Genomic DNA, 195,656 nt, shown 5'->3' with positions numbered 1-195,656 from the left:
TTAAAGTGATTAAGAGAGTGGCATTCGGTTTTAGAACCTTTCGCCACCTTCGTATGCGAATTCTGATTCAACAGAATCTTTGCGACATTATTTGAGCAAAAAAACAAAAAGAAAAAAGGAAACGCCGAAGCATTTCCTTTCAGTGATTTAATGAGAACAACACGATTTGACTTAGAGCCGCTTTTTCTATTAAAACGAATAAAAATCGGATACTTCGTATGAAGTATCCGATCATGCTTTTCTATTGTCCGGAGTTTAACTCCATTAATTTTTGTTTTAGGTTGCTTTCCATATGACCAATCTCGATCTCAGCTGCTTGTCGGCGTTCGCGACCTTCTTTTTGGATACGCAAGGTTTCCTCCAGTGTTTCCACCAGGTCGTTTTGTGTTTGTTGCAACGTCTCTAAATCGACGATACCACGTTCATTTTCTTTGGCGGTCTCGATGGTTGAAATTTTCAACATCTCAGAATTTTTCTTCAACAGATCATTGGTTGTTTCTGAAACTTGACGTTGTGCTGTAGCAGCATCTTTTTGACGTAATAGCGTTAAAGCGATGGCTACTTGGTTTTTCCATAATGGAATCGCCGTATTGATTGAAGCTTGAATTTTTTCAGCCAAGGCTTGATTGGTATTTTGGATCAAGCGGATTTGTGGGGCTTGTTGAATCGTGATTTGACGGGCAAGTTTTAAATCGTGCGTTCGTTTATCTAAACGATCTAAAAATTGCGTATAATCGTTCACCACTTGAACGTCCATTTGATCACCAGAAGCTTGCGCTTTTTCTGTTGCGGCAGGTATTGTTGTAAGCTTCATTTCTTCAATTTTCAATTCAGCTGCGGCAATATAGATATTTAAAGCATCAAAGTAATCTTTATTTTTATTGTAGAGAGTTTCAAGCATTTGGTTGTCTCTTAACAAACCATCTTTTTCTACATTCAATTTTGTTGCGATTTTATCGATCTGTGCACCGATTTTTTGATATTTCGTTGTGATCTCATAAATCGATTGTTTTACTTTACCAAACATTTTTTGAAAAATATTTCCTTCGCCGACACGTAGTTCATCAGGATTAGCCTCGTTTAAGCGATACATTAATTGATTCAATGAATCACCGATTGGGCCGATATCTTGTGAAGAAACGGTGTTGAGCATTGATTGCGAGAATTCACTCAATTTAGTTTGAGCAGTTGAGCCATAACTAATCACGGCTTGTGAATCATTTACGTCGATTTTTTTTGCAAGTTCCCGAGCCTGCGCTTGTCGTTCTTCAGGTAATTTATCCACTAAGCGGTCAGCTTGTTCTTGTGACTGCAAATGAGAGATTTCTTGTTGTTGAACGGGGGTTAAAGCATCAGTGCCAAAAGGGTTGCTAAGTAGATCGTCTAAAGTGCTGTCGACCGATTTGGTCTCTGGGTTATTTTCCGGTTCCATTGTGTGTCCTCCTGTTCGAAAAAAATCTAGCTTAAGCTAGATTTTTTTGTTGATGTTTAGCTTGATGAACTAGCTTTATTGATCAAAGACTAAGCGAATTCATGAAGCTTTTCTCTTTAGCTATTCTTTGTTTTTAATTTTGTGGTCAGATCAGAATCTTGGTCGAGATTTTTTTTGGCGATTGATATTTCAACATCCATGTCCTCTAAATCTTCGGCAACGAATTGTTGATAATCCTTCACGATTAAATCAGCCATTTGATCAATGATCTGTGCGCTTTCTTCTAGTTTACCATAAACTTCTTTTGACTTAACCTCGTGTCCATTAATTTCGACATAATTGTCGGTTAAATCCACGATGTTTGGCAAGTGTGTATAAAGAAACTGACTAGCCTCCGGCAAACGCTTTGGATCTTTTACCAATTCCTTAAACAATGCTTTCGCCGCCTTCAAGGTTTCGTGGCGCAAGTCAATGGCTTTAAGCTTGGCATTCTTTTGAATATTTTGCTGTAAACGTAAAACTTGTTGTTTAGAAAGATTCATTGTTTCGCGGAACAATTCGATTTCACGTTCACTCATATCCATTTTTTTATAATAAGCTTCTTTTTCTTTGGTCAGAAATGGTAATTCCTCTTTTTGTGGTTGGACCTTTCGCCCTTTAATCCCTCGATAGATCAACCAAAAACCAACGGCCAGCATTAAAAAGACAATATAGTCGCCGAAGTCTCCTTCAAAAAAGGAGAGAATACCGATTGCTGCGATGATGATCGGGAATATTTTCCTTCGCATAATAATCCTCCTAGTCTAGTAATAACCCTTCACATTATTTATTCAAATTACTTGATTTCTTTACACGCTCATCATAGCATGAATTTCTATAGAAATAGTATCGGACTAAAGATGGATTTTTAAGATTTAGAAAAAACATAAGAATTTTCTGTGATACAATAAGGCAGAACCGTTGGATTGAAGCTACTTGGAGGAAAGGTGTCGCAATGTTAGAATATAAAGATTTTGAAGAGAAGACGATAGAACGTAAAGAATTGTTTAAGGGAAAGATTATTGAAGTTTATTTAGATGATGTTGCCTTGCCAATGGGCGGAACAGCAAAACGTGAATTGGTTTTTCATCACGGTGGTGTAGGGATCATCCCTATTACTAAGGAAAATAAAATCATTATGGTCAAACAATTTCGAAAACCGTTAGAAAAAGTGGTATTGGAGATTCCTGCTGGAAAAATTGATCCCGGTGAAGGGCAGTATCCAGAAAGAACAGCCATGAGAGAATTAGAAGAAGAAACGGGTTACCATACTGAAAATTTAACGTACATAAACGAAATGTATTTATCACCTGGATTTTCAAATGAGAAATTATATATTTACGCCGCGACCAATCTGGTTAAAGTCGAAAATCCACGACCACAAGATGACGATGAGGTTCTAGAACTCTATGAATTAACAATGGAGGAAGCGAAGCAGGCGATTCAAGACGGATTAATCTGTGACGCTAAAACAATTTTTGCTGTCAATTATTGGGAACTAATGAAATTTAGAAAGGAAGATTACGCATGAGCCAATCACCCTTGGTGACGCGCAGCGAAATAAGGAAGCGAAAAGAGGAACAGGAGCGCTTGGCAGAAGAGCAACGTAGAGCTGCTGAACGCGCCTATGAAAAGAGAGAAAAAGAAATTAGCAATGTTTATCGGAAAGAATTGAAAAAGAATAAGCCCGTCACTAAATCTAGAAGCAGTGAGCGAGTAAAGCAAAAAGAGCGCAGCAGCTTTCTAAATAAAGCGATAATTATAGTATTATTGCTTCTGATCGTAGTCATGTTGTTAGTATTTTTTGTTTAATAGAAGATAAAAAATTATTAGTAAGAAATAGGGGAATGATTATGAAAATCGGTATTATCGGTGCAATGGAACCAGAAGTAAAGGCATTACGTGAAAGTCTAGAGCATCCATTATCTTGGGAGCAATCAGGTGCGTTATTCATTTCAGGAAGTCTGGGAAATCACGAAGTAATCGTTGTTCAATCAGGAATTGGGAAAGTCTTGGCATCCATCACAACGTCTGTCTTAATTCAGCAGTATAAAGTTAATATGGTGATTAATACGGGCACTGCTGGGGGAATCGGTGCAGGTTTAGCGATTGGTGATTTGGTTATCGCGGATAATGTTGCCTATTTCGATGTTGATGCAACCACCTTTGGCTATAAAATTGGCCAAGTACCTGGGATGCCTTTATACTTTGAAAGCTCTACTTATCTAAAAAGTGAAATGCTAGAGGCGAGCAAGAAAATGAACCAAACTGCCCATGTCGGCTTGATTGTATCAGGCGATACCTTTGTTAGCAGTCCATCAAAAATTTATGAAATAAAAGCAGCTTTTCCTGATGCGTTAGCTGTTGAGATGGAAGGGGCGGCAATTGGACATACGGCCGCTCAATTTGGAATACCATTCTTGATCGTGCGGGCGATCAGTGATACTGCTGATAGTGAAGCTACTGAAACTCACGAAGAGTTTGTTAATCGAACAGGTACATTGTCAGCACAATTAGTGATTGAGTTTGTTAATCACCTAGTTTAGAAAATGAGACTGCAAGAATACGATCAATAAATCTGTCTATCATAATTAGAGGGGGAAATTTTCATGCGTGCATTACTTTCGATTGATTATACCAATGATTTTGTTGCAACTGATGGGAAATTAACGACTGGCGAAGCAGGCCAGGCTATCGAACAAGAATTAGTGTCTGTGACAAAAGATTATTTTGACCAGGGAGACTTCATTGTTTTTGCGATTGATGGTCATGATCCAAGCGATCAATACCATCCTGAAAATCAGCTTTTTCCACCACATAATGTGATTGGTACGAATGGACGTGACTTATACGGATCACTAGCGGACTTTTATCAAGCAAACAAAACAAAGAAAAATGTCTATTGGATCGACAAACGTCATTATTCAGCTTTTAGCGGAACTGATTTGGACATACGTTTGCGGGAACGTGGGATTACAGAACTTTGTCTGACCGGTGTATGTACGGATATTTGCGTGTTGCACACGGTGGTAGATGCTTATAATTTGGGCTATCAAATAGTGATTCCTGAAAAAGCTGTGGCAAGTTTTGATGCGACTGGACATACCTGGGCGTTGAATCATTTTAAAAATACTTTAGGAGCAAAAATTATCTAAATTAAACCACTCTTAAGAGCAGAATTATCATCTGGTTCTTGAGAGTGGTTTTTCTTTAGGTTCTTCTATTTTAGATAATCTGAAATAAATGTCGTAAAATCCTCAATAACCCCGTTTTGAGCTAAGTTCTCTGCTTCAAAAACAGCGCGGTTTTTCCCACTCGGATCAATGGCGATGATCGTACCGATCTTGGCATTGTGAGCTGCCTGTAGTCCGGAGTATGAATCCTCGATTACTAAACAATTTTCTGGCTTAACCCCAATTTTTTTCGCTGCTATCAAGAAAATATCTGGGGCTGGTTTACCAGGGAAACGCCCAGTGTGACAAACCATTTTTTCGTAGTCAAACCAGTTTCCTAAATTTAGATAGTCAAAATAGAAATCCATATTGACTAAAGGTGAGGCTGAAGCGATCGTCATAGGAATTTTTTCTGCTGCGGCATAATCTAATACATTTACTAACCCTTTAGTAAAATCATTGTGATCAGGACTTTCTAAAACAGATTTTCGATAGTAGGCTTCTTTTTCATCAGACAATTCCTGAACCCTTTTATCTGTTAGGTCTTCTGAAATAAACCTGCGTAGGATCACATCATTGGTTTTGCCATGGATATTTTTTAAAATGTCCTCTTCTGTCATTTCTTTATCTGAATATTTTTGAATCAAATACAGCCAGGCTGCTTCATGCAGATCAGAATCCATGAACATGGTTCCGTTGAAATCAAAAATAATACCCTTCATATATATCCCCCATTTTTTCAAAGATAGTCCTAGTTTAGCATGATTTGTAAATAGTAGATGAAAAAAATTATTTGCAACTTCATATCAATCGTTTTATAGTGAGAAAGAATGAAAAATGGAGATGAACAACATGTTAGACTATTTAGTCATTGCATTTTTTGCTTTTATTGGTGGTACTGCACGCTATTGGTTAGGCGTATGGATTCCTGCCGTGAGTGGATTTCCTTTGGGAACGCTGCTCGTTAATTTATTAGGATGTTTCATTTTTAGTTGGCTCGTGAAGCATATTTTGAGTGATATCGATGTTTCTGCCCGTTTAGTATTAGGAGTTGGCGTTGGTTTTTGCGGAGCCTTAACGACCTTTTCATCCTTTGCTTTAGATACAATGAAATTAGTGCAATCAGATCAAATTGGCTTGGCGTTTATCTATTTATTGCTATCGTTTTTCGGTGGCCTAGCCATGACTGTACTAGGTGAAATGATCTATCATAGAAAGGTGACGGATTAATGATTGAGACATTGCTTGTCGGAAGCGGGGCAGCAATTGGTGCGATGCTGCGCTTTACTTTAAACAATTATTTTGAACCACAAACAAAGCGCCTGCCAAAATCGACATTTTTTATTAATTTGACAGGTAGTCTATTGTTAGGGATTTTCTTCGGAATGCATCTGTCTGATCCAATCTACCTCTTCTTAGGAACAGGGATCATGGGTGGCTATACAACATTCTCTACCTACAATTTTGAATTATTTGTTTTATGGAAAAATGATCGCTCAATGTTTTATCGTTATCTGTTTGGATCTTACGGACTAGGCATGCTATTAAGCTTTATTGGTATTGTCATTGGTTCGAAGCTATAAAATGAGTCGCGGAATTTCTGCGGTTCTTTTTTTTTCGGAAAGTATTCGCTATAAGCCTTCCTCAAAGTAATTATTAAGAACGTCACAGTTTTTTTAAGAGAATAAGTTTTTTTTGTGATGAAAGCGCATACTATTATTTTTTATGGATGCTAAACTTACGATGTAATTAGGAAAGGAGGATAGCGGATGATCATTGCGGATAAGATGTTCTTCCCAGAATTGGTTGATGTATACGAGGGGACAGGTACATTCGATGCATTAATCGATTATACTGCAAAGAAGTTAGCAGAACTGGGATTTATCGAAACGACTTATCAAGAGGCTTTAAAAGAAAGAGAGAAGGAATATCCAACTGGATTACAGACACCATCATTTGCCGTAGCAATTCCCCATACTGATCCAAGCCACATTAAAAAGCCTTTTATTTATATTCTCAAATTGGGTGAGTCAGTAACATTTGGTCAAATGGGAACGACGGATGAGTTTGTAAATGCAAGATATGCTTTTTTTCTTGGATTTAATAAGGGCGAAGATCAATTGCAACTGTTACAAAATTTGATGGCAATGTTTATGGATCAAGATATTATGAGGCAATTGGAAGAAGAGTCCAGTGAATCAGAAATTTTAAAAATAGTTACACAATTTTTTAAAACAGAAAGCGAGAAGTGAGATATGAGAATTCATGATATTTATGAAGCACCCTTTATTCAAGAAATGTGCGAAGTAACCAAAAATTTATGGCGGAATGGATGGGATGAACGTAACGGTGGCAACATCAGCTATATGTTAGACGAAGCTGAAGTTTGCCTGTATCTTGATTTGGATCATGTGATTAAAGAAAAAGATCTAGATTTTGAGGTTAAAGAATTGGCAGGGAAAATTTTTCTAGTGTCCGCTTCAGGAAGCTATTTCAAAAATATTTGCAAAAATCCAGCGAAAAACTTAGCGATCGTAAAGATTTCTGATGACGGAAAAAGGTTTAAAGTGTTATGGGGACTAGAAGATGGAGGTGTTCCAACTAGCGAATTAGCCTCACATTTAAAATGTCATGCGGTACGACTAGCACACGACCCTGATCATCGGGTAATTTTACATTGTCACTCGATTGCAATTTCTGCGATGACATTCATTCATGATCTGGATGAAAAGAAATTTACACGTTCATTATGGGAAATGATAACGGAATGTCTAGTCGTCTTTCCCGATGGAGTTTCTGTTTTGCCCTGGATGGTGGCAGGAACGGTTGAATTGGGGTTGGCTTCCGCTGAGAAAATGCATGATTCACGAGTAGTAATTTGGCCACATCACGGGATCATGGGAGCAGGACAATCAATGGATGACGCATTTGGGTTGGTTGAAACAGTTGAAAAAGCAGCAGATATTTATATGAGAGTAGTACAAGTACCAGGGGGCTTCAGGCAAAAAATTACAAGTGATCAATTATGGGATTTAGCTGATCAGTTTGGGGTTGCTCCCAAAGCAGGGATTTTAGAAGAACGAAGTCGATAAAAAAGTAGGAGGATAGATTAAATGGTTAAACGATTGAATGTAATTTCAGTGTGTGGCTCAGGAACAGTAACAAGCTCGATGGTGGCTGGCAAGGTAAGAGATTTTTTGGATGATCATGGAATTAAAGCAAAAACAGTTGAAGTGAATCCTGGAGGTGTAGAAGATCAGCTTTCTAGCGGTTCTTGGGATTTGATCGTTCACACAAGTCCTTTAAAAGGAAAATATGACTTACCGACGATCAATGCAGTTGGTTTATTATCTGGTATGGGAGAAGAGGAATTCTTTGACGAACTACTTGAGACTTCTGAGAAATTAGTAAACTAAAGAGAGGAGAAATGACATGTTAGATGTTTTATCGAAGGTTATGGATGCTTTTGGCACGGCGATCGTAGTACCAGTAATTATTTTCTTTATTGCTTTGCTGATGAAGGTAAAGCCCAAAAAAGCTTTTAATGCAGCCTTGAACGCAGGAATCGGATTGACTGGGTTTAATATGATCATTGGTGCTTACACACCAATCGTCACCCCAGCCATCAATCGAATGGTAGAAGAAACTGGCGTTAATCTAAGGATTCTTGATACTGGTTGGCAAGCTACAAGTGTCGTGGCCTATTCGACCCAAGTAGGGATGATTTTCTTAGCTTTAGGGTTAGCACTGCAGGCGATTTTATTTGTTATCAAGTTTACAGATATTTTTATGCCATCAGATTTATGGAATAATTACTCCTTCATGCTATGGGGATCAATGCTCTATATTTCTACTAAAAATCTTTGGTTGTCGATTGGTTTAATGGTACTTTCTAATCTTTATTGTTTAGTCTTTACTGAAATCGTTGCTAAACGCTGGTCGGTTTATTACGGTTACCCACGCTGTACAATGAGCGCGCCTCATCACATTTGTTCCGTACCACTAGCCATGGCAATGGACTGGATATTAACCAAGTTAGGGGCGAATAAGGTACGTTGGAATCCAGAAACTTTGCAAGACAAATTAGGTTTTTTAGGAGAACCAACGTCATTAGGTTTCATTTTAGGTTTGGCATTAGGTTTTGCTGGGAACTTCATGCGTTTAGGTTCATTGACTGGCTGGGGGGAAATCATGGTTATCGGTATCTCAACTTCAGCGATCATGGCAATCTTTCCAAAAATCGCCGGGATTTTTGCGTCAGCATTTACGGCGATCACAGATGCGTCAAAAAGTACTGCGAAAACTTCAGGAGGCAAGGACCGTGTTTGGTATTTGGCAATCAATGATGCCGCCGGTTACGGTGAGACAGCAACCTTATTAACAGGAATGCTATTGATCCCAATTGTTTTGCTATTGGCGATCTTTTTACCTGGAAATCAGACTTTGCCGATGGTGGATTTAATTGCAATCCCTTACATGATCGAGCTGGTAATCTGTATTTCTAACGGAAATATTTTCAAATCACTAATCAGCGGAGCAATTTGGTGTGCTGGAGGGCTATATATTATTACTGCAGTAGCACCTATCTTTACACAAGTAGCTGTTGATGTGGGTGTTAATTTGCCTGAAGGAGCAATGATGATCTGTAGTTTTGCGGTAATGACGAACCATATCATGGGAATCTTGTTCTTGATATTTATGACACAAAATCCGCTTTGGATTGGTCTTTCTGTTGTGGTCTACATTGTGCTTTATCTTTTTGTTCGAGCAAAAAAAGAATCGATTCACGCATATTTAGAAAATATGGCGAAGCTGGAGGAAGAAGCCGGCATTGTGTCTAAGGAAGGAGCGGCTGTTTAAATGACAAAAGTTGTTGTTGTTGGAGATGGTTTAGTTTCTGCTGAAACCCTAGCCGAAGCTGCGTTGGAGCTAAACATTGAAGAACCGGTAGAAGTAACGAAGTATCATTGGTACGCTGATTTAAATAAAGAGCAATTCCAAGAGAAAATCAAATTGATTGAGCAAAAAGGCCCTGAATCAGTTGAGATACCAGCTGGAATTCTGGATGATATGAAGGAGGCGGATTATTTACTTGTTCACATCGCTCCCGTTTCAAAAGCGATGATTGAAGCAGCACCTCGACTGAAATTAGTAGGTACTTGTCGTGGTGGCATTGAGCATGTTGCCGTAGAGGAATTAAAAAAAAGGCAGATTCCATTAATCCATGTTATTCGCAATGCAGAACCAGTCGCTGATTTTACTTTAGGATTGTTTTACGCGTTGACCAGAAATATTGCATTTTCTTATCAACAGGTCAAAGAGGCAAAATGGCCCAAGAAATTTCCTAACGATCCCTATAAAACGACATTGGCTAATCTAAAGGTTGGTTTGGTAGGATTGGGTTATATTGGAAAATTAGTAGTAAAACGATTGAATAGCTTAGGAGTCGAGGTCATCGCTTATGATCCTTTTGTGAACCAAGAAAAAATACGAGAAGAAGGATTGAAAATAACCTTTGTCGAATTAGAAGAATTGTTTAAAACCGCGGATATCGTTTCACTTCATGTACGGGTGACACCAGATACCAAGAATATGATTAACGCTGATTTACTTTCAATGATGAAACCATCAGCCTATTTAGTTAATACTGCTAGACCAGATATCGTGAATAAAGCAGATTTTGTGGAAGCGCTACAGATGAATATGATTGCTGGTGCTGCAACAGATGTTGTTTGGGAAGAACCGATTCGAGCAGATGATCCATTACTAGATTTAGATAATCTAATTATTACCTCTCATATCGCGGGAGATACGATTGATGCTATTCCACGTTCGCCTTACTTGTTACGAGATGTCTTAAATGATTATTTTGAAAGAGGTAGGAGTGATATGCTCATTCGTGCTTAAAAAATGATTCAAAACGAGGAGGATTAAAAATGGATGTTACGGCGATTCAATTGTTAGATTTATTTCTTTCAAAAGGCAGTCATACCTCACTTTCTTTAGAAAAAAAGTTTAATTTGACTAAGGGGCAGTTAGATTACCGAATCAAAAAGGTCAATCAAGAATTAGCTGATTTAAAATTAGGAAAAATTAAAAAGAATGGATCTTTTTTTCTCTTAGATGGTCAGAGTGCAGCGATAAAAAGCTATTTAACGAAAGTTTCGCCGTCAATCCACTTATCAGATAGAGAACGAGAATGTTATCTCTATCTGATTGTTTTACTTCATCAGGGCGAGACACTGAAAACATTGGCTGAAAAACTTTTTGTTAGTAAAAATACTATTTTAAGCGATAAACGGAAGCTAATTGAAAATCATTTGAAACCGTTGGACATTGACTTACAATTCTCCAGAAAAAGAGGTTTTTATTTTTCAGGAAATGAGATGGACATTCGTCGATTAGGAATCAAATTCATTCGCGAAGTAGAAAAGTCAAAAAATAATCTTGATTATTATCTGGCAATGATTGGAATCAAAAGTCAAACTTTAGCAGAAATAAAAAAAAGAATCCATTTGTTAGAGCATGAGTTGGGCTTAGAATTTACAGAATTCAAACTAATTGATCTCTATCTGACAAGTTACATGTGTTCCGTTCGATTCGGACAAGGGAATGAATTGTCAGCGGGAGTCTTAGGCAACTATGTTCAAATGGTGGAAAAGGATTTTTATTCAAAAGTTTGCCAAGCGTTGAAACCTTTTTTCAAGGGTTCGAATTATTTAATTGAAATTCATTTTATTTCGATCCAGCTGTTAAGCACCAATCTGATCAAAATCCGTTCGAATTATAAAGATCAGGAATTGATGCGGCGGATTCAATCTTTTATCAATAGTTTTGAGATTTTAGGAATTACCGATATCAAAAACAAAAGTCAGTTGGAGGAAGCAATCTATCAGCATATTATTCCGGCTTATTATCGAATAAAATTCGGTTTGCCGGATAATGATCTGCTTTTTTTAGATAATGTTGAAAATTATGACTTCATTCATCCGTTAGTTCATCAATCAATCGGGATTATTGAGGACTATTTAAAGATTATTTTTCCAGAAGGGGAATTAATCTATCTATCAGTTATTCTTTTGAGCTTTATCAATGAAGAGCTTGAAAAACAAAAAAGGCGAAAAATTCGGGCGGTGGTGGTTTGTCAACATGGAGTATCCGTTTCAAAACTATTATTAGGAGAATTAAAGCAATTATTTACGACGATAGAATTTGTACGCAATATGTCTTTGCGAGAATTTTATGAAGAGGGTCATAACGTTGGAGATGTCGTCTTTTCAACAGTTCCGGTGAATACTAAAAAGGAAGTTTTTTTAATCCCGCATTTTTTGACGGATGAAGACAAGATGAATTTGATCAGCGATGTACGTAAACGTATCGATTTCGATGAGACATTTGGGCTGTCAAAAAATCGTGAAGTTGTTCAACAGTTACTGTCAATTATCAAAAAAAATGCCCAAATTATTAATGAAGAGCAATTAACGCGAGAAATACAAGATTGTTTACTTGCAACAGAAATCAATGAAGGTGTGAATGCTCAAAATCAGAACCCTGATTTGAAGGATCTATTGCCTCTTTCTCATATTCAAATTTATCCTAGTGTTCGATCTGTCGAGGAAGCGATTCGGATTGCAGGCAAACCTTTGGTCAATGAAGGCTATGTTTCTCCAAAATATATTGAAACTGTGATTGAACATTACGATCCAGAATATCCCTATTCTGTAATTTCACCAGACTTGGCGATTCCACATGCTGGCCCAGAGGATGGTGTATATCGAGTGGGAATGTCTCTTTTAAAACTGGATCAGCCAATTGCTTTTGCGGAAAATATTTCGATTAGTTTAATCGTCGTGATTGCACCAAAGGATAAGAAGAGTCATATCAAGGCTGTGACTCACCTTTATGAATTAGCTAAAATCCCTAGTTTTATTTCAGCGATGAAAAATGCGAATTATGAGAAGGACATACGGAATTATTTCCAGTTAGAAAACCATAAATGATAAGGAGTAGAGAATGGGAAATCAAGGAATTCTGTTGCGCAAAGTAACGTTAGACAAGACACTCAATCAACTGAATTTTTTTCTTAAAGGAGCTTTCATGATCTTATTGATGTATCTCATCAATGGGTGGCTGATCGAAAAAAATCTGCAAATCAAAGATGTTCAAATGGTGGTAGGACTGTATGTGCTAGTTTTCGTCGTTTTTTTCTTTCTTAAAAAGAGAAAAAATAGTTTGAGTGAGAATCAGATCATGTACGATTTAAAGAACTATTTTGATGTGCAGAAATTTTCTGATGTTGAATACTTAGATAAAAAATTGATTCAAGAGATTAAGCAACAACGGAAATTTGTTGCGAATAATGGTCAAATCGTAGGAACACAGCATTTCCTATTGTTTGATTTGACGGATGGTCAGTTTTTATTAATTCCTATAAAAAAAATAATGGGAGTGCAACTAGAAAGGGTCAATCAATATTTTTGTATCAACATACGAACAGAGGTAAAAAAGGAAAAAATATTTTTCAAGAAAAAAAACGAAGCGAATGACTTTATCCATCAATATGAAAAATATTATTTAAGAAATAGTTAAGTACGTCACATTTTACAGCAAATATTTATAATGAGAAGTCATGGAAAACGTTTTCTTGCTGTGGGATAATCAGCTGTGAAATAAAACACAATAAAGGAGAGAATACAATGGCAGTGAAGCGAATGATTTTGAATGAAACATCTTATTTTGGCAAAGGAGCAATTCAAGAGGTAGCGAATGAGGCTAAGATGCGCGGATTTAAAAAGGCATTAGTTGTTACGGATAAGGATTTATTGAAATTTGATGTAGCGACAAAGGTTACAGCGATTTTAGATGAAGCAGAGCTTAGTTACGAGATTTTTGACGGCATTGTACCGAACCCTTCGATTGAGGATGTGCAAGCGGGTGTCAAAGCCTGTCAAGCGGCGGAAGCAGATTATATTGTTGCAATCGGCGGTGGTTCTCCAATTGATACAGCCAAAGCGATTGGAATCATTATGACCAATCCTGATTTCTCTGATGTAATTAGTCTTGAAGGAGTCGCTGAGACGAAAAAGCCTTCTCTGCCAATTTTAGCAGTGCCGACAACTTCTGGAACAGCTGCAGAAGTCACAATTAACTATGTAATTACTGATAAGACCAATCAACGTAAATTTGTTTGTGTTGATCCTCACGATATCCCGATTGTTGCATTTGTTGATAGTGATATGATGATGGGAATGCCAACAGCATTATGTGCCGCAACAGGTATGGATGCTTTGACTCATGCGATCGAAGGATTTATTACTAAGGGAGCTTGGGAAATGAGCGACATGCTTCACATCAAAGCAATTGGGATTATCGGACATGCGTTGCGAGATTCAGTTGAGGGAGATCAAGAAGCACGGGAAAAAATGGCGTTGGGTCAATATATTGCCGGTATGGGATTTTCTAATGTAGGGTTAGGTTTAGTTCATGGAATGGCGCATCCATTATCTGCTTGGTATGATACTCCTCACGGTGTCGCCTGTGCGACACTCTTGCCATTGATTATGGATTTCAATAAAGAATACACTGGCGAAAAATATCGTGAAATTGCTGTTGCAATGGGCGTCGAAGGTGCGGTAGATATGTCATTAGCAGAAGTTCGTAATGCAGCAGTCCAAGCCGTGAAGCAATTAGGAAGAGACGTGGGAATTCCGCAAAGCCTAACTGAGCTTGGTATGAAGGAAGAGGATGTGCAAAAAATCGCTGAAGATGCCTTCCGTGATGTTTGTTCACCAGGAAATCCCCGGGATGCTACATTAGAAGAGATCATTGATCTTTACAAGTCTATGCTAAAATAATCTGAATTTAAAAAATAATATAATGCAAAAGCGGGTATGCTAATCAGCACACCCGCTTAGTTTAATATTAATCGTCTTCTTCAGGAACTTTGTTGTCTAAATCTGTTCGAACAATTAAAACGTCACAATTGGCATTGCGAATGACATATTCAGAGACTGAACCGATAAATAAACGTTCAACAGCATTCAAACCAGTTGCGCCAAGCATAATCAAATCAATTTGATTATTTTCAGGGATTTGATTAGCAATCATTACTTTTGGTGCGCCATATTCAATCACCTTGCTAATGTTTTTAACACCGGCTTTTTGTGCTTCAGCTTCATAATCGTCTAGAGTTTGCTTCGCCATATCTGTTGCTTGTTCTGCTAAAACATTGTCAAAAGAAGAAACTGTTTGAAACGCTCGTGTATCAATGACGTGAGCTAGTAATAGTTCAGCCTGATTTCGTTTTGCGACATTTACCGCTTTTTTAAACGCCAATTCAGCTTCATTAGAGCCATCAACTGCCACCATGATTTTACTATATTCTTGATCCATCGTTCCCAACTCCCTTTTTTGTTTTAAAGTCTTTATTTTTCTTTCTAGAAAAAATAGAACTTAAATACAAGTCATATACTATCTTCTCACCTATTATTTTAAAACAAAAGTCTTGAAAATGGTACTGTTAACCTTTTTTTGTTTTTGAGCCCATCAATAAAGCAAAGATCGCTGCGACAACCAAAAGTAAGATCAAATACATCATCGAATAAGAACGGTTATTAATCAAACCGACCAAAATCGCCATAATCCCTAAGACAGCATAAATAATTCCAAATTGGCGTAAAAAGCTACGGGACTCATTTTGTTTTTCCTCGCTAAATAGAACTAGCAATCCCTGAGGTTTTTTGATCAAATAATAGCTGCAAAATAATAGGATAAGTGCCAGTAAAAATAATAAAATGCGGATCATCTTTTTTCCTCCTATACAATAAAAAGCAATTTGCGTACGCAAATTGCTTTCACTCCATAAAAAATGGAAAATTCCGTCGATGCCGTTATTCACCCGATAGTATTGATCCCGCAAGATACAGCAGGTGGGTTCCATGGTCTAAGCATTGAACTACCAAATGTAAAGGCATGTTACCAACTTTGACACAAGACAGATCCCAAGATATCAATAAAAATGTTCGGTCAACACTGAAATAGGCAACGCGCACATCACAGAATTTCCATCTCAATCATAGCACAGTCATTATTGAGACGCAACGAAGTGGCTTATATCTGTAAATGAGAAGTCATCCAAAACATTCACGTCTTCTATAGGTACATTGTATAAAAAAATAAGCGATTTTGTCAAAACAAAATGCTTATTTTATTTTGATCTTTTGGTGAATAGAAGAAAAGATTTTTGACGGATTAATTAAAGTCTTTTCAATTTGGGAAATGTAGTATTTGTCTTATTTTTTCTTTTTCCATTCTTCGATACGCTGATATTGTTGACCAAGGGCTTGCTCGTACTTCCCCGTAGCTTTTGGTTCGTAATAGTGGGCATCTTTGATTTTGTCTGGTAAATATTGCTGATCCACCCAAGCATTCTCAAAGCTGTGTGGGTATTGATAACCAACGCCGCGGTTCAGGGCTTTGGCACCTTTATAATGACTATCCCGCAGATGATCGGGTACTTCACCAGCATTTCCCATTCGAATATCTGTGATCGCCGCATCTAAGGCTGTGTAAGCCGAATTTGATTTTGGTGATAGACAGAGATCAACGACGGCATCGGCTAAAGGAATCCGTGCTTCAGGAAAGCCTAATTTTTCCGCCGCTTGAACGGCTTGAACCGTACGGGCAGCGGCAGCAGGATTAGCTAGGCCGATATCCTCGTAGCCAATCACCATTAAGCGCCGACAAATAATCGGAAGGTCCCCCGCTTCGACTAGCCGACCTAAATAATGCAATGCAGCATTGACATCACTGCCGCGGATTGATTTTTGAAAAGCGGAGATTACATCATAATGAGCGTCACCGTCTTTGTCATGAGTAAGTGCTTTTCGTTGAACACATTCCTCAATGATGGATAAGGTTAAATGAATTTTTCCCTCATCATTTTTGGGTGTGGATTTCGTAGCTAATTCTAACCCATTCAGTGCACTTCTCAAGTCGCCATTCGTTGCACGGGCTAAGTGGTTTAATGCCTCCTCATCCAATTCAACTGGGTATTCTCCTAATCCTCGCTCTTTATCGTCCAAGGCCGATTTGACTGCTGTAATAACATCCTCTTCATCTAGAGGCTTCACCTCAAAAATCTGAGTTCGGCTACGAATAGCGGGATTGATTGTAATATAGGGATTTTCTGTTGTAGCGCCGATCATGACAATTCGTCCGCTTTCTAAATGAGGCAGCAAAAAATCCTGCTTCGTTTTATCGAGACGATGAACTTCATCCAGTAGCAAAATAACCGTGCCGCTCATCTTGGCTTCTTCAGCGACAATCTGTAAATCTTTTTTTGTATCAGTGGCGGCATTTAGCATCCGAAAGGCGTAATTCGTTGAGCCAGCGATAGCACTGGCAATGCTGGTTTTTCCAGTGCCGGGTGGGCCATATAAAATCATAGAGGACAGCATTCTAGCATCCACCATCCGTCTAATGATTTTTCCGGTACCGACTAAATGCTGCTGACCGACAACTTCATCTAAATTGCGGGGACGCATGCGATAAGCTAAAGGCTGTTGCATAGGGAACCTCCTTTTAGTAATAGTTCCATTTTATTAATATGTATGATCAAAACTGGCAGTAGCTTTTGATAAGAATAACCTTTTCAAAAAAAGAAAAATAGTTGGATCCTCGTAGCCATGCCAATTTACTAATCTATTAAAGCAGAACTGGCAAATATACGTTCCCATTATAGCATTTTTCCTTTGTGTTTGCTGAGTTTTGATTGCTGGGCGTAGCATGCGGCAGGATTATTGTGTATCATGTAGAAGGTGAGGAAAATGGAGCAAGTAATTAACTATTTTAATACAGAATCAACGGAGAATATCGCTAAATACTTACTAGGTATGTATTTAGAGCATGAGACATCGGAGGGGAAACTAGGCGGTTATATTGTAGATTGTGAAGCCTATTTAGGTCCTGATGATGAGGCAGCGCATAGCTATGGTATGCGAGATACACAGCGTGTGCGAGCAATGTATGAAAAACCGGGGACAATCTATTTATATACGATGCATACCCATTTGATCTTGAACATGATCACACAACCGGAAGGAATGCCGCAAGGAGTGATGATTCGTGGCTTTGAGCCAGTAGAAGGTATTGAGCAAATGGTTCAGAATCGTCATGGCAGAACCGGCGCGATGATTTCAGATGGGCCAGGAAAACTAGTTGAAGCATTAGGGATTACTCGAGAATTATACGGCGAATCAATTTTTACTAGTTCACTGCATTTAGTACCAGAAAAAAGACGTGTTCCTAAACAAATTGATGCACTTCCGCGTATTGGAATACCTAACAAAGGGATTTGGACGGAAAGGCCTTTGCGATTTGTCGTTCATGGCAATCCTTACATAACCAAACAACGAAAGCTTTTAATAGAAGAAAATAATGGATGGAGGAACTGAAAATGGCAAAAGAGACCATGGTTACTTATTTAGATAACTACTTAAACAAGAAAATTCCCGATTATGAATTAGCACTGGACTGGGATACACGCAATCATAGCTTCGAGATTGCTTTTCGAATTTATGGTGAAAACAAGGGGCAGATCGAGCTTGATGATGTCGATGGAGTGGCTTCAGAAGAAGAGATTATTGAATTTGAAGATGCGATCTTATTAGTCGATCCTGAAAAATCTACCTACGATTCAGAGGATTTTTTAGCGGTAATCCCGTATGAAGGAAAAAAAGGCATGAAGAAAAATGATTTGACGGCAGTTGTCGATTATTTGAAAGAGGTCATTGAAGAGGGTCAAAGCGATTTGTTGGATTTCTTAGCTGATGATAGCGAGGATGCGATTTTTGAGATGAAATGGGACGATGCTGTGTTTAAGGCATTAATCAAACCAACTGACAGCAGTTATTTGCCGTATCCAAGTTATTAAGGATTTCAGTTTCTTAATCAATCAGTCAAAATATAATGAAGTATAGAGGAATGACATACGGCATGAAATTAGCCCATTTACTATGAATAAGGAGGTAAAAAGATGAAGTGGAATGAAGTCAAGGTAACAACAGAAAGCGAAGCGGTCGAGGCTGTTTCGAATATTTTAATGGAGGCAGGCGCATCGGGTGTCGCGATTGAAGATGCGTTGGACTTTGAGAATTACCAAGAAGATCAATACGGAGAACTTTTAGATAAGGAAACATTTTCTAGTCTAACAGAGGGTGCCGTTGTGATGGCCTATTTTCCAGAAACGATTTTCTTGCCCGAAATTTTGCCCTTCATTAAAACGAAGATCGAAAAATTACCCGAGTTTGGATTGAACATCGGTAAAAATATTGTGGAAGTTAGTGAAGTAGAAGAAAGCGATTGGGCGACGGCTTGGAAAAAGTACTATCATCCTGTTCGGGTGACCCGCTATTTAACAATCGTACCTAGCTGGGAAAAATACGAAGCCCAACATGAAGATGAAAAAATCATTACATTAGATCCTGGAATGGCTTTCGGAACAGGGACACATCCGACAACGAATCTGACTTTGCAAGCATTAGAAACTGTTTTGCGCGGTGGTGAGACAGTCTTGGATGTCGGCACAGGTTCTGGCGTATTAAGTATTGCTAGTTCGCTTTATGGGGCAAAAGATATCTATGCCTATGATTTAGACGAAGTCGCTGTTCGTTCGGCGCAAGAGAATGTTGATCTAAATGCGAATACTGAAAATATTCACGTTTCTGCCAATGATTTATTAGTTGGCGTGGAGCAAGAAGCAGATGTGATCGTGGCGAATATTTTAGCAGACATCATTGTTTTGATGATTGAAGATGCTTGGCGTTTATTAAAACCAGATGGGACATTTATCGTTTCCGGCATCATTGAAGATAAAAAAGATATGGTGTTGGAAGAAATGTATACGCAAGGTTTTGAAGTTGATCGAATCTTCCAACAAAAAGATTGGTTCGCGATTATTTTGAAGAAACCAGAGGAAGACTAGAATGCAACGCTATTTTTTAGATCAGGCATATGAACCAACTGTAGAAATCAGCGGGGAGCCGCATCATCATATGTCGCGTGTGATGCGCATGACGGTCGACGCGGAAGTATTTCTCGTATTCAATGATCAAACTGCGATTAAAGCGAAAATCATCGCCATCGATAATGATAAGGTGACGTTGAAAGAGGTTGAAAAAGAGCGACTACAACGAGAATTACCGATCGATATCACGATCGCCAGCGGTTTTCCGAAAGGGGAAAAACTGGAGCTGATCGTCCAAAAAGGGACAGAACTCGGAGCCCATGATTTTATTGCCTTTCCTGGTGAGAGTTCGGTAGCTAAGTGGGATGCGAAGAAGCAGCAAAAAAAACAGCAGCGGTTGAATAAAATCGCGCAAGAAGCAGCGGAACAATCCCATCGTCAAGCCTTACCAGTGGTGAAATTTGCTTCAGAAAAGGAATTGATCGCTGGTTTTGCTGATTATGACGCTGTTTTGATCGCTTACGAGGAATCGGCCAAGCAAGGAGAGCAAGCCCAGCTAGTTCAAACATTTCAACAATTAACTTCTGGACAAAAATTATTAGTCGTGTTTGGTCCAGAGGGTGGATTGACTCCAAAAGAGATCGAAAATTTTCAGGAAGCTGGCGGAAAGCTTTGCGGTTTAGGACCACGAATTTTACGAACAGAAACAGCGCCCTTCTATCTTTTGAGCGCGGCAAGTTTCTATTATGAACTACAACACTGATTTGATTGAAAAAGCTTACGAGAGTTTGTATAATAAGAACAATCATTTTCAGAAAACAAGGGGGAACGTCACATGGCAAAAGAAGTTGAATTGACCGGTCCTGACGTCATCAGGATGGTTAGTACGTACATGGGAAAAGAGCACGTGGCGTTTGTACAAAAGGCCTACGACTTTGCATATGAAGCCCATAAGCCTCAGATTCGCAAATCAGGAGAGCCTTACATTATTCATCCGATCCAAGTTGCAGGGATTTTAGCGGACTTACATATGGACCCTCACACGGTTGCGACAGGTTTTTTACATGATGTTGTAGAAGATACGCCTGTAACATTAGAGGATTTGAAGGTTGAATTTGGTGAAGATGTTGCTTCGTTAGTTGATGGCGTCACCAAATTAGGGAAAATCAAATACAAGTCTCACGAAGAACAATTAGCAGAAAATCACCGGAAAATGCTGTTGGCGATGGCGCAGGATTTGCGCGTCATCATGGTCAAGTTAGCCGATCGTTTGCATAATATGCGGACTCTGAAATATCTACGTGATGACAAGCAACGTCGAATTGCCCGCGAAACGCTGGAAATCTATGCCCCACTAGCTGATCGTTTAGGGATGAGCCGGATTAAATGGGAATTAGAAGACACCGCATTACGCTATTTGAATCCAAAGCAGTATTACCGGATTGTTCATTTGATGCGCAGTAAACGTGATGAACGAGAAGGTTTTGTTGCCGAAGCTGTCGAAGAAATCAAAGAAGCAACGAAAGAATTAGGGATCGAAGGCGATATCTATGGTCGTCCCAAACATATCTACTCAATTTATCGCAAAATGCGAGATCAGAAAAAACAATTCGATGAAATCTATGATTTGTTAGCAATTCGTGTAATCGTGGATTCGATCAAGGATTGCTATGCTGTGCTTGGTGCGATTCATACGAAATGGAAACCAATGCCGGGACGTTTTAAAGATTATATCGCGATGCCAAAGGCCAATATGTATCAGTCGCTTCATACAACAATCATCGGACCGAGCGGCAATCCAGTAGAAGTTCAAATTCGTACTCATGAAATGCATCAAATCGCTGAGTTCGGGGTTGCAGCTCACTGGGCCTACAAAGAAGGCAAGACTGATAAGCAGGAAACAACACAAGATAACAAGCAGTTGGATTGGTTCCGTGAGATCATCGAGCTGCAGGATGAAAGCTACGATGCGTCTGAATTTATGGAAAGCGTCAAGGGCGATATCTTCAGTGATAAGGTCTACGTATTTACGCCTAAGGGTGATGTGACGGAGTTGCCTAAAGGTTCGGGACCATTGGATTTTGCTTACAGTATCCACACCGATGTTGGTAATAAAACAACTGGAGCCAAGGTTAACGGCAAAATGGTGCAGTTGGATTATAAATTGAAAAATGGCGATATCATTGAAATTATGACCTCGGCTAACTCCTTTGGTCCAAGTCGTGATTGGTTAAATTTGGTTAAAACCAGTAAAGCAAAAAATAAAATCAAACGGTTCTTTAAAACTCAAGATCGGGAAGAAAATGTTACCAAAGGTCATGATGCAGTTGTTAAATGCATCAATGATCTAGGCTTTGTACCGAAGGAGATGCTGACGAAGGACAAGCTTTCGGATGTGCTGGACAAGTTCAATTTCCACAGTGAAGAAGATTTATATGCAGCGATTGGCTTTGGTGAAATGAGCGCCTTGACCTTTGCTAATCGTCTAACCGAAAAAGAACGTCGGGAACAAATGAAGCAAAAACAGCGTGATGCTGTTGATGAGATGGTCAATAATCCCAAAGAGCCTGAAAAAATCAAGGTACGGCATGAAGGCGGTATTGTCATTCAAGGAATCGACAATTTATTGATTCGGATCAGTCATTGTTGTAATCCTGTTCCAGGGGATAATATCGTCGGTTATATCACTAAAGGTCGCGGGATCTCGATTCACCGATCCGACTGTCCGAATATTACGAAGCAAAAAGATATTCAGCAGCGGTTGATCGAAGTGGAATGGGAAGATACGACAAATTCAGTCCAAGAATATAATGCTGATTTGGAAATTTATGGCTTCAATCGTGATGGTTTGCTAAACGATGTTTTGAATATCGTTAGCGGTATGACTAAAAAATTGGTTAGCGTCGAAGCAAAACCAACCAAAGATCGATTGGCTGTCATCAACTTGACCTTTAAGATTCAAAACTTGAATCATTTATATTCAATCGTTGATAAGGTCAAGACCATTCCAGATGTCTACAGTGTGAAACGGACGAAAGGGTAGGAGGTTTCTTATGCGAGCAGTTATTCAACGTGTGAGTGAGGCAAGTGTAACAATTGATGAACAAGTTGTCGGCAAGATCGGTCGCGGCTTCATGATTCTTCTAGGCATTCATGAAGAGGATACTCAGGAAGATGCGGATTATTTGATTCGCAAAATCCCTTTATTACGTGTCTTTGAAGATGCAGGAGGAAAAATGAATCAGTCATTGCAGGATGTTGGCGGCAGCGTTCTAAGTGTTTCACAATTCACACTATATGCGGATACGAAAAAAGGGAATCGACCAAGTTACGTAAAGGCAGCTCGCCCTGAAACAGCGATTCCCTTATATGAATATTTCAACGAAGGCCTACGCAAAGCAGGGTTAGTCGTTGAAACCGGAGAATTCGGTGGCGATATGGATGTAGCATTAATCAATGATGGGCCTGTCACGATTCTTTTTGACACAAGAGATAAATAACGAACGAAGTACAAAAGTTTGATCGCTTTTGTACTTTTTTTGTATCCATTTCAGTATAAATAAGAGATAATTGTACAAAATAGGAGAATAAGTATTTCAGTTCCTCCTAATATAAACAAGGAGTCGAATGTATGAAAACACGAACGGAATATGATTCAATGGGCCCAATTGAAGTGCCAAAAGAGGCTTGGTGGGGGGCGCAAACCGAACGAAGTCGCCAAAATTTTAAGATTGGCGGTGAAAAAATGCCACCGGAATTATTGCGTGCTCTTGTATTGGTAAAAAAAATGGCAGCTGTGGCCAATCAGAGGACGGGAAAACTAGCTGCGGAAAAGGCATTGGCGATTCAGTATGCCGCTGATCTGCTGTTAAAAGGTGAAAACTGGGATGAATTTCCATTGGTGGTTTGGCAGACAGGCAGCGGCACACAGAGTAATATGAATGCAAATGAAGTCATTGCTCATTTGGCAAGTCAAAAGGATTTGACTGTTCATCCGAACGATGATGTGAATATGTCTCAAAGCTCAAATGACGTTTTTCCAACTGCGCTACACATTGCTGGAACATTTGCTATTGAGAGAACTTTACTACCGGCAATCCATGAGATGGTCAGTGTATTAAAAGAATTAGAAGAAAAGAATCAGCATGTGATTAAAATTGGACGGACGCATTTACAAGATGCGACTCCAGTGACCTTTGCACAGGAAGTCAGCGGTTGGCGTTCATCCCTAGAGCATAATGCAACGATGTTGGCCAATAGTTTAACAGAATTGCGACAGTTAGCAATTGGCGGTACAGCTGTTGGGACCGGTCTGAATGCATCGAAAGCTTATGAGCGAGCATTTATTGAAGCGTTGAACGAAGAGACTGGGATTCAATTTAGCGGAGAAACTAACAAGTTTCACGCATTAGCCAATCGCGATGCGGTTGTTTATGTTAGCGGCGCGTTAAAGGCATTGGCAGCGAATTGTATGAAAATGGCAAATGATATCCGATGGTTAGCAAGTGGGCCTCGTAGTGGGTTAGGGGAGATTACCCTGCCAGCTAACGAACCTGGGAGCTCGATCATGCCGGGTAAGGTTAATCCGACACAGTGCGAGGCGTTAGCGATGGTCGCAGTACAAGTAATGGGGAATGATACGGCAATTGGGATTGCGGCCTCACAGGGAAATTTTGAGTTGAATGTTTATTTACCATTGATTGCTTTTGACCTGCTGCAAAGTATTCGATTGCTGACAGATGCGCTGCATTCCTTTAGTGATAAATGCTTAAAGGGATTGGTTGTAAACGAGGATCGGATGGCAGACCTTTTGGAACAGTCTCTAATGCTGGTGACGGCTTTGAATACGCATATTGGCTACGATAAAGGTGCTGAAATTGCTAAGAAAGCTTTCAACGAGGGAACGACTTTGAAGGATTCTGCTTTATCGTTAGGTTATGTGACAGAGGAAGAATATGAGAACTGGGTTCGTCCGGAAAAAATGATTGGAGAGAATGTTGATGACTATTTATGATGAAGCCTTAACCGCACATGAAAAATGGCATGGAAAGATTGAAGTTACTAGCAAAGCCAAAGTCCACAACAAAGATGATTTATCTTTAGCCTATACGCCAGGGGTAGCGGAGCCTTGTCGGAAAATTGCCGAAGATAAAAATAAAGCGTATGACTATACTTGGAAAAGTAATAGTGTCGCGGTTGTTACGGACGGCACAGCTGTTTTAGGCTTGGGGGATATCGGACCAGAGGCTGCCTTGCCGGTGATGGAAGGAAAAGCACTGCTATTCAAAGAGTTTGCAGACATCGATGCTGTACCGATTTGTTTAAACACAAAGGATCCGCAGGAAATTATCCAAATTGTTAAAGCGATCGCGCCTACTTTTGGCGGAATCAATTTGGAAGATATTAGTGCCCCACGTTGTGTAGAGATTGAACGCGCCTTGATCGAAGCATTGGACATCCCAGTTTTTCACGATGATCAGCATGGAACTGCTGTTGTTGTGACGGCAGCCTTAATTAATGCATTGAAGCTGGTTAAGAAGGAAGCGAAAGATTTGAAGGTCGTGATCTCGGGAACAGGCGCGGCCGGCAGTGCAATTATCCACATGTTAATTGATCTGGGAGTGAAAAACATCCTAGCGTTTAATAAAGATGGCGCTTTGAATGAACAGATGGCGAATGCGACATTTGTAGAAAAAGAGATACTAGAATTGATCGCGCCAAAAGATTTTTCTGGTACGATGGCGGAAGCTTTTGTAGGGGCAGATGTCTTCATCGGTGTTTCTGCGCCTAATCTAGTTACTAAAGAAATGGTTGCGTCTATGAATGACGGAAACATTGTCTTTCCGATGGCCAATCCAGAACCAGAGATTACTTATGCCGAAGCGATCGCTGGTGGCGCCTCAGTAGTGGGAACGGGTCGTTCAGATTTTCCAAATCAAATTAATAATGTTTTAGCTTTTCCAGGATTGTTCCGAGGAGCATTCACTGCTGAAGCGACAAAAATTACCTCGCGGATGAAATTGGCCTGTGCACATGCAATAGCAGACTCGATTCCTTATAGCGAACTGAACTCTGACTACATCATTCCCTCTGCTTTTGATGAAAATTTAGTGGATTTGATTACCATGAAGGTCGCCGAGGCAGCTAGGAAAGATGGTGTAACGCGTTAACGCAAATGTTATCATATCAAGGGTGGAAAGAACTTTCTCTCGACAGTTTTTCGCAAATCAGATAGTTTGAAAGTAGTAAATTCAACTATTGAAGGTGAACAGATGGAAATCAGTCAACGAATCAAATTGGAACGACAAACTGTAAAATGGACACAGGAAGAATTAGCAGATAAAATTTTTGTATCGAAACGAACCATTTCAAATTGGGAAACCGGAAGGACCGTGCCCGATATTGAAAGTGTCTTGCGTCTGGCAAAAGTATTTCATGTTTCGTTAGATGACTTATTATTAGAAGATTCAACTGTAGTGAATGAAATTAAACGAAGAGAAGAAATTGTAAATTTGTCATGGGTATACTTTATAGGACCTGTCTTAACCGCGATTCTTTTGATTGTCATGATGTATTCACTTCCAGAAATGAGTAATACTGGAGCCGTGTCTTTTATCAGTGCGGCTTCATTAACAAACTTTTTTACGTTATGCGTATTTAAAGGGAAAATTGCTCAGTTAAAAGGCAATGAAGAGAAATTCAAAAAAGAACTAAAACAAATGAAGATTCTCGGAATAGTTACGATTATACTCACGTGTTTATTTACGATCGCTTTGCATTTTATTTAGAGAAGAGGTTCGCAAATGAGTAAAATATTTAAAATGAGCTTTGGTTCGATCTATCTGCTGTACCTTAAAAAGATCGAAAAAAAGGGTCGAAGTAAGGAAGAATTAGATCAAGTTATTTATTGGTTGACTGGATATGACGAAGAAGGTTTGCAAAAGCAAATTGATTCTGGCAATGATATGGAAACTTTTTTTGCTGAAGCTCCAGAATTGAATGAAAATGTTTCTTTGATCAAAGGTGTAATCTGCGGCTATCGAGTGGAGGATATTGAAGATCCTTTGATGCAGAAAATCCGTTATATGGACAAATTAGTGGATGAATTAGCTAAAGGTAAGAAGATGGAAAAAATCTTACGGAAATAATTGTCGCAGCGAGTCTTCTTGGATTCGCTGTTTTTTTATAACATTTTTATTGAATGCTGTCGTGTTAAACTACGTGCAGTTAAATAAGAAATCAGGATTTGTAATGGATCGAAAGTGGCGAGTGATCAATAGACTGAGAAGGATCATTTTTGTGTTACTTGGAATCTCGATGTTCTATATTTCTTATAATAATTAGCAAATGGAACAAGCGTTTTTCTGCAAGTGCTAAGGGGCGTTTTCTGTGAACGATCCATATTGAAAAGGGTGTTCAGACTATCAATTTCCCTGAGAATAGTTATGGAGTATCAATTGACGGGAAGCGCAAAGAGGGAAAACAGGGTTACATTTACTATCAAAAAAGCCTTATCGCATTTTTACCGCACCTAACGAATACTAGATAAAACAAGATAGTATCAAACCGCTATTAGGTAGTATTTTCTTTATAGGTTCCGTCATGTTGACTCAAGTTTTCTCATTAAAAATTACTTGAAATTCAATGAATCAATTTTTAATTCTAGAATTTTTATATAAAGGACCGCTAAGCAAGCTTTCTTTTTTATGGGTATAAATGGAAAAAAAGCGCCATTTAATGGATGGAATTTTCAAACCATATATGGTTTTGTGGTATACTACGTAGGAATCTATTTTTAAAGGAGGAGCCTCATGGCAGAGAAAGATACATTTTATATTACCACGCCAATTTATTATCCAAGTGGCAAGCTGCACATTGGGAATTCTTATACAACGATTGCCTGTGATGCGATTGCTCGCTACAAACGCATGATGGGCTTTGACGTGTTTTATTTGACTGGGGTCGATGAACACGGACAAAAAATTGAAAAGAAAGCCGAAGAACTTGGTGTAAACCCACAAGAGTATGTAGATAAGATGGCAACAGATATCAAAAAGTTATGGAAGACGTTGGATATCAGCTACGACAAATTTATTCGGACAACAGATGATTATCATCAAGCAGCGGTTAAAAAAATCTTTGACCAATTGTTGGAACAAGGAGATATTTATCTAGGCGAATACGAAGGCTGGTATTCTGTTTCTGATGAAGAATATTTTACTGAGACACAATTGGATGAAGTATATCGCGATGAAGAAGGCAACGTGATCGGCGGGAAAGCGCCAAGTGGTCATGAGGTCGAATTGGTGCGTGAAGAATCTTACTTCTTCCGTATGAGCAAGTATGCGGATCGTTTAGTGGAATATTATGAAGAGCACCCTGAATTTATCCAACCGGAATCACGTAAAAACGAAATGATCAATAATTTCATTAAACCAGGTTTGGAAGATCTAGCGGTTTCACGAACAACCTTTAAATGGGGGATTCCAGTGAATGCGAATCCTGAACACGTGGTTTATGTTTGGATTGATGCGTTATCAAACTATATTACTGCTTTAGGTTATGGTTCTGATGATGACAGTCTGTTCCAAAAATACTGGCCAGCAGATGTTCAAATGGTAGGTAAAGAAATTGTACGTTTCCACACGATTTATTGGCCAATCATGCTGATGGCCTTGGACTTGCCATTACCAAAGAAAATTTACGGTCACGGCTGGTTAATGATGAAAGACGGAAAAATGTCTAAATCAAAAGGAAACGTTGTTTATCCTGAAATGTTAGTCGAACGTTATGGTTTAGATGCTGTACGTTACTATTTATTAAGAGCAATCCCATTTGGTTCAGATGGCGTATTTACACCGGAAGATTTTGTTTCTCGGGTGAATTACGATTTAGCGAATGACTTAGGAAACTTATTGAATCGTACAGTGGCTATGATCAACAAATATTGTGACGGCGTTGTTCCAGCTTATAAATCGTTAGTGACGGATTTTGATAGTGAACTATCTACAACGGCTGCGAATGTCGTGAGTCGTTACCGTGAAGCAATGGATAAAATGGAATTCAACAACGCGTTGGCAGAAGTTTGGACATTGGTTTCTCGTGCAAACAAATACATTGACGAAACAGAGCCTTGGGTTTTAGCGAAGGATGAAGAACGCAAAGCGGAATTAGAAAGCGTGATGGTTCATTTAGCTGAAAGCTTGAGGATCGTAGCGATTCTTTTACAGCCAATCATGACGCAAACACCTAAACGTATTTTTGAACAATTAGGTCTAAATGCTGACATGATGAATTTAGCGACAATTCATTTTGGAGAATTTCCAGAAAATACGAAGGTGACACCAAAAGGCAAACCAATCTTCCCGCGTTTGGATATGGATGAAGAAGTTGCTTATATTAAAGAAAAAATGTCAGAAGGTAGTCAGCCAGAAGAAGAAAAGATCAAATGGAATCCAGAAGAAACCGAACTTGTTTCAGTCAAGGATAAGGAAATCAAATTTGATGTTTTTGATAAAGTCGAATTAAAAGTCGCAGAAGTCATGGAATGTAAAAAAGTCGAAGGGGCCGACAAATTATTGCAATTCCGTTTAGATGCGGGGGACAAGCAAGATCGTCAAATCTTGTCTGGAATTGCAGAATTTTATGCAGATCCAGAAAGCTTAGTTGGTAAAAAGCTGATTATTGTTGCAAACTTGAAACCACGCAAAATGCGCGGCGAGATCAGTCAAGGAATGATTCTTTCAGCGGAAGCACCAGACGGTACATTGAAGGTCGTCGAAGCACCAGCTGATATGCCTAATGGCGCAATCGTAGGATAAATGAAAAGTCGAAATCCAATCATATGGATTTCGACTTTTTGTTTACCTGATTTTTTTGATAAATCTTCTAGTGAAAAGAATAATCCAGATTAAGCTACTTGCCGTTCCAAGCAATAGATTAAACCAGAGCGCTTTTTCTAAAATTAATTCTCCTAACCAGAAGCTCGGAAGAATTCCTGCTAACCAACGCCAAGAATCAGAGACAAAACCAGCGATAAACATTCCCAGCATAGTAATCCCAGTCAGCTTCGAGATCGCTAAACCTTCTACTCGATTTGATGCTAGAGCTACGATCATGATTGCAACGCTACTGCCGAATAAGTCAGCGAGAAATGAACAGGCAATGATAACGGAGAACGAAAGCTGAGAAAGACCAAACCAACTAGCAATCCCAAGCGCACATAGAAATCCCCAGAGTGCTGGAAGTCCGATTCTAGCCATAAGATAGTGAAATTGTTTGGCCGGTGTAATCTGATAATAACTGCCAAGTCCTTCATCACATTCCTCCAAAAGCAAAAAGGCACTGGACATGGTTAATAAGGTCGGTGTCAAAATAATCATCAATCCATCTGCGAGGGGATACCATTCTTCAAATGAAAAGCTGAAACGTTCTAAAAGAAGCTGATTCAACCATGGAAGCAAATAGTAAAAAGTGATTCCAACTAAGAATGGTGCAGGGATTAAAAATAGCATGATAGCGTCCCGCATGACAACATGCATACCAATCGAGAAAACTTTAAGTGTCTGCCGCATATTTCGTCCTCCTGCCGTATCCTGTTTCTCGGCGAACAAAATGAAGTGCCAGCCAAAAAGTCAGTCCGATCCACAGCAATAACTCAATGATATAAAAGAAAAATCCGTCTGTTTGATTGAGTAAAATGTTGTTGATTAATTCGAGTACAACTGTCCCAGGGACTAATTTTGCAAAGGGAAATTCAATTCCAAGAGCCGATAAAATCGCTGGTGTTAAAAGTAAAAGAGCGGGTGGTACACTGGTCAGTAAATAGCCATTGACCGTTTTAGCGAAGGTTGCAAAAATCAATCCAATCAACGTAAAGAAGCATGAGGAAAGAAAAACGATCGCGGCTAATAAAAACGGGTGCTGCAAAGGTAAGGAGATAACACCGATAAACGTAGCTGACAAGGTAGAAACCGCTCCTAAAGAAATAATCTTGCTCAACACATATTCCGTCGTTTTCAGCGGTGTGATTCTGATGTAGTTATGCAGATCCTCGTCTTTCTCCAAGAGCCAAATGCCGCCGATAAAAAAATAGCCCAATACGGCAGGATCGCTAAGTACAATCAAACTTCCAGCCCAACCTTTAATCGTTAGGTCGGTGATAGGTCGAAGAATCAAAATATACACAATCGTCAGTATCGTATAAATGAAATAGAAACCGTATTTTGCTTGATACCGCATGTCGTTTTTGATCGTATAAAGGAGTCTCATTGCAATCGCCTTCCTGTTAATGAAATGAAAACATCCTCTAGATTTTTTTCTCGAGAATGAATTCGAGTGATTTTCTTTTCTGCCAATAGATGTAAGAAATGCTGATCAGAGTGCAAGTCATCTAGTGGCACATGACATTCTTTTTCCCTATTATCTTGATTGAGAAAAGTATAAGTTACCCAATTAACAGCATTAGAACGACGAAAAGCAGTTGGAGTATTTAATGCTCGTATCTCGCCGTCCACAATAAAGGCGACACGATCACAGAGTTCCTCTGCATCATGCATGTTATGAGTCGTTAGAATGATGGTTTTTCCGTCTTTTTTCAAATCTTTAACCATGTCTTTAAGTATTCGGGCATTCGATGGGTCTAAACCACTCGTGGGTTCGTCTAGAAATAGAAGATCTGGATTATGGAGTAAACAACGAATAAAACCTAAGCGTGTTTTCATCCCTTTTGAAAAACGATTAACTGTCTTTTTTCTATCCTGCCACAGGTTCATCCGAGTCAAAAAAGGTTGTGGATCTAAAGGATCTTGCTTATATAAAGAAGAAAAATAAGTTAAATTCTCTAAAGCCGTGAATTTCCCGTAAAAATTTGGAAACTCAAAATCAACACCGATCTTTTCATAATAATCTTCAGGTAGATGTTTAAGAGAATGATTCATTACAGACACATTTCCCTGATAACCAGAAAGAGTTCCCGTTAGGATTTTTTGAAGAGTACTTTTCCCAGCGCCGGAAGGACCTAAAAATCCAAATATTTCCCCCTTTTTTACTTCAAAAGTTATCTCTTTCAAAGTAGGCGTTTTGCTATTGGGATAATGATAAAAGAGATTTTCTACACGAATCATCGTTATTCCTCCACTAATTCATTGATTAAACCATTCATCATCACAGTCAATACTTGCCAACGTAGCCCTTCATCCTCTTTTTCTAATAAAATGATCACTCCATAGAGTGCTTGGAATGCCTTTGTAACTACATCAATAGGTTGAGTAAATCGAACACCGTAATCCATAAAAAGATTTAAGGCTTCAGCATCTTCACTAGAATGATTTTCGATCACTTTAGATGGTAACTTCCGGAATAATACAGCCATCGTTTCACTGTCTGTTTTTTTGATTAAAGGATATTGCGGGAGTAATTCGAACAGATAAATCATTGTTTTTTTTACCAATTCTCTTTGCTTTAACATATGATTTTGCTTCAAGTAGCAATCCATTTTTTGCCACATGTCTTTTTGGCAATTCACTAATATATGAAAATAGAGTTCTTCTTTATTGGGATAAAAAGCATAGAAAGAGCCCTTAGCGATTGCAGCTGCTTTAGTGATTTCTGCGACAGTTACTTTTTTTAATCCATATTCACAGAAAAGTTTTTCTGCGACAGTCAATAATTTTTGTGAAATGAGTTGTTTTTCATGCTTACTAAATTTTGGCATAGAATCCTCCAATTGCATTTATATGACCAAAAACATTTTTCGGTCATATAAATCGTATAATGATCCTTGCTCAATGTCAATATAATTTTTTTAGATGATTCATCCAGCATGGAGATAAATAAGAATTTTTTTGAATAAAGAATTTTTGATAACGATGATGGCTGATTTTGAAAATATATAAGAAAGGTGATAATGAAACAAGTCAAAAACTGATGATGAAGATTAGAGAATGTATCAACCATCTGGAGCATCTTGAGATGACTAGCTTTGAAAGGCGTTTTGGATTTTGGCAATACATTATAGAAGTTCTCAAGTGTCAAGAGTGACAGCGAACGAAAAGTTTTACTCCTATAAAGTTATTAAATTAGTAAAAAGAATTGAATAATATTCTGATTTAATATCTTCAATTATCTAAAAGTATGCTAAAATAAAAAAATACAAAAAATATTTTTATGCGATACTTTAACTCATTTTGATGAAATTTAATCAAACTGGCGTAACTAAAGGGTTACAAGGATGTATTAGTAGGATTTGGGAATACATCGTTTAAACGAGAAATAGTTAATTTTTAGTAATAGTCAACACCCTCAACTTTAGAATAACAAATATTGATTAGTTAGATAGCCCGCTCTTGATTGAGCGGGCTATCGTTCATTTACTGGATCGTTCAAGTGCTGAGAAAATAGTGGCTTGAAGGGTCTTTTTTAGCGACCCAATTTACTGAGAAAATAAAAAATATTAGGGAAAAATTTTGACTAGATAGGTTGCTTTAAAGTTAAAATAATTCAATTTCAAAAACAATAGTAGATAAATGCTGTTGTTTTAAGCCAAGTGAAAAGAACTTTTCATTAGTTATAAAAATAAAGTGGAAGAAGCGTTTGAATAGGATAAAAATTGAAAGGGATTTAATTAAGGCAGAAAGGAAAAGGAAGAGAGAAGTTTGATGATGACTAAGTTAATTTGGCTTTTTAAAGATTCAAAACCAGTGCTGTTCTAATTGTTTTTAGGAAAATACAGCCGTTGAACCGATTCTTTTTTAATCTATCAAAGAGTAATTACAACTCCTTTGTACCAGCTTAAAGATTAACGACCGTTTAGTAAAAGCTTGTTCACGATTAACTTAAGATTTGTTTCAAATTGAAAGAATCTCTAGAATGCCGAATATTCAAAAAAGAGGGGATGGCAATTATTTTTGTCATCCCCTCTTTTAATTGTGCAATGAATAGATAATAGATTTTTTCTATTATGAGTTTTCCTAGCTTTAATAAAAAACATTTTTTTCGGTTTTTGTAACGATGGAATCGAACGATACAAAGCATTAAAAATAACGATAACTATCGTTTTAGATGAAATAAAGTATTTGGATTTGTTTTACCCCTTACATATAAGTATTGGTCGGTAAATATAAACTATTAATTCTTAATAGACAGAAAAATGGTTAATATCGAGATATAAAAATAGAGTGAAACAACTTAATATACTCTTATTTTTCTAATATATCGCTTTATACTGGCGTTTTTTAAACAATTATAAAAAAACTGCATCATTAAAAACCATTAAATTAACTTAATATTAATAAAATGAATACTCAATTTTTTAATTGATGTTAAAAGAAATGAGTCTAATAACGATAGACAGATTGGAATAGATGTGTTACCAGGTGTTTTCCCATCTTTTTAAAGTTAATAAATAACAAAAATTAAATTAATTTTAAATTTGTAAATACTTATTTTATCTTATAAGATAATAACACTGGTAGCGGTACTTTAGGGTGAAAGGAGGTAAAAATATGCTTAGGAGAAAACTGCAGTTTCTTATTGTATTAGGAGTCATTTTTTCAAGTTTGACGGGTTTGCTGGGTGTGAGGACACGAACATTTGCAGAAACAAATACAAAAGTTTTAATTGATGAGACCTTTCTGAACGTTTCTTATGAAACGGAGCTAACAGAAGAAGGAAATGTTTTTCGAATCAAGATGAAACGAGAAGCTGACAGTGAGCAAAAAAAAAGTCGTTTAAAGCTAAAAATATTAACAGAGAGCGATCAAGTAATCGAGTATCCTGTAATCGATGGAATGGAAAAAAAAGATGATTGGTTGAATGAAAAAGAATTTACATCTTCAGCAAACTATGAATTGGAAATCGTACTTCCTAAGAAAGAGAAGAAACTTAAATTATTCATCGAACTAAATGAACAAAACGAACAAAATAAAAATGGTTCTGACACAGATATTCTTGGATTAGCTGAGCCTATGTTGTTGGAAATGGATAAAACGGACAGTTCAAAAAATTCGAAAAAAGAGTCTGCCAGTAGTTCAGCTAGTGACGCAGATTCACCAACCGTAAGTAGCTATTCACTATACTCAGAACAAAATACTCTGTCACCATTATCTGGAATAACGACTAGTAGTTTAGCTCGTGGAAGTTCGTACACGAATAAGGCACCAAGTTATAAAACGGATAATGGGGAATATCCACAATACTCTTGGCAGCCAACCGGTCAGACGAACGTGATCAATCACCAAGGCGGAAAGGATAACGCAGCGGCAAATGTTTGGGACGGTGTACAAAGCTGGAACACGTCTACAGACAACTATAAGAACTCTTATATTTACTACGGAGTAGGTGAAAAGGCGCAAGGGGATATCGCCTTACGAAAATATGCAACTGAAACTGCTAAGGAGGATGAGTTTAATGTACGGTTAAATGTCCGAGGTGACTCTTTAACCAAGCCAGGTGTTGATGTCATGTTTGTATTGGATAATTCCGCATCCATGACTTTCACTGAATCAACTTATTTAATTAGTGGGAAACAGCGAAAAGAAGTTTCTGTTGAATCCCTAAAAAAGGTAATCAATCAGTTTAAAAGTAATGTGCCAGATAATTTAGGTTATCTGAAAATTGGTGGTGTCGTATTTGGGAGTGAGATAATCAGCACTTCTAATTTATCCGCGCGATATGCTGACTGGGATCAATTGGTATCGAAATACCAATCTGCTAGCACACAAAGTCATCAGACTTATACCCAAGGAGGCTTGATCGAGGCACAAAAAAAATTACTTGCAACAAATGATGGGCGAAGAAAAGTCATCTTTCTTTTAACTGATGGCGCACCGAATAGTAGTAGGAAACCGACTGCAGGGAAAAGTGATCCTGCGATCTTTCCTTCTCAAGTAAGAATCACCAACTATATCGCCAGTGAAGCGGGAGATCCTTTACAGTCAAATGGTTCTACATCTCTTTATGTTTTGAGTAATTTAAATCCTCCCATTATGGATAGAACATTCACTATCACTAATGCAGGAGGTGGAACGCCTCTAAAAATCAACTCTCACTTAGACATGGCCAATTCACAGGCGGCCGATCTAAGAGATGCAGGTATCGAAATTCAAGCAATCGCTATGGGAACTTATGGTGGGCCTCTAGAATATCATAGTCCGGCTGATCTGATAAAAGGTCTCTATAAAATGACCACTCAAAGGTCTAATACTACTGGTAGTTCAGAAAAAGATTACTATTTCTATCAAGCAAAGGATCTTAAAGATTTTGACGATTCCTTCCAAGACTGGTTTGAATCGACGCTTACGACTGTTGAACACGGTGTGATTGAAGATCCGTTGGGCGATATGGTAGAGCTGGTTGAAACGCCAACTGTAAAGGATGTTTCATTAAAGAATGGAGTAGGCACGAAGGCTATTGATGCTGACAGGATGGCAATAGTCGACAGTTCGAACTCAAGAAAAGTAAAAGTGACGAATATCAATCTTTATGGCAATCAGGAAATTGAAATTAATTATAAAGTACGTTTGAAGACGGAAGATTCCAGCTTTGTTTCAGGGAAATGGTACCCAGCTAATGGAAAAACAACGTTACAAGTTTCACCTGACCGTACAACAGATATTTTAGATTTTGGTGTACCTTCTGTTCGAGCTGTGAATGAAGATTTTGTCATTCCAGTTAAAAAGGTCTGGTCAAATGATGCTAATAATCGCTGGGGACTTCGTCAAGAGGTAAGGGCCGTCTTGCAAAGAAAAGATGGGACTCAATGGGTTGATTTACACGAGGTTAGTTTAAATGAAAAAAATACTTGGACGAACCAGTTTCCAGCAGTTTCTGGAAATTCCACGATTGAATACCGAGTTATTGAAAGAATTGGAGATAAGAATAGAGTACCGAGTTACGCCAATCCAACTTACAGTCAGGAGAGTTTTACATCTAGTAATCTAGATTCAGCAGGAATAACTATCACGAATCGATTGCTGACTACCGACTTTTCATTTAAGAAAGTAATGGAAAATGAACAACCATTTACTGTTTCAGATGAGAAACGGCCAAAATTTACTTTGACAGAAACGCGAAAAAATCTGGAAGTTGCAAAAGATGTTGCACCTGACAATGAGGGTGTTGTTAAATTCACTAACCTTCCTGCAGGCATCTATCGTGTAAGCGAAACATTTGTTCCGGAAGGCTTCAAAAAGTGTGACGATTTCACAGTTGTAGTTGCAGAGAGAACGGATGGAACGGGGGTCATTGCTACTTCAACGATTAAAACGATCGTAAATGAATTGAAGGAATTTAAATTAACGGTTATAAAGACCAATGATCAAGGAACAGAAATAGAAGGTGCTGCGTTCCGATTGAGGAATTCATCGGGGACTTATAATAAGACGATTTCTACAGGTTCTACTTTCACTTTTACAGGGTTGGAGCCAGGTAATTATTTCTTAAAAGAAGTGACTGCACCTGATAACTATATCGGTTTGGATAAAGAGGTTGCTATTAGTATTTTTGATAACGCTCTTGCTTCAATAGAAACGCATCCGTTGTTAACCAGCTCAGTTGATCTAAATTCAACAGAAAATACTATTACTGTGAAGGTGAAAAATAAAAGACAATTTGGTGCATTGCCGAAAACAGGAAGTTTTGGCAATCGTTACTTCATATTAGCGTCGAGTATTTGCCTAGTAATAGGTAGTGGATTGGGTGCGATCTATTGGTATGTTGATCGAAGGAGGGGCTAAACATGAGAAAATATCATCTTTTTTTCTTGTCTCTTCTGGTAATCTTTGCTGGAGCAGTCGGACTGACTACATCTGTCTCGGCAGCATCATCTAATGAAAAAGTTGAAGTAATAATAAATACAAGACAAAAAGAAGGAGAGAAAGTTCAGGGGACGGATCATTTGAACTTTACTATCTATGACTTAACTAGCTGGCGTCATTCGACCACGATGTCTGAAAAAGAAGCAAAAGAGTATCTGCTGGATAAAAATGTTCTCAAGGAGGAAATGCAGAGCTTTATTCGAACACAAGATCTAAAAGCACTGGGAGAAGAACCTTTAGTTGTCAATAGCGAAGGAGAAGCAAAGTTCCTACTTCCGCGCTATCAAGACAATAAGGATGCGGCGTATCTTATTTTAGCTAGCGGAGAAACCGGAAAATTTCGTTTTCTACCAATTGTCTTATTCTTTCCACAGTACGCTATTGACTCCAATATAGAAACATTCAAAGTGATGGTTTATGGAAAATATGCGGAACAACAAGATCCGGTGACAACTGTACCACCAGGTGAAGTGGCCAAGCAAACAGAAAATCCTAAAGCGTCAGCAGTCACTTCGCATAAAACATTGCCGCAAACGAATGATTTCGTAAAAAGCTACTCATTACTTGGCGGGGTACTACTTATTTCAGCAATTATGGGTTTGAAAAAGACTCAAAAATATAGGGGGAAAAAATAATGAAACATAAAGTGAAATGGACAGGACTATTAACAGCAATTATATGTCTCGTACCACTACTAACAGGGGTGTTTGGTCTGAGCGAGAATGCAAAGGCTGCTGGGGAAACCGTATCAGTAACATTGCATAAAAAGAAAATGGATGAATTTCCTAACACAGCAATAGCTAACACAGGTAAAGAAATGAATGAGTTCGATCATTATCAAGGATTACCAGGTGTAACTTTTACCGCATGGGATGTCACTGAAGATTTTTATAGTAAGCTGGGGCTAACTGGAAGCGAAACAGACGCTGTAGCAAAAACGAAAACCGAAGCGTTGATGCAGACATTCGTTTTGGATAAAGGAAATGCGACAAATGTAGCAAGTGATGTTACTGATGCTAACGGGAATGTGACCTTCCCTACGTTAGAAAAACGAACAGCTGGCGGAATTTATAAGGTGTACTATTTTGAAGAAACACTACCAGCAGGCTACACTACCTATTCAAATCCAATTATTCTAGTTTTACCTGCAATGGATGGTGCAAATGAACTAAGTACGATTCATTTATATCCAAAAAATAAGATCGATGATAAAGAAAAACCTGAAAAGATCTTAGTTGATGAAGCAGGTAAAGCATTAGAGGGTGTTCCGGCAGGCGAAACGTTCTATACGTTTGAAGTAGGAAAACGGATCAACTATAAAGCATCATTCACCTTCCCAAGCCAAATTGGTGAAATTTTGACAGAGGCTGGTGTAGAGCAAACACGCTACAATAAATTTGTACTTGACGATCAGGTGTCCCAAAAAGGTGTGAAATTTGAAGGAATTTCAAAGATTGTCATCGGCGGTGTTGAGTTGAGTGATACTGAATTAACAACATTTTATACTCATATGATCTTGAATTCTAAAAACACAGTGACTCCATATTCAAATTATGCCGGTTTCACTTTGACAGCTAATTTGAATGCTGAAACAAGTGTGAGTAATGCGACTGAATATACAAAATCTAAGACAACTGCTGAGTATTTGAAGCAATTTGCTGGGAAAAAATTAGAAATAACCTATGGCGTGAGCATGACAGAATATACGCCTGTAGATCAAGAAATCAACAATAATTTTGTGGTTCAGATGACTCGTGATGGGGATACTGATGATAATCGGAACGTTCTTAATCCTCCTCCAGGCTTTGGAACTGGCGGACACAAATTCTTAAAACATGAAAGTGGTAAAGAGAATCAAACGTTGGCTGGAGCAGAGTTCGTTGTGATTCGCAAAAATAACGGCAAAGAAGAATTTTTGAAGCAAGCTGTAGACGGAGGTACTCCAGTTTAGACAGAACTACCTAGTGGCGGAAGCTTAGCCGATGCTAAGAAATTCACTACTGGAAATGATGGAAAAATTGAAGTAACTGGGTTAGAAAAAGGAACTTACTTCTTGAGAGAAACAAAAGCACCTAATGGGTTCATTAAATTAGCAGATGATGTTCAATTTGAAATCAAAAATAATTCATATGAAGAAACAACAAGATTGAAAATTCCGAACGTTTCTCAAGGCGGCTTCTTACCATCAACAGGTGGACAAGGGATTATCGCCTTCCTAGTTATTGGATTGGGATTAATGCTGTTCGCAATCATTAAATATCGTAAAGTTCGCGAACAAACAGTATAAGCAAGCTATAACAGTGCCGTATCCATGAGAGATACGGCACTGTTTATTATTCTAACAAATCTTTTTGACGCTCTAGCTTTTCGATATATTTGCTTAAAATTTCGTTGATTTTCGTGATGTCAGAAAGAGATATTTGCGGATGGAAGGTATAGACTGGGATTCCTCGATAGGGACTATCTTCACTATTTTGAATGATTGAAGAAAAGACCATATCAAATGTTTGATCTTCGGTTTGATCAACTTCAATAAAAGATAGAAAACGAACATTGAAAAAGTTTTGGAAAATTTGCTCCAATTTTTGAGCCAGAATATATTCTAAGGCCATCGTTAGGTTTGTATCAATTTTTACGATGACCTCTGGTTCGAACTTAGTAAAAATATTAATCGCAGAGAAGGCTTCACAAAATCTCGGCAAGAGAAATTCCGTATTGTCTAACACTGGTGAATCAGATTTTTCGCGCATTTTCTTAAGAACATCCTTCATATAATTATAAAGGTGTGGGTACTTTTTCTGGTAAAAATAGGAAAGATCATAGCCAGAAGCGACAGAAATAAAATTTTCGAAAAAGGTCGCATGTAAAAAAGTTGATAAAATGATTGAGTGACAAAGCTTTAAGTTCAATTCATCTTTTACTGGTGTATACATGATATTTGTTTCATCAGTAAAGAGAGTATATAGCTGATAGATTGGCGTTTCGAGCTCGCGATGCAATTGGATAACTTCTTTTAAATTGTCTTTTCTAATATAAAACTGCGCTCGACATTGAAACAGGAGCCCAACGTAATCAATCTCAGAATCAGAGAGAAAAAACTCCTTTTGAAAATTCGTATAAAATGTTGAACGTGGAAAAAGCTGACGTTGGCTGATTTTCTTAATGTAAGCTGGAATATCCTCATCATTGATCGGATGTTTCAAATGGAAGCGTGAAACATTCAATGCAAACATATAAGAAAAATCAATTGTTAAGGTATTTTTTTTAGCTAAATCATAATTCTTTAGGGCATACCTTACGTATCCGTCGATTTTCTTTTGGTCTACATTAGAAAATGGCCAAGCAACCCCCGTATAGAAAGTCCAGAAGAATTGGTATCCAAAATAGCGGATGTTGATCTCTTTACCGGTGATTTTTAGCTGCTTAGTACTGTATTTCAAGGATAAATGGTAGGGTGCGACAAACTCATTGATTTGTAAAACTTTGCGCCTTAGGGTACTCTCGCTAACAAAGTAATTATTAAGAATATCTGAAGTAATCACTTGACTGCTGAGAAACAATTCTTGAAGCAAGTTAAAGATCAAAGATTGCTTCAAAATATAAAGGGTGAGTTTTTTATAATCAAGTTCTGCTCCAGTGAAAAGGAATCCTTTCCCTTTGATATAATCGATCGTTCCAGAAGCTTCCTTCAAAAGTGTCATCTGAATCAGATCCTCATTAATTTCCTCCATAATTTTAACGACATTTTTTTCACCTATTTCCGTTTTAAAACACAAGGTTGGTATTTTTACCCAATCTCCTGCTTGGTAAACAATATCTAATAATAAAAGTTTATTTTTAATCGCGGATTCAAATAATTCATAATCCAAAAGATTTCCTCCTAGCATTGTCCTTCATAGTTTAATTATAACATCTAGTAAGGAAAACAGAGTCTATCATACATCCGGTATTTCAGTATTCACCGAACGAACCCGACAAAATTGAAATATCTGGGTCTCCTTTTTTGATATACTCTTTTCTTATTCGGGTACCTTAGGGAATTACGGCATCTGATTTGATTATTCTAGCGAAACTGAAAAATAAAAAAACGTACATTATAGTAATGGTAGCAAACAGTTTTATAAAAAAATGCTTTGAGGGCCTTTTTACTATTTCAATAGACAACAAGTAACTATAAAAATATAAATTATTTGTAAAGCAGGAAAAGAAAGTAGTGAATGAGATGAAACCATTTTTAATTTTGACGAAAAATGTATTGTTTGAGCAACCTCTGCAGAATCGATTGCAATGTTTGGGATATGAAGTGTATTGCTCTAAGCTTCTTTTCGATAAGCTACTGCATAAATTTGATGAGGAACAGATTGATAGAAAATTTGCGGCGGTTATTATTAGTGAAACTATCAGTGATAATGAGGCGAAACAACTTTTTTTAAACTTGAGCAAAATGAGCTGTTTTATCAGAAAAACATCGATCGAACCAGATGAAGAAGAACAGAAAATGATTAAAAAAATAGGTTTTTACGATTGGATCAGTGAAAGTCAATCAATTGATCGCCTTAGAGAATACGTAGTTCATAACTTAGCCAGCATGAATCACGAAAAGGAGCAAGCAAGGCTGATTTTTAATAAAGAGGGCGAAGTTAAACAAGACGAGTTACGAGCGATTCTACATGTACTATCGAAAAAAGAAACAGCTTTTTTCGAGAAACTGCTTAATTCAAATGATGAAACAGTTTCCAGAACAGAGATGTCACGAGCAATCTGGGGAGACGGTCCTAATAGTTCACAATTAGCTCAAATGTCTATTATTGCTAAACGAATCCGATGGAAGCTGAAAGAAATGGAAAGTGCCTTAGTCGTAGAGGCGATTTGGGGCAAAGGCTACCGTTTGAAACAAAGGAATTTTGACGGCGAGACCGTTTAAGCTTTTTGATGGAGTGAAGTTATTGTAAAGTTGAAGAGGATATTCATCATTGTACACAAAATATTTTTCTAATTTAGATGATTTTTCTAAGATTAGTGACCGTAGAAAAAAATTCGTGTTATCATAATTACAATGAGAATTTAATTAAAAAAGTATGAATTGAAAGGGTGTAACTTGATGAAGTTTAAGTGTATCGTTATTTTTACAGTGAAGGATTATAATAAAAACAAAGAAAAGGATGGGTATTTGCCGCAAAACGGAACAGTGATTAATGCTTTTGTGGGCTCCAATGGGATGAATTGTCTCGCGGTTGGGTATGTGAAGTAGCAGCGAACTAACTTGTTGGCATCAATAAAGACTTTAGTGGTATTTTTTAAAGCGAGTTGGCGATGAATTCAAATAATGCTGGTTCGTTCGTGTTGTGATTGCTCTTTTGAATGTGAAGCGAAAGCTGGTGATTGTTTTGGATAGTCATGTGATTAGAGATGTTGCGTTTGCTGGTATTTTCTGTACGGGTCTTTTACTAGTGATCGCTTTGATTACTCGCTTAACAAATGGGCTTTTTTTCTCAAGGTTTCCATGGCAGTTTGTAAACGATCGAGATGATCCAAGATTTGAGGCGGAACGTAGGGCAGGAAAAGCTTACAGTTATTTTATATTTAAGTATGTACCGCCGTTTTTGATTGGATTTCTATTGTTACTTTTGTGGACCTATTTGTCTTAATAGGGGCTTTGCAAGGCGGTTAACTAATTTTGCAAAGAATTATCTTTATAGAGAGAAAAAATAATAGGAGCTGATTCGAAAGTCTTATAGACTTGTGGATCAGCTCCTATTCACGAATACACGGCGATTCATAAGTAGCGTCTACAGAAATAAGCCGAAAATTCACAAAATTTTAGAAACACTGAGTAGGTATCATTCACCATCTGTTCCTAGATCCTTGTATTTCTTTAGGCTATCCTCTTCTGTCAAAATTTATCGTTAACCATGTAATATTTCGACGATTTTTTGATTGAAATCAGGAAGATCATCTGGAGTTCGGCTAGTTACTAATTTGTTGTCTACTACAACTGCTTCATCTTTGACGATTGCGCCAGCATAGCCGACATCTGGACGAACGGTTGTGTAAGCAGTCATTGTGCGCCCTTTGGTAAGTCCTGTTTGAATGAACAATTGTGGACCATGGCAAATGGCGAATAACGGTTGATCCTTGTCTAAGAAATAAGACACGAAGGATACAAAACGTGCATCGCTACGCAATTGATCAGGTGAAAAACCGCCAGGAATCAGTAATGCATCGAAGTCCTCAGGTTTCACTTCATCAATTCCTTTGTCGCTTTTGAATTTGGTTCCTTTTTTTCCTGTGATTTCTTGATTGGCTTCAAAGCTGATGATTGTGACTTCGTTGCCATCTTTTTCCAGTGCTTCTTTTGGAGAGGATAGTTCAACATCCTCGACTAAATCCGTAACAATCGCTGCAATTTTTTTGGTCATTGAATTTCCATCCTTTCTTTTAAGTACACTTTAACCCTAAAGGATAATCGCCAAGAGTTCAAATAATATGTTTGGGATGATAGATTCCGCTTAGTTCTTTGATTGCTTTTTATATTTTTGAGAGTACAATTATTTACAGAACATAAAGTGAAAAAGGAGCTATGTATAATGATAATCGGACTTGTCTTTTTAGCTTTGGGAATTTGGCAGCTTTGGATAACGAAGCGTTCTTTTTCTAATTTGAGGAATAAAGGGAATGAAGCTACATCTCCTTTCGTAATGTTTAGTTTGTGGAGTAGCTTAGTAATGGCAATTATATTTTTGGTTATCGCGTATAATGCTATTGTAGGAAATTTCGGTTTTTAATTGAGGGCAGTTTAGGGTAGTAGCGATAACATTTACCATTATTTCGCCTATAAGGAGAAGCGCTGATGTAATGCTAGATAAGCAGGAAAAGAATTGTCACTTTCTATTTACAAATTTTGTTATTAAAAAAATTCTTTTTGTAAAATCTGTTGACAGCGCTTTCCGTGTTTGGTAAGCTAATTTTGAATTAAATAGACCATTTGATGGATAGTGATTGTTTAAATACAAGCTAAACCTGATGAGATAAGTACGATTATTTGTCGTACCCTCATTGGGTTTTTTTGTTGCTCTAAAACAGGAGGTGAGTTTATAAAAAATAACATTTTTGGGTTTGACATCAATTGCAAAGCTATCTATCATTTTAAGTGAACGAAGTCGAAAAAAATGATTTTTAGTAGCGAATGTCACAGAACGGAGGAGTGTTGAATGCAAATTCAGAAGATTTTGAATAACAATGTAGTCATCACGACTGATCAAAAAATAACGAGATTGTCGCGATGGGGCGTGGTCTAGCCTTTCAGAAAAAGATTGGGGATGAGATAGCCGAGGAGGCGATAGATAAAACCTATCACCTTGCGAACAGTGATTTGTTTCATAAGTTTCAAGAATTATTAGTCGATGTTCCGATAACTTACCTAGAAATCGCCAACGATATTATTGATGAGGCAAAGGTAACGTTGAAAAATCCGTTGAACGATTCGCTTTATATATCAATTACTGATCACTTATATGCAGCAGTCCAGCGAGTTAAAGAGGGTGTTCGGGTTCGAAACTTATTATTGTGGGATGTTAAACGTTTATTCCCCGATGAATTTTCGGTCGGCGTGAATGCGGTAAAAAGAATCGAGGAAAAGTTTAAAGTCAATCTAGGTGAGGATGAAGCAGGGAATATCGCTTTACACTTAGTGAATGCGCAGTCGGATAGCGAGAATGAAGATGCGTATATGATGGCGGAGTTGATGCAGGAAATCATTCAAATAACCAGCTATTATTTTAAAGTTCAACTGGATGAAGAGTCTGTTTACTTTTATCGTTTTACAACGCATTTGCGCTTCTTTGCTTCACGAATCATGAATCATCGCCAATTAACTGATGAGACAGATGACGAGCTGCTTTTAATTATTCAAAAGAAATATCAAAACGCGTATCAATGCGTAGAAAGAATTGCAGATTTTATTAGGAAAAAATACGATTACGAAATGTCAAATGATGAGAAATTATATTTAACCATTCATATCGCACGATTAGTCCAAAAAGTGAATCAATAAAAGTTGAACCCGCCCGCTTTTCACATTATCCCGGGTTGTTAATTAGTGGAAGGGCATACATCAAAATGAAATAGGAGGAAAAATAGTGGGTAAATATCGTGATTTAGCAGAAAAAATTGTCGAAAATGTCGGTGGCAAAGAAAATATCAATAGTTTAACACATTGTATTACACGTCTACGTTTTAAATTAAAGGATGAAAGCAAAGCAAATGATGACGTGCTGAAAAATATGGATGGTGTTGTGACAATTATGCATAGTGCCGGTCAATACCAAGTTGTTATTGGTAATCACGTTGGGCAAGTCTACGAAGATGTAGTAGATATGACTGGTCTTGGCGGTGAGAGTAATACGCCAGAGGAGTCTTCTGGCAGTCTTTTCGATCGTTTGATCGACGTGATCAGTGGTATTTTCCAACCCTTCTTAGGAGCATTGAGTGCTGGTGGGATGATCAAAGGGTTGAATGCGATACTGGTTGCGGCTGGTGTACTAACTGCTGAAAGTGGTACCTACATCGTTTTAAATGCGATTGGTGATGCGATCTTTATGTTCTTACCAATTGCAGTAGCAGTCGCAGCTGCTAAGAAATTTGGTGTGAATCAGTATGTTGGATTGGTGATCGGTGGTGCCTTATGTTATCCAGCGATTCAGTTATCAACGCTGACTGCCGGCGGAGATGTTCAACCACTGTATACGTTGTTTTCCGGAAGTATGTTTGAAAGTCCGGTTTACATGACCTTTATGGGGCTACCGTTTGTGGCAAACGATTATACAAGCAGTGTCATTCCGTCCATCTTGATTGTTTGGCTAGCAAGTAAATTACAACGACCATTACGTAAGGTTATTCCAGAAGTGATTCAGAACTTTTTCGTACCATTTTTCTTATTGTTGATTGCTTTGCCGGTTGGTTTCCTAGTAATTGGTCCAGTTATCACAATTTTGACTAACATGCTGGCGACTGGTTTTGATAGTTTATTGGCCTTCTCTCCAATCCTATTTGGTTTAATCGTTGGTTTCTTCTGGCAAGTATTAGTTATGTTTGGTCTCCATTGGAGTTTAATCCCGATTGCGATCTTACAGTTAGGTACGATGGGCTACGCAACAGCTTTAACTGGGATGTTCGGTGCCAGCTTTGCACAAACAGCGGCAGTAGCTGCGATGTATTTCCGCTTAAAGAATCCGAAAGAAAAAGCGTTGGTATTGCCAGCTGTTATCTCAGGAATTTGCGGTGTAACTGAGCCGGCGATTTACGGATTATCTCTGCCTAAGAAAAAACCATTTGTTTTCTCGATGATTGGTGGTGCCGTTTCTGGTGCGTTCATGACAGCTATGGGGGTTCGTTCATATGTAATGGGAGGACTTGGAGTCTTCGGTATCCCTAGTTATATCAATCAGCAAACAGGCGATTCTTCGGGAGCAATTTACTCTGTCATTGCCATTGCGATTGCATCAGTAATTGGATTTGTGTTGACTTTCTTCTTCTGGAGAGATGATACAGTAGTAGAGGAAATACCAGAAGGTCAAAAAGCAATGGAAGTTCGCAAAGAAATAGTAACTTCACCTGTTCAAGGTCAAATGATGCCATTATCAACAGCAAGTGATCAAGCGTTCGCGCAAGGTGCATTAGGTAAGGGTGTTGTGATTCACCCAACAGTTGGTGAAGTAGTGGCACCGTTTGATGGCACAGTTATGACGATGTTCCCAACAAAACACGCGATTGGTTTGATTTCAGATAATGGTCTGGAATTGTTGATCCATATTGGTTTAGATACCGTTCAATTAGATGGAAAATATTTTGAAGCGCACGTAGAACAAGGCGCAAAGGTCAAACGTGGTGATAAACTGGTGAGCTTCGACATCAAGGCAATTGAAGAAGCGGGATTCAGTGTAGAAACACCAGTAATTGTAACGAACTCAGCGGATTATCTGGATATCATCGAGACTGATTGCAAAGAAGGTATCAGTAGCAGTGATGAGTTATTGACTGTATTGGTTTAATGAATTAAATCAGAAAAAAGTTCGGGGCGAGCTCCCCGAACTTTAATTTGGTCGAAAAGATTCCGTGAAGCGAATCATTGATTCTGGTGATTCTGCCATGATTTCAGAGCTGGTTTTTCGCTTGTCAGCAAGCTCTCCAATCTCAATCAAATGATTCAGATTTTTTTGATAATCTTCGGCAAAGACACAGCTATATAGCACATCCAGTAAATAGCAGATTGATGAATTAATCGTAAAGTTTGCAATTTTTGAATAAAGCCGCTCCCGTGTCGTTATTCGCAGAACCGCTTGGCTGTAGGAGGCGAGTGTATTCTCGCCGATGCTAGTTAAGGCGATGACAGGAATGTTTTGTTTTCGCAAAATTCTTGCGAGCTGCAAGATAAAATTATTTTCTCCTGTATAAGAAATCAGAATCGCACAGGTATCAGCCTGGCTATTATAGGCTTCGTAGGTATCCTCGCCTAAAGTCTGACTTGTCACAACATTTTTTTTGATGCGGCGCATTTTTAAGGCAAAATCCTGAGAAATCAGTAAATTGGCGTTACTTCCGAAGATTTTGATTTGTTTGGCGTTTAATAAGAGCTGTTTCGCTTTTTGCAGGTCATCATGATTCAACAGGCTTAAGGTATCATCGATCGTTGTTCTTTCTAATGAAGCAATTTTATTTGCGATCGTCATGATGCCGTCATTGGTTTGGAAAGGAAAATTGGCGTCGACATCTTCAAAGTAGGTTTGAAGATAGGTTTGTTCAGCTAAAAATTCTGTACGCAATTCTAGCCAGCCCTTGTAGCCTAATTTTTTAGCAACGCGAATCAAGGTAGAAGGGTGAACGAAATTAGCTTCTGCGATTTCTTTGATTGTCATGGATTCAATCGCTGTACCCTTTTCTAAAATATAAGTGACCAAGGCTGTCTCGGCATTAGAAAAATTTGTTTGCTTCATTTTCTCTGATAAGAGCATTATGAGCACACCTCCTATTTACATTTATTGTAGATCATTTGTAAATGAATGTGGGTGATTTTAAGGGAAATGTGAGAATATCCATCGAGATTTACAAAATCAACCGTTTTCAATAGAGAGTTTGTAAATTCGTATGGAATGACTTGTGAACGGATTGAATTGAAGTTTTACATAGCAGATAATTAGTTTGTAAATAAAAACAGAAGGAGTCGATTGGATGTCAGCAGGAGTAAAGATCGCTACAATTGGTGGAGGAAGCAGCTATACACCGGAATTAATGGAAGGTTTTATCAAACGTTATGATGAGTTACCTGTTCGTGAAATCTGGTTGGTCGATATTGAAGCAGGCCGTGAAAAGGTTGAAATCGTTGGTGCAATGGCACAACGGATGTGGGATGCATCACCTTATGATGTAAAAGTTCACATTACCTTAGACCGCGAAGAAGCCTTGAAGGACGCAGATTTTGTTACGACGCAATTCCGTGTGGGATTATTAGAAGCACGGATCAAAGACGAACGTATTCCCGCTTATTATGGCATGTTAGGTCAAGAAACGAATGGTGCCGGCGGAATGTTCAAAGCGTTCCGAACAGTTCCGATCATTTTAGAAATCGTTGAAGATATGAAACGTCTATGTCCAGATGCATGGCTGATCAACTTTGCTAACCCAAGCGGCATGGTGACTGAAGCAGTTGTTCGCTATGGTAAATGGGACAAAGTAATTGGCTTGTGTAATGTTCCCGTGATGGCGCAAATGGTGGAGCCCGAGATGTTAGGCAAAGAGCCAGATGAATTGATCTACAAATTTGCTGGCTTGAATCATTTCCATTGGCATAAAGTAACTGATAATCACGGCAAAGATGTGACACAAGAGATCATTAATAAAATGTACGAAGGCGACGAAACAGGGATGCCGAAAAATATCCATGATATTCCATTCCCAAGAGAGATTTTAGAACAAATGCAAATGATTCCTTGCGGGTACCATCATTATTACTACCAAGAGGAAGAAACGCTGGCTCATGCCTTAGAAGAATATAAAACCATCGGCACGCGTGCCCAACAAGTGAAGCAAACAGAAACAGAATTGTTTGAATTGTACAAAGATCCGAACTTGGATTACAAACCAGAACAATTAGGACAACGCGGCGGTGCTTACTATTCTGATGCAGCATGTGAATCAATCGCATCAATTTATGCTAACAAAAATACGCAATTAGTTGTTTCGACGAAAAATGACGGTGCCGTGCCAGATCTGCCAGCAGACTGTGTAGTAGAAGTTTCTGCTTATATTGGCGGACAAGGCGCTCGTAATGTTGCATTTGGTGAATTGCCAACAGCAGAACGCGGGTGGCTGCAAGTGATGAAAGCCATGGAATTGTTAACAATCGAAGCTGCCGTAACTGGTGATTACAATACAGCGTTGCAAGCATTTACCATCAACCCAATGATTCGTTCTGGTAAAACAGCGCAACGGATTATGGATGAATTATTTATTGCACACAAAGATCATTTGCCAAACTTCAAAGAAACCATCGAACGCCTAGAAAAAGAAGGCATCGAGGTTCAAGACGAAGTAGCACGTGAATTAGATATGGAAAAAGTATAGAAAGTAGGAATCAAACAATGGGATTTAGAAAAGACTTTTTATGGGGCGGAGCGACTGCTGCTAATCAATGTGAAGGTGGTTATAACGAAGGCGGACGCGGACTAGCGAATGTTGACCTCGCACCGGTGGGTGAAGATCGTTTTGCCGTTATCGCAGGGAAAAAGAAAATGTTTGATTTTGACGATGCGCATTTTTACCCAGCAAAAGAAGCGATCGATATGTATCATCATTGGAAAGAAGATATTGCGCTGTTTGCGGAAATGGGCTTTAAGACTTATCGTTTATCACTAGCGTGGAGCCGAATCTTCCCTAAAGGTGACGAAAAGGAACCAAATGAGGAAGGCTTGAAATTTTATGAAGACATCTTCAAGGAATGTAAAAAATACGGAATTGAACCATTAGTAACGATCACACACTTTGACTGTCCGATGCACTTAGTGGAAAAATATGGCGCATGGCGCAGCCGCGAATTAGTCGGCTTCTACGAAAATTTATGTAACGTAATCTTTAATCGTTACAAAGGATTAGTCAAATACTGGTTGACCTTCAATGAAATCAATATGATCTTGCACGCGCCATTTATGGGGGCAGGCCTTTACTTTGAAGAAGGTGAAAATGAAGAGCAAATCAAATACCAAGCAGCACATCACGAATTAGTGGCGTCTGCGATTGCAACGAAGATCGCTCATGAAGTCGATCCAGAAAACCAAGTCGGCTGTATGCTAGCGGCAGGTTCTTACTATCCATATACCCCAAAACCAGACGATGTGTGGGCGGGTCGTCAAGAAGAACGTCAAAACTATTTCTTCATTGATGTGCAATCACGCGGTGAATACCCAGCGTATGCAGTGAAGGAAATGGAACGTAATGGGATCGAAGTGAAGATGGAAGAAGGCGACAAAGAGCTATTGAAAGCTCACACCGTTGACTTTATCTCATTCTCATACTATTCATCACGTGTCGCTACGACTGATCCGGAATTGTTAGAACAAACCAGCGGCAATATCTTTGCCTCAGTGAAGAACCCTTATTTAGATTCAAGCGAATGGGGCTGGCAGATTGATCCGCTTGGCTTACGTATCACAATGAATGATCTATATGATCGTTACCAAAAACCATTATTCATCGTAGAAAATGGCCTAGGTGCGATTGATACGCCAGATGAAAATGGCTATGTAGAAGACGATTATCGCATCGATTACTTAGCGCAACACATTCAAGCAATGAAGGATGCAGTGGAGTTAGATGGTGTAGATCTATTAGGCTACACGACTTGGGGCTGTATTGATCTTGTGTCTGCCGGAACTGGTGAAATGAAGAAACGTTATGGCTTCATTTACGTAGACCGCGACAATGAAGGTAACGGAACCTTGAAACGCAGCAAGAAAAAATCCTTTGATTGGTACAAGAAAGTCATTGAAACTAATGGAGAAGATTTAAGTAATTAATGAAAAAGCGGCTGAGGCTTGTTGAAAAACGAGTCTCAGCCTTTTTGCTTTAAAGGAAGTATCAATCTTTTGACCGTTTTTCATCAGGTAAACATTATTGGATCAGGCGGAATCTTTGGGGGAGGGAATCAGATTGAATTGATGGCGACAAACGAGAAGTACTCTACCTTATACCTAGACGAAATGAAGTAATGTCATTCCTATCCAGCTGCAAGAATATTTGTAAATAATATAGAGATGTTTTTAAGCGGGATTTCTCTATACGTTAATGGAAATACATTTAAAAGGAATCGTTCGAAAATAGGGAGAAAAGCTTGGAATTTATGACTTTCAGGCTTTTTTGTTGTGTTTAAAAAAATCGAAACGTTAATTCAATATTTCAAAAATGAATATCAATAATTTTAAAATAGTTTAAATTAAATGGGCTCGAATAACACTCCTTTTTTCCATAACAGTTCAAGGATCGTATATTTATAAATTTTAATAACTTTTACGAAGAAATAAATTTATAAATAGCGGAAAAATAATATCTGCTATGATGTAGTTGCAGATAAAGGAGACCGTTTAACGAAGGTTGAAACAAAGAATAAGTTAGTCAATTATTGCTCATATCCAGGAATGCATGATGTTTTTAAGCGGGGAATGAATTCTTTAAAAAATAAATTAATTGTTCTTTCTATTATCAAGTTAGTCAGAGCGTTAAAGGAATCAAAAGGGAGATGCGTTAAATGAAAAAATCAAATTTTTTGATAGTAATACTATTATTTTTTTCACTGATTGTTGACGCGAGTTTAGCATTGATGCCGGCCCATGCTGAAAAGGAGGAGATCAAGCTCGTTGATGAGAATTTTTTAAAATTATCCTACATGTGTGAAGAAGAAAAAGACGCCGTTCAGTGGCAGGTGAAATATAAATGTCAGAGCGAAGAAGGTGAGCAGCAACGTTTAAAATTCAGACTTACCGATGAAAAAGATAAAGCGATCGATTATCCAAAATTAGATAATCTGATTGAAAGAGATGGCTGGCTAATAGAAAGAACATTTTCAAAAAAAACAGAAGGGCAGCTGACCTTTAAACGAAATCATTCTACTAAAAAGCTCCGGCTCTATGTTCAAGTAAATCAGCAAAAGAAAGCCGATAAAAATAATAAGGATATCGAAATCCAAAAAGATATTTTGGAACGAACAGAGCCTTTCATTTTGGAATACGGAAAAACACAAAAAAAGACAGCGACCACAGATAGTTCGGAGAGAAAAAAAGAGACTAGAATGTCAAGTGTCAGTTCAGAGGAGTTTATTGGGCCGAAAATTAATGAAAAAAAGAGTAGAAACTTTCTTATGTCACCAGCATCGAATGGTTCGAGTCTGATGTACAGATCCTCCTATCAAAATAAAGAACCGTCGTATAAAGAGGATGTGGGAAAACATCCAGAGTTTTCTTGGCAGCCAGCTGGACAGACCAATGTCATTAACCATCAAGGAGGACTATCAAATCAAATAGGATGGGAACACGAGGGAAATTGGAACGTCGAAAGAGATGACTTTTCTAAGTCTTATATAAAATATGGTGATGATGCAGATAATGCAAATATTCAAATACGAAAATATGCACAGGAGACTGACCAACCAGATGAGTTCAAAATCAAATTGAATATTCGAGGGAATACAACCTATAAGCCTGGGGTGGATATCGTTTTTCTATTAGACAACTCACAATCAATGATATCTAATTCGGATATAAGACCTGGTGATGCGAATAGAAAAGACAATGCAAATGCAGCTTTCGAGAAAATTGTAGACGAACTAAAAAAAATTAATGAGCCAACGGCAGAAAATATTCGTATAGGGGCTGAGATATTTTCTGATTATTCTCGTTACCAATCGTGGGGAGGAAATGATACTAGTCAAAAGCGAAAATTTAAACTTTCTAAAAACCCAGATGATTGGGATGATATGGTAAGTGAATACAAAAGAGCAACTTCAAATGGTGTGACTTTTACGCAACGAGGACTACAAGAAGCGAAAGACATATTCGATGCGTCGCCAAGTTCGGATCGTCATAAATTATTATTTGTGTTAACAGATGGTGCGCCTAATCGAAGTTGGACGACTAGTGATCGAGGGATAACTAACTTGGAGATGTTTCCGGATCTAAAATATTTCACAAATTTTAATAAAGGGTCTAAACTAAATTATAATGCAGGGAGTTCTTTACATTCAAATACAGAAAGAATGACAACATCAATAAGTCCAGCATACAATGGCGTAATTAACAGCCACATTACCACAACTAATTCAACAGCAATGGATTTAAAAAATTCGGGAATAGAAATTCATACGATTGCTTTAAAATTGATGATTAACTATCTTGAAGAAAATATACCAAATGTACGGGAGAATCAAATTCGAGGTCTGTATAAAATGTCTACAAAAAAGGCCAATGCAACAAACAATCCTTTGGAGGACAATGCGTCTGATTTTCATTTCTATGATGTATCAAATGGAGATGATTTATTATCTTATTTCAAAAATTGGTATGAAACAATCATTCGTACGGTTGATAAGGGAGTGGTTACTGACCCTTTGGGAGATATGGTGGTACTGGTGCCAGGTAGTCAAAGTGTGAGACAAATTGAGAATGGAGCTCCGTTGTTTGAAGCAGGGGCTGAGCCCAATATTTTACTCGAAAATAAGGACCGTCAAATTAAAGTAGATAATCTCAATTTATCACGTAACCAGGAAATTGAGATAGAATACAAGGTTCGGTTAAAAACAGATGATGCTTCTTTTGTTTCAGATCGTTGGTATCCGACAAATGGGCGGACGACTTTAGAGCCAACACCAGAACGTACGACTGATTTGTTAGATTTTGGCGTTCCATCTGTTAGATATCAAAAGAAAAATTTTGTGATTCCAGTGAAAAAGGTCTGGTTAGACGAGCATCAAGGAACAGATGATTATTGGGGGTTACGACCGGACAAAGTTACAGCTACTTTGCAAAGATTAAGTGAATCAAATTGGGTAGATGTTGAAACAAAGAATTTGAATGAAGACAATAACTGGGAAGAGAATTTTTCCGCTGTAGAAGGTGGTGCGGACAATACTTATCGAGTAGTTGAAACTACACGAGTCAAGGGTTATAAAGCTCCAGTAATTAATCAATCAACCTTCACTTCGGAAAATATAATTAATGGTGGTATAGAAATCACCAATGAGTTACTAAAGGAAAATTATCAGTTTTCGAAATGTATGGAGGATGGTAATACCGTCTTTGGTCAAGATAAGCCAAAATTTTCAGTGAAGCGTAAATCAGATAACAAAGAATTAGCGAGAAATATTGAACCAAATGCCAATGGGAAAGTGATGATACCTGATGTGCCAATAGGGCTTTACCTTGTTAAGGAAACCTATGTACCAATAGGTTATAAAGAAATGGCTGAATTCGAAGTGAGTGTTACAGAGAATAATCCACCAACCTCGCTAATCTTTAAAGTGAATGATCGGACAGAAGAGCATCAAGCAATAAATGAGCTGAAGGATTTCTCCTTAAAGGTTGAAAAGATCGATTCAGAGGACAATCCACTTACAGGGGCTGTCTTTAAACTGGTTGGACCAAACTATGAGCAGACGATAAACACGGGATCGGTCTTTAACTTTAATAATTTGCGTCCAGGCGTTTATATACTAACTGAGATGGATAATCCGGAAGGCTATAAGAGAATTCAAGACCCGATCGGATTCGAGATTGGAGTAGATGGAAAAGTGACCGTCAATAATCATCCGAATGTCAGTGGTTCAGGAGGTATCAATGGCGGAAACAATACGATTAGCTTGAAAGTGACAAATGAGAAGGTAAAGCCAGGTACACTGCCAAGAACCGGGGATTATGGGATCAAAGGACTCTTCTTGATTGCGAGTATTCTGACAATCGTCGGAGTTGTCATTGCAGGAATATATTTTTACAAGGTTATAAAGGAGCTTACTAGAAACACCAGAAAAATGAACGGTCAATAAAATTCTGTTTCTACTGTGAACCCACCATTAAGTGAAGAATAATAAAATATTTTCGATCAAAGCCTGAAGGTCAACGCTAGACTTTCAGGCTTTTTTAGTGATGAAAGGGGTGATCTTATTGTTAGAACCTTTTTGCTGTAAAAATGGTCACTATTGACGTTTGGTTCACTCGATTCTATTTCTTAAGCAATCAGCTGAACTTCTTGGATCATCAGATTTAATATTTTTAATTCATTTAATTGAATAGAAATATTAGAACAAAAAGTTAGTTTTTAAACTATTTGGTAGAGATATAAATAATTAATCGAAGACTAAATGTAACAAACTTTATATTCAAGTGTTTTTCAATTTTTAATAAACATTAGCAATAATTCAAATTTTTTAATTAGCATTTCCAAAATGAGTAATACTATTTTTTAATGATTCTAAAAAAAAAGAACTAAATAACGACAAATTATTTACGAATTAATTGTTTATTGATTTCCTGAGCTTTTTAATAACTATAAATAAATAAATAATAAAAAAGCAAGAAAAAATAAGATTGGTTATCATGTATATAAGGAAAGAAATCGTAAAGAAAATGGGTTGAATATTATATCAATAGAGGGTTATCAATATTTTTATCAGTTATTAAATAATCTTTATATTGGGGAAATTAATAAACAAAAACATTAAATTGCTCTGAGGATATTAAGTATAAGAGGTGGATTTGATTAAACTAATATAGATTCGATGGCTATTTTGATATGAAAAGATACATTTTTTATTCGGGTATCAGCGAAGGTTGATGATTCACATATATGATGGTTGGTCACTGTTGGTTGAAGTTTTATGTGAGTTGTAAATTCAGTATGCTGAGCATCCGATATTTTTCATATTTAAAAAATAGTCATTTGTTACGTTCTAAAAGGGGAAGAACAAAGGGGATGATGAAATGGATTTCAGAGAGGTTTTGGGTACGAGCAGTTTGAGGCGACTGCGTTTTGTTGAGTTGCTATATGCAAGCCAAGTTGGGTTGCCGAGTGATCAATTATTAGAAGAGCTAGAATGCTCATTACCAATTTTATTGAAGGATGTCAAACTGATTAACGATGAACAAGAGGATTTCCATATTGAGAAATTCAAGGGACTTTATCAAATCAATGTTAAACCGCATGTGAGTATCAATCGATTGTACGCGGATGTTCTTCAACAGGCACCAGAATTTCAGATTATCGAAGAATTACTTTATGAGAAATGTTCAAGTATCAGTGATTTAGCAGAAAAACTATATCTTAGTGCGTCCAATACACAACGTTATTTGAAGAAAATTGAAACCGCGTTAAAGAAGGCTGGGATTAAGCTGGATTATCGGCCGTTGCGGATTGAGGGAAAGGAAAGTGTTATCCGACATTTCTATTATCGCTATTTTTTAGAAAAATCGGATCATGTTGATTCACTTTTTACAAATTTAAAGGAATACCAGGTTAAAGCGATCACCGATTTGGTGGATCAGTTCATTCAGGTCAATCATTTAGAAAATCGCCATATTTTTAGAAAACGATTAAGCTACAACATTTATATCAGTCTATGGCGAATCAAAAACGGTCGACGATATCCTGCAAATGAATTGGTGAGTCCGTTAAGCTTGCCTGACGAAGAAACCTTAGAAGCGTTTGAGAGAATCGCTTTAGAGTTTTTCCGAGTTCGGTTAACGGAGGAAGATATTAAGGATTGTTTGTGGTTGTCGTATGCGGATATGCTGATTTTCAGCGAGGATCAATGGAAATCTGCGATGAAGCAAAGTAGAATCTATCGTGATTTGTATCAAAAGCATTATGAGCTGGTTGAAGATTTTAATCGTTTGTTAGGTCATTCGTTGGGGGATCTTGAAATGAATGAGCTGACCATTGTGCTGGTGAATGATCAACGGATGTATCCACCTAAAGGGCGCTACATTGATATTTTATACCGTCAACGAGGGATTTTTTTAGAAAAGATGATGGAAACTCATTATCAAGCGGTGAAGAAGGTCCTGAAAATCGCCGAATCCTTTGTGAAGAAATACCGTATTTACCAAGAAACTGATTTTATCTGGAATTACACCTATCTGTTGATAACAATGGTTCCTCAAAGTTTAAATTTATTAGCGAGCGCGGATCAGCCTCTAAAGATTCTACTGCTTTCTGAATTGTCGCCAACAGAAGAAACTTTCTTGGCAGAACAGATTGAAGAACGGATCTATGGAAACTTTAAGATTCATTTTGTAGAGGAGCGTTCCCGTGACTCGCGGATTTCGATTAATGAATTGAAGAAATACGACGCGTTGATTACTTCAAGTAGTGTGGAGGAAGTGCCCTATGATTACCCTACAGTGATCATCGATCCTTTTTTAACCAATCAAAACATTGTTCAGCTCCAACAGCTAATCAGTGATCTTTCGGGATAAATAAGAAGAATGGAAAGAACTCATTTAGATTTTGCGTAATCCACCCAAATGAGTTCTTTTTTTTAAAACATATGAGTTTTACTATTTGAAATATAATATAAAAAAAATGAGTCGAATAACTCTGTTAATGGATAGAAATAAAGAAATAACTGATGTCAAGATGAATATAATAACTTAAAAATGCGAAAAAAGGAAAAAACACGAAGAAATAATATCATGTACTATGGTAATGGATGAAGAAATAGGAGAAAACATCGGTGGGAGGAGTAATGGACATGTGAATGTATTAAAAAGTACAAAGCATATCAATACTGATAGGCAGATAGTTCAGGAATCCACTTGAGATCTAGGATTTTGATTGCTTATCAGTAATTTACTAATTCCGTGACAGAAGGGGGGCTGGAAATGGGAAAAAGGATTTCCTTCATAGGATGTCTGCTTCTAGGAATTTGTTGTTTTGGTATGACGGTCTTTGCAGCAGATGAGCAAAGCGCAGAAGAAAATGAAGAACAAAGTAATGCGTTGGTAGAGTTGTGGATACATACGTGGGGAGAGGATGGGAAAAGAGTCGATGGAACCGAAAAGCTAACGTTCGATGTGTATGATTTAACCAGTTGGCGAGAAGAGCACGGAGGGGATGAAAAGGAGGCAAAGGAATTTCTGCTAAATACGTATTCGACGAAAGAAAAGATGGCTGAGTTCATTCAAGAAGAGCAATTTGTCAAGTGGAACCAAGAAGAGCTGGGAGTTGACGGCGGCGGAAATGTCTCGTTCGATGTTCCTCGTCTTAGCGGCGAAAAGGATGCAGCGTATCTGATTTTGGCAAGCGGCGAAACAGGAAAGTATCATATGTTGCCGATTATTCTCTATTTACCGCAGAAGCATCCAGAGACAGAAGAAGAAGCCAAGCGTCTCCTGATTTATGGGAAATATAAGGATGTTAGCACGCCACCCATCTCCTCCTCAACGTTACCAACTGAGACAGAGGAGCGTTCCAGCGAAAGATCAGCGCCTTCTAACCTGGATGGTTCAAATGCTACAGGAAAGAATTATCCTTCAACCAACGATTTAATTCGAAACTATACGGTTTTAGGTGCATTACTCATTTTTATCGGGCTTTTAGGATTCAAAAAAATACAAAAGAAGAAATAGGGGGAAAAATAATGAAAGCAAGAGGGAGATTAGTCAGTTTGTTGATGGCACTTGTTTGTTTGCTGCCAATAGGCATGAGTTTATTTAGTTTTGGGCAGAGCGCCTCGGCGGCTGCACCAGAAATGATTAAAGTAACACTACACAAGAAAAAAATGGATGATTTTCCAACAGGAAAAACCAACACCGGTGAAATAGATCCAGACTTTGATAAGTATGAAGGCTTAGAAGGTGTTGAATTCAGACCGTGGGACGTTACAGATGCATTTTATGATCTATTGAAGGCAGAAGGAATTACAGGTTCTGAAACTAAAGAAGTTTATGAAGCGGCAGTCAAGAAGGTCATGAAAGAAGCAACGAAGCAAACATTCGAAGGCAATCTGCCTACTGGCGGAGCTAAAAAAGTTCCAGTAAGCGGAGTAGGTGCTAAATCCACTGGCACCGATGGGACGGTAGTTTTTGAAAACTTGCCTGACCGCGATGCGAATGGTGTTTATCGAGTTTATTGGTTTGAAGAAACTGAAAAAGAAGGTGTTGGTCAATTTGATCAGCTTGTTCTTTTAGCGTTGCCAGTTGAAAAGATTACTGGTAGCCCAGGTGCGAATCACGACATTCACTTGTATCCAAAGAACAAATTAGCAAACAAACCTGTTAAAGAGCTTCTGAAGGATGATGGCTCGGCAGAAGATGTGAATCAAGATCGTATTTCTTATGATATTGGAAAAGAAATTAAATATAAGGTGACGTATCAAATTCCTATGCATATCGGCGATGTGATTACGAATGCGGATGGAACAAGACAAACACGTTATCGTAAATTGGTCTTTAAAGATGAAGTGACTCATGATGGCGTACGCTTTGATAAATTTGATTCTATCAAGGTTATTGGAGGGACGCCAGAAGATATTAAGGGAGAGATTGATTCACCAATTAGTCCTGTTGCCGTAACGGAGAAGTTTAACTTTGATACTGGTTATGCTGCTACGGGCAAAAAAGCTGGGTTCCAAATTGCGATGAGATTAGATGACGTAAGAGATTCTATTCAATCAATAAATACTGCTACATGGTTGAAAAAATATGCTGGGAAAAAAATTGAGATTGTCTACACGGTCAAACTTACGGAAGATACGCCAGTTGATCAGGATATTGAAAACAACTTCTATGTAGATTTGCAACAAACGGGTGAAACTGACGTTGAACCAATAGTACCGGAAGAAACGCCTCCTGCACTTACCACTGGTGGTAAGAAATTCGTAAAACACGAAGAGGGGAAAGACACTCAAACCTTAAAAGGCGCAGAATTCGTAATTACCAATGAAGCGGGTACAAAGTATTTGCAAGGCAATGCAAATAATTACACTTGGAAAGATATTGTAGATGACAAATATGAAGAGGCAATCAAAATTACCTCTGCAGACGGTGGATTATTTGAAATCAAAGGCCTTAAATATGGCACGTACAAATTAGTGGAAACCAAAGCACCTGACGGATTTAAGTTAGGCGGACCGGTTACTTTCATTGTGGACAAAGATACTTATTCAGAAGCAACGTCACTACAAAAAGTTGCTAACGTTTCTAGAGGCGGCTTCCTACCATCTACTGGTGGGGCGGGGATCATTGCCTTCCTAGTAATTGGACTTTCACTGATGGGAATCGCGGTCGTTCGCTATCGCAAGACACAACATACAGCATAATTAACAACTGAATAGTTATTAAGATGAGGCGAGTATTTGCCTCATCTTTTTTTTCTACTAAAATCGTAAATCGCGGATTTCAGCAAAGTCTTGATAGTTGATTTTTCCTTGAATGATTAAGCGGAAATCTATTGGTTAAATAAATGGATAAAAAGAGAATCGATAAAATATAATCATACTTGCCTCAGAAATAGACATTTCTGAGGCCTTTTTTTGTTTTTTGACGAAAAATTCAAAAGGCAAATTTTTTTTACGACAATCAAACTTTATTATTCTTTAAATCAAATTAAGTAATTGGGTTCAATAACACTAAAGGTTACAAAAGAAGATAAAACAACGCTAAAATATCCAATTTAGATAACTAAAAAATATAAAAAAACACATTTAGCGAGAGAAAATGATATCAGTTATCATATTGTTATGCGGAAGGGAGAGTGGGTGAAAAAAGGGTGAAAGGAGGAATTTATGAAATGAAAAAGAAGCACTTACTCATGTTGGTTGTTCTACTATTTTCTTTTATTACAGAAACACTACCATCACTGGTTACTGCGTATGCCGAAACAACGAAAACGGAACTAATTGATGAAAAGTTCTTAAAAGTCTCCTATGAATATGAATCATTAGAAGATACAAATCGTTGGCGAATCACGTTTAGCAGGCAAAGCGAAGAGAGTGATAAAGAACAGCGCCTCAAATTGAAAGTAACAAATGAGAAAGGAAAAGTGATCACATATCCAGCGATTAAGAACATGGATGAGAAGGATGAATGGCTAATTGAAAAGAACTATTCAGCTTCCATGGAAGGACAACTCGTTTTTGAGTTACCGAAATCAACAAAGAAACTCAATTTAGATGTTCAACTAGACGAGCAGACTCTTTCTAACGGAAAAGACGCGAAGATACAGGAAAACATTCTTGATATTAAAGAATCCTTTGTTCTTAAAGCGCAGGATACAAAAGAAGAAACAAAAACTTCTGAGAGTAAAGCAGCGGTCAAAACAAGTTCAGAAGATTTTATCGGTCCGCCTGAACCAGAAGAAGTTGTGCCAGTACCAGCAACGGCAGTTCCAAACAATGGGTTGCTTCGGATGGACCCACCGAAATATACCAATAAAGCACCAGTGTATACGTCGAATAACGGCACCTATCCTACTTGCTATTGGACGCCAACCGGACAGTCAAACGTTCGCAATCATCAAGGTGGTTATGAGAAAGAATCTGGTTGGGATGGAGTAACGAGTTGGGATGTCTCTTCAGATGACTATACGAAATCGTATATTAAATATGGTGTTGAAAAAACTAAGCCGAATATATCGTTGCGAAAATATGCGAGTGAAACATCTAAAGATGACGAGTTTAATGTACGCTTAAATGTTAGAGGAAGCACAATACCAAAACCTGGGGTAGATGTTTGTTTTGTGTTGGATAATTCAGCTTCGATGATTCAAACAGAAGGCTATATTGGTGGTATATCTAGAAAGACATTATCAGTTAACTCGTTACAAAAGTTAATTGATAAATTTAAAGCCGCTAATCCTGAAACAGACAGTTTAAGAATTGGTGGAGTTATTTTTTCTGCTAAAAACAACAATTATGGTAATCCAATAGTTCCTATGTCCAGCAATGAATCGAATTGGCAGAATTTAGTTAACACATATAAGAATACACCCTCCGATGGAGATACCTATACACAAAAAGCATTAATGGATGCGCAAACGATGCTAAATAACGTGGGTGGAACGGATCGTAGAAAGGTTATTTTTCTTTTGACTGATGGTGCTCCTAATATGAGTGCTGTACCAATAGCTTTGAAGAATGATACAAATATCTACTATGATGGTGTTCGTATTACACAAAACGATGGTAATTCAATAGCAGGGGGAAGCTACTTGCAAGCGGCTCCAACTGGCGGAAAATCTTATACTGTAAAAATTCCAGAAGGATATTATATAGCTCAGCCAAATCGTTGTATCTATAGTCATCTGACGCCTGTTAACTCTACAGCGGCGGATATTAAAGATCAAGGAATGGAAATCAATTCGATTGCTATTAATATCAAAAAGAATTTTACCTATGAAGGTCATTCAGATGCTGAATTAATTAGAGGGCTGTATAAGATTGCTTCAAAAAAGTCTAATGCAACTGGTGATATACAAAATGATTATCAATTCTACCATGCTAAGACCACAGGTGATTTTGACATTTCTTTTGATGATTGGTTTAACTCAGTCATTCAAACAGTAGATAAAGGCGTTATTGAAGATCCAATCGGAGATATGTTTGAACTAGTAGGAAAACCTACTGTTAAGGAAATCAAAAAAAGCGGTGTGCCAGCAATTGAAACAAGTAAACTGCCGAACGATCCGGTTGTGACAAACAATACGATCAAAGTGGATAATATCAATCTTTATGGTCAGCAAGAAGTTCAATTGGATTACAAGCTTCGGTTAAAAACAGACGCTGTGAATTATGAAGGCGACACATGGTATCAAACGAACGGAAGGACGACATTAACACCAACGCCTGAACGAACGACTGATAAGCTAGATTTTGGCGTACCGTCAGTTAAGGGTAAGGCGAATAAGTTCGAAATTCCAGTTGAGAAGAAATGGTCAGATTCGCATATGAACACAGAGAATTATTGGGGACTTCGCGCAAATAGTGTCAGAGTTGTTTTACAAAGAAAAAGTGGCAGTTCATGGGTAGACGTTGAAACGAAGACGTTGAATGCGGCAAATAATTGGAAAACATCATTTTCGGCGGATGGCGGCAGCACTATCTATAGGGTCGTTGAGCCTTCAAGGACAACGGGATATGCCAAGCCGGATTCCAATGTGAATGAATTTACCGCGAAAACATTACCGAGCAAAGGAGTTCAAATTACCAATAAGTTGCTGAAGGGGGCAACGGTCTTTTGTAAGTATATGGAAGACGGGAAGACACCATTTACGTCAGATTTGCCGCGATTTACCATAAGGCGTAAATCGGATGGCAAAGTATTGGTGAGCAATCTTGAGCCGAATGCTAGAGGTCAAGTACTCATCACAGACATTCCACTCGGGGATTTTGTTATAGATGAGACCTATGTGCCTCAAGGCTATGACAAGATGACTGATATTGATGTGAAGGCAGTCGAAAATTCTGCAGGAACAGACCTTAATATTACTGTAAACGGTAAGACCTCATTGCATGAGGTGACCAATAAACGAACGAAAGACCTGGAGATTCCAGTTGAGAAGGTTTGGTCGGATAGTCATCGGGGGACAGAAAACTATTGGGGACTTCGGACAAATTATGTGCGAGTCACATTGCAAAAGAGAACAGGAAGTACGTGGGAGGATGTCGAATCCTTGACGTTGACACCGATCGACAATTGGAAAGGGGTATTCCAAAATGTTGAGGGCGGAAACACCGTCTATCGAGTGGTTGAGGAAGCCCGAACAATTGGGTATGCCAAGCCAACCTACAATTACGGAACGAGCTTCACTGCTGCAACGAAACCAAAAGAGGGTATCAAACTCACGAACAAATTATTGACCGGCAAGGCGGTCATCTGTAAATACATGGATGATGGCAAGACGCCGTTTGGTAAGGACAAACCCAAATTCACTGTCACTCGCAGATCTGACGGCAAAGTATTAGCGACAGACCTCGAGCCAGATAATAATGGGCAAGTCACGATCGAGAATATTCCTATGGGCGATTTCGTTATTGAAGAATCTTATGTACCAGCAGGGTATGAAAAGATGACGAACATCGAGCTCAAGGCAGTGGAAAATGCTGCGGGAACGGCTTTGAATATTACATTGAATGGCAAAGCTTCTCCATACAAAGTGACGAATAAATTGGCTGATTTCAAGCTGAAGATCAAGAAAGTCGATCAAGACGGAAATGAACTTCGCGGAGCGAGCTTCCGACTGATCGGAACGAGTTATGATCAAACGGAAACAGGGGGGCCATACTTCGAATTCACTGGTTTGCGACCAGGTGAATACAGTTTATCTGAAACGGTCGTTCCAAACGGCTATCAAGGAATGAGCGGCACCGTTCGAATCAGTATTTCGCGTGAAGGTGTTGTAAGTATTCAATCCAATCCGAATGTCAGCGGATCAGGCGGAGTCGGCAATCCGAATCTTATTCAATTGACTGTCACAAACAGGAAGCGCGGAGCGGGTCCGCTGCCTAGTACAGGCGGATCGGGGACAGCGATGTTCTTCAAAGTAGCACTTGGAGTTATCTCTACAGCAGGAGGACTGCTTGGCAGCCTTTACTGGCTTCACACGAAGAGGAGGGGATCGTAATGAAAAAAATGATTCTTCTCTTGGGACTTATTCTGGGAATTTGTAACATGGGGGTTACTGCTTTTGCAGAGGAAAGTCTAGTGGAAGTACTGATCAAGACCAGGCCGGAGAACGGTAATGTATATACAGGGATCGAGCAAATCGACATGGATGTTTATGATTTGACCGAATGGCGCCAAAAACGCGCCAGCAACGAAAAGGCCGATAAGGAATATATCATGGACACCTATCCGACCAAAGAACGATTAGCAACATTTGTCCAAACTGAGCAATTGAAGAAGATCAATCAGGTGCCGTACTCAGTGGATGCCAAGGGGGAAATCTCACTGAGCTTGCCGCGGCAGCAGAATAATCAAGATGCCGCCTATCTGATCCTTTCTTCAGGCGAAACAGGCAACTATCATATGGTTCCGATCATTATTTATTTGCCGCAGAGAATGACGAATACGTTGACGGAAGCGGATAAGCTGGAGATTACGTGTAAATATCGTGAAATTCCAGTGACACCGCCAACATCTGAACCACCACCTTCAACAACGACGACTACTACAACTAAATCGACAGAACCGCCGATAACAGATAGCTCAGGACCAAGGAAAGACTTACCAAAAACGATTGGAACACCAAGTGGAGGGGAGGGACCAAGTTACTCAGGAAAGGAGCTTCCGTCTACAAACGAGTTGATACGTAATTATTGTTTTCTAGGGTTGTTGTTGATGATTGTTGGTTTAGTTGGATTGAACAAAAATAAGGGGGAAAAAAATTATGAAAAATAAGAAGAAATGGGTTGCACTGTTAACGACATTGCTATGCTTAATTCCTTTACTAGCAGGGGTGCTAGGCGGAGGAGATAGCGCATACGCAGCAGATTCAGTAGATGTGACTATTCACAAGAAGAAAATGGATGAGTTTCCAAATAGCAGTATCGAAAATACTGGGGAAGAAATGAATGAATTCAATCGTTATGAAGGTTTACCAGGAATTACCTTCACAGCGTGGGATATTTCAGAAGATTTCTATGCAGAATTACGTTCACGTCTGACCGGGAATGAAACAGACGCTGAATACAATACAATTGCTAAAGAAGTAATGAATGACTTTGAATTAAATAATGCACCAAATGCAACTAGAGTTGGTACTGATCAAACAACTGATCAAGATGGGAATGCAAATTTCACTAACTTGCCAACAAAAAACGCTGACGGAACATACAAAGTATACTTCTTTGAAGAGCATGCTTCACAAGGCGTTGAAATCGGTTCGTACAAATTGATTATGATGCTACCAATGAAAGGCAGCAACGGACAAGATTTAACAAAAATCCATTTGTATCCTAAGAACAAAGTAGAAGGCGAAGACCCTGAGAAAGAATTAGTGGATGATAACGGCGATCCATTACCACCACGTCCAGCAGGTGCTTACGACTTTGAAGTTGGACAACAAATTCATTACCGTGCAAGCTTTGTGATTCCTAGCCAAATCGGTGATCTTGTTAACGGAGCACCTCGTTATACGAAATTAGAATTCAAAGATGCGGTTGACCAAACAGGTGTGAAATTCGAAGGAATTGATCAAATCGTGATTGGTGGTACGGCTGTTACCCTAGCGACTTTCTTAGCGAATGCAACAGATGACTATTATAATACAGCGGCACCGTTCACTGGCTATGCTGGATTTAATATTGCAATGAACTTGACAGGTGCTGCGGGACCTGCAACAGCGCAATACTTAAGTCAATATGCTGGACAAAGAATTGAATTTTACTACACTGTTTCATTCACAGATGAAACACCAGTCGACTTGGACATCAATAACGAATTTACTGTAACAATGAATCATGATGGTGGACAAGATGATGTGAAAACAAATGATCCAATCGATCCAATCATCACTGGCGGTAAAAAATTCTTCAAACATGAAGATGGCGAAACAAAAGGATTAGCTGGTGCGGAATTCGTTGTTATCAGAGAAGTAAATGGCGTAGAACAATACCTAACAGTTGGTACAGATTCTAAAACTTGGACGCCAGTTGGACCAAATGAAGACTACGCAAACGCAACAAAATTCATTTCTGATGCAGATGGACGCTTTGAAGTAACTGGTTTAGCATACGGTGACTACATGCTTCGAGAAATCAAAGCGCCAAATGGGTTCCAAAAATTAACCGACGATGTTGATTTCGAAATCGACAAAGATTCTTACAACAACGCAACAGCATTACCAATTGCCAATAGCTCTAAAGGCGGTACGTTACCATCAACTGGTGGAATGGGTATCATTGCCTTTATCGTAATTGGTCTTGGTTTGATGGCAGCAGCAATCGTTCGCTACCGTCGTGTACGTTTTGAAGTTTAATTGATAGAAAAGAATGAGCAGAAGGTGTCTAAGACCTTCTGCTCATTTTTTTGATGTGCGCCCTGCATGGGTGAAAACTTGGTGGTGAAAGTCCACTACAGGCTTGGCAGTAGGAACTGTTAGCGAAAGACAAGGTGGCAATCGTGAGGTTGTGGCTGAAGGAAGTCGGACGCAAACTCCTGAACTGACGAACAGAAACTAGATACAAGGCTGAATTAGGTCGGATAAGTCTTCATCACAAGACAAAGTCCAATACTGCCCGAAACCTATACAGTAAATCTAGCAGTTACATAGGAGGAAAGTTTTCACTCTTACCGGGGGAGATCTCATGAGGGTGTTGTGGGCGTTGAATGAAAACAAACCAGCACAACGATCATGGCGACATGATGGTGAATCATGAGAAGTCAGCCGAGGTCATAGTAGTAACGACACTGACCGTTACGAAGGACTGAACAATAAGAATCTTGAATAATTTAGGAGGTGTGAGAAGATGCGACGACCGCAGAAAACAAGAAAACTTGGCTATCATCAAAGAGCTAGTGTGGAACACGAAGGGTATGATGAAGTGCGCAGCACTTCTTGCGGTGAACAGAGGAAACAAGATGGTGTAGAAAATCTGTTTGGGAGAATTCTAGAGCGGAATAATCTCAATCAAGCGTATCTTCAAGTAGTCAGAAATAAAGGGGCGGCTGGTGCAGATGGGATGACCGTCGATCAACTGCTTCCTTACTTGAAAGAGCACCGCGAGGAATTACTATCCAATTTACGCCAAGGGAACTATAAACCTCAGCCTGTTTTGCGAGTAGAAATACCGAAACCAAACGGCGGTGTAAGAAAACTAGGAATTCCCACGGTTATTGATCGTATGCTTCAACAGGCAATCAATCAAGTGTTACAACCGCTATTTGAACCAGAATTCTCAGATAATAGTTATGGGTTTCGCCCAAATCGCAGCGCACATGACGCAGTGAAGAAAGCAAAATCTTATTATGAACAAGGTTACCGATATGTGGTGGACATTGATATGAAAGCCTACTTTGACACCGTAAATCACGATAAGCTGATGTATTTCATTGAGCGGAAAGTAAAGGACAAACAAGTCCTAAAACTGATCCGTCAATACTTAATGAGTGGTGTAATGGAAAATGGACTCATCACAACAACGGAAGAAGGAACGCCCCAAGGAGGCAATCTCTCTCCCCTGTTAAGTAACATCTACCTGAACGAATTTGATCAAGTGCTAGAAAATCTAGGACATAAATTTGTTCGATACGCCGATGACTGTGCGCCATGAAAGTGTGCGTGAATAGATAAACTATTCAAAGCAGCTATGCTGTATAGATGATGGCAGACGGCCTGCCGAAACCGCCATACAGGTGGAGGTTTCAAACCACCTTAAGGTGCTGTAGTCAAAAGCTATGGTATTGAGCGTTAAGGAAAAGGCAACCAAGAGTTGTCAGGTGTGTGTTATGGAGATGAGTGACCATACGAACCACCCACAGAAGTGTCGAAAGCGTATAAATTCCGTCAAAACTGGGTATAGTCGTTGACCTAGGATGAGCTTGGAGGAAACCTGTTTACTGATCAGGCGGCGGGCGGCATAAAGGTGGCATGAACATAACATAGGCGTCTATATGGAACGTGGGAACCCACGGGCTGATGTCAAGGGAGTATTTCAAGCGGAAGCCCCGCAAGAAAAGAGTACCGATGCAGTCATGGGGGCAGATTGGGTTGTAGTAGTGAAGAAGCTCTTGTAACGAGAGTGGAGCGAAGAACCTGAGTTATCCAGTTTCAAGGATAAGTCAACTTTAAGGAGGAGGAACTTATGCAAGAAACAAAGTCATACAATATTTCAAAACAAGCAGTTTACCAAGCATTTCTAAAAGTAAAAGCCAATAAAGGAACTTTTGGAGTAGATGAAGAATCAATTGAGGCTTATGAATATAAGCTGAAAGATAATCTATACAAACTGTGGAATCGATTATCATCGGGAAGTTATTTCCCAAAACCGGTAAAGGCAGTATCCATTCCTAAAAAGAGTGGTGGGCTGAGAGTACTTGGGATTCCAACAGTTGAAGATAGGATTGCACAGATGGTAGCGAAGATGTATTTTGAACCTGTAGTAGAACGATTGTTTTATGAGGATTCTTATGGCTATCGGCCGAATAAGTCGGCAATCCAGGCAATAGAGAAAACAAGAGTTAGATGCTGGAAAAGAGATTGGGTACTGGAATTTGATATTAAAGGACTATTTGACAATATCAGACATGACTATCTAATTGAAATGGTAAAAAGGTACACTCAAGAGAAGTGGATTATCCTATATGTGGAAAGATGGTTAAAAGCACCTTTCCAGAGGGAAGATGGTTCGACTGTTTCGAGAAAAGCCGGGACACCGCAAGGTGGTGTAATCAGTCCAGTTCTAGCGAACTTGTTTCTTCATTATACGTTTGATGACTTCATGGAAAAAGAATTTCCTAATATACAGTGGGCTAGATATGCCGATGATGGTATTACTCATTGTGTATCCCTAAAGCAAGCGAAATATCTGAAGAAAAGATTGGAAGAACGGTTTAGAATCTTTGGTTTGGAGTTACATCCTGATAAGACAAAGATTGTTTACTGCAGAGATAGTGATAGGATGGGGAACTATCCGATAACGACATTCGATTTCCTGGGCTTTACGTTTAGACCTAGAGGCGCCAAGAATAAATATGGAAAATGCTTCACAAATTTTCTTCCGGCTGTATCAGATAAAGCGAAAAAGGCGATTCGCAAAGAGGTAAGGAATTGGCGATTACAATTAAAAGCGGACAAAAAGCTAGAGGATTTAGCGAATATGTTCAATAGTAAAATTCAAGGATGGATGAACTATTACATGAAATTCTATAAATCAGAAATGTACAGTCTACTGCGCTACATCAACCAATGTCTCGTGAAGTGGGTTCGTCGTAAATATAAAAAGCGACAAGCACGAAGAAAAGCGGAACATTGGTTAGGGGAAATCGCCAAGCGAGAAAGAAATTTATTCGCGCATTGGAAAATTGGAATATTACCATCGGCTGGATAATGGGAGCCGGATGAGCTGAGAGGTTCACGTCCGGTTCTGAGAGGGCCTAAGGGGGAGGTTCCCTTGGGCTACTTACTGCAATATCTATGTTAGAAGCAAACGAGCAGGACAGCGTGTGATGAAGAAATCCATTCAATTTCTCGAAGAACAACTAAAGTTGACGGTAAATCGAGAAAAGAGTGCGGTAGGAAGCCCATTGAAACGAAAGTTTCTTGGATTCTGCATTCTGCCAACAAAGAAAGGTATTAAAATTCGCCCTCACGCAAAAGCAAAACAGCGTGTGAAAAGCAAGCTCAAACAACTCACTAAAAGAAACCGTGGAAGAAGTATCCAACTTATTTTAAAAGAAATCAAGCAACTAATGACTGGTTGGATCAACTACTATGGAATTGGTGAGATGAAAGAATTCATGAGGGAGTTAAACGGTTGGTTGAAGCGAAGAATCAGACAATATATTTGGAAACAATGGAAGAATCCGAGAACCAAAAGGAAAAATCTGATTCGTTTAGGGATCGATAAAGCGAAAGCGTATGAATGGTCAAATACAAGAAAAGGTATTTGGTCAGTCTCTAAAAGTCATATTCTTCATCGATCATTAACAGACAAAGAACTGGCCCACCAAGGATATGAGGACATCTCCTTGAAGTACCAGTTCGTACACTCAACTTATTGAACCGCCGTATACGGGTCCGTACGTACGGTGGTGTGAGAGGGGCGGAAGGTCAGTTGGCTTTCCCCTCTACTCGATTGTAGTACGTTAACCACGCCGAACAAGTAAGTACTAGAAAATCCAGAAGTCTAATTGACAACTGGATTTTCCTAGTAGGTTTATGCATTTAATGTTGACGAAGAAACGTTTAATTTCCATTGTAATTTCCATCTTTGCTGAACAAATAATAAATCAACATTCCTAAACCAATTAGGGCAATGATGCTTCCTATAATTGGGACCCATTTGGCATATTCACCTGCTAACATAAGTATCGCACCACCAACAAACATGAAGCCAGCTGCTAATAAATTTGTCATTTAATCAACCTCCATTCTGGTTGTTTATTTATATAGGAATAAATAATCATCGGTTAATATGTCTTTGAAAGGCTAACTGTAGGTAATTTATTTTTATTTTACATTGGTCAATTATCCAGAGCAAAAATTTTGCACCAAAGGGGAATATAAGGGTTCGAATTAGTGACCTACTGATTAAAAGTTCAGCTAACTCAGCCTATCGAATAGAAAAAGAAATATGAGAAGGCGGAACTTTCGAAATATCGGTACACGCTTGTATAGATTTTTAAAACTGCCGAGGGGAAAAAGCATGACTGGACGCTGGGTGAAATAAAAAAGATTCCAAAAGGTTTGGAAAGTGATACAGCAGATCCGCTGATCATAGAGAAAAACGGATAAACATGCTTCAGGCGCTTGAAAAAAATCCAGGGTATATTTGCGTTTTGCGTCAATTTGATGCAAATCTAGGATTTGAGAATTAAATTGAATTATCTAAAATAAATTAGTTTAGACTCGATTCCAAGTATTTACAAAAATTTCAGCGTCAAGCTCTGATTCGAGAATATCCTCATTTTATAAATGATAAGATACCTTTCTTTTTAAATTTCAGTGGATCGCTTACTTATAGAAAATTACATTATGTAAGTAACTTCGAACGGTATTATATCAGTCGTGAACAGCAAGAAAGACTTACTGGGCAATTGCAAAAAAAAAAGACAGCCTACTAAAGAGACTGTCTAGAACATTGATCCAGCGATTTGTATTCGCCAGACAGTGAAATACTATCAAAGTTGAATAAAAACGCAACCGCAAACGGTATTGAAAAAGACGCGAATGGTAATAACGGGTGGTTTCGCTAAAAAAAGACTGCCGGGCATGAATCGGCAGTCTCGGAGCTAAGGGGGAAGCTAATTTGTCAATTAGTTACCTAGCTCACGCACATACTTTGTCTATTACTAGACGAACACATTGTATCAAGTAGCTGGGTTCAAAAACAAACGCGAACGGTAGATAAAAAGAAATAAGTTAAAAATAATCATGTAGCGTCATTGTTCGGTTGATAAATTGAGAAGATGTAAGATTATCTGATTGTAGAATTAGTTGAAAAAGTGTGGATGTAGTAAAAGAGATTAATTAGGAGGGCTATTTCTGCAAAAAAATAAGCATCTACCGTGAGCCACAGCAGATGCTTTCAGTACGAACAGTAATTGTCCATTAGAGGATTACACTCCTTATGCGATTTTTGCTAATTCTTGTACTGCATTTTCAATTGTCGTACCGGTCGCAAATTTGTTTTCGTCTTTTTTGTCGAAAACAATAAATAGATTTAAGTTGGTATCTAAAGTTACGCGGTATTCCAATTTGTTGTTAGTGAATGTCATAGAGCATTCTCCTTTCTCAATTAGTGACGAAAGGCAACTAAAACGTTCATAACGAAATTCCATGAGTTATCATACCACGATTTGAAGATTTTTGCTAATTAGTAGATTTTGGCAGTTAATGCATTAAAAAAAGTTAAAACTTATCAGCTAAATTCTTCTGTTTTTATAGGCAGCTTGGATAAAATACATAAAGAATAGCCAAATTCCACGAGTGCTGTACTTTTTGAGTTAGTACAGCAGATAAAAAATAGATCTGTTAGTAATAGGAAACTTTTCATAGAGACAAAAGCGTTTATTTTCTTACTAGCATTCTGGCTTAGTGGAGGAATTAAAAGTGTGGTTAGTTAACTAGGTTACTTTAGAGCAACGGATATTCCTAATTTTTTGAATTATAATATCAATTACTATGGCTGTAGAAAATCCTTGAATAAATCTTAGTACTGAGTTATCTAAAATAAGACCAAGAAAATATAGGGAAAGGGTTATGATTATCGAAAATATTAAAGCAACATCGTCCTTTTTAAACAAAAATACACATCCTTTTTCTTTTTAGTTCATCAAATGAAGAATTTTAGAAAGGATACGGCTCATAAGCGGGCCGTATCATTAAGAGACTTAAATTAAAAATGTGTTATGAAGAGTTTCGCTTAGTAGTAATTCGACATGAAATATAATAAAGAAATATTGCAAACGCGCCTGTTGCTCCAAAAAGAAAATGACAGTTGGATTTATATAAAGAAAGTAGGAAAAAGAACAATAAGATGGTCGCTGTTACAACAATTTCCCGATTTGCTTGCTTTAAATTCAAAAAAGTCCTCCTAAAATATTATTTGCTTCTAAAAAAGTAAAAATAGGGTATTTACATTATGAACTTTGAAATTTTCCCCAGTATCATTGACCAGCTAAAACTTTTTGTAAGCTACTTTCAATAATTTTGGAATCTGCGGGATTTTCCATCTCTAACTTACTTGCCATGGCATTAGCAGCAGCCGAAGGTGTTTGAACAGACTGTTTCAACTTAGGATCTTCAATCGCCTCTACGTAGTCTTTTTCCTTTTGCCACGCGTCCTTGATTTGTTGGTAATAATTCTCAGTGTTATTTTCAGAGTTATTTGTTGGTTCTTGATTACTAGAGCTGGAAAGAGAATGAGTTTCAAACGTACTTTCTTCTGAGTCAAGCATGTTCACGCTCGTATCAAGTGTATTTTCAGAATTACTATCTTTTAAATTAGTTTTAGAAGTAGTTGTCACTTCTGATGCTGTTTGACTAGCATTAGATGACGTTGTAGAAGCATTGTCGCTCTTACTTGCTTTAGTAGAACATCCAGCTAATGACAACATAGTAAATAAAGATAAAGTAAAGATGATTTTTTTCATATATTTTTGCTCCTAACGTATAGGCTAGTATATTACTGGTATAGCGAAGTTTGACAGGTAATTGTTTTGAATATCTCATTCATGACATGTTAACCACATTTTTTCAGCTTAATGAAAATGAAATATCTAAAAGCTACAAAATTAGTCTAAATTTCTTAAGAGATAAAGTAAAGAGTAATACTGGTTCAAAAAATTTCCTCTTTTGAGAATTAAATTGAAATGAAAAATGCTGGGGGATATTTCACTAACGGTTTTTCAGTGTTGAAGTTAGGAGTTCCCTTCTTGAAAAATTGGTATCTCGTTTGGAAGGCTTAGCTTTCAAGCGCTCTTCATGAACATTACGCTTTAGGCGTACTCTCAAGGCGGCAACAAGTTCGACAAAATAGACCTTTTGATTGGCTTCTAAAAAGATCGAAGAGATATCCTGTAAAAATTCAATGTCATAGGCTGAATCGAAGTCGATGACTACGGTGAAGATGATTGTTTTGGTCGTATTTGTCTCTGGATTATTGACGAAGGCTTTGAACAATTCTTTTCTGGTCCTATCAGAGAGCAGAAAGGCGTCTTTGCTGTAGCCGAGGAAATCTGCGAAAAGATCCAATGTTTGATGATTGAACAACAGCTTTCCATCTATTTGTTTTTCCAATTCTTTTCCAACAGTCATCTTTCCGACAGCCTGAGAGCCGATCAACACGATCAAAGCCATGATGCTCACATCCATTCGTTTTCTTCCATAGTATCAAAGCTGTTGGAGATTGGAAACGCCTTTGAACAGATCAATCAACGTAAATATGAGCTTGTATTTTTAAGGAAGGTATTTCAAATTCGCAAACATAGCAGTCCTCCGTTTTTTGTTAAGCATAACAAAAGTAAAATGGAGAGATCATTCGTTTTGGACTGTCTATTTTCCTTTTTTATCAGATTTGTATAAGCATTTTCCTCTTTAAGCTTATTTTTTGAGTTGTTTTTTTATCCGTGTTACGGTGAATAATGTAGTAAACAGCAGGAAAAAAATGATACGAATGCTGTTGATCGATTTTAACCACTACTGCACATGATAAAATAGGAGGAATTAGACACATGGCAAAAGAACAAGCTTTACCAGCAGTCGAAACACGTCTCTATATTAATGGCAAATGGGTGGAAGGCTCAGAAGGAACCAAACCAGTAACAAATCCGGCAACAGGAGAAACATTGGTTGAGGTTCATGTCGGAGGCGAAAAGGAAGTTCACGCGGCAATTGAAGCGGCGAACAACGCGTTTCCTGAATGGTCGCGGACATCTGCGGCTGAACGAGCGAAATTAATGAATAAAATGGCTGATCTTGTGGAAGAAGACGCGGATCGCTTAGCGACGATCATGACAATGGAGCAGGGAAAGCCTTTGACGCAGGCAAAAGGTGAGATTCAAACGAATGTGGAGAATCTTCGCTGGAACGCGGCAGAAGGACAACGATTATTAGGTGAAATCGTTCCATCCCCAGTGACCAATCAATGGCAGGTACGCAAGCAGGCGGTGGGTGTCGTGGGCGCTATCACTCCATGGAATTTTCCATCGAATATGATTATTCGGAAGATTTCTCCAGCGATCGCTGCTGGCTGTACGGTGATTTTGAAGCCGTCGAAGGAAACGCCGCTATCTGCCTTAGCGTTGATGGAATTGTTTGATCAGGCGGGGTTTCCTGATGGCGTGGTAAACATCGTCTTAGGTGATTCTTCTACGATTGGACCAATTCTTTCAGAATCTGAAGACGTACAAAAGATCACCTTCACTGGTTCAACTGGAGTTGGTCAAAAGCTAAACGAACAAGCAGCGCCAACGTTGAAAAATGTTTCAATGGAATTAGGCGGACATGCGCCATATATCATTTTCCCTGACGCAGACATTGAACGGGCAGTGGAAACATTGATTCAAACTAAGTTCATCAACAATGGTCAGGTCTGCACTTCACCAAATCGAATCTTTATCCACAAGGATATCAAAGATGAAGTAACGAATCGTATCGTGGAAGCGATCAAAGAAGTAACAGTCGGAAACGGATTAGAAGATCCAACAGTAGGACCCCTGATCAATCAAGCTGGCGTCGAAAAGGTTGTTGAACAATTGAAGGATGCGACGGATAAGGGCGCAAAAATCTTAGCTGGCGGTCATAAGCTGGATAAAGGCGAGTATGCTGATGGGAATTTCTTTGAACCAACTGTCTTAGATGGTGTCACAAAAGAAATGAATATCTTTTATGAAGAAACCTTTGGTCCGGTGATTCCGTTGATTACCTTTGAGGATGAGGAAAAAGTCATTGAAGACGCAAATGATACAGAATTTGGATTGGCATCTTATTTCTTCTCAACCAATATCCATACAGTGGAAAATGTCAGCAGTAAATTACAATATGGCATGGTCGGCGTCAATGATACCTCTATTTCCAATTCGGCGACACCATTTGGCGGAGTAAAACACTCAGGATTTGGTCGTGAAAATGGCACGTATGGAGTCGAGGAATATGTGAACGTCAAATTTGTCAACATTCGTACGGCTAAATAATCAAATAGTAATAAAAAGAGTGATCCTTTTCTTAGGATCACTCTTTTTTGTCATATATTAAGTTATATAAAAAGGAAGAAGCGAAAAATTCTTAGTAATTAATAAAAATAATAATTACAGAATTTATTTTATATTATCCGTAATTATCATTAATTCAAACGGAACAAAAAAAATTTAACTATTAGTTTCTAAAAAAATTTATTTTTATTTTAAAAAGTGAATTAAATAACTTTGCTTATTTGTCATGAAGCCATTACAAAGAGCTGTATGAGCTGTTCGATAACACTCTCTTTTTTTAAGAAGGCAAAAGCAGAGAAGTCTTTTATCAGTTACCATTATTATACAGCAAGACAATGGATAAAACGAAGCAATATTTTATTTTTGTGATATTGCTTGGCTTTTTCTTTTGTCGGACAAAAAAGCTAAAGGAGGGGAAATGAGCGAGTTTTAGTGCTTTAAAAAATGAGTTTATCAGCATGGCACAAAAGGGGTTTTGTTTCATGCACCAAGGACTGCTAGTTTTTTAGAAGTCGGAGTTGGTGGGGATAAGCATAGGAGTTAGTGAAGAGGGTGATAGTATGAATTTTAGAGATATTTTAGGGGTAAGCAATCTGCGGCATCTGCGTTTGGTTGAATTGCTTTACGCGTGCCGCATTGGTCTATCAAGTGATCAATTACTTGAAGAATTGGAATGCTCATTATCTGTATTATTAAAGGACGTTAAGCTGATCAATAGCCAGCAAGACGCTTTTCGTATTGTAAAATATAAAGGACTTTATCAGCTGCAAATCAAATCGCATGTCAGTATCAATCGACTATATGCCGACACGATCCAGCAATCGCCGGAGTTTCAAATTATTGAGGAACTGCTGTATGAAGAGTGCGAGAATATTATCGATCTGTCGAAGAAGCTTTTTTTGAGTCCATCGAAGACCCAACGGAATCTGAAGAAGATTGAGAGTGTCTTGTTGAAAACAGGTATCACCTTGCAATACCGTCCGTTACGTTTGGAGGGGAATGAAAGTGTGATTCGACACATGTATTACCGCTATTTCATTGAAAAATCAGACCGTTTGGACTCGTTGTATCGGGATTTAAAAGAGTTCCAGATCAAAGCCATCACGGAATTGGTGAATCAATTCATCCAAGTGAATAAACTAGAGGATAATTACATTTCTCGTAAACGTTTAGGCTATAACATGTATATCAGCTTGTGGCGGATTAAAAATGGACATTATTATCCAACCTTAGAACTGGATAGTGATCTGATGCTGCCGGAAAGACAAATTTTAGATGCCTTCAAACGAATGGCGCTGGAGGTCTTTCGCGTGAAGCTGTCTTCGGACAAAATCAAGGATTGTCTATGGTTGTCGTACGCGGATGTGGTGGTTGCCAGCAAGACGCAATTGAACAGTGCACTAAGAAGAGAAGATGAGTACGCGAGCTATTATTATCGTCACTTAGAACTAGTGGAGGAGTTCGATAGCTTATTGAATTTTTCATTGGGCAATGACAAAAAACAGGAATTGGCGATCGTTTTGATGAACGAGCATCGGATTTATGAGCCGGATGGACAGCTGATTGATATTTTATTCCGTCAGCGGAGAATCTTTTTAGATAAATTGTCTGAGACCCATGACCAAGCTGTCAAAAAGGTAAAGAAAATTGTGGATCATTTTGTCCGACGTTATCAGATCTACCAAGAAGAGGATTTTATCTGGAATTACGTATATCTTTTGATAACAATGGTTCCTCAAAGTCTGACATTGTTGGCGAGCTGTGATCGACCATTGAAGCTGCTGCTATTGTCTGAGTTATCACCGACAGAGGAATTTTTTTTAGGCAGTCAAATCGAGAATCAAATTTACGGGAATTTTGAAGTTCATTATGTAGAGAAAAAATTGACCAATGTGAACATCAATCGTTCAGAGTTAGAAAAATATGATGCACTGATTACTTCAAGCAGTGTGGAAGAAGTACCGGAGGAATATCCGACTGTTGTCATTGATCCATTTTTGACGAATCAAGATGTGTATCAATTGCAGCAGCTAGTTAGCAAATTAGCCGGATGAAAGGGTACGTTTCCACCCAATAGAGGGCGTGGCTTAGACGACCACAAAAGCCCTAAAGAAAAAGGCAGCGAGGAAAGCGACTAGCTTTCTTGGCTGCCTATTTGTGAATTAGTTTCTTTTGCAGTTTAATAATTTTGATAGGCAGAGATTACTTCTTAACCAGATGCGAGACAGGTGGTTTAGCCTAATCGTATGTGCAGCGAGAATTAGTTTTTTTTCGTAACTGAATTATCCATTTAGATGAGTTTTTTGTTTTTGTCATAAATCTTCGTTTCTTGCGGATTTTTTTGCGGATTATCTGTGAGTTGATTCAGGATTTTATAGGCGTGGCTGAAATTTTTCGCATCGACTTTATCAAAGAATTGCCGGCCTAGTTTTTCAAATTCTTTGGCTAAACGCTCTTCATTCGTAGGAATTTCATATTTAGGGTTTATAATCGTCACCTCTTCCAAAAGACAAACACGTCAGTTCTACACATTTATCTTAACATGGTTAATTGAAGCGGGAAAATCTGGTTACAATAAAAAATCGTTAAAGAAGGGCCATGATTGCCTTCCTTAACGATATTTTTTCACGTTTTTTAGTCTTGTTGATTGTGTGGTAGTCCGAAACGGTTTCTTGAAGCGTTTTGGCAAGATAAGTGAGATTAATTCAAACGGTGTAGCTAATACAGTCCAAGCGACTTGACGGGCGCTTGGATGGAAATAGTAAACCTGCATCAATACAAAATGGAGCAGTAATAATCCTGGCAATAACTGAAGTCCAATCTGCCATACCGCATCCCATTGGGTGAAGTAACGCAGGATACTCAAGCCTAACGGATACAAGTAAAATAGTGAAGTTACGATATTTACCCGCCAGCTTTTAGTCAATAAACGAATATTTAATAGGAAAAAAAGTGCGGAAAGAACGACACCGATTGGCGGAAATAAACTGACTAACAAGGAATAGAGGGCCCCGAAAACTAAGATTCCTGGTCCTTTGATCAAGGCGGAAACAAGGATCAATCCACCGATTAATAGCAATTGCTGCTTGATTGTTGCGATACATAGCAGGGCAAAAAGTGCTAAAATCGCCCAATGCCAAAAGCTGCTTAGTGGTTCCTTATCAGGATAGCGTTGTTTCAGATAACGCGCGGCATTTGGAAACTCCTTTTGAAAATCAGGCATACACTCACCTCTCTCTAAATAGTAACTTACAACGCTTATTATAGAGAGAATATTTGAAGGAGACATCCGACTTTCGGCGGATTTTCTGTGGGATTTAGACGGAGTATTTTTTTAACTATAAGGAAAGAATAAAATTTTCACATGATTAAGTCGCTTTACAGCAGGCGTATTCATGTCCGGCTTCACGAACTAGCTTTTCTACGCATACAGTTACTCTAAACTCCGTTAAGCAGAACTAACATTTCGGCAATAAGCAAAAATATTTCTAAATTTGAGAAGCACCAGGTAGGTACCAATCAACATCAGTTCTCTTCGAACACTGTGTTTCTTGGCAATTTAGAAATATTTTGGTCTTATTGCTGAGACACACAGCGACTGCTTGCAGAGCTGATGTGGAACAGTACCTACCTGATGCTCAAAAGATGGGCGAGTTTTCTCAATGAAGTTTCGCTTGACCTGAAATGCGTCCCATAGTTTATGTTACTCTTATGAGGACGAATAAATAGAGGGAGATGACTAAAATGAGTATAAAAATGATTGCAGTTGATATGGACGGAACCTTTTTAGATGATCAAAAAGAATACAATCGGGAGCGATTTGATCGGATTTTCCAACAAATGAAGGAAAAGGAGATAAAATTTGTTGTTGCCAGCGGGAATCAGTACGATCAGCTAAAAAGCTTTTTCCCTGAGAATCATGCAGAAATGTCCTTCGTTTCGGAAAATGGAGCCAATATCATTGTTGAAGGGACGCATTACTACAATGCACGACTAGCAATGGATATAGTGTTGGAAACATTGAAGGAAATCAACGCACTGCAACCGATTGTTCTAGTCGTTTGCGGCAAAAAAAGTGCCTATGTTTCAAAAGATATTCCAGATGATGTGTTTCGCATCGTCAAATTTTATTATCCAAGTATAAAAAAACTTGAGCGGCTGGGAGATGTCGCAAATCAAGAGGATGAAATATTCAAATTTGCCTTGACCTTTTCTAATATTGGCATTGAGGAGAAGCTGGCCGCTTTGGAAGAAGTGTTGGCAGATCAAATGATTCCAGTGTCTAGTGGGCATGGTGACATTGACTTGATTATTCCTGGCGTTCATAAGGCCAATGGGTTAGCAAAATTAAGCAACGAGTGGGGCATCGCACCTACTGAGATCGCAGCTTTTGGTGATAGCGGCAATGATATCGAAATGCTGGAATATGCCGGTTTGAGTTATGCAATGGAAAATGCTCAGGAAAAAGTCAAACAAGCTTCAAAGGAAGTGATTGGTTCGAATAATCAAGAGGGAGTTTTGGAGATGATGGAGCAATTATTGCGCGCTTAAATAAAAGTATATGAGTATACTTTTTAGCAAATAATTACTCCCCAGCGAATCAACTGCCAGTATTGCTTTTTGATCGTACAATTTGAAAAGTGAGTAAATCATTATCTTAGAAAGGGTTTACAAAGCTGTGAGAATGTGATAACTTGAAATTGTAATTAAGGATTGTTATTAGTTCGGCTAAGCATGACCGGTTTACCAAAGTCCATGGAGACTTTGCGTAAATGGGTCTTTTTTTGTTTATTTATTCGAGAAAGGAGAGAAAAAAATGGATTTATTGAGTCCAGTAACAGGAGAATTAAAAGCGATTGAATCTGTAGATGATGAGGTGTTTTCAGCGAAGATACTGGGTGATGGCGTGGCGATATCGCCCATGGAACAACGAATCACTGCTCCAGTGGCTGCAGAAGTAACAGCGGTGTTTCCCACAGGGCATGCGATTGGGTTGAGAACGAAGGATGGTGTAGAGATCCTATTGCATTTAGGAGTTGATACAGTGGAACTTGATGGGAAATTTTTCCAGAGTAAGGTCAAAGTAAATCAGTGGGTACACGCCGGCGATTTGTTAGTTGAAATGGATTACTCAAGTATTCATGAAGCGGGCTATGATACGGACGTCATGGTGATCATTACAAATGCGGCTGGAAAAGTCATTGAAAAAAAATCTTTGCTAAAAAAAGTTAATGAAGCAACCCCCATTTTGACGATAAAGTAGGTGGAATCATGATCATAAAACGAGTGCTCAATAATAATACGATCATTAGTTTGGACCAAAATGGAGCAGAAATAATCGTCAAAGGAAAAGGAATTGCTTTCGGAAAAAAGCCTGGTCAGGAGGCCGATGAAAGCAAAACGGAAAAAGTATTTACATTGGACACCAAGGAAACAATTCGCCAATACCAAGATATAATCATGGAAATTTCGGATGATATCATTGAGTTAACTGAAGAAATTATTGAAGTCATAAAAAATGGTACCAAAAAAACGATCAACGATAAAATTCATATCACTTTGACCGATCATATTTCGAATCTTTTGGAGCGAATGGCTTTAGGGATTACTTTCGACAGCTCGCTTTTATGGAATGTGCAGGCGTTATATCCTGAAGAATACCAATTAGCTGTAAAAGCAGTCGCGATGATCAAGGAGCATGTTGATTTGTCCATTCCTAGTGATGAAGCGAATTTTATCGCGATCCATATTGTTAATTCAGAAATGGATCTTGAAATTCAAGAAACCGTAGGAATTACAGAGACGATCAATCAAGTGATGAATGTGATTGAGGAGGACATGGACGCCCGTATAGCACTAGAGCATTCTGATCTTGACAGGGCAAGATTTGTTTTACATCTACGCTTCTTGCTGCAACGAATCGTTCAAGACGGGATGCTGCAATATGATAAAAGCGACCACATGATGGAGATGTTGATGAAGGAATACCCTCAACAAGCTGCCTGTGTGACGAAAATTATGCAAGTTATCTCTGAGAAGTATCAAAAGGAAATTGAGGGTGAACGACTATTTCTAATGATACATGTCATTCGTTTAACAACCGCAAAAGAAATTCGCGGATAAAAAATAAAGGAGGAAAAAATATTTTGTACTGGATGGTTACGGGAGCGGCCGGCTAGACCTTTTATTTTAATCAAATAAAATAAATGGAGGTACATGAAAATGAATTATCAAGAAACGGCACCACAAATTATTGCTGCAATCGGAGGGAATGAGAATATCGACAATGTAACACATTGTATGACTCGTTTACGGTTTGTGTTGAAGGACGACGCAAAAGCTGACGATGAAAAGGTAAAGTCTGTTGATGGCGTCATGGGGGTTACGAGAAAAGCGGGGCAATATCAACTAATCATTGGTCCAACTGTAACAAATCTTTATGATGTAGTTACCAAATTATTACCAGCGGCCGGTGAAGAAGAAAGCGATGAACACACAGCCAAAGGTAGAAAAGATGGAAAAGCAATTTTTAATCAAGTATTAGATTATCTTTCTGGTTCCTTAACACCATTGATCCCGATTCTGTTAGTAGCGTCTTTATGCAAAACGGTTGGGGTTGTATTAGGACCTTCAATGCTGAGTGTGGTTACAGAGAAAAGTGACATATATCAGTTGTTTACCTTTGTAGGAGACGCGGGATTTTATTTCTTGCCGGTTTTTATTGGCTGGTCTGCCTCTCGAAAATTAAAAACCAGTATTCCAATCGGGATGCTATTAGGGGCTGTGCTGCTCTATCCAAGTTTTATGCAAATGGCCGAGGATGGTGTTAAATTCTCTGTTTATGGTCTACCTACGATGTTGCAAAATTATTCAAGTACAGTATTGCCGATGATTTTGACGATTGCAGCGATGAGTTTTGTAGAAAAATTTTGGAAAAAATTCACTCCAGATGTGTTAAAGGTGTTCATGATTCCTTTTGGGACCTTGCTAGTGATGATTCCGCTGACGCTGGTAGTCTTTGGTCCGTTGGGTGGTTTTATCGGCGTATATATTGGTGAAGCATTGATTGCGCTGAATACTTTTGCTCGACCGTTAGCTGTTTGTGTCGTTGGAGCAACATTTGCCTTTATTGTGATGACAGGGATGCATCCGGTCTTATTCACTTATTTATTTACGACCTTTCCTACTCTAGGCTACGATAATTTCTTGATGCCAGGAATTTTAGCGTCTTCTTGGGCAGCAACAGGTGTCGCGTTGGCGTGTGTCTTTAAGTTTAAATCAAAGGAAAAAAAGACGTTGACGTTTGGTTATATCATTACTTGGTTTTTAGGCGGAGTAGGTGAGCCGTTGTTGTATGGATTAAATGTTCCTTATAAAACACCGTTTGTCGCAGGTGTCATCTCAGGAGCGATCACTGGTTTGGTTGCGGGCATATTGAATTTGACAGGACATGTGTTGAACATTTCGAATGGTATTTATGGGTTAGCGGGATTTGTTGGAGGCAGTACGTACAACTATATCGTATTAGGAGTAACTGTCGCAGTTGGCTTGATTTCTGGTTTTGTTGTAATGCTGTTCTTTAAACTTGATGAAGGGACCGTGAAAGACTAATGTATTTTTCGACTGAAAAAGTAACCCAAAGAATCTTCCGTATTCGAACGGCTTTTGAGGTATGCGCCTATTATATCCAAGGAGAAAAGAGCGGTGCGTTATTAGATACGGGACTAGGCTGTGGAGATTTAAAGAGCTTTGTTGATGATTTAGCGACTACGGAGTATACAGTTATCTTATCGCATGGGCACTGCGATCATGCGGGAGGAAGCAGTCAATTTGAGGAGGTCTATTTAAGTCCTCTAGATGAGGAGCTGGAAAAGAAACACTGTTCCAAAGCTTTTCGGATTCAAGAGATTCAGGCAGCGCCCACACCGCTTCCACAAACATGGCGCTCGGAACAGGTATTGCCGCAACGGACAAGCGGATTCAAACAATTGACAGAAGAAATGGTCTTCGATTTGGGAGGAGTAACGATCGAGCTTATGCTGGTTCCAGGCCATACTAAAGGCATGATGGTCTTTTTAATACCAGAAGAAGAGGTAGCTGTTTTTGGGGATGCTTGCGGCGAAAACACGTTGATTTGTTTTCCAGAAAGTGTTTCGATCGCTGAGCATTATAAGGCCTTGAACAAATTGAAGCAATGGGATGGTCGCTACAATAGAATCATTCGAAATCATGGAACTTTTGAATCAGCGATTCATTTATTGGATAATAATATAGAACTTTGCGAAAAAATTTTAGCAGCTTCCGACGCTCGCCTTCCTATTGAGGTTCACGGAGTAAAGGCATTCGCTGCCAAGGATCGAAGTCGAGAAATGACTGAAAAAGAACAAACCGGAAACATTGTTTACACTTTGGATAAGCTGTAAGGATTTTTTAAGTCGATCTACTATTATTGAGAGAGGCTGCGTGTGAAACGCTGAATATTCGAAAAAGCAGATGTGACAAAAGTAAATGTCATATTTGCTTTTTTGTTTTCAAACCATTTTCGTATTTAAAGCTATATACATAATAAAAATAGAAAAGTGAAAGCTCTCATGTTTGTATGTCTTTAGTTTGTTTTAAATACTGTGTTAAAATAGGTTGATTCTAAATGGATTTTGAAGATAAGAGTGAAGGATTTAGGAGGACTACACATGATTTTTGATTCTCACACGCATTTGAATGCGGAACAATTTGAAAATGAGATTCCAGAGACAGTTGAACGGGCGCGTGAACTTGGCGTGACAGAAATGGCTGTAGTTGGTTTTGATACACCGACGATTGAAAAAAGCTTGGAGCTGAACCAGCAATACGAAGGAATTTATTCCATCATCGGCTGGCATCCGACAGAAGCGGGCAGCTACACGAAAGCGATCGAAGAAGACTTGATTAAGAAATTAACGTTGCCAAAGGTTGTGGCGTTAGGCGAGATTGGGCTGGATTATTACTGGATGGAAGATCCAAAGGAAGTTCAAGCTAAAGTTTTCCGTCGTCAAATCGCGATTGCAAAAGAAATGAATTTACCTATCAGCATCCATACTCGCGATGCGCTGGAAGATACGTATAAGATTTTAAAGGAAGAAGATATTCGCGACATCGGCGGCATCATGCACAGCTTTAGCGGCAGCGGCGAATGGGCGAAGCGCTTCTTAGATTTAGGAATGCATGTCTCTTTTTCTGGGGTTGTGACCTTTAAGAAGGCCTTAGATGTTCAAGAGGCGGCAGCGGTGGTACCGATGGATAAATTATTAGTAGAGACCGACGCTCCTTATTTAGCACCAATGCCTTATCGCGGGAAACGCAATGAACCCGGCTATACCCGTTATATTGTAGAAAAAATCGCGGAACTTCGGAATTTACCAATGGAAGAAGTAGCCCGGCAAACGACGGAAAATGCACACCGCTTATTCAGGATCAAAGCCAATGGATAACAAACAGAAGGAAAAAATTGAAGAAATCATCGTAGTCGAAGGCAAAGACGATACCAAACGTTTGAAGGAAGTTTTTGATGTGGATACGATCGAGACTCGCGGTTCGGCCATCAATGAAAATATCCTAGAACAAATAGAACATGCTCAAGAAACCCGGGGAGTGATTGTGTTTACTGATCCTGATTTTTCCGGTGAGAAGATTCGCAAGACAATCATGGAGGCGATCCCCGATGCCCAGCACGCCTTCCTATCCAGAAGAATGGCGGCACCGCAAAAGCGCGGGGCAAGTCTTGGGGTGGAGCACGCCAGCGATGAAGCGATCATCGACGCGCTGCACAAGGTTGTCACTCCCGCTGAGGGCGATCAACCAAAAATAGCTAGACAAACGCTGTTGGATTATGGTTTAATAGCGGGAGCTCAAGCCCGTGAACGGCGGGAACGTTTAGGGGATGAGCTGAAGATTGGCTATACCAACGCCAAACAATTGGAAAAACGTTTAACGATGTTTCGGATCACCGAAGCACAATTGCATGAGGCTATGAAGAAAGTTGAGGAAACCTCTTGAACAATTATAAAGACATTGCAACACCTTCTAGAACGAGAGAAATTTTGCAAAAGCATGGCTTCTCCTTCAAGAAGAGTCTCGGTCAGAACTTTTTGACCGAACCAAATATTTTACAAAAAATCGTCGCTACAGCGGAAATTGATAAACACACCAACGTAATTGAAGTCGGTCCAGGGATCGGTGCACTGACTGAACACTTAGCTCGTGCGGCTCACCAAGTCTTGGCCTTTGAGATTGATGATCGTTTGATCCCCGTGTTAGAAGATACCTTAAGTCCCTATGACAATATTAGCGTCGTGCACAACGACATTTTAAAGGTGGACCTGAAAAAAGAAACCGAGTATTTTGATCAAACGCTGCCGATCAAAGTCGTGGCGAATCTGCCGTATTATATTACGACACCGATTATGATGCACATCTTAGAATCAGATTTGGCTGTTGATGAGATGGTGGTCATGATGCAGCGAGAAGTCGCTGATCGAATCTCCGCAAAACCGGGAACAAAGGCTTATGGCTCCTTATCGATCGCTGTTCAATATTATATGGAAGCAAGTACGGCCTTCATTGTTCCAAAAACAGTGTTTGTTCCACAGCCGAACGTGGATTCTGCGATTTTACGTTTAGTACGATGCGAAACACCTGCAGTCGAGGTGACAAACGAAGCGGAATTCTTCAAATTGACTAAAGCCGCTTTCAATATGCGCCGTAAAACGTTATGGAACAATTTGTTAAGCAGTTATGGCAGAGACGAATTAACGAAAACTTGGTTGGAAACGAGCTTAGAACAAGCCGAAATCGATCCAAAGCGTCGCGGTGAAACGCTATCTTTAGAAGAATTTGCGAGACTGTCCAATGCCTTGGAAGCGAATAAAAAAAATTAATCAACAAGCGCTCGGATTTTTCTTTTGAGCGCTTGCTTTGTTGTAACTTCTTGGCTTAAAGTTAGTTAAGTAGCCATTTGCGAGTAAAAATGTCATCATGGCAACCAATGCTGTTGGCTTATTGGCATTTTGAAGTTGATTTCTAATGATTACTCACTAATCCATAACAAACAATTCATAAGCTTTTCTAATTAAATACACAGGGAATTTGTCAAATAAAACCGAACTACCCTATAATGAGGTACATAAAATCTTTTTGGAGGACACAATGAAAAAATTCATTATTGGACTATTAGTAGTAGCTGTATTGGGTGTTGGCGGCTACTATGCTTATACGACTTTCTTTACTAGCGAAGAAGCACCAAAGCAAGAAGCTCGGAAAACAACGATCAAAAAAGCAAAAGAACCAGAAAAAGCCGGCGAAGCCATCAAAGCCAGCGACTATAGCAATGCTGATAATTGGCTGGCAAAGCCAACAGAAATCACGAGCCAAGCGGATGTCTTTATGTTGTATCCAACGGCTTACGCACAAAAAAATGAAAATTCATCTCCCGTAGCAAAAATCGATAACCCAACGATGCGTGCTGGAGCGCAAGTATTTCTAGCGACACAAGGTTCAGCCTTTGATACCAGCGGCAATGTTTATGCACCTTATTACCGTCAATTGGATGCAAAATGGCTGCTGACAAAATCTAAAGAAGAACAGGCACAATATACGGATGGTGTTCCTAAAGCAGATGTGATGGCAGCTTTTGATTATTACATCAAACATGAAAACAACAATCGTCCTTTCATTTTAGTGGGACACTCCCAAGGGGCTCGGATGCTCAAAGCCATCATGTATGATTATTTCAAAAATAATCCTGGAGTCAGTGATCGGATGATCGCCGCCTATGTATTAGGTCAATCGGTGACCCAACAAGAAATGAACGACAATCCGCAAGTGAAATTTGCGACAGGACCGGATGATACCGGTGTAGTCATTTCATATAATACGGTTGCGCCAGATTTTACTGGTACTTTGCCAACTTGGGATGAAGGCGCACTAGCGATTAATCCAATTAACTGGAGAACCGATGGCACACCAGCGACAGCTGAAGAAAATCTAGGTTCTTATGTGCGAAATGACAACGGTGATTACTCGAAGGTCATGAATCTTGCAGATGCGACGGTTGATGGAACAAGAGGTCTGGTGGTCTCCTCAACTGTAGATAAAGCCAAATATGAGATGCCGGAAAGTACGCGTAAGATTTTCCCAGCTGGTTCATTCCACAATAATGACATCAGCTTCTATTATTACAATCTGCAGCAAAATGCTGAGAATCGTGAAGCACAATATTTCGCGATGCATCCGCAAGGAACACAAACAACCGATCCAAATCAGCAACCGGCCCAACAAGAACCTCAAGCTATTGATCCGAATCAGCAAACCGTACAATAAAATAAATCAGAAGACGCTGCCTGTCGAAGAAGATAGGCAGCTTTTTTGATCGTGATTAAATGAAGCTTTACTTAGCGGAAAAAAATTGAAAGAAGATTTTTCTCCGCCAAATATTATAAAATGGCGGAGAAAAAGGAGTGGTTGTGGTGAAAGAATTTAATTATCAAACCTTGGAAAAGTTGTCGTTAAGTTATGACTTATTAAATATGTTTACAAAAATTCGTGAGTACAAAGGAAAGCAAGGGCTTTACATCTCTAATAAACCTGAAATTTTAAGCAAACTAACTGATCTAGCATTAATTTAAAGCACAGAAGCATCCAAGAAAATCACTAAATTTCCGAACACCATTGGAAGTATTTTTGAGCTGCATAGATAAAGATATATTGTTTAGCTTAATTTGACAAATCAGAAAATTATATCCTTTTTGTTGGTATGGGTTTATCATGAAAGAAAATGAACCTGGATTTCCTACTACATCTTACGAAGAAAAAGCCGCTTCCCTAAACAGTTTCTCAAGGGTGAGCGGCTTTTAACTATCAATCCAAGCTTTTATCCAAAATAGAGCGTAACACGGTTTCTCTTAGCTCGATTGTGTTTACGTTATTTTCGATCTCGTAGCTTTGAACAAGTAAATCACACAAATATAACTGGGAGATTTTACCTGCCAGTGAAGCGCCGTCCAAAAATTCATCGATCGCTGTTTGCAGGACAACGTCAGCTAATTGGGCGATAGGTGACAGTTGGTAATTGGTAATGGCGATGATCTTCGCATGATTTTTCTTAGCGATATTCAAAGAATCATGGGTGTCTTTTGTTCGACCAGACAAGGAGAAGCCGATCACTAAATCCTTTTCGGTAAGCAGAGAAGCGATTTGTGCTTGGAAATGAGGATCGATCACTGAGCGTGATTGGACGCCGACGCGCAGCAGCATTGCTTCTAGATCATTTCCAGTATTGCCGCTAGAGCCTACGCCAAAGATATAGATTTGATTGGCTTCGGTAATCATCTGGACAGCCTGTTTAAGCTTATTATTATCCAAACGTTGATTCGTGGTTTTTAAAGCTTTGTCGATGGTCTTAGTACGTTTATCAAAAAAATCAGATTCCTGTGAATCTTCCTGCTGTTTGCTGAAATCTTCTTTAGCGATGGCGATCTTTAAATCTGAAAAGCCAGAAAAGCCAATTTTTTGGCAAAAACGCATAATCGTTCCATCGCCAACAGTTGCGGCTTCCCTGATGTCGCTCATGGTGCTGTGAACGATTTTTTCACCGCTGGATAAAATATAGTCAGCAATTTTTTTTTCGGATTTTGTTAGGGTCGCATATTTTTCTTGAATTGTATATGAAATGGTCATTCTTTCTCCTTTTTCCTCTCAGTTGTCATCTTCGATTATACGTCAAAAAACTTTTTTTTTCATTTTCTATTTACATTTTTGAAAGCGCATGCTATATTTTTGGAGTAATAATCCAAAATAATTTAAAAACGGAGTGAAAACGGAGCGTGAAAAAAAAAGAGTTTTTAAGTATTATGAAAGGCGGCTTGATTGTTTCCTGTCAAGCTTTGCCAGGAGAACCGTTGTATACAAAAGAGGGGGGGATCATGCCATTAATGGCTTTAGCGGCAAAAGAAGCAGGAGCAGTTGGGATTCGAGCGAATACCGTCAGAGATATTCAGCAAATACAAGAAAAAGTTGATTTGCCGATTATTGGAATTATCAAACAGACCTATCCAAATTCTGACGTTTTTATCACACCTACGATGAAAGAGGTCGATGCGTTAGCGGAAACGAATGTAGAGGTGATTGCCCTTGATTGTACTTTGCGTGAACGTCCCGATGGCCAGACAACGAATCAATTGATTAAACAAATCAAAGAGAAATATCCTAATCAACTTTTGATGGCCGATATTTCAACCTTTGAAGAAGGGGTTAATGCTTGGCAAGCAGGTGTCGACTTTGTTGGTACAACGTTAAGAGGGTATACCCAAGCTGATTCGATCTCAACCAGTGATTTAGTAAAAGCCTTGGTTGATGAGGGAATTCATGTGATTGCGGAAGGACAAATTCATACACCAGAGGAGGCAAAAAGGATTCAGGATTTAGGCGCTGTGGGCGTTGTTGTTGGCGGAGCGATTACTAGACCGAAGGAAATTGCGACGCGTTTTATTCAAGCATTGATGAATGAAGAATAAGGAGGATAAATCATGTTTAAAAAGTTTTCACAGTTAGGACGAGCTTTTATGCTGCCGATCGCGATTTTGCCGGCGGCAGGTTTGTTGTTGGGATTAGGTGGCGCACTGACAAATGAGAGTGCGGTAGCGGCTTATCCATTTTTGAATCAGCCATGGCTGCAAACGATTTTAAGTGTCATGAGCTTTGCGGGAAATGCCGTGTTTGCCAATCTTGCCTTGATTTTTGCGATTGGTCTTGCAGTTGGGTTGGCTAAAGGAGATAAGGGGACAGCCGGTTTAGCAGGTGGTGTGGCATTTTTAGTTTATACAGCGACGATCAGCGGGTTATTGGAATTATTTTCTGCTAAAGATGCCAGCATTGATACTGGTGTGGTTGGTTCGATTGTGATCGGTGGAACGGTGGCGTTTCTGCATAATCGTTATCGTAAAATCGAGCTGCCGCAATTTTTAGGCTTCTTCGGAGGTTCTCGTTTTATCCCGATTGTTTCTTCTTTTAGCGCGATTGCGATTGGTTGTGTTTTCTATCTGATTTGGCCGCCGATTCAAAATGGGATGGTGGTCATTGGGCAGCAGGTCGCGCAAATGGGGAGTATCGGAACCTTCTTTTATGGATTCTTATTGCGTTTGACTGGCGCTGTGGGCTTGCACCACACGATTTACCCGATGTTTTGGTACACTTCTTTAGGCGGGGTTGAAACGGTTGCCGGACAATCGATCTCTGGAGCACAGAATATTTTCTTCGCGCAACTTGCAGATTCTAGTCATACTGGTTTATTCACTTACGGAACTCGCTTCTTTGCGGGCCGTTTCGCAACGATGATGTTTGGCTTGCCAGCCGCTTGTTATGCGATGTATCGCGCGATTCCAAAAGAAAATCGCAAGAAAAATGGCGGTTTGTATTTCAGCGGGGCATTGACGTCTTTCTTAACTGGGATTACAGAACCGATTGAGTATATGTTCTTATTTGTTGCTCCTTGGCTCTACGTAATTCATGCCTTCTTAGACGGATTGTCCTTCTATTTTGCCGATATCTTGAATATTCGGATCGGAAATTCGTTTTCTGGCGGCTTGATTGATTATTTGCTATTTGGTGTTCTGCAGGGAAATGATAAGACCAATTGGATCAAAGTGATTCCATTTGGGATCGCTTGGGCACTGATTTATTTCTTTGTCTTCAGTTTTTGTATCAAAAAATTTAAAGTTGCGATTCCTGGTATGGAAAATGATGAGGACATGCTTGAAGTAGCCGATGACTCTGGTTCGGCGAGTTTGAAGGAACAAGCGTGGCAGATCATTGAAGCACTTGGCGGAGATGAAAATATTGAAAACGTGACAGCCTGTGCAACGCGTTTACGCGTGGCTGTAAAACAAGGCGATAAGGTTCAAAAACCGGTATTCAAAAAACTTGGAGCAACTGCGGTTTTTGAAGTTCAAGGCGGTATTCAGGCGGTCTTTGGCGGAAAAGCCGACTTGTTTAGTCAAGAAATCAATCAATTATTAGGACGCGATGATTAATACGCAGGATTGGAGAATAGAAAATGTTTGAACGCTTTAAAAAGAAAAAAGCAGAAGCTTTCTTTGCACCCGTGGATGGGACGTTTGTTCCGTTAAGCGAAGTAGCTGATCCTGTGTTTTCACAAAAAATGATGGGTGAGGGCTTTGGAGTTCAACCGACTGCATCTGAAATTTATGCGCCGATTGAAGGGACGGTCACCACGATTTTTCAAACCAAGCACGCAATTGGCTTGACGAGTCAGTCAGGTAGTGAAGTCTTGATTCATATTGGTTTAGACACGGTGGAATTAGACGGTGCTCCCTTTGAGGTGCATGTTCAAGAAGGACAAGTAGTAGATGAAAATACGCTACTAGTCATTGCAGACTTTGATAAAATTCGTCATGCAGGAAAAGCCGAGGTTGTTTTAACGCTGGTTACCAATGGCGGGGAAAGTTTTGACTTATTGGATAAAAATCAGGTTAAGCATGGGGAACAAATCAACAGCTAAAAATAAAGTCGTTTCATCCTAAGTATTTTCTAGGATGGAACGACTTTATTATTTCTTTCTCTTCATTAGGATAAAGCTGATAGCTATTAACAGTAGTCCGCTGAAAAGCAGGACAAATTTAGAATCGGTATCTTTCTCTACCAAAGCAAAGAGATAAAACATCTTTAAATATTTTTCACCAGCGAACAGACTAGCCACGTAATAGCCCAAAGGCAGAATCAAGCCTGCAACAGGTTGGGTAGTAAAGACAAAACCAATCGCGTATAGCCCGCCCATAAACAGCGCATTAGCCAGGCCGCTAAATAAAAACAAGCCGAATTCAATCGTTGCATTGCTCAATTCAAAAATCAGTAAGCATCCGCAAGTCAGTAATAGTAAAGTGATAAGAATCTGAAGAAAACGTAAAAATAAGATGCCTACATAGGAAAAACGTTTGGTTTTGATCAGTAATGTTGTTTCTTCCGAACTATCAGGCAGATAGAGGGGGATAAACAGGATCAATCCGATCAAGGGAAAGAAGCGTTCATAGATCTCCGCACTTTGCAAAAATGGCGCATTTTCGACCCCAAAGAAGGTGGGAAAGAGCAGCGTTAACAGGAACGCCGTAAAAACTGCTGGGTAAAAATGAAATCGCCAGAAAGCGATGGATACTTTAGCGAGAATTCCCATAGTGCATTCGTCCTTTCCGTTTCCGATCAAAGATCACGCAGCTTAATAAGAAACAAATCAAACCGAGAGCAAACCAAAGGACGCGGTTGATAACTAATTCAGAAAAAATCTGTTCAAAGACTTCGCGAGACCCTACTGTATTAAATCGCGGGATCAGATTGACCCCAACGCTGCCAACGATATTACGGCCGTTGCTCATAAGTGATAAGAGCCAAAAGCCTAATTGGAAGATGACGCTCACCAACCCATTAAATACAGTAGTGATCAGGAAGCTAATTCCGATAACCGCTACGATTGTTGGTAAGGACCAGCCGATAATGTATTGATAAAACAGCAGCAAATCTCCAACATGTTGATATTTTTGAGCGACATAGACGGATTGAATGGCCGGCAATAGACTGAACAGAATAACTGGCAATAGCACCAAGAGAACGGTCGCTAAAAAACGAGTGCCGTATAATTTAAAGCTAGAAATTCGTTTAGAGTGAATCACCAATTGGCTTTGAGCACGTTTATCCCGCAGAACGACGGTCGCTGCGATAAAGACTGGAACCAAAGCCAGCACCAATCCTAAATAATCACAGGTCATACGAGCAAAGGCGCCAGAGACTCGGTCTTTAGTCAATGTTGTTTGAAAGTTCTTCGTGGCTTCTTCATAGGTTAATTGTCTTTTTGTTTGATTCAAATAGACATTCTTAGAGAAATCCGACCCTTTACCAATCAGCTCTTCTACTTTGCGCATATCCTTTTCGAAGGCAGGATAGGTGTAGTCTTTTGCTAGTACAAATTTTTCTGCCAAAGCAAATTGATCGATTTGCGGATTTTCGATGGCCAGATTCGATTGGGCTTGATTTAATTCCGCGACTGACTTTCCAGTCGCTCGCTCTAGAATTTCTTTGATCGTTGCTTTATCGGATTTTGACGGTGTAACGGTTTTTAAGAAACCAAAAGGATAGGTGTTAAAGCCTTTACTGTTGTATTGCTGCAACAATGAAAAGATCGTTTGCTGTTGAATGGCGTGCTTATCGGTCGCTCGACCGATACCATAATCATTTTTACCTGGTTCAGGCTGTTTTAGCGAAATAAAATCAGAGCCTAATTGTGTAAAGAGAAAGGCACCGATGAAGAGGACAACCAGCCAATACGTTAGACTTTTCAACGTTATTCCCAGTTCTTTCTTTAGTAGCATACTAATCCCCACCTTTCATGGATAATAGGTAGAGATAAGCATCCTCTAATGTCGGACGCTCTTCAATCACCAGCGGATGGCGCATGATTGATGCAGCTGGATTACCAATGAAGCGCAGGTGAGAGATACTGCCATCTTGTTGCAGGCTGATAATTTGAACTTGTTTTTTTGCAGCATTCAACTCTGTTCGCGGAACCTGAACGCTAAAGATTTTTCCTTGGGCGTTCAATAGTAATTGTTCAATTGAATCTGAAAAGATGATTCGTCCCTGTTCCAAAATCGCGACATTTTCTGCAGCAGCTTCAATATCTCCAGCGATATGGGTCGATAGTAAAACGATTTTGTTTTCACTGACCTCCGCTAAGAGGTTTCTAAAGCGTAGTCGTTCTTCTGGGTCTAACCCCGCTGTCGGCTCATCCACCACCAGAATTTTCGGGTCGTTCAGCAAAGCCTGCGCAATTCCTAGACGACGTTTCATCCCGCCGGACATGGCTTTAACTTTGACATTTTTATGGATCGTCAGATTGACTTGTTCCAGCAAGGCGTTGATCCGTGTTTGGCGTGTTCGTTTATCCAATTCAGAGAGTACGGCCAAATAATCCAACGCCTGATACGCAGTCATATTGCCGTACATTGAAAATTCCTGCGGTAAAAAACCGATGATCGAACGGATTCTTTTCTGATCATGAATGTCGATCCCGTTCATGCGGATCTCTCCCTCATTTGTCGGAAGCAGGGTAACGAGGGTTTTTAACAGAGTCGTTTTGCCGGCGCCGTTTCGTCCCAGCAGGCCGAACATCCCCGTTGAAATAGACAGGTTTATATCGTAGAGAACTTGTTTTTTGCCATAGTATTGATTCAAATGATTGATTTCGATTTGCATCGGTGATCCCTCCTCATTCTTCTGTTGCCTTACTTAAAGGATACTCATCAAATCTCTATAAATTCTCTACAATTGTCGATTTTTCTATTAATCAAGCAAAAAAACAGCCGAAACGATCGCGCCACTATCAAGACTATTCGCAATTTTTAATTGTCCGCCATGTTTTTGAGCCAGCGCTTCGGCAATGGTTAAGCCCAGTCCAAAATGACTGTTTTTATTTTGTGAGTAGTAGGGTTCTGTCGCTGTTAACAGTTCCTTTTTAGAAAAACCAGGGCCATCATCCTTAACATAAATAATGACTAACTGTTCCTGTAGCGCAATGGTAATGTCGATTGTTTGCTTAGCGAAACGATAAGCGTTATTTAGCAAATTCTCCACTACTTCGTTAATCAGATCAAGATCGTATTTCGCAGTGATTTTTGGATAGTCTTTCGTAATCAGCAGCTCTTTTTCCGGATAATGTTGATCAATCTCTCGAATATGCTCTTCAATTAGACTCAAAGGTTGCATTTTTTTGTACAGCGGACGATCTTCTAGCTTCTGTAATTGCTGCATCGTTTCAGAAAAGGAGCTTAGCCGGATAATACTGTTTTTGATTTTTGTCGCGGATTTATCAAAGGCTTCCGGACTCAGACGATCTTGTTCATAGTAGGCTTCTAGTAGCTCCAGATTATTTTGGATTGTTGCTAATGGTGTACGCAGATCATGGGAAAAGGCGGCGTTGACTTTTTTTTGATCACGATACATTTCTTTGAGTCTTTTCTCGTTTGTCTGCAATGTCAGTCGCAGATGCTCCAGCCCAAGGGAGGTTTTTTCAAACTCATCGTAGGTATTGTAGTAGACCGGCTGTTGATAATTTCCTTGTTCAATCTGCTGGATGCTCTTTTCTAAAATCGTAATCGGCTGCAAGATTCGTTTGCGGTAAAACATTTTCGTTGCAAAAAATATCCCCAAAAAGCTATATACAAAAACCGCAGACTGTCGGACCATTTCCAACAGCTTAATCGTTGGTAATGAAGTGCTAGGCGGCGCCCAAGTCAAATAATTCCAAAAAAAAGTAGGTTCCTCTTCTGGCATAAGTATTAGCCGTTCCCAGCTAACACAGATGGAGACGGTGATAAGTGTTGCACAGACGATTCCTAAGATGCCAATTAAAAGGTAAAGGATCAGACTTTGGTCAAGGCTGCTCCTTTTAGCAAACAGCCGAGCAATTACATCATCTAGCCAATCCATTTATAGCCGACCCCCCAAACGGTTTGAATATAGTCAGTCGCTGAGTATTCTGAGAGCTTCTTTCGTATCCGCCGAATATGCTCCGTAATGATTGCGGCATCACCTAGTTTATCCCAGTCCCAAAGATACTGATAGATTTCTTCTTTTGAAAAAGCTCTTCCGGGATGTTTAGACAACAGCTCAACGATTGAAAATTCGACTTTAGTTAAATAAATCTCTTGTTTGCGATAGAAAAGTACCTTTTGATCATAGTCAATCATCAACTCGTCAAAATATGCTACCTTTCGTGCGGATTGTTTACGATTTTCTCGTCTAAGATGCGCCTCAATTCGCAATCCCAGCTCCTTTAAGCTGACGGGCTTAACTAAATAATCATCGCCGCCAATCGTCAACCCTTGTATTCGGCTTTCTTCATCTTCTTTCGCAGATAGAAAAACAATTGGGCAAGTAATTTGTTCTCGGATGGCTGCACAGAGCTCAAAGCCGTCCATCTCTGGCATATTAACATCTAAAATAATGATGTCTGGTTGATACTGAAGCTGCTTTAGTCCTTCGTAGCCATTTTCAGCGGTGTAGACGAGATAATTCATCAGTTGAAAATAATCCCTGAAGGTTTCCAGCAGATCTCGTTCATCATCAATAATTAGTATTTTTTTCATATCGAGCCTCCTGAATAAAAAAATAGATTTATTTCGAAATTACATTAGGAATTCTGTTCTAATACCTAATCCAAAGTTCTTGCCCGCAATCTAATAAAAATTGAATACCTGAAAAAAGCAAAAATAACAGAATTAGAAGGACTAAAACGAGGGTAATTAAAGAAATCAAGGTTCTATATCCAGCGTGAACCAAAAGGATTCTCCCTTTGGAGTCCTTCAAATATTTCAGCGGCCATGTTTGTTTCATGTTAGGAAATCGTCGTGGATAATAGTAAGACTGCTTATGATTAAGACAAGACACGATCCCTTTTGGATTGGCAGGTGATTTGAAACGTCTAGATTTGAACAGCAGCCGAACGATCATGATCCTTTTATGAGCTAAAAGGAAGCTTTCCTCATACATTTTCTCTGTCACCTTTGAATAAGGCACTAAGGAGATTTTTTCACCCAAAAGAAGCGTTTTTAATATTTTAAAAAAGGTTAATGAAAAAAGGAACATCAAACCAAGTGCAATTGCAATAACAATCAGTGACAGCAGTAAGCCGATAATTGCATTGAAATTTGTTGAGTTCATACTTCCTCCTCAGTTCAAATGGCTAAAGATATCATGGAACGTTCAATAAATATGATTGGCTTCATTTTTCAAATCATTATTAGGAGATTATTATTTTAGTAGAAGTGTTTTGGAATAAGATAACTTTAATATAACGGAAACATGAAGAATTGGAAAGGTGGTACGGTGTTCTTTAGTGATGTGACTGTTTTTAAAAACAGTTATGAGTGTCGATTATCGATTCTTAAAGAGTGTGAGGTCTGAAATGGGTTCATTAAATTACAGGAGGTTAAGATCGGATGATCGGTAGGAGGAGGTGTATTTTACTTTAGTATCTGTCTCCGTCTTTTTAGTAACTATATGCTGAAGTTGTATGCCTATAGTTAAAAATGTAAAACAATAACTTATCCCTGTGCTTTATCTCATTAATGAGATTTGTAATGTGTTGTTAAAAGGGATAATACTGACATTTTTCTTATTGTTAAAATAACGATATTCTATATATTTCAAAGGGTGGACCAGATTAACCAAGGATGGTGTGATAATTACTCTTTCACCCCTTATTCCTTAATTCATTTTGTACTTAATCAGGTATAAGCCTTAAAGTTAGCACCAAAAATAAACCTCTGATTTCTTATTTCTTATAAACAGAAGCTGTATACTTCCTGCCTAAAAAAATCAAGAATGACTCAATTTTTTTAAGAAAATCCCTTCAGACCGCCTTCCATTCATTTCAATGATTAAAAATAAAAATATTGAATCGGATATTTTTCAATAACTCATTAATTTTTTTGAATTTTTGACGTATATTAATTTCGAAGAGTTGTTTAGTGTTGCTATCAACTGAAAATATATATTTTAAAATAGTGAGGAGAGAGTGTCATGTCAGTAAAGGAAATAACTAGTCGTCAAATCTTTGGTATGAAAAGAGAGTCTGTTGAAAAAAGAATTGAAGAGTATTTCGAAGAAACAAAAGATGCTGCAACTGTGCTTCAATTTGTGTTTGCTTTATTATTACGCAATGCGTTGACGGTAACTGACTTCTCAGGGATGCTAACAACGATTGTTCAACAGATTCTTCTGTACTCACAACCTGATGACACTCTGCGTGCGCTCGCTTCATTCTTTAAAAGCTATTTTTCTGGCGGGGATTGGAAACAAGTAATGACCCGCTTATTTGACAATGAGAAAAACTATCATTCTTATGATACGGCAATCAGTCATTATAAAGAGTTTTTATTTGAAAAGACAACACCGATCGAGGAGCTGGAGGATCAGCAATATAAACTTACCTCGATCTTTTTAAAAGAAAATAAAAAGACACAAGCTTGGAGCCTGCGGGATGCCGATCCCTATCTATCGGAGGAGAAGGTTAAGGCAATCTTGGAGCTTTTAAGTCTGTTAACTGTTTTTGAAAAGGATGGGGTTCGTCTTTTTGTAGAGGTAGTTAGTTCAGATGTGATGAACTGTACCCGCCACTCACTGATTAAAAAAAGCAAAGCTCCAAAAAAAGGAGAAGAGTTTGAGGAGCTAGAAGTAGTCGAAGAAAAGAAGCTGCCTTTTAGATCAACATTAGCTGATCTTATTCAGTCTGCGACAAATGAAGAAACGATTGAAGAGTTAGAAGAAAAGCAGATTGCGTTGCCGGCAGGGATTAAATTGGAGAATCTGAACAGCGAGGAATTGCTGGAAATTGTCAAAGAACAATTACCAGAGGAGGCTACTTTGACGGATTTGCGACTTGTGTCAGAGGAGGAATCGGAGCAAGAAGAAATTCTGCCGTCTGATGACTCGAAGAATCTCACATCAAAACAAGCTGATCATTCACTGATGTCTGCACTCATGTCGCCGCCTAAGGATGATCAGAAGCCAGTAACAGGATTATTAGATAAAAAGAAACCAGGAATAGAAGCAACCAAGAAGATGTTGAATGACTATCATTGCAGGCAAAAGAAAAGTAGAATGAGGAAAAGAAGAAAATAATCAAATGATTAGATGAAGTTGCCAATATAATCATCTATTGTTTTTGTTGTGGTCTAATTAAATGAAAAGAATCAATCCAGTAGAGTAGCCTGACAAATGCTGTGTCAGGCTATTTTGCATGCCCTTTTCTAATCTCCATTATGCGAATTCGACTATTACATGATTTCTTGAGCAACTTATTTTTCAATTAAGCGCTTAAATGCTAGTCTGTCAGCATCAAAAAGATTTTTATAATAACAAAGGGGGGATTAACGATGAGTATAAGAGATGAAGAACAACAATTAGAGAAATTAGGTGCGTTTGAAATTAGCAACGAAATGTTGAAATTAGCTCAGCACAACAAAAAAAGTAATATTTTTCTCAATGCAGGCAGAGGAAATCCCAATTGGATCAATACAAAAGCACGTTTAGCATTTGCGCGAATCATTGAATTTGGTGCTAAAGAATCCAGTCGTACAATTTCGGAAGGCGATTTGGCAGGATATACTACACTTGAAGGAATTCGCGAGCGTTTGGAAACTTTCTTATCACCTAAAACAAGTGAAATTGATCAATTTTTGATCGATGCAGTGAATTACGCACACGATACGCTAAAAATTGATAAAGATGAATTTGTTAAAGAATTGGTAGATGGTGTGATTGGCAATAATTACCCAGTTCCCAGCAGAATTCTGAAACATAGCGAACGCGTAATCAACGCTTATTTAGAATCTACTTTGTATCGTGGTGAAAAACTAGCTGAACAAACTGATTTATTCCCAACAGAGGGTGGAACTGCGGCAATCGTTTATATTTTTAATTCACTAAAGGAGAATAAATTAATCAAGCAAGGAGATAAAATAGCGATCAATACACCGATATTCACGCCTTATTTACAAATTCCTGAATTGAATGATTACGAAATGGTCGAAGTCGATCTACGTTCTGATGAAGAACATAACTGGGAAATTCAAGCTAGTGAACTCGACAAGCTAAAGGACCCAGAAATTAAGGCTTTCTTTGCGGTAAATCCATCAAATCCTGGAGCAATGGCCTTCGATGATACGGCGTTAGAAGAAATCAAAAAAGTTGTAGCCGAAAAACCGGAACTGATTATTATTACTGATGATGTTTATGGGACATTTGTCGATGAGTTCAAGACGATTTATAGTGTGGTTCCATACAATACACTATTAGTATACTCGTATTCGAAGCTTTTTGGAGCAACGGGCTGGCGTTTAGGGGTGGTCGCTGTGAACAAGGAAAATGTTTTTGATCACTTAATCAGCAATTTTTCACAAGAAAAGAAAGCTGAGCTGACGACACGCTATTCAATCAATGTGCTGGAACCAGAAAAAATGAAGTTTATTGACCGAATGGTAGCAGATAGTCGGTCAGTTGGACTTTACCACACATCTGGATTGTCGACTCCACAACAAATTATGGAGGTTCTTTTCTCGTTGACTCATTTACTTTCACAAGAAAAAGATGTATATATTGAGACCTCTAAAGCCATTGTTAATCGTCGTTATGAAGATTTGTTTAAAGGATTGAATATTGAGGGAAATGCCAGCAAAGAAAACAGCAAGTATTATTCTTTGATCAATATTTATCAGTTGGCAGAAAAAATCTATGGTTCAGAATTTAAAAAATATCTGATGGAACAGTTTGAACAAGTCGATTTTCTCTATAATTTATCGCAAAAAAATGGTGTGGTTTTGATGGACGGTGTGGGCTTCGGTTCTCAGCCGGGAGAACTACGCGTCTCTGAGGCCAATCTTCCTGATGAAGATTATGAAATTATTGCGAAACAAATTCTTGAATTAATTGATGAATACCATCAAAGTTTCTTACAGCAGTAAGGAGGAAGACCGATGTGGAAGGAATTTAGCAGTTTTTTAATAGCGAATCCGATCATCAGTATCTTTCTGGCACTTGCTGGGGGCTATTTTATCGGCAAATTTAAAATTAAATCTTTTAGCTTAGGTTCGACTGTTGGTGTCTTATTGGTGGGGTTGTTGGTCGGGCAATTAGGTATATTTACGATCGCACCGATTCTTAAAAGTGTCTTTTTTGATCTCTTTATTTTTGTTGTTGGTTATGAAGTTGGACCAGCCTTCATCCAAAGCTTGAAAAGCTCTGGATTGAAGCTAGTCGTTCAGTCGGTCTTTTTTTCAGTGGTGGGATTTGGAGTTGCAATGATACTCTTCAAACTATTTAAACTTAATGCCGGAGAAGCGGCAGGTATTATCGCTGGGTCCTTGACTCAATCAGCAACGATCGGTACAGCAACTTCTGCCATCAACGGACTAAATATCTCTGCAGCTGCCAAAGCTACTATGACTTCTAATGTTGCGATTGCTTATGCGGTGACATATGTATTTGGAACGATGGGGGTAACGATCTTTTTAAAGAATATCGCCCCTGTACTTTTACGAGTTAATTTGAAGGATGAAACGAAAAAAATGGTTGAGTCTTTGGACACCGGCTCAGATGATCACAATGTTTCGCCCTTATTAAGCAATATGTCCACAAGATCTTTTCAAATCTTGCAGATACCAAAAGAAAATTTGACGATTAGTAGGTTCGAAAAAGATTTTCATAACAAAGTCATTGTTCAGCAAGTATTCAGTAAACATAAACCCCAGACTTTTGACAGTCTCACGGTTTTGAAGAAAGGTCAGGTATTGACAGTTCTTGGAGACAGTGAAGATTTATGGAAAGTTATGCAAGCGGGGGTTTACTATAAAGAAGTCTTTGATGATGCTTACCGAAAAATACCGTTGCGAACCGTTGAGCTGATGCTGACAAACGTGTTCAACCATCATGCATTATCGACATTGATTGATGAGAATATCGTCGTAATCGATGCCACCCGCGACGGGAAAAAAATCGAGGATCTTTCTACTTTGACGCCTGGGGATCGCTTGACGATTGCGGGACCTGATCGTTCTGTCAAAAAAGTCCTGCCTACTTTAGGCTATGCTGTTGATAATAGTTCTGAAACAGATGTTACCTTTATGTCGATTGGGATTGTTTTAGGTATCTTGATCGGAACTTTAGTATTGACGATTGGCGGCATTCCTTTGACTCTAGGTGCTGGTGGCGGAGCGTTATTTAGCGGTATCTTCTTTGGCTGGTACCAAAATAAAAAGGCTTATCTTGGCAATATTCCTAGTGCTACACGTTGGTTCTTAAAAAGTGTCGGATTGAATCTTTTTATTGCGGCTGTCGGGTTGGAAGCTGGAAGCCAATTCGTTAAAGCATTAGGGTCAATGGGGGTTCAAGTCCTATTGATTGGCGCGGTAATTTCCATTTTACCGCATGTGATTACATTGTTTTTCAGTAAATATGTACTCAAGTTGAATGCAATTGATAACATTGGGTCATTGACAGGAGCCGGAACAATCAATGCGGCCTTAAACGCGGTCAGTGAAGAAACACAGAGCAGCGTCTTCTCAATTAGTTTTACCCCCGCTTATGCGATTGGAAATGTACTGCTTACAATAATGGGACCATTAGTTGTTGCTTTATTAGGATGATAGATGGAAATCAGAATAATGGATAGTCATGACGAAAAGCGGCGTTTGGTTGTTTAACGGTGTTCAACTGCCTTTCACCGTATTGGTGCTACACAAGATTTTTACGAATGACCTTGACGTAATTAAATAGACGATCCCATGAGCGAAGGTCTGCATAAAAAAATAAAAACCGTGAAGTTACCACCTACCTAGGGGCAGGGTTACTTACACGGTTTTTATGCAGCTCTTTTTTTTAAAATTAGTGAACACGGGGTTCTGAGTTTAATTGATCACTTGTTTTGGCTTTTTGATTGCTTAATGCATTTTTTGCTCGATCGGTTTGTTTAGCAGTGAATTTTCCAGTTGTTTGAGCAGCGCTGCTGACCTTATCTTGAACGGTTTCGCTATCTTCTTCATATTCTTCTCGAGTTTTAATATCCACAACATTTACGTTGACTTCAATGACCTCCAAATGAGTCATCCTTTCAACCTCTTTAGAAATCAATTCTGTCATTTGATCAAAGACCTTTTCTACATCTTTACCATATTCTACAACGATATCCATATCGACAGCTACTTGCTTCTTCCCAACTTCAGTTGAAATACAAGCGGTCATGTCATCTGTATTTACCAGCTTCTCTTTCATATTTGAGAAAAAGCCGCCGTCTACTGTTAATAGCCCATCAATATTTTCTAAGGCAATTCCGATAATTTTTTGAATCACTTTGTCTTCATAAGTGAGGTCACCCTTCACGTTTTGGTTGTTCACATTTGTGTCTGCACCACTTTTAGTTGTTGTGTTTTCCATTGTCTATTCCTCCTATTTCTTTAGATGGTCATCTAAGAGATGATTGTTCTTCACATAGATGCCGATCGCTCCTCCGATGATCGTAATAAGAATCAATAGGATTGTTTTGAAGAAGCCGACTGTAAAGAACAATACAGCCAAAATAAAACCTAAGATGCCGCCAATCAGAGGCAATCTATCTCTAGTTAAAAAATCTTTCATCATATTTCCTCCTCCTCCTAACCTACTCGTGATTCTACAACGCCTGTTTTAGACGAATCAGAATCAAAAGAATAAAATTTTACGTTGATCGAGAACTTCTCTTTAGATCCCAATAATTGGTGTATTTGTTTTTCCATTCCTTTGGCCCAATTATCAGTTCTATCAATTAATGCCGATGTTTTTTTCAATTGTCCTCGCACATTGACTTTAAGCTTATTTTTTGTCGCAATCACATTGACTTTTGGTGTATCCATGAAGTTTTCCTGTTTTAAACTTGTTCGAACATACCCTTCAATTGCGCGCTTATCTAAAGCCAAAGCTCCTCGTTGTTCTTTCAAAATGAATGTTGACACACGTTTTGGATAAAGCAAAATAATCAACATAATGACTACTGTTAAGATTGCTAGGACAACCGCAGCCCAGAATAAGTAGCTTTGAATATACTCATTTGTTAATACAAGACGTTGCAGAGAAGTAAGATCTAAAGATTTTGATGCGACAAAATAGTAAATCGCGATGATTGGTAAGAAGATGGAAAGCAGAATCAATAAGATAATGATTAAGATGGCTTTCAGGCCTTTATTCATAACAAAACTTCCTTTCTAATTTGTTTACTCTAAAAGCATAAGATGCTAGTTACTCTTTGTAAAAAAGCCTGCTCGTCTATTTATTAATAAGAATAATAAGGAGTGGAACAGAGATATAGTCTTTGAGGAAGGGTTCGGTTGTTTTTGAGAGAGCTTCAAATTTTTCTTAGAAAAGGAAAAATTATAAAGAGCGCTATGTTTGACTAAATATAATAATTAATTGTATATAGATTTGATTTATTAATGCAAAATGTTTTCGAATAATGTTTTGCTCACCATAAAAATCAAAAAAAGATATAAAAGTGAAAAAAACATTTTTCTTCCAATTTTGTGTAACGTTTTAGTCACTATTTTAAGAGTGAAAAGCATCTATTATGTTCATAATTTAATCTGTCTATTTTCTTGATTTAATGCTATTTACAGTTGTTTTTATCAATTTTAAAAACAGCTGTTTTTTTATATAACTGTAGTCTATTATTATGTCATTTTTTTGGTGTTTTTTGTTTATTTTTTTAACGATATTGAATAATTGCTGAGCGTGTTTTTTGAAATTGTTGATTTTCCGTATTAGGATGGTCTCAACGAAAATTAATTAAAAATAATAAAAAGGAGAGAATTTTAATGACAAAGCTTTTAACAATGTGTAACGAAATGGATATTCCAATTGTTACAGCCTCTGATGAGAATTATGTTCCCTGTTTGAAAGTAATGATCCGTTCAGTAATGGATACTATTTCTAAGGATAGGAGGGGAATCTTCTTTGTAATTGATGATAATCTTTCCTCTCAAAGCAAAGATGAGCTGGAGGCTTTAATAGATGCATATTCAGATAAGGCAGCAATCGAATTTTTAACCGTCAATAGAAGGCTTTATGAAGAGTTTATGATCAGTGATCATATTAATACAACTGCCTATTTACGCATTTCATTGCCAGAATTATTAGAAAATTCTCCTTATAATAAAGTGCTTTATTTAGACTCAGATACATTTGTTTTAACTGATGTGGCTGAATTATACGACCAAAATTTGGGCGATCATATCATTGGTGCCGTGATTGATCCCGGTCAAGCAAAAGCTCTTGCTCGACTAGAAGTTGATTCACATGACTATTATTTTAATTCAGGTGTGATGCTGGTCGATTTGGATCAATGGAGAAAGAATAATGTAACTGAAAAAACCATTCAATTCCTTGAGGAGAAAGAACAGCTCATTGTGTTCCACGATCAAGACGCGTTGAATGCTATTTTGCATGATAACTGGAAGCAATTGCATCCTAAATGGAATATGCAAACCTCATTGATGTTTGATGTCCATCCGGCTCCAACGAAGTATTATGATCATTTGTATCAATCAGGTAGAAATAAACCGGCAATTGTACATTTTACAGGGCATGATAAACCATGGAATACGTTAGAGAATCATCCTTATCAAGAGCAATATATGCAAATCTTTACTGAAGATAAATCTTATGAAGTAGGTGTTAGCAATGAATAAACAGGAAGAGAAAAAGATGCATTTAGTTGCCAGCTGCAACACACAATTTGTTCCCCATCTAGCTGCTTTATGGGTATCTATTTTAGATAATTGCGAGGATCGTGAATATACGTTTGATTTTTATATCGTTGACGATTCAATCGAAGATGATTGTAAAGAAACTCTGCGTGAAACCTTAGAGAATTTCGAAAATTTTGGGTCTTTGACGTTCTTAACGATTGACAAAGCAATTTTCAAAAATGTCGTAACTAGCGATCGCATTCCGGCGACTGCCTACTTCAGAATTGAAATTCCAGAACTATTCCGAGACAAGAATGTTGAGAAAGTTTTATATATGGATTGCGATATGATCGCTCTTACGGACATTACTAAACTATGGGAAACAGACCTGCAGGATCATATTCTAGCTGCCGTAGAAGACGCAGGATTTCACCAGCGATTAGAGAAGATGGGGATTAAAACAAAATCAAATCGTTACTTCAATTCTGGTTTGATGCTGATTAACGTAAAAAAATGGCTGGAGGAAAATGTTACCGAGAGAGTCTTTCAATTTATTGAAGAAAATCCTGAGAAATTACGTTTCCATGATCAGGATGCATTGAATGCGATCTTGCACGATTGCTGGGTTCCGCTGCATTCAAGATGGAATGCCCAAAGCTATATTTTGAAACGTGAAATCGTAAATCCTCGGAAAAAAGGCGAAGAAGAATACGAGGAGACACGACAACAGCCAGCGATTATTCATTTTACTGGACACATTAAGCCGTGGAACAAAAAGAAGAAGAATGTCACAGCTGGAAAGCTTTATATTAAATATTCACGAATGACAGAATTTGAAAAATAAGAAATTTATCGAGGAGGATACCTATGGAAATGCTAGTAAGTACTGAAGCAAAGGATGTTTTATGCCGTCAGCTGGGGGAGAATCATGCGTTTATATTGGCCTCCAGAACAGAAGAAAATCAAGAATTAAGAGATAAAGGCTGCTGCGCAAAGGGTAGCTATTTCCAAATCGTTCCTATTTATGGAAAAAGCCAGCAATACAATCAATCGGTAGAAAACGAGGAATTTCAAGTCTTTATTTCTACTGAGGATCAAGCTAACTTAGGCACAGAGATTGAATTGGATTACTGCAATGAATTGAACAGCTTCATTTTAGAAAATTCAGATGGAGTATTGGATTACAATATGAAACTGAAGAATTATTTCTTTAGTTAAAAGACTTAAAATATTAGTTGTTTTAGGAGGTGCAAAAATGGCTAAATTAGCAAAAAAAGTAGTTATTCCAACGCTGCTGTTTTTGATTCCTATTATCTTAAAGAAGAAACAAACGAAAACAAATTAAAATACAACAGTGAGAAAAACTTTTGATAAAACAAGAGAGAATATAGAAGTGAGGAGAAATTTATTATGGGTTTATTATGGTCATTAATTATTGGCGCAGTGATTGGTGCAATCGCTGGAGCGATTACAGGTAGAGGAAATAGTATGGGCTGGATTGCTAATATCGTTGCAGGTTTAGTTGGTTCAGCACTAGGTCAAGCGTTACTTGGTTCTTGGGGACCATCGTTGGCGGGCATGGCCTTAGTACCATCAATTATTGGTGCTGTGATTTTAGTACTGATTGTTTCGTTTTTCTTAGGACGACGCAAATAGACGATTTTTAAGCAGGATCAGATTATAGATAAATCAGGTTTCACTTTCAGACGATGAGAGGAGAACCTGATTTTTTTCTGTTTTCCAGAAATCTAAAGTAGTAAATTAAGACAGACTATCCATTTAATGAGGATAAATAAAGACGCATGATCCAGCTTTTGATTTCAGACCAGGTGTTTATCATTAAAAGATATGTAGGCAGAAGTGTAGATTGACAGGATCAAGGGATCATGCTATTCTTTTTACGAATATAATTATATAAATATTCGTATAGTTAGAAAGGAATTCGATCATGCCTAATAAACCAGTATTAAGTCCAGAAGATAAATTAGTAATCAAACAGAAGCTGCTTCAACTGTGTGAGGATTTTTGGATTGCTCAGGGCTATAAAAAGACGAGCATTAAAGCCCTTTGTAGTGAGGCAAAGATTTCTATTGGTACGTTTTATGTGTTGTTTGCTACAAAAGAACAGCTATTTTTAGAAACAGCGCAAACAATCCAGTCACGTTTGACGGAACGATTTAAGGAGACTGTCCTCCAGACACCTAATCGTATGGGGTTATCAAAGGCATTAAAAAAACTAGCACGTGAGTTTGATCATAACCCATTTCTTTATGATGTAAACTCAGTTGATTTTCGTGCGTTTGTTACAAAGTTATCAACGGAGGAAATAGAAACAATCAAATTTGAAAGTATGTCTTTTTTCAAAGAGGTTTGCCAGATTGTTAATTTGCAACCTGTTATTGATGATGCGACTGCTTTTGGTGTACTGAGTACCTTGCTGTCTTCTATCGCTACGAAAAAAACTATCGAACCAGTTTGCGACTTTTTTACTGTTTTTGATTTTATGACGGATAAATTGATTGGAGAATTATTTGTAGAGGCTTCAGGTTAGAAAGGCTTTAGAAAGTTGTTTTGGATTGTTTATGTCAACAATGGCTGTCGTTGCAGTAAAAAGGAGGAGCAGAAAGATGATAAATAAATCAGCAGATTTTTTTGAAGCGTTTGGTGAAAGATTAGGTGTGAGTGTAAAGCTTCCTCGACCAGACAGAAAAACAAAAGAATCGATTGCTCGTACAAATAAAATTTTAGGAAGCTATTTCTTATTATCAGGGGTAGTGTTTAAGAAAAAAAGTTTTGTAGTATTAGGGATTGGGTGTCTTGCTAATGCAGCTATTTTAAGTACTGATAAATCAATAGAAACAACGAGTGATAAGGTTTGATTAGCAGCGTTAGGACACGTTGATTTATCAGAACTTAGAATAATCTCCAGTGTATTTTAGGAAGGTATAGAAAGAAAAAGGTAAAATAGCTCCTGCAATCACAAGCAATTTTTTCTCGAGAGATGGTTATAGCACAGATTGGTGGTACATTTGATCTTGTTTTCAACAAGTGTCGAATGTACCACTAATTTTTTATTACACCCAAACTTGAGAAAGAATCCACAAGCATCAAGCTCGAAAAAACAGGGTCTATCTCCTATAGTAGTAAAGGATAAAGAAACAGGAGGAATCATCATGGATTATCGCGTATTACTTTACTATAATTACACAACAATCAAAGACCCCGAAGCGTTTGCTAAAGAGCATTTGGCTTTTTGTCGTGATTTAGATATTAAGGGCCGGATTTTGGTGGCACCAGAGGGGATCAATGGCACTCTTTCAGGAACGAAGGAAGCTACGGATCGCTATATGGATGTCATGCTGGCAGATGAACGATTCAAAGATACTTATTTCAAGATGGATGAAAGTGAGGGGCATGCGTTTAAGAAATTATTTGTCCGTCCTCGAAAGGAATTAGTAGCGTTGCATTTGGAAGAAGACATTGATCCGCGGCAATTGACTGGAAATTATTTAGAGCCTCAAGCATTTCGTGAGGCTCTATTAGACGAAGACACGGTGGTCATTGATGCTCGAAATGATTATGAATATGACCTGGGGCACTTTCGCGGGGCGATTCGTCCAGAAATTCATAACTTTCGTGAGCTCCCTGCGTGGATTCGCGAGAATAAGGAACAGTTCATGGACAAAAAAATCGTTACTTATTGTACTGGCGGTATTCGCTGTGAGAAATTCTCTGGCTGGTTAATCCGGGAAGGCTTTGAAGATGTGGCGCAGCTTCACGGTGGGATTGCGGCTTATGGTAAAAACGAAACTACCAGAGGCGAGTTATGGGATGGAAAAATGTACGTCTTTGATGAACGGATCAGTGTGGAAATTAACCAAGTCGACAAACAGGTGATCGGCAAAGAATGGTTTGACGGTACTCCTTGCGAACGGTATATCAATTGCAGTAATCCAGAGTGTAATCGGCAAATACTTGTTTCTGAAGAAAATGAAGAAAAATACTTAGGGGCTTGTTCGATTGCCTGCGCCAAACATCCTAATAATCGATATTTGAAAAAACATCATATGACGCTAAAGCAACGGGATGAACATTTAGCACGAATTGATCAATAATGAAATTTTTCATAAAATTCTCACTCCAACTGTCTTGACACCTGAGTGGTTTTGGACTAAACTGAAACTCAATTAAGTGTCTTGACATATCAAGGAGGAAAAAATGAAAAATCATTCTATTAGAAATTTGACGATTTCAGCGTTACTGATCGGACTTGGGATCTTGATTCCGATGGTTATGCCGAAAATTGTGATTGGACCAGCGTCATTTACGTTAGCCAGTCATGTTCCCGTGTTTATTGCGATGTTCTTCTCACCGCTAGTGGCGATCGCGGTTGTTTTAGGAACTACATTCGGCTTTTTTATTTCTACTACGCCGATTATTGCTTTACGAGCCTTTTCACATTTGATTTTTGCACTGCTTGGTGCTTATTATCTACAAAAACATCCTGAGCTTGTGCTAAAAAATGGAAAATTCACACTAGCAAATGGGCGTTTTCAAGTATTTAACCTAGTCATCGGTCTGATCCACGCGATTGCTGAAATGATTGTCGTCTCAGCCTTTTACTTTATGGGAAATATGCCAGACACCTTCTATTCACAAGGATATATCTATACCGTCTTTATTCTGATGGGCGTTGGTGGTTTAGTTCATAGCTTAGTTGATTTCAACATTGCTTACTTCGTGGCAGGTGCGTTGTATAAACAATTCAACTTACCAATTTTTGAGAAAGCTGTGAAACATACAAAAGAATTAAATAAGGTAGCTGCTTAACCGTGATAATAAATCACGGTTTTTCTTTATTAAGGCCTCAAAAAAACGATATAATTTATAATGTTCAATATTTTGTTTATTATCCTCTAAAAAAAGAACTTTTATTTACTTAAATTTAAGTTATATTCTATTCATGAGTATTATGAGTAGAAAATGAGGGTATGAGAATGGTTCGAATCTTAGTTTTAACAAAAAATGTATTAGCAGAAGAAGCTTTAACAAATAAATTGCAGCATTTAAATTATGAAGTGTTTTGTTCCACCAGTATTCTCAATGAGATTCAGATGGAAGGACGCGTTTCGAATTTAGTCAATCATTTTCCGATTATCATCATCGGTGAGACCATTTCAAGCTACGAGATGGAATTGATGTTACCGAAACTACGGGAAAATGGTCAAAACATACTGAGAGAAGTTGATCATTCCCTCAGCGAGAAGGAACGTTCATTGTTAGAAGTACAAGGAATAAATGGGATCGTACAAAATAGTGATTCGGTAGAGCTGTTGAGAGAACAATTAGCCGAAGTTGCTACACAATATCAGAATAAATCCTTTGAACCTGTGGTAACGGAAAAGCGTCAGGAAGTAGTCGAAGAAGATCTGGATCTTTCAGCGATGACGCTAGTTAATTTATCGTCATTAGAGCTGCAGCTTTTAGAAAAATTACGGAGTAACCCAGGAGAGATCATCTCGCGCGATGAGTTGTGTAAGAGCTTGTGGGGACATATTTCCCAATCGCGTTTAGCCCAGCTCTCTTCTTTAGTAAAGAATATCAAGCTGAAGCTGGAAATTATGGAGGTTGATCACGAGATTATTCAAACGATTTGGGGCAAAGGCTATCGTTTTCGTAAAAGTGCTGCAATTTCATACAAGTAAAGCAATGCTGAGAAAAGAAGATATCTTCTTTTCTCAGCATTTTTTATAGAAAAATTTGAAATGATGCTTTCTTTTCGCAAGCTGTGCTAGAATAATATCGTAAATATTAAAAAATATCCGTTCTGATATTTATAATCCGCCTTTTTATAAATGTGAAAAAATAATAGAATATTTACAATAAGCATACAGAGTTAAACGGAAGGCATATATTAGTGAAGACAATCTAATTTATTAGATCACCCTTCATATAAGGAGTGTATCCAAGTGAAAAAAAGCGTTGTACTGAGTTTGATGATCCTATCAGCGGTCCTGAGTTTGACTGCGTGTGGAAATTCTAAGAAAGAGTCTTCAATAACTAGTGACTCAACAAAACCAAGTGAGTCCGTAAAGCAAACAGAGCAGACGTCTGAATCCCAGAAAAAGGAGTCGACAATGAAAGAAACTGTTGATAAAACAATGAATGCCATGACCTTGGAAGAAAAAGTCGGGCAATTATTTATGGCTCGTGTACCAGAGCAAAATCAGGTAGCCGATATCCAAAATTATCATTTAGGCGGTTATTTGCTTTTTGACCGTGACATGGAAGGAAAAGGGCAAGCAGAAGTGAAGCAGGCGATCACAAGTTATCAAGAGGCCAGCAAAACGCCAATGTTTATTGGGTCCGATGAAGAAGGCGGTACGGTGAGTCGTTTGAGCAGAAATCAAATCGTTTCGCCGCCTTTTCAAAGTCCTCAAGCGCTGTATCAAAAAAATGGCTGGGATGGAATCAAACAAGATATTGATCGTAAAGCACAGGTCTTTGGTGAATTAGGAATTCAACTAGGGATGTTTCCTGATGCGGATGTCTCAACAGATCCGCAATCCTTTATCTATGATCGGACGATTGGGATGGATGCAGCTGGTACCAGTCACTATGTCAAATTAAGCGTAGAAGAAATGAAAAAGCAAAAGCTGGGTTCAACTATCAAACATTTTCCCGGTTATGGGAATAATCGCGATTCCCATGTAGAAATTGTAACCGATAATCGTTCGCTGGATGAACTGCGAAGAAATGATTTTCTCCCCTTTGAAGCAGGAATCAAGGCAGGTGTTGATAGTATTATGGTCTCCCACAATATCGTTTCTGCAATTGACGGTCAGCGGCCAGCTTCAATTTCAAAACCAGTGCATGACTTGATTCGCAATGAATTAGGCTTCAAGGGTGTGATTATGACAGACGATATGGATATGGCTGGACTTGCTGATTTTATCTCTCAAGAAGAAGCCGGATTGCAGGCTTTGCAGGCGGGAAATGATATGATTTTATCCTCAAGCTACAGCAGCCAGATTCCTTATATCCTAGAGGCGATCAAAAATGGTCAATATAGTGAAGAGCAGCTCAATCAATCGGTGGAACGGCTGTTGACATGGAAAGTTGAATTAGGTTTAATCAAGTAAAATAGAAAAGGAGGAATTCTTATGTGTGCTTCGATGCGTTTGAAAATTAACCGATTCGCCAAATAATTAACGTTTGACGAACTTTTTGTTTGTTCAAACGACAAACAAAGGAGCAATGATGGAAAAACAACAATGGAGAAAGAAGTATTTAACAATTTTATCTGGACAGACAGTTTCCTTGATCGGAAGCTCGGCCGTTCAGTTTTCATTGATTTGGTGGCTGACCAACGAATCAAAATCAGCGATCATGTTGTCTTTAGCAGGACTTTTCGCCTATTTACCTCAAATGTTCTTAGGTCCTTTTGTCGGTGTCTGGCTGGATCGGCTAAAACGAAAATATGTGGTGATTTTTGCTGATTTATTTATGGGGCTTGTTGCATTCGTGCTGTCTATGTGGTTCTTATTGGGACGACCGGGCTTTGCTGTAGTGATCGTGGCGTTGTTCTTGCGGGCATTGGCAAATGTCTTTCACACACCCTCGATCCAAGCGATTGTACCATTGCTGGTTCCAGAAGAGGAACTGGTCAAAGCCAACAGCTGGAACCAATTTTTACAATCTGGGGCGTTTATGCTGGGGCCGGTTTTAGGAGCTGCAATGTTCGCGGTGATGCCCTTGTGGCTGATTCTACTAACGGACTTGATCGGTGCATTGGCTGCCTCCTTCACCTTGTGGATTGTGGCGGTACCAAATATTGTTCGCAATGATGAACATCCGCAACATTATTTTCAGGAGCTGAAGGATGGACTCAATGTATTTAGAGAAGATCCGCCGATGTTGGTGGTCATGATCTTTTCCTTTTGTATTATGATTTTCTATTTGCCGTTGGGCACACTATTTCCTTTAATGACAAATGTTCATTTTGGATTATCCGCCTGGTTTGCTAGTATGGTGGAGTTTTCTTACGCGGCTGGAATGATGATCAGTGCATTTCTGATTGGAATGAAAAAGGAATGGCGGGAAAAATTATTAGCAGCACAGTTGTCATGTGTCGGCTTAGCCCTTACGTTTATCGGCAGCGGCTTAGCGCCTGCAAACCAAAACGGTTACTGGCTGTTTGTCTTTTTCTGTATTCTGATGGGCGGCGTGGGAAATCTGTACAATATTCCCTTTATGGCTTACCTGCAAGAAACAGTGGCACCAGAAAAACTGGGTCGGGTTTTTTCTTTGTTTGGCAGCGTGATGTCCGCCGCCATGCCTGTTGGTTTATTACTGGCAGGGCCTTTTTCAGAAAAGCTGGGAATCGCACGCTGGTTTTTGATTTCAGGAATTTTGACGCTATTCTTTAGCCTTTTATGTTTAGTGTTTTATCGCCGAGCGAAAGTGAAAAGCATGAGTAAATCAACGTAAGAGAATTTTTTATGTGATCTCTCTTATTGAGAAATTAGTGTTTATGAAAGCTATACAAGAAGCATCCTAGCTAAATCTGCTAGGATGCTTCTTCGTTATCATTTTATTTTTTTTCGACTAAAAAGCAGTAAGGCAGTCGCGAGGAACAGAGTACAAATACCCGCAATAAGATAATTCGATACGATAGTTTCACCAGTCTTTGGTAATTTTGTGCTTGTATTTTTGGTAGTTACAGTTTGGTGACTAAGATTGGTCGATGATCCAGCAGGAGACACGTTATTATTTGAATCAGAAATTTTTCCTGTTATGGATTGGTTGCTGGAATCAGTGCTCGTTGTTGGGGCTGAGGGCTTGCCAGACGTACTCGAATCGCTTGTTTCTGTAGTCGGTTTTGTTTCCGGCTGATAAACGTAGGTGACGATCTGCGTTTTATCACTAAAACTTCCTTTTGAATTTTTCGGCAATTGTTTTTCATCTAAAACATATCCCTTAATCGCTGGTTGATACTCTTTGCCGGAAACATCGAAGTCCGTGCCTAATTCACCCTTCACAACTTTTTCTTCATGGATTATTTTACCAGCTGGATCAACATATTTAACAATGACTGGTTGGGCTTTTTTTTCAGTGTCAATCACGGTAACGGTAGCTTTTACTGTAGCATGATCGCCCGTCCATATCCTATTTGGCACACGATTGTAAGTATAAGTGATCTCATATTTACCAACTTTGGTATTATCGACATCACCAACAACAGAAACATCTTCAAAGGTGATTGGATTTCCTTGAGGATCAGTTCCGCCGTCAAAATTATCTTCTGCCTTCCAACTTTCACCAACATAAATCGTAGAGTCATGCGCCTTTAATTCCGCGACGTTTCGTTGATAGATATAAGTAACGGTTTGCAGGTCGGCAGTTAAGCTGCCTTTTGCATTTTCCGGGATGCTCGTTTGATCGAGGCTATAGCCGGGAATAATCAACTGATAATCTGCTGTAGTTGTATCGTATTGGTCACCAACGTTTCCTTCGATTGTTTGAGGAGCATGGATATTGTCGCCATCCGCGTCAACGTATTTGATCGTTACCCCGGGTGATGCGATAATGTGTTGAACATTGAATTGATGCAAATAGGTTCCTGATGAAATGGCATAGAAAGTAAAGCGCTCAGGTTGATTGTATGTTCCAGAAGGATTATTCAAACGAGCGTTGTATTCAAAGGTTTGCAGCTGATCGAATTCTTCCTGCGACACCCCGGAAACAGTAATGCCCTCATCTGTTATTGTCAATCGACTGCTGTCTAGCTGTACACCATTGAAATCAAGATAGGTCTGACTAGAACTATTTGACGTAGTGAATGGGGGAACATAGCCGTCATAGTTAGTCATTCGATTTGGCATAATTGAAAATGGAATATCGATTGTTTGTTTATCTGCATCATAATTTAAGTCTTTAGCATTGATGTCTGTTGCAGGATCATTCCGTCCGGTATTTTGGCCAAAAGCAGCAAGTTGCGTCAAAGCAGGCATTTGATTTATCGGTCTAAAATCAGTAATACCACAAAATTGGACACGCAATTCATTCAATTTTTTTAAAACAGTGAGTGGTTCAATTGTTGTGATATTCATATTACTTTGGAAGACCAAAGATTCTAAATTGGTCATTTTAGTAATTTTGTCGTATACACCGTTAGTTACACTGCTTCCAGAAAGGTCTAAGCGAGTGATCGTCGTACCGAAATCAGGTACATTTTGGTCAGTGACATTCGTGCCCATCAAATAAACTTGTTTCAAATTTGGCAAGCCAGCTAATACAGAAAAATCACTGATTTGATTGTTTGAATTCATATAAAAATAATCAAGATTCGTAGCCAGTTCTAAACCTTTTAAACTAGCAATGGCACTGTCTGCGTTTTGGATATATAAACTAGTTAACTTGGACATATCCTCTTGAGTCAACGCTTCCTTTGTTTTTCCGATCGCCTTTGCGACGATTTCTTGTAAGACAGGATCAGGTATCCATGCATTGATGTCCGCAGCACGCGTTTCAGGTATACTCGGCGTTGAACTTGTTTCAGTTTGTAAAGGAACCATGGAGCTTTCAGTTGAATTCGACGTGCTGTTTGAACTAGCTGTTTCAGATTGTGAAGAAGATAAACTTACGTTATTTGTTGAACTAATAGACATGGGTGGTTCAGAGAAATTCGAAATAGCAGATTCACTGCTGTATGTCGTTGTTTCAGCTGTGACTTGGAGAGGGAGACTCAATACAGATCCTAGTATTATAGAACTCTTGATAAGTAAATATAATTTATTTTTCATAATTCAAATCCTTTTATAATTTGTTGTGTGTAAATAATAAATCTTTTTTTAAGGATATAATGATCAATTTTTAATTAATAACTTTTGTTTTTTGAGCAATTTATTTTATTTAAATCAATTGTCGCAAAATCGACTTATTTTTAACGAAAGATTCTATGATCGATTTTAAATTAAGTAGTATTTTGTGAAGATTAATATACATAAACTTGTTCGGTGAGATTTTTAAACAAACATAGTCTATTGAGCAGAAATGGCGGGTTAAGGCTTCTCATAAAATGGCTAAGAAGCAATTCTTCACGTTGTTTAATGTTAAATATCAGATGATGAGATAGGAGATTGATTGTGTGGGTGAGAGACACCAGTCTTGTTAGTTCTTTTCGCCGATGGTTGACATCTTTTTATACTAGTGGAAGATTGTCTTGATTTACTTAATTATTAGAGATAGGAATCAAGTAAAATGCTATTCCAAAATCGAATTATAAATTTTTTGGGGGGTTCGTGTTTCAAGAAATGTTTAGGGTTATTACCTATTTCTTTGTATTTTTTACACAAATCAATAGACTTAAATCCTTCTATCTCATCTTATTAGATTTTCTGGAACAAATAATAGATTGTATCTGAACTTAGTTCGCACAATCTTCTCTAGGTGGCACTTGTGGATTTGAGTCAATACCTCAGACATGATTTATGAGAGTTTTTTCGAGATTCCAGTGGGTGAACATCTTATCGTTTCGACCAGTCATCAAACCAAGATAAATATAGTTGTAGAGAGTTGTCCTTCTTGGAATCTTTTCAGGTGGAAAGAGATTCAGTTTTTGCTCGTCCTACCACGGCATCAAAGGATGGTTTTTCTCTTTTCATCTGTTGGTCGGCGTAGGCCATAAAATCAGGTGCAGCGCCCCATTTAGGTTGCTTAGTGCTATCCTAACGCGCTTTTTCATAGGCAGCTTGACCAGCCTAGGTGGAATAGATGAACGTTTCATATTCGTAACGCATGCCATTTTTTTCTGTAGCCAAATTAGACGAACAGTACCATTCTTCACTTCGATATGGATGGTCTGTGGTGCACGACCTAGCTGTTTGACGATTTTTCGGTTTGATAACGGACGTTCTTGAGCTTTCAAGGCTTCGATTTGGCAGCGTTCCTCATAAGTTAGCTGTTTTCCTTTGTGTGTGAAATTATGGTATTCTCAATTTGCGTCATTGCGAATTCATCCTTTATTGATTGTGTAGGAGCTTCAATAATACATGAAATTTGCAAGGGCTCTTTTTTATTTTTCTAAGTGACTAAGTTTATTATAAAATCTACCTGTTTTGAAATGAAAAAAGTTAAAAAACATCAAAAAAAGAATAAATTTTATGAAAAATAAGTTAAAATAGAAAAAGAAATAGGTGATTTGATGATACTATTAACTACAATGGCTAGAGATTAATCTTCATATTGGTATATAGACAATGATATCTATTAACTGTTTCAGTGTAGGAGGCAATAGTGAGAAAGAGAAATTCGAAAGTTTTTAATAATTTATTGATTGTATTGGGAACAATACTAATTTGTTTAGCGTTTGTAGCGCTATTTTACCAATATTATGATCTTCAAGGAGAAAATGACAAGAGGGTGACTTCCACACATTCAAGTATCAAAAATGGAGAACTAACTAAATCAAAAGTAAATAAAAAAATTGATAGCTTAACTACTTTGAAATATACTTTTGAAAAAATAACTGTTGGGGAAGAAGATTCTGGATCTGGTGGGAGCAAAAAAAATGAAGTTAAAAATTTGCTTGGAAAACCAGACTCAAAAATAGAAGATTACAATGCAGGGGAAAAAGCGACTTCTTACTCCTGGAATTATTTTCCTTGGGATGATCCAGTAGTTTCAGTGATGATAACCTTTAGAAATGGAAAAGTAGTAGCTAAGTCATTAGATATTGCTAAAAAACATGAAGAAAGTATTCCTGGATTTTTAAACGAGTTTAATCAAATGATGAATGGACAAACTTATTCTAAAGAAGAGATAATAAAAAAATTGGGATATCCAACTTCAGAAATGGTATTAAGACATAGTAAACATCAATATGAATATTTTGTTTGGAGTGATTCTAATAAAATATTTTCTATAGAGTTAAAAGATGGAGAACTCAAAGAGCGTAAACAGAATGAGTACTAAAATATTATGAATCTATGTTAATAAAGTGGAGGCATTTATCGAGCGTTTCTCTGAAACTACGAAAAGAAATTCTGTCTAGTTGTAGCCGATTCAGTCAGTGTAAAGGTAGTGGAAAGATAGTATAGATTTTTGGAAGGAATAGGAGAATCCCGATTTAAAATGATAAGCGAAAAATTCAAGAGATAAATATGCGAGACTTAAAGTACGAAGTAAATATAACCTCGTACTTTAAGTCTCGCTACTTGATAGATAAGTGAAATCTAAATATAAACCTAACTCCGTGAAAACTGTGCTTCATACAACTTCTTATAAAAACCATCTTTTTCCAACAGCTCTTGATGACTGCCAATTTCAACGATTTGTCCGTGATCCAGCACGAGGATCTGATCAGCATTTTGGATTGTTGACAGACGATGGGCGATCACAAAGCTGGTATGATTCTTCATCATTGCCAAAAAGGCGCTTTGGATTTTTTGTTCAGTCAAGGTATCCACTGAACTGGTCGCTTCATCAAGAATTAGCATGGAAGGTTGACTGATCATCGTTCGAGCGATCGTCAGCAATTGCCGCTGCCCATCGGAAAGCTTAACACCAGCATCGCCTACAATCGTATCTAATTTATCCGGCAAGCGCATCACGAAATCATACATATAGGCATCCTTCAATGCTGCATAGATTTCTTCATCTGTTGCTGACTTACGGCCGTAACGCAAATTGGCTCGTAAGCTGCTATCCATCAACCAGGTTTCTTGCAATACCATGCCGAATTGCTGGCGAAGACTGTCTCGGGTTAAATGACGGATATCCGTACCATCAATCGTGATCGTTCCTTTGTCTACTTCATAAAATCGCATTAGAAGATTAACCAGTGTTGATTTTCCAGCGCCGGTTTTTCCGACGATCGCGATGGTTTCTCCCGGTTCGACAGTTAAATTGAAGTCTTCAATCAATGGCTGATCCTTTTGATAAGCGAAATCAACATGCTCGAAAACGACCTTTCCCTTTGCGGCAGTTAAGGTGAAGGCATCAGGATCATCGGCTTGTTCAACAGGTTCCTTCAATAATTCAAACGAGCGATCAAGACCGGCGATCGCAGTTTGAATCTGAATCGTGATTCCAGATAATTCAATAAAAGGCTTTGTAAACTGGCTGGAATAGATCGTGAAGCTGGAGATAATCCCGATTGTCACCCCGCTATCAGTTTTTAATGCTAATAAACCACCCACCAGGCCAACCATCAAATAGGCTAGATGATCGACAAAACGCGAGGAAGGATTGGTCAAGGAAGAAGCAAACTGAGCTTTTTGTCCCCGTACATAAAGCTCTTGATTCAACGCTTCAAAGTTTGTTTGATTTTGGTTTTCTCGTTGGAACGCTTTGACGATTTTTTGATTGCCGACCATTTCTGTAATGAAGCCAGAGATTGAACCGACTAGTTGCTGCTGACTTGTAAAGTATTGCTGCGAGGTGCGAGCGACGATATAGGTAATCAAAAAGATGATCGGCGTTACCACCAGTACAACGAACGTCAGCATTGGACTAAGATAAAGCATAAAAACTAAGGCGACTAGAACAACGGTCATGCCAGAGAATACCTGATTGAAGACCGCGGAGATAGCAGTAGAGATATTATCCATATCATTGGTAAAGCGGCTGACAATATCGCCTTTTGAGCTTTGATCGTAATAACTCAGCGGCAGTTTATTCATATGAGTAAAGGTTTCTTCCCGCAGTTTAGCCACTGAATCAAAGGCAACCGTGTTTCCTAATCGCTGAATAAAATATTGACTGATAACCGTTACTAAAAAGATGCCGACAAATAATTGAAGAATCTGAAAGAGTCGGGTAAAGTCAACGGAGCCTTGATTGACCATTTGATCGACAGCGACACCAATATAATAGGTCATCAACACAGAGGTGATCCCACTAGCGATTCCTAAAATAATTGCTGCAAACAATTCCTTTGAATAAGCCGCTAAATAAGGAATGAACAATTTCAATGAACGGAAAAAATTCTTTTTCTTGATCATTGAACAGCACCTCCTTCTGCTTGAGAATTGACCAGTTCCTGATACAGCTCAGATTCTTGCAATAGCTCTTCATGACTGCCTTGAGCCGCGATTTTTCCGTTATCCATCAAAAGAATTGTTTCCGCGTCTTGGATTGAGCGCAAACGCTGAGAAATAATGACTACACCACAATCAAGCTCGCGTTTCAGTGCTTGGCGCAAATCTAGGTCAGTCTGATAATCCAACGCAGATAAGGAATCATCTAAGATCAACAATTTTGGTTTGCGAATCAACGCGCGGGCAATTGTTAAGCGTTGACGCTGACCGCCAGAAAAATTCTTTCCATTTTCCAAGATCATGGTATCCAAGCCCTTTGGCAGGGTTTCAACAAATTCACTAGCCTGAGCGATGGCTAAGGCTTCCCAGCAATCTTCATCTGTGGCATCCTGTTTTCCCCATTGCAGATTTTCCCGAATCGTTCCACTAAAGAGGACAGCAGTTTGGGGTACAATCGCGATTTCAGAACGTAAATGATCCAACGACCAGTCTTTGACATTGCTCCCGGCAAAGCTGACTGCTCCCTTTGAAGCATCGTAAAACCGTGGGATCAAACTGATCAGGGTTGATTTTCCACTACCGGTAGCGCCAGTAATACCGAGAATTTTATTTTCCTGCAAAGTGAAGGAGACGTCCTGTAAAGCCAGACCAGATTTTTCTGTATAGCGAAAATCGACATGCTCAAAATCAATTAATGGTGCTTGTTCGTTAGCATTTTGAACCGCGCCATCATCTTCTAAGGTCGTGTCAGTCGCAAAAACTTCATTAATCCGATTCGCAGAGGCCGCTGCACGAGTGAACAGTACAACTAGGTTAGAAACGACGATCAACGCTAAAAGCATTTGGTTCATGTAATTGATCAGGGCAAGTACCTGACCTTGTTCTAAATGTCCAACATTGACTTTAAAGCCGCCAAAATAAAGCAGCGCCACGACACCCGCATTCATAATCAGTGTCGTACTAGGAGAAAGCAGGGCAGAGATGTTAGCGACCCGCTGATTTAAGCGGGAGATTTCTTCTGTTTCTTCATTAAAGTGAGCCGTTTCGGTATTTGTTCGGGCAAAAGCGCGAATCACTCGGACGCCGCTCAAATTTTGGGTCACCAATTGATTTAACTGATCGAGTTTTTGTTGAATTTTTCTATATAAGGGTACAGAATAATGGATAATCAAAAAGAGAATGAAACAGAAAAGCGGCAGCAGAATCAAGAAAATCAATCCCATTTGCCAATCGATATAAAAAGCCATAATGACCGAACCAATACTTAGAAACGGTGCTCGAACGACTAAGCGGATCAGCATCGCTAGAGCCCCTTGCATCTGATTGATGTCACTGGTCATGCGTGTGATTAAGGTATCTGTCCCAAAGCGATTCAATTCCTTATGGGAGAAGCTGTTGATTTTCTCCATCAAGCGATTTCGCAGAACCGTACCGAAGCCCTGAGAGGCAATCGAAGCATAATACTGACAGATCAACGCACAGAGCAATCCGACGATTGACAAGCCCAGCATAGCGACAGTCATCTCAATCACTTTGCCTTGATCGTGGCGAGCGATGCCTTCATCTACTAATCGAGCCATGAATAAGGGCAGAATCAGTTCGAAGACAGCCTCTAAAAATTTGAAAAAAGGGCCAAGAATAATCTGCTTTCGATAATCTTTGGCATAACGTAAAAGCTGAAGCATATAAGTTCCTCCAATAGATAAAGTAAATAATCTGCAAAATAGGATCGCTTCTATTGTAACTTACTTGTCAATCAAGTCCGAAGAATATACTTGGAAATACCAGAAAACTTGTCTGCCAAGTAGAAAACGAGTCAAAGAAAAAGAGTGATAGAATTTCCTTCACTCTTTTTTGTCTTCTCTATTTTTGGATAGCTCACTGATTGTTTCTTGAATGAAATTCCTGCTTTGATTAGTAATAAACGGATCAATCACGACGACTGGATAATCTTTTGGTAGTCCTTCGGAAGAACCTGTTGTGATTAGGCAATCATAATTTTTTAATTCCTCTTTTAGGTTAGGCAAGCCGCCTGATAATTTTTCGAAATGTGTGATCGTGAAGTTGCCATAGACCTTTTCGGAAATCTGCTTTGCTAAAAAGGTCTCTTCTGTTGGAGATAAATCGGACAGTAACAGAACTTTTAGTGGCTGATCTTGACTGGCGAGCCATTCCATACTATACACTTCGGTTGTAATCAACAAATACATATAATTTTGAATAAAATCCTCTTCTTGATACATGTTGTGTCTTGAGACAAACCGTTCTACTAATTCCCGAATCTTTTGAACCCCTCGACGATAGACCTTTGATGCTTCTTGTACGAATACAGAACGATTGCGCCATAATACGCCAATGTACTTTCCATTTGGATCGCATAAGTAAAAATCATTGCATAAAACCGTCGCTATGTCTAATCGATTCAAGTTGCTGAGACGATTTCCCAGCATTTCATCAAATTCTTTCGCTAAAGCATAGTGCTGTGTAAATAACCGGCGATATCTTGGATTTTCTATCAGAGCGACATCTCGATGCAGTAGGCTGAAGACAATAGCGTCAGAAAAGGTTAACCAAAGTGCGTCTCGAACCATCTCGATTGTTAGTTCCAAGCCGACACCTTCTCTAAGTGCCTGCTTTAATTTTTTGTAGGCGAGTCCTGTTGGAAGAAGAATGGCATTTGTCCTTAATTCTTCCTTAGGGAACCTATGACCTCTTTTTAGTCGCCAAAAACTAATGTACATATTGTAAATCAGGCGTTTCTCGTACACATATTTCTCATGAATACAATTCATATCAATAAATTCTTGAACGTATTTTTCGATGATGTAGTAATGATCGGGCGGCAATTTAGGAAGAGTGCTTTCAAAGGCGCTTTGTCGTTCTGTGTAAAAACGATAATAGAAATTTCGAATCTCACCTTCGTTTCCTTCTATTCGCAGGGGACGATAGTGAAGCTGCATCCCTGCTTTGGTCAAGGTAGTTTCGATTTTTTTTAGGTAGCGTTGGGTATTAGAGGAGCTTAAATATAGTTTTTTTGATAGTGCAGTAATATTTTCGCATTCTTCATACAGAAGCTCTTCGATAATTTGAAATTCAGGACAAGCATTTAAAAAATCCGCATAGATGACACCAAGGCTGATCGATTTATCCATGATAATTCGAAACAAGCCCTTCACTTTGACTATTTGGACGACATTTGGTTTTTCAGAATTGATCAAATCGATATCGTTCAATAGGATCGGCAGGGAACAATTTAACAGGCTTAATAATTGATCACTGGATAGACCATCTCGCCGGTAGTATAAATGCTCCAATAACAACAAACGACGTTTATTGCTGGTTCCTAAAGTTGTGCGAAAATCCATCGTCGTTCCCTCCTTTTTTTGAGCAAGTTCTTAAACAATTAGAAACTACAAGCTAAGTACAATCCTTTTTTTGCGAAAATAATAAATTTACAATTTTTGACAGTTGAAAGTGATGATGATCGAAATAAAGATACGAATACGGTAACAATACCACTGTGATTAAAACGTTTTCTATATAAAAATGATATAGGGAGAAAGCGTTAAAAACAAGCGTTAATTGTAAATACTCTTAAAAATAAGTGTTTTTAGCATATTGAACACAGCTTTATACAAGTAGCTGCTCTAAGTTTAGACCTTAGCAGCGTCATTTGGTTTAAGACTGAATGGATAATGAACAAAATCTGCAAGCGATCTTTTGCCTATTATCAATGTGATTCATTTACTAGAATAGTTAAAAGTTGGAAAGGCAAGACGCTTTCTAAAGTTAAGCACAAGGCACATAGTGGAAGCTTTACCCATGAAACTAGCATTTTCTGACTATCCGTGGAATAATGAAAGCCAAGCATTCGTTTAATGGAGGAAGAAAATGGAAAAAATATTTACGATCATTGTGCTCTTATTTTTTTGCTATTCATTTATTGGTTGGTTATGGGAGACGATTTATTGCTCGATCAAGGCGAAACATTTCGTGTATCGCGGCTTTCTATTAGGACCAATCACACCAATCTACGGCTTTGGAGTCGTTGGCGTGCTTTATTTTATTGAACCCTATCAGCAGAATATCGTGCTCCTGTTTTTCTTAGCGCTGATTCTCGTGACCGCCTTGGAATATCTGACCAGCTTTTTATTAGAGAAAATTTTTCATCTGACATTATGGGATTATAAGGATGTTCCATTGAATATCAATGGACGGGTGGCCGTACCAGTCTCCATCTTTTGGGGCATTGCCTGTGTGTTTATTGTTCGCGTCTTAAATCCTTATTTAATGACTGTTGTTAGCAGCTGGCAGCAGCGCTTTGGAATTTTTCTACCAATGCTTCTATTAATGCTAACAAGTTTTGATCTAGGTTTTACCCTAGCGAACCTTGCATCATTGCGTCAGGCGATAAACAAGATGAGTGCTACGATCCAAGACAAGAAAGAACAGCTGCAAGCAGATCTTGGAGAATTAAAGGTAGCAGCAGAAGAACGTCGCCAGGGTTGGATGGCTGAAATCAAAGAACAGCCTGAGTGGCGTAAACAACTGCCAAGGCTGAATTTCCAAGAACGCCGCTTCTTGAATAGCTTCCCAAATATGAAATCGAAGGAAATAAAAAGTCCTTTAGCGGAGATTCGCCAGTTATCTAAAGAGCTGCGGAAAAAATAATATTACAAAAATATGACAAAAATTAGTCCTTTCAAAGCTTGAAGGGACTATCTTTTTTATGGTGTCTAGGGAAAATAAAACAAATGTTACTAAAACATGTTTCGTTTTGTAATGAAATGTAATGTTGGTGAAACAAAAAGTCCGTCATTTTCTCGTATAATAACTGAGGGTAAATAGAAAGGTGGACTTTTAAGTGAGAAAGCAAACGTTTGGGTTCGTTGCCACGCTATTGTTGGGTGCTAACGTACTTTTACCAGTCTTTGCACAGGCAGAGTCACTGAATGAGTTAGATAAAAAAGAATCCGCAATCGCTCGACAAAGTGATAAAATCAGCGGAGAATTACAGATCGCACTGAATGATGTCAACGAAAAATATCAAGAAGTTAACGATATTCGGACAAAAATCAGTGAGAATGAAGCAGTTTTGGAAAAGACCAAAACAGATATCGTGGAAACAGAAAAGAAGATTGAACAGCGTAAAGAAGCAATTGCAGAGCGGATGAAAACTGCTCAAGTCAATGGTATGACGGATCGTTCGATTAATGCATTATTGGAATCAAAGGATCTTGGCGAGTTTTTGAATCGTGCCTTTGCGATGACCGTTATCCAAAATGCAGAGAAAACAAAAGTTGCTAGTCTAGGCGAGGCCAAAGACAAATTAACCGAATTAAAAGCAACACAAGAAAAAACACAAGCCCAATTAAAACAAAATAGTCAAAGTCTGGAAGCTGAAACGACGAAGTTAGATGAAAAAATGGCCAACTTAAAGCAAGAGTTAGCCGATAATAAAACTAGCTTAGAAAAAATCAGCCAAGACAAAGAAGTAGAAAAGGCCCGCCAAGCTGCTGAAAAAGCACAAGCGGAAAAAGCGGAGAAAGAAGCCAAAGCAGCCGAGGCTGCAAAAGCGGCGGAAGCCGAAAAAGCTTCAAAAGCTGCGGCAGCACAGGCACAAGAAAAGGCGAAGGCTGAAGCGTCATCGCAAGCATCTTCACAATCGTCAAAACCAGCTTCATCAGCGTCAAGTTCACAACAAACAACACAAACAAGCGAACAACCAAAACAAGAACCAGCGCAACCAGCACCAAGCACACCGACGACATCTGGTCGTACGATGCAAATGGAATCAACGGGTTATTCATGTGCAGAGTCAGTGAATACATTCTTTACAGCGATGGGAATCGACTTACGTCAAAATCCACAGGTTGTAGCTGTTGATCCAAGTGTCATTCCATTAGGTTCAATGGTAGAAGTATCTGGCTATGGAATTGCAATCGCCGGTGATACCGGTGGTGCCATCAAAGGGAATATTATTGATGTCCATTTTCCAACAGTTGAACAATGTATCCAATGGGGACGTCGTTCAGTAACTGTGACCGTTATTAGTTAAGACAAGTGAAGCACCGTTTGAGATCATAGGATTTCAGACGGTGCTTTTTTTGCGTAATCAGCTATTTAAAGAGATCCATGGACAATTTATCAACCGTGTCAAAAGCCTTCATTATTAAACTACAAGTTACTTTAGCAGAAACTGTTAAATCAAAAGTATAAAAAATCGACTAAGCTGACTGACAGACCCTGGAAACACGTGTATAAAATTGCTTTATGTCTACAAAGAAAAACGCGATCTGCATATGTTTATGGAGAAAAGGTAAGAAGGGTAGTTTTAGACTTATAGGATGAAATGAGGTTGAAGAGTAAAAAAAGGTGTTTACGAAGAATAGTTGGTTGATAAATCTGCTGTAAATAGTGATACAGATTATCCATTAGAAAATACAGATATCATTAGTATTACTATTATTAAATCAGAAAATCGTCATAATAATAATAAAAATCAGAACTTTATAATTCACAATCATCTTTTGGATTGACAAAGAAATTATTGAGTAATCACTTTAGTAAAACATTACACTAGTTATGTATATTTTCTATACAGGAATACTCATTATGCCTGTATTGCTTAGAATCATTCTATCTTATCATGTATACCTTATGGAGAATATGTATCAAATTTAGTTATAATAAGAAACTTTATCGTTCGCTGAAGTAGCCTTTTTCAATATTTTAGCAAATGAAATATTTAACATTAGTTTAAAAATCTTGTATCGTAATATGTGTAGAATGACTCGTGTTACTTAATAACTTAAATTGAAAAACAGAAGGGTGAATGTAAAATGATTAAATTGTATACGTCAGCTAGTTGTACATCATGTAGGAAAGCCAAAGCATGGTTAAGAGAAAATGGATTGGCATTTGAAGAAAGAAATATAATGTCGAATCCTTTGACAAAGGATGAAATCAAAGAAATTCTTACGATGACCGAAACAGGAACAGATGAAATTATTTCCACGCGTTCAAAGGTCTATGAAAAATTAGACGTTGATTTCGATGAGCTATCTCTAAGCGAATTGGTCGATATCATCGAAAAATATCCAAGCTTGTTGAGACGTCCGCTTGTTTTTGATGAAACGAAATTCCAAGTCGGTTACAACGAAGATGAGATCCATCAGTTTATTCCGAGAGAAGTTCGCAGAGTGACTTCGAAGAAAATGGCTAGAGTCTTGCTTTATATGGATTTGCAAAAAGAAAGTCTTGTATAAAGACATAATTATAGATAAATCCCCATCCCGTTCTTTTTTGTTGGTAGGAACAGGCTGGGGATTATTTTGCGAGTTAAGCTTTCGCAGTTTATTCGGTGTGAAATGTAGACAGAACTTTTTAGCAAAATGATGGACAAGCAGTTTAGCTTAATCGTATGCGTACGAGAATAAAATCATTTTTCGCGCTTTTGGAAAAATGATTACTATTCAATTGAGGTAGCTGCGAGTTAGATTTTTCGCAGTTAATTAAGCTTGAAACATAAACATTGCTTATTTACCAAAAAATGCTTAAGCAGTTTAGCTTAATCGTATGCGCACGAAGACAAGAGCTATTTTTCAGATAAAATGTTTCCTATCCTATGTGCCAACTGTTTGACGAATCAAATGGTCAAAGGCGCCAAGAGCGGCGGTGGCTCCAGATCCCATGGATATAATGATTTGCTTATAGGCGCTGTCTGTACAATCACCTGCGGCAAAAATCCCTTCTACATTGGTTGCGCCATGTTTGTCTACTAGAATTTCGCCACGATCGCTCAAGGCGACTGTATCGGCTAACCACTCAGTGTTCGGCATTAGACCAATCAAGATGAAGACCCCTTCAACATTCAAGGTATGTTCTTCATTTGTTAGACGATCCGTATACGTCAATGCTTCAACGTGAGAAGAACCGGTGATCTCCTTCGTTGCTGCATTTGTAATTACCGTGACATTCGACAACGAGTAAAGCTTTTCTTGCAACACTTGATCGGCCTTTAGTTCAGGAAGAAATTCCAGTACATAAATATGTTTCGCTAATCCAGCTAAGTCAATGGCGGCTTCAATCCCTGAGTTTCCGCCACCAATCACCACAACTTCTTTATCTTTGAACAATGGGCCATCGCAATGCGGACAATAAGCGATGCCTTTGTTCTTAAATTCCTTTTCACCAGGAACATTGATGGCACGCCAACGGGCACCGGTTGAAAGAATCGCCGTTTTCGTCGTTAAGTGCGCACCGTTTTCTAATTCAACTTCGATCAAATCCTTCTTCTGAATGGATTTGGCACGTTGTCCTTTCATGATATCTACATCATATTGTTTCACGTGTTCTTCCACTTGACGCATTAATTGCGGACCTTCCACGTAAGGCGTGCCGATCACATTTTCGATTCCCAGCGTTTCTAAGACTTGACCGCCGAAGGTATCCACGACCATTCCGGTCTTGATTCCTTTACGAGCAGCATAAATTGCTGAGCTGGCACCAGCAGGACCGCCCCCGATGACTAAAACATCAAAGGTTTCTTTATCGTCGAATTCATCCGCGCCCAAAGGTCCGCTGACTTTTTCGATAATCTGTTCGATCGTCATCCGACCGCTATCAAATTCTTCATCGTTTAGAAAAACAGTCGGTACGGCCATGACTTCCTTTTCATCAACTTCGGCTTGGTACATCCCGCCTTCGATCATGGTGTGCGAAATCTTTGGATTCAACACAGACATAATGTTCAACGCTTGGACGACATCCGGGCAGTTATGACAGGTTAGGCTGACATAGGTTTCAAATGCTAACTCCCGATCAATCGATTTGATTTGTTGGATCAGCGAATCATCGATCTTCGGTGCACGACCGCTGACTTGCAGCAAAGCTAGGATAAAGGAAGTAAATTCGTGTCCCATTGGTAAGCCGGCAAAGACGATGCCGCTAGCATCTGCGCCCACCTGATTAATCTCAAAGCTTGGTGTCCGTTTTAAGTTCTTGGTTTCGATCAAAATCTTATCATCCATCGCCGCGACTTCAGTCAAGAAATCTTCTACTTTTTTCGACTCTTCAGATTCATCCAAACTTGCTGAAAAAACGATCTTTGATTCTAATAAGGCTAAATATTGTTTTAGTTGTTCCTTCGTTTCATTATCTAACATAGAAACACCTTAAATCTTGCCGACTAAGTCAAAGCTTGGTTTCAGCGTTTCACCGTCTTCTTTCCATTTAGCAGGACAAACTTCACCTGGATGAGTGCGAACGTATTGCGCTGCGCGAATTTTGTCGATCAAGCTGCTGGCATCACGGCCAATTCCGTCAGCATTGATTTCCATTGCTTGGACAACACCGTCTGGGTCAATGATAAAGGTACCACGCTGTGCCAAACCTGCTTCTTCATCTAAAACATCAAAGATACGTGAGATATGATGAGAAGGATCGCCGATCATGGTGTAGTTAATCTTGCCGATCGCATCAGATGTATCGTGCCATGCTTTGTGCGTGAAATGAGTATCTGTTGAGCAAGAATACACCTCAACACCTAACTCTTGTAATTTTTCATATTGGTCTTGTAAATCCTCTAATTCTGTTGGACAAACAAAAGTAAAATCTGCTGGATAAAAACAAACAACGGACCATTTGCCCTGTAAGACTTCTTCAGAAACCTCGATAAATTTTCCTTGACGATAGGCTTGCGCTTGAAACGCTTCAACTTGTTTTCCGATTAATGACATAGATGTACCCTCCTGTTTAATAGTGAGAAAATATTCTCGTAATTGATAAAAGAAAATCTGAAAAAGCTAGTATTGATCTTCTTTTATTTAAAATAATTATAAACAGAAAACAATTACATTGTAAATGCTTTTTTCGCATATTTCTGAAACTATTTACCCAAAAAAGCGAAAGAATATAGAAAAAAAGATTTTTTGCAAGTAGGGTCTTTTCATTCATAAGCAATCAAAGTAAGGAAAAAGTGATTGCACGGTAAGCGAAGAACCGCCATAATTGAGGAAAAGTAAAGTGGGTGAGAAAATGAAGCGGGTACTTTATTTTCTTTCGTTGGTACTAATAGGATTATTCTGGTGCGGCACAGTCCAAGCAGAGAATATCTATGTGGAGGATCATGCAAACGTCCTGTCCTCCGAAACGAAAGAACAAATCTATCATACAATCAAAAATATAAAGAATTAGAGCTGCGTCCTCAGCTAGCCGTGGTAACTTTGAAACAACTGCCAGCTGATCAGTCGATCGAGAGCTTTGCCAATGAGAAGTTCAATCAACTGGGAGTTGGGGATAAAGAGTATGATTCTGGAATCATGTATGTGATTGCGGTAAAGGATCGTAAACAACGGATTGAAGTAGGCTACGGTCTGGAAGAGGATATCCCTGATGCCTTGGCGATGGAACTTATGACGGAAGAAGCAAAGGACTATTTTCGCGGGGAAAATTATGATGAAGGGATCAAAATCGTTACAGGTAATATTGATCACATTTTAATAGGAAGAAAAACGATCAAGGATTTTGAACCAGGGTTCTTTGAAAAACATTTTGCAGGTAAAAGTGCTTGGGAAATTATCCGCAATTATGTATTTCCAGCCCTGGTCGTGATAATGATCCTCTATGCTTTTTTAGAGACGCCATTGGTGAAGCTTTACATTTATTGGAAAGCTCGCAGAGAATTTTCCGCTGAGCTGAAGAAGGATTTAGTGAAGGAAGATCCGAGATTTCAACGCTATTCGGTTAGAAAAATGATTCACAGTAAAGAGCCGGAAGTAGTGATCGCTAGAGAAAAAATCGTAAAACGCTATAAGCGGTTGAAAAATAAAAAGCCGCTATATTACCATTTTTGTTACGCCTTTGGTACTTTGAAGTTCATGGATTTATTTACGAAGAAAAAGAAAGAGATGAAACGCTACTCCGTCTATTATCACCATAAAGATTTGTGGAATGAGGGCAGCTCCAGTAGTGACAGATACGGCAGTGGAAGCTCTTCTAGCGGCGGAGATTCATTTGGCGGCGGCAGTTCTGGCGGTGGTGGCGCAAGTTCAGATTGGTAAAACTGTTGAGGAATATTCCTCAGCAGTTTTTTTCATAAAAAAATTGGTTTGAAATGTATCAAATATATTTCAACTGTGACGAAAATAAAAGAATCAATTATTTGTGGTGCCCAAATAGTTTCAGCAAACCCATTCTTATTTAAAACAGCAGTGAAGACTAATACAAATTAATTATAATATACAAAAATACTTTTAATTCTTTTATATTTTTTTGAAATAAATAGTGTATATAATATTATATACACTATTTAAATAATCATTGATATTGTAGCCTTTCTGAACTATAATAATAACGTTGATTGTGTTTTTTAAGTTAGAATAAAATGACTGTGCAATCATACAAGTGAATAAATAAACAAAAAGTCGTTGTAATCTTATTGGGTTTTTGTTGTATAAAAAACAAAATCGAAGCGTTGGTGTAATAAAGAAGTAATTATCTTGTTTTTTTAATGAGAGAAAAGAATAACGTAATTTCACGCATAATGTAGCACTAATTGAAAGAGTAAAAGGGAAGCAAACAAGATGAAAAGTTCTTTTTCTTTATAAAAAACATTGAAAAAAGAAGATGAAATTTCTAAAAGGAAAGCCTTTCATGTCAAGCGTATTTGATATAATGTGGCTGCAATTTAAGGGGATTAACCGAAGAGTTTAAAAGTAAATTTTAGGGAAGTTGAGGGGCTTATGGAACAAACAATCAGTATCAAACAATTATTTGAACTACTAAGGAAGAGGATCGGATTGATCATATTAGGAGGACTAGCAGGCCTTTTGATTTCAGGTCTATTAGCCTTTTTCATTTTAACGCCGAAATACAGTTCACAAGCACAGTTAGTAGTCACATTACCGCAAACAGAAACAACCAATGCCAATGACGTGAATACCAACTTGCAGATGATCAATACATATAAGGATATTATTACCGGAGATTTGGTAACTAAGGAAGTATCAGAGAAATTAAGTTCTGAATACGGATTGAAAATGAGTACAAATGATTTGAAAGAAACAATTAAAGTCGAACAAAATCAGAATTCACAAATGTTTTCAATTATAGCAACGAGTAATAGTCCAAGAGCTGCAGCAAATATTTCAAATACAACTGCTGAGATATTTAAAGCAAATGCAAAAGATGTATTGAATGTCGATCGTATTTCAATTATCTCGCAAGCAGTAGCAAGTAGTGATCCAGTCTTTCCGAATAAGAAGTTGACAATTGCTGCTGGGTTATTAATTGGGTTGATGATAGGGGTCTTTCTAGCAGTCGCTCTTGAATTACTGGATCGTACAGTAAAAGAAAGTAAAACATTAACAGATGAGTTTGGTTTGACGCTTTTAGGTAACGTTCCAGAATTAACACAAAAAGAATTGAATGCTAAAATCCGTCGCGAACCAGCACCGACAATCACTAAAAGAGAAGTTCCAAAAAAAGAAACAGACATGACTCTTGATCGTCGCAGACGGAAACGGGTCTAGGAGGTAACTATGGCTAAAAGAATGAAACAATCAGATGTGGCTCAGGCAGTTAGCCTGTTCACTTTAGTAGATAAAAGTTCACCTGTATCAGAACGCTATCGTACAATTCGAACAAACATCCAATTTGCGTCTTCAGCAGATCGACAAATTAAGACATTAGTAATCACTTCGTCAGGACCAGGAGAAGGAAAATCAACGACAGCAGCGAATCTGGCAGTGGTGTTTGCTAATTCTGGTCAAAGTGTTTTATTAGTGGATGCGGACATGCGGAAAGCAACAGTACACAAAACCTTCCTATTAAATAATGGTGTGGGTTTAAGTAATGTTTTAAGCACGGACATGAATGTGAGTGATGCGGTTCAACGCAGTGTTGTTCCTAACCTGTATGTGATGACCAGTGGACCAAAGTCACCCAATCCATCAGAACTATTAGGTTCAACTCGAATGGATCAATTGGTCAGGGAATTGAGAGCTGATTATGATTTTGTGATCTTTGATATGCCGCCGATCGTAGCGGTAACCGATGCCCAAATCGTAGCCTCTAAAGCCGATGGCACAATGTTAGTAGTACGTGAAAATGTCACGCGTAAGGATTCATTACAAAAAGCCCGTGAACTTCTATCAATGGTCAATGCCAATGTATTAGGCGCTGTTTTTAACGGTAGTACGGATGCAAATGATCAAGGCTATTACTATTATGGTACCGATAAATAGTATAAGAAGGTGAACAGTTTGATTGACCTACATAGTCATATTTTACCAGGGGTAGATGATGGTGCTCAAACAATTGAAGATAGTATCGAAATGGCAAAAAAAGCGGTGAGTCAAGGAATCACACACTTGATGTGCACACCGCATCATAATAATGGAAAGTATTCCAATCCTGCTCAGCAAGTGATCACTAGGGTCAACCAATTGCAAGCAGTATTGGATCAAGAGGATATTCCACTTACTTTACTAGAAGGACAAGAAGTACGGATTACTGGGGCACTTTTAGAAGACATAAACAATCAAGAAATCTTGTTTACTGATCTGGATAATACTTACATCTTAATTGAGTTTCCTTCTGGTGATGTACCAGAGTATTCAGAACAGCTTTTTTTTGAATTAATGAGTCATGGTCATGTACCAGTAATTGTTCATCCAGAGAGAAACGCGGTTTTTCGAAAAGAACCAAATCGTTTAATACCATTTTTGCAGATGGGCGTGCTTACTCAATTAACGGCTCCAAGTATTGTTGGTGTATTTGGAAAAGATATTCAAAAGACAGCAAAGCTTATGTTAAAGCATAACATGCTATATATGGTTGCCTCTGATGCACATAATTTAAGACACCGAACGTTTCTGATGAAAGAAGCCTATGAAGAAATTCGTAAAATCGGTGGAGAAAGAATGATTGAAGAGATGGAGCAGATGGCAAAAGATTTGGTGAATGGTGATGAAGTTGTCAGACCGGAATTTATGATTATGAAGGAATCACGCTTCAAATTCTTTAATTAATAGTTTGTTTGGGGGAGCTTATTATGAAAAGTGAAAAAGCTTTTGGGGATGTGAATATTTTGAAGACCAAGTCTCCTGTAAAGAGAGAAGGCTCTCAATTAATTTGGGTAGATAAAGAAAAAATTCAGAAGCAAAAGGGATATGATTTCGTTAAACGACTCATTGATTTTTTTGCAGGAATTGTCGGGATTATATTAATCTCTCCGATAATGCTTTGGATTGCTTATAAAATACATAAAGATGAGCCAGGTTCTCCAGTCATCTTTGCACAAAGACGTGTCGGACGAAATGGGAAACTATTTACTATGTATAAGTTTCGTTCGATGTGTGTTGATGCAGAAGAAAGATTAGACGGATTGGTTGATAAAAATGAAATTAAGGGTGCCATGTTTAAAATGAAAGAAGACCCGAGAGTGACTGAGTTCGGGAAATTTATTAGAAGAACAAGTTTGGATGAACTCCCACAACTGATTAACGTTATTAAAGGGGACATGAGTTTGATCGGGCCAAGGCCACCTCTGCAGAGGGAAGTTGTTGAGTATACACAGTATGATATGCAGCGATTGTTAGTGAAACCAGGGTGTTCAGGACTATGGCAAGTTAGCGGTCGGAACGATGTTCATTTTGATGAGATGGTTCGTTTTGATATTGATTATATTCAAAATCGGGGGATTCGCTATGATATCTCATTGATTTTTAAAACAGTTAAAGTAATGATTAAGCCGGGTGGGGCATATTAAGGAGTATTTTTTGTGGTAGATAAGAAGCAGCATGTATATATCATTGGTTCAAAAGGAATACCTGCAAAATATGGAGGGTTTGAGACCTTTGTTGAAAAATTGACAGAATATCAAGTTGATAAAAACATCCAATATCATGTAGCGTGCATGACTGAAAATTCAGCCAAATCAGGTATTACTGACAAGCACTTTGAGCATAATGGCGCAAAGTGCTTTAACGTTGATGTACCGAGAATTGGTCCAGCTCGAGCAATATATTATGATATTGCTTCTTTAAAATACGCAATTCAATTATCTAAGAAGAATCAAGATTATAAACCAATTTTTTATGTGTTAGCCTGTCGAATAGGACCATTTATTAGTAGTTTTAAAAAAAATATTGCTGCTTTGAATGGTAAATTATTTGTTAATCCAGATGGTCATGAGTGGATGAGAGCTAAATGGAGCTATCCCATTCGCCGTTATTGGAAATATTCTGAAAGATTGATGGTGAAGCATTCCGATATATTGATTTGTGATAGTAAAAATATCGAAGAATATATTCTACAAGAATACAAAAAGTATTTTCCTAAGACAATTTATATTGCTTATGGGACTGATTTAGCAAAGTCATCACTTAAAAATAAAAGTATGATTGTTCGAAAATGGTTTAAAGACAAAAAGATTAGAGAAAATAATTATTTTTTAGTCGTTGGAAGGTTTGTTCCGGAAAATAATTATGAGTCAATGATCAAAGAGTTTATGAAATCTAATACAATTAGAGATTTGGTAATAATCACAAATGTAGAAAAAAACTCATTTTATGAAAAAATAAAAAGAGATACCCGTTTTAATCTTGATTCTCGAATTAAGTTCGTTGGAACAGTTTACGACCAAGAGCTGCTTAAATACATTAGAGAAAATGCATACGCTTATTTGCATGGGCATGAAGTTGGAGGAACAAATCCTTCGTTATTAGAATCTCTTATTCTTACAGATTTGAATCTACTATTAAATGTTGGATTTAATAGAGAAGTTGCTTTGGATGGCGCGATATATTGGGAAAAAAATAATCTTAATCAAATGATTGATTTTTCTGAGGAAATCACCGTGAGAAAAAAAATTCAATATCATGAAAAAGCAACTGAAAGAATTAAAAAAATATATACTTGGGAAAGTATCTGCTCCAACTATGAAAAAAATTTTTTGAATTAAAATTCGAATGATTTAAAGTATAGGATGAAATGAAATGAAAAAAATTTTACTGTTATCAAATATGTATCCTTCAAAGAGATATCCTCATTATGGGATATTCGTTAGAAACACTGAAAAAATTTTAAATGAAAATGATTATGAAGTAATTAAAGTAGTAATGGAAAAAGAAGATAGAAAATTTTTGAAATTTTGGTCATATTTTATATACTTTTTTAAATCTTTATATATGCTTTTATTCAAAACAAATGATTATGTATATATTCATTATCCTTCACTTTCAGGGGTACCGGTTATATTAAGCAATTTTTTTAAGAAACAAAATATTATTATCAATATTCATGGAAATGATTTGGTTCCCGAATGTAAGAAGGATTCCATATTTGTAAGGTGTACATTGAGACTAGCATCTCTAGCAACTAAAGTTATAGTTCCTTCAGAGTATTTCAGAGAGATAATTGTTAAAAAAAATCCAGATTTGAGTGATAAAGTGGTGGTTTTTCCATCTGGTGGCGTAGATACCAAAACATTTAACAAAATTGACAGAGACATTTCAATAAGTAAATTGGGTTTAAAAAAGGATCGTCATTATATTGGTTATATTGGTAGGATTGAAACTTCAAAAGGGTGGAATATTTTCTTAGATATGATTAATAATATTGATGATACTGATATAGAGTTTATCATAGTAGGTGATGGATCTGAAAGAACAGAATATGATAAAAAGGTAAAGGATTTGAAATTAACTGATAGAATTATAAAATACAATTTATTATCTCAACGAGATATAAATTATATTTTTAACGTCCTAGATATTTTCGTTTTTCCTACATTTAGAAAGAGTGAAAGCTTAGGATTAGTTGGTCTAGAAGCAATGTCTACTAATACTATTCTACTTGCAGCTAACAATTATGGTCCTACTAGTTACGTAGTGGATGAAGTAAATGGTTTTCTATTTGAAAGTCAGAATGTTGAAAGTTTAGTAAAAAAAGTATCTGAAATAATGAATATGAGCGAATTAGAGAAGTCACTAATTCATAGTAATGCTGAAAAAACATTACAAGATTTTTCTATTGATAAAATGTCTGACCAATTAGTATCTATTTTCGAGGGAGCAAATAGATGATAAAAACAAATTCTATAACTACACTTTTTCTTTTCTTATCTATTATTACAAGCGTAATATCCAATTTTTTTAGTAGTTTATCTAATTCCGATGAAATATTAACTATTGTTTATTTAATTTTTATATTTATTATGCTTCTTAGGAATAAAGGGAATATTGATGTTTTTTTCTGTTACTGTGTAATTGTCATAATAATTACAACAATTATAGGGTTGTTATCAAATCACTTCTCTGGGTTTCAAATTACAATATTTCCAAAAATGGTAGACATATTGATGAGTATGAAAATATTGATTACCTTTACTTTTTATTATGGCATCAGTTTTCATAATACTAAAGAATATATTAATGAGAAAATGGAAGTTTTTGCCAAAATTTTTATATCATGCTTGTTCTTTCTAGGAACGATATCACAATTTATACTCAATGATATGGTTTTAATAGAAAAAAGGTATGGGTTACGTCCATTTAAGTTTGTATATGATTTTGCTGGAGATACGGGATTTCTAGTTTTAGCACTAATGATTATTATTATGCTGAAACCAAATAAATTAAAGATGAACGATTATATTTTTATCTTATTAGGTGGATTGGTTATTTTTGAAACAACAAAAATACAAGCAATGATATTTCCAATAGCTTTACTAGGAATGGGTCTTTTCAAAAAATTAAAGATGAAAGTAAATATTGGTGCGTTTTCTGTAATTGGCATCATGTTATTAATAGCCGGATATTCTCAGCTACAAGATTATTTTTTGGATGTATACCACTATTCTCCAAGAAAAATTATGTTGTTGGATTCACTAAGATTGGCAAATCAAAATTTTCCTCTTGGAACGGGATTTGGTTCATTCGGTTCAGAGATGGCTGCTAGATACTATTCACCAATATATTATTCTTTAGGATACGGAAATATGTATGGTTTAGATGGAAATCAGGATTTTTCTACTTTGAATGATAATTATTTAGCAATGTTGTTAGCTCAGTTCGGTTGGATTGGTGCGATATTGTATTACTCGTTATTTTTAATAATTATCAAATTATCTTTGAATTTAAAGATAAGTAGACAAAGAATTCTTGCTCTTTCGACCATCATCACATATCTGATTGCCTCTATAGGAAGTGGGAGTGTAAAATCTAGTGCTGGTGTATTAGGTTTTGGATTATTAGGAATAATTTTATCGGATGCAAAAAAAAACATTGGAGAAAGAGATAATGGGGAAAATTGGAATAGTAACATTACCGGGAAATTTTAATTATGGAAATAGGTTACAGAATTATGCGTTACAAACAATTTTAAAACAAAGAGGATACGAAGTAGAAACATTGGAGATAACGTTTTCTCGAATGAATAAATTTAGAAAAACTATCGCCGCATTTAAAAGATGTTGTTTAAGCCCAAGTCTAATAAAAAAGCTATTCAAACAAAGAGAATACGGTAAAGAGTTTCTGGAAATGTCTGCACTGAAATCTCCTCAATTACTTCCATTTACTGAAAAATATATTATAACACGTTTCATAAAGTCAGAAAATGAACTGAAAAAAATTCATTCCGAATATGATTGTTTTATTACTGGAAGCGATCAAGTTTGGAATCAATCATCAATGAGTGATTCGACTTATTTTTTAGATTTTATTCCATATGAAAAAAGGTTTTCGTATGCTGCTAGTTTCGGAAAATCAAAGATTTTAAGAGCAGACAAAAGCTACTTTAGAGACAACTTAAATGGGATGAAAAAAATTTCTGTTCGAGAATGGCAAGGTAAAAAGATTGTAAAAGAGTTGACTAATAAACAGGCATATGTGCATATTGATCCAACAATGCTATTAACTTCTCAAGAATGGAGAGAACTGAGTCTTAAGGAAAACATAAGATGGTTACCTTCAAAAAAATTTATTTTAGTATACACTTTACGTGGAATGGATAGAGCCAAGAAAGAGGAGATAAGTAATTTTGCTGAAAATAAGAATTATGAAATTCTTTCAATAATGGGAGATTCGATTGATGAAAAAAGCCAAATACTTACTGTAATTCAATTTGTTCAGGCGATTGACAGGGCTGAGCTTGTTGTAACTGACTCTTTTCACGGGGCTGTTTTTTCGATAATTTTGAATACGCCATTCCAAGTTCTGGAACGTAGAACGGGTAATATGAATTCTAGGCTAGAAACATTATTAGAAAAATTCAAACTAACTAAAAATTTAGATAGGGAGGGTTTGAGTTTCGATGATATATTAAATACAGATTTTACTGAAACGGATTCTGTTTTATCAAGTGAAAGAAAACAATCAAAAGAGTATCTTGATTGTTTTCTTGACAATAGGGTGACCAGCAATGAATAAAAGTTCCGAACGCAAGTTTGCAGTAGTGCTTTCATATACAAATATCATATTGAAAAACTTAATAGTTTTTCTTTATACCCCCTTTTTATTAAAATATTTAGGTCAATCTGAATATGGAATTTACCAGATGACTAATTCTGTTATTATGGGTTTAAGTGTTCTATCTATGGGTTTTTCGGGCTCATATGTTAGATTTTATATGAAGTTTAAAAACGCAAAAGACAAAAAATCTATTAATAACTTAAATGGAATGTATTTAATATTGTTCGTTGGAATTGCTCTGTTAAGTCTTATTATAGGATCGATATTGGTTATAAATACAAAAAGATTTTTTGGAGCTTCATTTACTGAAGAACAGGTTCAACAAACTCAATTATTAATGGGGATATTAGTTTTAAATATCGCTATCACATTTCCTTCAACAGTTTTCGATTGTAATATTCTGGCTAATGAGAAGTTAAAGTTTCAGCAAGGACGGCAGGTTGCTCAAACTATTGCAGTACCAATAATCAGTATTCCTCTAATAATTTTTGGAGCCGGTGCTGAAGCGATTGTGATTACTCAAACCATCACCACCATTATATTGTTGATTATGAATATCAATTTTGCTGTAACCAAATTGAACATGCGTTTTAGTTTTAAAAAAATACCATTAGATCTTCTTAAGGAAGTTTCGATTTTTTCGTTTTTTATTTTTTTATCTCAAGTAATTGACTTAGTAAATAATAACGTTCCTAGTTTTATTGTTGGAATGTTTCTTGGCGCTAAAGATGTAGCTGTATATTCTGTAGCTTCACAAATAAAGAATTTATTTTTTATGCTATCCGTGGGACTGTCTGGAGTATACGTTCCTCATATTAATGAGTTGGTGAGTTCTGGGACTACAAAAAACAAATTGTTACATTTAATGATTAAAGTCGGTAGACTTCAACTAATTCTTTTGACCTTCATTCTAGGGGGGTTCATTGCTATTGGTAAATTTTTTATAGTAACTTGGGCAGGAGAAGAAAATATTCAGGCTTATTATCTTTTGATATTAATGGTTTTGCCAGTGTTAGTTCCACTTAGCCAAAATGTAGGAATTGAGATACAAAGAGCTATGAACAGGCACTATTTTCGATCAATTGTTTATTCAATTTTTGCTTTAATCAATGTTGGCATTACTGTATTTTCAGTTATTAATTTTGGAATTTTAGGATCAATTTCTGGTTACATAATTGCTACTGTATGTGCAAATGGTATCGCTATGAATTGGTACTATCAGAAAAAAATGGGATTAGATATGGGTTTTTTTTGGAAAAGTATTGTGAATGTTTTTATTCCTTTCATCATAGCTACAACTATTGTGTTTACGATATCTAATATTATTGGAAATATAAATATAGTTACTTTCGTTTTATTAGGATTAATCTATTCTGTAATTTACATAGTCCTTTATCTGTGCATCAGTGCTACTGATTTTGAATTAAGTAATATAAAAAAAATGATTAATTATGTAAAGAGATAATTTAGTTTTAAGGAGAGATACTAGTGGAGAAATATTATACAGATGAAAAGAATGCTCAAATAGTAATAGCACTTTTAAAAAAGCATGGAATTAACCAGATTATTGCTTCTCCAGGAACAACTAATATACCAATTGTTGGTAGTGTACAAAATGATCCTTTTTTCACTGTTTTTTCTTCTGTAGACGAAAGATCAGCTGCTTACATGGCTTGTGGACTTGCTAGAGAAAGTGGGAAACCTGTTGTATTGACATGTACAGGTGCAACTGCATCTAGAAATTATCTTCCTGGTCTTACAGAAGCTTATTACAGTAAAATTCCTATAATTGCACTAACATCACTTAACGATTTACAGGATGTAGGAAATTTGAAGCCTCAAAATATTGACAGAAGTCAATTACCAAATGATGTTGTAAAGATGTCTGTTAATCTTCCAGTCGTTAATTCTTCTCAAGACTATTGGTTCGTAAATCATCAGGTGAATAGAGCCTTTTTAGAAACGACTCGTCACGGAGGTGGTCCTGTCCATATTAATTTAAATACTAATTATATGGCGACTTTTACTACTAAAGAACTTCCTAATGTTAATTACGTTCAAAGATTTTTTTCTCATAATCAAGAATTACCTCAGATTCCCGAAAATTCTAAAATTGGGATATTTATTGGAAGACATAAAAAGTTTACTAAAGAGGAAGAGCACCTGATTGATAAATTTTGTGAACAACACAATGGAGCAGTTTTTGGGGATAGAACAAATGGCTATAGTGGAAAGTATCTTCTGAATTCTTCATTAGGGGGAGTAAATTTAACTAGAAAACATGCTAAATTTTCTAGTTACGCACCAACATTAACTATTCATCTCGGTGAGGTTACAGGTGACTATTCAAGTATGGATACCTTTAATAAAAGTAATGGACCTGTTTGGAGAGTTTCCGAAGATGGTGAGTTAAGAGATACTTTTAAAAGACTTAGTTATGTATTTGAAATGAAAGAAAGTGTTTTTTTCAGCAATTACATTGGAGAACACTGTGATACTAAAAACATTTCTTTTTTTGAAACATGGAGGAAGTATATATCATCATTACGCAACTCAATTCCGGAATTACCTTTTGCTAACTCTTGGATTGCACAAAAAACAATACCCGAGATACCAAAGAATTCTTTTATAAATTTTGGTATTTTGAATTCATTGAGAAATTGGAATTTTTATCCTATGGATTTGTCTATTCAAGTAGAATCAAATGTTGGCGGGTTTGGTATAGATGGATTACTTTCGACTACGTTGGGCGCTTCTTTAGTTGATAAGAAAAAATTATATTTTGTTGTATTGGGAGATCTAGCCTTTTTTTATGATGTAAATAGTTTAGGGAATAGACATTTAGGTAAAAATATAAGAATACTATTAATTAATAATGGTACGGGAACAGAGTTTAGAAACTCTTCTCATATTGGATCTCAGTTTGGTGAGCAATCTGATCAATTTATCGCCGCTGGAGGCCACTTTCAACAAAAATTCAATTCGAGTGTCAAAGGTCAATCTTTAGCTCAAGCATGGGCAACTACTATAGGATTTAAATATTACTCAGCAAAATCTAAGGATGAATATTTAAATATTTTGCCAAATTTTATGGAATCTGATACTGATACCCCAATTCTTGTGGAGGTATTTACCACTCCAAAGGATGAATCAGATTCTCTAGAGAAGATGGTTAGCTTAGATAAAGAATATTCATTGAAAGGAAAAGCTTATAATTTTTCTGAACGTATTTTGCCAAAGGAAAGCTTAAAAAAAATAAGAAGAAATTTGAAGAACTAGGAGAAAAAGATGGAATTCTTAAAAAAAATTAAAAATTTTTTTTTATCAATGAGACAAAAACAGAAAATACCGATTATCAAAGAATCATCTAAAGATAGTTTATTAAAAAATAGAACGGCTATGATTACTGGTGGTACAGGAGCAATAGGTCAAGCGATTGCAACTGCTTTTATTGAAAGTGGGGCTAAAGTTTATTTGATAGGAAGAAGTTCAGATAAGTTGAAAAGTGTATCTGATAGACTTGGTGATAATTGCGACTACTATCAAATGGATATTACAAATGTAAAAATGATGAAAGAGAATGCACTAGAATTATTAAGACTAGCTAATTATGAGATCGATATTCTTGTTAATAGTGCTGGAATCCTTACTAAAGAGCATTTTGGACATGTTTCAGAAAAAACTTGGGATGAGGTTATAGATACAAATTTAAAAGGTACCTTCTTTTTAAGTCAAATTGTCTCTAATCTTTGGATAGAAAAAGGTATAAAAGGGAATATTTTGAATATATCTTCGGGAAGTGGTCTAAAACCCGGTTGGACTCCTTATCAAATTTCAAAACAAGCCTTGGATTCAGCAACTATTGGTATGGCTCAGTTTCTCATTCCTTATGGCATCATAGTAAATTCAATAGCTCCTGGTCCAGTTTTTTCAAGCATGCAAGGTTTATCAGAAACAGATTCTATAGAAAGTTTTGAAAATCCTACTGGGCGCTTGGTTACGCCTGTTGAAATTGGTGAATGGGCCGTTTACATGGTTTCCGCCATTGGTCAATATGCTGTCGGAACTGTTATGCACTTAACTGGTGGAAATGGCATATTCCAAGTTGAAGATCGATAGTCATTTATCGAAATACTTAATAATAATGACTATGTATCTATAATAATACTTTTACTAGTTAATCTAGTTGTAATCTTTGAGTTTTTAGGGGGTTTTTATGAGAAAGGAACAATGGATAAATATCAGAGGGTTGGCTATTCTAAGTGTTATCATTATTCATACTACAACAATGAGATTTAATAGTAGCAGTATGCTGAATAATTGGATTAATCTTTTTTTTGATCAAGTTTCTAGATTTGCGGTTCCTGTATTTTTCATGTCCTCAGGATTTGGTTTAGGTTTAAAACATATGACAGAAACTAATATATTAAATTTTTACAAAAAGAGATTAAAGATAATTCCAGAGTACATATTCTGGTCAATTGTCTATTTTGTTTTCAGTTCTAACGATAAATCTCTTTCAAAATTATTAATAGATATTATCACTGGGAACGCGAGTGGTCAATTATATTTTGTAATTGTCCTAATTCAATTTTATTTACTGTTCCCTTTTATAAGAAGAATAGCAGTTAGGAAAATTGGTTTGCTAATTTTTTTTGTTATAACAGTGAGTTGCCAAATAATGTATCAGAGTGGATACAATTTTGAAACTTATACTATTTGGAATTGGCTTTTCTATTTTAATTTTGGAATATACTTAGCGAATAATCATAATCTATTAATGACAATTAAAAGAAAAAGTACTTTTATATTTTTGATTGGGACAATAGCCATTTTGTTTTCAGCAGGACTTTTTTTTGAATTTAGTGAAAGACCCATAAATTTAATAACTAGTACAATAAGACCCACAATGATTTTCTATTCGATCGGAATAATGAGTGTGTTTCTTATGAGGTTATCTAAACCGTTGAGTTTTTTTAGAACGCTTGATAAACATTCGTTAACTATATATTACGTTCACCTCCTTTTTTTAAAGGTACTTTTTCTTGTACTAGAAAAAGTGAAAGTAAACACTACTAATTTTTTCGTTTTAGTGATAGTAGCGCTCTTAACTGTTGGATTATCACTTGCTTTTTCAGTAATTTATGATGGCTACCGCGATAAGTTTATAGAATATATAAAAGGACTAAAATAATTTTTTATTATAGGTAATTAAAAAAAGAGGGTTGATCAAATGACAGAAAAGAAAAAGCGTAGGCGTGAAGGCGTCAAAAGAGCAAGCAGATCAAAAAAGATTTTCTTAACATTACTAGGAATCTTACTAGCGATCATCCTCGTAATCGTTGGTGTTGGTGCAAAAATGTATTATGATGTGAAGTCTACAGCGGATGATGCCTATGAGACGGTGAAGCGTAGCGGTTCTGAAAAGCGTCAGGTGAATTTATCTGAACAGGAACCGTTCAGTGTGTTACTTCTAGGAGTGGACACGGGCGCGCTCGGTCGTACCGAGCAAGGTCGCTCGGATACGATGATGGTGGCGACGGTGAATCCGTCAACGAATGAGTCTTTATTAGTAAGTTTGCCTCGGGATACGTATGCGGAGATTGTTGGCCATAATACGGAAGATAAGATTAATCATGCGTATGCCTTTGGCGGAGCTGCGATGTCGATGGATACGGTAGAGAAGTTAGTGGATATTCCGATTAATCACTATATCACGATTAATATGGAAGGCATTGAGGCTTTAGTTGATGCGGTTGGCGGGATTGAGGTTAATAATCCTTTTGAGTTTACGTATGAGGGAACGACTTTTCCGAAGGGGTCTCAGGAGCTTGATGGTGAGCTGGCCTTGAAGTATTCGCGGATGCGTTATGATGATCCGAATGGAGACTATGGTCGTCAGGAACGGCAGCGCCAGATTATTACAGGCGTCTCGAAGAAGGTGTTAAGTACAAATGGCTTGACGAATTACCAATCGATCTTAACAACGATGGGTGAAAATGTGAAGACGGACTTGAGCTTTACGGATATGCGGACATTGATGGGTGACTATCGTGGGGCGTTTGGCAATATTAAATCGGATCAAATGAAGGGTGAAGGCTTTATGCAAGATGGAGTTTCTTATCAACGAATCGATCCGACTGAGTTGAAGCGCGTGCAGGATGAATTGAAGGCGCAATTAAAATAAAGTTGATAGAAAAATCCAAGATAAGAATATCATCGAATATTCTGTTTTGGATTTTTTTAATTGATTGCTACTCGATTGCAGCACAGCTGATAATTTTTTAGTCATAATCATGAATTTTTTGTTTGATAATAAAGAACTATTTGCAATAGAAATATTTGACGGGGAAACTTATTTTTTTTGGATTTTTCGAAAGAGATTATGAAGCAACTAATGATTAATAAGATATAAATAGTTTTTATTTGTTTTCGTTAACAAAGAATTAATTTGTCTATTATTTTATATCGGTAAAACGAAAATATGAAAAATATTGTCTTTTTGTTTAATAAAAAGTATACTTAAATCATCAAAATATTATTTTTGATGATTTTTTGTTTGTCATTTTTTAGTAAAGGAGGTATGTAGATGAAGAAAATTGTAAGTGGGTTCATTGCACTCATTGCGGTGATTTTATTTGTGGGGCCTAGTGCTCAAGCGGATGGTGCGATTACTGCGGATGAGCAAAGAATTTTGTCGGAACTGGACAAAGGTGTAACTGTGGGCGGAAAGACGTTCAATATTGGCGCATCTGAACGTGCGCAAGCAGAAAACTTTTTGAAGCAGAATGATGTGTCTGCGGATAAGGTGAATGTGGTGGTTGAACAGATTCAGAGTGCTCGTGCTTTAGTTGAAGCGTCAGGTCTTGATGTATCAAACATCCATTCGATCGAAGCATTGATTAAGGCGTTGCCGCTGAACACTAAGAACCAATTGAAGGATATGATCACCAAAGCGGCGAATACCCTTGGGCTGACAATTACCTTCTACCCTGGAGGCTATTCTATTACTCAGCCGGGCTCTGGTTCAGCCGGTTCAACAAGTTCAGGTAGCACTGTTTACACATCAGGTGGTGCTGTGAAGCAGACAGGCGTGACCTATTTGTCTAGCGCGATTTCCTTCGCAAGTTTACTACTCGTTGCAGCAGGTGCATTTGTAGTAGGACGTAAAAAGTTTGCCTAGGTCTTCAAGCTTGAAGAGGGTTGGAGTGACTTTAGTCGCTCCAATCATCTTTCTGGTTATCGGCTATTCTTTGATTTATGTAATAGGAAAACCTGTCATACAATTTGTGACTTCTTCTATCCAACTGTTTTTATTAACGGACACTCCTAACTTTGAGACTACGAAACAGTCATTTACGGCTGTGGACAATAAAAAGATCGCAACGAATGCGAGAAATGAACTGCCATCGAGTAAGATTGATTATCCGGTAGGCGGGCAGCTTTATGGGAAAGTGAAGATAGAAAAACTGCAATTGAATGTTCCTTTATATTTTGGAGATACCGAAGAAATTTTGCGTGAAGGTGCGGGGCAATTTATGGGTTCTGTTTATCCTGGGGAATTGGGAACATCGTTGATCGGCGGACACAATGTCGATGACTTTGGCAAGTTGGGTGCGGCACAGGTTGGCGATGAGATTACACTCCAAACAACCTATGGAAATTATGTCTATCGCATCAATCAAATTGAAGTATGAGATAAGAAGGATAAAGAAATCAATGACATGATCTATCAGCGCAATGATCGGCGAGTGATTCTTTATACCTGTTATCCAATTGATAGCTTGGGATTAACCAATGAACGGTTATTTGCCATCGGAGAATTTGTCTCTGGGCCGATGATCAATGGCAATGAGTAATGGTAATTATCAAAAAAACGATCGCAGAATAAGGAGGAAGCAACGACAATGAATCATATGAGACGAACTATTCCCCGATGGATTTTGGCCTTTATCGGGTCCTTGCTTCTTTTTGCGACGTTGGCTTTGGTGTGTATCCGCATGACGTTGTTCAATCAGGATTTTATGATCCAACAGGTTCGCCGGACGGGGTACGTTGAGACGATTTGCAAGGATATGACAGAAAGTATTCAAGACTTAGGGCGGGGTAGTAATATTCCTCCTGAAGTCTTGGCAGATGTTGTTCCTAAAGAGATGGTTTCGTCAAATGTTGAGAATTATATTCGAAGTATTTATCAGGAAATTCCTTTTGAGCTTCAAGGGGAGAATCTGATTAAAGAAAATATTCTCAAAAATGTCGATCTGTATGCAAAACAGAAGAATTACACGATTGATGACGCGACACACACGAATTTGAATAGTTTAGCAGAGAGTGCAACTAAGAATTATTCTTCCTATATTGAGATTCCATATTTACTGGAGTACGGGAAGAAGGTCATGAGCTTTCGTTCTTCGTTAAATCTGATTTTGATTTTGGTGGCAGTCGCTGCATTGTTTATTTTTCTAGGATTAATCATGATGGTCAAAATGAAGCATCAACGTATGCGCTGGAGCAGTATTGTCTTTTTTGGCGCGGGGCTGATGTTAATCGTCTTGCCAGCAGCGATTTATTTTAGCGGTGTGATTAATCGTTTAGGGATTATGTCTGAAGGCTTGTATCGTTTTGTGACGCAATATATTACGGCGTTTGATCTGAGTTTTGTTTTTGCGGGACTGGGTTCAACGGTTCTGGCGATTCTACTGGTGCTTATCAGTGAACGGTTTCGTCGTAAGAAAATACTTAAGGTTCGTTAGTGAGGGGAAAAGTGATGGAAGAGACAATCAGCTTAGTAGAATTAATTCAAATTTTAAAGAAGAAGGCATTATTGATCATCATGACCACGATCGCGGGGATTGGACTGGCGGCTGGGGTCACCTTTTTCATGCTCACTCCGATTTATGATTCAGCGGCGCAGCTGATCGTGCAAAATAAGCAGGCCGAGGGAACAGCGACCAATTTGCAAAATGATATCAATGGCAATGTGCTGTTAATCAATACATATAAAGATATGATCAAAGGAGATATCGTTATCGATGCGGTTCAAAAGGAGCTGCAAAAGGAATATCAATATACCTATAGTAATAACGAGTTGAAGGAGATCATTGAAGTGGAGCAGGCGCAAAATTCTCAAATGTTCCGTATTATCGCGAAATCTCCGGAACCGCGGAAGGCAGCAACGATCGCTAATGTGACCGCGGAAATATTTAAACAAAAAGCGGAGGATGTGTTGGAGGTCAGCAAGGTGACGATCACTTCAAAGGGCGTCGTTCCATCAAAAGCGATCTTTCCTAATAACAAACTGAATCTACTGATCGGTGCAGTCGTAGGGATGATGCTTGGTGTCGGATTAGCATTCTTAATTGAATTGTTCGATAAAACGGTTAAAGATGATCGGTTTATTGCTGAATCATTAGGTTTGCCAATTCTAGGTCAGGTATCTGAAATAAGTAAAAAGGATCTGTTCGAAAATCGTGGCGTGATTGTAAAAACGCCGGAGGAGACTCAGCGAATGGGTGCTCGGACAGTCAATACACGCAAACGTAAGCGTGTGTAGGAAACGATATTATTGAGAACTAGGAGAAGATAAGTAGATGGCGAAAAGAAAACAGATGGTCAATCCAGTTGATTTAATTGCTTCAATCAACCCTTTTTCTACAGCAGCAGAACAATACCGAAAAATTCGTACAAATATTGAATTTTCTTCAGCGGACAAAAAAATTAAATCGTTGGTTGTTACTTCATCAGGACCTTCAGAAGGAAAATCGACGACAGCGGCTAATTTAGCGATTGTGTTTGCGAATACAGGAAGTCGTGTGCTGCTGGTGGATGCGGACTTGCGACGGCCGAGTGTGGCGTTGAGCTTCAAGGTTCCTAATGTGAATGGGTTGAGCAATTATTTAACGGAAGGAAATTCCTCCAGCGGCAGCTTTCGTAAAGAGAGCACGTATCTGACACAAGGTAGCACGGCACTTGATAATCGGTTAATTGAAACTAGCACGGAGAATTTGTATATCATGCCAAGCGGTCCGATGCCGCCGAATCCTTCTGAACTGCTACGATCGAAAAAGATGCAGGAATTGGTAGATGTGTTGGAGGAATCCTTTGACTTAGTGATTTTTGATATGCCGCCGGTGGTGACAGTAACAGACGCGCAAATTCTATCTGCTTACGTGGACGGGACGATCCTAGTGATTCGGGAACGGGCGACCAAGAAGCAAGCCGTGATAGAAGCGAAAAAAATGCTGGATATGGTTCAGGCGAAAATCATCGGGGTCATTTACAACGGGAAGAAACAAGGCGACGACTCCTACTATTATTACGGTGCGGAAGGAACTAAGTGAGCAATAAATGATCGATCTACATAGTCACGTCTTGCCTGGGGTGGATGATGGCGCGCAAAATCTAGAGGATAGTCTGGAAATGATTCGCAAGGCGATTAGTCAGGGAATCACTCATCTGATGTGTACGCCCCATCACAACAACGGAAAGTATCACAATCCAGCAGACAAGATCATTCAACAGGTGGAAGCTTTACAAAAAGAAATTGACCAGCGGGGATTGAAGCTGACCTTGCTGGAAGGGCAAGAAGTTCGGTTAACGGAATACCTCTTGATGGAAATCGAGCGTGGAGAGCTCTTGTTTACGGATTTAGATGATACCTATTTATTGGTGGAACTGCCGACAAATGAGGTTCCGTTATATGCAGAGGAAGTCTTTTATCATTTGTTGAAGCAAGGGCATGTTCCGGTAATTGTTCATCCTGAAAGGAACACCGTTTTTCGCAGAGAACCCAATCGCTTGCTGCCATTTCTTGAAATGGGTGTGCTGACACAACTGACGGCCCCAAGTATCGTAGGTGTCTTCGGAGATGAGATCCAGCGAACGGCTAAACAAATGCTGGAGCACCAGATGCTGTATATGGTTGCTTCTGATGCCCACAGTTTGCGGCATCGGAACTTTTACATGAAGGAAGCCTACAAGGTGATTCAAAAAGTCGGCGGGAAAAAGATGGTAGCGGACATGCAGCAAATGGCTAGGGATTTGGTGAATGGTGATCCAGTCATGCGGCCGAAGTATCAAGCGATAAAGGAAAGACGGTTCAAGCTTTTTTAACTGGAATTATCCCAACTCGATAGTATTGAGAAATTGAGACTGTGATTGATAAAAGTACATCACAGTCTTTTTTTAATACCTTTCTTTAAGCTTTTCTTGTGACCTCTCCCTTTTTAATGAAGCTTTTGAGAAGTTTCGCTATAATTAGTTGCTATAGGAATCACGTTAAGGATTCACAGATAAAGTGATTGAGGAGGGGATTGTATGAAGAAAATCATCGCAGGTATCGTATCTTTTGTGGCAAGCTATGGAATGATTTACTATCTGGTCATGCCAACCTTGCAGAATTATCCCCGCTTGGACAGGATGGCGCAGCGATTTGAATATACGGATGAAGCTCTGTGGCTGTTCATCTTTTTGAGTTTATGGCTGTTCTATTGGCAGTGGGAGCAGCGCAAGCTATGGAACATATATTTGTATCTTTTTTATAGCTGCTACTTTTTATTGCTGTTTATCATGCTCTTCACGAAGGCGCGGGCGTATCACTCGTTTAACTTGAATCCCTTTGAGCTGTATTTAAACAATGGACAGCAGATCATTGAACTGATTTTGAATACTGCTTACTTTATCCCTTTAGGTTGTCTGTACGGACTGCGAGCGAAGCCGGTGGAGGCAGCGTTAATTGCCTTGATTACGATTATTGGGATTGAGACGATTCAATATGTTTTCTATATTGGTACGTTTGATATTTGGGATATCTTTACGAATTTTGCTGGATGTATGCTGGGATATTTCATTTCTACCTTAATAAAGAAACGAATGAATAATTTAGTACGAATTTAATGTTAATAGCAATAGGAAAACCACCTGTCAGATTTGTCTGATGGGTATTTTTTTGTGGAAAAAATTGATTGCGCTGGGATGCTCTGGTAATTTCAATCAAAATAGTTGTCTAGCGTTTATATTCATGTTAACTTACAATTAGTAAGTGAGGTGTGTGAAGATGGAATATCTTTATCAAGCAGGAAGACCAGAGGGAAAAAAGTTTATTTTGCTTCATGGAACGGGCGGCGATGAAACATCGTTAATTGAATTGGCCAAATACTTAGATGCCGATAGTACGATCTTATCCTTCCGCGGCAAGATCATAGAGGATGGCATGAATCGTTTCTTCAAACGCAATGGACTGAATCAATTTGATTTTGAAAGTTTAGAAAAGGAAACAGATAACCTATTGGAAGTGATCAAGGAGATCAGCGAAGAAAAAGCAATCCCCTTGGAGGAATGGATATTAGTCGGTTACTCAAATGGGGCAAATATCGCAGCGCATCTATTGCTGGAACGTGAAACGATGCTAAACAAAGGTGTCTTTTTCCATCCAATGTCATTAGAGGTCCACACCCAACCATTTCCTTTAATCGATAAAAAGATTTGGATTTCTTATGGCGGAGACAATGATCCAATCGTTAGCGATGCTTCTTTTGCGAAATTAGTCGCGGCCTTTCGCGATCGCGATGCAGATATCACCGTTATTGAGACACCCCACGGTCATCAAATCTCGATGGACGAACTTCAAAACGCTCGCGAATGGCTGAAAGGGTAGTGACACTTTTTCGGATGTGGTAAAATGAATCGAAGGGGTGGCGCAATGGCAGATTCATTTGAATACAAGGGCTTGACCATAAAATCGACAGACTTGGCCTTCAGTGATGAAGAATTACAAAAATTATTGACCTTTGAAGGAGCGATCACACATGAACGCTTGAAGGGCTTCAATTTTCATTATTTTTTGATGCCTGAATACGACTTAAATGGTCTGTTGGCAAAACTCGGTGAGGCTGAACGTAAAGCAAAAAGGATATACTACATTACAGGACAGCTAGTCTCCAGCGATTTGAAAAACATGGCTGTAGATGGTTACTATATGCCGACAAACTGGGGCTTTATGCACGTAGATAGTCATAAATAAGAGGTGGAAGATGAATGCGCATCTTTCGCCTTTTATTTTTTGTACACAAAAGATCTTTACCACACGTGGAGTTGAAAGGGATAAGTAGGATGCTAATCATTGTTTTAAGCCGGAAATTCTCCATTCATAGCAATCGTAGTAGTTTGTCGATTTTCTTTTGTTGATAACTTGGAGCACGGCTCGTTTCTGTGGAATTCGTTGGGAAAGTATCGGGATTTTCCACATTTTCCACATAATCCACAAGTGGATAACTAGATGGAACTGATTAAAAAGTTATGTAAGATTTCCTTGATGGAGCTAAGAAAAATATTCTCGAGTTTTTTTCAGAATGATGTTATTGTACTTGAACCAAAACTGTTTTTTTAGATATTGATAGAACTCCTCACCTAGAAACACCAAAATTAATTTTGATCCCATCGCTAAAACCACTATAAACTCTGTTAGTATATCCACATATTCTATGATAGAATGCAGACGGAATGAACGATAGCTAGGAGACAGGCCTATGTATACAAAAGAAGTTTTCAATAATAAGATGAACAGCTGGATCAACATTGATGCGGAAAATACAGACGAACTAAAGAATCTTTATCGGGATTATGGAATTGATCGTGAATTTGTGGATTATTCCTTAGACCGCAACGAACGTGCTCATTTAGATTATGATAAAGCAACGGATGTCCTGTTGCTGATTTTTAACGCACCGAATCGGCGCAAGATCGACAATCATTATGAGACAGTACCGATGACTTTTATCGTTGTAAATCGAACACTAATTACAGTGACCAATCAGCAAACGAAATATTTGTACTTTGAAATTAAAAATTATTTAGAAAAAAATCCCGAGAGCACGCTGTTTGAGCTGCTATTTGGCAGTCTCTTCATTATCTCGGAGCAGTATTTCCCATTTGTCGAAGGAATGGATCGCGATCGCAAACGTATTAGTAATTTGTTAAAGGAAAAAACGACGAAGCAAAATTTGCTGCTGCTATCCGATTTAGAAACTGGAATTGTTTATTTTGTAACGGCTTCGCGGCAAAATGTGCTATTAGTGCAACAAATCAAAAGCCATGGTATCTATCGTCGCTTAAGTGATCAGGAAAAGGAACGTTTAGATGATGTCCTGATTGAAGCGCAGCAATTAGTGGAGATGACGAAGCTGTCATCGCAGATTTTACAGCAGCTTTCAGGCACTTATAACAATGTTTTGAATAATAACTTGAATGATACGATGCGTATTTTGACTGTTCTTTCGGTTCTTTTGACGATTCCTACGATCGTCTCGGGCTTTTTCGGAATGAACATGCCGCTACCATTGGAGCACAATGCTTTTGGCTGGATTATTACGATCATCGTTAGTCTCTTCTTGTGGTTTGGATTATCGTATGTTCTGCGGAAACTGATGAAATAATTCTAAAGTGACATAGACTCGAATTTAACAACTTAATAAAACAGGAGAAGAGAATGACACGATCTCTTTTTCTGACATTAAAATCCGTTTGGTTTATAAGCTAAACAAGGATTATGTATAGAAAAATCTTTGACAACCGCTAATTGAACAAATTATTATAGTGATACCTAAACTTGACTTTAAGTTAAGAAGCGGAATAGAAAGAGGTAAAATAATGTATACTATTGGTCAAGTTTCTCAAATGTTTGATTTACCAGTATCTACGCTGAGGTATTATGATAAAGAAGGTTTGTTTCCAGACATTCAGCGAGTATCTGGCATTCGCAAATTTTCAGACAGTGAATTAGAAGCTCTTAGAGTTATTGAATGTCTAAAGAAATCTGGTTTAGAAATCAAGGATATCAAACAATTCATGGAATGGAGCAAGCAAGGAAGTCAGACTTTTGAAGTACGCAGGGAACTTTTTGAGAAACAAAAAGCAGCAGTTGAAGAAGAAATCGCCAAGTTGAATAAAGTACTCGATATGATTCACTACAAGTGTTGGTATTATGATGAAGCCATGAAGTTTGGCAATGAAGAACGGCTCAAAAACCTTACACCGGAGGAGCTGCCTGAAGCAATCAAGCCTCATTATGAACGATCTCACTAAGAATCAATCAAGCTAAACGGACACTGTTTCCTTTTTTAGAAGGAACATGTCCGTTTTTTTATGGAAAAAAAATATTTTGAATAAACGGACATTTTTAAGGTAAAAGATGATACCTTATGAAGTGGTTAGTGCAATGAGTATATCAGTTATTAACGATAAAGTTGCTTTACTATACTTTATTTTTTACTCGAAGGCACTCTATATCCTATAAAATATGGATTTTTTGCACTAGAGTAAGTGCAATCATTTCATATTGTTGAATGAGAAATAAATGACTATAGTTAAACGTGTAAGGAGAGAGCATCATGCAGCAGATTACGAAACGACAGATCCAAGTATTGCTTCAATTGCTTGAGGATTCGCAACCGGTGACTACAAAGGAATTGGCTGCTCAGCAAAATGTAAGCGTGCGCACAATAAAATATGATTTGGACACGATTCGTTTGTGGCTAAAGGCGCGAAATCAGGATTTGACAAGTAAAAGAAGCCAAGGTGTTTGGTTGACACTAAGCGATTCTGAACGAATCAAGCTGAAAAGTGAGCTGATGGATGTTGACCGTCTGGAATTGTATGCCGATCAAACCTTGCGACTGGACCGCCTAAGTATTTTTTTGATGCTGACAAATCAAGCAATCACCTCTTTTGAATTGGCGGAGCGTTTGATGGTCAGCAAGGATACGGTTCTTAACGACTTGGAGGTTTTAGAAAAACGTCTAACTGATCAGGGAATGACGCTTGAACGTTTGTCCCGCAAAGGTTTTTTGATCACAGGTCCTGAGCATCAGGTTCGATTGTTGATTGAAGAAGTACTGCAAAAGGACTTAACCGATTATGACATCTACAAAATTATGGATTTACTTTTACAGAGTGAAAAAAAGGAAGGCTATGAGCTTTATTCAGCCAAAGGCACAGCTTTTCAAGAAGTTTTTAATCAGGTTCTTGCGGACATGCGCCAGTTATTGAAGCAGATCGATACGGCGGAGTTAAATTACGCGGAACTGCTGAACATGCTGATTCGAGTAGCGATCGCCACAATACGACTGCAAAATGAATATACGATTGGCCGTTATCAATTGCTGAATGATCCAAAAGAGCATCAGGAACTCTCTTACTTATTGATGCAACAGGTCTTTGCACATTACCAGCTGCCGCTATTTGAGGATGAATATCGCTACATCTACAGCGATACCTTCGAAAATGATCTGCAGCAGGATGTGATGGTGTTGACCGAGAATCTGATTCAGAAGGTGAGTAAAAAGATCAACTATTCCTTTTTCAATGATCCACAGCTACTGAATAATCTCTATGCACATTTATCGATGCGATTATCTCGTAAACAAAAATTCGTCAATGAATACAATCCGTTCAAGGATGACATCAAGGCAAAGTATCCTGAGCTGTTCGATGCGATTGAAATGGTCGTTCGACGTGAGATTCGAGGAAAAAGCTTGCTGATCAATGATTCGTTTATTGCTTATATCGCCTTGCACTTTCTCGTATCTTATGAAAAGGCGGCTGACATGCGCAGTGTTCGGGCGGTCTATGTTTGCTCTACTGGCTTAGGCGTAACGAGTTTGATTAAGCAGAAAATATCAGAAGAGCTTTCGAATATCGAAATCGCAGCGTTTGCTTCGGTGCTGAATGCAAAGGAAGTCATTAAGCAAAAAGAGCCTGAATTAGTCATCAGCATTTTTCCAATTGAAGGAATAGATTGCGAGTTTATCAAAGTGCACCCGTTACCGACGAAGCAGGATTTGGAAAAGATTCAACAAGCAGTCAAAAAAATCCTGAGCCAAACACCGCAACACGGTGTCAGAAAAGTGAGATGGGAGCCGGCAGGAAATCGAACGTCATTAGAAGATTTCAGTAAGGAATTGATTTTACAGGCATACACAATTTACGAAAAGCTATTGCTCCTATTCCAAGAGCAGCTAAACCAAGAGTATCGTGAAGCGTTCTTATTGCATGTCTTTCTAATGGTCCATCGAATTACCTTTGATCAGCAATATATGATGGAAGGAAACAAAGTGGATGAAGTGTTACCGACTTCTACATCATACAACAAACAGATCGAGGAGCTGTTTGCCGAACACAACTTAGCGATTAATCAATCAGAAATCACAGCACTATTTGCGTATATCAAAGGAGGAAATGAATGACCGTGACTGGAGAAGCGTTACAAATTATATCAACCAGCGAATATCAACAAGAATTAGAAGAATTGATTGATTGGTTAAAAAAAGAACTTACATTAGTGAAAATTGAACCTACTGAGCTGCAATGGACAATTTTAATCAATCATTTGAATGAAATGTTAAAGCGTTCAAAGGAACAGGAAACAATTCCAGAGGTTGACCCGGAAATGTTCAGTGAAGTATCAAAAGAAGCATTGCAGTTAGCAGACGGCGTTGTAAGAAAAATCGATAATTTGTCTCAAGATGAGATGTATGTTTTATCGATCCATTTTGAAACAGCCAAACAAAATGAACTTTAGGAGGAAATATAAATGATCACAGTAGTAATTGCAGACCGTATGGGCAAAGGACAAAACGTAGCAAAAGGGGTAGAAGCAGCAGGCGCACGAGCAGTCGTTGTTCCAGGAATGGGCGCAGATATGCGTTTAGGCGATGTGATGCAGCAGGAAAATGCGGATATGGGTATTTCATTTTGCGGCAGCGGTGGCGCAGGAGCATTGACTGCCTCAACAAAATATGGCTATCCAGAACGTCATGGCATGCGTTCAATCGAAGAAGGAGTCACGGCGATTAATGACGGAAAAACTGTCTTAGGCTTCGGCTTTATGGATCAAGAAGAATTAGGCAAACGTCTAGTAGAAGCCTTTGAAAAGAAACACAATTAGGAGATGAGTAAATGAGTATTCAAGATTGCCAACAAGTCATCGTGACAGTCGAAGGCGAAGGGGATTCTAAGCAGCACGCGTTTGCTAGTGCGCTGGGTCAAATCCAAAAGAAGATGATGCAGGAATCAGAAGTGATTTTACGAATTGAACCGATTGAAGTAGAAGTGATTAAAGCGATCGAAAAGACGTATAAGGAACGCTTTCTCTTTTTCTTCTTTCCAAGAAAAAGAACGAGCTATCATGTGGAATTGGAAGTAACGGTCAGTGTAACAACGCTTCAAGTTGGTGAAGTAGAATTTACCAAGGAAATGACAGATGATCCTGATGGTATTCAAATTCCTGTTATTTCCAAAAAAATATAAGGAAAAATAGAAAGGAAGTAAAGAAGTGGAGTTTACAGTTATCTTAATTAAATCAATTATCATTGGCGGCTTGCTTGGGTTTTCAGCTTCAATGGGAGCAGCGCGGATGTTTCATGCTCCAAGTACGCAGGGCTTGGGAGCCTTTCGTACATTAGGAGAAATGAACGCGTGTATGGGAGATCCAGCATCGCATTTCTCATTTGGACTAGGCTTTTTCTTCAACGCTTGGGCTTCGACTGTTGGAGCAGGCGCATTTACACAGGATGTTACGCATCGGATTATTCCCAATTGGGCAGCTTCGGTCTTATTAGCGAAAAATAAAAATGTTTCAGAAACGATGCATGATCCTAGGAAAATGGGCTTTGTTGGTGCTGTTGTCGGAGCACTTGTTGTTGCATTTTTGAATTCAACTGCCGCAGCTATTCCAGAAGCTTTGCAGGTAACAGCTGTAGCCGTATTGGTCCCAGCGGCCACCACCTTGATTAATGTTGTTATGCCAGTCATTTTCTGGTTAGCTGCACTAGATGCAGGAAAACGTACGGGTTTCTGGGGCACGTTATTTGGCGGTATTGCACAATTGATTATGGGGAATGCCGTTCCTGGCGTGGTATTAGGTATCCTGATCGGTAAAGGCGTCGATGAAATCGGCTGGTCAAAAGTAACGAAGATGATGATGGGTGCAATCATCTTGCTATTTGTCTTGAGTGGTTTCTTCCGCGGGTTCGATTTACAAGTCTTGGAAAGCTTCAAACTACAAGCACCAAATTGGTTAGAAAATATCCATAAAATGCTTGGGTTGAGTTAAGGTATTTTTGAATTTTGAGTTAGTTAAAAAATTGTTGAAAAGAGTAGAAGATAGATTGAAACATGTGAAGAGAATCATATTTTTTACGGAAAAGTAATTCATTAATTAGGAGGGAAATACATGGATAACACAGAGGAATTGGAAAGGGAACAAGCAATGCTTTCTGAAGAGAAAAAAGCGAAAAGCTTCTGGTATGCGGATTGGGCATTTCCGATCACCGTAGGAATCATGGCAGCGGCGGTTTTTGCTGGGACTCATATGTATGTCGTACACGGAGTAGGAGCTTTTAATGAAGTGTCAATTGTTGCGATGTTGAAGGCAGGATTAGATGGCGGCTCATATGGAGCAGCGGCGGCATTTGGTGCAAGCTTTCTATTTGCACGTATTCTGGAAGGTTCTTTGGTAGGGATTCTGGATTTAGGCGGATCTATTTTAACGGGGATCGGTATCGGAATTCCGGCGATCTTCTTGAGTATGGGGATTCGTGCACCGATCGATAACTTTGCCTTGTCACTGATAACAGGTGCTGTTTTAGGGTTATTAGTTGGTGGCGTGATTATTTTGATTCGTAAGTTCACCATCAATCAGGCGAACTCAACCTTTGGTGCTGATGTGATGATGGGTGCTGGTAATTCTTCAGGACGTTTCTTAGGACCACTGATTATTTTGAGTGCTTGTGGTGCTTCAATTCCGATTGGGATCGGCGCAACATTGGGAGCATTAGGATTTTACGCTTGGAAAAAACCTATAGCTGGCGGTGCGATTCTTGGAGCGATGGTACTTGGTACGATCTTCCCAGTCGCATTGCAGTAGAAAGAAGGCCAAAGGATGTTTGATTTATTAGTCAAAAATGGGAAACGTATCAATGGGGAAAAAGTCGAAGTAGCAATCAAAGATGGTGTGATCTTAAATGTAGACACCACGATTGAATCTCCCGCTGAAAAAATAATCGATTTAGCAGGAGAGCATTATGTATCCGCTGGTTGGATTGATGATCATGTTCATTGTTATGAAAAAATGACGCTTTATTATGATTATCCGGATGAAATCGGCGTAACCAAAGGCGTGACAACCGTGATTGATGCTGGAACGACTGGTGCAGAAAATATTGGTGATTTTTATGAACTGGCTAAAAAGGTCAAGACCAATGTTTACGCACTAATTAATATTTCAAAATGGGGTATCGTTGAACAAGATGAACTAGCCGATTTGACGAAGATTCAGGCGGATCTTGTACATGATCGATTGGTTGAGCTTCCACAATTTATCGTAGGAATCAAAGCGCGAATGAGTAAGACCGTTATTGGTGAAAATGGGATTACACCGTTGGAATTAGCAAAAGATATTCAACGGAAAAATCAAAACCTGCCATTAATGATCCATATCGGGTCAGCGCCGCCAGAGCTGCAGGAAATATTAGCAGTATTGGATGAAGGTGATGTGTTGACTCATTGCTTTAACGGCAAACCAAATGGGATTTTGGACAAGGAGACAGATCAAATCAAGGATTTTGCTAAAGTAGGATATGAAAAAGGAATCGTTTTTGATATAGGCCACGGCACGGACAGTTTTAACTTTCACGTTGCAGAGACTGCGCTAAAAGCAGGTATCAAAGCCACATCAATTAGTACTGACATTTATCATCGCAATCGCGAAAATGGACCTGTCTACGATTTGGCAACAACAATGGAAAAGCTGCGTGTGGTAGGATATTCGTGGGAAGAGATTTTAGATAAGGTAACAAATGTACCGGCACACTATTTCCATTTAGAGAAAAAAGGTAAATTGGCAGCTGGGTATGATGCTGATTTAACGATTTTTGATTTGTCCAACGGAGAAAAGACATTGACCGATTCAAATGGCTTTACGCGTACTGCGAAGGAATTGATCAAACCAGTGAAAACGATTATTGGAGGCACCATTTATGACAATTAGTTATGACAAATTTGGCTTAAAGGAAGTTATCAATGCATCAGGAAAAATGACGATCCTCGGTGTATCGAAAGTATCAGAAAATGTTTTAGCAGCGCAGCGCTTTGGTGGAGAGCATTTCTTTGAGATGAGTGAATTATTTATTCAGACCGGCGCCTATCTGGCAAAGCTTTTAAAGGTTGAGGATGCGCAGATCGTATCTTCTGCATCAGCAGGCATCGCACAATCTGTCGCTGCGATTATTGGACAAGGCAGTTTGTATCATGCCTATCACCCTTATACCGATCGGATCAAAAAACGTGAGATTATTGTTCCTAAAGGACACAATGTCGATTATGGTACTCCTGTTGAAGTAATGGTGGAGCTAGGCGGCGGTGAAGTTGTTGAGGCGGGATATGCCAATGGCTGTTCAGCCGAACAAATAGAAATGATGATTACCGACAATACTGCAGCACTACTTTATATCAAGAGCCATCACACAGTACAAAAAAGTATGCTGACAGTCGCTGATGCTGCTGCAGTAGCAAAGAAGCATCAAGTGCCGTTGATCGTTGATGCGGCGGCGGAAGAAGACCTTTATAAATATACTCAAGCCGGAGCGGATTTGGTCATTTATTCAGGCGCCAAAGCGATTGAAGGCCCTAGCAGCGGATTGGTGATTGGCACAGCAAAATATATTGAATGGGTTCGTCTGCAGGGCAAAGGAATCGGTCGGGCTATGAAGATCGGCAAGGACAATATTTTAGGCTTCACGCAGGCTTTGGAGGATCGTTTACAAAATGGCAGCGAGTCAGGCGAATCGATGAAACAGCGTCTAATGCCTTTTATTGAAGAGCTTAATAAAATTGAAGGACTCGAAGCCAAAACTGTTCAAGATGGTGCTGGCAGAGACATTTATCGGGCCAGTGTAAAAGTCCAAAATAAACCGGCGACAGAAGTGATTAACGCGCTAAAAGTAGAAAATCCTGCGATCTATACACGAGAATATCAAGCCAATAATGGCATCATCGAATTTGATATCCGCGCTGTCAATGAGGAAGAACTAGGAAAGATCGTTACACGATTAAATGAAATCATGTAGAGATATCAAAACATATTATAAATTGAAGGAGCAAATTTAAATGTCTTTAACCCCAAATTACTATCAAGATCGTGTTTGTTTAAACGTCTTAGCCAACTCTGTCGAAAATGCTCGTGACTGTTACGAAGCGGCAGAAGGACACGTTGTTTTAGGAGTGCTGTCAAAAAATTATAACAGCGATGAAGCCGCGATTGAAGCGATGAAAGACTATCAGGAAGCAACAGAAAATGCGTTATCTGTCGGTCTTGGTGCCGGTGATCCAAATCAAAGCCAAATGGTTTCGCGGATTTCTGGCGTGCTGCAGCCACAGCATGTAAATCAAGTCTTCACAGGTGTCGGAACCTCCCGAGCGTTGTTAGACCAAGCGGACACAGTGATCAATGGATTGGTTTCTCCTTGCGGTAAAGTCGGCTATGTTAATATCGCGACCGGACCTTTGAGCTCTCAAACAGAAGAAGCCATCGTTCCAATTGAGACAGCCATCGCTTTATTAAAGGATATGGGCGGAAGCTCAGTGAAATATTTTCCAATGAAGGGCCTTGCTCATAAAGAAGAATACGAGGCAGTTGCAAAAGCCTGCGCAGAAAATGATTTCTATTTAGAACCAACAGGCGGGATCGATTTGGAGAATTTTCAAGAGATCGTTAAAATCGCTTTAGATGCCGGGGTAAAAAAGGTTATTCCTCATGTTTACAGTTCGATTATTGATTCTGTGACGGGCGATACACGAGCAGAAGATGTCAAAGCTTTATTAGATATGGTAAAAGAGCTTCTTTAATAGAAGAAAGAATGCAGAGCTTATTATATTAGCACAACGCAAAAAGACGGGAATTCGAAGTTCCTGCCTTTTTGCGTTGTGTTTTCTGTGACGGAGATTATTTTTGCTCATCCCGCAGTTTTTTGATCTCATCAATCTTCAAACCAGTGAATTCTGCGATTTGTTCAAAGGAAAGGTTTGCCGCTAGCATTTTCCGAGCAATGGTACATTTTTCTTTTCTAAGTCCTTGTTCAATCCCTTCATCTCTCGCAGTTGAAAGTTCGGCATTTCGGATGGCTTCGGTTTTATTGATGTTCATAATCATCGTCTGTTCATCCTCCTTTAGCGAATAGAAATCGATTTTACGTTTGGCTTCTTTAAGATAGTTGGGAGCATCTGGTGTGACTTCGCCGGTTTTTAGAAAATGCTGCCAGTGGCAGGCTGCGCTGGTTTCCTTGATATTCTTATTGGTCAAGCTAAGGAAGCAGAGCATCAGCAATTGTCTGTTCTCTTGACCTATAAAGGGTTCGTGTGTCTGCTCATCTAGTAGACGGAAAATTCTCAGTGCCGCTTTTTCACGATCGAATAAATCAAAATCAACGACCTTGATTCCGTACACTGGTCGGAGCGCAGAAAAATTATTATTCTCGATAAATTCCACGGTTTTGGTATTGCCAAAGGGTGAGCAATAGGCCTCTGCCAGATAAAAAAGCGTGCGTTCGTTGAAATATTTATGCTTTTGAATCTGGCATTCAATCGTTGTACAGCTGCCATCATCTGCCGTGGCCAAGATATCCACTTCGGTCATTCGAAGCGTCAGTTCATCATAATTTTTCTTGTACGTATCAATATGGTAAGGAACTTTTGGTTTCAGAGTCATAAATTCCAGTCCTAATAAATCTTTGACGAAGGCTTTCAGAATGTGCGGAGAATCCTCAGAGGTCAGTAGCTTATTAAACAACAAATCGTTTGTCGGTAAATATTTTTCCATCGTATCATGCCTTTCTGACAACGTATTGAAAGGCTTTTCTCGCTTTTATTATAGAACGTGCGGGAAAAACTCTTCTATAGATAACATACGAATAAATCCTGTTTTTCCCGTAGATAACGAAAAGTATGAAATGGATTAATGTTAGAAGATTTTCTCGTATCCGAGATGAGCACAACCTATGAGAAGGTTTGACAGCGCTTCAAAAATGATGTAAGTTAAAAGACAACTTGATGAACAAGTTTTACATTTGTTCTTATCAGGGAAGAAAACCAGGAAATATTTTTTTTAGCGCAATTAGTGAATTTATGAACAAACGAATAGAGTAGGAGGAAACGGAATGATTGAAACTTTTGTATTTTCAAGTGAGAGTATTTTTTTACGAGAAGAAGATCAAACAAAGGTCCAGCAATTGCTAGATTATTTGAAAAGTCGAAAACAGCAAATCGGCATGGTTTTCTACGATCAAGAGATGATGAATCGAGTTTTACTGGAGCATCATCTGGCTGACTATTTAGATTTTTCGATCAACGGTGAAAAAGCTGAGACGGTTCCTCATGGATTAGTGGATTTTCTGCAGGTGGAGTTGGCGCATCAAAAGGTCAATTTCATCTCGAATTCCTTGAAACAGCTGCATGAAGCAAAGAAATTAGGCTTTAAACCATTGTACATTGCAGAAAATTGTGACAAAGCAACTGTGCCTTGTCAATCTTTCCGAGACTTCAATCAGCTGCACTTAGGAGTGATCGAAAGCCGCTTTGAGAAATTAATGTAATACCCAATCAATTCTTTACACAAGAGTTTTTGACAGTTTTTAAAAGCAAACTGTCGAAAACTCTTGTTTTGTTATTTCGGGGCATTAATACAGACAATAATTTGATTGATAATAAATTTCGTTTTTTTTAAAATTAGAAACGCTCATCATTATTTCATATTAAAAATAATGATTTTGGGTAAAGGACGATGAGAGTTATTATTGCTTGATTTTCAAAAATAGTGGATCAAACTTTAAGTTGACAATCTTTTGTCAGCTGGTATAATCAAAAAATAAAATATTTTCCGAAAATTCTGAACAATTAAACTGTAAATGGCTAGTTTTAAAATTAGAATATATAGTTATTTTTTAACCATAATTTAAAAATCAAAAAGTAGGGAGTTAATTATTTTATGGAGAAAGAACTGCTAAGGGTCGAAGGACTTACAGTCAAATTTCGGACCTATAACGGAGAAGTGACTGCCGTAAATAATTTAGAGCTTCTATTAAATGAAAATGAAACATTGGGTATTGTTGGGGAAAGTGGTAGCGGAAAAAGTGTAACTTCTTTAAGCATCATGGGCCTATTAGATGAAGCAACCAGTACAGTTACGGGAAAAGCTCTATTTAGAGGTGAAGATTTGATTGCTATGAAAGAGAGGGAGAAACAGCATTTTCGCGGTAATCATTTAGCGATGATTTTTCAAGAACCAATGACTTCTTTGAATCCGCTTCATAAATGCGGAAAACAAATTGTCGAATCCATGTTGATCCATACGGATATCTCAAAGACAGATGCGAAGGAAAAAGCGATAGAATTGTTAAAGCTTGTAGGGATTCCCGCACCTGAGCAGCGTTTCAACGAATATCCTCATCAAATGTCCGGTGGGATGCGGCAGCGGGTAATGATTGCGATGGCGCTTGCTTGTGATCCGCAGCTTCTAATCGCAGATGAACCGACTACCGCATTAGATGTGACGATTCAAGCACAAATTTTAGAAGTTTTGAAGGAATTAAAGGAACGTCTCAAAATGGGGATCATTTTGATCACTCATGATTTAGGTGTGGTGTCAGAAATATGTGATCGCGTCGTTGTAATGTACACTGGAAAAGTTGTGGAACAGGGATTGATTCGCGAAATATTGGACAATCCCAAACATCCTTATACAGAAGGCTTAATTGCGGCAATTCCAACTATCAATGATAAAAAAGGGAAACTAAGCAGTATCGAGGGTATGGTTCCTCAATTAAATGAGATGCCGCAAGGTTGCAGCTTTCATCCTCGTTGTCCTTACGCGATGGCTATCTGCAAGGAGAAAAGGCCGGCAATTACAACTAGTGAAGATGGACGAAAAGTCCGTTGCTTTAAGTATTCGACAGAAGAAGAAACTGAGGTGACGACGTAAATGATGACGCAAGAACCGATTATTCAAATGGAGCACGTCAAACAATATTTTGAAATTCGCGACAGTAAAGGTAAAAAGGGAACGTTAAAAGCCGTTGATGATGTGACGTTAACAGTAAAAAAGGGTGAGACTTTCGGGATCGTCGGTGAAAGTGGTTGCGGGAAAAGCACGTTAGGTAAAACGATGTTGAATCTTGGGGCGATCACTGATGGAACGATTATTATTGATGGACAAGATGTTAGCGCTTTTAAGAATCGGAAAGAAAAAGTAGCTTTTGGTTCAAAGGTTCAACTCGTTTTCCAAGATCCGTCTGCTTGTTTAAATCCACGAAATAAAATCAAAGGTATTTTAGCTGAACCCTTCCAGATTCATCATAAAAAGGATATGACGAAGGCTGAAATTGAATCCGAGATTGATCGCTTATTAACGATGGTCGGATTAGCTCCCGAATACAAAAACCGTTATCCTCACGAGATGTCAGGAGGACAAAAACAGCGAATTGGAATCGCTCGCGCGTTAGCGTTAAAGCCGGAAATCATTATCTGTGACGAACCCGTTTCAGCGCTGGATGTGTCGATCCAAGCGCAGGTCATTAATTTGCTGGTAGAGTTGCAAGAACAGATGAATTTAACCTATTTCTTCATTTCTCATGATTTAGGAGTCGTTTATCATCTGTGTGATCGTATAGCCGTGATGTATTTAGGAAATATCGTAGAATTGGCGAATCGGGATGCTTTATATAATGATACGTTGCATCCTTACACAAAAGCCTTGATCTCAGCTGCACCGACGATTGATAAGGAAAAAATCGACCGGATCGTATTGACTGGTGACGTGCCAAGTCCAGCGAATCCGCCTAAGGGCTGTAAGTTCCATACCCGCTGTCCATTTGCGATGGAAAAATGTAAGACAGATATACCTGAATTATTGGAAGTAAAGGACAATCACTTTGTGGCATGTCATTTGCATAATAAAGAGGAGTAATTTTTAGTAAACATAAGGATGCCAGTCCAACTTTTGACAGGTCCTCAAAGTGGAGTGTGCAAAAAAAAATTTCTGTGAAATAAAAGAATAGGGATCTAGTTGGATGGTATACGGCGTTTTAATCAGACTTAATTTTTCCTAGGAAAATTAAATACATTAGTAAAAACAAGGAGGAGTAAAAGGTATGAAAAAAAGGAAGTTGTTATGGAGCGTCATTTGTCTGGCAATGTTGACACTCGCTGGTTGTGGCGGCGGTGGCGATAGTACAGACGGGTCAAGTGATGGTGGCGGCAGTGCAGATGGCGATAAGACGTTGGTAGTCGGGATGGCATCTGATTTAAAGACTTTGGATCCTCACCATGGCTATGAAGTTTACGGGAATATGGTGTATTACGCAATGTATGATTATCTGTATCGTACCTATGAATCGTCAACCCCAGAGCCTTCATTAGCAGAATCTCACGAAATGGATGATTCACAAAAAGTCCATACCTTTAAAATCAAAGAAGGTGTAAAATTCTCAAGCGGAAATGACTTGACTTCTAAAGATGTGAAGTTCAGTGTGATGCGGACCAAAAATCTGAAGAGTAATACGACGCATCATACGGAAAATGTGGAAAGTGTCGAAACACCAGATGATTATACAGTGAAGTTTACGTTGAAGGAACCAGATGCAGCCTTCTTGTCAAAATTAGCGAATAACTCCTTTGCGATCGTTGATTCTGAAGTTGTCAAAGAACATGGCGGTACGGATGCAGAGGATGCTTCTTCGAAAGATACAGCTGAAAAATGGTTGAATTCAAATTCAGCAGGTTCAGGCGCTTATGTCTTGGACAAATGGAAACAAAACGAAGAACTTAGTTTAACGAAGAACAAGGAATACTGGGGCGAAGTGAAAAATGATAAAGTTATTTGTAAAGAAATCCCAGATGTGAACACACAGATTCAAATGTTGAAACAAGGGGACATTGATATTGCTTTAGGTATTGGTGTAGACAATGTCTCGCAATTAAAAGATCAAGAAGGCGTGAAGATCAAAAACTACGTTGGTTCAACAACTACCTTCCTATTAATGAACCAAGATGAAGAAATCGGCGGACCGATGGCCAATCCGAAAGTGCAGGAAGCCGTTCGTAAAGCGATCAATTATAAAGAATTATTGAAAATCTCTGGCGATAAAGCTGTGTTGCCGCTAGATATCGTGCCAAAAGGATTTACTGGCGCTTTAGAAAAGGATGAGGACTATCAGGACCTTGATGAAGCGAAGAAATTAATGGAAGAAGCTGGCTATAAAGATGGCTTCGAAGTGAAATTCACGGTTGCCAACTTTGATACAGAGGGGATGTCTTGGACGACTCTCGGTCAAAAAATCAAAGATGATCTAGAAAAAATCGGCATCAATGCCAAGATTGAAACATCTGAGATTGGGGTCGTGATCGATTCTTACCGTGAAGGAAAAGAAGCCTTCTTGCTAATGCATTGGCATCCAGACTATATGGAAATCAATAATCAGCTAGTCTTCTTACCAGGTGATACAGTCGGTGAGCGTGCGAAATGGACAGACACTTCAAATACGAAGATGGCAGAGTTGAAGCAAACAATTCAAACAGAATCAGATGAAGAAAAACGCGTTGCCGCATCAGAAGAGTTACAAAAATTACTGGCAGATAATATGCCATATGCTTTCTTAGTTCAGCATCCGAAAGTATTGGCTTATCGTGACAACTTAAAGGGCGTTAACTATTACGAAGTACAAAAAATCAATTTCCAAGATGTCAGTATCAACTAACCAAATAGCAAGGGGCAAAAGTGTATGAGGAATATGGCTAGATTTTTATTACGGCGCTTACTATTTGTCTGCTTTTTGATCATTGGGGTGACGTTCTTAGTATTTATGATCTCGCATCTCGTTCCCAGTGATCCGATTGCATCGAATATGAGTCCAAATGCGATGAGCGATCCTGCAGCAGTTGCGGCTTACAAAGCACGCTGGGGTTTGGACAAGCCGCTAATGGAACAATACTTTATTTATCTAAGTAATTTGTTGCGGGGAGATTTAGGAACTTCGATTCGCACCGGTAATCCTGTTATCAGTGATTTGAAACAGTTTTTCCCTGCGACTTTAGAACTATCCATCATGGCGATGCTGATCGCTGTTCTATTCGGGATCACATTTGGGATCATCTCTGCAGTCTATCGCAACAAGCCGTTTGATTATCTAGTTCGTACGATCTCAATCAGCGGGGTTTCGATCCCGAATTTCTGGTTCGCGTTAGTTATGCTGCTGTTGTTTTATTCCAAATGGCATTTGTTTCCTGGCGGCGGGCGAGTCAGTTCGCGAATCTCGGCACCGACAGGGGGAACGGGACTTTATGTCTGGGATGCCTTAACCAGTGGCAATTGGGCGTTATTCAATGACGCTCTCTCCCATTTGATTTTACCCGCGATCGTCCTTGGCTTCTTTACGATGGGGCTGATTTCCCGGCAGACGCGTTCGAATCTTTTGGAAGTTTCTTCATTAGACTATATCCGAACCGCTAAAGCGAAGGGACTTTCACAGCGTCAGATCGTTTTGCGCCATGCGCTAGGAAATGCTTTGATTCCTGTTATTACTGTTATGGGAATGGGGTTTAGCAACTTGTTAGGCGGAATGGTCTTTGTTGAAAAAATCTTTTCGTGGCCGGGAATTGGACAGTACGCGTATTTGTCCGCTACGACATTAGATTTTCCGGCAATCTGCGGCGTTTCATTATTGATCGCGATGATTAATGTGATACTGAATCTCGTGATTGACATTCTTTATGGGGTCATTGATCCGAGAGTGAGGTACAGCTAATGAAACGATTACTGAAACAAAAAAACTTTTTATTCAAATTAGGAATCGTTATTTGTGTGTTATGGGTGCTCATTGCAGTTCTTGCTCCGCTGATCGTACCACGGAATCCGTTGACACAAGATATGATGGAACGTTTTTTACCGCCGGGCTCAGCAGGCCATTTCTTAGGAACAGATGAGCTAGGGCGTGATGTATTTTCTCGTGTTTTGATGGGAAGTAGGGTGTCGATTACCGCAGGGGTGGTAACGGTCTGTATTACGATTGTTATCGGAACCATTTACGGCGGTATTGCTGGCTATGTTGGCGGAATCATCGATGATGTCATGATGCGTTTTGCGGAATTGATTGCTGCTTTCCCACCATTAATTTTAGCGATGGTGATTGCGGCGGCTTTAGGACCAAGTATTTTTAACTCTGTGCTGGCAATGACGATTATTTGGTGGCCCAATTATGCTCGACTGATGCGAAGTCTCGTGATTACGTTGAAGGAAAATGAGTACATCGTCGCCTCAAAAGTCTTAGGAGCAAGTCATTTACGCATCCTAGTCAAAGAAATTGTACCAAATGCGTTAGGCTCATTATTAGTTATGGCAACTCTGGATATTGGGAATGCGATTGTGACCTTCTCGGGACTAAGCTTTTTAGGCTTGGGAACACAACCGCCAACACCTGAATGGGGTTCGATGGTATCTGATGGTGTAAATAATATGAACTATTGGTGGATATCCACTTTCCCAGGTGTTGCAATCTTTTCTATGTCGATTGGCGCCAACTTTGTCGGTGACGGGTTACGAGATTACCTTGATCCAAAAATCAAAAATAAATAAACGAAGAAGCCTGTCTTGTGATTTTCATAGGATGGGCTTCTTTGCGGGAAGAATTAAGAAACTGGCTGCACTGATTCATAGGTATGATAAAAATACATTCTAATATATTCACCAAGTTGAGAAATCCCTAAAAGAAGTAAAAAAGCCGTTCAGCAATAATGTTAAGAAATTATAAATCACATATTCTTTTCTAAAAGAAATTATTTTATAAATGAAATATGATAAACTAATTATTGAATGAAACGTAAGTACTGAAAGGGAGAAGGTGAAGGATTTGGGAAGACATACGGATCCAAATGAAAAAAACAAAGGAAAATATGTCGTGGTCGGTCTGGCTGCGCTTCTATTGGCAGGGGGCGTATATTTTGGAGCGACGCGCATTTTAAATAATACAGCTGAAAAACCAAAGGAAGCAGTCACTGCTAGAGAAAGTCAATCATCGTCAAAAAAGGAATCTGCCGTAAGCAGCACAAAAAAGTCAGCAAAGAAACCAACAAAAAATAGTTCCGAGAAGAAAGAAAAAACGAAAAAAACAACGGAATCTTCAAAGAAAAAAACTAAGACCTCAAATTCAAGTGAAAAACAGGCAAGCTCTGAGAAAAAATCAACTTCAAAGGCTAAAAAGAAGACCGCTGCTAAACTAGATGCTTCAGCATTAACGCAAAGTGCGGGGAAAGTCTATTACGGTGTGCAATATTTGAAGAGCAAGCAGGAGTTTTCTAGTAATAATTCTGAACGAACGATTGCGGCGAATATTATCGAACTTTTCATTATGGATTATGCACTTGCTCAAAAAGATGGCAGCAATCAAGTAATTGAAGACAAACCGTTGAATGAGTGGTTAACGCCAATGATCCAACAAAATGATATCAATGCGACCAATGTTTTAATCGATCATTATGGAATGGGGAATATGAACAGCTATTTCAAGGATCAAGGATACCCTGACACATACATTGAACGCCGTATGGTGGATATCAATGTCCGAAGTACGGATAAGGATAATTACACTTCTTTGAATGATTGCATGAAATTGCTGAAAAAAATCTATGACGGTCGTGATAAAGAACCGCAAAAGACAATGTTAGATATTTTGAAGGGCCAAGTCATTCGCACAAAGATTCCTGCAAAACTGCCGAATAATATTACTGTAGCTAATATTACTGGTGAACAGCAAAATGTTGAAAATGATATCGGCATCGTTTTAACCAAAGATAATCCATTTGTGATTGTCATACTAACTAACGACGTTTCGGATATTGTAAAAACTAGGACAGCGATTTCGGAATTTAGTTTAGCAGCGACGAAGATTAAGGAATAAAACAGCTTCGTTATTTCTATACAATTAAATAGTTAAGAGAGTCAGTTTTGCTTTAAACAAAAAAAGCAGAGCTGGCTTTTTTTGTTAGATAAAAACATTAAGCAGACGACTTATATCCAACAGAGAATGTGAAAATCGTGTTAGTTATAAAACTAATTATAAAAATAAAAGATATTTTTTGAAAATAGCAATGATTCTTTTATTAATAAACAGAAGCCATTTTTCTTGTTTTGAAAATGTTTTCAAAGATTTCGTTGACAAAGAAGCGAAACGGATATATATTTGATTTGTGAATAGTACCAATGGTTCTTTTTTAGAACCAAAGGCTTTTTGGAAGGAGATGTTTTGTTTGATTGGTCTGTTAGTCGTTACACATGGGGATTTAGGAGAGTCGCTTTTAAAGTCAATTGCTATTATTGCGGGGGAAGTAAAGGGTTCTGCATCTGTTGGTTTGTATCATGGAGATAGTCCGGTTCGATTGAGGGAGGAGATTCAGGAGAAAGTAAAAAAATTAGATACAGGAGATGGCGTACTTGTCTTAGTAGATTTTTATGGGGGAACTCCTGGGAATGAAGTGATGAAGCTTTTAACGACAAATGAAATGAAAGTGCTTTCTGGAGTGAATATGGCAATGCTGCTGGAAATTGTTGTGAATCGTGAATTTTCGACAGATGTTGAGGCATTGGCTAAAACGGCTCTACAAAGCGGTAAAGAAAGTCTCCAAGATTTGAATGAAGTATATAACAATTTAATCGCAAAGGCAGGGGAATAATAATGAGTATTGTATTAGCAAGAATTGACGATCGTTTGATTCACGGCCAGGTTATGACTTCATGGCTTAATTACACTGGCGCTAATCGAATCATTATCGTGGATGATGAAACAGCAAATGATACATTTTTGAAGATGATCGTGACATCTGTCGCTCCAGCGAATATCAAAACAGAAGTCTTTAGCGTTCATGAAGGTGCCGAGACTATTAAACAGTTAGCAGCATCGGATAAAGTGATTCTTTTAGCTAAATCGCCTGAAGCATACGTTGAATTAATGAATCAAGGTATCGCATTGGAGAAAGTAAACATTGGCGGTATGGGTGCAAAAGAAGGCAGAACAAAATTTTATAAAAATATTTCTGCCTCTTCGGCAGAAAAAGCTAGTCTCAAAAAATTAATTGATACTGGAGCAACAGTGACTATCCAGATTATTGCCGAAGATAAAGCGATCGACGTAGCGAAGCTATTAACCTAGGGAGGGGTATTAATGAAAATTTCTTTTATTCAAGCAATTTTAATTGGAGTTGTTTACTATCTTGGGGTAACTGGAACACCTTGGCTGTCGTTATTGGGAAGTATTTCTTTTATGCAGAAACCTTTAGTTGCTGGAACCGTTGTAGGAATTATTTTAGGTGATCCAGTCCAAGGTGTCATTATTGGAGCTGCGATCCAATTGCCTTATATCGCTTTTATTTCAGCAGGTGGAACAGCACCGGTTGATCCTGGGTTGGCTGGGACTTTAGGAACAGCCTTAGCGATTGCATCGGGGGCTGATCCGCAAACTGCGGTAACCTTAGCTATGCCGATTGGACTATTAGGAACGGTTATCTGGGTCGCGCATATGACGATCGATGTTTTCTTTGTTCATATGGCAGATAAGGCAGCCGGTGAAGGTGATCTTGATCGGATCAATTTCTTACATGTAGTGCCGCCGCAAATCATTCTTTTCTTAATCAGTGTGATACCAGTAACCTTAGCTGCTTATTATGGCGCTGGGGCAGTAACGACCATTTTGGGGTACTTGGATGGCACACCGTTACATGTGCTCCAAGTAATCGGTGGATTATTACCAGCATTGGGGATTGCGATGAATTTACGTTCCATCAATCGTCCGAATACGATGCTGTTTTTCATTTTAGGGTTTGTCATGTCGATTTATATGGGTCTGGATGTTATTGTAATTGCTGTTTTAGGTGCGATTATTGCATATCTTTATACCATCACACCTAGAAATGAAATCGGCGGGTTTAGTTAGGAGGAAAAGAGATGGAGCAATCATTAGAAAATGAAAGTCAACAACCAAAAAAAGAATTATCGAAAAAGGATGTCACTCGTTCTTTTTGGCGCTGGACTTTTTTCAGTCATGCTAATTATAACTATGAGCGGTTAGAAGCAACGGGTCTTGTCCATTCGCTAAGTCCAATCATTAAAAAGCTTTATGCAGATGATCCGCAGGAATATCAAAATGCTCTGAAAAGACATATGGCCTTTTTTAATACAGAACCGCATTTTGGTGGAATTATTTGCGGCATGGTGATTGCAATGGAAGAAGACCGAGCAAATGGTGCGCCGATCACAGATGATGCCATCAATGGGATCAAGACTGGTTTGATGGGACCTTTTGCCGGGATCGGCGATACCTTGTGGCAAGGAACATTGACACCTATTCTTTTAGCCTTTGGTGTCAGCCTGGGGGCTGAAGGAAATTTGATGGGTCCAGTTGTCTATGGGCTTTTGATGTTTGGCATCATGTTTTCTCTAGCTTATTTTGTTTGGATGCAGGGATACAAGATGGGGAAAGCTGGGATCGAAAAAATCTTAAGCAGTAATATTTTGCAGTATTTAATCACTGGAGCATCGGCAATGGGAGCGATTGTTTTAGGAGCTTTGACAGCCAACTTTGTTTCTGTTTCTTCTCCTTTTGTGATCAAAGTCGGAGCCGTGAAGCTGGGATTACAAGAAGACATTCTCGATAAATTATTCAAAGGTATCTTACCTCTGGGGATTACCTTGCTGACCTTATACCTGCTAAAAAACAGGAAAATGAAGTCAACGAGAGTAATGCTGGTCTTAGTGGCTATTGGGGTATTATTTGGAGCATTTAATATATTCTAGTCAATTGTTAGGAAGGGGATAGAAATGAAGACAGCAGTTTTTTACGGAATTGAGGATTTGAGAATTGAGGAGTGTCCGTTACCGGAAGTATCTGAAAATAAAATTTTAATAAAAATTGAGGCCTGTGCGCTTTGTACTTGGGAGCAGCGAGTATATACAGGAGTAAAAAAAGTTGATTATCCATTTATTGGCGGACATGAGATAGCAGCAGAAATTGTTGCGCTAGGAAATAAAATTGATCCGACAAAATGGCAGATTGGCGATAAAGTTGTATTTGGTACCAACCTTGCTTGTGGAGACTGTGATTTTTGTAAGAGCGGCGAGGAACAAAATTGTATCGATTTCAATCATAGCAAGCATCTTGAAGGTCTTCCGCATAAGGGGATGGGAGGACTATCAGAATATATACTGGTAGAGCCGAAGCATCTTTTTCATTATTTTGGCGTAACGCCCGAAGAAGCGGCTTTAACCGAACCATTGTCATGCGTGGTTCATAGTTGCGAGACTGCCAATATTCAATATGGAGATTTGGTCGTAGTGATCGGCTGCGGCATCATGGGATTATTACATGTTGCATTGGCTGTGAAAAGCGGCGCGCGCGTGCTTGCTTGTGATCTAAATCCAGAACGTTTGGAACTGGCTAAAAAAATTGGGGCTCACTATATTATTGATTCTTCTAAAGAAGATCTTTTAGCGAAGGTCAAAGAAATTAGTCATAATCTGGGCGCGAATGTAGTTTTCGATACGACGCCGATTCATAGTGTAGCAGAAGAATCAGTGGAGCTGGTGTCGAATACTGGTAAAGTGATTCTTTACTCATCCTTCTATCCAGATGAGCCTGTTAGCTTTAGTCCTGACAAGCTGCATAAAGGCGGTTATTCGATCGCTGGTACAGCTAATTCTAACAGTCGTGATTTTGTTCGGGCGTCTAGAATGATCAGTGAAAGAGTTATAGATATGCGACCGTTTATCAGTGAAATCATTCCTTTTGAAGAGGTTGTAGCAGGTTTTGAATCAGCGATTAAGGGTGATAAATATCGTGTAGTAATAAAATTTTAGCTATACAATAAAAAAAGGAATATTGGCAACTATAGTATGATAGGTAGTTGTATAAAAAATCAGTTATAATCAATAGTGAAACGTTAGTTGATCAGATAATTATTTATTATGTAGCTGCCTGTCTGTTTTGATAGATCTCCCTATCCAAGACAAGACGAGTGAAGGGAGGATTATTAAGTGGAAGAATTTATTCCAAAGTATAAAAAAATCAGCGATGATATTCAAAATTTAGCCAAAGTGTTGAGCGGACAAGGAAAACCGCTTCCCAGTGAACGAAAGCTATCAGAAACCTTTGAGGTGAGCAGAACGACAATTAAGCGTGCTTTAGAGTCACTGGAAAGACAAGGCATTGTTACTTATATAGAAGGAAAAGGATATATTATTCCCAATCGAGATGTAAAGATTGTTTCAAGTATGCATATTTCTGGGTTTTATGAGGACATTGTTTCACGTAAAAAGAAAATTAGTTCTAAAGTGTTGAAAAAAAACGTGATTCAAGCAGATCAAAAGTTAAGTAAGGAATTGAAGATAGCGGAAAATGAGTACGTTTTCTATCTTTTGCGCTTACGGAGTGTCGATGGCGCGGTGTATTCCTTATCTGAAAGTTTTATTCCCCTCAATCGCTGCCCGGAGATTGGTTCCTTTGATTTAACAGATAAATCTCTTTGGAAGGTTTTAAATCAATTTGGAATCTATCCGGAAATCGTTAGTCAACGAGTGAATGCTCGGATGGCGAATTACTCAGAGATTGAATATTTGAATATTTCTAATCCTGCAGTGGTCATGGTTGTAAACAACATGGCCTATTGGGATGGTAAACCGATTGAACTTTCCTATGTCTATACGGATGTTTTCTCAACAAATCTTGAATATCGTTTTAGTAAATAAAACGAGGAGGAAGATTCATGTTAGTAACATTGAGTGAGCTTTTAAAAGATGCGAAAGAAGAAAAATATGCAGTTGGGGCGTTTAATGTACCGAACCTCGAAGCAATCCGCGGGGTCATTCAAGCAGCGGAGGAACTTGAGTCTCCGGTTATTCTGCAGCACGCCGAGGTACATGAAAATTTGATTGGCTTGGAAGAAATTGGACCCATTATGCTTCAGTATGCTAAGGCGGCGAAGGTACCTGTAGCAGTGCATTTAGACCATGGAGCCTCCTATGAAATGTGCGTCAAGGCGATTCGATTGGGTTTTACTTCGGTCATGTATGATGCCTCTAGCAAAGAATATGAATTAAACTTGGAAGAAACGAAAGAAATTGTGAAAATCGCTCACGCAGCTGGTGTTAGTGTTGAGGCGGAACTAGGACATATTTTCACCTCAGCTGTTGGTGGCGGTGAAGGACGAGGCTCAGACTCTAGCGATGATTACGAGGACTTGGAGGATGTCTATACCGATCCTGATTTGGCTCGGAAATTTGTTGAAGCAACTGGTGTTGATTGCTTGGCTATTGGTTTTGGGACTGTTCACGGCATTTATTTGAAAGAACCGAAGCTTGACTTAAATCGAATTCTGCAAATCAAAGAAAAAATCGATGTACCTTTTGTCATGCATGGCGGGTCAGGTGTATCCGAAGAAAATTATCGAACAGCAATAAAAAATGGTATATGTAAAATCAACTATTACACCTATATGAACAAAGCAGCTGGCAAGGCTGTTCAAGAGTGTTTGGAAAACAATACAGAAGACGCTGTTTTCTTTGATGAGCTGTCACTAAAGGCTACTGCAGCAATGAAGGACAATGTAAAAGCCGCGATGGAAATTTTTATGAAGCCATAGCTTTTCAATGAAATGAATGATGGAGGGGAGAAGATGGAAAGGATAGTTGCATCGATTATGTGTGGAAATCAGTTGACACTAGGACAGGAGCTGCAGAATATACGCGCTGCTGGGATTGACTGGCTCCATTGTGATGTGATGGATGGTGTTTATGTAAATAACTTGGCGATGGCTCCTTATGTATTGGAACCGATTATTCAGACAGGAAAATTTACCACCGATATTCATTTAGCCTGTGTGACTCCAGAAAAGTATATTGAAATGTTTGCACCGCTGAAACCAGATTTTCTTACATTCCACATTGAAACAACAGAAGAGCCTGAGAGATTAATACAAAGAATTCATGACTTGGGAATAAAAGTGGGGATTGCTATCAATCCTGAAACCCCAATAGAAAGTCTATTTCCTTACCTTGATGTCATTGAACTGATTCTGGTAATGACTGTAAATCCTGGATTTGCGGGTCAAACGTTTCAACAGAATGTTTTAGAAAAACTCAAAAGCTTGAATCAGCAGCTAAAAATGAAACCAAACAAACCCTTGATAGAAGTAGATGGCAATATCCATTCAGAAACAGCTGCTGCTATCAGTAAAATCGGTGCGGATCTCTATGTCGTTGGAACATCTGCACTCTTCAATGATCAACCAGGTTCCTATACGGAAAAAGTGATGACGTTGAAGCAAAGTTTTGTTACAACAGAAAAAGCGTAAACATGTTCTCACCTTAAGATTTTTTAGGTGAGATTTTTTGTCTATACAGATTATTTTAGCCGTGTTAACCTTTTATTATTGAAAATCATAAGAAGCATGTAAAGATTGGATAGGAGAGAAGAAAATGAAAAAAGAAGAATTTCTAACCATCATAAAAAATGGCTTGATCGTGTCTTGTCAGGCTTTACCCGGCGAACCATTATATAGTGAAAAAGGTGGAGTGATGCCCTTATTAGCTATGGCAGCAAAAGAAGGCGGCGCAGCAGCGATTAGAGCAAATTCTGTACGAGATATTCGAGAAATCAAGGCAGTAGTAGAGCTGCCTATGATTGGCTTGATCAAAAAACAATATCCGCCAGAAGAACCATTTATTACTGCTAGTATACAGGAAGTTGATGCACTAGTGGAAACGGGTGTGGAGGTAATCGCCTTGGATTGTACCCTGCGTAAACGGCATGACGGACTGACGATCAATCAGTTTATCCAACAGATTAAAGAAAAATACCCAGAGCAATTATTGATGGCAGACATCGCTACTTTTGATGAAGGCGAAAATGCCGTTAAAGCAGGGATTGATTTTGTAGGAACGACGTTAAGCGGATATACATCAGAGACTGTTAATCGGACTGCTCAGGGGCCGGATTATGAATTAATAGAAAAATTGGTGGAGGCAGATTTTTCTGTGATTGCTGAAGGAAAGATTCATACACCAGAACAAGCGAAAAGGATTCAAGGTATGGGGGTGTGCGGTATTGTTGTAGGCGGAGCGATCACACGACCAAAAGAAATCACAGAACGCTTTGTTGCTGGTCTAAAATGAAATGATCAAACGATAGAAAACCAACGAGTGCCGACGAAATAAGCACTCGTTTCTTTTTGTTTGTATAAAAACACCGCAACATTGATGCAAAAAAAGTTTTACTTCTCATTTATACTATCTATTTGACCACAATTGTGAGAGGTGATTAAGATGGACGTTTTAATAGAAGAGCAACAGGAATGGCAAGTCATTCGCAAGCAGATTGAGGAAAAGGAAACCATTCTTAAAGATGAGCTACTTCATTTTTCAAAGGAAACGAAGCAGTTTCATCAGTATCTAGTCGATTATAAAGGAGAAATCGATCCTCATGAAATGTTTATCAATTCACGACTTTTAGAACAACAGCAAGTTGCGGAAACGGTTAGCGGAAAGCAGTTGATTCGATTGGAGAAGCAAAAAAAGAATCCTTATTTTACCCGAGTAGATTTTGTTTATGATGGTGAACAGACAGCGGAAAAAAAATATATAGGCTCTTTTTCATTTTCGACGAAGGAAGAGAGACTGTTGATTTATGATTGGCGTGCGCCAATTGCGAGTATTTTCTATGATTATGATTTAGGTAAAGCACATTTTCAAACACCAGCAGGAACAGCCTCTGGTGACATTCAACGAAAACGTCAGATCAAGTTTAAGGATGGGGCAATCGATTATGTAGTGGAGTCTGATACGACCGTTTTTGATGAGGTGCTGCAAAATGAATTGCGGCAGCAAAAGGGTGGACAGATGTCAACCATCATCAGCACGATTCAAAAGGAGCAAAATAAAGTCATTCGTGATAACCGTTCAAAGGATATGATCATCCAAGGAGTGGCTGGATCAGGTAAAACATCTATTGCATTGCATCGTATTGCTTTTTTACTTTATCATTTTCGTAATCGTATCACGTCAGATCAAGTGATGATTCTTTCTCCCAATCGTACCTTCAGCAGATTTATCGCACAGGTACTGCCTGAGCTAGGAGAAGAGCCGGTGACAGAATGGACGATCGATCAGTTTGGACAAACACTATCTGACATTGCCGATGTTCCTTCTCGCTTTCAAGAAATTGAGCTGCTTTATCTAGAAAAAGATCCGCAACTAAACGAACGAGTCCGTTATCTCTCTTCCAAAAAATGTGTTGCTGATTTGAAGGGCTATCTTAGAAAAATCGAAGCATTTTCTCCTCAATCGATCCTAATCGGCGATTACGAGTATAATGCGGAATTTATTCTGAGACGATACAAAGCGTACGAGAAGAAATCAATCTTTCAACGGTTTCAACTAATCGCAGAGGATATTTTTGAAAATCTGCGTACTCGCCCTTTTCAACCAAAAAGAAAACCAACGAAAAAACAGCTAGTTAATCGTTTGAAAAAGATGTTCAATAAGACCAACAGCCATCAACTTTATCGAGATTTTTTAACAGAACAAGGATTCGAAATGAAAAAGGCTGTAAGCTACTCTGATTTATTCCCGATTATTTATATTCGGCTATTTCTTGAAGGAATGGATGAGTTTTCCAAAATTCACTATTTAATTATCGATGAGATGCAGGACTATACACCGATCCAATTTGAAGTATTCAAGAAAATGTTTACCTGTCCGGTGTTGCTAATTGGTGATTTTACGCAATCTCTGACTACGATTAATGAGCTGCATTTGCCTGACGTGCAAAACTATTATCCAAACGCACAATCGATTTTCTTAACAAAAAGCTATCGCTCGACCTATGAAATTATAACTTGTGCGAAAAAAATTATTGATGATCACATGATTGAACCGGTGTTGCGTCATGGCATGAAACCAAAAAAATGGGTAGTTAGTTCTCAGGAAGAGGAAATATCAAGTATACTAGAACTAGTAGAACAGTTAAGAAAACAAGATTTAGCAACGATTGCTTTGATCACAAAGACCTTAGTACGAGCATATGAATGGCGAGGGTTATTAGAAAATCAAGGACTAGCCTGCGAAGTATTGACGGATGAATCGACAAGCTTACAGGAAAGGCTATCCATTTGTCCTCTTGTTCAGTCGAAAGGACTGGAATTTGATGCGGTGATCGTTGTTGACGCAGATGAAGCAACATATCCTGGCTTATTAGGAAGACAGCAATTATTCGTTGCCGCCACACGAGCGATGCACGCGCTCTATTTTCTCCAAAGGGAGTGAGAAGCATTGAACAATTCTCAGTTAGTAGCCTCTATCACAGATTATGTAGAGGCACATCTTCAAGAAAGAATGACGCTTGATGAACTAGCGAAGCAGCTTCATTATTCCAAATATTATTTGCTGCATGAGTTCAAGGAGACGACTCATCAATCTCTTTATAACTATATCAAGCGCCGTCGATTGAATGAGGCAGCAAAGGCCTTACTTTATTCGGATCAGAGAATCCTTGAAATAGCGCTGCAATTAGGGTATCAAAGTCAGCAGGCCTTTAGCAAGGCATTTGAAGAGCTTTTCAAGCTTACACCATACCGATTTCGTTTACAGAAAAAAGAATTCTTGATTGAGGAACCCTTTAGCGCAATTGATTATCTGCTTTGGGTTGAAAATCAGGATATTCGTATTCGACAGGGAAAATGGAAGGAGCATGAAATGATTCTTGCGTTTGTTCAATTGATGCGAGGTGCTCTTCCTTATTTAGAGAAAGAGGCGTATCTTCATTCACTGCGCTTATTTATTAATGAAGGAAATTGTTATCTGGCTTGGGCAAAAGGACGAATTGTGGGATTGCTGCTATTTGACCCAAAGGTACAAAAAATCGAGAACCTTACAGCATTACCGGCATGTTGGAAGTTAGAGCCGGAGAAAAAACTTATTACGAGTGTAATTCGTGATAAAAGACCGCGGCTGCTTTACACGACGACCTTTAGAGAGTCCGACAAATTAGATATTGGTCATCGACAGCGATTGTTGAATCTTGGATTTCTTCCTAGTCAAAAAATTGTCGAGGTCAATTATCCAACGGAAAAAATGATCCTGACTGTGACTTAAGAATTTTAGAAAATGGGAACAAAATCGCTTGATCGAATCAGCTTGCAGCAATTTTGGCGTTTGCTTTTCTTTTCAACTGTCCATTAGTTAATTGAATTCCTATAGACAAATACAACTCCACTTATTTTTTTTCAGATATTTGCTTATTATCGTGGTAGATTTTGGTAAAACGGAAGACGGCTAATTTTAGCTGTTTTCTGCTTTTTTATTCTTTCTTGTATATGCTGAAAAAAATTTTGAAATCAAATATTGAACAAAGGGATTTAATTATTAAATTTATTTCTTTCGTAATTTTATTCTGCTAGAAAAAGTAACAATATTTTAACAAGAGAAAATTTTGTTATTGTTTTTTTAACAATGCGAAAATAAAATAATTACGAATTTTATACGATGGAACTGCCGTTGATTCAATGGTTTTTGTGTGGTATCTTTGAAAAAGAGTCACTATATGTATATTTTTCGAGTTATTTTACGACTGTTTTTCACCTATTCGTCTGTGTGTTAAATAACTAGATTTATTAAATACGTTTTGCAAGTGGCTTAAGAACGGGGTTAAGTTGAAATAAGTCTCTTATAAAAAAGAGAGAAAGGGAGAAAAAATGAAAAGAAAACAATTAACAGGTGTAGCACTTGCGGGATTAATAGTACCTGCTCTGCTTGCTGCACCAACGGCACTTGCGACAGAAGAAGTTCAAACAGCAGTTAGCGAAATGGGGAAACCTGCGAAGAAAGTAAGTAATACTCAATCAAGCAATACTTCACCTGCAAAAGAAAACACAGCGACTTCTAACCAACAGAGTAAAAAACGAAATACAACTAAGAACAGCAAAAATACAACGGAGCAGTTGACTACTGAAAGCAGTACTGTGAAGCCAGTCGGAAAAATAAGTACAGAGACGACTACGGATAGTCAGATAAAAAATGAAACAAATTCATCAGCGGTAGAAACAGAAAAGGTAGAAGTGAAGCCGTTAGACGTTAATCCATTCCCACCTAATAAACCAACGGATACACATCCTGCGATAAATATTTTACCGACTCAAAGTATTCGCAAAGGTAGCAGCTTTGATCCAAAGCAAGGTGTCAGTGCGAGCGACAAGACCGATGGGGATTTGACTTCGAAGATTACAGTTACTGGAACAGTGGATACTGATACAGTTGGTGAGTATCTTTTGACGTATTCCGTGACGAACTCACAAGGAAATACGACGACTCAAAGCGCTATTATCCAGGTTGTTGAGGATAATATCGGTATGTATGAAATCGAGATCGCAGATTTTAGTTTGCCAAAAGGCAGCGACTATATTCAAGCGATTCGTGAGCGGATCGTGATTAGAAAACCTGATGGAAAAGAAGTGCCAACAGCAGATGCGAATATTGTAGTAGTCGCCCATCACTCAACAGATGCACCTGGCAAGCTTGCAGTCGAGATTGCGGTGGTTTCTGAATACAATACAGTGACAAAAAAAATCGTAAATATTACCATTCTTGATACGAATGAAACAATCAGATTAGACGTTCAAAAGACATTGCGCCTTGAAATCGGTCAGGCCTTTGATCCCTACAATTTTGCTCAGGCTTATGCGCTAAACGCGTCTGGCAAAGAAGACAAACTTACCAAAGCAAGTGCAGCAGGCGGTGTCGGTGTGTGGGCAGAATCAACTGTCGATACAACAAAAGCGGGCAATTATAAAGTGACCTATACAGCATTAGCAGCATCAGGTGCGACGATTACGAAAACAATGGGTGTTACAGTAAAAGAAAAAGCTGAAAAACGTACACCGAAAATCTTAGTTGAAGACAAAGTGATGTATGTGGGCGATAAATTAGATGAAAAGATGATTATGGCTTGGGCCAAAACAGAGAATCCAGCAGATACGATTGATGGATTCAAGGTAACGAATGGTGAGATTAAAGTAAAAGTTGCAGATAATACGTTAGTTGAAGCTGGCGAGCACACTATTGAGTTTTATGCTTCTACACCAGAAGGTGAAACGAGTACTAAGTCAATCACTTTGACTGTAAAAAATCGTTCGACAGAAGAACCGACTAAAACAAACGATGAAACCAAAAATGTAGCAGGTACAGGAAATAATGTGACAAATAATAAGACTGTTCCTACACGTATGAGCACTCAAACTAACAAACAATTACCGAAAACCGGTGAGGAATCCAGCAGCTTATGGGTTGCTATGATCGGTGGCATCATGGTACTTCTAGCATTTGTGCTTAAACGAGCAAGAAAAGTAAATTAATATGAGGAAGCTTCCTTCATTATTTTTGAAGGAGGCTTTTTGTGTCTATCGTTATTTTTGATTTCTGCGTCCGTGTTTGATGATCCATTCCTGTGCTTTTGTAGTAGGTGTTTTTTGCCATTCGCTAATGAGAAAGTCAGCTTTTTCCGGAGCATCTTTATAGAGATCATTGAGATTATTCCCGACACTTTTTTGTACAAACTTTTCCGGATCATCCTTCAAATTTGTAAGAATTTCAGCATAATGTTCAAATTCATCTAAAGCGACATAGATTTTTTCCGACCAAGGTAGACGAATTCGCACTCCTTCACAAGCTAAGCGACGCACGTGAACATTCGGATCTTTGCTCCAGTCAATCAATTCCTTCATCACTTCCTGCGGATGCTCCTTTAACAAAGGACGGATCGCATATTCACCAGTAAACCGTTTAGTCAATTTTTTCAAAAAGGTCAGAGAAGCTTTCCAATCTTCATTTCCATGTCGTTCCACGTAACGACCGATCGGCCAAAGCCACCAACCAAAGCTAAACATCCCCGTTGATTGCTCTAACTCCGGTCCGAGAATCTGGTAGAAGGCTTGGAGATTTTCTCGATAGTCTGATCCAAGATTTGTCTCTAAGGCATCGACAATAAAATCAAATCTTGCAAACAATTCTTTATCCTCCAGTTTGCCGATTAGAGAATTGGAAAAAGTCTCCTTATTAAAATCAGGCACTGCTTGTGTCAATTTTTCAGATAGATCTAAAATATATTGATCGTTGTAATGATCTTTATGCTTCAAATGTATTCGCCTCCAATTTTATCTTTGATTCGATGATACCATAAAGTCAATATCTTCCAAGCACTGCTTCGGCAGACTTGTTACAATAGGAAAAAGAAAGGGGGCGAGGCGTTGAATCAGAAAATTATTTGTTATGACGAGGATCTAGGGATTGAAGCTTATTCCTTCACTGGTGTATCGCAAAATTTTCCCAATCATTTCCACGATTACTATGTAGTGGGGTTAATTGAAGAAGGTTTTCGAAAGATGGTAGTGAATAATCAAGCCTATACACTTGAACCGGGCGATTTATTGACCTTTAATCCCTATGACAATCATAGTTGCGAAGGAATCGATGATAGCCGACTCACTTACCATTGTATCAATCTAAAAAAAGAAATTTTTCAGCCCTTTACAGGAACGGAGCTGCCAAAATTTCTTTCGCCAATGCAGAGTCAGACAGCGTTGGCTGAAGATTTCAATCGTTTACATCAGCTAATCATGAATGAAGGTGACAAGTCGGAGAAGGAGACATTATTCATTTTATTGATTGAGGAGCTCTTGCAAAACTACGCACAAGACAAACAAAATCAAATGCTGCCGGCACCAAAACCAATTGCTGTCATCTGTGAGTATCTAGAAGCTCATTACGATCAGAAAGTCACGTTGGATCAGCTTTGCAAATTGGTTCATCTCAATAAGCATTCATTGGTTCGGCAGTTTACGCGAGAAAAGGGCATTACACCCTATCGTTATCTTGAAACTTATCGGATCGTAAAAGCAAAGGAATTATTGGAGCAAGGCTGCAGCTTGATCGAGACTGCAAATCGGACTGGCTTTTATGATCAGAGCCACTTTACCAATTATTTTAGTCGATTCATCGGCTTGACCCCTAATCAATATCGCAACATTTTTGCGAAAGGAAATGAGGAAGAAGATGCCAGCAAATGAGTTAAAATGTGTCATGGTTGTAGATGAAGCAATGCCTCAGGGAATTATTGCGAACAGTACGGCCGTTATGGGTGTAACAATTGGAAAATTATTTCCTGAAGTCGTTGGTCAAGATGTCGTTGATCAGACCGGCTATCGTCACCAAGGAATCATCGAATTTCCCATCCCGATCTTAAAAGGCAATCGTGATTTTTTACGAGATATGCGGGAACGGTTGTATGAACCAAATTTTGAACAGCTGACAGTCGTTGATTTCTTTGACGTGGCCCAAGGCTGTAAAACTTATAGTGAATATATCGAGAAAATGACTCACGTTCCAGAATCTGCCATTGATTATTTTGGTCTAACTCTTTTTGGCAATAAGAAACAGGTTAATAAGCTGACCGGAAGCTTACCACTGCTGCGATAAAAAAGGATTCTCAAACCAAATCATTTACTCATTTTCATGTTTTTTTCAGTAAAAGGTGGTATCTTAGAAAAGATAAATATTCAAAAACTGAGGAGACAGGTAAATGAGTATTGCAATTTTATCGAAGATTCTTTCGATTATTGTATTGAATTTAGTATTGAGCGGTGATAATGCGGTGGTGATTGCACTTGCAACCCGAAAACTGCCAGCTTCATCACAGAATAAGGCAATTGTAATTGGGGCTGCTGGTGCTGTTGTTTTGCGAATTTTGTTGATGCTGATCGCAGTCGAGCTATTAACGGTGCCTTATGTGAAGATCATTGGAGCTATCTTGTTGTTTTATATTGCCTATGATTTGCTGAAAACAAATGGGGAAGAGACTGAAGTCAAAAGCGAGACGACACTTTTATCCGCGATTCGTACGATCATTATTGCGGATCTAGTGATGAGTCTGGATAATTTTTTGGCGATTGCTGGTGTCGCTGATGGTCATTTTATGTTAGCCGTTTTAGGTTTGATTATTAGTATTCCGATTGTTATTTTCGGCAGTCAGGTTATTTTGAAACTGATGGATCGTTTCCCATGGTTAATCTGGCTTGGTGCTTTATTGATCGCGTATACGGCAGGCACTATGCTGGTGGAGGATCATTTCATTCATCACTTGTTTCGAGGACTAAGCAACGGACATATCGTATCGTTAGCTTCGTGTGTATTGTTGGCGGGAATGTACTTCCTATTTAATCGAAAGAAGTCCTAAGAGTATTTGTAAGGCTGTCGCAAAAATGCGGCAGCTTTTTCTTGACCAATAAAGAAAGTATAAAATTTCACATGGATAAATCGCTTTTTAGCAGGTATATCCATGTCCGGCTTCACGAACTAGCTTTTCTACGCAAGCTACGCATACTGTTACTGCTAAACTCCGTTAAGCAGAACTAGCATTTCGGCAATAAGCAAAAATATTTCGAAATTTGAGAAGCACCAAGTAGGTGCCAATCAACATCAGTTCTCTTCGATCACTGTGTTTCTTGGCAATTTAGAAATATTTTGGTCTTATTGCTGAGACACACAGCGACTGCTTGCAGAGCTGATGTGGAACAGTACCTACCTGGTGCTCAAAAGCTGAGCAAGTTCGCGAAGCCTTTCTTGTGAGTTGTCGATTAAACCAACTTTTAAGTTAAAAATCAGGGATTTGATTCCAATAGTTCCAATTTGAAAAACAACTGGCTAGAATTCTCAGGTATACTAGAGGAAACGCTATCAAAAAAGGAGATGGATATGAATATTGCAATCTGTGATGATGATCGCTTGATGAGCGGTCAAATTGAAAAATTAGTCGAACAAGTCTTCCATGGCGAAACCAGTAAATACAACACGGAAGTCTTTTTTTCTGGGGATCGTTTGTTGGATTTTTTGGAGCAGTCTCCTAATTATTTCCATATGTATTTATTGGATATCGAAATGGAGGGGGCTGATGGCTTAGAAACAGCTGCGAGAATTCGCGAAGCAGATTCTGATGCGGTGATTATCTTCATGACCAGTCACGCGGAATTGATGTCAGAGGCTTTTGAAGTTTTGGCTTTTCAATTTATCATTAAGCCTTTTGATCATGAGAAGACATCGAGCATTTTATCCGCAGCGGTACGTTATTTGCAAAAACGTAAGGGTGTTTTTCAATTCGTGTCGCAAAAGAAAATCTATACCTTCTTCTTGAATCAAATTCATTACATTGAAAGCTCCGGACGAAAAATTTTTTTGCATACAATCGATGGGGCGAACTACGAATACTATGGAACCTTGAAGGATGCGCGGGAACAAGTAAAGGGAATTCTTTTTGCCCAGATACATAATTCGATCATTATCAACTTGGAGAGCTTGAGTACAGTGGAGAGTAATTTCGTCTATTTAAAAGAAGGCGAAAAATTACCCATCAGTAAAAAATTTCACGCTTCCTTTCATGAGCAATTTCAGCAATTTATTTTATCCCGTTAAAGGATGCGATCCAACTTATCAAAAGGAAAACTTTTCAGAGAAAATAAGGAGGACTGTGGATGGCTTTTTTAGAAAATTTTATTCCGGTCACAATTTTAACATCCCTGAGCTTAAGTTTATTGTTTTCGAGTTTTTTTCCAACAAAGCCGCAAATTCCGAAAAGAAGTCTTTTTCTTGTGATTTACTTGACCTGCGTCCCATACTATTTTATTAATAATCTAGCGAATGAGTCTGGAACAGGGAGTTTACGACCTATTTTAACCACCTTAAGCACTTTGCTATTATTACTTTGTGTGCAGGCCTTTTTTAATGGTAAAGCTTATCAAAGAGGATTGGTTGCTGTCTTATTTATTGTTTTTTCGATTATCAGTGAAGGAATTCTGCTGATTCTGGCCCGACTGATTTTACCCGTTGATAATTTACTAGATTTCGTAAGCTCTGGTGGAATAGGAAATCGCATAGCTATGCTGATTAATTTTCTAATGGTCTTTTCTTTCTGGTCAGCTAGAAAGAAACGTGACATTTCGATCCAACGAAATTTTTCAATTCTGCAATTATTGATCGCATCCATATGCAGTCTTTCGATCGGAATATTGATCATTAGCGTGACGGGAACCGAACAGTTTGTCACGAGGGATATTATTTTGATAATCAGCTTCGTTTTATTATTGATTCTATTTTATTTAAGCTTTGAAATGTCGGACAACCTATCAAAAAAGAATCAGGAATTTCAACTACAAAAACAGCGGCATGAATTGCTGGAGGACTACTATCAGCAGGTAGAAAAACATCAGCAAGAAGTCCGAAAAATCAAACACGATTTGAAGAATCAGCTGTATTCGATTGTTGGTTATTTAGATGCCAATAAGGAAGATGATGCAAATCAACAGATCAACCAGTTAATCAACCAGCTAGATTCAAATGAATTGCCCTCATTTACGCAACATACTGGATTGAATGCTCTGTTGCGTTTACATTTCCGAACAATGAAGGAGACAGGAATTACTTGCGAGTTTGAGATCAAGTGTCCAGAAACAATGACGTTTTCCGATTCCGATCTCTCATCGTTAATTGGAAATATTTTGGACAATGCTCGAGAAGCATGTGAGCATAGCAGTACGCGAAAATATGTACAGCTAAAACTTGTTTATTTTAATCACTCTCTAGTGGGCTCCTGTGAGAACAGTACGGATAGTAAGGTTACAACGCTGACCACCCGCAAAAAAGACAAGAGCAGCCATGGCTTTGGCCTAAAATCAATCCGCCAAATCGTCGAGAAGTATCATGGCAAGCTTAATTATGCAATCGACGACTATTCCTTCAAGCTAACCTTTAACTTATTTGAGCAAACATGACGAGAAACCCTAGCAAACATGACACATTACTAAAATTCACCTCCTGAGATGATAAATTATAAATGTAGCAAAGAGAAACACAACCAATACACATAACTGGAGGAATGGAAAATGGATTACAGGATCTTAGAATTAGAAGGCTTCAAATTAGCAGGCGTGAAAATGAGTTCAACAAATGAAAATCAGCAGGGGATGAAAGATTGTGAGACTTTCTGGAATCAATTTATTTCTGGTAATAGGCAAGAAACGGTAGCACCTTTAATTAATCGTGAACCGTTTGGGGTGATCGGAGCAAGTTTTTATAATGTTGATCCAGAGGATAGTAAAAAATTTGATTACTATATTGCCGCGGCAACCACAGCAGCAACACCTGATGGTATGGAGGAAGTAGAAGTTCCGGCAAATACGTGGGCAGTTTTCCCATGTACGGGAAAAACATCCGGGACGACTCAGATCGAAATCGTGACGAAATGGGGTCCTGAATCTGAAGAGTACGAGCTGTTGAACAGCGGATACATGACTGGAGAAATGACTTCTGGCGGACCTGATTTGGAAGTCTATACTCAAGGTGAAGAGATGGAGATATGGGTGCCAGTGAAAAGAAAATAGTATAAATTGAGTCCAGCATCTCGATGATGTTGGATTTTTGTGAATTATAAAGGACTGTTTCAAAATAGGGAAATACTACGTTCAAGTCTTTTTTCTTTCCCTATGAGTATCCGACCAGAAATGAGAACGATTCTCTTTTGGAAGTATTGCGGGAGAAAATTCCCTTCGTTATACTAAGGAGGTAATTGTAAATGCTTACACAAACTTTTGGGATGTTGCTAGAAAGACATCTATCAAAAATTTAAAGGTACATAGTTGGAGGTGGGAAAAATGGTTAGGCGATGACTTTGAGTAACACAAAACTTAGAGGTTCTAAGCGCGTTAACTGAATATTTTTCCTCCTCGGATCAAGTGAAGTAAAAAACTATCCAGGAGCAGGCCTTTTTTTGGTGTGCTCTTTTCTTTCGGGGGAAAATGGCGAGTACAACTGCGTACTTTACTGTGTTTGTGATATCGAACATAGGCAAAAACTAAAAATGAGAAGGATGCCCATCCTACTTCGCGTGTTTAACGCGACTAGCGGAAGGGTGTACGTCTCGAGAATCAAAAGAATGACCTCCAAATAAGAAAGGAACGGATAAAATGGAATTAAAAACAAGTTTACCAGAGATTTTTGATGATTTTGGCGAAGCGAGAAGACAGGGCTTTTTAGCGGTTAAGGATATCAAAGAACAGGGAAAACCCGTTGTAGGTGTGTATTGTACCTTTATGCCAGAGGAATTAGTCTTAGCCGGTGGGGCGATTCAGATTAGTTTGTGTTCAACGTCAGATGAAACGATTCCCGATGCAGAAGAAGACTTGCCACGAAATCTTTGCCCGCTAATTAAATCGAGTTATGGCTTTGGTAAAACAGATAAATGTCCCTATTTCTATTTTTCTGATTTAGTGGTTGGCGAGACTACTTGTGATGGCAAGAAGAAAATGTATGAATATATGGAAGAATTCAAGGATACCTATTTGATGCAATTGCCGCATATGCGCGATACTGAAGAGAGCAAAAAATTATGGTACAGCGAACTCGTGCGTTTCAAAGAGAAGCTAGAGGATTTCTTAGGTGTTGAGATCACTGATGAAAAAATTCGTGAGGCGATTGTGCTGAAGAACCGCGAACGTCAGGTAAAACAAAACTTTTATCGGTTAGGCCAGCTGAATCCGCCAGCAATCACAGGTCAAGAGATTTTCCAAGTGATGTATGGTTCACAATACAAATTTGACAAAGAAGAAGTTATTCAAATGCTGGAGGAAACGACAGTAAAAGTCAAAGAAGAATACAAAGCGGGCAAACGTTTAGAAGAGAAGCCAAGAATCTTGGTAACAGGTTCTCCGATGGGCGGAGTGACGGAAAAGGTGATTCGTGCGATTGAAGAAAATGGCGGTTTGGTGGTTGCTTATGAAAACTGTACCGTGGCAAAAGCCGTAGAACGTTTAGTTGATGAGAATGAATCTGATGTGTACCAGGCTTTAACGGATAAATACATCAATATCGGCTGTGCCTGCATGTCTAATAACCAGCCGCGTAAAGAATTATTGAGCCAAATGATTGACGATTATCAAGTAGATGGCGTAATCGACATGGTATTGCAAAATTGTATTCCGTTTTCAGTGGAATCATTAAAAATCAAACGCTTCCTAAATGAAGAAAAGAATATTCCTTATATGTATTTAGAGACGGATTATTCGACTTCAGATATCGAACAGATCAACACTCGCGTCACCGCGTTTATCGAAATGTTAGAGGAAGAGGCTGTATGTACACAATAGGATTAGATTCAGGATCCACCACAACAAAAGGTGTGCTTTTTTCCAACGAGGAATTAATCGATAAGTATTTGATTCCCACCGCTGGAAATCCTAAAGGAGCGATGACGGATGTTGTTGATTACTTCAAACGTAGTTATGTTTTAAATGATCTAAAACTTGTGACAACCGGTTATGGTCGTAAGCTGCTGCCTGCGGATCTAGTAGTTACGGAAATTACTTGCCACGGAAAAGGAGCAGACTATTTGTCTCCAGGAGTTAAGCAAGTTATTGATATTGGCGGACAGGACTGCAAGACCATTCAGCTAAACGGTAAAGGCAATGTCGTCGAGTTCAGTATGAACGATCGTTGTGCTGCGGGAACAGGACGCTTTGTTGAAGTCATGATGCGAACCTTAGGTGAAGATATTTCTGATTTGGACCAGTTTGTTCAAGATGCAAAGCCAGTTACTATCAACAGTATGTGTACGGTTTTTGCAGAGTCAGAAGTTATTAGTCTGATTTCCAAAGGTGAGGCACGTGAAGATATTGCACTAGGTGTTTTGCATTCTATTGCTCAACGAATCAGCAGTCAATATTCAAAATTAAGACCTGTACGAGGCGAAGAGGTCCTTTTCACAGGCGGCTTATCCAAAAGCGTGATCTTTGGAAAAGTCTTGGAACAATACGTATCAGCGCCAGTCAAACGAGACAATCTGTCGCAATATGCTGGAGCTATTGGGGCAGCACAGATTGGACTAAAGAAATTAAGATAAGCAAACAAGCAAAAAGGATACGGCTGAGGTGGTATCCTTTTTGCTTGTTGTCTTATACGTCAACGAAACGTAGCTAGTTCTTTTTTGCAAGTTGTCTAAATGCAATACTGAGTGCTGGCAGATAGAGAAAGAACAGGGATAATCGTTGCCAAAATCCGCGAGTAGAAGAAAGCCATCGTCCAATCACTGGCAGATAATAAGCAGCGAACAATAGTAAGGCTAAGATCGAACCGATTAGACAAACAGAATAAAAAAGCGAAAGAACTTTTTGCTGTTTCAGAGCTGCCTGACAAGCTAATAATAGCGGAACAAACATCATCGCTACCATCGAGATCCCGGAAAATGCCGCATGCAGAAAATAAGCAGGACTAAAGAAACTTGCGGATTCGCTGATATGAACCAAACCAGTTAGTATACAATCGCCAAAGCCATAGAGAGCAATCGCTCCGGCTATAATTTGTGCGAACCGTTTTGATTCTGACTGAAAGAAATTATAAATACCGAAACTTGCTAAGACAAACAAGGTACCTGTAACAACTGAACCATTATTAAAATAATTTTGTACAGGACTAGTCGGTTCGCCTAGTTGACTAATGATCATCGTCATTTGATTAAAATCAGAATAAAAGCGTCCCAAGTAGTAAGGTAATGAAAAGTCACCAATAACTGCACAAATCAGAAATAGTGGTGAAAGTTTTTTCAAAATAGTCATCGGCTGCTCCTACGAAAAGTTTTCTATATAATACTGTACTTTTGTCAAAAGTTCGAGAAATAAGAAAAATACAGACTTTTTTCACTTTCTTTTCGTAACTAAAAAAATAATTTAGAATTGACTAGCCAGTCATTGACTCTATAGTCAAAAAGGAGTATTCTCTCGATATAGAGCTACAGTAAGAAGAAATCAATTTGAGTATAGGTAACGAGCCAGCAAATTTTT

At 38.4% G+C, this 195,656-nt stretch carries 176 protein-coding genes, 1 other RNA gene, 7 pseudogenes and 1 riboswitch; of the genes and pseudogenes, 144 read left to right on the top strand and 40 right to left on the bottom strand.

What is annotated here, in order from left to right; translation table 11 throughout:
- Positions 1-241: 241 nt before the first annotated feature.
- Together OMU_RS17255 and OMU_RS17250 are read right to left on the bottom strand one after the other, a co-directional pair.
- The gene (locus tag OMU_RS17255; RefSeq protein ID WP_016181156.1) at positions 242-1,432 is read right to left on the bottom strand and encodes a toxic anion resistance protein; all 1,191 of its coding nucleotides are present in this window, start codon (positions 1,430-1,432) and stop codon (positions 242-244) included.
- A 116-nt stretch (positions 1,433-1,548) separates the two neighbouring features.
- Complete coding sequence (locus OMU_RS17250) at positions 1,549-2,220, bottom strand: 5-bromo-4-chloroindolyl phosphate hydrolysis family protein (protein WP_016181155.1); 672 nt, start codon at positions 2,218-2,220, stop codon at positions 1,549-1,551.
- A 206-nt stretch (positions 2,221-2,426) separates the two neighbouring features.
- Here OMU_RS17250 and OMU_RS17245 point away from each other — a divergent pair, with 206 nt between their 5' ends.
- From OMU_RS17245 to OMU_RS17230, 4 genes are all read left to right on the top strand, one after another.
- On the top strand, positions 2,427-3,002 hold the full coding sequence (locus OMU_RS17245; RefSeq protein ID WP_016181154.1) for an NUDIX hydrolase: 576 nt from the start codon (positions 2,427-2,429) through the stop codon (positions 3,000-3,002).
- Positions 2,999-3,283: a cell wall synthase accessory phosphoprotein MacP gene (gene macP, locus OMU_RS17240; protein ID WP_016181153.1), complete on the top strand. Its 285-nt coding sequence runs from the start codon at positions 2,999-3,001 to the stop codon at positions 3,281-3,283. The genes OMU_RS17245 and macP overlap by 4 nt, the downstream gene beginning before the upstream one ends.
- A gap of 41 nt (positions 3,284-3,324) precedes the next feature.
- The gene (locus OMU_RS17235) at positions 3,325-4,017 is read left to right on the top strand and encodes a 5'-methylthioadenosine/adenosylhomocysteine nucleosidase (RefSeq protein ID WP_016181152.1); all 693 of its coding nucleotides are present in this window, start codon (positions 3,325-3,327) and stop codon (positions 4,015-4,017) included.
- A 63-nt stretch (positions 4,018-4,080) separates the two neighbouring features.
- Positions 4,081-4,626 carry a cysteine hydrolase family protein gene (locus tag OMU_RS17230; RefSeq protein ID WP_016181151.1) on the top strand — a complete coding sequence of 182 codons (546 nt, stop codon included), beginning with the start codon at positions 4,081-4,083 and terminating at the stop codon, positions 4,624-4,626.
- A 65-nt stretch (positions 4,627-4,691) separates the two neighbouring features.
- On the opposite strand, the gene OMU_RS17225 is transcribed toward OMU_RS17230, so the two are convergent.
- The gene (locus tag OMU_RS17225; RefSeq protein ID WP_016181150.1) at positions 4,692-5,366 is read right to left on the bottom strand and encodes an HAD family hydrolase; all 675 of its coding nucleotides are present in this window, start codon (positions 5,364-5,366) and stop codon (positions 4,692-4,694) included.
- Positions 5,367-5,496: 130 nt separating this feature from the next.
- On the opposite strand from OMU_RS17225, the gene crcB reads away from it, so the two are divergent.
- The 10 genes from crcB (at position 5,497) to fucO (ending at position 14,498) form a co-directional block, all read left to right on the top strand.
- A complete protein-coding gene (crcB, locus tag OMU_RS17220) occupies positions 5,497-5,874 on the top strand; it encodes a fluoride efflux transporter CrcB (RefSeq protein WP_016181149.1) in 378 nt (125 codons plus the stop codon).
- Complete coding sequence (locus tag OMU_RS17215) at positions 5,874-6,227, top strand: fluoride efflux transporter FluC (RefSeq protein ID WP_016181148.1); 354 nt, start codon at positions 5,874-5,876, stop codon at positions 6,225-6,227. Before crcB ends, OMU_RS17215 begins: the two co-directional genes overlap by 1 nt.
- Positions 6,228-6,413: 186 nt before the next feature.
- Complete coding sequence (locus tag OMU_RS17210; protein WP_016181147.1) at positions 6,414-6,896, top strand: PTS sugar transporter subunit IIA; 483 nt, start codon at positions 6,414-6,416, stop codon at positions 6,894-6,896.
- A gap of 3 nt (positions 6,897-6,899) precedes the next feature.
- On the top strand, positions 6,900-7,736 hold the full coding sequence (gene rhaD / locus OMU_RS17205) for a rhamnulose-1-phosphate aldolase (RefSeq protein ID WP_016181146.1): 837 nt from the start codon (positions 6,900-6,902) through the stop codon (positions 7,734-7,736).
- 21 nt (positions 7,737-7,757) lie between these two features.
- Complete coding sequence (locus OMU_RS17200; RefSeq protein ID WP_016181145.1) at positions 7,758-8,060, top strand: PTS sugar transporter subunit IIB; 303 nt, start codon at positions 7,758-7,760, stop codon at positions 8,058-8,060.
- A gap of 16 nt (positions 8,061-8,076) precedes the next feature.
- On the top strand, positions 8,077-9,504 hold the full coding sequence (locus tag OMU_RS17195; RefSeq protein ID WP_016181144.1) for a PTS galactitol transporter subunit IIC: 1,428 nt from the start codon (positions 8,077-8,079) through the stop codon (positions 9,502-9,504).
- Positions 9,505-10,551, top strand: coding sequence for an NAD(P)-dependent oxidoreductase (locus tag OMU_RS17190; RefSeq protein ID WP_016181143.1), 1,047 nt, complete (start codon positions 9,505-9,507; stop codon positions 10,549-10,551).
- A gap of 29 nt (positions 10,552-10,580) precedes the next feature.
- Positions 10,581-12,644 carry a BglG family transcription antiterminator gene (locus tag OMU_RS17185; protein WP_016181142.1) on the top strand — a complete coding sequence of 688 codons (2,064 nt, stop codon included), beginning with the start codon at positions 10,581-10,583 and terminating at the stop codon, positions 12,642-12,644.
- A 13-nt stretch (positions 12,645-12,657) separates the two neighbouring features.
- Positions 12,658-13,233, top strand: coding sequence for a hypothetical protein (locus tag OMU_RS17180; protein WP_016181141.1), 576 nt, complete (start codon positions 12,658-12,660; stop codon positions 13,231-13,233).
- 107 nt (positions 13,234-13,340) lie between these two features.
- On the top strand, positions 13,341-14,498 hold the full coding sequence (gene fucO / locus OMU_RS17175; RefSeq protein ID WP_016181140.1) for a lactaldehyde reductase: 1,158 nt from the start codon (positions 13,341-13,343) through the stop codon (positions 14,496-14,498).
- Positions 14,499-14,565: 67 nt separating this feature from the next.
- Here the strand turns inward: fucO and OMU_RS17170 are convergent, their stop codons facing one another.
- The 4 genes from OMU_RS17170 to OMU_RS17160 form a co-directional block, all read right to left on the bottom strand.
- A complete protein-coding gene (locus tag OMU_RS17170; RefSeq protein ID WP_016181139.1) occupies positions 14,566-15,036 on the bottom strand; it encodes a universal stress protein in 471 nt (156 codons plus the stop codon).
- Positions 15,037-15,163: 127 nt separating this feature from the next.
- Positions 15,164-15,448, bottom strand: a complete 285-nt coding sequence (locus OMU_RS17165) for a hypothetical protein (protein ID WP_016181138.1) — start codon at positions 15,446-15,448, stop codon at positions 15,164-15,166.
- Between the two features lie 66 nt (positions 15,449-15,514).
- Positions 15,515-15,708: non-coding RNA, 6S RNA (ssrS, locus tag OMU_RS23015), on the bottom strand.
- 227 nt (positions 15,709-15,935) lie between these two features.
- Positions 15,936-17,213: a replication-associated recombination protein A gene (locus OMU_RS17160; protein WP_016181137.1), complete on the bottom strand. Its 1,278-nt coding sequence runs from the start codon at positions 17,211-17,213 to the stop codon at positions 15,936-15,938.
- 258 nt (positions 17,214-17,471) lie between these two features.
- Between OMU_RS17160 and OMU_RS17155 the strand changes: the two genes are divergently transcribed.
- From OMU_RS17155 to metG, 11 genes are all read left to right on the top strand, one after another.
- Positions 17,472-18,098: a DNA-3-methyladenine glycosylase gene (locus OMU_RS17155; RefSeq protein ID WP_016181136.1), complete on the top strand. Its 627-nt coding sequence runs from the start codon at positions 17,472-17,474 to the stop codon at positions 18,096-18,098.
- 2 nt (positions 18,099-18,100) lie between these two features.
- Positions 18,101-18,577, top strand: coding sequence for a DUF3013 family protein (locus tag OMU_RS17150; RefSeq protein WP_016181135.1), 477 nt, complete (start codon positions 18,101-18,103; stop codon positions 18,575-18,577).
- A 102-nt stretch (positions 18,578-18,679) separates the two neighbouring features.
- Positions 18,680-19,627, top strand: coding sequence for a 50S ribosomal protein L11 methyltransferase (gene prmA / locus OMU_RS17145; protein WP_016181134.1), 948 nt, complete (start codon positions 18,680-18,682; stop codon positions 19,625-19,627).
- Position 19,628: 1 nt separating this feature from the next.
- Entirely contained in the window at positions 19,629-20,372 is a 744-nt protein-coding gene (locus tag OMU_RS17140) for a 16S rRNA (uracil(1498)-N(3))-methyltransferase (RefSeq protein ID WP_016181133.1), read from the top strand.
- Between the two features lie 72 nt (positions 20,373-20,444).
- Positions 20,445-22,652 (top strand): RelA/SpoT family protein, encoded by a 2,208-nt coding sequence (locus tag OMU_RS17135; protein ID WP_016181132.1) that lies wholly within the window; start codon positions 20,445-20,447, stop codon positions 22,650-22,652.
- A 10-nt stretch (positions 22,653-22,662) separates the two neighbouring features.
- Positions 22,663-23,109: a D-aminoacyl-tRNA deacylase gene (gene dtd / locus OMU_RS17130; protein ID WP_016181131.1), complete on the top strand. Its 447-nt coding sequence runs from the start codon at positions 22,663-22,665 to the stop codon at positions 23,107-23,109.
- A 131-nt stretch (positions 23,110-23,240) separates the two neighbouring features.
- Positions 23,241-24,623, top strand: a complete 1,383-nt coding sequence (gene fumC / locus OMU_RS17125) for a class II fumarate hydratase (protein WP_016181130.1) — start codon at positions 23,241-23,243, stop codon at positions 24,621-24,623.
- Positions 24,610-25,779: an NAD(P)-dependent malic enzyme gene (locus OMU_RS17120; protein ID WP_016181129.1), complete on the top strand. Its 1,170-nt coding sequence runs from the start codon at positions 24,610-24,612 to the stop codon at positions 25,777-25,779. The genes fumC and OMU_RS17120 overlap by 14 nt, the downstream gene beginning before the upstream one ends.
- 102 nt (positions 25,780-25,881) lie before the next feature.
- The gene (locus tag OMU_RS17115) at positions 25,882-26,397 is read left to right on the top strand and encodes a helix-turn-helix domain-containing protein (RefSeq protein WP_016181128.1); all 516 of its coding nucleotides are present in this window, start codon (positions 25,882-25,884) and stop codon (positions 26,395-26,397) included.
- Between the two features lie 15 nt (positions 26,398-26,412).
- Positions 26,413-26,757, top strand: a complete 345-nt coding sequence (locus tag OMU_RS17110) for a DUF2200 domain-containing protein (RefSeq protein ID WP_016181127.1) — start codon at positions 26,413-26,415, stop codon at positions 26,755-26,757.
- A 663-nt stretch (positions 26,758-27,420) separates the two neighbouring features.
- Positions 27,421-29,430, top strand: a complete 2,010-nt coding sequence (metG, locus tag OMU_RS17105; RefSeq protein WP_016181126.1) for a methionine--tRNA ligase — start codon at positions 27,421-27,423, stop codon at positions 29,428-29,430.
- A 42-nt stretch (positions 29,431-29,472) separates the two neighbouring features.
- On the opposite strand, the gene OMU_RS17100 is transcribed toward metG, so the two are convergent.
- The 4 genes from OMU_RS17100 to OMU_RS17085 are packed head-to-tail and all read right to left on the bottom strand — an operon-like array spanning position 29,473 to position 32,324.
- Positions 29,473-30,183: a hypothetical protein gene (locus OMU_RS17100; RefSeq protein WP_016181125.1), complete on the bottom strand. Its 711-nt coding sequence runs from the start codon at positions 30,181-30,183 to the stop codon at positions 29,473-29,475.
- The gene (locus OMU_RS17095; protein ID WP_016181124.1) at positions 30,167-30,880 is read right to left on the bottom strand and encodes a fluoroquinolone export ABC transporter permease subunit; all 714 of its coding nucleotides are present in this window, start codon (positions 30,878-30,880) and stop codon (positions 30,167-30,169) included. Before OMU_RS17095 ends, OMU_RS17100 begins: the two co-directional genes overlap by 17 nt.
- Positions 30,877-31,734 carry an ABC transporter ATP-binding protein gene (locus OMU_RS17090; protein ID WP_016181123.1) on the bottom strand — a complete coding sequence of 286 codons (858 nt, stop codon included), beginning with the start codon at positions 31,732-31,734 and terminating at the stop codon, positions 30,877-30,879. The genes OMU_RS17095 and OMU_RS17090 overlap by 4 nt, the downstream gene beginning before the upstream one ends.
- A 2-nt stretch (positions 31,735-31,736) precedes the next feature.
- Complete coding sequence (locus OMU_RS17085) at positions 31,737-32,324, bottom strand: TetR/AcrR family transcriptional regulator (protein WP_016181122.1); 588 nt, start codon at positions 32,322-32,324, stop codon at positions 31,737-31,739.
- A 1,789-nt stretch (positions 32,325-34,113) separates the two neighbouring features.
- Here OMU_RS17085 and OMU_RS17080 point away from each other — a divergent pair.
- From OMU_RS17080 to OMU_RS23965, 5 genes and pseudogenes are all read left to right on the top strand, one after another.
- Positions 34,114-37,344 carry a SpaA isopeptide-forming pilin-related protein gene (locus OMU_RS17080; RefSeq protein WP_016181121.1) on the top strand — a complete coding sequence of 1,077 codons (3,231 nt, stop codon included), beginning with the start codon at positions 34,114-34,116 and terminating at the stop codon, positions 37,342-37,344.
- Positions 37,345-37,346: 2 nt separating this feature from the next.
- The gene (locus OMU_RS17075) at positions 37,347-38,060 is read left to right on the top strand and encodes a pilin N-terminal domain-containing protein (protein WP_016181120.1); all 714 of its coding nucleotides are present in this window, start codon (positions 37,347-37,349) and stop codon (positions 38,058-38,060) included.
- Complete coding sequence (locus tag OMU_RS17070; RefSeq protein WP_016181119.1) at positions 38,060-39,376, top strand: pilin N-terminal domain-containing protein; 1,317 nt, start codon at positions 38,060-38,062, stop codon at positions 39,374-39,376. The genes OMU_RS17075 and OMU_RS17070 overlap by 1 nt, the downstream gene beginning before the upstream one ends.
- A gap of 45 nt (positions 39,377-39,421) precedes the next feature.
- Positions 39,422-39,553: pseudogene (locus OMU_RS23970) on the top strand (prealbumin-like fold domain-containing protein); the annotation flags it as partial.
- Between the two features lie 18 nt (positions 39,554-39,571).
- Complete coding sequence (locus tag OMU_RS23965) at positions 39,572-39,712, top strand: LPXTG cell wall anchor domain-containing protein (RefSeq protein WP_229078776.1); 141 nt, start codon at positions 39,572-39,574, stop codon at positions 39,710-39,712.
- Between the two features lie 46 nt (positions 39,713-39,758).
- On the opposite strand, the gene OMU_RS17060 is transcribed toward OMU_RS23965, so the two are convergent.
- Complete coding sequence (locus OMU_RS17060) at positions 39,759-41,294, bottom strand: AcpB/EbpR/MafR family transcriptional regulator (protein ID WP_016181117.1); 1,536 nt, start codon at positions 41,292-41,294, stop codon at positions 39,759-39,761.
- A gap of 353 nt (positions 41,295-41,647) precedes the next feature.
- Between OMU_RS17060 and OMU_RS17055 the strand changes: the two genes are divergently transcribed.
- Positions 41,648-42,349, top strand: a complete 702-nt coding sequence (locus OMU_RS17055; RefSeq protein WP_218064618.1) for a helix-turn-helix domain-containing protein — start codon at positions 41,648-41,650, stop codon at positions 42,347-42,349.
- Between the two features lie 177 nt (positions 42,350-42,526).
- Complete coding sequence (locus OMU_RS23480; RefSeq protein WP_016181115.1) at positions 42,527-42,676, top strand: hypothetical protein; 150 nt, start codon at positions 42,527-42,529, stop codon at positions 42,674-42,676.
- A gap of 655 nt (positions 42,677-43,331) precedes the next feature.
- Here OMU_RS23480 and OMU_RS17050 read toward each other — a convergent pair.
- A complete protein-coding gene (locus OMU_RS17050) occupies positions 43,332-43,844 on the bottom strand; it encodes a type 1 glutamine amidotransferase domain-containing protein (RefSeq protein WP_016181114.1) in 513 nt (170 codons plus the stop codon).
- Between the two features lie 168 nt (positions 43,845-44,012).
- Here OMU_RS17050 and OMU_RS17045 point away from each other — a divergent pair, with 168 nt between their 5' ends.
- The 3 genes and pseudogenes from OMU_RS17045 (at position 44,013) to OMU_RS17035 (ending at position 47,474) form a co-directional block, all read left to right on the top strand.
- On the top strand, positions 44,013-44,210 hold the full coding sequence (locus tag OMU_RS17045) for a hypothetical protein (protein WP_016181113.1): 198 nt from the start codon (positions 44,013-44,015) through the stop codon (positions 44,208-44,210).
- Between the two features lie 426 nt (positions 44,211-44,636).
- Positions 44,637-45,478: pseudogene (gene licT, locus OMU_RS17040) on the top strand (BglG family transcription antiterminator LicT).
- 85 nt (positions 45,479-45,563) lie between these two features.
- A complete protein-coding gene (locus OMU_RS17035) occupies positions 45,564-47,474 on the top strand; it encodes a beta-glucoside-specific PTS transporter subunit IIABC (RefSeq protein WP_016181111.1) in 1,911 nt (636 codons plus the stop codon).
- A gap of 42 nt (positions 47,475-47,516) precedes the next feature.
- On the opposite strand, the gene OMU_RS17030 is transcribed toward OMU_RS17035, so the two are convergent.
- On the bottom strand, positions 47,517-48,434 hold the full coding sequence (locus OMU_RS17030) for a MurR/RpiR family transcriptional regulator (protein WP_016181110.1): 918 nt from the start codon (positions 48,432-48,434) through the stop codon (positions 47,517-47,519).
- Between the two features lie 217 nt (positions 48,435-48,651).
- On the opposite strand from OMU_RS17030, the gene OMU_RS17025 reads away from it, so the two are divergent.
- The 13 genes and pseudogenes from OMU_RS17025 to OMU_RS16970 all read left to right on the top strand — a co-directional run bounded on the left by OMU_RS17025 (position 48,652) and on the right by OMU_RS16970 (position 71,174).
- Complete coding sequence (locus tag OMU_RS17025) at positions 48,652-50,043, top strand: 6-phospho-beta-glucosidase (protein ID WP_016181109.1); 1,392 nt, start codon at positions 48,652-48,654, stop codon at positions 50,041-50,043.
- 17 nt (positions 50,044-50,060) lie between these two features.
- Entirely contained in the window at positions 50,061-51,491 is a 1,431-nt protein-coding gene (locus tag OMU_RS17020) for a 6-phospho-beta-glucosidase (protein ID WP_016181108.1), read from the top strand.
- Positions 51,492-52,219: 728 nt separating this feature from the next.
- Entirely contained in the window at positions 52,220-55,504 is a 3,285-nt protein-coding gene (locus OMU_RS17015) for a SpaA isopeptide-forming pilin-related protein (RefSeq protein WP_016181107.1), read from the top strand.
- A gap of 934 nt (positions 55,505-56,438) precedes the next feature.
- Complete coding sequence (locus OMU_RS17010) at positions 56,439-57,932, top strand: AcpB/EbpR/MafR family transcriptional regulator (protein ID WP_016181106.1); 1,494 nt, start codon at positions 56,439-56,441, stop codon at positions 57,930-57,932.
- Between the two features lie 405 nt (positions 57,933-58,337).
- The gene (locus tag OMU_RS17005) at positions 58,338-59,084 is read left to right on the top strand and encodes a pilin N-terminal domain-containing protein (protein ID WP_016181105.1); all 747 of its coding nucleotides are present in this window, start codon (positions 58,338-58,340) and stop codon (positions 59,082-59,084) included.
- 11 nt (positions 59,085-59,095) lie between these two features.
- Complete coding sequence (locus tag OMU_RS17000; RefSeq protein WP_016181104.1) at positions 59,096-60,775, top strand: SpaH/EbpB family LPXTG-anchored major pilin; 1,680 nt, start codon at positions 59,096-59,098, stop codon at positions 60,773-60,775.
- Between the two features lie 470 nt (positions 60,776-61,245).
- Positions 61,246-65,076, top strand: coding sequence for a VWA domain-containing protein (locus tag OMU_RS16995; protein ID WP_016181103.1), 3,831 nt, complete (start codon positions 61,246-61,248; stop codon positions 65,074-65,076).
- Entirely contained in the window at positions 65,076-65,852 is a 777-nt protein-coding gene (locus OMU_RS16990; RefSeq protein ID WP_016181102.1) for a pilin N-terminal domain-containing protein, read from the top strand. Before OMU_RS16995 ends, OMU_RS16990 begins: the two co-directional genes overlap by 1 nt.
- Positions 65,842-67,431, top strand: a complete 1,590-nt coding sequence (locus OMU_RS16985; RefSeq protein WP_016181101.1) for a SpaH/EbpB family LPXTG-anchored major pilin — start codon at positions 65,842-65,844, stop codon at positions 67,429-67,431. Before OMU_RS16990 ends, OMU_RS16985 begins: the two co-directional genes overlap by 11 nt.
- Before the next feature lie 490 nt (positions 67,432-67,921).
- Positions 67,922-68,716 (top strand): annotated as a pseudogene (gene ltrA, locus OMU_RS16980) (group II intron reverse transcriptase/maturase); the annotation flags it as partial.
- Between the two features lie 349 nt (positions 68,717-69,065).
- Entirely contained in the window at positions 69,066-69,188 is a 123-nt protein-coding gene (locus OMU_RS23960; protein ID WP_016178252.1) for a hypothetical protein, read from the top strand.
- Positions 69,189-69,256: 68 nt separating this feature from the next.
- Positions 69,257-70,501: a group II intron reverse transcriptase/maturase gene (gene ltrA, locus OMU_RS16975; RefSeq protein ID WP_016178253.1), complete on the top strand. Its 1,245-nt coding sequence runs from the start codon at positions 69,257-69,259 to the stop codon at positions 70,499-70,501.
- A gap of 118 nt (positions 70,502-70,619) precedes the next feature.
- A complete protein-coding gene (locus tag OMU_RS16970; RefSeq protein WP_016181100.1) occupies positions 70,620-71,174 on the top strand; it encodes a group II intron maturase-specific domain-containing protein in 555 nt (184 codons plus the stop codon).
- 184 nt (positions 71,175-71,358) lie between these two features.
- Here the strand turns inward: OMU_RS16970 and OMU_RS23475 are convergent, their stop codons facing one another.
- The 4 genes and pseudogenes from OMU_RS23475 to OMU_RS16960 form a co-directional block, all read right to left on the bottom strand.
- Complete coding sequence (locus OMU_RS23475) at positions 71,359-71,529, bottom strand: hypothetical protein (protein ID WP_016181099.1); 171 nt, start codon at positions 71,527-71,529, stop codon at positions 71,359-71,361.
- A gap of 1,211 nt (positions 71,530-72,740) precedes the next feature.
- A complete protein-coding gene (locus tag OMU_RS23470; RefSeq protein ID WP_016181098.1) occupies positions 72,741-72,890 on the bottom strand; it encodes a hypothetical protein in 150 nt (49 codons plus the stop codon).
- 891 nt (positions 72,891-73,781) lie between these two features.
- Complete coding sequence (locus OMU_RS16965) at positions 73,782-74,267, bottom strand: hypothetical protein (protein ID WP_016181097.1); 486 nt, start codon at positions 74,265-74,267, stop codon at positions 73,782-73,784.
- A gap of 247 nt (positions 74,268-74,514) precedes the next feature.
- A pseudogene (locus OMU_RS16960) lies at positions 74,515-74,973 on the bottom strand (hypothetical protein); the annotation flags it as partial.
- Positions 74,974-75,347: 374 nt separating this feature from the next.
- On the opposite strand from OMU_RS16960, the gene OMU_RS16955 reads away from it, so the two are divergent.
- Both OMU_RS16955 and OMU_RS16950 read left to right on the top strand, forming a co-directional pair.
- Positions 75,348-76,808 carry an NAD-dependent succinate-semialdehyde dehydrogenase gene (locus tag OMU_RS16955; RefSeq protein WP_016181095.1) on the top strand — a complete coding sequence of 487 codons (1,461 nt, stop codon included), beginning with the start codon at positions 75,348-75,350 and terminating at the stop codon, positions 76,806-76,808.
- A gap of 578 nt (positions 76,809-77,386) precedes the next feature.
- Positions 77,387-78,880 carry an AcpB/EbpR/MafR family transcriptional regulator gene (locus OMU_RS16950; protein WP_016181094.1) on the top strand — a complete coding sequence of 498 codons (1,494 nt, stop codon included), beginning with the start codon at positions 77,387-77,389 and terminating at the stop codon, positions 78,878-78,880.
- A 236-nt stretch (positions 78,881-79,116) separates the two neighbouring features.
- Here OMU_RS16950 and OMU_RS16945 read toward each other — a convergent pair whose 3' ends face one another.
- Both OMU_RS16945 and OMU_RS16940 read right to left on the bottom strand, forming a co-directional pair.
- Entirely contained in the window at positions 79,117-79,323 is a 207-nt protein-coding gene (locus OMU_RS16945) for a hypothetical protein (protein WP_225844237.1), read from the bottom strand.
- 114 nt (positions 79,324-79,437) lie between these two features.
- Positions 79,438-80,049: a hypothetical protein gene (locus tag OMU_RS16940; protein WP_016181093.1), complete on the bottom strand. Its 612-nt coding sequence runs from the start codon at positions 80,047-80,049 to the stop codon at positions 79,438-79,440.
- Between the two features lie 521 nt (positions 80,050-80,570).
- On the opposite strand from OMU_RS16940, the gene OMU_RS16935 reads away from it, so the two are divergent.
- The 11 genes and pseudogenes from OMU_RS16935 to OMU_RS24115 form a co-directional block, all read left to right on the top strand.
- Positions 80,571-81,377, top strand: coding sequence for a Cof-type HAD-IIB family hydrolase (locus OMU_RS16935; RefSeq protein ID WP_016181092.1), 807 nt, complete (start codon positions 80,571-80,573; stop codon positions 81,375-81,377).
- Positions 81,378-81,642: 265 nt separating this feature from the next.
- The gene (locus OMU_RS16930) at positions 81,643-82,089 is read left to right on the top strand and encodes a PTS sugar transporter subunit IIA (RefSeq protein ID WP_016181091.1); all 447 of its coding nucleotides are present in this window, start codon (positions 81,643-81,645) and stop codon (positions 82,087-82,089) included.
- An 8-nt stretch (positions 82,090-82,097) separates the two neighbouring features.
- On the top strand, positions 82,098-82,949 hold the full coding sequence (locus OMU_RS16925; RefSeq protein WP_016181090.1) for a PRD domain-containing protein: 852 nt from the start codon (positions 82,098-82,100) through the stop codon (positions 82,947-82,949).
- 99 nt (positions 82,950-83,048) lie between these two features.
- Complete coding sequence (locus OMU_RS16920) at positions 83,049-84,437, top strand: PTS transporter subunit EIIC (protein WP_016181089.1); 1,389 nt, start codon at positions 83,049-83,051, stop codon at positions 84,435-84,437.
- Complete coding sequence (locus OMU_RS16915; protein ID WP_016181088.1) at positions 84,437-85,249, top strand: MBL fold metallo-hydrolase; 813 nt, start codon at positions 84,437-84,439, stop codon at positions 85,247-85,249. Before OMU_RS16920 ends, OMU_RS16915 begins: the two co-directional genes overlap by 1 nt.
- 267 nt (positions 85,250-85,516) lie before the next feature.
- Complete coding sequence (locus tag OMU_RS16910; RefSeq protein WP_016181087.1) at positions 85,517-86,293, top strand: TatD family hydrolase; 777 nt, start codon at positions 85,517-85,519, stop codon at positions 86,291-86,293.
- Positions 86,286-86,858 carry a ribonuclease M5 gene (gene rnmV, locus OMU_RS16905; protein WP_016181086.1) on the top strand — a complete coding sequence of 191 codons (573 nt, stop codon included), beginning with the start codon at positions 86,286-86,288 and terminating at the stop codon, positions 86,856-86,858. The genes OMU_RS16910 and rnmV overlap by 8 nt, the downstream gene beginning before the upstream one ends.
- Positions 86,855-87,739, top strand: coding sequence for a 16S rRNA (adenine(1518)-N(6)/adenine(1519)-N(6))-dimethyltransferase RsmA (rsmA, locus tag OMU_RS16900; protein WP_016181085.1), 885 nt, complete (start codon positions 86,855-86,857; stop codon positions 87,737-87,739). Before rnmV ends, rsmA begins: the two co-directional genes overlap by 4 nt.
- 268 nt (positions 87,740-88,007) lie before the next feature.
- A complete protein-coding gene (locus OMU_RS16895; protein ID WP_016181084.1) occupies positions 88,008-89,180 on the top strand; it encodes a DUF3089 domain-containing protein in 1,173 nt (390 codons plus the stop codon).
- A 146-nt stretch (positions 89,181-89,326) separates the two neighbouring features.
- Positions 89,327-89,485, top strand: coding sequence for a hypothetical protein (locus OMU_RS23195; RefSeq protein WP_167584862.1), 159 nt, complete (start codon positions 89,327-89,329; stop codon positions 89,483-89,485).
- A pseudogene (locus OMU_RS24115) lies at positions 89,484-89,582 on the top strand (IS30 family transposase); the annotation flags it as partial. The gene OMU_RS23195 and the pseudogene OMU_RS24115, both read left to right, overlap by 2 nt.
- 135 nt (positions 89,583-89,717) lie before the next feature.
- Here the strand turns inward: OMU_RS24115 and OMU_RS16890 are convergent.
- Positions 89,718-90,536, bottom strand: a complete 819-nt coding sequence (locus OMU_RS16890; RefSeq protein ID WP_016181082.1) for a MurR/RpiR family transcriptional regulator — start codon at positions 90,534-90,536, stop codon at positions 89,718-89,720.
- 146 nt (positions 90,537-90,682) lie between these two features.
- On the opposite strand from OMU_RS16890, the gene OMU_RS16885 reads away from it, so the two are divergent.
- From OMU_RS16885 to OMU_RS16875, 3 genes are read left to right on the top strand one after another with little or no spacing between them, the layout of a single operon-like run.
- Positions 90,683-91,372, top strand: coding sequence for an N-acetylmannosamine-6-phosphate 2-epimerase (locus tag OMU_RS16885; RefSeq protein WP_016181081.1), 690 nt, complete (start codon positions 90,683-90,685; stop codon positions 91,370-91,372).
- 12 nt (positions 91,373-91,384) lie between these two features.
- Positions 91,385-92,887, top strand: a complete 1,503-nt coding sequence (locus OMU_RS16880; RefSeq protein WP_016181080.1) for a PTS transporter subunit EIIC — start codon at positions 91,385-91,387, stop codon at positions 92,885-92,887.
- 23 nt (positions 92,888-92,910) lie between these two features.
- Positions 92,911-93,375 carry a PTS sugar transporter subunit IIA gene (locus tag OMU_RS16875; protein ID WP_016181079.1) on the top strand — a complete coding sequence of 155 codons (465 nt, stop codon included), beginning with the start codon at positions 92,911-92,913 and terminating at the stop codon, positions 93,373-93,375.
- A 48-nt stretch (positions 93,376-93,423) separates the two neighbouring features.
- On the opposite strand, the gene OMU_RS16870 is transcribed toward OMU_RS16875, so the two are convergent.
- From OMU_RS16870 to OMU_RS16845, 6 genes are all read right to left on the bottom strand, one after another.
- Positions 93,424-94,044: a hypothetical protein gene (locus OMU_RS16870; RefSeq protein WP_016181078.1), complete on the bottom strand. Its 621-nt coding sequence runs from the start codon at positions 94,042-94,044 to the stop codon at positions 93,424-93,426.
- A complete protein-coding gene (locus OMU_RS16865) occupies positions 94,028-95,233 on the bottom strand; it encodes a hypothetical protein (RefSeq protein ID WP_016181077.1) in 1,206 nt (401 codons plus the stop codon). Before OMU_RS16865 ends, OMU_RS16870 begins: the two co-directional genes overlap by 17 nt.
- A 1-nt stretch (position 95,234) precedes the next feature.
- Positions 95,235-96,116, bottom strand: a complete 882-nt coding sequence (locus OMU_RS16860) for an ATP-binding cassette domain-containing protein (protein WP_016181076.1) — start codon at positions 96,114-96,116, stop codon at positions 95,235-95,237.
- 87 nt (positions 96,117-96,203) lie between these two features.
- A complete protein-coding gene (locus tag OMU_RS16855; RefSeq protein WP_016181075.1) occupies positions 96,204-97,349 on the bottom strand; it encodes a HAMP domain-containing sensor histidine kinase in 1,146 nt (381 codons plus the stop codon).
- Positions 97,337-98,008, bottom strand: a complete 672-nt coding sequence (locus OMU_RS16850; RefSeq protein ID WP_016181074.1) for a response regulator transcription factor — start codon at positions 98,006-98,008, stop codon at positions 97,337-97,339. Before OMU_RS16850 ends, OMU_RS16855 begins: the two co-directional genes overlap by 13 nt.
- A gap of 58 nt (positions 98,009-98,066) precedes the next feature.
- A complete protein-coding gene (locus OMU_RS16845; protein ID WP_016181073.1) occupies positions 98,067-98,582 on the bottom strand; it encodes a hypothetical protein in 516 nt (171 codons plus the stop codon).
- 861 nt (positions 98,583-99,443) lie between these two features.
- Here OMU_RS16845 and OMU_RS16840 point away from each other — a divergent pair.
- The 3 genes from OMU_RS16840 to aspT all read left to right on the top strand — a co-directional run bounded on the left by OMU_RS16840 (position 99,444) and on the right by aspT (position 104,065).
- Positions 99,444-100,544: a hypothetical protein gene (locus OMU_RS16840; RefSeq protein WP_016181072.1), complete on the top strand. Its 1,101-nt coding sequence runs from the start codon at positions 99,444-99,446 to the stop codon at positions 100,542-100,544.
- 254 nt (positions 100,545-100,798) lie between these two features.
- Positions 100,799-102,385 (top strand): bifunctional aspartate transaminase/aspartate 4-decarboxylase, encoded by a 1,587-nt coding sequence (locus OMU_RS16835; RefSeq protein WP_016181071.1) that lies wholly within the window; start codon positions 100,799-100,801, stop codon positions 102,383-102,385.
- Positions 102,386-102,397: 12 nt separating this feature from the next.
- Positions 102,398-104,065 (top strand): aspartate-alanine antiporter, encoded by a 1,668-nt coding sequence (aspT, locus tag OMU_RS16830; protein ID WP_016181070.1) that lies wholly within the window; start codon positions 102,398-102,400, stop codon positions 104,063-104,065.
- Positions 104,066-104,303: 238 nt separating this feature from the next.
- Here aspT and OMU_RS16825 read toward each other — a convergent pair whose 3' ends face one another.
- Genes OMU_RS16825 through amaP form a run of 3 tightly spaced genes read right to left on the bottom strand, consistent with a single transcriptional unit; the run spans position 104,304 to position 105,640 of the window.
- On the bottom strand, positions 104,304-104,852 hold the full coding sequence (locus OMU_RS16825; protein WP_016181069.1) for an Asp23/Gls24 family envelope stress response protein: 549 nt from the start codon (positions 104,850-104,852) through the stop codon (positions 104,304-104,306).
- 12 nt (positions 104,853-104,864) lie between these two features.
- A complete protein-coding gene (locus tag OMU_RS16820; protein ID WP_034876598.1) occupies positions 104,865-105,053 on the bottom strand; it encodes a DUF2273 domain-containing protein in 189 nt (62 codons plus the stop codon).
- A 17-nt stretch (positions 105,054-105,070) separates the two neighbouring features.
- The gene (gene amaP / locus OMU_RS16815) at positions 105,071-105,640 is read right to left on the bottom strand and encodes an alkaline shock response membrane anchor protein AmaP (protein ID WP_016181067.1); all 570 of its coding nucleotides are present in this window, start codon (positions 105,638-105,640) and stop codon (positions 105,071-105,073) included.
- Positions 105,641-106,261: 621 nt separating this feature from the next.
- Here amaP and OMU_RS16810 point away from each other — a divergent pair.
- The 11 genes from OMU_RS16810 to OMU_RS16760 all read left to right on the top strand — a co-directional run bounded on the left by OMU_RS16810 (position 106,262) and on the right by OMU_RS16760 (position 115,624).
- Positions 106,262-107,134, top strand: coding sequence for a glycosyltransferase family 8 protein (locus OMU_RS16810; RefSeq protein ID WP_016181066.1), 873 nt, complete (start codon positions 106,262-106,264; stop codon positions 107,132-107,134).
- Positions 107,127-107,978: a glycosyltransferase family 8 protein gene (locus OMU_RS16805; RefSeq protein ID WP_016181065.1), complete on the top strand. Its 852-nt coding sequence runs from the start codon at positions 107,127-107,129 to the stop codon at positions 107,976-107,978. Before OMU_RS16810 ends, OMU_RS16805 begins: the two co-directional genes overlap by 8 nt.
- A gap of 23 nt (positions 107,979-108,001) precedes the next feature.
- Positions 108,002-108,352 (top strand): iron-sulfur cluster biosynthesis family protein, encoded by a 351-nt coding sequence (locus tag OMU_RS16800; RefSeq protein WP_016181064.1) that lies wholly within the window; start codon positions 108,002-108,004, stop codon positions 108,350-108,352.
- Between the two features lie 192 nt (positions 108,353-108,544).
- Complete coding sequence (locus OMU_RS16795) at positions 108,545-108,790, top strand: GlsB/YeaQ/YmgE family stress response membrane protein (protein WP_016181062.1); 246 nt, start codon at positions 108,545-108,547, stop codon at positions 108,788-108,790.
- Positions 108,791-109,082: 292 nt separating this feature from the next.
- Positions 109,083-109,685 carry a TetR/AcrR family transcriptional regulator gene (locus OMU_RS16790; RefSeq protein WP_016181061.1) on the top strand — a complete coding sequence of 201 codons (603 nt, stop codon included), beginning with the start codon at positions 109,083-109,085 and terminating at the stop codon, positions 109,683-109,685.
- Between the two features lie 76 nt (positions 109,686-109,761).
- A complete protein-coding gene (locus OMU_RS16785; protein ID WP_016181060.1) occupies positions 109,762-110,013 on the top strand; it encodes a hypothetical protein in 252 nt (83 codons plus the stop codon).
- A 294-nt stretch (positions 110,014-110,307) separates the two neighbouring features.
- Positions 110,308-111,249, top strand: coding sequence for an oxygen-dependent tRNA uridine(34) hydroxylase TrhO (gene trhO, locus OMU_RS16780; RefSeq protein WP_016181059.1), 942 nt, complete (start codon positions 110,308-110,310; stop codon positions 111,247-111,249).
- 103 nt (positions 111,250-111,352) lie between these two features.
- Positions 111,353-111,964, top strand: coding sequence for a hypothetical protein (locus OMU_RS16775; RefSeq protein ID WP_016181058.1), 612 nt, complete (start codon positions 111,353-111,355; stop codon positions 111,962-111,964).
- Positions 111,965-112,131: 167 nt separating this feature from the next.
- The gene (locus OMU_RS16770; RefSeq protein ID WP_016181057.1) at positions 112,132-112,839 is read left to right on the top strand and encodes a winged helix-turn-helix domain-containing protein; all 708 of its coding nucleotides are present in this window, start codon (positions 112,132-112,134) and stop codon (positions 112,837-112,839) included.
- Between the two features lie 264 nt (positions 112,840-113,103).
- Complete coding sequence (locus OMU_RS16765) at positions 113,104-114,276, top strand: glycoside hydrolase family 3 protein (protein WP_016181056.1); 1,173 nt, start codon at positions 113,104-113,106, stop codon at positions 114,274-114,276.
- A 118-nt stretch (positions 114,277-114,394) separates the two neighbouring features.
- Positions 114,395-115,624, top strand: a complete 1,230-nt coding sequence (locus OMU_RS16760; RefSeq protein ID WP_016181055.1) for an MFS transporter — start codon at positions 114,395-114,397, stop codon at positions 115,622-115,624.
- A gap of 98 nt (positions 115,625-115,722) precedes the next feature.
- On the opposite strand, the gene OMU_RS16755 is transcribed toward OMU_RS16760, so the two are convergent.
- Positions 115,723-117,939: a MucBP domain-containing protein gene (locus OMU_RS16755; protein ID WP_016181054.1), complete on the bottom strand. Its 2,217-nt coding sequence runs from the start codon at positions 117,937-117,939 to the stop codon at positions 115,723-115,725.
- Positions 117,940-118,137: 198 nt separating this feature from the next.
- A riboswitch (M-box (ykoK) riboswitch) is annotated at positions 118,138-118,274 on the top strand.
- A gap of 393 nt (positions 118,275-118,667) precedes the next feature.
- Positions 118,668-119,143: pseudogene (locus tag OMU_RS24110) on the bottom strand (helix-turn-helix domain-containing protein); the annotation flags it as partial.
- 288 nt (positions 119,144-119,431) lie between these two features.
- On the opposite strand from OMU_RS24110, the gene OMU_RS16750 reads away from it, so the two are divergent.
- Positions 119,432-120,109: a DUF3862 domain-containing protein gene (locus tag OMU_RS16750; RefSeq protein ID WP_016181053.1), complete on the top strand. Its 678-nt coding sequence runs from the start codon at positions 119,432-119,434 to the stop codon at positions 120,107-120,109.
- Positions 120,110-120,381: 272 nt separating this feature from the next.
- Here OMU_RS16750 and OMU_RS16745 read toward each other — a convergent pair whose 3' ends face one another.
- The 3 genes from OMU_RS16745 to OMU_RS16735 all read right to left on the bottom strand — a co-directional run bounded on the left by OMU_RS16745 (position 120,382) and on the right by OMU_RS16735 (position 125,540).
- Positions 120,382-122,139, bottom strand: coding sequence for an ABC transporter ATP-binding protein (locus OMU_RS16745; protein WP_016181052.1), 1,758 nt, complete (start codon positions 122,137-122,139; stop codon positions 120,382-120,384).
- A complete protein-coding gene (locus tag OMU_RS16740) occupies positions 122,136-123,860 on the bottom strand; it encodes an ABC transporter ATP-binding protein (protein ID WP_016181051.1) in 1,725 nt (574 codons plus the stop codon). The genes OMU_RS16745 and OMU_RS16740 overlap by 4 nt, the downstream gene beginning before the upstream one ends.
- A gap of 159 nt (positions 123,861-124,019) precedes the next feature.
- The gene (locus OMU_RS16735) at positions 124,020-125,540 is read right to left on the bottom strand and encodes an AcpB/EbpR/MafR family transcriptional regulator (RefSeq protein ID WP_016181050.1); all 1,521 of its coding nucleotides are present in this window, start codon (positions 125,538-125,540) and stop codon (positions 124,020-124,022) included.
- Between the two features lie 526 nt (positions 125,541-126,066).
- On the opposite strand from OMU_RS16735, the gene OMU_RS16730 reads away from it, so the two are divergent.
- The 3 genes from OMU_RS16730 to spx all read left to right on the top strand — a co-directional run bounded on the left by OMU_RS16730 (position 126,067) and on the right by spx (position 129,443).
- The gene (locus OMU_RS16730) at positions 126,067-126,846 is read left to right on the top strand and encodes a putative ABC transporter permease (RefSeq protein ID WP_016181049.1); all 780 of its coding nucleotides are present in this window, start codon (positions 126,067-126,069) and stop codon (positions 126,844-126,846) included.
- Between the two features lie 193 nt (positions 126,847-127,039).
- Positions 127,040-128,233: a 3D domain-containing protein gene (locus OMU_RS16725; protein ID WP_016181048.1), complete on the top strand. Its 1,194-nt coding sequence runs from the start codon at positions 127,040-127,042 to the stop codon at positions 128,231-128,233.
- A 784-nt stretch (positions 128,234-129,017) separates the two neighbouring features.
- Positions 129,018-129,443, top strand: a complete 426-nt coding sequence (spx, locus tag OMU_RS16720) for a transcriptional regulator Spx (RefSeq protein ID WP_016181047.1) — start codon at positions 129,018-129,020, stop codon at positions 129,441-129,443.
- A gap of 357 nt (positions 129,444-129,800) precedes the next feature.
- Here spx and ahpF read toward each other — a convergent pair whose 3' ends face one another.
- Entirely contained in the window at positions 129,801-131,342 is a 1,542-nt protein-coding gene (ahpF, locus tag OMU_RS16715; protein WP_016181046.1) for an alkyl hydroperoxide reductase subunit F, read from the bottom strand.
- Positions 131,343-131,351: 9 nt separating this feature from the next.
- On the bottom strand, positions 131,352-131,915 hold the full coding sequence (ahpC, locus tag OMU_RS16710; RefSeq protein ID WP_016181045.1) for an alkyl hydroperoxide reductase subunit C: 564 nt from the start codon (positions 131,913-131,915) through the stop codon (positions 131,352-131,354).
- Positions 131,916-132,213: 298 nt separating this feature from the next.
- Here ahpC and OMU_RS23770 point away from each other — a divergent pair, with 298 nt between their 5' ends.
- From OMU_RS23770 to dagF, 35 genes and pseudogenes are all read left to right on the top strand, one after another.
- Positions 132,214-132,372 carry a hypothetical protein gene (locus OMU_RS23770; RefSeq protein ID WP_227132122.1) on the top strand — a complete coding sequence of 53 codons (159 nt, stop codon included), beginning with the start codon at positions 132,214-132,216 and terminating at the stop codon, positions 132,370-132,372.
- 20 nt (positions 132,373-132,392) lie between these two features.
- Positions 132,393-133,238 carry a TPM domain-containing protein gene (locus tag OMU_RS16705; RefSeq protein WP_233421624.1) on the top strand — a complete coding sequence of 282 codons (846 nt, stop codon included), beginning with the start codon at positions 132,393-132,395 and terminating at the stop codon, positions 133,236-133,238.
- Between the two features lie 681 nt (positions 133,239-133,919).
- Complete coding sequence (locus tag OMU_RS16700; RefSeq protein ID WP_016181043.1) at positions 133,920-134,708, top strand: YveK family protein; 789 nt, start codon at positions 133,920-133,922, stop codon at positions 134,706-134,708.
- A 9-nt stretch (positions 134,709-134,717) separates the two neighbouring features.
- Entirely contained in the window at positions 134,718-135,422 is a 705-nt protein-coding gene (locus tag OMU_RS16695) for a CpsD/CapB family tyrosine-protein kinase (RefSeq protein WP_016181042.1), read from the top strand.
- An 18-nt stretch (positions 135,423-135,440) separates the two neighbouring features.
- Positions 135,441-136,208 (top strand): tyrosine-protein phosphatase, encoded by a 768-nt coding sequence (locus tag OMU_RS16690; protein WP_016181041.1) that lies wholly within the window; start codon positions 135,441-135,443, stop codon positions 136,206-136,208.
- Between the two features lie 23 nt (positions 136,209-136,231).
- Positions 136,232-136,948 (top strand): sugar transferase, encoded by a 717-nt coding sequence (locus OMU_RS16685; RefSeq protein ID WP_016181040.1) that lies wholly within the window; start codon positions 136,232-136,234, stop codon positions 136,946-136,948.
- A gap of 12 nt (positions 136,949-136,960) precedes the next feature.
- On the top strand, positions 136,961-138,142 hold the full coding sequence (gene cps2T, locus OMU_RS16680) for a beta 1-4 rhamnosyltransferase Cps2T (protein WP_016181039.1): 1,182 nt from the start codon (positions 136,961-136,963) through the stop codon (positions 138,140-138,142).
- A 34-nt stretch (positions 138,143-138,176) separates the two neighbouring features.
- Positions 138,177-139,265, top strand: coding sequence for a glycosyltransferase family 4 protein (locus OMU_RS16675; protein ID WP_016181038.1), 1,089 nt, complete (start codon positions 138,177-138,179; stop codon positions 139,263-139,265).
- Positions 139,262-140,521 (top strand): hypothetical protein, encoded by a 1,260-nt coding sequence (locus OMU_RS16670; RefSeq protein ID WP_016181037.1) that lies wholly within the window; start codon positions 139,262-139,264, stop codon positions 140,519-140,521. Before OMU_RS16675 ends, OMU_RS16670 begins: the two co-directional genes overlap by 4 nt.
- The gene (locus OMU_RS16665; RefSeq protein ID WP_016181036.1) at positions 140,481-141,608 is read left to right on the top strand and encodes a polysaccharide pyruvyl transferase family protein; all 1,128 of its coding nucleotides are present in this window, start codon (positions 140,481-140,483) and stop codon (positions 141,606-141,608) included. The genes OMU_RS16670 and OMU_RS16665 overlap by 41 nt, the downstream gene beginning before the upstream one ends.
- Positions 141,601-143,115 carry a lipopolysaccharide biosynthesis protein gene (locus OMU_RS16660; RefSeq protein ID WP_016181035.1) on the top strand — a complete coding sequence of 505 codons (1,515 nt, stop codon included), beginning with the start codon at positions 141,601-141,603 and terminating at the stop codon, positions 143,113-143,115. Before OMU_RS16665 ends, OMU_RS16660 begins: the two co-directional genes overlap by 8 nt.
- Before the next feature lie 23 nt (positions 143,116-143,138).
- Positions 143,139-144,929, top strand: a complete 1,791-nt coding sequence (locus tag OMU_RS16655; protein ID WP_016181034.1) for a thiamine pyrophosphate-binding protein — start codon at positions 143,139-143,141, stop codon at positions 144,927-144,929.
- A 9-nt stretch (positions 144,930-144,938) separates the two neighbouring features.
- Positions 144,939-145,769 carry an SDR family NAD(P)-dependent oxidoreductase gene (locus tag OMU_RS16650; protein ID WP_016181033.1) on the top strand — a complete coding sequence of 277 codons (831 nt, stop codon included), beginning with the start codon at positions 144,939-144,941 and terminating at the stop codon, positions 145,767-145,769.
- 97 nt (positions 145,770-145,866) lie between these two features.
- Entirely contained in the window at positions 145,867-146,844 is a 978-nt protein-coding gene (locus OMU_RS16645; protein ID WP_016181032.1) for an acyltransferase, read from the top strand.
- A 39-nt stretch (positions 146,845-146,883) separates the two neighbouring features.
- On the top strand, positions 146,884-147,837 hold the full coding sequence (locus OMU_RS16640; protein ID WP_016181031.1) for an LCP family glycopolymer transferase: 954 nt from the start codon (positions 146,884-146,886) through the stop codon (positions 147,835-147,837).
- A 402-nt stretch (positions 147,838-148,239) separates the two neighbouring features.
- Positions 148,240-148,833, top strand: a complete 594-nt coding sequence (locus OMU_RS16635) for a hypothetical protein (protein ID WP_016181030.1) — start codon at positions 148,240-148,242, stop codon at positions 148,831-148,833.
- A 25-nt stretch (positions 148,834-148,858) separates the two neighbouring features.
- A pseudogene (locus tag OMU_RS16630) lies at positions 148,859-149,509 on the top strand (class D sortase).
- 48 nt (positions 149,510-149,557) lie between these two features.
- Positions 149,558-150,403 (top strand): hypothetical protein, encoded by an 846-nt coding sequence (locus OMU_RS16625; RefSeq protein WP_016181028.1) that lies wholly within the window; start codon positions 149,558-149,560, stop codon positions 150,401-150,403.
- 14 nt (positions 150,404-150,417) lie between these two features.
- On the top strand, positions 150,418-151,203 hold the full coding sequence (locus OMU_RS16620) for a YveK family protein (RefSeq protein WP_016181027.1): 786 nt from the start codon (positions 150,418-150,420) through the stop codon (positions 151,201-151,203).
- Positions 151,204-151,240: 37 nt separating this feature from the next.
- Positions 151,241-151,990 carry a CpsD/CapB family tyrosine-protein kinase gene (locus OMU_RS16615; RefSeq protein ID WP_016181026.1) on the top strand — a complete coding sequence of 250 codons (750 nt, stop codon included), beginning with the start codon at positions 151,241-151,243 and terminating at the stop codon, positions 151,988-151,990.
- Positions 151,991-151,997: 7 nt separating this feature from the next.
- The gene (locus OMU_RS16610; protein WP_016181025.1) at positions 151,998-152,762 is read left to right on the top strand and encodes a tyrosine-protein phosphatase; all 765 of its coding nucleotides are present in this window, start codon (positions 151,998-152,000) and stop codon (positions 152,760-152,762) included.
- A gap of 204 nt (positions 152,763-152,966) precedes the next feature.
- The gene (locus tag OMU_RS16605) at positions 152,967-153,545 is read left to right on the top strand and encodes a VanZ family protein (RefSeq protein ID WP_016181024.1); all 579 of its coding nucleotides are present in this window, start codon (positions 152,967-152,969) and stop codon (positions 153,543-153,545) included.
- Positions 153,546-153,705: 160 nt separating this feature from the next.
- Positions 153,706-154,305, top strand: coding sequence for an alpha/beta hydrolase (locus tag OMU_RS16600; protein WP_016181023.1), 600 nt, complete (start codon positions 153,706-153,708; stop codon positions 154,303-154,305).
- A gap of 45 nt (positions 154,306-154,350) precedes the next feature.
- Complete coding sequence (locus OMU_RS16595) at positions 154,351-154,671, top strand: hypothetical protein (RefSeq protein WP_225844239.1); 321 nt, start codon at positions 154,351-154,353, stop codon at positions 154,669-154,671.
- Between the two features lie 505 nt (positions 154,672-155,176).
- Complete coding sequence (locus OMU_RS16590) at positions 155,177-156,082, top strand: magnesium transporter CorA family protein (RefSeq protein WP_016181021.1); 906 nt, start codon at positions 155,177-155,179, stop codon at positions 156,080-156,082.
- Positions 156,083-156,296: 214 nt separating this feature from the next.
- Positions 156,297-156,731 carry a MerR family transcriptional regulator gene (locus tag OMU_RS16585; protein WP_016181020.1) on the top strand — a complete coding sequence of 145 codons (435 nt, stop codon included), beginning with the start codon at positions 156,297-156,299 and terminating at the stop codon, positions 156,729-156,731.
- 305 nt (positions 156,732-157,036) lie between these two features.
- The gene (locus tag OMU_RS16580) at positions 157,037-158,890 is read left to right on the top strand and encodes a BglG family transcription antiterminator (RefSeq protein ID WP_016181019.1); all 1,854 of its coding nucleotides are present in this window, start codon (positions 157,037-157,039) and stop codon (positions 158,888-158,890) included.
- Positions 158,887-159,225 (top strand): PRD domain-containing protein, encoded by a 339-nt coding sequence (locus OMU_RS16575; RefSeq protein WP_016181018.1) that lies wholly within the window; start codon positions 158,887-158,889, stop codon positions 159,223-159,225. Before OMU_RS16580 ends, OMU_RS16575 begins: the two co-directional genes overlap by 4 nt.
- Positions 159,226-159,237: 12 nt before the next feature.
- Positions 159,238-159,591 (top strand): glycine-rich SFCGS family protein, encoded by a 354-nt coding sequence (locus tag OMU_RS16570; protein ID WP_016181017.1) that lies wholly within the window; start codon positions 159,238-159,240, stop codon positions 159,589-159,591.
- A gap of 11 nt (positions 159,592-159,602) precedes the next feature.
- Positions 159,603-159,953 carry a DUF4312 family protein gene (locus OMU_RS16565; protein ID WP_016181016.1) on the top strand — a complete coding sequence of 117 codons (351 nt, stop codon included), beginning with the start codon at positions 159,603-159,605 and terminating at the stop codon, positions 159,951-159,953.
- A 25-nt stretch (positions 159,954-159,978) separates the two neighbouring features.
- The gene (locus tag OMU_RS16560) at positions 159,979-160,758 is read left to right on the top strand and encodes a DUF4311 domain-containing protein (protein WP_016181015.1); all 780 of its coding nucleotides are present in this window, start codon (positions 159,979-159,981) and stop codon (positions 160,756-160,758) included.
- A 120-nt stretch (positions 160,759-160,878) separates the two neighbouring features.
- Complete coding sequence (locus tag OMU_RS16555) at positions 160,879-161,571, top strand: DUF4310 family protein (RefSeq protein WP_016181014.1); 693 nt, start codon at positions 160,879-160,881, stop codon at positions 161,569-161,571.
- Positions 161,572-161,586: 15 nt separating this feature from the next.
- Positions 161,587-162,693, top strand: a complete 1,107-nt coding sequence (locus tag OMU_RS16550; RefSeq protein ID WP_016181013.1) for an amidohydrolase/deacetylase family metallohydrolase — start codon at positions 161,587-161,589, stop codon at positions 162,691-162,693.
- Positions 162,683-163,771: a DgaE family pyridoxal phosphate-dependent ammonia lyase gene (locus tag OMU_RS16545; protein ID WP_016181012.1), complete on the top strand. Its 1,089-nt coding sequence runs from the start codon at positions 162,683-162,685 to the stop codon at positions 163,769-163,771. The genes OMU_RS16550 and OMU_RS16545 overlap by 11 nt, the downstream gene beginning before the upstream one ends.
- A 40-nt stretch (positions 163,772-163,811) precedes the next feature.
- Positions 163,812-164,549 carry a 2-dehydro-3-deoxy-phosphogluconate aldolase gene (dagF, locus tag OMU_RS16540; protein ID WP_016181011.1) on the top strand — a complete coding sequence of 246 codons (738 nt, stop codon included), beginning with the start codon at positions 163,812-163,814 and terminating at the stop codon, positions 164,547-164,549.
- Between the two features lie 97 nt (positions 164,550-164,646).
- On the opposite strand, the gene OMU_RS16535 is transcribed toward dagF, so the two are convergent.
- Positions 164,647-165,519, bottom strand: a complete 873-nt coding sequence (locus OMU_RS16535; protein WP_016181010.1) for an Rpn family recombination-promoting nuclease/putative transposase — start codon at positions 165,517-165,519, stop codon at positions 164,647-164,649.
- A 337-nt stretch (positions 165,520-165,856) separates the two neighbouring features.
- On the opposite strand from OMU_RS16535, the gene OMU_RS16530 reads away from it, so the two are divergent.
- From OMU_RS16530 to OMU_RS16440, 19 genes are all read left to right on the top strand, one after another.
- Positions 165,857-166,291: a hypothetical protein gene (locus tag OMU_RS16530; RefSeq protein WP_016181009.1), complete on the top strand. Its 435-nt coding sequence runs from the start codon at positions 165,857-165,859 to the stop codon at positions 166,289-166,291.
- 392 nt (positions 166,292-166,683) lie between these two features.
- Entirely contained in the window at positions 166,684-167,676 is a 993-nt protein-coding gene (locus OMU_RS16525; RefSeq protein WP_016181008.1) for an ABC transporter ATP-binding protein, read from the top strand.
- Positions 167,677-168,660, top strand: a complete 984-nt coding sequence (locus tag OMU_RS16520; protein WP_016181007.1) for an ABC transporter ATP-binding protein — start codon at positions 167,677-167,679, stop codon at positions 168,658-168,660.
- Positions 168,661-168,844: 184 nt separating this feature from the next.
- On the top strand, positions 168,845-170,449 hold the full coding sequence (locus OMU_RS16515; RefSeq protein ID WP_016181006.1) for an ABC transporter substrate-binding protein: 1,605 nt from the start codon (positions 168,845-168,847) through the stop codon (positions 170,447-170,449).
- A gap of 24 nt (positions 170,450-170,473) precedes the next feature.
- Positions 170,474-171,496 carry an ABC transporter permease gene (locus OMU_RS16510; protein WP_016181005.1) on the top strand — a complete coding sequence of 341 codons (1,023 nt, stop codon included), beginning with the start codon at positions 170,474-170,476 and terminating at the stop codon, positions 171,494-171,496.
- Positions 171,496-172,323: an ABC transporter permease gene (locus tag OMU_RS16505; protein ID WP_016181004.1), complete on the top strand. Its 828-nt coding sequence runs from the start codon at positions 171,496-171,498 to the stop codon at positions 172,321-172,323. The genes OMU_RS16510 and OMU_RS16505 overlap by 1 nt, the downstream gene beginning before the upstream one ends.
- 274 nt (positions 172,324-172,597) lie before the next feature.
- Complete coding sequence (locus tag OMU_RS16500) at positions 172,598-173,644, top strand: serine hydrolase (protein ID WP_016181003.1); 1,047 nt, start codon at positions 172,598-172,600, stop codon at positions 173,642-173,644.
- A 340-nt stretch (positions 173,645-173,984) separates the two neighbouring features.
- The gene (locus OMU_RS16495) at positions 173,985-174,416 is read left to right on the top strand and encodes a PTS sugar transporter subunit IIA (protein ID WP_225844241.1); all 432 of its coding nucleotides are present in this window, start codon (positions 173,985-173,987) and stop codon (positions 174,414-174,416) included.
- A 2-nt stretch (positions 174,417-174,418) separates the two neighbouring features.
- Positions 174,419-174,892, top strand: coding sequence for a PTS sugar transporter subunit IIB (locus OMU_RS16490; protein ID WP_016181001.1), 474 nt, complete (start codon positions 174,419-174,421; stop codon positions 174,890-174,892).
- Positions 174,893-174,904: 12 nt separating this feature from the next.
- The gene (locus OMU_RS16485) at positions 174,905-175,672 is read left to right on the top strand and encodes a PTS mannose/fructose/sorbose/N-acetylgalactosamine transporter subunit IIC (RefSeq protein ID WP_016181000.1); all 768 of its coding nucleotides are present in this window, start codon (positions 174,905-174,907) and stop codon (positions 175,670-175,672) included.
- Positions 175,673-175,683: 11 nt separating this feature from the next.
- Complete coding sequence (locus OMU_RS16480) at positions 175,684-176,532, top strand: PTS system mannose/fructose/sorbose family transporter subunit IID (protein WP_016180999.1); 849 nt, start codon at positions 175,684-175,686, stop codon at positions 176,530-176,532.
- Between the two features lie 24 nt (positions 176,533-176,556).
- Positions 176,557-177,591, top strand: coding sequence for a zinc-dependent alcohol dehydrogenase (locus tag OMU_RS16475; protein WP_016180998.1), 1,035 nt, complete (start codon positions 176,557-176,559; stop codon positions 177,589-177,591).
- 177 nt (positions 177,592-177,768) lie between these two features.
- Entirely contained in the window at positions 177,769-178,479 is a 711-nt protein-coding gene (locus tag OMU_RS16470; protein WP_016180997.1) for a GntR family transcriptional regulator, read from the top strand.
- A gap of 17 nt (positions 178,480-178,496) precedes the next feature.
- Positions 178,497-179,372, top strand: a complete 876-nt coding sequence (locus OMU_RS16465; RefSeq protein WP_016180996.1) for a class II fructose-bisphosphate aldolase — start codon at positions 178,497-178,499, stop codon at positions 179,370-179,372.
- A 33-nt stretch (positions 179,373-179,405) separates the two neighbouring features.
- Positions 179,406-180,083, top strand: coding sequence for a ribulose-phosphate 3-epimerase (locus tag OMU_RS16460; RefSeq protein ID WP_016180995.1), 678 nt, complete (start codon positions 179,406-179,408; stop codon positions 180,081-180,083).
- 124 nt (positions 180,084-180,207) lie between these two features.
- Positions 180,208-180,903: an N-acetylmannosamine-6-phosphate 2-epimerase gene (locus OMU_RS16455; RefSeq protein ID WP_016180994.1), complete on the top strand. Its 696-nt coding sequence runs from the start codon at positions 180,208-180,210 to the stop codon at positions 180,901-180,903.
- Between the two features lie 150 nt (positions 180,904-181,053).
- Complete coding sequence (locus OMU_RS16450) at positions 181,054-183,051, top strand: HelD family protein (protein ID WP_016180993.1); 1,998 nt, start codon at positions 181,054-181,056, stop codon at positions 183,049-183,051.
- A 6-nt stretch (positions 183,052-183,057) separates the two neighbouring features.
- Positions 183,058-183,879 (top strand): helix-turn-helix domain-containing protein, encoded by an 822-nt coding sequence (locus tag OMU_RS16445; RefSeq protein WP_016180992.1) that lies wholly within the window; start codon positions 183,058-183,060, stop codon positions 183,877-183,879.
- 599 nt (positions 183,880-184,478) lie between these two features.
- A complete protein-coding gene (locus OMU_RS16440; RefSeq protein WP_016180991.1) occupies positions 184,479-186,134 on the top strand; it encodes an LPXTG cell wall anchor domain-containing protein in 1,656 nt (551 codons plus the stop codon).
- Between the two features lie 51 nt (positions 186,135-186,185).
- Here the strand turns inward: OMU_RS16440 and OMU_RS16435 are convergent, their stop codons facing one another.
- Positions 186,186-186,914: a DNA alkylation repair protein gene (locus OMU_RS16435; protein WP_016180990.1), complete on the bottom strand. Its 729-nt coding sequence runs from the start codon at positions 186,912-186,914 to the stop codon at positions 186,186-186,188.
- Between the two features lie 111 nt (positions 186,915-187,025).
- On the opposite strand from OMU_RS16435, the gene OMU_RS16430 reads away from it, so the two are divergent.
- The 8 genes from OMU_RS16430 to OMU_RS16395 all read left to right on the top strand — a co-directional run bounded on the left by OMU_RS16430 (position 187,026) and on the right by OMU_RS16395 (position 194,719).
- The gene (locus tag OMU_RS16430) at positions 187,026-187,844 is read left to right on the top strand and encodes an AraC family transcriptional regulator (RefSeq protein ID WP_016180989.1); all 819 of its coding nucleotides are present in this window, start codon (positions 187,026-187,028) and stop codon (positions 187,842-187,844) included.
- On the top strand, positions 187,831-188,253 hold the full coding sequence (locus tag OMU_RS16425) for a DUF2000 domain-containing protein (protein WP_016180988.1): 423 nt from the start codon (positions 187,831-187,833) through the stop codon (positions 188,251-188,253). The genes OMU_RS16430 and OMU_RS16425 overlap by 14 nt, the downstream gene beginning before the upstream one ends.
- Before the next feature lie 103 nt (positions 188,254-188,356).
- The gene (locus OMU_RS16420; RefSeq protein WP_016180987.1) at positions 188,357-189,010 is read left to right on the top strand and encodes a TerC family protein; all 654 of its coding nucleotides are present in this window, start codon (positions 188,357-188,359) and stop codon (positions 189,008-189,010) included.
- A gap of 518 nt (positions 189,011-189,528) precedes the next feature.
- Complete coding sequence (locus OMU_RS16415; protein ID WP_016180986.1) at positions 189,529-190,242, top strand: LytR/AlgR family response regulator transcription factor; 714 nt, start codon at positions 189,529-189,531, stop codon at positions 190,240-190,242.
- A gap of 59 nt (positions 190,243-190,301) precedes the next feature.
- Entirely contained in the window at positions 190,302-191,597 is a 1,296-nt protein-coding gene (locus OMU_RS16410) for a sensor histidine kinase (RefSeq protein ID WP_016180985.1), read from the top strand.
- Positions 191,598-191,708: 111 nt separating this feature from the next.
- Complete coding sequence (locus tag OMU_RS16405) at positions 191,709-192,206, top strand: GyrI-like domain-containing protein (protein WP_016180984.1); 498 nt, start codon at positions 191,709-191,711, stop codon at positions 192,204-192,206.
- A 582-nt stretch (positions 192,207-192,788) separates the two neighbouring features.
- Positions 192,789-193,967 carry a double-cubane-cluster-containing anaerobic reductase gene (locus OMU_RS16400; RefSeq protein ID WP_016180983.1) on the top strand — a complete coding sequence of 393 codons (1,179 nt, stop codon included), beginning with the start codon at positions 192,789-192,791 and terminating at the stop codon, positions 193,965-193,967.
- Positions 193,955-194,719, top strand: a complete 765-nt coding sequence (locus OMU_RS16395; RefSeq protein WP_016180982.1) for an acyl-CoA dehydratase activase — start codon at positions 193,955-193,957, stop codon at positions 194,717-194,719. The genes OMU_RS16400 and OMU_RS16395 overlap by 13 nt, the downstream gene beginning before the upstream one ends.
- 73 nt (positions 194,720-194,792) lie before the next feature.
- On the opposite strand, the gene OMU_RS16390 is transcribed toward OMU_RS16395, so the two are convergent.
- Positions 194,793-195,431 carry a DUF998 domain-containing protein gene (locus OMU_RS16390; protein ID WP_016180981.1) on the bottom strand — a complete coding sequence of 213 codons (639 nt, stop codon included), beginning with the start codon at positions 195,429-195,431 and terminating at the stop codon, positions 194,793-194,795.
- Between the last annotated feature and the right edge of the window lie 225 nt (positions 195,432-195,656).

The sequence above is a fragment of the Enterococcus avium ATCC 14025 genome (assembly GCF_000406965.1).
In the GTDB taxonomy this organism is placed as follows: domain Bacteria; phylum Bacillota; class Bacilli; order Lactobacillales; family Enterococcaceae; genus Enterococcus_A; species Enterococcus_A avium.
Note: the sequence above shows the minus strand (reverse complement) of the source record. Positions and strands in the feature narration are given on the sequence as shown.

Excerpts from the sequence above, each read along its gene's own strand:
- OMU_RS16510 (WP_016181005.1), top strand. The coding sequence starts at position 170,474 with ATGAGGAATATGGCTAGATTTTTATTACGGCGCTTACTATTTGTCTGC.
- ahpC (WP_016181045.1), bottom strand. The coding sequence starts at position 131,915 with ATGTCATTAATCGGAAAACAAGTTGAAGCGTTTCAAGCGCAAGCCTAT.
- OMU_RS17015 (WP_016181107.1), top strand. The coding sequence starts at position 52,220 with ATGAAAAAATCAAATTTTTTGATAGTAATACTATTATTTTTTTCACTG.
- OMU_RS16610 (WP_016181025.1), top strand. The coding sequence starts at position 151,998 with ATGATCGATCTACATAGTCACGTCTTGCCTGGGGTGGATGATGGCGCG.
- OMU_RS16405 (WP_016180984.1), top strand. The coding sequence starts at position 191,709 with ATGGATTACAGGATCTTAGAATTAGAAGGCTTCAAATTAGCAGGCGTG.
- OMU_RS16495 (WP_225844241.1), top strand. The coding sequence starts at position 173,985 with ATGTTTTGTTTGATTGGTCTGTTAGTCGTTACACATGGGGATTTAGGA.
- OMU_RS16770 (WP_016181057.1), top strand. The coding sequence starts at position 112,132 with ATGGTTCGAATCTTAGTTTTAACAAAAAATGTATTAGCAGAAGAAGCT.
- OMU_RS16665 (WP_016181036.1), top strand. The coding sequence starts at position 140,481 with ATGGGGAAAATTGGAATAGTAACATTACCGGGAAATTTTAATTATGGA.
- fumC (WP_016181130.1), top strand. The coding sequence starts at position 23,241 with ATGAAAACACGAACGGAATATGATTCAATGGGCCCAATTGAAGTGCCA.
- OMU_RS16685 (WP_016181040.1), top strand. The coding sequence starts at position 136,232 with ATGAAAAGTGAAAAAGCTTTTGGGGATGTGAATATTTTGAAGACCAAG.
- OMU_RS16485 (WP_016181000.1), top strand. The coding sequence starts at position 174,905 with ATGAAAATTTCTTTTATTCAAGCAATTTTAATTGGAGTTGTTTACTAT.
- OMU_RS16650 (WP_016181033.1), top strand. The coding sequence starts at position 144,939 with ATGGAATTCTTAAAAAAAATTAAAAATTTTTTTTTATCAATGAGACAA.
- OMU_RS17095 (WP_016181124.1), bottom strand. The coding sequence starts at position 30,880 with ATGAGACTCCTTTATACGATCAAAAACGACATGCGGTATCAAGCAAAA.
- OMU_RS16605 (WP_016181024.1), top strand. The coding sequence starts at position 152,967 with ATGAAGAAAATCATCGCAGGTATCGTATCTTTTGTGGCAAGCTATGGA.
- OMU_RS16695 (WP_016181042.1), top strand. The coding sequence starts at position 134,718 with ATGGCTAAAAGAATGAAACAATCAGATGTGGCTCAGGCAGTTAGCCTG.
- OMU_RS16415 (WP_016180986.1), top strand. The coding sequence starts at position 189,529 with ATGAATATTGCAATCTGTGATGATGATCGCTTGATGAGCGGTCAAATT.
- OMU_RS17100 (WP_016181125.1), bottom strand. The coding sequence starts at position 30,183 with ATGCGGCAGACACTTAAAGTTTTCTCGATTGGTATGCATGTTGTCATG.
- OMU_RS17115 (WP_016181128.1), top strand. The coding sequence starts at position 25,882 with ATGGAAATCAGTCAACGAATCAAATTGGAACGACAAACTGTAAAATGG.
- OMU_RS16455 (WP_016180994.1), top strand. The coding sequence starts at position 180,208 with ATGAAAAAAGAAGAATTTCTAACCATCATAAAAAATGGCTTGATCGTG.
- OMU_RS16570 (WP_016181017.1), top strand. The coding sequence starts at position 159,238 with ATGATCACAGTAGTAATTGCAGACCGTATGGGCAAAGGACAAAACGTA.
- OMU_RS16675 (WP_016181038.1), top strand. The coding sequence starts at position 138,177 with ATGAAAAAAATTTTACTGTTATCAAATATGTATCCTTCAAAGAGATAT.
- OMU_RS17090 (WP_016181123.1), bottom strand. The coding sequence starts at position 31,734 with ATGATTCGTGTAGAAAATCTCTTTTATCATTATCCCAATAGCAAAACG.
- OMU_RS17110 (WP_016181127.1), top strand. The coding sequence starts at position 26,413 with ATGAGTAAAATATTTAAAATGAGCTTTGGTTCGATCTATCTGCTGTAC.
- OMU_RS16590 (WP_016181021.1), top strand. The coding sequence starts at position 155,177 with ATGTATACAAAAGAAGTTTTCAATAATAAGATGAACAGCTGGATCAAC.
- OMU_RS16505 (WP_016181004.1), top strand. The coding sequence starts at position 171,496 with ATGAAACGATTACTGAAACAAAAAAACTTTTTATTCAAATTAGGAATC.
- aspT (WP_016181070.1), top strand. The coding sequence starts at position 102,398 with ATGTGGAAGGAATTTAGCAGTTTTTTAATAGCGAATCCGATCATCAGT.
- OMU_RS16935 (WP_016181092.1), top strand. The coding sequence starts at position 80,571 with ATGAGTATAAAAATGATTGCAGTTGATATGGACGGAACCTTTTTAGAT.
- OMU_RS16615 (WP_016181026.1), top strand. The coding sequence starts at position 151,241 with ATGGCGAAAAGAAAACAGATGGTCAATCCAGTTGATTTAATTGCTTCA.
- OMU_RS16860 (WP_016181076.1), bottom strand. The coding sequence starts at position 96,116 with ATGCAAATCGAAATCAATCATTTGAATCAATACTATGGCAAAAAACAA.
- OMU_RS16785 (WP_016181060.1), top strand. The coding sequence starts at position 109,762 with ATGATAAATAAATCAGCAGATTTTTTTGAAGCGTTTGGTGAAAGATTA.
- spx (WP_016181047.1), top strand. The coding sequence starts at position 129,018 with ATGATTAAATTGTATACGTCAGCTAGTTGTACATCATGTAGGAAAGCC.
- OMU_RS17235 (WP_016181152.1), top strand. The coding sequence starts at position 3,325 with ATGAAAATCGGTATTATCGGTGCAATGGAACCAGAAGTAAAGGCATTA.
- OMU_RS16390 (WP_016180981.1), bottom strand. The coding sequence starts at position 195,431 with ATGACTATTTTGAAAAAACTTTCACCACTATTTCTGATTTGTGCAGTT.
- OMU_RS16850 (WP_016181074.1), bottom strand. The coding sequence starts at position 98,008 with ATGAAAAAAATACTAATTATTGATGATGAACGAGATCTGCTGGAAACC.
- OMU_RS17025 (WP_016181109.1), top strand. The coding sequence starts at position 48,652 with ATGTCAGCAGGAGTAAAGATCGCTACAATTGGTGGAGGAAGCAGCTAT.
- OMU_RS17050 (WP_016181114.1), bottom strand. The coding sequence starts at position 43,844 with ATGACCAAAAAAATTGCAGCGATTGTTACGGATTTAGTCGAGGATGTT.
- OMU_RS17020 (WP_016181108.1), top strand. The coding sequence starts at position 50,061 with ATGGGATTTAGAAAAGACTTTTTATGGGGCGGAGCGACTGCTGCTAAT.
- OMU_RS16870 (WP_016181078.1), bottom strand. The coding sequence starts at position 94,044 with ATGGGAATTCTCGCTAAAGTATCCATCGCTTTCTGGCGATTTCATTTT.
- OMU_RS16400 (WP_016180983.1), top strand. The coding sequence starts at position 192,789 with ATGGAATTAAAAACAAGTTTACCAGAGATTTTTGATGATTTTGGCGAA.
- OMU_RS17070 (WP_016181119.1), top strand. The coding sequence starts at position 38,060 with ATGAAACATAAAGTGAAATGGACAGGACTATTAACAGCAATTATATGT.
- OMU_RS17085 (WP_016181122.1), bottom strand. The coding sequence starts at position 32,324 with ATGCCAAAATTTAGTAAGCATGAAAAACAACTCATTTCACAAAAATTA.
- OMU_RS16670 (WP_016181037.1), top strand. The coding sequence starts at position 139,262 with ATGATAAAAACAAATTCTATAACTACACTTTTTCTTTTCTTATCTATT.
- OMU_RS16425 (WP_016180988.1), top strand. The coding sequence starts at position 187,831 with ATGCCAGCAAATGAGTTAAAATGTGTCATGGTTGTAGATGAAGCAATG.
- OMU_RS16565 (WP_016181016.1), top strand. The coding sequence starts at position 159,603 with ATGAGTATTCAAGATTGCCAACAAGTCATCGTGACAGTCGAAGGCGAA.
- OMU_RS16985 (WP_016181101.1), top strand. The coding sequence starts at position 65,842 with ATGAAAAATAAGAAGAAATGGGTTGCACTGTTAACGACATTGCTATGC.
- OMU_RS16640 (WP_016181031.1), top strand. The coding sequence starts at position 146,884 with ATGACAGAAAAGAAAAAGCGTAGGCGTGAAGGCGTCAAAAGAGCAAGC.
- OMU_RS23470 (WP_016181098.1), bottom strand. The coding sequence starts at position 72,890 with ATGACATTCACTAACAACAAATTGGAATACCGCGTAACTTTAGATACC.
- OMU_RS23480 (WP_016181115.1), top strand. The coding sequence starts at position 42,527 with ATGAAGTTTAAGTGTATCGTTATTTTTACAGTGAAGGATTATAATAAA.
- OMU_RS16410 (WP_016180985.1), top strand. The coding sequence starts at position 190,302 with ATGGCTTTTTTAGAAAATTTTATTCCGGTCACAATTTTAACATCCCTG.
- OMU_RS16700 (WP_016181043.1), top strand. The coding sequence starts at position 133,920 with ATGGAACAAACAATCAGTATCAAACAATTATTTGAACTACTAAGGAAG.
- OMU_RS16760 (WP_016181055.1), top strand. The coding sequence starts at position 114,395 with ATGGAAAAACAACAATGGAGAAAGAAGTATTTAACAATTTTATCTGGA.
- OMU_RS16580 (WP_016181019.1), top strand. The coding sequence starts at position 157,037 with ATGCAGCAGATTACGAAACGACAGATCCAAGTATTGCTTCAATTGCTT.
- OMU_RS16490 (WP_016181001.1), top strand. The coding sequence starts at position 174,419 with ATGAGTATTGTATTAGCAAGAATTGACGATCGTTTGATTCACGGCCAG.
- OMU_RS16865 (WP_016181077.1), bottom strand. The coding sequence starts at position 95,233 with ATGCTACTAAAGAAAGAACTGGGAATAACGTTGAAAAGTCTAACGTAT.
- OMU_RS16825 (WP_016181069.1), bottom strand. The coding sequence starts at position 104,852 with ATGGAAAACACAACAACTAAAAGTGGTGCAGACACAAATGTGAACAAC.
- OMU_RS17000 (WP_016181104.1), top strand. The coding sequence starts at position 59,096 with ATGAAAGCAAGAGGGAGATTAGTCAGTTTGTTGATGGCACTTGTTTGT.
- OMU_RS17245 (WP_016181154.1), top strand. The coding sequence starts at position 2,427 with ATGTTAGAATATAAAGATTTTGAAGAGAAGACGATAGAACGTAAAGAA.
- metG (WP_016181126.1), top strand. The coding sequence starts at position 27,421 with ATGGCAGAGAAAGATACATTTTATATTACCACGCCAATTTATTATCCA.
- OMU_RS17080 (WP_016181121.1), top strand. The coding sequence starts at position 34,114 with ATGCTTAGGAGAAAACTGCAGTTTCTTATTGTATTAGGAGTCATTTTT.
- OMU_RS16955 (WP_016181095.1), top strand. The coding sequence starts at position 75,348 with ATGGCAAAAGAACAAGCTTTACCAGCAGTCGAAACACGTCTCTATATT.
- OMU_RS23770 (WP_227132122.1), top strand. The coding sequence starts at position 132,214 with ATGAAGCGGGTACTTTATTTTCTTTCGTTGGTACTAATAGGATTATTC.
- OMU_RS16555 (WP_016181014.1), top strand. The coding sequence starts at position 160,879 with ATGGATAACACAGAGGAATTGGAAAGGGAACAAGCAATGCTTTCTGAA.
- OMU_RS16585 (WP_016181020.1), top strand. The coding sequence starts at position 156,297 with ATGTATACTATTGGTCAAGTTTCTCAAATGTTTGATTTACCAGTATCT.
- OMU_RS16790 (WP_016181061.1), top strand. The coding sequence starts at position 109,083 with ATGCCTAATAAACCAGTATTAAGTCCAGAAGATAAATTAGTAATCAAA.
- OMU_RS16525 (WP_016181008.1), top strand. The coding sequence starts at position 166,684 with ATGGAGAAAGAACTGCTAAGGGTCGAAGGACTTACAGTCAAATTTCGG.
- OMU_RS16535 (WP_016181010.1), bottom strand. The coding sequence starts at position 165,519 with ATGGAAAAATATTTACCGACAAACGATTTGTTGTTTAATAAGCTACTG.
- OMU_RS16950 (WP_016181094.1), top strand. The coding sequence starts at position 77,387 with ATGAATTTTAGAGATATTTTAGGGGTAAGCAATCTGCGGCATCTGCGT.
- OMU_RS16545 (WP_016181012.1), top strand. The coding sequence starts at position 162,683 with ATGACAATTAGTTATGACAAATTTGGCTTAAAGGAAGTTATCAATGCA.
- OMU_RS17190 (WP_016181143.1), top strand. The coding sequence starts at position 9,505 with ATGACAAAAGTTGTTGTTGTTGGAGATGGTTTAGTTTCTGCTGAAACC.
- OMU_RS23475 (WP_016181099.1), bottom strand. The coding sequence starts at position 71,529 with ATGACAAATTTATTAGCAGCTGGCTTCATGTTTGTTGGTGGTGCGATA.
- OMU_RS16460 (WP_016180995.1), top strand. The coding sequence starts at position 179,406 with ATGGAAAGGATAGTTGCATCGATTATGTGTGGAAATCAGTTGACACTA.
- OMU_RS17005 (WP_016181105.1), top strand. The coding sequence starts at position 58,338 with ATGGGAAAAAGGATTTCCTTCATAGGATGTCTGCTTCTAGGAATTTGT.
- OMU_RS16420 (WP_016180987.1), top strand. The coding sequence starts at position 188,357 with ATGAGTATTGCAATTTTATCGAAGATTCTTTCGATTATTGTATTGAAT.
- OMU_RS16755 (WP_016181054.1), bottom strand. The coding sequence starts at position 117,939 with ATGAAAAATAAATTATATTTACTTATCAAGAGTTCTATAATACTAGGA.
- OMU_RS17160 (WP_016181137.1), bottom strand. The coding sequence starts at position 17,213 with ATGCAACAGCCTTTAGCTTATCGCATGCGTCCCCGCAATTTAGATGAA.
- OMU_RS17120 (WP_016181129.1), top strand. The coding sequence starts at position 24,610 with ATGACTATTTATGATGAAGCCTTAACCGCACATGAAAAATGGCATGGA.
- OMU_RS16735 (WP_016181050.1), bottom strand. The coding sequence starts at position 125,540 with ATGGATTTTCGCACAACTTTAGGAACCAGCAATAAACGTCGTTTGTTG.
- ahpF (WP_016181046.1), bottom strand. The coding sequence starts at position 131,342 with ATGTTAGATAATGAAACGAAGGAACAACTAAAACAATATTTAGCCTTA.
- OMU_RS16660 (WP_016181035.1), top strand. The coding sequence starts at position 141,601 with ATGAATAAAAGTTCCGAACGCAAGTTTGCAGTAGTGCTTTCATATACA.
- OMU_RS16915 (WP_016181088.1), top strand. The coding sequence starts at position 84,437 with ATGTATTTTTCGACTGAAAAAGTAACCCAAAGAATCTTCCGTATTCGA.
- OMU_RS17215 (WP_016181148.1), top strand. The coding sequence starts at position 5,874 with ATGATTGAGACATTGCTTGTCGGAAGCGGGGCAGCAATTGGTGCGATG.
- OMU_RS16845 (WP_016181073.1), bottom strand. The coding sequence starts at position 98,582 with ATGAACTCAACAAATTTCAATGCAATTATCGGCTTACTGCTGTCACTG.
- OMU_RS17185 (WP_016181142.1), top strand. The coding sequence starts at position 10,581 with ATGGATGTTACGGCGATTCAATTGTTAGATTTATTTCTTTCAAAAGGC.
- OMU_RS16795 (WP_016181062.1), top strand. The coding sequence starts at position 108,545 with ATGGGTTTATTATGGTCATTAATTATTGGCGCAGTGATTGGTGCAATC.
- prmA (WP_016181134.1), top strand. The coding sequence starts at position 18,680 with ATGAAGTGGAATGAAGTCAAGGTAACAACAGAAAGCGAAGCGGTCGAG.
- OMU_RS16595 (WP_225844239.1), top strand. The coding sequence starts at position 154,351 with ATGGCAGATTCATTTGAATACAAGGGCTTGACCATAAAATCGACAGAC.
- OMU_RS16450 (WP_016180993.1), top strand. The coding sequence starts at position 181,054 with ATGGACGTTTTAATAGAAGAGCAACAGGAATGGCAAGTCATTCGCAAG.
- macP (WP_016181153.1), top strand. The coding sequence starts at position 2,999 with ATGAGCCAATCACCCTTGGTGACGCGCAGCGAAATAAGGAAGCGAAAA.
- OMU_RS16730 (WP_016181049.1), top strand. The coding sequence starts at position 126,067 with ATGGAAAAAATATTTACGATCATTGTGCTCTTATTTTTTTGCTATTCA.
- OMU_RS16475 (WP_016180998.1), top strand. The coding sequence starts at position 176,557 with ATGAAGACAGCAGTTTTTTACGGAATTGAGGATTTGAGAATTGAGGAG.
- crcB (WP_016181149.1), top strand. The coding sequence starts at position 5,497 with ATGTTAGACTATTTAGTCATTGCATTTTTTGCTTTTATTGGTGGTACT.
- OMU_RS16635 (WP_016181030.1), top strand. The coding sequence starts at position 148,240 with ATGAAGAAAATTGTAAGTGGGTTCATTGCACTCATTGCGGTGATTTTA.
- OMU_RS16440 (WP_016180991.1), top strand. The coding sequence starts at position 184,479 with ATGAAAAGAAAACAATTAACAGGTGTAGCACTTGCGGGATTAATAGTA.
- OMU_RS16840 (WP_016181072.1), top strand. The coding sequence starts at position 99,444 with ATGTCAGTAAAGGAAATAACTAGTCGTCAAATCTTTGGTATGAAAAGA.
- OMU_RS17195 (WP_016181144.1), top strand. The coding sequence starts at position 8,077 with ATGTTAGATGTTTTATCGAAGGTTATGGATGCTTTTGGCACGGCGATC.
- OMU_RS16520 (WP_016181007.1), top strand. The coding sequence starts at position 167,677 with ATGATGACGCAAGAACCGATTATTCAAATGGAGCACGTCAAACAATAT.
- OMU_RS16875 (WP_016181079.1), top strand. The coding sequence starts at position 92,911 with ATGTTTGAACGCTTTAAAAAGAAAAAAGCAGAAGCTTTCTTTGCACCC.
- OMU_RS17010 (WP_016181106.1), top strand. The coding sequence starts at position 56,439 with ATGGATTTCAGAGAGGTTTTGGGTACGAGCAGTTTGAGGCGACTGCGT.
- OMU_RS16480 (WP_016180999.1), top strand. The coding sequence starts at position 175,684 with ATGGAGCAATCATTAGAAAATGAAAGTCAACAACCAAAAAAAGAATTA.
- OMU_RS16855 (WP_016181075.1), bottom strand. The coding sequence starts at position 97,349 with ATGGATTGGCTAGATGATGTAATTGCTCGGCTGTTTGCTAAAAGGAGC.
- OMU_RS17225 (WP_016181150.1), bottom strand. The coding sequence starts at position 5,366 with ATGAAGGGTATTATTTTTGATTTCAACGGAACCATGTTCATGGATTCT.
- OMU_RS17230 (WP_016181151.1), top strand. The coding sequence starts at position 4,081 with ATGCGTGCATTACTTTCGATTGATTATACCAATGATTTTGTTGCAACT.
- OMU_RS16515 (WP_016181006.1), top strand. The coding sequence starts at position 168,845 with ATGAAAAAAAGGAAGTTGTTATGGAGCGTCATTTGTCTGGCAATGTTG.
- OMU_RS17210 (WP_016181147.1), top strand. The coding sequence starts at position 6,414 with ATGATCATTGCGGATAAGATGTTCTTCCCAGAATTGGTTGATGTATAC.
- rhaD (WP_016181146.1), top strand. The coding sequence starts at position 6,900 with ATGAGAATTCATGATATTTATGAAGCACCCTTTATTCAAGAAATGTGC.
- trhO (WP_016181059.1), top strand. The coding sequence starts at position 110,308 with ATGGATTATCGCGTATTACTTTACTATAATTACACAACAATCAAAGAC.
- OMU_RS17135 (WP_016181132.1), top strand. The coding sequence starts at position 20,445 with ATGGCAAAAGAAGTTGAATTGACCGGTCCTGACGTCATCAGGATGGTT.
- OMU_RS16990 (WP_016181102.1), top strand. The coding sequence starts at position 65,076 with ATGAAAAAAATGATTCTTCTCTTGGGACTTATTCTGGGAATTTGTAAC.
- OMU_RS16895 (WP_016181084.1), top strand. The coding sequence starts at position 88,008 with ATGAAAAAATTCATTATTGGACTATTAGTAGTAGCTGTATTGGGTGTT.
- OMU_RS16890 (WP_016181082.1), bottom strand. The coding sequence starts at position 90,536 with ATGACCATTTCATATACAATTCAAGAAAAATATGCGACCCTAACAAAA.
- OMU_RS17055 (WP_218064618.1), top strand. The coding sequence starts at position 41,648 with ATGAAACCATTTTTAATTTTGACGAAAAATGTATTGTTTGAGCAACCT.
- OMU_RS16740 (WP_016181051.1), bottom strand. The coding sequence starts at position 123,860 with ATGCTTCAGCTTTTACGTTATGCCAAAGATTATCGAAAGCAGATTATT.
- OMU_RS17075 (WP_016181120.1), top strand. The coding sequence starts at position 37,347 with ATGAGAAAATATCATCTTTTTTTCTTGTCTCTTCTGGTAATCTTTGCT.
- OMU_RS16395 (WP_016180982.1), top strand. The coding sequence starts at position 193,955 with ATGTACACAATAGGATTAGATTCAGGATCCACCACAACAAAAGGTGTG.
- OMU_RS16880 (WP_016181080.1), top strand. The coding sequence starts at position 91,385 with ATGTTTAAAAAGTTTTCACAGTTAGGACGAGCTTTTATGCTGCCGATC.
- OMU_RS17200 (WP_016181145.1), top strand. The coding sequence starts at position 7,758 with ATGGTTAAACGATTGAATGTAATTTCAGTGTGTGGCTCAGGAACAGTA.
- OMU_RS16600 (WP_016181023.1), top strand. The coding sequence starts at position 153,706 with ATGGAATATCTTTATCAAGCAGGAAGACCAGAGGGAAAAAAGTTTATT.
- OMU_RS17155 (WP_016181136.1), top strand. The coding sequence starts at position 17,472 with ATGGAGCAAGTAATTAACTATTTTAATACAGAATCAACGGAGAATATC.
- OMU_RS16625 (WP_016181028.1), top strand. The coding sequence starts at position 149,558 with ATGAATCATATGAGACGAACTATTCCCCGATGGATTTTGGCCTTTATC.
- OMU_RS16530 (WP_016181009.1), top strand. The coding sequence starts at position 165,857 with ATGATTGAAACTTTTGTATTTTCAAGTGAGAGTATTTTTTTACGAGAA.
- OMU_RS17030 (WP_016181110.1), bottom strand. The coding sequence starts at position 48,434 with ATGCTCTTATCAGAGAAAATGAAGCAAACAAATTTTTCTAATGCCGAG.
- OMU_RS17165 (WP_016181138.1), bottom strand. The coding sequence starts at position 15,448 with ATGATCCGCATTTTATTATTTTTACTGGCACTTATCCTATTATTTTGC.
- OMU_RS17140 (WP_016181133.1), top strand. The coding sequence starts at position 19,629 with ATGCAACGCTATTTTTTAGATCAGGCATATGAACCAACTGTAGAAATC.
- OMU_RS17170 (WP_016181139.1), bottom strand. The coding sequence starts at position 15,036 with ATGGATCAAGAATATAGTAAAATCATGGTGGCAGTTGATGGCTCTAAT.
- OMU_RS16965 (WP_016181097.1), bottom strand. The coding sequence starts at position 74,267 with ATGAAAAAAATCATCTTTACTTTATCTTTATTTACTATGTTGTCATTA.
- OMU_RS16620 (WP_016181027.1), top strand. The coding sequence starts at position 150,418 with ATGGAAGAGACAATCAGCTTAGTAGAATTAATTCAAATTTTAAAGAAG.
- OMU_RS16775 (WP_016181058.1), top strand. The coding sequence starts at position 111,353 with ATGAAAAATCATTCTATTAGAAATTTGACGATTTCAGCGTTACTGATC.
- amaP (WP_016181067.1), bottom strand. The coding sequence starts at position 105,640 with ATGAATAAAGGCCTGAAAGCCATCTTAATCATTATCTTATTGATTCTG.
- OMU_RS16910 (WP_016181087.1), top strand. The coding sequence starts at position 85,517 with ATGATTTTTGATTCTCACACGCATTTGAATGCGGAACAATTTGAAAAT.
- OMU_RS16940 (WP_016181093.1), bottom strand. The coding sequence starts at position 80,049 with ATGCCTGATTTTCAAAAGGAGTTTCCAAATGCCGCGCGTTATCTGAAA.
- ltrA (WP_016178253.1), top strand. The coding sequence starts at position 69,257 with ATGCAAGAAACAAAGTCATACAATATTTCAAAACAAGCAGTTTACCAA.
- OMU_RS17255 (WP_016181156.1), bottom strand. The coding sequence starts at position 1,432 with ATGGAACCGGAAAATAACCCAGAGACCAAATCGGTCGACAGCACTTTA.
- OMU_RS16575 (WP_016181018.1), top strand. The coding sequence starts at position 158,887 with ATGACCGTGACTGGAGAAGCGTTACAAATTATATCAACCAGCGAATAT.
- OMU_RS16800 (WP_016181064.1), top strand. The coding sequence starts at position 108,002 with ATGGAAATGCTAGTAAGTACTGAAGCAAAGGATGTTTTATGCCGTCAG.
- OMU_RS16550 (WP_016181013.1), top strand. The coding sequence starts at position 161,587 with ATGTTTGATTTATTAGTCAAAAATGGGAAACGTATCAATGGGGAAAAA.
- OMU_RS16930 (WP_016181091.1), top strand. The coding sequence starts at position 81,643 with ATGGATTTATTGAGTCCAGTAACAGGAGAATTAAAAGCGATTGAATCT.
- fucO (WP_016181140.1), top strand. The coding sequence starts at position 13,341 with ATGGCAGTGAAGCGAATGATTTTGAATGAAACATCTTATTTTGGCAAA.
- OMU_RS16820 (WP_034876598.1), bottom strand. The coding sequence starts at position 105,053 with ATGAAAGATTTTTTAACTAGAGATAGATTGCCTCTGATTGGCGGCATC.
- OMU_RS17045 (WP_016181113.1), top strand. The coding sequence starts at position 44,013 with ATGATAATCGGACTTGTCTTTTTAGCTTTGGGAATTTGGCAGCTTTGG.
- OMU_RS16465 (WP_016180996.1), top strand. The coding sequence starts at position 178,497 with ATGTTAGTAACATTGAGTGAGCTTTTAAAAGATGCGAAAGAAGAAAAA.
- OMU_RS17180 (WP_016181141.1), top strand. The coding sequence starts at position 12,658 with ATGGGAAATCAAGGAATTCTGTTGCGCAAAGTAACGTTAGACAAGACA.
- OMU_RS16805 (WP_016181065.1), top strand. The coding sequence starts at position 107,127 with ATGAATAAACAGGAAGAGAAAAAGATGCATTTAGTTGCCAGCTGCAAC.
- OMU_RS16745 (WP_016181052.1), bottom strand. The coding sequence starts at position 122,139 with ATGATCAAGAAAAAGAATTTTTTCCGTTCATTGAAATTGTTCATTCCT.
- OMU_RS16925 (WP_016181090.1), top strand. The coding sequence starts at position 82,098 with ATGATCATAAAACGAGTGCTCAATAATAATACGATCATTAGTTTGGAC.
- dagF (WP_016181011.1), top strand. The coding sequence starts at position 163,812 with ATGTCTTTAACCCCAAATTACTATCAAGATCGTGTTTGTTTAAACGTC.
- OMU_RS17250 (WP_016181155.1), bottom strand. The coding sequence starts at position 2,220 with ATGCGAAGGAAAATATTCCCGATCATCATCGCAGCAATCGGTATTCTC.
- OMU_RS23960 (WP_016178252.1), top strand. The coding sequence starts at position 69,066 with ATGGAACGTGGGAACCCACGGGCTGATGTCAAGGGAGTATTTCAAGCG.
- OMU_RS16835 (WP_016181071.1), top strand. The coding sequence starts at position 100,799 with ATGAGTATAAGAGATGAAGAACAACAATTAGAGAAATTAGGTGCGTTT.
- dtd (WP_016181131.1), top strand. The coding sequence starts at position 22,663 with ATGCGAGCAGTTATTCAACGTGTGAGTGAGGCAAGTGTAACAATTGAT.
- OMU_RS16970 (WP_016181100.1), top strand. The coding sequence starts at position 70,620 with ATGAAGAAATCCATTCAATTTCTCGAAGAACAACTAAAGTTGACGGTA.
- OMU_RS16995 (WP_016181103.1), top strand. The coding sequence starts at position 61,246 with ATGAAAAAGAAGCACTTACTCATGTTGGTTGTTCTACTATTTTCTTTT.
- OMU_RS16645 (WP_016181032.1), top strand. The coding sequence starts at position 145,867 with ATGAGAAAGGAACAATGGATAAATATCAGAGGGTTGGCTATTCTAAGT.
- rnmV (WP_016181086.1), top strand. The coding sequence starts at position 86,286 with ATGGATAACAAACAGAAGGAAAAAATTGAAGAAATCATCGTAGTCGAA.
- OMU_RS17150 (WP_016181135.1), top strand. The coding sequence starts at position 18,101 with ATGGCAAAAGAGACCATGGTTACTTATTTAGATAACTACTTAAACAAG.
- OMU_RS16920 (WP_016181089.1), top strand. The coding sequence starts at position 83,049 with ATGAATTATCAAGAAACGGCACCACAAATTATTGCTGCAATCGGAGGG.
- OMU_RS16810 (WP_016181066.1), top strand. The coding sequence starts at position 106,262 with ATGACAAAGCTTTTAACAATGTGTAACGAAATGGATATTCCAATTGTT.